Source organism: Bacillus sp. SN32, from assembly GCF_002837495.1.
In the GTDB taxonomy this organism is placed as follows: Bacteria; Bacillota; Bacilli; order Bacillales; family Bacillaceae; genus Bacillus; species Bacillus subtilis.
Map to the genome: position 1 here is coordinate 630,189 of NZ_PJCT01000001.1, position 230,686 is coordinate 860,874.

The window sequence follows — 230,686 nt, forward strand, 5'->3', positions numbered from 1 at the left end:
TCAAAATGCCTGATATGACAGGCTGGTCGAGAAGAGAGGTTCTGCAGTACGGCGAGCTCGCGGGAATTCATATTGAAGTAAGCGGACAAGGCTACGCTGTCAGCCAAAGTGTTAAGAAAGACAAAGAAATCAAAGACAAAACCGTAATCAAGGTTAAGTTTAAAAATCCTGATTAAAAAGAAAGCCTGCGTTATGCAGGCTTTCTTTTTTTATGCCTTCAGAGGAGCATCGTTCTACCTGTCCAATTTCAGGCATAAAATGAAACAAGCCTAAATAAGGAGTGAACGGTCTCTTGCGCGTCTCGAATGTAACGGTTAGAAAACGTTTATTATTTGTTTTGCTTTTTGGCGTGATCGTGTTTCTGATCATTGATACAAGGCTGGGGTATGTTCAGTTTGTGATGGGCGAAAAACTGACTTCGCTGGCGAAAGATTCCTGGAGCCGTAACTTGCCGTTTGAGCCGGAGAGAGGCGAGATTCTGGATCGGAACGGTGTGAAGCTCGCAACAAATAAAAGTGCGCCGACCGTATTCGTCGTGCCGCGCCAAGTTCAGAATCCGATGAAAACGAGCAAGCAGCTTGCGGCGGTGCTCAACATGTCAGAAGAAAAAGTATATAAACATGTGACTAAAAAAGCGTCAATCGAAAAGATCACTCCTGAAGGGAGAAAAATTTCAAATGAGAAGGCGAAGGAAATTAAAGCGCTTGATTTAAAAGGTGTGTATGTTGCGGAGGACAGTATCCGTCATTACCCGTTCGGCAGCTTTTTATCTCATGTGCTTGGATTTGCAGGAATTGATAACCAAGGGCTCCTTGGACTGGAAGCCTATTATGACGATGATTTAAAAGGGGAAAAAGGTTCTGTTAAGTTTTATACAGATGCCAAGGGTAAAAAAATGCCTGATGAAGCGGATGACTATACGCCGCCTAAGGATGGGCTTGATATGAAGCTGACGGTTGATTCAAAGGTCCAGACGATAATGGAAAGAGAGCTTGATAACGCTGAGGCCAAATATCATCCGGACGGCATGATTGCCGTAGCCATGAATCCGAAAAACGGAGAAATTTTGGGGATGTCTAGCAGGCCTGACTTCGACCCTGCTGATTACCAATCTGTTGATCCGTCCGTCTACAATCGAAATCTGCCAGTATGGAGCACGTATGAACCGGGATCTACCTTTAAAATTATTACACTTGCAGCAGCCCTTGAAGAGCAAAAAGTAAATTTGAAACGGGATCAATTTTATGATAAAGGGCATGCGGAAGTGGACGGAGCGAGACTGCGGTGTTGGAAAAGAGGCGGGCACGGGCTGCAGACGTATCTGGAAGTTGTGCAGAACTCCTGCAACCCGGGGTTTGTTGAATTAGGCGAGCGCTTAGGAAAGGAAAAGCTTTTCAAATATATCAAAGACTTTGGTTTTGGACAAAAAACGGGGATTGATCTCCAAGGCGAGGGAACAGGCATCTTATTCCCGCTTGAGAGAGTGGGCCCGGTGGAGCAAGCAACTACGGCTTTCGGACAGGGAGTATCCGTCACGCCGATTCAGCAGGTTGCAGCAGTATCCGCCGCTGTAAACGGAGGAACGCTCTACACACCTTATATTGCAAAGGAATGGATCGATCCTGTTACGAAGAAAACGGTCAAAAAACAATCACCAATCGCAAAGAAACAAGTCATTTCTGAGGAAACATCCAAACAAATCCGCTATGCTCTAGAAAGCGTCGTCGCAGAAGGAACCGGCCGCAATGCATTTGTAGAAGGATATCGTGTCGGAGGAAAAACGGGAACTGCACAAAAGGTTAAAGATGGAAAATACCTTGAAAACAACCATATTGTATCATTTATCGGTTTCGCGCCCGCCGATGATCCGAGTCTAGTCGTCTATGTTGCGGTGGATAATCCGAAAGGCACGATTCAGTTTGGCGGAACGGTTGCAGCGCCTATTGTCGGGAGTATTATGAGAGACAGTCTGCCGGAACTTGGTGTGAAGCCCCGGAAAAATCAAATCGAGAAAAAATACCAATGGAACGACACAAAAACAATAGAAGTTCCGAATGTTGTAGGGATGTCTGTCTCAGATCTTGAGTCACTATTGGTGAATCTCAATGTGGATGCTTCCGGGAAAGGGAGCAAAATCGTTAAACAATCGCCAGCTGCCGGAACGAAAGTAAAAGAAGGCTCAAAGATACGCGTGTATTTGACTGAAGAAGATGAAAAGGAGGCAGCCGATTGATTCGGACTGCCTATTCTTTTATTGCAGAAAAAATGCTGATATCTTTCAATATTAGCTGGATGTATCCTTTTATTTACGCTAAAATATGAACTGTATGCTTAAAATCATTACCACATCATTTGATGTGACTTCAATGATAAAAAGAACGAATTAGAATGTTGAGAGGTTTGATACGATGAAACTTACAAAGCTGCTTACATACTTAACAACCGAACCTTCTGTAAACGACTCACAAGACCCTGAAATAACTTCAATTGAGATGGACTCCAGAGAAGTAAAGAAAGGGAGTCTTTTTGTATGTGTAAAAGGGTATACGGTGGATGGCCACGATTTTGCGCAAAAAGCAGTAGAAAACGGCGCAGCGGCTATTGTGGCAGAAAGAGAGGTCGATGTGAATGTTCCTGTTATTATTGTCCGGCAGTCACTTCGCGCGCTCAGCGTTTTGTCTGATGCGTTTTACGGACAGCCGACGAAGAAGCTTCAGCTGATTGGGATAACAGGGACAAACGGCAAAACATCAACGACCCACATGGTCGATGAGATTCTGAAAAAAGCGGGAAAACGCACAGGCTTGATCGGTACAATGTACATGAAAATCGGAGACGAAACACTTCCTGTTAAAAACACGACTCCGGAAAGCGTCACGCTGCAGAAAACGTTTAAGAAAATGAATGACAAGCACGTTGACACTGCAATCATGGAAGTTTCTTCCCACGCTTTGTCTTTAGGACGCGTCCATGGCTGTGATTATGATATTGCCGTGTTTACGAATTTAACACAGGACCATCTGGACTATCATAAAACGATGGATGAGTACCGGCATGCAAAAAGCTTGCTCTTTTCCCAACTTGGCGGGGCTTTCAACCATGAACATCCAAAGCGTGCCGTCCTGAATGCTGACGATGAGGCGAGCGCTTATTTTGAAAAGGTAACAGCTGCGCATATCTCTACATACGGAATTAAAAACGATGCTGATGTGATGGCGAAGAACATCAGTATCACTGCACAGGGCACAAGCTTTGATCTCGTGACAAACAAAGGCACGAAGCACATCACGATGTCTCTCGTCGGACAATTTAATGTGTATAACGTGCTGGCCGCTGTTGCGACATGTATTGCAGCAGGCATACCGTTTGAAATCATCACTGAGGCTGTTGAAGAATTGCATGGTGTAAGAGGACGTTTTGAATTGGTCAATCAGCAGCAGGAGTTTCCTGTCATTGTAGACTACGCGCACACACCGGACAGCCTTGAAAATGTGCTGGAGACATGCAGAGATATGACGGAAGGAAAGCTATTTGTCGTTGTCGGCTGCGGAGGAGACAGAGATAAGACGAAGCGCCCGAAAATGGCTCAAATTGCTGTGGAGCTGGCTGACGAGCCGATTTTCACGTCAGATAACCCGAGAAGCGAAGATCCTCGCGCGATTTTAAGAGATATGGAAGCCGGAGTAGAGAACGCATACTATCACAGTATTGCAAACCGCGAGCAGGCGATCTTTTTCGCAATTGCCAATGCCAAAAAAGGCGACGTTGTCCTCATTGCCGGAAAAGGACATGAAACCTATCAGCAGATCGGAAATGAAACTTTCGATTTTGATGATGCTGAAGTAGCGGCGAGAGCCATTGTTGAACTCAATAAGAATAAGACGAATTCATAGGAAAGAGATGTTACTGAATAATGGAGCTTGAAAAGATTTTTCATATGGAAAAAAATCATGAATATGATAACTACGTATGTCGTTTGAAAGAAACAGGAGGAGAAAAGGACAATGCTTGAGCAAGTCATTCTGTTTACAATTTTAATGGGGTTTTTAATTAGTGTTCTGCTCTCTCCGATTCTTATTCCGTTTTTAAGAAGATTAAAATTCGGCCAGAGTATTAGAGAAGAAGGACCGAAATCACATCAGAAAAAATCAGGGACACCGACAATGGGCGGGGTCATGATCATACTTTCTATCATAGTGACAACAATTGTTATGACACAGAAGTTTTCAGAAATAAGCCCCGAAATGGTGCTGCTTCTGTTTGTTACGCTAGGCTACGGTTTGCTTGGCTTTTTAGATGATTACATCAAGGTTGTCATGAAGCGCAATCTTGGGTTGACATCAAAGCAAAAGCTGATCGGACAAATTATTATTGCAGTTGTATTTTACGCTGTGTATCATTACTACAATTTTGCGACGGATATTCGCATTCCTGGAACTGACTTATCATTTGATCTTGGCTGGGCTTACTTTATCCTTGTGCTCTTTATGCTAGTCGGCGGATCAAACGCAGTTAACCTGACTGACGGCCTTGACGGGTTATTATCCGGTACTGCGGCGATTGCCTTTGGCGCCTTTGCCATTCTGGCATGGAATCAGTCTCAATATGACGTAGCGATTTTCTCAGTTGCCGTTGTCGGTGCAGTTCTGGGCTTCCTTGTATTTAATGCTCATCCGGCCAAAGTTTTTATGGGAGATACCGGATCGCTTGCATTGGGAGGAGCCATCGTTACCATTGCCATTTTAACGAAATTAGAGATCCTGCTGGTTATCATCGGCGGTGTATTCGTTATCGAGACATTATCCGTTATTTTGCAGGTCATCAGCTTTAAAACGACAGGTAAACGAATCTTTAAAATGAGTCCGCTTCATCACCATTATGAGCTTGTCGGCTGGTCTGAATGGAGAGTAGTCGTGACGTTTTGGGCTGCGGGACTTTTGCTTGCCGTTTTAGGAATTTACATCGAGGTGTGGTTATAAGTGGAAAATGATCAATTTTTACAGAAACAGCATTTTTTAATCCTTGGGCTTGCGAAAAGCGGATATGCGGCGGCCTCCATTCTTCATGAAAAAGGCATTTATGTTGCAGTCAATGATCAAAAGCCTTTTGAAGAAAATGAACCGGCACAAAAGCTTTCTGAAAAAGGAATCGAAGTTGTTTGCGGAGAGCATCCAGTTTCTCTGTTCGATCAGCATCAAATCACGATTCTGATCAAAAACCCGGGAATTCCTTATGAAAATATCATGGTTCAGGAAGCGGAGAAACGAGGCATTCCGGTTTGGACGGAAATTGAGCTCGCTTACTACCTGACCAGCGCCAAGTTTATCGGGATTACCGGATCGAACGGTAAAACGACCACGACAACGCTAATTTACGAAATGCTCAAAGCTGACTCGCAAAAAGCACTGATTGCCGGAAACATCGGCACAGTCGCAAGTGAGGTTGCCTATCATGCTGATGGAGATGAATGGATCGTTACCGAACTGTCTTCGTTTCAGCTGATGGGAACACACGCTTTCAGACCGGAAATCAGCCTGATTTTAAATGTATTTGACGCCCATCTGGATTATCACCATACGCGCGAAAACTATGAAAAAGCGAAACAGAAAGTGTACCTTCATCAGACTGCTTCAGATAAAGCCATTGTCAACCAGGATGATGAAACCGTCGTGCGTCTTGCTGAAGCCGGAAAAGCCGAAATCGTCCCATTTTCAGTCAGCAAAACGCTTGAACAGGGCGCATATGTAAAAGACAGTATGATTATGTTTAACGGCGAAGCCATTCTTCCTCTGGAAGAGGTTGTGCTGCCCGGTGCTCATAACCTGGAGAACATTTTAGCAGCTATTGCAGTTGTGAAAACGGCAGGAGCATCCAATGAGGCGGTTAAAAAGGTGCTGACAAGCTTTACTGGTGTGAAGCACCGCCTCCAATATGTCACAACTGTGAATGGCCGCAAATTTTATAACGACAGTAAAGCAACAAACATTCTGGCGACAAGCAAGGCGCTTTCAGCTTTTGATAAGCCGGTCATTCTGCTTGCGGGCGGACTGGATCGCGGAAATGGTTTTGATGACTTGAAACCTTATATGAAGCATGTCAAAGCAGTGCTTACATTTGGCCAGACGGCGCCAAAACTCGAGAAACTCGGCAATGAACTGGGAATACAACATGTCAAACGTGTCGATAATGTTGAACAAGCAGTATCTGCGGCGTTTGCGCTCTCAAATGAAGGAGATGTCATCCTGCTGTCACCCGCGTGTGCGAGCTGGGATCAATTCAAAACATTTGAAGAACGCGGTGACATGTTTATAGATGCCGTGCATATGCTTAAGTAAGGGCTTGTCTTGAAGTAAATCGGCAGCCCTAATGACTTTAAGCTTGGGGTGTCGATTGCTTTGACTACTAAAAAAACATCGCCTGATTTGTTATTGGTCATCATTACGTTATTATTATTAACAATCGGATTAATTATGGTGTACAGTGCGAGTGCGGTATGGGCGGATTATAAATTTGACGACTCATTCTTTTTCGCGAAACGGCAGCTTTTGTTTGCGGGAATCGGCGTCATTGCTATGTTTTTTATCATGAATGTCGATTATTGGACTTGGAGGACATGGTCCAAATTGCTGATGGTTATCTGCTTTTTCCTTCTGGTGCTTGTTTTGATACCGGGCGTCGGAATGGTGCGGAACGGTTCAAGAAGCTGGATCGGAGTCGGAGCATTCAGCATACAGCCTTCAGAGTTTATGAAGCTTGCGATGATTGCATTCCTTGCTAAATTTCTCTCTGAAAAACAAAAAAACATCACATCGTTCAGACGGGGGTTCGTCCCTGCACTTGGCATCGTGTTTTCAGCATTTTTGATTATCATGTGCCAGCCTGACCTCGGAACGGGGACAGTTATGGTCGGAACTTGTATTGTCATGATTTTTGTAGCCGGCGCACGGATCGCCCATTTCGTCTTTCTCGGGCTGATCGGCCTCAGCGGATTTGTCGGGCTCGTACTATCGGCTCCATATCGGATTAAGCGGATTACCTCATACTTAAATCCATGGGAAGACCCGCTCGGAAGCGGATTTCAGATCATTCAATCGCTTTATGCAGTGGGGCCCGGCGGGTTGTTCGGAATGGGGCTCGGACAAAGCAGACAGAAATTCTTTTATCTGCCTGAGCCGCAAACAGACTTTATTTTCGCCATCTTGTCAGAGGAGCTGGGCTTTATCGGGGGAACACTTATTTTGCTCCTCTTCAGCGTCCTGCTGTGGAGAGGAATCAGAATTGCGCTTGGTGCCCCTGATCTGTACGGAAGTTTTGTCGCAGTCGGCATTATTTCAATGATTGCCATTCAAGTCATGATAAATATCGGCGTAGTCACGGGCCTGATTCCTGTAACAGGCATCACGCTCCCGTTTCTGAGCTACGGAGGCTCTTCATTGACTCTAATGCTGATGGCAGTTGGTGTGCTGCTGAATGTAAGCCGCTACTCGAGGTATTAACGAATGTATGTCCAAGCTTCCTGTCTAACATGAAGCTTGGAAACAATTGATGCGATAACCCTGTCCAACAAAACAGGGTTATCGTTATGTTATAGAGAAACTTAGACTGGGGGAAAAGAAATGCGAATTGCAATAAGCGGAGGCGGTACAGGGGGACATATTTATCCTGCGCTTGCTTTTATTAAAGAAGTGCAAAGACGTCATCCTAATGTGGAATTTTTATATATCGGAACAGAAAACGGGCTGGAGAAAAAAATTGTTGAGCGGGAGAATATACCGTTTCGTTCAATCGAAATTACAGGATTTAAAAGAAAATTGTCATTTGAAAATGTCAAGACTGTGATGCGTTTTCTGAAGGGCGTCAAAAAGAGTAAATCGTATTTAGCGGAATTTAAGCCCGATGCCGTAATTGGAACGGGCGGTTATGTATGCGGGCCGGTTGTTTATGCCGCTGCGAAAATGGGAATTCCGACTATTGTCCATGAACAAAACAGCCTGCCGGGCATCACGAATAAGTTTCTTTCAAAATATGTTAATAAAGTAGCGATTTGTTTTGAAGAAGCGAAATCACATTTTCCTAGCGAGAAAGTTGTATTTACGGGAAACCCGAGAGCCTCTGAAGTCGTCTCAATAAAGACGGGACGATCAATGGCTGAATTTGGGCTTTCTGAAGAGAAAAAAACGGTCTTAATTTTCGGCGGAAGCCGAGGCGCTGCACCGATTAACCGCGCTGTCATTGACATGCAGGATGCGCTGAAAACAAGAGACTATCAAGTGCTGTATATCACCGGTGAAGTTCACTATGAAAAAGTAATGAATGAGCTGAAAAGCAAAGGTGCCGCTGATAATATGGTCACAAAGCCGTTTCTTCATCAAATGCCTGAGTATTTAAAGGCCATTGATGTCATTGTGGCCAGAGCCGGTGCGACAACGATTGCCGAAATTACTGCTCTCGGAATCCCAAGTGTTCTGATCCCGAGTCCATATGTGACAGCGAATCACCAGGAGGTCAATGCGAGATCTCTCGGCCAGCATGATGCGGCGATTGTACTGAAAGAAACAGAGCTCAGCGGGGAGAAGCTGATTGAAGCGCTAGACCGGATTGTACTGAATGAGCAAACGTTAAAGGAAATGAGCGAACGAACAAAGTCACTTGGTGTTCCTGACGCGGCTGCCCGTTTATACAGCGTACTCGAGGAATTAAAAAAATAGTAGAAAAGCAAATGGAATGCGGAGGTTTACGATGGAGAAAGTGATACAGGAATTAAAAGAACGCGAAGTCGGCAAGGTTCTTGCAAATGAACCGCTCGCGAATCATACAACGATGAAAATCGGCGGACCTGCGGATGTATTGGTCATTCCAAGCAGTGTAGATGCTGTTAAAGACATCATGGACGTGATTAAAAAATATGATGTGAAGTGGACAGTCATCGGCCGCGGATCAAATCTTCTTGTTTTAGATGAAGGAATTAGAGGCGTAGTGATCAAGCTGGGTGCGGGTCTTGACCATTTGGAGCTTGAAGGGGAACAAGTAACAGTCGGAGGCGGTTATTCAGTGGTCCGCCTTGCTACATCATTGAGCAAAAAAGGTCTGTCCGGTTTGGAATTTGCTGCCGGCATTCCAGGATCAGTCGGCGGAGCGGTTTATATGAATGCCGGCGCTCACGGTTCTGATATGAGCGAGATCCTCGTCAAAGCGCATATTTTATTTGAAGACGGAACGATTGAGTGGCTGACAAATGAGCAGATGGATTTCAGCTATAGGACATCTGTACTGCAAAAGAAACGCCCGGGCGTTTGCCTTGAAGCTGTTTTGCAGCTGGAGCAGAAGGATAAGGAATCAATCGTTCAGCAAATGCAAAGCAATAAAGACTATAGAAAAAATACACAGCCGTATTCAAGCCCTTGTGCGGGAAGCATATTCAGAAATCCGCTTCCGAATCATGCCGGGAACCTTGTAGAAAAAGCAGGCTTGAAAGGATATCAAATCGGCGGTGCAAAGATATCGGAGATGCACGGAAACTTCATCGTCAATGCGGGGGGAGCATCAGCAAAAGATGTGCTTGATCTCATTGACCATGTGAAAAAGACAATCCGTGAAAAATACGAGATTGATATGCACACAGAGGTTGAAATCATCGGCGGAAATCGCTGATTCAAGTTCTGACTGAAGCTGTTCATATGATATACTGTAAGCAAACGACAAACGGCATCATAGTATGCCGTTTGTTTTGGAATAGACAGACTTTTAACAGCTGTTTCATTTGAATGAGGTGAACAGGCAATGAACCCGGGTCAAGACCGAGAAAAAATCGTTAACATTGAAGAGCGTATCCCTAAAATTAAAGAGCAGAGGAAACAAAAGGCAAACCGCCGTCTCATTTCATTTATTATGCTCTTTTTTATTATGGTGCTGATCATTGTGTACCTGCAAACACCAATCAGTAAAGTGTCAACAATCTCTGTTACAGGGAATGAAAATGTATCAAAAAAGGAAATTATCGACCTTTCCGATATTAATAGCGGAGATACTGAGTTTTGGAGTTTGGACAAGCAAAAAACAGAAAAGAAGATTCAGCAAAATAAATTAGTGAAAAAAGCGGAGATCAGCAAATCGCTTCCTAATAAAATCAACATTGCAATCGAAGAATATAAAGCGATTGCTTATTTAGAAAAAGACGATGTGTACTATGAAGTGCTTGAAAACGGCTCAGTTCTGCCAAACGAAGTAACGCCGGATGATGCCGGACCGATTTTAGTGAATTGGACAAACCCGAAGAAGCGGTCTCAAATGGCCAAGCAGCTCGATGCGTTGTCAAATTCGTTAAAACAGTCGATTTCAGAAATTTATTATACGCCTGTAAAAATGGATGAAAACCGTATTAAGTTGTACATGAACGACGGTTATGTTGTTACTGCATCTATTAAAACGTTTGCAGACCGAATGAAGACGTATCCTTCTATCATCTCACAGCTAAGCAGCAATAAAAAAGGAATCATTCATTTAGAAGTTGCCACCTATTTTGAAGAGTTTGGGAAAAACGATAAAGCTGCTAAAAAGGAAGATGAAAATTGAGGGGCAAATCAGCAGTCCTTCTTTCCTTGATTATGCTTATCGCAGGCTTTTTGATTTCATTTTCTTTTCAAATGACAAAAGAAAACAACAAAAGCGCGGCTGAGACGGAAGAGTGGAAAAAAGAATATGCGCTGAGAGATGAACTTCTGAAACAAGAGAAAGAAAATAAGAAGCTTGAAAAAGAATTATATCAAAAGCAAAACAAAGTCCGCCAGGCGGAAAATAAGCTGAAGAAAGAGAAGACGGAATACTATAATGTCCTCGAAGATACAGAAAAATACAGGATGTATATTGGGGAAGTCGGTGTGCAGGGAGAAGGCGTTGAGGTGACATTGGAAGATGCGTCATACATACCGGAAGGGGAGAATGTGAATAGTTACATCGTTCACGAAAGCCATATCTTCCAAGTAGTAAACGAACTGTATATCTCAGGAGCGGCAGCTGTCGCCGTTAATGGGCAGCGTTTGACGCATGATTCGTATATCAAATGCAATGGTCCTGTGGTAACGGTAGACGGGGTGCAGCATCCCGCTCCGTTTACGGTATCCGCTATTGGAGATCCAGATGTCCTGCTGCCCTCGTTAAATATCGCAGGAGGCCTGATTGATCAGTTGTCAATGGATCATATTTCTGTTTCGGCAGAAAAAGAGAAAAACGTACAAATGAAACCGATTCTGAAAACGAAGGAATGACTGAAAAAGCGGGTGAAACAGATTGAAAATAAAGCGTTCCTTCATAAGCATCAGTGTGCTTATGGTCATCTTCGGCCTGATGATATCTGTTCAGTTTAATTCGTTAAAGCACCCTCAAGTCCGGGATACAAGAGATATGTGGGATATTAGGGAAGAGCTGACATCAGAGCAGAAGAAGCAGGAAAAGCTGCTGGCTGAAATAAACAAATATGACAAACTGCTGAATAGCTATTCGCAAACGAAAGAAATGACAAAAGAAACCGCGCTAAATAATACCTTGCAATCCTTAAAAAAAACAGCCGGCATGACCGATATAACAGGTAGCGGAATTGTCATTACGATTTCCCCGCTTTTTTCTGAAAGCTTAACAGGAGAGCCGATCGAAAATCCGCCTCCGGATTTGCTGAAAAAGCTGATTAATGAACTCAACTCCTACGGTGCAGAGCATATCTCGATTAACGAGCGAAGAGTTGTGAATCATACAGTCATCAGAGATATAAACGGCACTACAAAAATAGACGGATACGCCCTTGACGATTATCCTTTAACAGTAAAAGTGCTTGCCAAAGATCCGGACATGTTACACAGCAGAGTGAAGGGGTCAGGCCTTGAGGATCTTTTTGCATCTGAAAATTTAGCATTAAAAGCCGGTAAATCTGAAAGCAAACTAACATTAAAAGCATATGACAGACCACTGGACGTACAACAGCTGAAACTGCTTAAAGACTGAAAAGGAGGAGAATTGTCATGTGGCTGCCCGTGTTGGGACTGGTGCTCGGAATAGCGATTGGACTAATGACAAACTTAACGATACCGAGTGAATACTCAAACTATTTATCGCTTGCGGTGCTTGCCGCACTTGATACATTAATCGGCGGAATCAGGGCGCATTTACAAGGTACATATGATGAAATGGTATTTGTTTCCGGTTTCTTTTTTAATATTATATTGGCAATAAGTTTAGCTTTTCTGGGAGTCCATCTTGGTGTAGACTTGTATTTAGCAGGTATATTCGCATTTGGAGTCAGATTATTTCAGAATATAGCCGTTATCAGAAGAAATCTACTAACAAAGTGGACTCTTTCTAAAAAAAATAAAAAAAATGTGATATAAAAGAGGATATACATAGGATATAACGAATATTTTCAATAAACATAAAATGTGAAAAGCACATAAAAATATTCTGTTGTTATTTTTTGTTACACACTTGTAAAGCCACATTCATTGTATTGTTGTTCCGCAAATAATAGAATAGAAATGATCGAAATGTGAGGAGGTGCCATAGAATGAACAACAATGAACTTTACGTCAGTCTTGACATCGGTACGTCCAATACAAAAGTGATCGTCGGAGAAATGACAGATGATTCCCTTAATATTATCGGTGTGGGAAATGTACCGTCTGAAGGGTTGAAAAAAGGCTCAATCGTTGATATAGATGAGACCGTTCATTCTATAAGAAAAGCGTTTGACCAAGCTGAAAGAATGGTAGGTTTTCCGCTTAGAAAAGCTATTGTCGGCGTTAATGGAAATTATATCAATATTCAAGATACAAACGGTGTTGTAGCAGTTTCCAGTGAAAATAAAGAAATTCAGGTTGAAGATGTACGCCGTGTCATGGAAGCGGCACAGGTTGTTTCAGTACCGCACGAACAGCTGATTGTTGACGTCATTCCTAAACAGTTTATCGTAGATGGAAGAGATGAAATCACCGACCCGAAAAAAATGCTGGGTGTGCGTTTAGAAGTAGAGGGCACCTTGATCACCGGTTCAAAAACAATCTTACATAACTTACTCCGCTGCGTTGAAAGAGCTGGTATTGAAATAACTGATATTTGCCTTCAGCCGCTGGCAGCCGGTTCTGCTGCATTATCAAAGGACGAGAAAAACCTTGGTGTGGCTCTCATTGATATAGGGGGAGGGTCAACAACCATTGCCGTATTCCAGAACGGACATCTCACTTCTACCCGTGTCATTCCTCTCGGAGGCGAAAATATCACCAAAGATATCTCCATCGGATTGAGAACGTCAACAGAAGAAGCAGAACGCGTGAAAAAGCAATTTGGACATGCCTACTATGACGAAGCCTCGGAAGATGAAATTTTTGAGGTAACCGTTATAGGCACCAATCAAAAACAAACATTTACACAGCAAGAAGCAGCGAATATCATTGAAGCGAGAGTAGAAGAAATTCTTGAAATTGTTTCAGAAGAGCTTCGCAGTATGGGAATTACCGATCTGCCGGGAGGCTTCGTGCTGACAGGAGGACAAGCAGCTATGCCGGGTGTCATGTCTTTGGCACAGGATGTGCTGCAAAACAATGTCAGAGTGGCAAGCCCGAATTATATCGGTGTAAGAGATCCTCAATATATGACGGGAGTGGGCCTGATCCAATTCGCCTGCCGGAATGCAAGAATCCAAGGCAGAAAAATAGGCTTTAAGATGCCTGAAGAAGCGATACAGGAAATCGCAGTCTCATCATCTGAGGAACAAGAGCAGCATCATCACCAAAATGAGGTGCAGCAGCGGCCAAAAGGAAAACAAAAAACACAAGCCGAACATAATAAACAGAGCAAAATGAAAAAACTATTAAGCATGTTTTGGGAATAGATAGATAGTCATTCGGCAGATTAGGAGGATTTAGCATGTTGGAGTTCGAAACAAACATAGACGGCTTAGCATCAATTAAAGTAATCGGAGTAGGAGGCGGCGGAAACAACGCCGTTAACCGAATGATTGAAAATGAAGTGCAAGGAGTAGAGTATATCGCGGTAAACACGGACGCTCAAGCTCTTAACCTGTCAAAAGCAGAAGTGAAAATGCAAATCGGCGCAAAGCTGACTAGAGGATTGGGAGCAGGTGCGAATCCGGAAGTTGGGAAAAAAGCCGCTGAAGAAAGCAAAGAGCAGATTGAAGAAGCACTTAAAGGTGCTGACATGGTATTCGTGACAGCTGGTATGGGCGGCGGAACAGGAACAGGTGCCGCACCGGTTATCGCACAAATCGCGAAAGACTTAGGCGCATTAACTGTCGGCGTTGTGACAAGACCGTTTACCTTCGAAGGACGCAAAAGACAGCTTCAGGCTGCAGGCGGAATCTCGGCAATGAAAGAAGCGGTGGATACACTGATCGTGATCCCGAACGACCGTATCCTTGAAATTGTTGATAAAAACACACCGATGCTTGAAGCATTCCGTGAAGCGGATAACGTACTTCGCCAAGGGGTTCAAGGTATTTCTGACTTGATTGCTACACCTGGTCTTATCAACCTTGACTTTGCTGATGTGAAAACAATCATGTCAAACAAAGGATCTGCTTTGATGGGTATCGGTATTGCTACTGGGGAAAATCGCGCGGCAGAGGCAGCAAAAAAAGCAATTTCCAGCCCGCTTCTTGAAGCGGCCATTGACGGTGCGCAAGGTGTCCTCATGAACATCACTGGGGGAACTAACCTCAGCCTATATGAGGTTCAGGAAGCAGCAGACATTGTCGCTTCGGCATCTGATCAAGACGTAAACATGATTTTCGGTTCTGTTATTAATGAAAATCTAAAAGATGAGATTGTGGTGACAGTGATTGCAACCGGCTTTATCGAACAAGAGAAGGACGTGACGAAGCCTCAGCGTCCAAGCTTAAATCAAAGCATCAAAACACACAACCAAAGTGTTCCGAAGCGTGAGCCAAAACGTGAGGAGCCTCAGCAGCAGAATACAGTAAGCCGTCATACTTCACAGCCGGCTGATGATACGCTTGACATCCCGACATTCTTAAGAAACCGTAATAAACGCGGCTAATGTAAAGGACAAAATCGTTTTCGATTTTGTCCTTTTTTGCTTTTCTCTTCGCACTTTCCTTCTTATAAAGTCTTTTTCCCTATTGCTTCCTTCGCTTAGTAACAAAAAAGATAATTAGACCTATTTATTTTTGTGACATTTTTATCATTTTCATATATATGGAAATTGAATGACATGAAACGACAATATCTGTAATTCAGATTGTCTACAGTTAATATACAGCGATGTTCTGACAAACCATTCATTATTAAAAGGAGGGACGACACTTTTTTTAAAAAGCATGTTGAAAAAGGGGGATGAAAATGAAGAAAAAAACGAAAAACAGACTCATCAGCTCTGTTTTAAGTACAGTTGTCATCAGTTCACTGCTGTTTCCGGGAGCAGCCGGGGCAAGCAGTAAAGTCACCTCACCTTCTGTTAAAAAGGAGCTTCAATCTGCGGAATCCATTCAAAACAAGATTTCGAGTTCATTAAAGAAAAGCTTTAAAAAGAAAGAAAAGACGACTTTTCTGATTAAATTTAAAGATCAGGCTAACACAGAAAAAGCGGCAAAAGCGGCTGTTAAAAAAGCGAAATCGAAGAAGCTGTCTGCCGCTAAGACGGAATATCAAAAGCGTTCTGCTGTTGTGTCATCTTTAAAAGTCACAGCCGATGAATCCCAGCAAGATGTCCTAAAATACTTGAACACCCAGAAAGATAAAGGAAATGCAGACCAAATTCATTCTTATTATGTGGTGAACGGGATTGCTGTTCATGCCTCAAAAGAGGTTATGGAAAAAGTGGCGCAGTTTCCCGAAGTGGAAAAGGTGCTTCCTAATGAGAAACGGCAGCTTTTTAAGTCATCCTCCCCATTTAATATGAAAAAAGCACAGAAAGCTATTAAAGCAACTGACGGTGTGGAATGGAATGTAGACCAAATCGATGCCCCAAAAGCTTGGGCACTTGGATATGATGGAACTGGCACGGTTGTTGCGTCCATTGATACCGGGGTGGAATGGAATCATCCGGCATTAAAAGAGAAATATCGCGGATATAATCCGGAAAATCCTAATGAGCCTGAAAATGAAATGAACTGGTATGATGCCGTAGCAGGAGAGGCAAGCCCTTATGATGATTTGGCTCATGGAACCCATGTGACAGGCACGATGGTGGGCTCTGAACCTGATGGAACAAATCAAATCGGTGTAGCGCCTGGCGCAAAATGGATTGCTGTTAAAGCGTTCTCTGAAGATGGCGGCACTGATGCTGACATTTTGGAAGCTGGTGAATGGGTTTTAGCACCAAAGGACGCGGAAGGAAATCCCCACCCGGAAATGGCTCCTGATGTTGTCAATAACTCATGGGGAGGGGGCTCTGGACTTGATGAATGGTACAGAGACATGGTCAATGCCTGGCGTGCGGCCGATATTTTCCCAGAGTTTTCAGCGGGGAATACGGATCTCTTTATTCCCGGCGGGCCTGGTTCTATCGCAAATCCGGCAAACTATCCAGAATCGTTTGCAACTGGAGCGACTGATATCAATAAAAAGCTCGCTGACTTTTCTCTTCAAGGGCCATCTCCATATGATGAAACAAAGCCGGAAATATCTGCACCGGGCGTAAATATTCGTTCATCCGTTCCCGGTCAGACATATGAGGATGGATGGGACGGCACATCAATGGCAGGGCCGCATGTATCCGCTGTTGCTGCACTGCTAAAACAGGCGAATGCCTCACTTTCTGTTGATGAGATGGAGGATATATTAACCAGCACGGCTGAACCGCTCACGGATTCAACATTTCCTGATTCACCGAATAACGGATATGGCCATGGTCTGGTGAATGCTTTTGATGCTGTATCCGCTGTTACAGATGGTTTAGGGAAAGCGGAAGGACAAGTTTCTGTAGAGGGGGATGACCAAGAGCCTCCTGTCTATCAGCATGAGAAAGTAACTGAAGCCTATGAAGGCGGCAGCCTGCCATTGACATTGACAGCTGAAGACAATGTGAGTGTGACATCTGTAAAGCTGTCCTACAAGCTTGATCAAGGTGAATGGACAGAAATAACGGCTAAACGAATCAGCGGTGATCATCTAAAAGGAACGTATCAGGCAGAGATCCCAGATATAAAAGGAACTAAACTAAGCTATAAGTGGATGATTCACGATTTTGGCGGTCATGTGGTTTCGTCTGACATATACGATGTAACAGTGAAACCAAGCATCACGGCGGGATATAAGCAGGACTTTGAAACTGCACCCGGCGGCTGGGTTGCGAGCGGAACAAATAATAACTGGGAATGGGGAGTTCCGTCAACTGGCCCAAATACAGCAGCATCCGGAGAAAAAGTATATGGAACGAATTTGACAGGAAATTATGCCAACTCAGCAAACATGAACCTTGTTATGCCTCCTGTTAAAGTACCTGATTCAGGAAGTTTGTTTCTTCAATTTAAAAGCTGGCACAATTTAGAGGATGATTTTGATTACGGCTACGTTTTTGTTCTTCCGGAAGGTGAAAAGAATTGGGAGCAGGCTGGTGTCTATAACGGAAAGACATCAAGCTGGACGGAAGAAGAAATTGATTTATCGGCTTATAAAGGCCAAAACATTCAAGTGATGTTTAACCTTCAATCAGATGAAAGCATTGCAAAAGAGGGCTGGTACATTGATGATGTAGTGCTTTCTGACAAATCAGCCGGAAAAACAGTCAAAAAGAATAAGCTGGGCGTCGAAAAGCCGTCTGGAAAGCAAAAGAAAAAGCCAGTAAATCCGAAAAAGGCTAAGCCATCTGCAAACACAGCGGTAAAACATCAGAACAAGGCTATACAGCCTCAAGTTTTGCCGCTCAGGGCACAAGTCAGTGTAGTGGAAACAGGAAAATCAACATATTCAGATCAATCCACAGGGCAGTACACGCTGAAGCACAAAGCGGGAGACTATACGCTTATGGCAGAAGCATATGGTTATCAGTCGAAAACACAAAAAGTGTCTTTAAAGACGGATCAGACGACACAAGCTAATTTTACGTTAGAAGAGATGAAGAAGGGCACATTAAAAGGCACGGTCATCAATAAAACGACAGGAGAGCCGGTAAAAGGCGCTTCCGTTTATGTTGTAGAGGATGCTGCGGTGGAACCGGCTATGACAAACGATAAAGGTGAATATACGCTGGAGGCCTATGAAGGCGCTTATACGATTAAAGTCGCTGCACCGGGTTATTACAGTGATGAATTTTCCGTTGAGTTAAAAGGTGATGTTACAAAAGAAACTGCATTGAAGCCTTTCGTCGGTTATCCGGGTGAAATTGCATATGATGACGGAACGGCGGAGAATGCCAATTCCTATTTTGCTGCCGGTAACGGATGGGCGGTAAAAATGACGCTCGCTGACGGCAAGGACAAAGGCATGCTTACAGGAGGGCTGTTCAGATTCTGGGATACAGAGTTCCCTGATCCCGGCGGCACAGAGTTTAAGGTTGAGGTATACGATGCTACAGGAAAAGACGGAGCACCGGGCAAGAAAATTGCCGGGCCATTTAACGCTGAAGCTCTTCGCAATGGCGAGTGGACTAAGGTAGATCTCAGTTCAAAAGGGATTATGGTCGATAAAGACTTTTATCTCGTATATATCCAGTCGAAACCTGACCCGTATTCACCTGGACTGGCAATGGATGAAACCGGCAAGAATTCCGGCCGCAACTGGCAGTATATAGGTGGACAATGGGAGCCGGGTGACGAAGCAGACGGCAACTATATGATTCGCGCATTAGTTAATTATGAAGCTGCTGTACCTGAGATTACTTCACCGACAGACAAATCATACACAAATAAGGATAGCGTCACTGTAAAAGGAAACGCTTCTCCTGGTACAAAGGTACACATTTATAATGGAGAGAAAGAGGCAGGAGAAACGAAAGCTGCTGCGGATGGCACGTTCCATGCAGGCATCACACTCAACAAAGGTGAAAATGAGCTGACGGCAACTGCATCAACTGACAACGGAATAACAGATGCCTCCAGCCCAATCACGGTCACGCTTGATCAAGAAAAGCCTGAGTTAACGCTGGACACTCCAAAGGATGGCGGGAAAACAAATAAAGAAACGCTGACTGTCAAAGGGGCTGTATCCGATGATAATCTGAAAGACGTCAAGGTGAATGGCAAAAAAGCAACAATAACTGATGGTTCATACTCAGCCCGAATTCTTTTGGAGAATGGAAGCAATGAAATCAAGGTGATTGCTACAGACTTAGCAGGCAACAAAACGACGAAAAAGGCTGTCATTGATGTCAACTTTGACAAGCCTGTCATTTCCGGCTTAATTCCGGGAGAGGATAAAAACTTAAAAGCCGGTGAATCTGTGAAAATCGCTTTCTCAAGCGCTGAGGATTTAGATGCAACGTTTATCATTCGTATGCCGTTGACAAATGCAAGAGCGAGTGTGCAAAACGCCACCGAACTCCCGTTAAGAGAAATTTCTCCGGGAAGATATGAAGGCTATTGGACAGCCACTTCTTCTATTAAAGCAAAAGGAGCAAAAGTAGAAGTGATCGTAAGAGATGATTATGGAAATGAAACAAGAAAAACTGCGAATGGAAAACTTAATATCAACACAGAAAATTAAGTGGAAAAATGCTGCCGTCATTGGCAGCTTTTTTATATATCCTCTCATTACACTTCCTCGACAAATTAAGCAGATTTCCCTGAAAAATTGTATTTTCCTCTCAACATTAATTGACAGACTTTCCCACAGAGCTTGCTTTATACTTATGAAGCAAGAAGGGGAACAGCGTGAGGCAAGAAAGAAAGGAGTCAGATGTGAAAATCTATTTAGATGTCATTTGGCTGTTAAACTTTTGTTTTGATGCACTTTTGCTTTTGCTCACGGCATTTATTTTAAAACGGCATGTAAAAAAAAGAAGACTGGTAGGCGGAGCGTTCATCGGTTCCAGTATTGTCCTTTTGATGTTTACTCCTTTTTCGCCGATTGTTGAACATCCGGCTGGGAAGCTAGCTTTTTCAGTTGTGATTGTGGTGGTGACATTTGGCTTTAAAAGATTTCGGTTTTTCTTTCAAAATTTGTTTTCCTTTTATTTTGCCACTTTTTTAATGGGGGGAGGAATTATCGGAGCCCATTCTTTGCTGCAGTCAAATTCTATTGTTCAAAACGGTGTCATGATTACCAATCAAACAGGGTTTGGAGACCCGATCAGCTGGTTGTTTATTGTTGCTGGCTTTCCAGCATTATGGTTTTTTTCTAAAAGAAGAATTGAAGATATTGAAACAAAAAACATTCAATATGAGGAACGAGTCAGCGTCCAGGCAGATTTGGGCAGCCAAACACTTCATGTCAGAGGCCTGATTGATTCCGGTAATCAGCTGTACGATCCTCTTACAAAAACACCAGTAATGATCATTTACATTGATAAACTGGAGCCGATTTTCGGAACAGCCGAAACGATGATCATTCGAAACACAGACCCATTGGAAGCCATCGAACAGCTCGATGATTCCTTTCGCTTTTTAGATAAAATGAGATTGATTCCATACAGGGGAGTTGGTCAGCAAAATCAATTTTTATTATGCGTTAAACCGGATCACGTAACGATTATGACAAAAGAAGAAATGATTTCTGCAGATAAATGTTTAATCGGCATCAGCACAACAAAGCTGTCGGCAGATGGAGAGTTTGACGCGATTATTCATCCGAAAATGCTTTCGGGCAAGGCTGTCAAACACGTTTCATAATGTTCGCAAATGTCCGTTACTTATCATACTCAAACGGCGTGACATTTAGAAGGGAGAGGAAGATGAAAAAACTGAAATTACGGTTGACGCACCTCTGGTATAAGCTGCTGATGAAACTTGGGCTGAAAAGTGATGAAGTCTATTACATAGGCGGGAGTGAAGCCTTGCCGCCTCCATTATCTAAAGATGAGGAGCAGGTTTTGTTAATGAAGCTCCCAAACGGCGATCAGGCGGCGCGCGCCATTTTAATTGAACGCAATTTGCGTCTGGTCGTATATATCGCCCGTAAATTTGAAAATACGGGAATTAATATAGAGGATTTAATCAGCATCGGTACCATCGGTCTAATCAAAGCTGTGAATACATTCAATCCAGAAAAGAAAATCAAGCTTGCTACCTATGCCTCCCGATGTATAGAAAATGAAATCCTGATGTATCTGAGGAGAAATAACAAAATCCGTTCAGAGGTTTCCTTTGATGAACCGCTTAATATTGATTGGGACGGCAATGAGCTTTTGCTTTCTGATGTGCTCGGCACTGACGATGACATCATCACTAAAGACATAGAAGCTAACGTCGATAAAAAGCTTTTGAAAAAAGCGCTTGAACAGCTTAATGAGAGAGAAAAGCAAATCATGGAGCTGCGGTTTGGGCTTGTCGGTGAAGAAGAAAAAACCCAAAAGGATGTAGCGGATATGATGGGGATTTCTCAGTCTTATATTTCGCGGCTTGAGAAAAGAATTATAAAAAGATTGAGAAAAGAGTTCAACAAAATGGTGTAAAAAATTTTATGGTTAGAACCCCTTGATTTTACAGGGATTTCCTGATTTCGACAGTTTTTCGGTCTGAGTGCAGTGCATATTTTTCCCACCCAAGGAGATACTTAACGTTGTACAGCAGCTCCTGTAGGGAGGGAAAAAAGTGTCGAGAAATAAAGTCGAAATCTGCGGGGTGGATACCTCCAAATTACCAGTACTCAAGAATGAAGAGATGAGAAAGCTGTTTAGGCAGCTGCAGGATGAAGGCGATGATTCAGCAAGAGAAAAGCTTGTAAACGGGAACTTGCGTCTTGTCTTAAGTGTCATTCAACGATTTAATAACAGAGGGGAGTATGTTGATGACTTATTTCAAGTCGGCTGCATCGGACTAATGAAATCCATTGATAATTTTGACCTAAGCCACAATGTTAAGTTTTCAACATACGCTGTACCTATGATTATCGGAGAGATCCGCAGGTATTTACGCGATAATAACCCGATCCGTGTCTCAAGATCACTCCGGGACATCGCTTACAAGGCGCTTCAGGTAAGAGAGCGGTTAATCAGTGAGACAAGCAAGGAGCCGACTGCAGAAGACATCGCAAAAGTTCTTGAAGTACCGCATGAGGAAATAGTATTTGCGCTTGATGCCATCCAGGATCCGGTTTCTCTATTTGAACCGATCTATAACGATGGCGGAGATCCGATCTATGTGATGGACCAAATCAGTGATGAGCGTAACACAGATTCACAATGGATTGAAGAGCTGGCTTTAAAAGAGGGCATGAGAAGGCTGAATGATAGGGAAAAAATGATTTTGAGAAAGCGATTCTTCCAAGGGAAAACCCAAATGGAAGTCGCCGAAGAAATCGGAATATCCCAGGCACAGGTGTCTAGACTTGAAAAAGCGGCTATCAAACAAATGAATAAAAATATTCATCAATAATGAAAAGCCTTTAAAACGATGTTGTTTTAAAGGCTTTTCTATTGATTACGGATGGTTTACGTTTTGGAAAAAGTAAGGTATCCTAGTTCGTACAAAGTTTTATGAAAATTAAAACAATTATAAAAGGCAATAAAGAGGAGGACCACGATGATTTTGAAGCTTGACAATGTCTCACTAAAACGGAATGGGAAATGGATACTGAGAGATATTCATTGGAAGGTGGAAGAAAAGGAAAATTGGGTGCTTTATGGCCTAAATGGAGCCGGGAAGACAGCGCTGTTAAATATGCTTTGCTCTTATTATTTTCCAACATCAGGCGAGATGCAGGTGCTTGGCCATGAATTTGGCAAAACAGAGCTTGGGGAAAAGCTCAGACGTAAAATTGGCCTCGTCTCAGCAGCTCTTCAGCAAAAATTGTATCCGGCAGATTCAGCCTTTGAAATTGCTTTGAGCGGAGCTTACGCTTCGATTGGGTTATATGAAACGCCAAGTAAGGAAACCAGGGAAAAAGCGATTGGTTTGTTAGAGGACTTGGGAGCAATTGAATATGCCGATCGCCGCTATGAAACCCTTTCTCAAGGGGAAAAACAAAGAGCGTTGATTGCTAGAGCACTAATGGCCGATCCGGAGTTGCTGATACTGGATGAACCAGTCACAGGGCTGGATTTTATTGCCCGGGAAAAGTTGTTAGATACGATTACATACATTGCAAACAAAGAAAATGCACCATCTATCCTTTATGTGACTCATCATGCTGAAGAAATTTTGCCTGTCTTTGATAAAGCCCTTTTATTAAAACAGGGAGAGGTCTTTGGATCCGGAGAAATAAAGGAAATGCTTACTGATCAAATACTTTCCGCTTTTTTTGATACGCCAATCCATGTATTATGGAATCAGGATCGGCCGTTTTTAACAAGAGCTGAGCCGATAACGAATGCCTGACAAACATATATAGATTCATCCTAGGGGTGCTTTACGAAGCTGAGAGAGACTTTGTCTCAACCCTTTTGACCTGATCTGGATCATGCCAGCGGAGGGAAGCGGTGAAAAGCGGAGTACATCGGACTCCGTTTGTTTTTATTAAGCCGTTTCATCACATTTGAAACGGCTTTTTTGATTTTAAAGAATAGGAGCGGATTTACATTGGATCAACAAATAGACTCTTTGCAAAAAAAAGTGGAAGAACAAAAGGAGGAGCTTATTCAGCTTGCTAAAACACTGATTTCTTATCAAACACCCGCTCCGCCTGCAAGAAATACAGAGGGCATTCAGTCATGGATTGCGGGATTTTTAAATGAATTGGGATTCTCGATCGACAAATGGGATGTGTACCCTGGAGATCCCAATGTTGTCGGCAAGCTAAAGGGAACAGATTCAGCAGATTATTATAGCCTGATTATCAATGGTCATGTAGATGTGGCAGAGGTAAAAGAGGATGAAGAATGGAAGCACGATCCGTTTCATCCCATTGAAAAAAACGGTCTCTTAATCGGGCGAGGCGCTTCCGATATGAAGGGCGGAATGGCTTGTGTGCTGTTTGCTGTCAAATTAATTCGTGAAGCCGGCATTGAGCTTCCAGGTGATCTGATTCTGCAATCGGTTATTGGGGAGGAAGTTGGAGAGGCCGGCACACTTGAATGCTGCAAGAGGGGCTACCACGCTGATTTTGCAATTGTCGCGGATACGAGCGATATGCATATTCAAGGCCAAGGCGGTGTCATTACAGGCTGGATCGAAATCAAAAGCAGTCAAACATTTCATGATGGAACGAGACGGAATATGATTCATGCAGGCGGAGGAACATTCGGAGCAAGCGCAATTGAAAAAATGGCAAAAATCATTGCGGGGCTCGGTGAACTTGAGCGCCACTGGTCTATTATGAAAAGTTATCCCGGTTTTAAACCCGGCACAAATACGATTAACCCGGCAGTTATAGAAGGCTGCAGACATGCGGCTTTTATAGCGGACGAATGCCGGCTGTGGATCACAGTCCATTTTTATCCGAATGAAACCCATGACCAAGTGGCAGAGGAAATAGAAGATTACGTCAATCGGCTGAGTGACAGTGATATTTGGCTTAGGGAAAACCGCCCTGTATTCAAGTGGGGAGGCTCATCTATGATAGAAGACAGAGGAGAAATTTTTCCGGCATTGGAAGTTGACCCTGGCCACCCAGGCGTCTTAGCGCTAACTGCCTCTCATGAGAAAGTGAAACGGGAGTGTCCAGTTATTGACGTTTCTCAATCAGTTACAGATGGCGGATGGCTGTATGATGCCGGTATTCCATGCGTAATATACGGTCCTGGAGATCTGCACAATGCACACTCTGTGAACGAGAAGGTATCGATTGAGCAGCTAGTAGAGTATACAAAAATTATACTCAATTTTATCATCAGCTGGTGCAGCCGGAAAAAGAACAATGACATGAAAATTTCTTCTTGCTGACAAGGTTCAGCCTGCCCGTTCATATACTTGAACAAAAGGACGGAAAAAGGACGTGATGGAATGATCAGCATTTCAGAATTTCAGGTAAAGGATGTCGTCAATGTCTCAAACGGAAAAAAGCTGGGGAGTATTGGTGATATTGATATCAATGTGACTACTGGAAAAATTCAGGCGATCATACTCGGAGGAAATGGGAAAGTTCTCGGATTTTTTGGAAAAGAAGAGGAATTGGTCATTCCATGGCGAAATATAGTAAAAATCGGGGAAGATGTAATCTTAGTCCGATTAAGTGAACCGCATGCATAAACCTGCTTGTCTGCCGCAGATTGGCAAATGCCGGAAGTCTCGATTCTTCCGGCACATTTCATTTAGAAATATGCAAATCGGCGCTCAACGAATGCAGTAAGATGTGGTAAAATAAGTGGGAAATTCCGCTTTTTTAAATGTTTGTCGAAAGGTTGGATCATCATGAATACATATCACCCATTCAGTCTTACCACACCCTCGACACTCATGATACAAGACTGGGCTCAAACGAATCAAAACAACAAAGAGGTCATTGCCGGATTTACGACAAAAAACGGCGGTGTCAGCCAAAAGCCTTTTGAATCGTTAAATACAGGATTGCACGTTCATGACAAAGATGCAGATGTAGTTAAAAATCGTGAATATATTGCCGATATGTTTAATACTGATTTGCAGTCTTGGGTATTCGCTGATCAGACACATGATAATCGCGTTCAGAAAGTGACGCAGAGGGATAGGGGAAAAGGCGCCCGTGAGTATCACACGGCTCTAAAAGCAACGGACGGGCTCTATACAAATGAAAAAAATGTATTTTTAGCATTATGCTTTGCTGATTGTGTGCCTCTTTTCTTTTATGATCCGGTTAAGTCGCTTGTCGGAGTCGCCCATGCCGGGTGGAAAGGCACCGTCAAACAGATTGGCAGAGAAATGGTGAAGCAATGGACTGAGAAGGAAGGTTCAAATCCCTCAGATATTTACGCTGTTATTGGCCCGTCTATCAGCGGTGCATGCTATACGGTAGACGACCGCGTCATGGATGCTGTCCGTGCATTGCCGGTTTCAGCAGACCTTGCCGCCAATCAGACGGCAAAGGCACAATATCAGCTTGATCTGAAAGAGCTGAACCGTCTTATACTGATGGACAGCGGTTTGGCAAGTGAACAAATTTCTGTCAGCGGTTTATGCACGGAAAGCGAGCCGTCTCTTTTCTATTCTCATCGCCGCGATCAGGGGAAAACTGGACGGATGATGTCCTTTATCGGAATGAAGGAGGCATAAAAGATCTTGCGTGTTGTTGATAATTTACGACATATAAACGAACGAATAAACGAAGCATGTAACAGATCGGGCCGCAGCTCCGATGAAGTTACGGTTATTGCAGTCACAAAATATGTATCACCTGAAAGAGCACAGGAGGCAGTAGATGCTGGCATCACCTGCCTCGGAGAGAATCGGGATGCGGAACTGCTCCGCAAACAGGAATTGATGAAAGGGAATCCGGAATGGCATTTTATCGGCAGTTTGCAATCAAGAAAAGCAAAATCTGTCGTCAATGCGGTTTCCTATATCCATTCCCTAGACCGGCTCTCATTAGCGAAAGAAATTGAAAAACGGGCTGAAGGTACTGTACGATGCTTTGTGCAGGTCAATACCTCTCTTGAGCCTTCTAAACACGGCATGAAAAAAGAAGAAGTCATTCCATTCATACAGGAGCTTTCCGGTTTCGAACATATCCTTGTTGCCGGACTGATGACAATGGCTCCGCTGACTGATGATCAAGATCAGATCAGAAGCTGTTTCAGGTCGCTGAGAGAACTCCGTGACCAGGTTCAGAAGCTGAACCAGCCGAACGCTCCGTGTACTGAACTGTCGATGGGCATGTCAAATGATTTTGAAATTGCAATTGAAGAAGGAGCTACTTATATTAGAATCGGCTCATCGTTAGTCGGAAATGAAACAGGGGGTGTACAGCAATGAGTATGAAAAATAAACTGAAAAACTTTTTCTCAATGGAAGATGAAGAATACGAATATGAATATATTGAGACAGAGCGGGAATCTCATGAGGAGCATGAGCAAAAAGAAAAGCCGGCTTATACGGGGAATAAACCTGCAGGCAAACAGAATGTAGTGAGCTTGCAAAGTGTTCAGAAATCCTCTAAAGTGGTGTTGAGTGAGCCGCGCGTTTATGCGGAGGCGCAGGAAATAGCCGACCATTTGAAGAACCGGCGGGCAGTTGTCGTCAATCTTCAGCGGATACAGCATGACCAGGCGAAGCGGATTGTTGACTTTTTAAGCGGAACCGTTTATGCCATCGGCGGCGATATTCAAAGAATCGGCTCAGATATTTTCCTCTGCACGCCTGACAACGTAGATGTATCAGGCACAATTTCTGAGCTCATATCTGAAGACGAACATCAGAGGTGGTAAAGCGAGATGATCCTTTATCAAGTTTTTTCGGTTTTAAGCTTATTAATCACAATATACTCATTTGCCCTGATCATATATATTTTTATGTCATGGGTGCCGAGTACGAGGGAAACAGGAGTCGGGCGGTTTTTGGCTTCGATTTGTGAACCATATCTCGAACCATTCAGAAAAATCATCCCTCCGATTGCAATGCTGGATATTTCACCAATCGTAGCAATACTTGTGCTTCGGTTTGCGACAACCGGCTTGTGGGGACTTTATCGCATGATTGCGTTTTAATGTGACAGTTTGATAGGGGCTTGGCAGCAGCCAAGCCTCTTTACATAGAAGGGAAAGACGATGAGCGATATATATCAGCACTTCAGAAAAGACGAGCGGGCCTTTATTGATCAGGCGCTCGAATGGAAAAGAATTGTCCAGGAGCAGTACCGGATGAAGCTGACCGACTTTTTAGACCCCCGAGAGCAGGTCATCCTCTCTGCTGTTACGGGACAGGCTGACGTCGGGCTTGCTTTTTCCGGCGGCTATGACAGAGCGGAGCGGAAACGGGCGATTCTGTATCCAGAGTACATTACTCCGGAAGTATCGGATTTTGAATTGCAGGCGTTTAACGTCCGTTATGCTGACAAGTTTGTCTCAGTAGATCATCGTTCTCTGCTTGGTGCATTAATGGGCATAGGATTAAAGCGGCAAAAATTCGGTGACATCGTGTTTTCTGAGACAGCAGTGCAATTGATTGTCTCAGCCGATACCGCTGATTTTGTGGCTGCACAGCTGACCCAAGCAGGCAAAGCGGCGGTCAGCCTAGAGAAAATCGACTTGTCAGACCTTAACATTCCAGCAGTTGATGTCGAAATAAGAGATGACACGGTTTCTTCTTTAAGGCTTGACGCCGTCTGCGCCTCTATGAGCAGGCAATCCCGCCAGAAATCACAGACGCTTGTGAAAAACGGCCTTGTGAAAGTGAACTGGAAGGTGGTTGAAGATCCTTCATACATAGTCGCGGAAGGGGACATGCTGTCAATCAGAGGTTTTGGCCGGTGCAGCTTAACAAAAATCGAAGGGAAAACCAAAAAAGACAAATGGAGAGTTACGTTTGAACGACAAAAATAGTCGGTTTTTCAGTTTTTTTCTCCATCTGTGCGAAATTTGTTTTATAATGTGAACTAGATAACCGTACTGAAATGTAAAAATGGAGGTGGCATCATGCCATTAACGCCAAATGATATTCACAACAAGACGTTTACAAAAAGTTTTCGCGGATATGATGAAGATGAAGTAAATGAATTCCTAGCCCAAGTCAGAAAAGATTACGAAATTGTTCTCCGCAAGAAAACTGAGCTTGAAGCGAAAGTCAATGAGCTAGATGAAAGAATCGGACACTTTGCCAATATTGAGGAAACATTGAATAAATCAATTTTAGTTGCTCAAGAAGCGGCTGAAGACGTAAAACGCAATTCTCAAAAAGAGGCAAAGCTGATTGTTCGGGAAGCGGAGAAAAACGCTGATCGCATTATCAACGAATCGTTATCAAAATCAAGAAAAATTGCAATGGAAATTGAAGAGCTGAAAAAACAGTCTAAAGTGTTCAGAACACGCTTCCAAATGCTGATTGAAGCTCAGCTTGATCTTCTGAAAAATGACGATTGGGATCATCTCCTTGAGTATGAAGTCGACGCTGTATTTGAGGAAAAGGAATAAATTCTCTGATTATCTTGACATTTTCTTAGCTTGTCGAATATAATACGTTCATAAATTCAGATGAAAAAACGGTTGAAAGGGACAGTCATGTTTCCTTCAGGCCTTCATAGCGACCCGGAGATGGTGAGAGTCCGGGATGGCCGGAATCATGTAGATCAGCCCTTTAGTTTCCTTGCTGAACTCACAGTAGGTTAGGACGTTCATCACGTTACGATGCTCAAGAGGAAAAAGTGTATGCTTGCTTTTTCTAAAAGGGTGGTACCGCGAGATAAGCTTTCTCGTCCCTTATGGGATGAGAGGGCTTTTTTTATTTTCTGAAAAAATGCAGTGGAGGAATGAAAATGGATTTTAAAGACACGCTCTTAATGCCGAAAACAGATTTCCCGATGCGTGGAAATTTGCCAAACCGTGAGCCTGACATTCAAAAAAAATGGGAGGAAGAAGATATCTACCGTCTTGTTCAGGAACGGACGAAAGACCGCCCGAAATTTGTTTTACATGACGGACCTCCGTATGCAAACGGCGATATCCATATGGGCCATGCACTTAACAAGATTTTGAAAGACTTCATTGTCCGCTATAAATCAATGAGCGGCTACAACGCACCGTATGTGCCGGGCTGGGATACACACGGATTGCCAATTGAAACAGCTCTGACAAAAAACAAAAAGGTCAACCGCAAAGAAATGTCAGTAGCGGAATTCCGCAAACTGTGCGAAGAGTACGCTTGGAAGCAAATCGAGGGACAGCGTGAGCAATTCAAACGTCTTGGTGTCCGCGGTGACTGGGAAAACCCATATGTGACATTAAAACCGGAATACGAAGCGCAGCAAATCCGCGTATTTGGTGAAATGGCAAAACGAGGCTACATTTACAAAGGCCTTAAACCGGTTAACTGGTCACCTTCAAGTGAGTCTGCTCTGGCTGAAGCCGAGATCGAATATCAAGATAAACGTTCAGCATCTATTTACGTCGCTTTTGGTGTAAAAGACGGAAAAGGCGTTCTTGAAAACGGCGAGCGCATCATCATTTGGACAACAACGCCTTGGACAATTCCGGCGAACCTCGGAATCTCAGTGCACCCTGATCTTGAGTACAGCGTGATTGCAGTAGGTGAAGACCGCTTTGTCGTAGCAAGTGCCTTAGTCGAAAATGTTGCATCGGCATGCGGATTTGATCAGTATGAAGTGACAAGAACGGTCAAAGGAAAAGACCTTGAGAACATTATCGCTGAACACCCGCTATATGGCAGAGACTCTCTCGTTATGCTTGGTGAACACGTAACAACTGATGCCGGAACAGGCTGTGTTCATACAGCGCCTGGACATGGGGAAGATGACTTTATCATCGGCCAAAAATACGGTTTAGATGTGCTTTGCCCGGTCGATGAAAAAGGTGTAATGACAAGCGAAGCTCCTGGCTTTGAAGGCATGTTTTATGATGATGCAAACAAAGCGATCACACAGCAGCTTGATGAAAAAGGCGCACTTGTGAAGCTTGAATTCATTACTCATTCTTATCCGCATGATTGGAGAACAAAAAAACCAACCATTTTCAGAGCGACAGCGCAATGGTTTGCGTCTATTAAAGATTTCAGATCAGACCTGCTGGATGCCATTAAAGAAACCAAATGGGTTCCTGAATGGGGCGAGCAGCGTTTGCACAACATGGTTCGGGACCGCGGAGACTGGTGTATTTCCAGACAGCGTGCGTGGGGTGTGCCGATTCCGGTATTTTACGCTGAAAACGGAGAACCGATTATTACAGATGAAACCATTGAACATGTTTCTGAATTGTTCAGACAGCATGGATCAAACATTTGGTTTGAAAAAGAAGCAAAGGATCTTCTTCCGGAAGGCTTTACGCATCCTGGCAGCCCGAACGGCACATTTACAAAAGAACAGGATATCATGGATGTTTGGTTTGATTCAGGCTCTTCACATCAAGCAGTGCTTGAAGAACGTGATGACCTCGTTCGCCCGGCTGATCTATACCTTGAGGGATCTGACCAATATCGCGGCTGGTTTAACTCTTCTCTTTCTACAGCAGTAGCCGTAACAGGGAAAGCGCCGTATAAAGGTGTGCTCAGCCATGGGTTCGCACTGGATGGAGAAGGACGCAAGATGAGTAAATCAATCGGTAACGTTGTTGTTCCGGCTAAAGTCATGAAACAGCTTGGTGCCGACATCTTAAGATTATGGGTATCTTCAGTGGATTATCAGGCGGACGTTCGCGTGTCTGACGCCATTCTGAAGCAGGTTGCGGAAGTATATCGTAAAATCCGCAACACGTTCCGTTTCCTTCACGGCAACCTTTTCGATTTTGATCCAAAAACAAATGCGGTGGCTGTCGAAGATCTTCGCGAAGTGGATCAGTATATGCTGATTAAGCTGAACAAGCTGATTGATAAAGTGAAAAAAGCGTATGATGAGTACGAATTTGCGGTTGTGTATCACAGCATTCATAATTTCTGCACAATCGAATTGAGCTCATTCTACCTTGATTTTGCAAAAGATATTGTCTACATCGAGCATGCGGATCATCCGGATAGACGCAGCATGCAGACAGTATTCTACGAAACGCTTCTTGCATTAGTGAAGCTTTCAGCGCCTATCCTTCCACATACGGCAGACGAATTGTGGTCTCATTTAACATTTGTTGAAGAGCAGAGCGTTCAGCTGACCGATATGCCGGAAACAATCGCGGTTCCAAACAGTGAAGCGACTGAAGAAAAATTTGACCGCTTTATGGCTCTTCGTGATGACGTGTTAAAAGCATTAGAAACTGCGCGAAATGAAAAAATTATCGGTAAATCTTTGGAAGCAAACCTGAAATTGTATCCAAACAAAGAAAACAAGGAGCTCTTGGCTTCCATAAAAGAAAACCTTTCTCAGCTGTTTATTGTGTCTGAACTGACAATCAGCGAAGAAAATGAAGCGCCGAACGATGCGCAAAGCTTTGCGACAGGTAAAATCGCTGTCGAGAAAGCTGAAGGCGAAATGTGTGAGAGATCTCGTGTGATTTCAAAAGATGTAGGGGCAAATCCGAAATATCCTACACTTTCATTACGCAACGCTGAAATCGTTGAAAAATACTATCAAAAATAATGCAAAAGAGCCCGGCTTAAAAGCCGGGCTTTTTTTGTGCCAAGAGTGACATCCTTTAGAACGACAGGAAAAATCTTATGGGCTTTAGATCATCATTCACAGGCAACAATAAAGATACTACGTTAAGAGCAGGAGTTGTGAAGAATGAATGATCAACTGACCGCAATTTATACGGAACTTCTTCTGATGAAAGAAGAATTACAGTCCAGATTATTTGAGTATTCTTGCTTTCAGGTTTCTACAAGCCCGCAAGCAGCAATCAATCAAAAACAAAAAGCAACTCTGATCTATCATATTAAAGAAGAACTTCAAGACGTTCTCCTTGCATTGTCCAAAATCGAAAACGGCACATTCGGATACTGTGAAGAAACCGGGGCTCCCATTCCTCTTGCAAAGCTGGCAGTGCTGCCGACGGCCCGAACAGCAAACGATTTTCTTTATTCTGTCCAATTTGAGAAAAAAACGCTTCCGATATGGAAATCAACGGATATCGAATATGGTCAGGCACTGTATGAATAACAGTGTCTGGCCGGTTAATATGCCTGATATTTCTTTACTCCAGTGCTTTTTATTGATAAAATGCATAATGGATTAAAGTAACCGTAAACTGGAGGAACGTTTGTGCTGTATTATATGATTGCACTACTTATTATTGCAGCCGATCAATTGACAAAATGGCTAGTTGTTAAGAACATGGAACTTGGCCAAAGCATTCCGATCATTGATCAGGTATTCTATATCACCTCCCATCGCAATACGGGTGCTGCATGGGGGATATTAGCGGGTCAGATGTGGTTTTTCTACCTCATAACAACCGCTGTTATTATTGGTATTGTTTATTACATACAGCGTTATACAAAAGGACAAAGGCTTCTTGGCGTTGCCCTCGGACTTATGCTTGGCGGTGCTATCGGCAACTTTATTGATCGGGCTGTCAGACAGGAAGTTGTGGATTTTATCCATGTTATTATTGTCAATTACAATTACCCGATATTTAACATCGCGGACTCTTCACTATGTGTCGGCGTAATGCTTTTATTTATACAAATGCTGTTGGACAGCGGGAAAAAGAAAAAGGAGCAATAGCATGAATCAAATTGATATAACCGCTTCAGAAGAACAAAAAAGTGAGCGGATTGATAAATTTTTGGCATCGACTGAGAATGATTGGTCAAGAACCCAGGTTCAGCAATGGGTAAAAGACGGACAGGTTGTCGTGAATGGAAGCGCGGTGAAAGCGAATTATAAAATTCAGCCGGGTGATCAGGTGACCGTCACTGTACCCGAACCGGAAGCGCTCGACGTCTTGGCAGAACCTATGGATCTCGATATTTATTATGAGGACCAGGATGTGCTGGTCGTCAACAAACCTCGCGGAATGGTTGTTCACCCAGCACCCGGTCATCTTACGGGCACACTTGTAAACGGCCTTATGGCTCACTGCACAGACCTTTCGGGTATAAATGGCGTGATGCGTCCGGGTATTGTTCACAGAATCGATAAGGACACGTCCGGTTTATTAATGGTGGCGAAAAATGATATGGCACACGAGTCACTCGTAAACCAATTGGTGAACAAAACGGTCACGCGAAAATATACGGCCGTTGTCCACGGGCTTATTTCTCACGATGACGGCACAATTGACGCGCCGATCGGACGAGATAAGAAAGACCGTCAAAGCATGACTGTGACACGTGATGGCAAAAACGCTGTCACTCATTTTCATGTACTAGAGCGTTTTCAGGATTTTACGTTAGTGGAATGCCAGCTTGAAACAGGGAGAACGCATCAAATTCGTGTTCATATGAAATATATCGGATTCCCATTAGCAGGCGATCCGAAATACGGCCCAAGAAAAACAATCGCCTTTAATGGCCAAGCGCTTCACGCGGGAGTTTTAGGTTTTGACCATCCACGAACAGGAGAATATGTCGAATTTGAAGCGCCGCTTCCCGAGGATATGGCAGAATTAATCGAAAACCTTAGAAAAAACGGTTGACAGAGGGTTTCTTTTCTGAAATAATAAACGAAGCTGAATAGATTCTTTAAAACAGTCCAGAGAGGCTGAGAAGGATAACGGATAGACGGGATGCGTGTACAGGCGCGCACCTTGTCCTAAAACCCCTCTATGCTCTGGCAGGAGGGGTTTTTTCTTCTATATGAACTGTGAGGTGTCACACATTGAATCAAAAAGCTGTCATTCTCGACGAACAGGCAATCAGACGGGCGCTGACCAGGATTGCTCACGAAATGATCGAACGCAATAAAGGAATGAATAACTGCATTCTTGTCGGCATTAAGACAAGAGGGATTTACCTGGCAAAACGCCTTGCGGAACGCATTGAACAGATTGAGGGAAATCCTGTTACAGTCGGTGAAATTGATATTACTCTTTACAGAGACGATCTTTCCAAAAAAACGAGCAACGATGAACCGCTTGTAAAAGGTGCAGATATTCCGGTAGATATTACAGATCAAAAAGTCATTCTCGTTGATGATGTTCTGTATACCGGAAGAACAGTCAGAGCAGGAATGGATGCGCTTGTTGATGTAGGCAGACCTTCCTCCATTCAGCTTGCAGTGCTTGTGGACAGAGGACACCGGGAGCTGCCGATCCGAGCGGATTATATCGGGAAAAACATCCCGACATCAAAGTCTGAAAAGGTTATGGTTCAGCTTGATGAGGTAGACCAAAACGATCTCGTCGCCATTTATGAAAACGAATAATAGATCACCTTTTTAAGGGCAATCCAGAGAGGTTGCAAAGAGGTGCACAACAAAGGCCCAAAAAGTATTCGGCAGGTCTTTGTATGCCTCTTTGCGTAAAAAAGCAAAGAGGTTTTTTTATACAGTCATTGAGTCATCCTAAAATGAAAGTCAACAATCAGGGGGAAATCATCATGAGTAAGAAAAAAGTAAATTTAGGGGTCAGGGATGTCCCGACACCTTTCTCTTGGGTTTCATTCAGCCTTCAGCATTTGTTTGCCATGTTCGGCTCAACCATTTTGGTTCCGAAGCTCGTCGGAATGAGTCCTGCTGTGGCGTTGGTGACAAGCGGCATCGGAACACTGGCGTACCTTCTTATTACGAAAGGGCAAATTCCGGCGTATCTCGGTTCGTCCTTCGCCTTTATTTCTCCGATCATTCTGGTAAAAGCGACCGGCGGGCCAGGAGCGGCAATGGTTGGAGCGTTTCTTGCAGGGCTGGTGTACGGGCTGATTGCCTTATTGATCAGGCAGCTTGGAACAGGATGGCTGATGAAGATTCTCCCGCCTGTAGTCGTAGGGCCTGTTATTATCGTCATCGGGCTGGGACTGGCAAGCACTGCGGTAAACATGGCGATGTATGCTGATCCAAACGCGAGTGAGTTGGTCTACAGCTTAAAGCACTTTAGTGTCGCAGGAGTTACGCTGGCAATTACGATTATTTGTGCGATTTTTTTACGAGGATTTTTAAGCCTGATTCCGGTTCTGATCGGAATCATCGGCGGATACTTGTTCGCCCTTACTCAAGGGATTGTCAACTTCCAGCCGGTGCTTGACGCGAAATGGTTTGCAGTGCCTGAATTTATCATTCCGTTCAAAGATTATTCACCGTCAGTTACACTCGGCATCGCAGCCGCAATGGTTCCTGTCGCATTTGTCACAATGTCAGAGCATATCGGCCACCAAATGGTGCTGAGCAAGGTTGTCGGACAAGATTTCATTAAAAAGCCAGGTCTTCATCGCTCTATTATGGGTGACAGTGTGGCGACAATCCTCGCTTCCCTGATCGGCGGTCCGCCGACAACGACTTACGGAGAAAACATTGGCGTACTGGCCATCACAAGAGTATTCAGCGTCTTTGTCATCGGAGGAGCGGCAGTGATTGCTTGTTGCTTCGGCTTTATAGGCAAAATTTCAGCGCTGATCAGTTCAGTGCCATCAGCGGTCATGGGAGGCGTCTCCTTCCTGCTGTTCGGAATCATTGCTTCAAGCGGCCTGAGAATGCTGATTGACAACAAAATTGATTATGAAAACAACAGAAACCTCATTATTACATCAGTTATCCTTGTCATCGGTGTAGGAGGAGCTTTTATCCAAGTGTCTCAAGGCGGATTCCAAGTGTCAGGAATGGCGCTTGCCGCAATTGTCGGTGTCATCTTAAACCTGATTCTTCCGCAGGCGAAGGAAGAGCAGACAGACACATCTGAACATCATATCTAAAACCTTTTAATGAAAGTCCAGAGAGGCTTGGAAGGGTTATGAAGAGAAGGAAGCTTCAATGCTGCCCTCTATTTAACCATACCCCGAGTCTATCTTAGACCGGGGTTTTTTTCAGCCTTAAGTTGAAAAGAGAGGGGAAAGAACATGAAGCATCTAACGACGATGAGTGAACTCAGCACTGAGGAAATCAAAGATTTGCTTCAAAAAGCACAAGATCTCAAAAGCGGAAAAACAGACAATCAGCTTACAGGAAAGTTTGCCGCAAACCTGTTTTTCGAACCGAGCACGAGAACGCGGTTCAGCTTTGAGGTCGCAGAAAAAAAGCTGGGCATGAATGTGCTCAACCTTGATGGAACAAGCACAAGCGTGCAAAAAGGCGAAACCTTATATGACACGATCCGGACGCTCGAATCAATCGGTGTGGACGTCTGCGTCATCAGGCACAGTGAGGATGAGTATTATGAAGAGCTTGTCAGCCAGGTGAATATTCCGATTCTGAATGCGGGAGACGGATGCGGCCAGCATCCGACACAATCACTGCTTGATTTAATGACGATTTATGAAGAGTTCAATACGTTCAAAGGGCTTACTGTCTCCATTCACGGCGACATCAAGCATAGCAGAGTGGCAAGGTCAAATGCGGAAGTGTTGACAAGATTGGGTGCCCGGGTCCTATTTTCCGGCCCTTCGGAATGGCAGGATGAAGAAAATACATTCGGCACGTATGTCTCAATAGATGAAGCAGTTGAGTCTTCCGATGTCGTCATGCTGCTGCGCATTCAAAATGAACGACATCAATCCGCTGTCAGCCAGGAAGGCTATTTAAACAAATACGGCTTGACCGTAGAACGGGCTGAGCGTATGAAGCGGCATGCGATCATCATGCATCCTGCTCCGGTAAACAGAGGAGTGGAGATTGATGACAGCTTAGTAGAAAGCGAAAAATCAAGAATCTTCAAGCAAATGCAAAATGGCGTATTTATCAGAATGGCAGTGATACAGCGTGCCTTACAAACCAATGTGAAAAGAGGAGAAGCAGCGTATGTCATATCTCATTAAAAACGGCTGGATACTAAACGAAAATGGTGAAAAAACAGAAGCGGATATCCGAGTGACTGGAGAAACCATCACCGCAATCGGCAAGCTTGATGCAACGGATAATGAAACGGTAATTGATGCAAAAGGTTTGCTCGTTTCACCTGGGTTTGTTGATCTCCACGTGCATTTCAGAGAGCCGGGCGGAGAGAAAAAAGAAACTATTGAAACCGGGGCCAATGCGGCGGCACGCGGCGGCTATACTACAGTAGCAGCAATGCCGAATACGCGGCCGGTTCCTGATACAAAGGAGCAGATGGAATGGGTGCAAAACAGAATTAAAGAAACATCATGCGTCAGAGTTCTTCCATATGCATCCATTACGATCAGACAAATCGGCGATGAAATGACAAACTTTGAAGCGTTAAAAGAAGCCGGGGCATTTGCTTTTACAGATGACGGTGTTGGTATACAGACAGCAGGAATGATGTATGAAGCGATGAAACGGGCAGCCGCAATTGACAAAGCGATTGTTGCACATTGCGAGGACAATTCCTTAATTTACGGAGGAAGCGTACATGAGGGGACATTCTCCAAAGCGAACGGGCTCAATGGCATACCTTCTGTGTGTGAATCAGTTCATATTGCCCGCGATGTGCTGCTGGCTGAGGCGGCAAACTGCCATTATCATGTATGCCATATCAGCACGAAAGAATCTGTCAGAGTTGTACGCGATGCGAAAAAAGCGGGAATCAGAGTGACAGCAGAAGTGTCGCCGCATCATTTGCTGCTTTGTGATGAGGACATCCCGGGGCTGGACACAAACTATAAAATGAATCCTCCGCTCCGCAGCGCAGAAGACAGAGCTGCTTTAATTGAAGGTCTTTTAGACGGAACAATTGATTTTATCGCAACAGACCATGCACCGCATACGGAAGAAGAGAAAAACACAGAAATGAAACTGGCGCCATTCGGAATTGTCGGCTTAGAAACAGCATTCCCGCTTCTTTACACACACTTTGTCAAAAATGGCAGCTGGTCGCTGAAGCAGCTGATTGACTACATGACAATCAAGCCATGCGAAGCGTTCGGTCTCCCATATGGAACATTACAAACGGGGCAAGCTGCGGACATTACGTTAATCGATTTAGAAAAAGAATCAGTTATAGACAAAGACACATTTTTATCAAAAGGAAAAAATACACCATTCAACGGCATCAGCTGCACCGGCTGGCCGGTCGCTACAATTGCGGCAGGGAAGCTTGCTTATGAAGAGGGGAGACTTGTCAAATGAAGAGACGATTAGTACTGGAAAACGGAGCGGTATTCGAGGGGGAAGCCTTCGGAAGCTTAGAACACAACATGGGAGAAGTCGTTTTTAATACTGGGATGACAGGCTATCAGGAAATTTTATCTGACCCTTCTTACTGCGGACAGATCGTAACATTAACATACCCGCTTATCGGAAATTACGGCATTAACCGTGATGATTTTGAATCCATTACCCCTTTTGTGAAAGGGCTGATCATCAAAGAATTATGTGAGCTGCCTTCCAACTGGCGTTCAGCATACACCTTAGACGAGTATTTAAAAATGAAAAACATTCCCGGACTCCAGGGGATTGATACAAGGAAGCTGACAAGAATGATCCGCACGGCAGGCGCGCTAAAAGGAACATTCGCTTCATCTGATGAAGATATCGAAGCAGTGCTGAAAAGACTGAACGAAACGGAATTGCCAAGAAATCAAGTATCCCAAGTATCAGCAAAAACAGCATATCCGAGCCCGGGAAGAGGCAAACGCATCGTCTTGGTTGACTTCGGCATGAAACACGGGATTCTAAGAGAGCTGAACAAACGGAAATGTGACGTCATCGTTGTGCCTTACAACATTACAGCGGAAGAGGTGCTTCAGCTGAAACCGGACGGTATCATGCTTTCTAACGGACCTGGAGACCCGAAGGATGTGCCTGAAGCGATTGAAATGATTAAAGGTGTTCTTGGAAAAGTGCCATTATTCGGAATATGTCTTGGCCACCAATTATTCGCGCTGGCGTGCGGGGCGAATACTGAAAAAATGAAATTCGGCCACAGGGGCTCAAACCACCCGGTAAAAGAGCTGGCTACAGGAAAAGTTGCCTTAACATCTCAAAACCATGGATATACAGTTTCGTCTATCAGTAAAACAGAACTGGAAGTGACGCATATCGCAATTAACGACGATACGATTGAAGGGCTGGAGCATAAAACATTGCCGGCATTTACGGTTCAATATCATCCCGAAGCCTCACCTGGTCCTGAGGATGCCAACCATCTATTTGACAGATTCATCGAAATGATCGAAACAACAGAGAAAGAAGGGGAAGCGGTATGCCAAAACGCGTAGACATTAACAAAATTTTAGTAATCGGATCTGGACCGATCATCATCGGCCAAGCAGCAGAATTTGACTATGCGGGAACACAAGCCTGTCTTGCTTTGAAAGAAGAAGGTTATGAAGTCATCCTTGTCAACTCAAACCCTGCCACGATCATGACAGATACAGAAATGGCTGACCGGGTTTATATCGAACCGCTCACACCTGAATTCCTGACACGAATCATCAGAAAAGAGCGCCCAGATGCCATTCTTCCTACACTCGGAGGCCAAACCGGTTTGAATCTTGCGGTTGAGCTTTCTGAAAGAGGTGTTCTGGCAGAATGCGGCGTCGAAGTGCTTGGCACAAAACTGTCTGCGATTCAGCAAGCTGAAGACCGTGACTTGTTCAGAACATTAATGAATGAACTGAATGAACCGGTGCCTGAAAGTGAGATTATCCACTCCCTCGAAGAAGCGGAAAGATTCGTCAGTCACATTGGATTCCCTGTCATTGTCCGCCCGGCATATACACTAGGCGGAACAGGCGGAGGCATCTGCTCGAATGAAACAGAGTTAAAAGAAATCGTTGAGAACGGCTTGAAATTAAGCCCGGTACACCAATGTCTGCTTGAAAAAAGCATCGCCGGCTATAAAGAAATTGAGTATGAAGTCATGAGAGACAGCCAGGATCACGCCATTGTCGTTTGTAACATGGAAAACATTGATCCGGTTGGAATCCATACTGGTGACAGTATTGTTGTCGCGCCGAGCCAAACGCTCAGCGATCGCGAATATCAGCTCTTGCGGAATGTATCGTTAAAACTGATTCGCGCGCTTGGGATCGAAGGCGGATGTAACGTGCAGCTCGCTTTAGACCCAGACAGCTTCCAATATTACATTATTGAAGTAAATCCGCGTGTCAGCCGTTCATCTGCCCTTGCATCAAAAGCAACGGGGTACCCGATTGCAAAGCTCGCTGCTAAAATTGCAGTCGGACTTTCATTAGATGAAATGATGAACCCGGTGACAGGAAAAACATATGCAGCATTTGAACCTGCTCTTGACTATGTCGTATCCAAAATTCCGCGCTGGCCGTTTGATAAGTTTGAATCAGCAAACAGAAAGCTCGGCACGCAAATGAAAGCGACTGGTGAGGTCATGGCGATCGGCCGCACGCTTGAAGAGTCATTGCTGAAGGCTGTGCGTTCACTGGAAGCTGATGTGTATCATCTTGAATTGAAGGATGCCGCTGACATTTCAGATGAACTTCTTGAAAAGCGAATTAAAAAGGCCGGTGATGAACGCTTATTCTACTTAGCTGAAGCGTATAGAAGAGGCTACACGGTAGAAGACCTCCATGAATTTTCCGCTATCGATGTCTTCTTCTTGCATAAGCTGTTCGGAATCGTACAGTTTGAAAAAGAATTGAAGGCGAATGCGGGCGATACAGATGTGCTGAGACAGGCAAAAGAACTCGGCTTCTCTGATCAGTACATCAGCCGCGAGTGGAAAATGAAAGAATCTGAGCTTTACAGCTTGAGAAAACAAGCGGGGATTGCGCCGGTATTCAAAATGGTAGATACATGTGCGGCGGAATTTGAGTCAGAAACGCCATACTTCTATAGCACATATGAAGAAGAAAATGAATCTGTCGTTACAGATAAGAAAAGTGTGATGGTGCTTGGTTCGGGTCCGATTCGAATCGGTCAGGGTGTCGAGTTCGACTATGCGACGGTTCACTCTGTATGGGCAATTAAACAAGCAGGCTATGAAGCCATTATTGTCAATAACAACCCGGAAACCGTTTCAACAGACTTCAGCATCTCAGACAAGCTGTATTTTGAACCGCTTACGATTGAAGATGTTATGCACATCATTGACCTCGAACAGCCAATGGGCGTTGTCGTACAATTTGGCGGACAGACTGCGATTAACCTTGCTGACGAGCTTTCTGCACGCGGAGTGAAAATCCTTGGAACTTCATTAGAAGATTTAGACCGTGCAGAAGACCGGGATAAATTTGAACAAGCGCTTGGAGAACTTGGTGTTCCTCAGCCGCTTGGCAAAACAGCGACATCAGTTGATCAGGCGGTAAGCATCGCGAGTGATATCGGTTATCCGGTACTGGTGCGTCCTTCCTATGTACTTGGCGGCCGGGCGATGGAGATTGTGTATCATGAAGAAGAGCTGCTTCATTACATGAAAAACGCAGTTAAAATCAATCCACAGCACCCTGTATTAATTGACAGATACTTGACAGGAAAAGAAATTGAAGTCGATGCAGTATCCGACGGTGAAACAGTCGTCATTCCGGGAATTATGGAGCACATTGAACGTGCGGGCGTTCACTCCGGAGACTCAATCGCTGTTTATCCGCCTCAGTCTCTCACAGAGGACATTAAGAAAAAAATTGAACAATACACGATCGCATTGGCTAAAGGGCTGAATATTGTCGGTTTGCTCAATATTCAATTCGTCTTGTCGCAAGGTGAGGTGTACGTGCTAGAAGTGAATCCGAGATCAAGCAGAACCGTACCGTTTTTAAGCAAAATTACGGGTATCCCAATGGCGAATCTCGCAACAAAAATCATTCTTGGTCAAAAGCTGGCTGCGTTTGGCTATACAGAGGGCCTTCAGCCTGAACAGCAAGGTGTATTTGTAAAAGCGCCGGTCTTCTCCTTTGCCAAGCTGAGAAGAGTGGACATTACGTTAGGGCCTGAAATGAAATCAACAGGTGAAGTCATGGGGAAAGATTCGACACTTGAAAAGGCGCTCTACAAAGCCTTGATTGCTTCAGGTATTCAAATCCCGAACTACGGTTCCGTGCTTTTAACAGTAGCTGATAAGGACAAAGAAGAAGGGCTTGCCATTGCTAAGCGGTTCCACGCGATCGGCTACAACATTTTAGCGACGGAAGGAACGGCAGGCTACCTGAAAGAAGCTTCCATTCCAGCGAAGGTCGTCGGAAAAATCGGTCAGGATGGCCCGAACTTGCTTGACGTCATCAGAAACGGAGAAGCGCAGTTTGTCATCAATACGCTGACAAAAGGAAAGCAGCCGGCAAGAGACGGTTTTAGAATCAGACGTGAATCAGTAGAAAATGGTGTTGCTTGCCTAACATCTTTAGATACGGCAGAGGCGATATTGCGAGTGCTGGAAAGCATGACATTCCGTGCTGATCAAATGCCGGCAGTCAACACAAATCAGGAGGCGGCAGTCACTATATGAAAAAAGCGTATTTGACAGTATGTTCTAACCAGCAAATTGCAGACCGGGTGTATCAAATGGTTCTGAAAGGGGAGCTTGTCCAAGGGTTTACAACCCCGGGACAGTTCCTTCATCTTAAAGTGAGCGAAGCGGTTACGCCTCTTTTGAGAAGGCCGATCAGCATCGCAGATGTCAACTTTGAAAAAAATGAAGTCACCATCATTTATCGGGTAGATGGGGAAGGGACAAGACTCTTGTCACTGAAGCAGCAGGGAGAACTTGTGGATGTCCTCGGGCCTTTGGGAAATGGCTTTCCTGTTAATGAAGTTCAACCCGGAAAGACGGCTTTGCTGGTAGGAGGCGGAGTAGGTGTGCCGCCTCTCCAAGAGCTGTCGAAACGCTTGAATGAAAAAGGGGTTAATGTCATCCACGTTTTAGGATTCCAATCGGCAAAGGATGTTTTTTACGAGGAAGAATGCAGGCAGTACGGAGACACGTATGTGGCAACAGCTGACGGAAGCTACGGGGAAACCGGATTTGTCACAGATGTGATTAAACGGAAAAATCTAGAGTTTGATATCCTCCTCAGCTGCGGGCCGACACCGATGCTCAAGGCGTTAAAACAGGAATATGCCCATAAAGAAGTATATCTGTCCATGGAGGAACGAATGGGCTGCGGAATCGGCGCATGCTTCGCGTGTGTGTGCCATACAAACGAAAGTGAGACATCCTATGTAAAAGTATGTCTCGACGGGCCTGTATTTAAAGCTCAGGAGGTGGCGCTGTAATGCTAGAGGTGAAATTGCCGGGACTTGATTTGAAAAATCCAATCATTCCTGCATCAGGCTGCTTCGGGTTTGGAAAAGAGTTTTCACGTTTTTATGATTTGTCTTGTCTTGGAGCTATCATGATTAAGGCTACGACAAAGGAGCCGCGCTTCGGGAATCCGACGCCGCGGGTAGCTGAGACTGGTGCTGGAATGCTCAATGCGATCGGTCTCCAAAATCCGGGGCTGGATAGCGTGTTGCATCATGAGCTGCCGTGGCTTGAGCAGTTTGATACGCCGATCATTGCCAATGTCGCAGGTTCTCAAGTCGAGGATTATGTTGAAGTCGCAGAGCATATCAGCAAAGCGCCTAATGTTCATGCTCTTGAATTGAATATTTCCTGCCCGAATGTGAAAACAGGCGGAATCGCTTTTGGCACGAATCCTGAAATGGCTGCCGATTTGACAAAAGCGGTGAAAGAGGTTTCGGATGTACCCGTTTATGTGAAGCTTTCCCCGAACGTGGCTAATATCACAGAAATTGCCTTAGCGATCGAGGAAGCGGGAGCGGACGGTCTTACGATGATCAACACACTAATCGGCATGAGACTCGATTTAAAAACCGGCAAACCGATATTAGCGAATAAAACAGGGGGACTTTCAGGCCCTGCTGTGAAGCCGGTTGCCATTCGCATGGTGTATGAAGTCAGCCAGGCGGTCAACATCCCGATTATCGGAATGGGAGGCGTGCAAACGGCTGAAGATGCCCTGGAATTTCTTCTCGCGGGAGCAAGCGCAGTCGCTGTCGGAACAGCAAACTTTGTGAATCCTTTTGCATGTCCAGAGATTATTGAACAGCTCCCATCTGTTTTGCTCCAATACGGCTATCAATCAATTGAAGAATGCATCGGAAGGAGCTGGAATCATGAAAAACAACCTGCCCATCATCGCGCTTGATTTTGCGTCAGCTGAAGAAACACTTGCGTTCTTAGCGCCTTTTCAGCAAGAACCGTTATTTGTAAAGGTTGGGATGGAGCTTTTTTATCAAGAAGGGCCATCTATCGTGAAACAACTCAAAGAAAGAAACTGCGAGCTATTTTTAGATCTAAAGCTTCATGACATCCCGACTACTGTAAACAAAGCGATGAAGCGCCTTGCCAGTCTTGGAGTAGACCTCGTCAATGTTCATGCTGCCGGGGGCAAAAAAATGATGCAGGCAGCTCTCGAAGGCTTAGAAGAAGGTACGCCGGCTGGAAAAAAACGTCCGTCACTTATCGCGGTAACCCAGCTGACAAGCACATCTGAACAAATCATGAAAGATGAACTGCTGATCGAAAAGTCTCTGATTGATACGGTTGTGCACTACAGCAAACAGGCGGAAGAAAGCGGACTGGATGGAGTGGTCTGCTCTGTTCATGAAGCAAAAGCCATTTACCAAGCGGTGTCGCCTTCATTTCTGACTGTCACTCCGGGGATCAGAATGTCAGAGGACGCTGCGAATGACCAAGTCCGCGTAGCGACGCCTGCCATTGCAAGAGAGAAAGGTTCATCAGCGATTGTAGTAGGACGCTCGATTACAAAAGCGGAAGACCCGGTAAAAGCCTATAAGGCTGTCAGACTTGAATGGGAGGGAATCAAATCTTGAAACAAATCATCGCAAAACATCTATTAGACATCCAAGCTGTATTTTTACGCCCGAACGAGCCGTTCACATGGGCAAGCGGCATTTTATCACCGATCTACTGTGACAACCGCCTTACGCTATCTTTCCCAGAGGTCAGAAACGATGTTGCTTCAGGTATCAGCAAGCTTGTCAAAGAGCATTTTCCTGAAGCTGAAATGATTGCGGGAACAGCAACTGCCGGTATTCCTCATGCTGCTCTTGCGGCTGACCGTTTGAATCTTCCGATGTGTTATGTGAGGAGCAAGCCGAAGGCGCACGGAAAAGGCAATCAGATTGAGGGAGCTGTGCAAGAAGGGCAAAAAACAGTTGTCATTGAAGACTTAATTTCCACAGGAGGCAGTGTGCTTGAAGCTTGTGCAGCTTTACAAGCGGCCGGCTGTGAAGTGCTTGGTGTCCTCTCAATCTTTACGTACGGACTTCCTAAAGCGGAGGAAGCCTTCGCAAAGGCAGAACTGCCATACTACTCATTAACTGATTATGATACGCTCACAGAGGTCGCGCTTGAAAACGGATATATTCATTCAGATGATCTAAAAAAGCTGCAAACATGGAAACGAAATCCCGAGTCAAAAGATTGGTTTAAAAAATAAAAAATAAATTCAAATGATGTAAAGAGGCTTCAAAGCCTTGATGTACTTGAAAACAGGCTGTGAGGCCTGTTTTTTTATTAATCCTATAAAAAAAGTCGGGTTGACTTATGTTAGAATTGTGCTAAAATTTACTACAAATCTAAAAACTTATCAAGAGCGGCTGAGGGACTGGACCTATGAAGCCCGGCAACCTGCATAGTTTGTAAGGTGCTACTTCCAGCAAAATGAATTCCATTTTGAAAGATAAGGGCTACATGCTGTTCCTGTCTTTCTTTCCGCCGGATTGAAAGTTTTTTATTTTAAGAGGTAAAAAGGCTATCTGTATATCAGCAGCCGCGAATCACATTACATGGGAAAAGACAACCGGCAGAAAGCTACTGTTTGTTTGTCTCCGAAAGGAGGAAAGAAGAAATGTTAACGTATGATAATTGGGAAGAACCAGCGATTACATTTCCGGAAGACGATCCTTATAAAGGAGCGCTGTCAGTTTTAAAATGGGCATACGGCCATTACGGCGATCAGCTTGTTTATGCCTGCAGTTTCGGAATTGAGGGAATCGTTCTGATTGACTTAATTTATAAAGTGAAAAAAGACGCAGAGATTGTGTTTCTTGATACAGGACTTCATTTTAAAGAAACCTATGAAACAATTGAACGAGTGAAAGAGCGTTATCCGGGTCTTAATATCATCCTGAAAAAACCAGACCTCACCCTTGAGGAACAAGCCGAAGAACATGGTGACAAACTATGGGAAAGAGAGCCGAATCAGTGCTGCTATCTTAGAAAGGTCGTTCCTTTAAGAGAGGCGCTTTCAGGACATCCAGCCTGGCTTTCCGGCCTGCGCCGTGATCAAGGGCCAAGCCGTGCCAATACGAATTTCTTAAACAAAGATGAAAAATTCAAGTCAGTAAAAGTTTGCCCGCTTATCCATTGGACTTGGAAAGACATTTGGAGATACACATCCCGGAATGAACTGGACTACAATCCGCTTCATGACCAAGGATATCCAAGTATTGGCTGTGCGCCTTGCACTGCTCCCGCTTTTACAGCAGAGGATTTGCGCTCAGGCAGATGGAATGGTATGGCGAAAACAGAATGCGGACTGCATGAATAAGGAGCTGCAAAATGGAATTAGCCGCTATTTTATTTAGCTTGTTTTTCGCGATGAATATTGGTGCAAGCGGCGCTGCAGCTTCGATGGGGGTTGCTTACGGCTCCGGAGCCATCAAAAAGAAAACCTACGCTTTGATCCTATGCGCAGTCGGTGTCTTTGCCGGGGCGGTCATTGGCGGAGGCGAGGTTGTAAAAACAATCAGCTCCGGCATTATTCCTGAGCAGACGATTACACTGACGATTGTTTGCATCATTATTGGAGCTGCTGCCCTGTCGCTCTTTACTGCTAATCTGCTCGGCATTCCTTTGTCGACAAGTGAAGTAACAGTCGGCGCGGTTGTCGGCGTGGGAGTGGCTTATAAAGTATTGTTTGTGAACAATCTTCTGATCATTGTGTCATTTTGGGTTTTTGTCCCGCTGTTCGCTTTCGGCTTCACCTATTTCGTATCTAAGCTGTTTCGTTATTTTAAGATTGAAGTAAAATCTTCTAAAAAGCAAAAAATCCTCGGCATTGTTTTGTTAGTTGCCGGATTTTTCGAAGCATTCTCTGCCGGCATGAATAACGTGGCGAATGCTGTTGGCCCGTTAGTAGCTGCCGATGTGCTTGATGTCGGAAAAGGAACCTTGTATGGAGGAGCTTTTGTTGCTCTTGGCGCACTGTTATTAGGCCGGCGTGTGCTAGAAACAAACGGGAAGAAAATTACGAGATTCTCCAAAGGGGAAGGCATTCTCTTATCCGGTACAGGAGCGGGACTGGTGATCATCAGTTCTGTATTTGGGATGCCGGTGCCCTTGGCGCAAGTCACGTCATCGTCTATTATCGGAATAGGCATGGCAAAAAACGGTCCGAACGTGTTCCATAAACAAGTTGTTCAAACGATGCTGAAGGTATGGATCGTATCGCCGTTTTTATCTTTATCGATTTCTTATCTGCTTGTATCCTTGTTTTTAAAAGCAGATTATTATTCGATCTTTATCATGGTAAGTGTGCTTTTAGCGACGGGCGGTGCCGTCAGCCTGACAAAGGCCATTCGTAAAGAGAGACGCTCAGTCCACGAACAAGGCGGGGGAATCTGATCATTAATCTGAGTAATTTTATAAGTTAACTAGGAGGAGATGGATATTATGAGCTTAGCACCACACGGAGGAACATTAATAAACAGAGTAGATGAATCATATGATGTGAGCGGCATTCAAAAAGAAATTGAACTTGATTTAATTTCTTTCGCGGATTTGGAATTGATCGGTATCGGTGCATACAGCCCGATTGAAGGTTTCTTTAATGAAAAAGATTACGTATCTGTGGTCGAAAACATGCGTCTTTCTTCCGGCGTTGTCTGGTCTCTTCCAATCACGCTTCCGGTCGATGCGCAAAAAGCAGCGGAATTGTCACTTGGTGAAACGGTAAAGTTAACGTATGAAGGAGAAACATACGGCGTTATCCAAATCGAAGACCTGTACGTGCCTGACAAACAAAAAGAAGCTGTCAATGTGTACAAAACAGATGAACAGGAGCATCCTGGTGTTAAAAAGCTGTTCAGCCGCGGCAATACATATGTCGGCGGGCCGATTACGTTGATTAAAAAAGCTTCAAAACAGTTCCCTGAATTTACATTTGAACCGTCAGAAACGAGACGCCAGTTTGCGGAAAATGGCTGGGAAACCATTGTCGGTTTCCAAACAAGAAACCCTGTTCACAGAGCGCATGAATACATTCAAAAAACGGCTCTTGAAACAGTAGACGGCTTGTTCTTGAATCCGTTAGTAGGTGAAACAAAATCTGATGACATTCCAGCTGATGTACGGATGGAAAGCTACCAAGTGCTTCTTGATCATTACTACCCGAAAGATCGCGTTTTCCTTGGTGTCTTTTTAGCGGCGATGCGTTATGCAGGCCCGAGAGAAGCAATTTTCCATGCGCTTGTCAGAAAGAACTACGGCTGCACACATTTCATCGTCGGCCGCGATCATGCAGGTGTAGGTGACTATTACGGAACATACGAGGCGCAGGAGCTCTTTGATACCTTTAAACCTGAAGAACTCGGGATTACGCCGCTGAAATTCGAGCACAGCTTCTTCTGTAAAAAATGCGGAAATATGGGAACCGCGAAAACATGCCCTCATGGCAGAGAGCATCACGTCATTTTATCAGGCACTAAGGTAAGAGGCATGCTGAGAGACGGTGTGCTGCCGCCTGCTGAATTCAGTCGAAAAGAAGTCGTAGAAGTGTTAATCAAAGGGATGAAGAAAAAAGAAGAAGTAGGCGTATCTTAAGGAGGACTGGCAGTGACAAATCGCGATATTGTATGGCATGAAGCCTCTATCACAAAAGAAGAGTACCAGCAAAAAAACAAGCATAAAAGCTCCATTCTCTGGCTGACAGGGTTAAGCGGCTCAGGCAAATCAACCATTGCCAACGCCGCTGCGAGAGAATTGTTTGAGCAAGGCTACCAAGTGATTGTGCTGGACGGGGATAATATCCGTCACGGCTTAAATAAGGATCTTGGTTTTTCTGATGAAGACCGAAAAGAAAACATCCGCCGAATCGGAGAGGTGGCAAAGCTTTTTGTTCAGCAGGGAACCATTGTGATTACTGCTTTTATCTCTCCTTTCCGCGAGGACAGACAACAGGTTCGCGAGCTTGTGGAAGCGGGCGAATTTAATGAAGTCTACATTAAATGCGACCTTGATATTTGTGAACAAAGAGATCCGAAAGGGCTTTACAAAAAAGCAAGAAACGGCGAGATTCCGTTTTTTACAGGAATTGATTCTCCTTATGAAGAACCGGAAGCTCCAGAGCTCGTTCTTGATTCAGGACAACATGACCGTGAAGCGTGTAAAAATCAGCTGATCGAGTTTGTTAAACAAAAATTGAGCTGAATATGATCTGCTGCGTTCTTCTCAGGTGCCGGAATGCGAGCGAGAACATCATCACAGCGAATGCTCTGGAAGAACTCGAATAGATCGGGGGAAATATGATGGGGAAAGTATATATTGTAGGAGCGGGTCCCGGTGACCCTGATCTGCTGACAATTAAAGCGCTGAAAGCCATTGAAAAAGCTGATGTCATCTTATATGACAGATTAGTAAATAAAGAGATTTTACAATATGCCAAAGAGCAAGCAGACCTGATCTACTGCGGGAAGCTTCCAGATTTTCATACGATGAAGCAGGAAACCATCAATCGATTTCTTGTGAAGTATGCGCAAAAAGGGAAAATGGTTGTCAGACTGAAAGGCGGAGACCCTTTTGTGTTCGGCAGAGGAGGGGAAGAAGCGGAATGCCTCTCTGAAAATGGAATTCCGTTTGAAATCATCCCCGGCATTACGTCTGGAATCGCGGCAGCCGCTTATGCCGGGATTCCTGTTACTCATCGGGAGGCGGGCTCTAACGTCGCTTTTGTAACGGGTCATTATAAAAAAGAAGAAGATTTTGAGGAAAAGTGGAAAGCGCTGGCTACAGGAATTGATACACTTGTCATCTATATGGGTATCAAAAACGTGCAGCAGATAGAAAGAAAACTCCTTGAAAACGGCCGGGACGGTTCTACGCCGGCAGCCTTTATTCATTGGGGAACAACGGACAAGCAAAAATCTGTTTTTTGTACAGTTGACACCCTTTCAGAAACGGTGATAAAAGAAAACATTACAAATCCGAGTTTAATTGTCATTGGAAATGTTGTAAATTATCACTATAAGCTGGAATGGTTTGAATCTGAACTGAAAAAACAAGATTTAAGCGAGGCGTTGTAATAATGAAACAAGCAATTTTATATGTCGGCCACGGCAGCCGGGTCAAAAAAGCGCAGCAAGAAGCCGCAGCCTTTTTGGAAGGATGCAAGGCCCACATCTCTGTGCCAGTACAAGAAATCAGCTTTTTAGAGCTTCAGGAGCCGACAATTGAGACAGGATTTGAAGCATGTGTGAAGCAAGGCGCCACTCATATCGCAGTGGTGCCTCTGCTTCTTTTAACAGCTGCGCATGCAAAACATGATATTCCGGAAGAAATTGCGCGTGTTGCATCTCGATATCCATCAGTCCGCATTTCATACGGAAAGCCGATCGGGATTGACGAAGAAGTAGTCAAGGCTGTATATCACCGAATGAAAGACATAGGTGTTCCATATGAAAATGCCAGAGTGGTACTCATCGGAAGGGGAAGTTCAGATCCAGATGTCAAAAGAGACGTAACCGGTATTGCTAATCTTCTTCAGGAAATGATTCCAGTCAAGGAAGTCATTCCGTGCTTTTTGACAGCATGCGGCCCTAATTACAAAGAGGTTTTTTCAGAACTTAAAAAAGATGACGGCATAACAACCTTTATCGTTCCATATTTGCTCTTTACGGGTATGCTGATGAATGAAATCGAACGAGAGGTTCAGAAATTAAAAGCTCATAATCCGAACGTCTACCTCTCTTCCTATATCGGTTTTCATCCTCATGTGAAAAACGCATTTTTGAACCGTGTGAGAGAAACTGCGGCAAATCCTGAGGGGCAATTTGATTTTGATGGAGGTTCATATGCTTCCGCTGCACATTAGCCTGGAAAAGAAGAAGGTTGTGATTGCGGGGGGCGGCAGCATCGCTCTCAGAAGGCTGAAAACGGTGATTTCTGAGGGAGCTGATATAACGCTCGTCAGTCCGGATGTTGAACCGGAAATCAAGCAAATGGCAGAAGAGCGACGTATCAAATGGGAAAAACGGATAATTGAAAAAGAAGATTATCTCAATGCTTTCTTAATTATTGCCGCGACGGATAATGCGGCAGTGAACAAAGAAATTGCCCAATCCGCTTCGCCTTTTCAGCTTGTCAATTGTGTCAGTGACGCTGAGCTTGGCAATGTATATATGCCGAAAATCGTAAAAAGAGGGCATGTCACTGTGTCTGTTTCTACAAGCGGAGCCAGTCCAAAGCACACAAAAGAGCTTGCCGAAAACGTGGATAAGCTGATTGACGGCGATTTTGTTGCTGAAGTGAACAGGCTTTATCAGGTGAGAAGGAAGAAATAAGCCAGAGCATACAAATGCTCTGGCTTTTCTTTATGCGGCTCAGCTTTTTTTGAGCTTGATGACAGTATCAGCATCAGGCGTGACAAAGACGGTATGCTGGCTGTCATAGGTGACGAAACCGGGTTTCGCGCCGTTTGGTTTTTTGACATGTCTGATTTTTGTATAATCTACAGGCACTGAACTTGAATCTTTAGCTTTTGAAAAATAAGCTGCAATTGTCGCGGCTTCCATGATTGTTTGCTCATCCGGTTCGCTGCTTCTGATCACAACGTGGGAGCCCGGAATGTCCTTCGTGTGAAGCCAGATATCGTCTCTGGCCGCCACTCTTGTCGTTAAATATTCATTTTGACGATTGTTCTTACCCACTAAAATTGTCAGCCCTGAGGTGGATTCATATGTTTCTAACACCGGATTGTGCGGTTTTTGCTTTTTCTGGCCTTTTTGCTGCTTAGGGCGTAAATATTTGCCCTCTACAAGCTCTTCCCTGATTTCGCTGATATCCCGGGGAGAAGCGGACGAAAGCTGCTGAATCAGCTGATCAAAATATTCGATCTCTTCCTGTGCCAGCCTGATTTGCTCCTCGACAACCGCGACCGAATTTTTCGCTTTCTGATACTTCGTGAAATAGGCCTGTGCGTTTTCAGAAGGCGTTTTGTTCGGGTTTAAAGGAATCGTGATTGTCGGGCTTTCTTCATCATAATAATTGATGACCTCAGCCTGTTTATCACCTTTTTTCAGCATATATAAATTAGCGGTTAAAAGCTCCCCGTAAAGCTGAAATTCCTTCGCGTTTTCCGAATACTCCAAGGTTTTCTCTAATTTTTTAATTTTGTTGGCATTCTTCTTCCGTTCGTTCACAACAAAACGCTCAAGATCCTGAGCCTGCTGTTTGACCCGGTCTCGTTCAGCTTTTCCGAAATAAAAACGGTCGAGCAGTTCGCTTAATGAATCAAAACGGCGCGCTTCGCCCTTTAGATGAGTCAGCTCCAGCAGATAAAAATATTCCTTTCCGTTTACAGTCGTAATGTTGGGAATGAAACGGTGCTCTTTCACTTCGGCAAACAGTGCCAGCAACGCTTTTGGCAGTGTGACTTTGTTGGCAAGGCCTGCTCTGTGAACTGCTTCTTTGGCGAAAAGCGGAGACACGCCTGAAAAGTGGTCGACAATTTGTTTATCAAGCCTTCCTTCTTGAAAGTTGAGGTGACGCAAAATATCATCTTCTGACACCTCAAGAGGCGATATTTTGTCCTGAGCAGGCGGAAGCTTATAATCTTGGCCGGGCAGTACTGTACGGTAGCTGTTCATTGACGGTGATAAATGCTTAAGTCCGTCGATAATCACATTTTCTGCTGCGTCAGTCAAAATGATATTGCTGTGGCGGCCCATAATTTCTACATAAAGCTTTCGTACGGTTTCATCGCCAATTTCGTTTCGGCTTTTGATATGAAAAATCATAATGCGGTCTAAGTCCGCTTGTTCAATTTTCTCAATGAATCCGCCTTCGATATGCTTTCTCAGCAACATGCAAAACATTGGCGGTTCGCTTGGATTTTCATAAGCTTGTGCCGTGATATGCACCCGTGAATAGCTCGGATGTGCCGATAATAATAGTTTTTGGTTTTTTCCCTTGGCACGGATGTGGAAAATCACATCGTGCTTATATGGCTGATGGATTTTTGTAATTCGTCCGCCCATTATTTTCTCATTAAGTTCGTGTGTCATTCCGTATGTAAACATGCCATCAAACGACATATGCAATACACCCTCTCATTCTTCCTGCATTCGATAATTATAGCATGAAATGGGACGAGTCAGAATAAGCATGCTTATAGAGTGATATCTCTATAAGAGAGCAGGGGAGTGGACGAGCGGAATGAAGTTTCATGAAATGGGACAAACAGATTTACTAGAGGCAACCAATACGTCCATGAAACAAGGATTAACAGAAAAAGAGGTAAAAAAACGCCTTGACAAGCATGGACCAAACGAGCTGCAAGAAGGGAAAAAAACTTCAGCGCTTCTCTTGTTTTTCGCGCAGTTCAAAGATTTTATGGTGCTTGTGCTTCTGGCGGCAACGTTAATCTCAGGATTTCTTGGTGAATATGTAGATGCGGTTGCGATTATTGCGATTGTGTTTGTGAATGGCATACTCGGTTTCTTTCAAGAAAGGCGTGCTGAGCAATCTCTTCAGGCTTTAAAAGAGCTTTCAACACCGCATGTCATGGCACTCAGGGAAGGAAGCTGGACAAAGATTCCTTCTAAGGAACTTGTGCCGGGGGATATTGTGAAATTTACGAGCGGGGACAGAATTGGCGCAGACGTTCGAATTGTTGAAGCGAGAAGCCTTGAAATAGAAGAATCAGCGCTGACCGGGGAATCAATCCCGGTTGTGAAGCATGCTGATAAATTGAAAAAACCTGATGTTTCACTTGGCGATATTACCAATATGGCATTTATGGGAACGATTGTGACCCGCGGCAGCGGTGTCGGGGTTGTCGTCGGGACAGGAATGAATACGGCTATGGGGAAAATTGCCGACATGCTTGAATCGGCAGGGACATTGTCAACCCCGCTGCAAAGAAGACTAGAGCAGCTCGGGAAGATTTTGATTGTTGTTGCATTGCTTCTGACCGTACTTGTCGTTGCTGTCGGTGTTATTCAGGGTCATGATCTGTACAGTATGTTTTTAGCAGGTGTCTCGTTAGCGGTAGCCGCTATTCCGGAGGGGCTGCCGGCGATTGTGACAGTGGCGCTTTCGCTTGGTGTACAGCGGATGATTAAACAAAAATCCATTGTTAGAAAGCTTCCTGCTGTTGAAACGCTTGGGTGTGCGTCTATCATTTGCTCAGATAAAACAGGGACAATGACCCAAAACAAAATGACGGTGACGCATGTCTGGTCCGGAGGGAAAACATGGAGAGTGGCAGGGGCCGGCTATGAACCGAAAGGAAGCTTCACACTAAACGAAAAAGAGATCAGTGTCAATGAACATAAGCCGCTTCAGCAGATGCTTCTGTTCGGAGCGCTTTGTAACAACTCCAATATTGAGAAAAGAGACGGCGAATATGTGCTTGACGGAGATCCGACAGAGGGAGCGCTGCTCACCGCGGCAAGAAAAGGCGGTTTTTCAAAGGAGTTTGTTGAATCTAATTACAGAGTGATTGAAGAATTTCCGTTTGATTCCGCACGGAAAATGATGACTGTCATCGTAGAGGATCAAGACAGAAAGCGCTATATCATTACAAAAGGTGCGCCGGATGTACTGATGCAGCGATCTTCCCGTATTTATTATGATGGCTCAGCAGCTCTTTTTTCAAATGAAAGAAAAGCAGAAACAGAGGCGGTATTAAGACATTTGGCATCACAGGCGCTCAGAACGATAGCGGTCGCCTACAGGCCGATAAAAGCAGGCGAAACACCGTCAATGGATCAGGCAGAAAAAGATCTGACCATGCTTGGCCTTTCAGGTATCATTGATCCCCCGCGGCCGGAAGTCAGACAGGCGATAAAAGAATGCCGTGAAGCAGGAATTAAGACCGTTATGATAACAGGTGATCATGTAGAAACCGCTAAAGCGATAGCGAAAGACTTGCGCCTCCTTCCGAAAAGCGGCAAAATCATGGACGGCAAGATGCTGAATGAACTTTCTCAAGAAGAGCTTTCTCATGTGGTGGAGGATGTATATGTATTTGCCCGCGTTTCCCCTGAACATAAACTAAAAATCGTAAAAGCCTATCAGGAGAACGGGCATATTGTGGCGATGACGGGAGACGGCGTCAATGATGCTCCTGCCATTAAACAAGCTGATATCGGCGTCTCTATGGGCATTACCGGGACAGATGTGGCCAAAGAAGCATCATCTCTTGTTCTCGTAGATGATAATTTTGCGACGATTAAATCAGCGATAAAAGAAGGCAGGAACATCTACGAAAATATCAGGAAGTTTATCAGATACCTGTTGGCGTCTAACGTCGGAGAAATCCTTGTCATGCTGTTTGCGATGCTGCTGGCCCTTCCTTTACCGCTCGTTCCGATTCAGATTTTGTGGGTCAACTTGGTGACGGACGGATTGCCGGCAATGGCGCTCGGCATGGATCAGCCGGAAGGAGACGTCATGAAGCGCAAGCCCCGTCATCCGAAAGAAGGGGTATTTGCCCGCAAGCTAGGATGGAAGGTCGTTTCCAGAGGATTTTTAATCGGAGTTGCCACTATTTTAGCGTTTATCATTGTGTACCACCGCAATCCGGAAAACTTGGCTTATGCCCAGACGATCGCGTTTGCCACATTGGTGCTCGCTCAGCTTATTCACGTGTTTGACTGCCGCAGCGAAACTTCTGTTTTCTCTAGAAATCCGTTTCAAAACCTGTATTTAATCGGCGCGGTATTGTCATCCATTTTGCTGATGCTTGTAGTAATCTACTATCCGCCGCTTCAGCCGATTTTCCATACTGTAGCCATCACGCCGGGGGACTGGATGCTCGTCATCGGTATGTCCGCCATCCCTACTTTTTTGCTGGCGGGGTCACTTTTAACAAGAAAAAAATAAATTCATATGATATAATCTTAGGGGTAATAGCGTGTCTATTGCCCTTTTATTATGAGAACAGGGAAGAATTGGGTGTTTTAAAATGATACGAAGTATGACAGGCTTCGGCAGTGCAAGCAAAACACAAGACGATCTCTCTGTAAGCGTTGAACTTAAATCTGTGAACTACAGATTTAAAGAAGTGAACGCTCGTTTGCCAAGGCCTTTGCTATATTTTGAAGATAAGCTGAAACAGACCATTCTGCAGCATATTCAGCGCGGAAGAATTGAGCTTTTCGTATCCGTTGACAGCGATATGCTTGTTGAGAAAAGGCTTGAAATTGATTGGCCGCTGCTCGATGAGTTTGTCGCAGCCGCGAGAGATATGAAGAAGCGGTATCAATTGTCTGCAGAGCCCGATGTAATGGATTTCTTTAAGCTTGATCATGTCGTCCAGGTTCATGAAGAACAGACGCAAAATGACAAGCTGGAGGCGTTGATCATCGATGCTGCAGAAGAAGCGGTAAAAGGTCTCTGTGAAATGCGTGAAAAAGAGGGGCTGCTCTTAGCGAAAGACTGCCTGATGCATATTGATCAGCTTGAAGAGCTGGTGAGAGAAACTGAATTGCTGGCTGCAGATGTCGTATCTCGTTATCGGGAACGGCTGTACGCCAGAATCAAAGAATGGACTGAAGACGTATTAGACGAGAGCCGGCTTGTAACAGAATGCGCTATTTTTGCAGACCGCTCTGATATCACTGAAGAGATTACAAGACTGAAGAGCCACTTCGCCCAGTTTCGTGATATATTAGCTAGTGGCGGAGCTGTCGGGCGCAAACTCGACTTTCTTGTTCAGGAGCTCAATCGGGAAGCAAATACGATTGGCTCAAAAGCAAATGATCATCAGATCACAAAGCTTGTCGTTGAAATGAAAAGTTCTATTGAAAAAATAAAAGAACAAGTGCAAAATATAGAATAGTGACTGTGCGTATTGTTTACAGACGGTCTTACTAGGCTAAACTAGAGACGTCTATTTTACAGGGGGAACGTAGAAGATGACGATTAAACTGATTAATATCGGATTTGGCAATATCATCTCCGCCAATCGGATGATTTCGATTGTCAGCCCGGAGTCTGCGCCAATCAAACGGATGATTCAGGATGCAAGAGACCGCGGAATGCTAATTGACGCTACATACGGACGAAGAACCCGTGCAGTTGTCGTCATGGATAGTGATCACATTATCTTATCTGCCGTCCAGCCTGAGACAGTTGCACACAGACTTTCTGTTAAAGAAGAAATTATGGATGAAGGGCAGGGGTAATTGCCGCATGAAAGAAAGAGGGTTATTAATCGTTCTCTCAGGTCCCTCAGGAGTTGGTAAAGGAACGGTTCGACAAGCGATCTTTTCGCAGGAAGACACAAAATTTGAATATTCGATTTCAGTAACCACAAGAAGTCCAAGAGAGGGCGAAGTGAACGGAGTCGATTATTTTTTCAAAACAAGAGACGAATTCGAGCAAATGATTGCGGACAACAAGCTGCTTGAATGGGCAGAGTATGTCGGCAATTATTACGGCACGCCAGTCGATTATGTTGAACAGACGCTTCAAGATGGAAAAGACGTCTTTTTAGAAATTGAAGTTCAAGGGGCTCTTCAAGTGAGAAATGCTTTCCCGGAAGGCCTGTTTATTTTCCTTGCGCCTCCAAGCCTTTCTGAACTGAAAAACAGAATCGTGACACGAGGCACAGAAACAGACGCTCTGATTGAAAATCGAATGAAAGCTGCAAAAGCTGAGATCGAAATGATGGATGCTTATGACTATGTCGTTGAAAACGATAATGTCGAAACGGCTTGCGATAAAATCAAAGCAATCGTTCTTGCTGAACATTTGAAGCGTGAACGCGTTGCACCAAGATATAAGAAAATGCTGGAGGTTGAATAATCAATGTTAGATCCGTCAATTGATTCTTTAATGAATAAATTAGATTCAAAATATACGCTCGTGACTGTTTCTGCGAGACGCGCCCGTGAAATGCAAATCAAAAAAGACCAAATGATTGAACATACGATTTCACACAAATATGTAGGCAAAGCTTTAGAAGAAATTGATGCAGGCCTGCTTTCGTTTGAAAAGGAAGACCGCGAATAGTAGCACAAGTAGCAACCTATATCATGTAGGTTGTTATTTTTTTCCGTGCGGTTTTGTAAAGTGCAGAGGGGGAGAATTCATTGCTAAACAATCGAAATGTGTTACTTTGCGTGAGCGGAGGCATCGCTGTTTATAAAGCCTGTGCGTTAACGAGCAAGCTGGTTCAGGCAGGAGCAAATGTCAAAGTGATTATGACTGAATCCGCTTGCCGATTCGTTTCACCGCTGACATTTCAGGCATTGAGCCGCCACGAAGTCTATACAGATACATTTAAAGAACAAAATCCAAGCGTTATTTCTCATATTGATGCCGCAGACTGGGCCGACTTGATTATCGTAGCGCCGGCTACGGCTAATGTGATTGGAAAACTGGCAAACGGCATCGCTGATGATATGCTGACGACAACATTGTTGGCAGCAACGGCTCCCGTTTGGATCGCGCCGGCAATGAACGTTCATATGTATGACCACCCGGCAGTCAAACGAAACATTTCTGTTCTTTATCAGGACGGTTATCGTTTTATTGAGCCAAGTGAGGGCTATTTAGCATGCGGTTATGTAGGAAAAGGCAGATTGGAAGAGCCGGAAAACATTGTAAAGCTGGCCGAAAAACATTTTGCTGAAGAAACATCCGCTCCTTTAGAAGGCAAGCATGTGATCATTACAGCCGGCCCAACGCGGGAAGCGGTTGATCCTGTCCGGTTTTTTACCAATAAATCGACGGGCAAAATGGGCTACGCATTAGCGGAGGCTGCTGTTCAGCTCGGCGCACGGGTAACCTTAATTTCTGGGCCTGTTTCACTTGATCAGCCTAAAGGCCTTGCTGAGTTTATCCCTGTTCAATCGGCTGCGGATATGCGCGAAGCTGTGCTCTCTGTGTATGACGCAAGCGATATAGTCATTAAAACAGCTGCGGTAGCCGATTTTACGCCGAAAACAGTATTTGACCATAAAATGAAAAAACAAGACGGCGGCATGACCTTAGAACTGAAAAGAACAGTCGATATTTTGAAAGAATTGGGCGAGAAAAAGAAAGAGCAGATTTTGGTCGGATTTGCCGCCGAAACACAAGACATTGAACACTATGCACGTAAAAAGCTCGCCGCTAAAAACCTTGATTTGATTGTGGCAAATGATGTGAAAGCAAATGGGGCCGGTTTTGGTGCTGATACGAATATCGTGACAATCTTTTTCAAAGACGGGCATAAACGCGAACTCCCGATCATGTCTAAGCTCGATGTTTCTTTTGAAATCCTTCAGGAGATCGCAGCCCTCTCAAAACAAACCGGAGAGCGCTCATGAATTTTGCAGAAGTCATCGTTGATGTCAGCACCAAAAATATAGACAGGCCTTTTGATTATAAAATCCCAGACCATCTCAAGGGCATGATCAAAACGGGGATGCGGGTCATTGTTCCATTTGGCCCCCGTAAGATTCAAGGGTTTGTGACAGCAGTCAAAGAAACATCTGACCTATCGGGGAAATCTGTCAAGGAAGTAGAGGATTTATTAGATCTTACACCTGTTCTGACAGAAGAGCTTATGGATCTGTCATCATGGCTGTCAGACAAAACGCTGTCTTTTAAAATAACGGCGCTTCAAGCAATGCTGCCTGCCGCCTTAAAGGCGAAATATGAAAAAGAATTAAAAATTGCACACGGCGCCGATCTTCCGCCGCAAGTGGAACGGCTGTTTTCTGAAACAAAGACGCTGCTGTATTCAGATATACCCGATCATGATACGCTGAAACTGATTCAAAGGCATGTTCAAAAAGGGGACATTGACGTGACGTATAAAGTCGCGCAAAAAACCAATAAAAAAATGGTCAGGCATATTCAGGCAAATGCGAGTAAAGAAGAGCTTGCTAAGCAGGCTGAGGGATTGTCCCGCCAAGCAGCAAAACAGCAGGCGATTCTTCACTTTCTCATCTCTGAGCCGGAAGGTGTGAAAATTCCTGCGGCGCAATTGTGCAAAAAAACGGACACGAGCTCTGCAACCATCAAAACCCTTATCCAAAAAGGGCTTTTGAAGGAAAGCTATGAAGAGGTTTACAGAGATCCCTATCAGGACAAAATGTTCAAAAAAACAGAGCCCCTGCCGCTGACAGACGAACAGAGGGCTGCCTTCGAGCCCATACGCGAGACATTGGACAGCGATGAGCATAAAGTGTTCCTCCTTCACGGCGTGACAGGAAGCGGAAAAACGGAAATTTATCTGCAATCAATTGAAAAAGTACTGGCGAAAGGAAAAGAAGCCATCGTCCTCGTACCCGAAATATCGCTGACGCCGCAAATGGTCAACCGCTTCAAGGGCCGCTTCGGCTCCCAGGTGGCAGTCATGCACAGCGGTTTATCCACAGGAGAAAAATATGACGAGTGGCGTAAAATCCACCGGAAGGAAGTACGGCTTGTCGTCGGTGCCAGATCCGCCATTTTTGCTCCGTTTGAAAATCTCGGAATGATAATCATCGATGAAGAACACGAGTCTTCCTATAAACAGGAAGAAATGCCGCGCTATCATGCGAAAGAGGTGGCAATCAAGCGGGCTGAGCATCACAGCTGCCCGGTTGTATTAGGGAGTGCTACGCCGACATTAGAATCATATGCAAGAGCGCAAAAGGGCGTATACGAGCTTCTTTCACTGAAGCACCGTGTTAACCATCGGGTGATGCCCGAGGTTTCGCTTGTCGATATGAGAGAGGAGCTTAGAAACGGCAATCGCTCGATGTTTTCGGTTGAATTGATGGAAAAGCTTGAAGAAACGATTGCAAAGGGTGAGCAGGCGGTGCTGTTTTTAAATAAGAGGGGCTATTCTTCCTTTGTGATGTGCAGGGATTGCGGCTATGTCCCGCAATGCCCGCACTGCGACATTTCCATGACGTATCATCGTTACGGCCAAAGGCTGAAATGCCATTATTGCGGACATGAAGAGCCTGTTCCGCACACTTGTCCTGAATGCGCAAGCGAGCATATCCGCTTTTTCGGAACGGGAACACAGCGAGTGGAGGAAGAGCTGACAAAAGTGCTGCCAAGTGCGAGAGTGATTCGGATGGATGTTGACACGACATCACGGAAAGGCGCCCATGAAAAATTACTGTCAGCTTTCGGAGAAGGAAAAGCGGATATTCTTCTCGGAACGCAAATGATCGCGAAAGGGCTTGATTTTCCGAATGTCACGCTTGTCGGAGTGTTAAGTGCTGATACAACACTTCATATTCCTGATTTCAGATCGGCTGAAAAAACATTTCAGCTGTTAACGCAAGTCAGCGGCCGGGCAGGCAGGCATGAAAAGCCCGGCCATGTCATCATTCAAACGTATACACCGTCTCATTACAGTATCCAGCTGACGAAAACACACGATTATGAAACGTTCTATCAGCATGAAATGGCGCACAGGAGAGAGCAATCCTATCCGCCATACTACTATTTGGCTCTTGTGACTGTTTCTCATGAGGAAGTGGCGAAAGCAGCGGTTACAGCTGAAAAAATCGCTCATTTTTTGAAAGCAAACTGCGGAGCTGACACGAAAATTCTCGGACCAAGCGCGTCGCCGATAGCCAGGATCAAAGATAGATATCGCTATCAATGCGTGATAAAATACAAACAGGAAACCCAGTTATCTGCTTTATTGAAGAAGATACTGGAACATTATAAACGCGAAATTGAACAAAAACATGTAATGATTTCAATTGATATGAATCCTTATATGATGATGTAAGATCTCACGTCTTGGAGGGTAACAAATTGGCAGTAAAAAAGGTCGTCACACATCCTGCGGAGGTTTTGGAAACACCTGCGGAAACCGTGACTGTTTTTGATAAAAAGCTAAAAAAACTGCTTGATGATATGTACGACACCATGCTTGAAATGGATGGTGTCGGACTGGCAGCGCCGCAAATCGGCATTTTAAAAAGAGCGGCCGTTGTAGACATCGGGGATGACAGAGGGAGAATTGATCTCGTTAATCCTGAAATTTTAGAAAGAAGCGGCGAGCAAACCGGAATTGAAGGATGCTTGAGCTTTCCTGGCGTCTATGGTGATGTCACACGTGCCGATTATGTCAAAGTACGTGCGTTTAACCGTCAGGGAAAACCGTTCGTTCTGGAAGCGCGAGGCTTTTTAGCAAGAGCCGTGCAGCATGAAATGGACCACTTAGACGGTGTGCTGTTTACATCTAAAATAAGTAAATACTATACAGAAGATGAACTAGCGGATATGGAAGGATGATTTGATGACGAGAATCGTATTTATGGGAACGCCGGATTTTTCAGTTCCTGTTTTAAGAACTCTGATTGAGGACGGATATGAAGTAGTGGGGGTCGTCACACAGCCGGACCGTCCGAAGGGCAGAAAGAAAGTACTGACACCTCCTCCGGTCAAGGAAGAGGCATTGCGTCACGGCATCCCGGTTCTTCAGCCGGAAAAAGTCAGATTGACAGAAGAAATTGAGAAAGTGCTGGCATTAAAGCCTGACCTGATTGTAACGGCGGCATTCGGACAAATTTTGCCTAAAGAGCTTCTCGACAGTCCAAAATACGGCTGCATTAACGTTCACGCATCCCTTTTGCCGGAACTGCGCGGGGGTGCTCCGATCCATTATTCCATTCTGCAGGGAAAGAAGAAAACCGGGGTTACCATTATGTATATGGTAGAAAAATTGGATGCGGGCGATATGATCTCAAAAGTGGAAGTGGACATTGAAGAAACCGACAATGTCGGAACACTGCACGATAAATTAAGCGTTGCTGGCGCGAAGCTATTGTCTGAAACGGTTCCAAACGTCATTGCCGGTAGCATATCACCTGAAAAGCAGGATGAAGAGAAAGCGACGTACGCGCCTAATATCAAAAGAGAGCAAGAGCTGCTCGACTGGTCCAGAACGGGCGAAGAGCTTTACAACCAGATCCGCGGCTTAAATCCATGGCCTGTTGCTTATACGACTCTAAACGGCCAAAACTTGAAAATATGGGCGTCGAAAAAAATACCGGCACCAACAACAGCTGAGCCCGGCACAGTCGTTGCAGTTGAAAAGGAAGGAATTATCGTTGCCACAGGTAACGAGACGGCTCTGTTATTAACCGAACTCCAGCCGGCAGGCAAAAAACGAATGAAAGGCGAAGACTTTGTGCGAGGCGCTCATGTTGAAGCCGGTGATGTGTTAGGAGTAAACAATGAAAAAAACTAGTGTTCGTGACATCGCCCTTGAGGCGCTGATCAAATTAGAACAAAACCAGGCATATAGCAACCTGCTGCTGAAATCGGTCATTAAATCAAATGAACTGAGTGATCAGGACAGAGGGCTTTTGACTGAACTTGTCTATGGTACATTACAAAATAAGATCGCGCTTGATTATATGCTTAAACCGTTTATCAATAAGCCTCAAAAGGTAAAGCCGTGGGTGATTCAGCTTCTTCGCCTATCCTTATATCAAATGGAGTATTTAGAGAAGATTCCAGACAGGGCAGCCATCCATGAAGCGGTTGAGATTGCTAAAATCCGCGGACACAAAGGCATTGCTTCATTTGTCAACGGCGTGCTCCGTTCTATTCAGCGCGAAGGTGTTCCATCCTTTGACGCGATCGAAGATCCTGTACGCCGGCTGGCGACAGAAACAAGCCATCCGGAATGGCTTGTGAAAGAGTGGGCGGATGCGTATGGATTTGAAGCTGCGGAAAAGATTTGCCGCATCCATCTCATTCCGCCGAAGCAGACGCTGCGTGTCAATGAAATGAAAGCAGACAGAGCTGAGCTGCTTGACCAAATGGCTGCTGAGGGAATCGAAGTTGAAAAAGGCGACCTCGCTGAAGATGCTGTGAAGCTCTTAAAGGGAACAATTGCCGGAACTCATTTCTTCCAAAACGGCGAAGTTTCCATCCAGGATGAGAGCTCCATGCTCGTCGCCCGCGCCCTCGACCCTAAGCCTGATGAAACAGTGCTTGACGCGTGTGCGGCGCCTGGCGGAAAGTCGGCTCATATCGCAGAATTAATGAAGAACAAGGGGAGCGTTACGTCGCTTGATCTTCACAAACATAAAGTGAAGCTAATCAAAGAAGCGGCAGATCGGCTTGGCCTGACAATCATTCATGCGGAAACAATGGATGCAAGAAAAGCAGGGGAAACGTTTGAAAACGAACAGTTTGACCGAATATTGGTCGATGCCCCGTGCTCAGGTTTCGGTGTTATCAGAAGAAAGCCGGACATGAAATACACGAAAAAACCTGACGACAGCGCCCGTCTAGCTGAAATCCAGCTGTCGATCTTGAGGGAAATCGCACCATTAGTAAAAAAAGGTGGCACTCTTGTCTACAGTACGTGTACAATGGACCGGACAGAAAATGATGAAGTAATACATGCGTTTATACAAGAACATCCTGATTTTGAACCCGATTTGTCTCTTGAAAAGCGGCTGCCTGAAAAGGTGAGACCCTTTGTTCGGGATGGAAGGCTTCAAATCCTTCCTCATTATTTCGGAACAGATGGTTTCTTTATTTGCAGCATGAGAAAGAAGGGATAAGCAATGGCAGAACTTAATAAAACAAAAGTAAGAAAAGAATTGCGGACAGAGCGTCCGTCTATTTATTCTTTTGAATTAGATGAAATTAAACAATGGCTGACAGACAACGGAGAGAAACCGTTCCGTGCGGCTCAGATCTTTGAATGGCTATATGAAAAACGCGTATCTTCTTTTGAAGAAATGACAAACCTCTCAAAGGATCTGCGTGAGAAATTAAACACTCACTTTGTGTTAACAACGCTGAAAACGGCTGTTAAACAAACTTCTCAAGACGGTACGATGAAGTTTTTGTTTGAGCTTCATGACGGTTATACCATCGAAACCGTTTTAATGAGACACGAGTATGGCAATTCTGTATGTGTAACGACACAAGTCGGCTGCCGTATTGGCTGCACATTTTGCGCGTCAACGCTTGGAGGCTTAAAACGAAACCTTGAAGCAGGGGAAATTGTCGCTCAAGTAGTTAAAGTGCAAAAAGCTCTTGATGAAACGGATGAACGCGTCAGCTCTGTCGTGATCATGGGAATCGGCGAACCTTTTGATAACTTTAACGAAATGCTCGCTTTCTTGAAAATCATTAACCATGACAAGGGCCTGAATATCGGTGCTCGCCATATTACGGTCTCTACGAGTGGAATCATCCCGAAAATTTACGAATTTGCTGATCAGCAAATGCAGATTAACTTTGCAATTTCTCTGCACGCGCCGAACACAGAAATCAGAAGCCGTTTGATGCCGATTAACAGAGCATATAAACTGCCTGATCTAATGGAAGCCGTTAAATATTATATTAATAAAACAGGACGCCGTATCAGCTTTGAATACGGGCTGTTCGGAGGCGTAAACGACCAGGTGGAACACGCCGAAGAGCTTGCCGACTTGCTGGAAGGAGTCAAATGCCACGTGAACTTGATTCCGGTAAACTACGTGCCTGAACGGGACTATGTGCGCACACCGCGTGATCAGATTTTTGCTTTTGAAAAAACGCTGAAATCCCGCGGAGTAAATGTCACAATCCGAAGAGAGCAAGGACATGACATTGACGCAGCCTGCGGTCAGCTTCGCGCGAAGGAGCGTCAAGACGAGACGAGGTGATGAGGGTTGTTAACAGCCTTAAAAACAGATACAGGAAAAATCCGTCAGCATAATGAAGATGATGCGGGGATATTCAAGGGGAAAGATGAATTTATATTAGCGGTTGTCGCTGATGGCATGGGCGGCCATCTTGCTGGAGATGTTGCGAGCAAGATGGCTGTGAAAGCCATGGGGGAGAAATGGAATGAAGCAGAGACGATTCCAACTGCGCCCTCGGAATGTGAAAAATGGCTCATTGAACAGATTCTTTCGGTAAACAGCAAAATATACGATCACGCTCAAGCCCACGAAGAATGCCAAGGCATGGGGACGACGATTGTATGTGCGCTTTTTACGGGGAAAACGGTTTCTGTTGCCCATATCGGAGACAGCAGATGCTATTTGCTTCAGGACGATGATTTCGTTCAAGTGACAGAAGACCATTCGCTTGTAAATGAACTGGTTCGCACTGGAGAGATCTCCAGAGAAGACGCTGAACATCATCCTCGAAAAAATGTGTTGACGAAGGCGCTTGGAACAGACCAGTCAGTCAGCATTGACACCCGTTCCTTTGATATAGAACCCGGAGACAAACTGCTTCTATGTTCTGACGGACTGACGAATAAAGTGGAAGGCACTGAATTAAAAGACATCCTGCAAAGCGATTCAGCTCCTCAGGAAAAAGTAAACCTGCTTGTGGACAAAGCCAATCAGAATGGCGGGGAAGACAACATTACAGCAGTTTTGCTTGAGCTTGCTTTACAAGTTGAAGAGGGTGAAGATCAGTGCTAATCGGCAAGCGGATCAGCGGGCGTTACCAAATTCTCCGCGTTATAGGCGGCGGGGGAATGGCCAACGTGTATTTAGCTGAGGATATCATTCTAGACCGTGAAGTCGCAATTAAAATCCTGCGGTTTGACTATGCAAATGACAATGAATTTATCAGGCGTTTCCGCAGAGAAGCCCAATCCGCATCAAGCCTCGATCACCCGAATATTGTCAGCATTTATGATTTGGGCGAGGAAGATGATATTTATTATATTGTCATGGAATACGTTGAAGGCATGACGCTTAAAGAATACATAACAGCAAATGGGCCGCTTCACCCTAAAGAAGCGCTGAACATCATGGAGCAAATTGTCTCAGCCATCGCTCATGCCCATCAAAACCAGATTGTTCACAGAGACATCAAGCCGCATAACATTTTGATTGATCATATGGGAAATATCAAAGTAACGGATTTTGGAATTGCGACGGCACTAAGTTCGACCACAATCACCCATACCAATTCAGTTCTGGGCTCGGTCCATTACTTATCACCTGAACAGGCCCGGGGCGGCTTAGCCACAAAGAAATCGGATATTTATGCGCTTGGAATCGTTCTATTTGAGCTTTTAACCGGCCGTATTCCGTTTGATGGAGAGTCAGCAGTCAGCATCGCCTTGAAGCATCTTCAAGCGGAAACTCCTTCGGCAAAAAGGTGGAATCCATCGGTCCCCCAAAGCGTTGAAAACATCATACTCAAGGCAACTGCCAAAGATCCGTTTCATCGCTATGAAACGGCTGAAGACATGGAAGCAGACATAAAAACAGCTTTTGATGCCGACAGACTCAATGAAAAGAGATTTACGATTCAAGAAGATGAAGAAATGACAAAAGCGATACCTATCATTAAAGATGAAGAACTCGCTAAAGCTGCTGGCGAAAAAGAAGCTGAAGTGACAACCGCACAAGAAAACAAAACAAAGAAGAACGGCAAAAGAAAAAAGTGGCCGTGGGTTTTGCTCACGATATGCCTTGTTTTTATCACAGCTGGAATTCTTGCTGTCACTGTTTTTCCGTCGCTTTTCATGCCTAAGGATGTCAAAATACCTGATGTCTCCGGAATGGAATACGAAAAAGCCGCAGGGCTCTTGGAAAAAGAAGGTTTACAGGTTGATTCCGAGGTGTTGGAAATCTCAGATGAAAAAATTGAAGAGGGCCTGATGGTAAAAACGGACCCTAAAGCGGATACAACAGTCAAAGAAGGCGCCACGGTCACTCTTTATAAAAGCACCGGAAAGGCAAAAACGGAGATCGGTGATGTGACAGGCCAAACGGTCGACCAGGCAAAAAAAGCGTTGAAGGACCAAGGGTTTAAACATGTAACGGTAAATGAAGTGAATGACGAGAAAAACGCGGGCACTGTCATTGACCAAAATCCTTCAGCAGGGACTGAGCTTGTCCCGAGTGAAGATCAAGTCAAACTTACAGTCAGTATCGGACCCGAAGACATTACGCTTAGAGACTTGAAAACCTACAGTAAAGAAGCAGCGTCTGGATATCTGGAAGACAACGGATTAAAGCTTGTAGAAAAAGAAGCATACTCAGATGATGTTCCAGAAGGACAGGTTGTCAAACAAAAACCAGCAGCAGGTACGGCAGTAAAGCCGGGAAACGAAGTTGAAGTGACGTTCTCTCTCGGACCAGAGAAAAAACCTGCGAAAACAGTGAAAGAAAAGGTCAAGATCCCCTACGAACCAGAAAATGAAGGGGACGAGCTTCAAGTGCAAATCGCGGTTGACGATGCGGATCACAGCATCTCTGACACTTACGAAGAATTTAAGATAAAAGAGCCGACTGAACGAACGATCGAACTAAAGATTGAACCCGGCCAAAAAGGGTACTATCAAGTAATGGTAAACAATAAAGTTGTCAGCTACAAAACCATTGAGTATCCGAAAGATGAATAACAAGGAGGGAAAATATGCCTGAGGGCAAAATTATTAAGGCGCTAAGCGGCTTTTACTATGTACTGGATGAATCAGAGGATTCAGATAAAGTAATACAATGCAGAGGAAGAGGCATTTTCAGAAAAAACAAAATTACCCCTCTTGTCGGTGATTACGTTGTGTACCAGGCTGAAAATGACAAAGAAGGATATCTTATGGAAATTAAAGAAAGAACCAATGAGCTTATCAGGCCGCCAATTTGCAACGTTGATCAAGCGGTCCTGGTTTTCTCAGCGGTTCAGCCTTCTTTCAGCACGGCATTGCTTGACCGCTTCCTGGTTCTCGTTGAGGCCAATGATATTCAGCCGATTATATGCATTACTAAAATGGATCTGATTGAAGATCAAGATACAGAAGATACGATACAAGCCTATGCAGAAGACTATCGGAATATTGGTTATGACGTATACCTTACCTCCTCTAAGGACCAAGATAGTTTAGCGGACATCATCCCGCATTTTCAGGATAAAACAACGGTATTTGCCGGTCAGTCCGGTGTTGGGAAATCCTCGCTTCTCAACGCGATCAGCCCGGAGCTCGGATTGAGAACAAACGAGATTTCCGAGCATTTGGGCCGCGGGAAACACACAACCCGCCACGTGGAGCTGATTCACACGTCCGGAGGTTTGGTTGCAGATACACCGGGATTCAGCTCGCTTGAATTTACAGACATTGAGGAAGAAGAGCTGGGCTATACCTTCCCTGATATCAGAGAAAAAAGCTCTTCATGCAAATTTAGAGGCTGTTTACATCTGAAAGAGCCGAAATGTGCGGTGAAACAAGCTGTTGAAGACGGGGAATTAAAGCAGTATCGCTATGACCATTATGTTGAATTTATGACGGAGATTAAAGACAGAAAGCCGAGGTATTAGCATAATGATAAAGGTTGCACCATCTATTCTTTCCGCTGATTTTGCCGCTTTAGGCAATGAGATTAAAGATGTAGAAAAAGGCGGAGCCGATTGTATTCATATTGATGTTATGGACGGCCATTTTGTCCCGAATATCACAATCGGTCCGCTGATTGTAGAAGCAGTCCGGCCGGTAACGGATCTGCCGCTTGATGTCCATTTAATGATAGAAGAGCCGGATCGTTATATCCCGGCTTTTGCGAAAGCAGGCGCAGATATCCTGTCTGTGCATGCTGAGGCATGTCCGCACCTGCACCGTACCATCCAGCTCATTAAAGAGCAAGGAGTGAAGGCCGGAGTAGTTCTAAACCCGCATACTCCTGTTCAAGTCATCGAGCACGTTTTCGACGATCTTGATCTTGTTCTTTTAATGACGGTGAACCCGGGCTTCGGCGGGCAGAAATTTATTCATTCAGTCCTTCCTAAAATAAAAGAGGTTAAGCGAATGGCGGATGAAAAAGGAAAAAAAGATCTGTTAATTGAAGTAGACGGCGGCGTCAACAAAGAAACCGCTCCGCTCGTCATTGAAGCGGGCGCAAATTTACTCGTTGCCGGTTCAGCTGTTTATGGCCAGTCTGACCGCAAAAAAGCAATTTCTGAAATCAGAGGAAGTAAATAAGCAGCTTTAGAAAAGAGCTGGGCATACAATAGCCTAAGCTCTTTTTCCTGTATGCAGAGAAAGGAATCAGAGATGAAAACAATTAATATCGTTGCGGGAGGCCCGAAAAATCTCATTCCCGATCTAACCGGCTATACGGATGAACACACGCTTTGGATCGGTGTTGACAAAGGCACCGTCACTCTCTTAGATGCCGGGATCATTCCTGTTGAAGCCTTCGGAGATTTTGACAGCATAACAGAGCAAGAACGCCGGCGAATAGAAAAAGCCGCTCCCGCCCTTCATGTGTATCAAGCAGAAAAAGATCAAACAGATTTAGACCTCGCCCTTGATTGGGCGCTGGAAAAGCAGCCGGATATTATTCAGATTTTCGGCATTACAGGCGGCAGAGCTGATCATTTTTTAGGAAACATTCAGCTTCTGTATAGAGGTGTAAAAACAAACATAAAAATTAGGCTGATAGACAAACAAAATCATATTCAAATGTTCCCTCCTGGTGAATATGATATTGAGAAGGATGAAAATAAGCGATATATCTCCTTCATACCGTTTTCCGAAGACATACATGAGCTGACCCTGACCGGTTTTAAATATCCTCTAAATAATTGTCATATTACGCTCGGTTCAACACTATGTATTAGTAACGAACTCATTCATTCACGAGGTACTTTTTCGTTTGCAAAAGGCATATTAATAATGATAAGAAGCACGGATTAAGCATGTGCTTTCATTCAATTGCTGAAAACAATGAACAAGGCGGTTACGGGACGTTATAGGAGGGGACAAAAATGAAATTTTACACCATTAAATTGCCGAAGTTTTTAGGAGGAATTGTCCGGGCGATGCTGGGCTCATTTAGAAAAGATTAATGCCCAGGGGTTCAAAGCCCTCTTTCACCACATAAAAACGCCTGCCACATATCGAGGCAGGCGTTCATTTTGTTATACACGCTCAACTTTACCGGATTTCAAAGCTCGAGCAGATACATATACTTTTTTAGGTTTTCCGTTCACAAGGATACGAACCTTTTGAAGATTCGCGCCCCAAGTGCGCTTAGAAGCGTTCATTGCGTGAGAACGGTTATTCCCAGCTGTTGTTTTTTTACCTGTGATAACGCATTTACGTGCCATTTGTTTCCCTCCTCACTTGCACAAAACATCTACTTTTTAACATTCATATAATCTTAGATGCTTTCGATATGGATACTTTAAATAATTTACCACAGCTAAAAAACGTTTGCAACTATTGTTTCATCATCTTTCAAGAAAATTCACTTGACATCTTGCGGAAACAGCAGCGCTATAGTATATGTAGAGGTACGGCCAGCGATTATTGCCTGGTCTTTTCATAATGGAAACCATATAGTAGAATAGCTGTAACTCTATGCATTCGAAGGAGGAACTAGTGTGTCCATTGAATTAAGAACGAAGTACGGACAGATTGATATATCTAATGAAGTCATCGCGATGGTTGCAGGAGGCGCGGCGGTTGACTGTTACGGCATTGTCGGCATGGCCTCTAAAAACCAGATTAAAGACGGACTGACTGAAATCCTTCGGAAAGAGAATTTCAGCAGGGGTGTCCAAGTTCGCCAAGAAGGAGAACAGATACATATCGACATGTATATCATTGTCAGCTACGGCACGAAAATTTCTGAAGTGGCACATAATGTCCAAACAAAAGTAAAGTACACAGTAAATCAAACCATCGGACTGGCAGTGGACTCTGTCAATATTTATGTCCAAGGCGTACGAGTGACGAACCCGTAGTTAGGAGGAGTAGGATTGTCTATCAGAACATTAGACGGCAGAACCTTTGCCGAGATGATTCTTGCGGGAGCGCAGAATCTGTCTCAAAACGCCAGTGCAGTTGATGCACTGAACGTGTTTCCGGTGCCGGACGGTGATACGGGAACAAATATGAACCTGTCGATGACTTCCGGAGCAAGAGAAGTTGAACAAATGGATACGGATGATATCGGGAAGGTGGGCTCCGCGTTATCTAAAGGGCTGCTCATGGGAGCACGCGGAAATTCAGGAGTTATCCTATCCCAATTGTTCCGCGGATTTAGCAAAAGCATTGAAACGAAAAAAGAAATTAATGCACTTGAGTTTGCTGCTGCGCTGCAAGCAGGTGTAGACATGGCGTATAAAGCTGTCATGAAACCTGTAGAGGGCACCATTTTAACAGTTGCAAAAGACGCTGCAAAAAAAGCGATGATCTTAGCAGAAAAAGAAACCGATATCACTGCGCTGATGATTGCAGTGACAGAAGAAGCAGAGGCGTCTTTAAACCGCACCCCTGAATTGCTACCTGTCCTAAAGGAAGTAGGAGTTGTCGATAGCGGGGGCAAAGGCCTGCTCTGTGTGTATGAAGGTTTCCTTGCTTCATTAAAAGGTGAAACTGTACCTCAGAAAGCAGTTCTTCCGTCACTTGACGACATGGTCAGCGCAGAGCATCACAAGAGCGCGCAAAGCATGATGAATACCGAAGATATTGAATTTGGATTCTGTACCGAAGTGATGGTTAGGCTTGATCAGACAAAAAGAGAGTTCGACGAAGGTACGTTCAGGCAAGACCTCAGCCAGTTCGGAGATTCTCTGCTTGTGATTGCGGATGAATCGCTGGCGAAGGTTCATATTCATGCTGAAGAGCCGGGAAACGTGTTAAACTACGCCCAGCATTACGGTGAATTGATCAAAATAAAAATAGAAAATATGAGAGAACAGCATACCTCTATCATCAGTCAAGAAAGCAAACCTGCAGACAACGAAACACCGCCGGCAAAACAGCCGTATGGCATTGTGACTGTGGCGATGGGAGAAGGAATTTCAGACCTATTCAAAAGCATTGGCGCTTCTGTTGTGATCGAAGGCGGCCAGACCATGAACCCAAGCACTGAGGATATTGTTGATGCCGTGAAGTCTGTAAATGCAGATACGGTATTTATCCTGCCTAACAACTCCAACATTATCATGGCTGCTAACCAAGCGGCCAGCGTAGTGGATGAACAGGTTTTTGTCATTCCTGCTAAAACGGTTCCGCAAGGGATGTCAGCCCTGCTGGCTTTTAACCCGGATCAAGCAGCTGAAGCGAACGAGGCCAATATGCTAAGCGCCATTCAGCAAGTAAAAAGCGGACAGGTGACGTTCTCAGTCAGAGATACTCATATTGACGGTAAAGATATTAAAAAAGGCGACTTTATGGGCATTCTGAATGGAACGATTATCGGCACTTCTGAAAATCAGCTGTCAGCCGCGAAAATGCTGCTGTCAGAAATGATCGGAGAAGATGATGAAATCGTGACCATTCTATATGGTGAGGATGCGTCTCAGGAAGAAGCTGAGCAGCTTGAAGCGTTTCTCAGTGAAAAGTACGAGGAGATTGAGGTTGAGATCCACAATGGGAAACAGCCTCTGTATTCGTATATAGTTTCTGCAGAATAGAAGGGCAAATTGCCCTTCTATTCTTATGTCTGCTTTTAAGTGCGGCAGCGCTGTAACGCGTCCGCTTGCCATTTTATATCTGATCAATTAGTCTAGAAGCAAAGCGCTAATAAGCTCTGGTTCATAAGGAGGAATAGCATGAAATACAGAAGCGTTTTTGATATTATCGGCCCGGTTATGATCGGTCCGTCCAGCTCTCATACAGCGGGAGCTGCTAGAATCGGGAGAGTGGCCAGAAGTTTATTTGGCAGAGAGCCTGAGCGCATCATTGTATCTTTTTACGGCTCGTTTGCGGAAACGTATAAGGGCCACGGCACAGATGTCGCGATTATCGGCGGATTGCTTGATTTTGATACATTCGACGAACGGATTAAAACCGCTATACAAATTGCAGAAGCTAAAGGAATTGATATAGAGTTTCGGGTAGAAGACGCTGTCCCGGTCCATCCGAACACAGCAAAAATCACCATTTCTGATGAAAAGGGTGAGCTTGAACTGACGGGTATTTCGATTGGCGGAGGAAAGATTGAAATCACAGAATTGAATGGTTTTGAGCTCCGGCTGTCAGGAAATCATCCGGCCATATTAGTTGTTCATAATGACAAATTTGGCACAATTGCCGGTGTTGCCAATGTTTTGGCGAAATTTTCAATCAACGTAGGACATATGGAAGTAGCCCGGAAAGATATTGGCCAGCTTGCGCTGATGACAATAGAGGTCGATCAATATATTGACGACCACATTCTCGACGAGCTGTCGAAGCTGCCGAATATTATTCAAGTGACAAAGATTGCTGACTAGCGAAAGGGTCAGGAGGAGCCAGTTATGTTTCGTAATGTAAAAGAATTAATTGAGATTACTAAAGAAAAACAAATATTGATCTCTGATGTGATGATAGCGCAAGAGATGGAAGTAACAGAAAAAACAAAAGAGGACATTTTTCAGCAGATGGATCATAACCTGTCTGTTATGGAAGCGGCGGTTCAGAAAGGACTCGAGGGAGTTACGAGCCAAACGGGCTTAACAGGCGGAGATGCCGTTAAATTGCAGGCCTATATTCGATCAGGAAAAAGCCTGTCTGGCCCGCTGATTTTAGATGCTGTATCGAAAGCCGTTGCAACAAATGAAGTAAATGCAGCAATGGGAACCATCTGTGCGACACCGACTGCAGGTTCTGCCGGTGTGGTGCCCGGTACGTTATTTGCTGTAAAAGAAAAGCTGAATCCAACAAGAGAACAAATGATCCGCTTTTTGTTTACAGCCGGGGCTTTTGGATTTGTCGTGGCTAATAACGCAAGCATTTCCGGCGCCGCCGGAGGATGTCAGGCAGAGGTTGGATCAGCTTCAGGCATGGCGGCTGCGGCCATTGTTGAAATGGCAGGAGGAACACCCGAACAAAGCGCGGAGGCCATGGCCATTACATTAAAAAATATGCTAGGCCTCGTGTGCGACCCTGTTGCAGGGCTTGTTGAGGTGCCTTGCGTGAAACGGAATGCGATGGGCGCGTCAAATGCGATGATTGCCGCTGATATGGCATTGGCGGGCATTACAAGCCGTATTCCATGTGATGAGGTTATCGATGCCATGTATAAAATAGGCCAAACGATGCCAACTGCACTTAGAGAAACAGGCCAAGGCGGTTTAGCGGCAACACCGACAGGAAGAGAATTAGAGAAAAAAATTTTCGGAGGAGCGCTAGGTTCACGTGAAACAACATCAGCAAACTAGTATAGCTAACATTAAGGGTATTGGGCCGGAAACAGAAAAAACATTACACGAACTCGGTATTTATGACATTTCTGATCTTCTGAATTATTTCCCTTATCGCTATGATGACTACGAGCTGAGGGATTTAGAAGAAGTAAAGCATGATGAAAGAGTCACAGTCGAAGGGAAGGTTCATTCAGAGCCTTCTCTTACCTATTACGGAAAAAAACGAAACAGGCTGACATTCAGGCTTCTGGTCGGCCACTATTTAATCACAGCCGTATGTTTTAACCGGCCTTATTTGAAGAAGAAGCTTTCGCTCGGCTCTGTGGTGACGGTTTCAGGTAAATGGGACAAGCACCGCCAAACCATCTCTGTTCAGGAGTTGAAAAACGGGCCGCATCAAGAAGACAAAAGCATTGAACCAGTGTATTCTGTGAAAGAAAATGTTACCGTCAAAATGATGAGGCGCTTTATTCAGCAGGCGCTGACCCAATATGCAGACTCACTTCCTGATCCTCTTCCGGAAAAGCTAAGAAAAAGCTATAAACTGCCTGACTATTATCAAGCGTTAAAAGCAATGCACCAGCCTGAAACAAGGGAAGCATTAAAGCTTGCCAGACGGCGGTTTGTTTATGAAGAATTTTTGTTGTTTCAGTTGAAAATGCAGGCGTTCCGAAAGGCGGAAAGAGAGCAGACACAAGGGATACGGCAGCGTTTTTCAAATGAAGAACTCATGAGATTTATCAAAAGCCTCCCGTTTCCCCTCACAAACGCCCAGTCACGCGTACTTCGCGAAATAACAGCAGACATGTCTTCTCCATACAGAATGAACCGTCTTCTTCAAGGGGACGTTGGATCAGGAAAAACGGCAGTCGCCGCCATTGCACTGTATGCCGCGATCCTATCCGGATACCAAGGAGCGCTCATGGTGCCGACAGAAATTCTGGCCGAGCAGCATGCTGATTCGCTCGTTTCGCTATTTGAAAAATGGGACGTCAACGTTGCTCTTTTGACAAGCTCTGTTAAAGGGAAGCGGCGAAAAGAACTGCTTGAGCGTCTTGCGGCGGGTGAGATTGATATTCTTGTAGGAACCCACGCTTTAATCCAAGACGAGGTGGAGTTTAAGGCGCTGAGTCTCGTTATTACTGATGAACAGCACAGATTTGGAGTTGAGCAGCGCAAAAAGCTTCGGAACAAAGGGCAGGATCCCGATGTTCTCTTTATGACAGCCACTCCAATCCCAAGAACATTAGCGATCACAGTGTTCGGTGAAATGGATGTATCTGTCATCGATGAGATGCCGGCTGGACGAAAGAGAATTGAAACCTATTGGGTAAAACATGACATGCTGGATCGTATTTTGGCATTTGTCGAAAAAGAATTAAAGCAAGGCAGGCAGGCTTATATCATCTGTCCGCTGATTGAAGAATCAGACAAGCTTGATGTGCAAAACGCCATTGACGTGTACAATATGCTTTCTGATATTTTTCGGGGAAAATGGAATGTCGGCCTTATGCATGGAAAGCTGCATTCCGATGAAAAAGACCAGGTCATGAGAGAATTCAGCGCAAATCACTGTCAAATTCTCGTATCAACCACTGTTGTGGAGGTTGGCGTGAATGTTCCGAATGCAACGATTATGGTGATTTATGACGCCGACCGTTTCGGGCTATCACAGCTTCACCAGCTGCGCGGCCGTGTTGGACGGGGTGAGCATCAATCTTTCTGTATTCTGATGGCTGATCCAAAATCAGAAACAGGGAAAGAACGGATGAGGATCATGTCGGAGACCAATGACGGTTTCGAGCTGTCTGAAAAGGATCTGGAACTGAGAGGTCCCGGTGATTTCTTCGGGAAAAAACAAAGCGGAATGCCGGAATTTAAAGTGGCGGACATGGTTCATGATTACAGAGCGCTTGAAACGGCAAGGCAGGATGCTGCGAATCTTGTGGCTTCTGACGCGTTCTGGAAGGAGCCGGAATACGCTGTGTTAAGAGATGAATTGCTGAAGAGCGGAGTAATGGACGGGGAAAAATTAAGCTGAGTATCAGAAGTTTTTGGTGTTCAGCCAGAAACAATCGTTGCATTCCAATCTATGAAATTATATACTACTATTAGTACCTAGTCTTAATTGTCCGGATGGTGTTTAGATATGAGAAGAAATAAGAGAGAACGCCAGGAATTACTTCAGCAGACGATTCAAGCAACCCCCTTTATTACAGATGAAGAATTAGCGGGTAAATTCGGGGTGAGCATCCAGACGATACGTTTGGACCGCTTAGAGCTTTCCATACCTGAACTGAGAGAAAGAATTAAGAACGTCGCAGAGAAAACACTTGAGGACGAAGTGAAGTCTCTGTCACTTGATGAAGTTATCGGAGAAATTATTGACCTTGAGCTGGATGATCAGGCGATATCCATTTTAGAAATAAAACAGGAGCACGTGTTCAGCCGGAATCAGATTGCGAGAGGACACCATTTATTTGCACAGGCGAATTCTTTGGCCGTTGCAGTCATTGATGACGAGCTGGCGCTGACTGCAAGTGCAGACATCCGCTTTACAAGACAGGTAAAGCAGGGTGAACGTGTCGTAGCAAAAGCGAAAGTGACGGCTGTCGAAAAAGAAAAAGGAAGAACGGTTGTCGAAGTGAACAGCTACGTTGGCGAAGAAATTGTTTTTTCTGGACGCTTTGACATGTATCGTTCAAAACATTCATAAAGGTGGAGCATGCATGAGAATAGCTGTAGATGCAATGGGAGGAGACCACGCTCCCAAAGCTGTTATTGACGGAGTTATAAAAGGTATAGAGGCATTTGATGATCTCCATATCACACTTGTCGGTGACAAAACAACGATAGAATCACATTTAACAACTACATCAGATCGCATCACGGTGCTGCACGCAGATGAAGTGATTGAGCCTACTGATGAACCTGTCCGTGCCGTGCGAAGAAAAAAGAACTCATCTATGGTTCTTATGGCGCAGGAGGTTGCGGAAAACAGAGCTGACGCCTGCATTTCAGCAGGAAATACCGGTGCATTAATGACAGCCGGTCTCTTTATTGTCGGAAGAATTAAAGGAATTGACCGTCCGGCGCTTGCCCCGACACTTCCGACTGTTTCGGGAGATGGATTTCTTCTCCTTGATGTCGGCGCCAATGTCGATGCCAAACCCGAGCACCTCGTTCAATACGCCATCATGGGTTCTGTTTATTCTCAGCAAGTGCGCGGTGTCACTTCACCGAGAGTCGGACTTTTAAATGTCGGAACAGAAGATAAAAAAGGAAACGAACTGACGAAGCAGACGTTTCAAATTTTAAAAGAAACAGCAAACATCAATTTTATCGGAAACGTGGAAGCGCGAGACCTTTTAGATGATGTGGCGGATGTTGTAGTAACAGACGGCTTTACCGGGAATGTTACACTCAAAACGCTGGAAGGCTCTGCGTTGTCAATTTTTAAAATGATGAGAGACGTAATGACGTCTACTTTGACATCCAAGCTTGCAGCAGCTGTGCTGAAACCAAAATTGAAAGAAATGAAAATGAAAATGGAGTATTCGAATTATGGCGGAGCAAGTCTTTTTGGCTTAAAAGCGCCTGTGATCAAGGCGCACGGCTCTTCAGATTCAAATGCTGTATTCCATGCGATTCGGCAAGCAAGAGAGATGGTCAGCCAAAATGTGGCTGCGCTCATTCAGGAAGAAGTGAAAGAAGAAAAAACAGATGAGTAGTCTGGAGGTTTTTACATCATGAGTAAGATTGCATTTTTATTCCCGGGTCAGGGATCACAATTTATCGGCATGGGAAAAGAGCTTTATGAGCAGGTGCCTGCTGCAAAGCGTCTGTTTGATGAAGCCGATGAAACATTAGAAACAAAACTCAGCTCGCTTATTTTTGAGGGTGCTGCTGAAGAATTAACACTTACATACAATGCGCAGCCTGCTTTGCTTACGACAAGCATCGCTGTTCTTGAGAAATTTAAAGAATCTGGCATTACACCTGATTTCACAGCAGGACACAGCCTTGGTGAATATTCTGCACTGGTTGCGGCTGGCGCTCTGTCTTTCAAAGATGCTGTTTATACCGTCAGAAAGCGCGGAGAGTTTATGAATGAAGCGGTGCCGGCTGGCGAAGGAGCAATGGCAGCGATTCTCGGCATGGATGCTGAAGCATTAAAGCAAGTAACCGATAAAGTCACAGAGGAAGGCAACCTTGTACAGCTTGCGAATCTCAACTGTCCTGGCCAAATCGTCATTTCCGGAACAGCTAAAGGGGTCGAGCTTGCATCTGAACTGGCAAAAGAGAACGGCGCAAAACGCGCAATTCCGCTTGAAGTAAGCGGTCCGTTCCATTCTGAACTGATGAAACCGGCTGCTGAAAAGCTGAAAGAGGTATTGGACGCCTGTGACATAAAAGACGCTGACGTTCCGGTCATCTCAAATGTTTCTGCTGACGTGATGACTGAAAAAGCAGATATCAAAGAAAAACTTATTGAGCAGCTTTACTCTCCGGTTCGTTTTGAGGAAAGCATTAACAAGCTGATCGCAGAGGGTGTTACGACTTTTATTGAAATCGGTCCCGGAAAAGTGCTTTCAGGCCTTGTGAAAAAAGTAAATAGACGGTTAAAAACAATTGCTGTATCAGATCCGGAAACGATCGAGCTGGCAATTCAAACGCTTAAGGAGGAGAATGATAATGCTTAATGATAAAACGGCTATTGTCACTGGCGCATCCCGCGGAATCGGCCGCTCAATCGCCCTTGATCTGGCAAAAAGCGGCGCCAATGTTGTCGTGAACTACTCCGGCAATGAAGCGAAAGCAAATGAAGTGGTTGATGAAATCAAATCAATGGGCAGAAACGCAATTGCTGTCAAAGCGGATGTATCAAATCCCGAAGATGTACAAAACATGATAAAAGAAACGCTATCAGTTTTTTCTACGATTGACATTCTGGTTAATAATGCCGGGATTACAAGAGACAATCTCATCATGAGAATGAAAGAAGACGAATGGGATGACGTTATTAACATTAACCTGAAGGGTGTTTTCAACTGCACGAAAGCTGTTACAAGACAAATGATGAAACAGCGTTCAGGCAGCATTATTAACGTATCGTCTATCGTCGGAGTCAGCGGAAACCCTGGACAAGCCAACTATGTGGCTGCAAAAGCCGGCGTCATCGGTTTAACCAAGTCTTCTGCTAAAGAGCTCGCCAGCCGAAATATTACGGTAAACGCAATAGCGCCAGGATTTATCTCAACTGATATGACAGATAAACTTGCAAAAGACGTTCAAGACGAAATGCTGAAACAAATTCCGCTCGCGCGCTTTGGTGATCCTAGCGATGTCAGCAGTGTTGTCACGTTCCTAGCTTCAGAGGGAGCTCGTTATATGACAGGCCAAACGCTTCATATTGACGGCGGAATGGTGATGTAAGTTTTTTCTCGAAAATTTCATCATAGTTTCTCTAGTTTTTTAAAAACGAATCCACTATAATACTTGAGGGGAGGTGAATTGCTATGGCAGACACATTAGAGCGTGTAACGAAAATCATCGTAGATCGCCTTGGCGTTGATGAAGCAGACGTCAAACTTGAAGCTTCTTTCAAGGAAGACTTAGGTGCTGATTCCCTAGATGTAGTTGAGCTTGTTATGGAACTTGAAGACGAGTTTGATATGGAGATTTCTGACGAAGATGCTGAAAAGATTGCAACAGTCGGCGACGCTGTGAACTACATACAAAACCAGCAATAAGCTGATGCTAAAAGTCCCGCCGAAACGCGGGGCTTTAGCCCTTTATTCGTGCAGTTATTACAGCATGCCGCTTTTACGCGCGCTGTATCCGGTTTAGTCAGAGAAGCGCGGTGAACCTGATGTGCCTATGGAGGTTACTATGTCAAAACACTCACATTATAAAGATAAAAAAAAGTTCTATAAAAAAGTAGAACAATTTAAAGAGTTTCAAGAACGGATTTCGGTTCACTTTCAAAATGAAAAGCTTTTGTATCAAGCATTTACACATTCATCTTATGTGAATGAGCATCGGAAAAAGCCGTATGAAGATAATGAAAGGCTTGAATTTTTAGGTGACGCTGTTTTGGAACTGACGATCTCCAGATTCTTATTTGCCAAATACCCGGCTATGAGTGAAGGAGATTTGACGAAATTGAGAGCCGCAATTGTTTGCGAACCGTCTCTCGTTTCATTGGCTCACGAGCTGTCATTCGGCGATCTTGTCCTGTTAGGTAAAGGCGAGGAAATGACAGGCGGAAGAAAGCGTCCTGCTCTATTGGCGGATGTTTTTGAGGCATTTATCGGAGCCTTGTACCTTGACCAAGGATTAGAGCCGGTCGAAAGTTTCTTAAAAGTTTATGTGTTCCCTAAAATTAACGATGGTGCTTTTTCTCATGTGATGGATTTCAAAAGCCAGCTGCAGGAATACGTGCAGCGGGACGGCAAAGGCTCTCTGGAGTATAAAATCTCCAACGAAAAAGGACCTGCGCACAACCGTGAATTTGAAGCCATCGTATCTCTAAAAGGTGAACCACTCGGAGTCGGAAACGGCCGTTCAAAGAAAGAAGCCGAACAGCACGCTGCTCAGGAAGCTTTAGCTAAATTGCAAAAACACCATACGAAACAATAAAATCCCCCTTATGACTCAGGGGGATTTCAGTATGTATGCCGTCTTATTTCACCAATGTTTATGATAGAATTGAAATACTTATTACATAAGGAGGATCGCTATGTTCCTCAAACGTTTAGACGTTATAGGATTTAAATCATTTGCAGAACGGATTTCCGTAGACTTCGTTAAAGGCGTGACAGCAGTTGTCGGGCCGAACGGAAGCGGAAAAAGCAACATCACGGATGCCATTCGCTGGGTTCTCGGCGAACAATCGGCACGCTCTCTTCGCGGCGGAAAAATGGAAGACATCATTTTTGCCGGGAGTGATTCAAGAAAGCGATTAAATCTAGCTGAAGTTACGCTTACTCTTGATAATGATGATCATTTCTTGCCAATTGACTTCCACGAGGTGAGTGTCACAAGACGTGTGTACAGATCAGGTGAGAGTGAGTTTCTGATTAACAATCAGCCGTGCCGCTTGAAGGATATTATTGATTTATTTATGGACTCTGGCCTTGGTAAAGAAGCATTTTCTATTATCAGCCAAGGGAAAGTGGAAGAGATCCTGAGCAGCAAAGCGGAGGATCGCCGCAGTATCTTTGAAGAAGCGGCCGGGGTGCTTAAATATAAAACGAGAAAGAAAAAAGCAGAAAATAAACTGTTTGAGACACAGGACAATCTAAATCGGGTAGAAGATATATTACATGAGCTTGAAGGACAGGTTGAACCTCTTAAAATTCAAGCTTCAATAGCGAAAGACTACCTTGAGAAAAAGAAAGAGCTGGAGCATGTTGAAATTGCGCTGACTGCCTATGATATCGAAGAGCTGCATGGTAAATGGTCGACTCTTAAAGAGAAAGTGCAGATGGCAAAAGAAGAAGAGCTTGCTGAATCGTCTGCTATTTCTGCGAAAGAAGCAAAGATTGAGGATACAAGGGACAAAATACAAGCGCTTGATGAGTCAGTAGATGAGCTCCAGCAAGTTTTACTGGTAACAAGTGAAGAGCTGGAAAAGCTTGAAGGCCGTAAAGAAGTCCTAAAAGAACGAAAGAAAAACGCTGTGCAAAACCAAGAACAGCTTGAAGAAGCCATCGTTCAGTTCCAGCAAAAAGAAATGGTTCTGAAAGAAGAGCTTTCGAAGCAGGAAGCTGTCTTCGAAACGCTTCAGGCTGAGGTGAAGCAGTTAAGGGCGCAAGTAAAAGAAAAACAGCAGGCTCTCAGTCTTCACAATGAAAATGTCGAAGAGAAAATCGAGCAGCTGAAAAGTGATTATTTTGAGCTGTTAAACAGCCAGGCTTCGATACGCAACGAACTCCAGCTTCTTGATGACCAGATGTCCCAATCCGCTGTCACATTGCAGAGACTCGCGGACAACAATGAAAAGCACCTGCAGGAACGGCGTGATATTTCTGCGCGTAAAGCCGCATGTGAAACGGAATTTGCCCGAATTGAGCAGGAGATTCACAGTCAAGTCGGTGCATATCGTGATATGCAGACAAAATATGAGCAGAAAAAGCGCCAATACGAAAAAAATGAATCCGCTCTGTATCAGGCATACCAATACGTTCAGCAAGCGAGAGCAAAAAAGGACATGCTTGAGACGATGCAGGGAGATTTCTCCGGCTTTTATCAAGGTGTTAAAGAAGTGTTGAAAGCGAAAGAGCGCCTTGGCGGAATTCGCGGAGCGGTTCTTGAGCTGATTTCTACAGAACAGAAGTATGAAACGGCCATTGAAATAGCGCTCGGCGCTTCTGCTCAACACGTCGTGACCGACGATGAACAGTCTGCCCGCAAAGCGATTCAATATTTAAAGCAGAATTCCTTCGGCCGGGCGACGTTTCTGCCTCTTTCTGTTATTAGAGACCGCCAGCTTCAAAGCCGTGACGCGGAAACAGCCGCCCGGCATTCATCATTTCTCGGGGTTGCCAGTGAACTTGTCACATTTGATCCTGCATATCGAAGCGTCATCCAGAACCTTCTTGGGACCGTGCTGATCACAGAGGATTTAAAGGGTGCAAACGAGCTTGCAAAGCTTCTCGGGCACCGGTACCGCATCGTAACCCTTGAAGGAGATGTTGTGAACCCCGGTGGTTCAATGACGGGCGGCGCGGTTAAAAAGAAAAATAACTCCCTCCTTGGAAGAAGCCGGGAGCTAGAAGATGTGACGAAACGGCTCGCTGAAATGGAAGAGAAAACGGCACTGCTTGAACAAGAGGTCAAAACCCTTAAGCACTCCATTCAGGATATGGAGAAAAAACTGGCTGACTTAAGAGAAACCGGGGAAGGCTTAAGGTTAAAGCAGCAGGATGTGAAAGGCCAGCTGTACGAACTTCAAGTTGCCGAGAAAAATATCAATACCCATTTAGAGCTCTATGACCAAGAAAAATCTGCTCTGTCAGAAAGCGATGAAGAGAGAAAAGTGCGCAAACGCAAGCTTGAAGAAGAGCTCTCTGCCGTATCTGAAAAGATGAAACAGCTTGAAGAGGACATAGACAGACTGACAAAACAAAAACAAACGCAATCCTCAACGAAAGAGTCTCTCTCCAACGAGCTGACTGAGCTGAAGATCGCAGCGGCCAAAAAAGAGCAGGCTTGCAAGGGGGAAGAGGACAACCTTGCCAGATTAAAGAAAGAGCTCACTGAAACAGAGCTTGCGTTAAAAGAAGCAAAAGAAGACTTAAGCTTCTTAACGTCAGAGATGTCATCTAGCACCAGCGGCGAAGAAAAGCTGGAAGAAGCAGCAAAACATAAATTGAATGACAAAACGAAAACGATCGAACTGATTGCATTAAGGCGCGATCAGCGCATCAAGCTTCAGCATGGGCTTGATACGTATGAGCGTGAGCTGAAAGAAATGAAACGCCTGTATAAACAAAAAACAACGCTCTTAAAAGACGAAGAAGTCAAACTTGGACGAATGGAAGTCGAGCTTGATAATTTACTCCAATACTTACGGGAGGAATACAGCTTGTCCTTTGAGGGGGCAAAAGAGAAATATCAGCTTGAAACTGATCCAGAGGAAGCCAGAAAGCGCGTGAAGCTGATTAAACTCGCAATTGAAGAGCTGGGTACCGTGAACCTCGGAAGCATAGATGAGTTTGAGAGGGTCAACGAACGGTACAAGTTTCTGTCGGAACAAAAAGAAGATTTAACAGAAGCGAAAAATACCTTGTTCCAAGTGATTGAAGAAATGGATGAAGAAATGACGAAACGCTTTAATGACACATTCGTCCAAATCCGCTCACACTTTGATCAAGTTTTCCGCTCCTTATTCGGAGGAGGGCGAGCTGAACTGAGGCTCACTGATCCTAACGATCTGCTTCATTCAGGAGTCGAGATTATCGCTCAGCCGCCGGGGAAAAAGCTGCAAAACTTAAACCTCCTGTCAGGCGGAGAGCGTGCGCTTACTGCTATAGCGCTCTTATTCTCAATCCTAAAGGTTCGTCCTGTGCCGTTTTGCGTCCTTGACGAAGTAGAGGCTGCGCTCGACGAAGCGAATGTGTTCCGTTTTGCGCAGTATTTAAAAAAATACAGCAGTGATACCCAGTTTATTGTGATTACCCACAGAAAAGGAACGATGGAGGAAGCGGATGTGCTTTATGGCGTAACCATGCAGGAATCCGGTGTTTCCAAGGTAATTTCAGTCAAGCTGGAAGAAACAAAAGAATTCGTTCAGTAACGAGGAAAGAGGTTAAAAGATGAGCTTTTTTAAAAAATTAAAAGAGAAAATCACAAAACAGACAGATTCCGTATCTGAAAAGTTTAAGGATGGCCTTGAAAAAACAAGAAACTCCTTTCAAAACAAAGTGAATGATCTTGTATCCCGTTACCGTAAAGTGGATGAGGATTTCTTCGAAGAGCTTGAAGAGGTTCTTATCAGCGCTGATGTCGGTTTTACAACCGTTATGGAATTAATAGATGAGCTGAAAAAAGAAGTCAAACGCAGAAATATTCAAGATCCAAAGGAAGTCCAGTCAGTGATTTCTGAGAAACTGGTCGAGATTTATAACAGTGGAGATGAGCAAATTTCAGAACTGAACATCCAGGATGGGCGTTTAAACGTAATCCTTCTGGTAGGTGTAAACGGCGTCGGGAAAACAACAACGATCGGAAAGCTTGCTCATAAAATGAAACAAGAAGGAAAATCTGTCGTACTTGCCGCCGGAGACACTTTTAGAGCGGGGGCCATTGAACAGCTGGAAGTGTGGGGAGAGCGTACAGGAGTGCCTGTCATTAAGCAGACGGCCGGAAGCGATCCGGCGGCTGTCATCTACGATGCTGTTCATGCTGCGAAAGCAAGAAATGCCGATGTATTAATTTGTGATACGGCAGGTCGTCTCCAAAACAAAGTAAATCTCATGAAAGAGCTTGAAAAAGTGAAACGTGTTATCGAAAGAGAAGTTCCTGAAGCTCCGCATGAGGTGCTGCTTGCCCTTGATGCCACGACCGGCCAAAATGCAATGGCTCAGGCAAAAGAGTTCTCTAAAGCAACAAATGTTACCGGCATTGCTTTAACGAAGCTTGACGGTACGGCAAAAGGCGGTATCGTCCTTGCGATTCGCAACGAGCTTCACATCCCGGTTAAACTAGTCGGTTTAGGAGAAAAAGTTGATGATCTTCAGGAATTTGATCCAGAATCCTATGTGTACGGACTCTTTTCAGATTTAGTGGAAAAAGCCGACGATTAAGAAAAAGGCCCCAACATCTTGGGGCCTTTTCTTTTTTATCTTCTTACTTGATAGGCGAAATGATAAAGGCTGTTATCAGTGGATACCAGTCTTGATTCACCAGAAAAAACTCTGAATGGGATGATGTCATAGTAATGAACGGAAACAGATGTGTAATACGTATAGTAACCAGCAGCTGGCCCCAAATACATTGGAACCTCAAATGTTCCGTTTGCATCAGTGGTTCCTGAAGCAGTTTGTGTTGTGTTTCCGACCTTCGTGTCCGCTTCAAATCTTACGGGCGCGTTTGGCACTGGCTGTCCGTTTTGGTCGAGTAATTTGCCGCTTACTGTAATATTGTACTTGACTCGCCAATATTGACCTTGTCCATAATTGATTTTACCGTAAACCCCTCCATCTGTGCTGATATTTGTGATCGAAGCCTTATAAGGTGCCTCAGCAGCGTCTGCTTGCTGTGCCGGAAAACCTATTGTAAACAGGGCTGCCAGACATAACATAAACAATAAACCGATTTTTTTCATAAAAATCCTCCTTTAAATAGGGTTCATATACAATATCGGAATAAATTGGATGATATTTAGCGTATTTTGGAAAAAAGTTAATCACCGCTTTGACAAGATAAAAACTTGACAGTGTCAATAAAACCGTGTAAACTAAGTTATCGTAAAGGGATTTGACTTAACAAAGGGGAGAGCTCAAATGTCACTCGAAAAGACAACGAGAATGAATTATCTGTTTGATTTTTATCAGTCGTTGTTGACGTCAAAACAGAAGAGCTATATGTCGCTTTATTATTTGGACGATTTCTCCCTAGGCGAAATAGCCGAAGAATATGAGGTTTCAAGACAAGCTGTTTATGATAACATCAAACGAACAGAAGCAATGCTTGAACAATATGAAGAAAAGCTGCTCCTTTTGAAAAAGTTTCAGGAGCGTAAAGAGATGTTTAATAAGCTGAAGGAGCTTGCTTCCGGTTCAAAAGAAGAGGAAGAAATTACAGCTCTGATTGAAGCGCTTGAGAAATTAGATTAGGAGGCGGCAAACTATGGCATTTGAAGGATTAGCCGACCGACTGCAGCAGACGATTTCTAAAATCCGCGGAAAAGGGAAAGTCAGCGAACAAGATGTAAAAGATATGATGCGTGAGGTTCGCCTTGCGCTGCTTGAGGCTGACGTTAACTTTAAAGTAGTCAAAGATTTTGTCAAAAAAGTAAGTGAACGCGCTGTAGGCCAAGACGTCATGAAAAGTCTGACGCCCGGCCAGCAGGTCATTAAAGTTGTTCAAGAGGAACTGACTGAGCTGATGGGCGGCGAAGAGAGCAAAATCGCCGTCGCAAAAAGGCCGCCGACTGTTATTATGATGGTCGGTCTCCAAGGTGCCGGTAAAACGACAACAAGCGGTAAGCTTGCGAATCTGCTGCGCAAAAAGCATAATCGCAAACCGATGCTGGTTGCTGCCGATATTTACCGCCCAGCCGCAATTAAGCAGCTGGAAACACTCGGCAAACAGCTTGATATGCCTGTTTTCTCTCTTGGCGATCAGGTCAGTCCTGTAGAAATAGCTAAACAGGCTATTGAGAAAGCCAAGGAAGAACATTATGACTATGTCATTTTGGATACGGCAGGGCGCTTGCATATCGACCATGAACTGATGGATGAACTGACCAACGTCAAAGAAATCGCGAATCCGGAAGAAATTTTCCTGGTTGTCGATTCAATGACCGGTCAGGACGCTGTGAATGTTGCCAAAAGCTTTAATGAACAGCTCGGTTTAACCGGTGTTGTGTTAACTAAGCTGGATGGAGACACACGCGGCGGGGCTGCGCTTTCTATTCGCGCTGTTACAAACACGCCAATTAAGTTCGCAGGTTTGGGCGAAAAGCTTGATGCGTTAGAGCCGTTCCATCCTGAACGCATGGCATCAAGGATTCTCGGCATGGGCGACGTGCTGACATTGATTGAAAAAGCACAGGCCAGCGTTGATGAAGACAAAGCCAAAGAGCTGGAACAAAAAATGAGAACGATGAGCTTCACATTGGACGATTTTCTGGAGCAGCTCGGGCAAGTCAGAAACATGGGGCCGCTTGATGAGCTTCTGCAAATGATGCCGGGTGCAGGTAAAATGAAGGGCCTGAAAAACATCCAAGTTGATGAAAAACAGCTGAATCATGTGGAAGCAATCATCAAATCAATGACTGTTCTTGAAAAAGAACAGCCGGATATTATCAATGCCAGCCGGCGGAAGCGGATTGCAAAAGGAAGCGGGACATCCGTACAGGAAGTCAACCGTCTGCTTAAGCAGTTTGATGAAATGAAAAAAATGATGAAGCAGATGACAAACATGTCAAAAGGCAAGAAAAAAGGGTTTAAGCTACCTTTTATGTAATCGGTTATACATGATAAAACCGTTGTTAAGAAAAAACACTTTACAAACACTTTTATCATTGTTAATATACTATCTTGTTGAAATATTTTCGGAGGTGCTAGTAAAATGGCAGTAAAAATTCGTTTAAAACGTATGGGAGCAAAAAAATCTCCTTTCTATCGTATTGTTGTAGCAGATTCTCGTTCACCACGTGACGGCCGTTTCATCGAAACAGTCGGAACTTACAACCCGGTTGCAAAACCAGCGGAAGTAAAAATTGACGAAGAGCTTGCTCTTAAATGGCTTCAAACTGGAGCGAAACCATCTGATACAGTTCGCAACTTGTTCTCTAGCCAAGGAATCATGGAAAAATTCCACAACGCTAAACAAGGCAAGTAATGACTGATCAACACTTGGAAGATTTGATTGTCCACATTGTGACGCCGCTTGTTGATCATCCAGATGACATTCGCGTCATAAGAGAAGAAACCGATCAAAAGATTGCGCTGCGCTTATCTGTCCATAAGTCAGATACCGGTAAAGTTATCGGAAAGCAAGGCCGGACTGCAAAAGCGATTCGAACAGCTGTATTTGCAGCTGGCGCACAGTCTTCTAAGAAAGTTCAATTTGAAATATTTGACTAAAAGGGAGAGGGCCGGCACCTCCCCTTTTTTTACACGCAAAAAAAGGGTAAACTGATAGAAGCTTAGGCAAAATAGAAAAGCCTGGGCGAGTAAAAGTTTTAAAAGCGGGGAGCTTGGTGCGATGCAAATTATTCACCGTGTAGCCGTTATGCAAGTCTTAACCGAGCGCAGTAAAGAAAAGCTTTTAGCTTCTTTTGCTGAGAAGAAACAAATGCTTGAACGAGAATGCAGCCAGCTCTATTTTCAGCTTAGAAAACATGAGAAAGAACAGCAAAACCCTGATATGATTGAACAATTTAAAAAGGCAATAGAAAAGCGAAAAGATGATATAAAAATCATTGATTTTCAAATTGCTCAAGTACATACATTGCCGCTTGGCAGTGAGTTGAAAGAAAAGGAAGTCGATGCGCTGCTGACGATTGAAGCCGGGGATGACTGGCATGAGAAAACAGCAGCGAACACCATCGTCATAAAAGACGGAAAAGTAATTGAAATTCGCCAGAGGTGATCATATGACAAAGCGATGGTTTAATGTAGGCAAAATCGTAAATACCCACGGAATCAAAGGCGAAGTGCGGGTGATTTCAAAAACAGACTTTGCCGAAGAACGATACAAGCCGGGAAACACGCTGTATTTGTTTATGGACGGCCGTAACGAACCAGTGGAGGTAACGGTAAACACACATAGACTGCATAAGCAATTTCATCTCCTGCAGTTTAAAGAAAGACAAAACCTAAATGAAGTAGAAGAGCTGAAAAACGCAATCATTAAAGTTCCTGAAGAAGAATTAGGAGAGCTGAATGAGGGTGAATTTTATTTCCACGAAATTATTGGGTGTGAAGTATTTACTGAAGAAGGCGAACTCATCGGAAAGGTCAAAGAAATTTTGACGCCTGGAGCCAATGACGTTTGGGTCATCGGAAGAAAAGGAAAAAAAGACGCACTCATTCCTTACATTGAATCAGTGGTCAAACATATCGATGTCAAGGAAAAGAAAATTGAGATTGAACTCATGGAAGGGTTAATAGACGAATGAAAATCGACTTTTTGACGCTGTTTCCCGAAATGTTTGAAGGCGTGCTCGGCTCATCGATTCTTCAAAAAGCCCAGGAAAAAAATGCGGTGCAGTTTCAAGTCGTAAATTTCCGGGAGTACTCTGATAACAAGCACAATACTGTTGATGATTATCCTTATGGCGGCGGGGCAGGCATGGTTCTCAAGCCCCAGCCTGTTTTTGACGCGGTCGAGGACCTGACATCAAAGGCAGCCGCTGCTCCGCGTATTATCCTCGTATGCCCGCAAGGTGAGCGTTTTACCCAAAAAAAAGCCGAACAATTAGCAAAGGAAGAACATTTGCTGTTCGTTTGCGGCCACTATGAAGGCTATGATGAACGCATTCGCGAGCACTTGGTAACGGATGAAATATCAATTGGCGACTTTGTTCTGACGGGCGGTGAGCTCCCTGCAATGATGATCGCAGACAGTGTGGTCAGACTGCTTCCGGGTGTACTGGGTAAAGAGGCTTCCCATATTGAGGATTCCTTCAGCACCGGACTTTTAGAGCACCCGCATTATACAAGACCGGCAGATTACAAAGGTTTAAAAGTGCCTGAAACACTCTTGTCAGGAAACCATGCAAAAATTGAAGAATGGCGGAATAAAGAATCGATCAGAAGGACCTACCTAAGACGTCCGGATCTGTTGAAAGACTACCCGCTTACAGAGCAGCAAAGAAAGTGGATTTCTGAATGGGAAAAAGAATAGATTTTATTGCATAGGCTATGAAATTGTGATAAGATACTACTTGTGGCTTAAGCGGGCTTATCCGCTGCAAGCTTGAAAACGATGTTCCGCTGTGCCGGTTTTTGTGGCCAAGAGCATCTGTTGGAAGGAGTTGAAAACGATGCAAAAACTAATTGAAGATATCACAAAAGAACAGCTTCGTACTGATCTTCCTGCGTTCCGTCCTGGTGACACTTTACGTGTACACGTTAAAGTTGTTGAGGGTAACCGTGAGCGTATCCAGATCTTTGAAGGTGTTGTGATTAAGCGTCGTGGTGGTGGAATCAGCGAAACGTTCACAGTTCGTAAGATTTCTTACGGTGTTGGCGTTGAACGTACTTTCCCAGTACACACACCAAAAATCGCGAAAATCGAAGTTGTACGTTACGGTAAAGTACGCCGTGCTAAACTTTACTACCTGCGTGAACTTCGCGGAAAAGCGGCTCGTATTAAAGAGATCAGACGATAATGATAACGAACGAAAAGAGCTTGTTACCTGTAACAAGCTCTTTTTTTATACAGAATTTGAAAATGCCGGACAGGCATCGTAAAATACATAAAGGACAACAATGAATCATGCATACTGAAGATAAAGGCGGTGTTCGTGTCACATGACAATTCAATGGTTCCCGGGCCATATGGCAAAAGCAAGAAGGGAAGTAACCGAAAAATTAAAATTAATCGATATCGTATATGAATTGGTAGATGCCAGAATTCCAATGTCATCAAGAAACCCAATGATTGAAGATATTCTAAAAAACAAGCCGCGAATTATGCTGTTAAACAAGGCTGACAAAGCAGATGCGGCAGTTACACAGCGGTGGAAAGAGCACTTTGAGAAGCAGGGGATCCGCTCTCTGTCTATTAATTCTGTAAATGGACAAGGGTTAAATCAAATTGTGCCTGCATCAAAAGAGATCCTCCAAGAAAAATTTGACCGGATGCGTGCGAAAGGTGTGAAGCCGAGAGCGATTCGCGCTTTGATTATCGGCATTCCAAACGTCGGAAAATCAACGCTCATCAACCGGCTTGCAAAGAAAAACATAGCAAAAACGGGAGACAGACCTGGCATTACGACTTCTCAACAGTGGGTCAAAGTTGGGAAAGAATTAGAGCTATTAGATACACCGGGAATTTTGTGGCCTAAATTTGAGGATGAACTTGTCGGTTTGAGACTGGCAGTCACCGGGGCTATTAAAGACTCGATTATCAATTTGCAGGACGTGGCCGTGTTTGGTCTTCGTTTTCTCGAAGAACATTACCCAGAACGGCTTAAAGAGCGTTATGGCCTTGATGAGATCCCAGAGGACATTGCTGAGCTGTTTGATGCAATAGGTGAAAAGCGGGGCTGTCTCATGAGCGGTGGGCTCATTAACTACGATAAGACGACTGAAGTCATCATTCGCGATATTCGCACTGAAAAGTTCGGCAGGCTGTCATTTGAACAGCCGACGATGTAAAGGCGCGCAGAAATGCGGGTCTTTATTTTTTCTTGGCTGAACCGATACATACAGTAAGGGAGAAGAGAAAGTGAATACATTAACCGTAAAGGACATTAAAGACCGTTTGGAGGAAGTGAAGGATGCACAAGACCCATTCATTGCCCAATGCGAAAACGACCCGAGAAAAAGCGTTCAAACGCTTGTAGAGCAATGGCTTAAAAAGCAAGCGAAAGAAAAAGCGCTGAAAGAACAATGGGTGAATATGACTTCCTATGAAAGGCTGGCAAGAAACAAGGGATTTCGCTTGATTGCAGGTGTTGACGAGGTCGGCCGGGGGCCATTGGCAGGACCAGTTGTCGCCAGCGCAGTCATCCTTCCAGAGGAATGTGAAATACTTGGACTGACAGACTCCAAAAAGCTTTCAGAGAAAAAACGCGAGGAATATTACGAGCTTATTATGAAGGAAGCACTGGCGGTCGGGATAGGAATTGTAGAAGCTACTGTGATTGATGAGATCAATATATATGAAGCTTCAAAAATGGCAATGGTGAAAGCGATACAGGATTTGTCGGATACACCTGATTATTTGCTTGTTGACGCAATGACACTTCCGCTCGACACGGCTCAGGCGTCAATTATAAAAGGCGATGCCAAAAGCGTGTCTATTGCGGCAGGTGCGTGTATCGCAAAAGTGACGAGGGACCGAATGATGAGCGCTTATGCCGAAACGTACCCCATGTACGGCTTTGAAAAAAATAAAGGCTATGGGACAAAAGAACATTTGGAAGCTCTCGCTGCATACGGCCCAACTGAATTGCACCGCAAAACTTTCGCTCCTGTTCAATCTTTCAGATAAATCACCATGGACAAGGAGGCACCTTTTTAAAATGAACATACGAAATGATGTGCAAAAGGCGCTGCAGCACCTTTTTGGGCGTACAGCCGTCCCGCAGGAAACATCAAAAGTAAACGAAGCGCTAAACGGGGAGAAGCGTCTCCTCTTAGGAAAAGTGCTTCGCTTACTAGGAGATCAGCATGCCCTGATCCAAGTCGGCAATCAAACTGTTCAGGGAAAACTTGAGGCCCAGCTTCGCCCTCAGGCATACTATTGGTTTTCCTACGAAAAAAAAACGGCAGAACAAACAGGCCGTCTTCAGGTCGTTCAAAGCTTTGACCAAAATCCTAAAACCATTCAGGATGCAGCTGGCAAGCTTTTAAATGCCATATCAGTGAAGACGTCAAACGCAGCTCTCATGATGACAGGAGCGATGCTGAAGAGCAAAACACCCGTAACAGAAAATGATATCAAAACAGCCGTCCGCTGGATGGACACGCTGCCTTCGCAAGACACAAAAAAAGCAGTTGAAACGGTTCTCTTCGCTTTAAAGCGTGATCTTCCCATTCATTCCGAGATTTTGAATGGTGTTCACGCTGTGAAATCGCCTGTTCCGTTGCATCAGCACGTATCCCAGCTGCTTCAGGCAATCGACCAAAACCCTCAGCAGAGCCAAATGATGTCAAAGCTAAAGGAAGCAGTTACGGTGCTTTTAAATAGTGAAATCGATGTCCATGCAGAACGGCTGATTGATAAGCTTATTTCTTTAACCGACAATACGAAAGCACCTTCTCCGGCGAATACAGCTGGAAGCAGGGAGCTTAGCACACCAGTTGGCTCCCCCGGAAAAGCAAGCTTGCCGGTTGCAAATCACACAGCAGAACAGAGAAGCATACAAGAAGAGCCTGTTAAAACAGCAGTAGACATTCCAATTAAAGAAGCCCGCCAGCTGCTGGTAAAGCTGACGGAATCTGCTGAAAAAAACAGTCTCGAAATTGTGAAAGAAGCAGCAAATTGGATTAAAGCGGCTGCTTCATCGGGTGATAGTAAGTCACTTGCAGCTTCAGCTGTTTTACAAGCGGCACAAGTCACAGACCAGGAAGCCGAAGTCTTTTTAAAGGCTGTTCAGCAGACAGCACCCCATTTGGCGGATAAAGCAGATGTTCTTTCGTTCTTATCCAAAGTGAAAACGGCAATCGGCGCAAGGGACGAGGTTGCGTTCATTAAAGCGTTTGAACAAGGAAGCGCAGTCACATCTGGCGAAATGCAATCCATCAAGCTGGCTCTTTCTGCCTTAAGAGCATCGCATGAGGTAGCCGAACCAGTCAAACAAGAAGCCGATCAGCTTTTTCATAAATTAAATGGCCAGCTTTTCATGCAGCATGACCATCCGTCATACAGCCAAATTGTAATGTCATTTCCGATGTTTTCGAAGTCAGGGGTTCAGGACATGACTGTTCTGTTTAAAGGAAAGAAAGGAGCGGATGGAAAGCTTGATCCTTCCCATTGCCGCCTTTTGTTTTTGCTGCAGCTTGATACACTAAAAGAAACCGTCGTTGATTGCTTGGTACAGCAAAAAGTCATGATTATTACAATAGAGACTGATTTCGAGCTGCAGGCTGCGATCGATCCGATGGTGCCCGCGCTTAAACAGGGGCTAAAGGAAATGGGGTACAGCCTTTCAGGGGTAAACGCTAAAAAAAGGGTTCACACCGAAGAAAAGGCTTCAATCGATCAATATATAACAAGTATCAGTGATCAGGAAGTGGATGTGAAAATATGAAAGAGCAGACACCGATCAGAAAAGCTGTTGCTCTCCATTATGACGAACAAAAAGACAAGGCGCCGAGAGTGATTGCCACAGGAAAGGGCCATGTAGCTGACAACATTATCAAAGAAGCGAAAAAAGCAGGGGTCCCGATTCAAGAAGATCGGACCCTTGTCGAATTAATGCGCCATTTGACGGTAGATGATCAAATTCCTGAAGCTCTTTATGAAACGGTAGCCGAGATTTTTTCATTCATTTACAAATTGGACGAAAGTGTAAAAAACAAAAAATAGCTAAAATATTCCCCATCCTCCTTTGAAATTTATGTTTTTAATAAAGTAAAAGTTTGAATGTTTAGAAGGATTAAAAGATTTTGCAACGAACTGTAGACAATTCTTCCAGTATTATTATAGAATGAAAGCGCAGTCTATTTTAGTTTTGTTACATAAGTTAGGAGGATGGGAAATGAATATCCATGAGTACCAGGGAAAAGAAGTCCTCAGAAAATATGGGGTATCTGTTCCTGAAGGTAAAGTGGCTTTTACAGCAGAAGAAGCAGTTGAGAGTGCAAAGAGCTTATCCAGCTCGGTTTATGTCGTAAAGGCTCAAATTCATGCTGGCGGTCGAGGCAAAGCTGGTGGGGTAAAAATAGCAAAATCATTAGAAGAAGTAAAAGCGTATGCCGAAGAACTATTAGGGAAGACCCTAGTTACACATCAGACGGGTCCGGACGGCCAAGTAATAAAACGCTTACTTATTGAAGAAGGCTGCGATATTAAAAAAGAATATTACATCGGTCTAGTGCTTGACCGCGCCACTTCAAGAATCGTTTTAATGGCTTCTGAAGAAGGCGGAACGGAAATTGAAGAAGTTGCGGAGAAAACACCGGAAAAAATCAAAAAAGCTGTCATTGATCCGGCTGTCGGCCTTCAAGGCTATCAAGCCAGAGAAATTGCATTCGCTATTAATATTCCAAAAGAGCTCGTGGGAAAAGCTGCTAAATTTATGCTTGGACTATATAAAGCGTTTGTTGAGAAAGACTGCTCAATCGCCGAAATCAATCCGCTTGTTGTTACCGGCGACGGAAATGTGATGGCGCTTGATGCAAAATTGAATTTTGACAGCAATGCGTTGTACCGACAAAAGGACATTATGGAATACAGAGATTTGGATGAAGAAGATCCGAAAGAAATTGAAGCGTCCAAATATGATCTAAGCTACATTTCCCTTGATGGAAATATCGGCTGTATGGTAAACGGCGCGGGGCTTGCAATGTCTACGATGGATATTATCAAGCATTATGGGGGAGAACCGGCCAACTTCCTTGATGTGGGCGGCGGTGCAACCGCGGAAAAAGTCACGGAAGCATTTAAAATCATTCTTTCTGATCAAAACGTTAAAGGGATTTTTGTCAACATTTTCGGCGGCATTATGAAATGTGATGTCATCGCAGAAGGGGTTGTTGAAGCGACTAGACAAGTTGGTTTGACATTGCCGCTTGTCGTCCGTCTTGAAGGCACTAACGTGGATCTAGGGAAGAAAATCCTTAGTGAATCAGGATTAAACATTACATCTGCGGAATCAATGGCTGACGGCGCGCAGAAAATCGTATCCTTAGTTTAAGAAAGAATGAAAGGCAGGGGACCAAATAATGAGTGTTTTCATTAATAAAGATACAAGAGTTATTGTGCAAGGGATTACAGGTTCTACCGCTTTATTTCATACGAAGCAGATGCTCGAATACGGCACAAATATCGTTGGCGGTGTAACACCTGGAAAAGGCGGAACAGAAGTGGAAGGTGTTCCTGTATTTAATACAGTGGCTGAAGCAGTTCAAACGACCGGCGCTAACGCGTCTGTTATATATGTGCCCGCACCGTTTGCAGCTGATGCGATTATGGAAGCGGTAGATGCGGAGCTTGATCTCGTGATTTGTATTACAGAACATATCCCGGTTTTGGATATGGTGAAGGTCAAACGCTTCATGGAAGGCAAGAAAACGAGACTGATAGGGCCGAACTGTCCTGGTGTCATTACGCCTGAAGAATGTAAAATCGGCATTATGCCCGGATACATCCATAAAAAGGGTCATGTAGGCGTTGTATCACGTTCAGGAACATTAACATACGAAGCGGTGCACCAGCTCTCAGAAGCGGGTGTAGGGCAATCTACAGCTGTTGGAATCGGCGGCGACCCTGTAAATGGAACAAACTTTATTGACGTTTTAAAAGCGTTTAACGAAGATCCTGACACTCACGCAGTCATCATGATTGGCGAAATCGGCGGTACTGCCGAAGAGGAAGCGGCAGAGTGGGTAAAAGCCAACATGACAAAACCGGTAGTCGGTTTTATCGGCGGTAAAACAGCACCTCCTGGGAAGCGCATGGGGCATGCAGGCGCCATTATTTCCGGCGGAAAAGGGACAGCTGATGAAAAAATCAAAACCCTTAATGCATGCGGAATCGAAGTTGCAGAGACACCTTCTGTCATGGGTGAAACCTTAATCAAGGTGCTGAAAGAGAAGAACTTGTTCGAAACTTGCAAAACGCATTAATAAAAAAGGGACAGCCGTCAAGGCTGTTCCTGCTTTTTCTAACAAAAGGAGGTCAATCTATTGGATCAGGCCGCTGCCTGCCTAACGATTTGCAGAATCAATCAATTATTATCCCCATCCCTTCTATTAAAATGGTGGAAAGCCGATCCGTCTATGTCGCTGACATCACCCGTGTTACAAACGGTTACTCGTGATCAAATAAAAGCAGCTGCATTAAAAAACGAAATAGAACAACTTTATCCAAAGCTCCAGCGTGTACTTGCTGCTTATCGTGAGCAAGGCATTAACACCATCCCTATTTCTTCAAAGCAATATCCTTTCTGGCTTAAAAGCATTTATGATCCCCCCGCCGTACTGTTTGCAAAAGGTGATATGACTCTTCTTTCGAAAGGGAGAAAAATTGGAATTGTAGGGACAAGAAATCCAACAGCTTATGGGAAACAAGTTGTCAATCATCTTACAAAAGAGATCTGTCGTAAAGGTTGGGTGATTGTCAGCGGACTGGCGTCTGGGATAGACGGAATGTCCCATGCTGCAAGTATTAAGGCGAAGGGGCGGACAATTGGCGTCATTGCAGGCGGATTTCAACACATTTATCCCCGAGAAAACCTTCAGTTAGCAGATCACATGGCTAAACACCATATCCTGCTGTCAGAGCACCCACCTGAAACTAAACCCCAAAAATGGCATTTCCCTATGAGAAACCGTATTATCAGCGGACTGAGTGAAGGCGTTATTGTCGTTCAGGGCAAAGAAAAAAGCGGTTCGCTGATTACTGCCTATCAAGCATTGGAACAAGGGAGAGAGGTATTTGCCGTACCCGGTTCATTGTTTGATCCTTACGCCGGAGGTCCTATAAAACTGATCCAGCAGGGGGCTAAAGCCATATGGTCAGCAGAGGATATTTTCGAGGAACTTCCTGAGAGAAACGTTCAATATACGGAACCCTTTTGAATTATCGTTTGACAAACGGTATTGTAATATTTAATAATAGTGAGGATTTAAAGTTGCATATTGTTTTCTATTTAATTAATGACGTTCATGATAAAGAATGAAATGTTGAAAGCCAAATAAAGACAGCTGCAAAAATAAAATTGAAATATCTTGAAAAGAGAGAGAACACCTCTTGAGGGGGATGAAAATGTCTGATTATCTAGTCATCGTGGAATCGCCCGCTAAGGCGAAAACGATTGAACGTTACTTAGGTAAAAAATATAAAGTAAAAGCATCAATGGGACATGTCCGGGATCTTCCAAAAAGTCAAATGGGAGTTGACATAGAACAGAATTTCGAACCGAAATATATTACCATTCGAGGTAAAGGCCCGGTATTAAAAGAGCTGAAAACGGCTGCGAAAAAAGCCAAAAAAGTGTATCTCGCAGCCGACCCCGATAGAGAAGGGGAAGCGATTGCATGGCATTTGGCACACAGTCTTGATTTAGATCTCAACTCAGACTGCCGTGTGGTGTTTAACGAAATTACAAAAGACGCTATTAAGGAATCGTTTAAGCATCCCCGCATGATCAATATGGATTTAGTGGATGCACAGCAAGCGAGACGTATTTTAGACAGGCTTGTCGGATATAAAATCAGTCCTATCTTATGGAAAAAAGTCAAAAAAGGGCTTAGCGCAGGACGCGTGCAATCCGTTGCCCTCCGTTTGATTATTGACCGTGAAAAAGAGATTAACGACTTTAAGCCTGAGGAATATTGGACAATTGACGGTACGTTCTTAAAAGGTCAAGAAACCTTTGAAGCGAGCTTTTTCGGGAAAAACGGCAAAAAACTTCCTTTAAATAGTGAAGCTGATGTAAAAGAGATTCTTTCTCAGCTCAAAGGGAATCAATATACAGTTGAAAAAGTAACCAAAAAGGAACGTAAACGTAATCCTGCTTTGCCTTTTACCACTTCTACCCTGCAGCAGGAAGCAGCTCGCAAGCTCAATTTCAGAGCGAAGAAAACGATGATGATTGCACAGCAATTATATGAAGGAATTGATTTAGGAAGAGAAGGAACGGTTGGTCTGATCACGTATATGAGAACGGATTCAACCCGTATTTCAAATACGGCTGTTGATGAAGCAGCTGCATTTATTGATCAGACATATGGAAAAGAGTTCCTAGGCGGAAAACGGAAGCCTGCGAAAAAGAATGAAAACGCCCAGGATGCCCACGAAGCAATTCGGCCGACTTCAGTTCTTAGAAAACCAAGTGAATTAAAAGCAGTCCTCGGCAGAGACCAAATGAGACTGTATAAATTAATTTGGGAGCGTTTTGTTGCCAGCCAAATGGCACCGGCTGTTCTCGATACAATGAGTGTCGACCTGACAAACAACGGTTTGACATTTCGTGCAAATGGAAGTAAAGTCAAGTTTTCCGGGTTTATGAAGGTGTATGTTGAAGGAAAAGACGACCAAATGGAAGAAAAAGACCGGATGCTGCCTGACTTACAAGAAGGCGACACGGTATTATCAAAAGATATAGAACCTGAGCAGCATTTTACCCAGCCGCCTCCGCGATATACTGAGGCCCGGCTCGTTAAAACCCTTGAAGAACGCGGTATCGGCCGTCCATCCACATATGCTCCGACACTTGATACTATTCAGCGGCGCGGCTACGTGGCATTGGATAATAAACGTTTCGTTCCGACTGAATTAGGTCAGATCGTTCTTGACTTGATCATGGAGTTTTTCCCTGAGATCATTAACGTTGAGTTTACAGCTAAAATGGAGAGAGATCTTGATCATGTTGAAGAAGGAAATACCGAATGGGTCAAGATTATCGATAATTTCTACACCGATTTTGAAAAACGCGTGAAAAAAGCCGAATCGGAAATGAAGGAAGTTGAGATTGAACCAGAGTATGCTGGAGAGGATTGTGAATTGTGCAGTTCTCCAATGGTATATAAAATGGGACGATACGGTAAATTCTTAGCTTGCTCCAACTTCCCTGACTGCCGGAACACGAAACCGATTGTGAAACAAATCGGTGTGAAGTGCCCGAGCTGCGGAGAAGGAAACATTGTTGAGCGAAAATCGAAAAAGAAACGGGTGTTTTACGGCTGTGACCGTTATCCGGACTGTGAATTCGTATCATGGGACAAACCAATTGAACGAAAATGCCCGAAATGCGGAAAAATGCTCGTCGAGAAAAAACTCAAAAAAGGCATACAAGTCCAATGCGTGGAATGCGATTATAAGGAAGAACCACAGAAGTAGCGGTGAGCAGGGTCTTGCTCACCTTCTTTGTGTGTTAAAAGAAGGCCTTGAATAATAAACTAGGAGATGTGAAAGATGAACCAACAAACAGTGAATGTAATCGGAGCCGGACTTGCAGGAAGTGAAGCAGCATGGCAGCTTGCCAAACGGGGGATTCAAGTCAAATTGTATGAAATGCGGCCAGTTAAACAAACGCCTGCGCACCATACAGATAAATTTGCAGAGCTTGTCTGCAGCAATTCTCTTCGCTCTAATACACTTGCTAACGCTGTCGGTGTATTAAAGGAAGAAATGCGTGCGCTTGATTCAGCCATTATCGCTGCGGCTGACGAATGTTCGGTGCCTGCCGGGGGCGCTCTTGCAGTAGACCGTCATGAATTTGCCGCAAGTGTGACAAATCGGGTGAAAAATCATCCAAACGTAACCGTTATTAATGAAGAAGTGACTGAAATTCCTGAAGGCCCCACTATCATCGCAACGGGTCCGTTAACATCTGAATCGCTGTCTGCCCAGCTGAAGGAGTTGACTGGAGAGGACTATTTATATTTTTATGACGCAGCGGCGCCAATTGTAGAAAAAGACAGCCTTGATATGGATAAAGTGTACCTGAAATCCCGTTATGATAAAGGTGAAGCAGCATATTTGAACTGCCCGATGACAGAAGAAGAGTTTGACCGTTTTCATGAAGCATTAACATCAGCAGAAACAGTGCCGTTAAAAGAATTTGAAAAAGAGATTTTCTTTGAAGGCTGCATGCCGATTGAAATCATGGCAAAACGGGGTAAGAAAACAATGCTTTTCGGTCCGATGAAACCGGTTGGTCTAGAGCATCCTGTTACAGGAAAACGCCCTTATGCCGTCGTTCAGCTCAGACAGGATGATGCTGCGGGAACACTTTATAATATTGTAGGATTCCAGACTCATTTAAAATGGGGAGACCAAAAGGAAGTTCTCAAGTTGATTCCAGGACTTGAAAATGTAGAAATCGTCAGATATGGCGTGATGCACAGAAACACATTTATTAACTCTCCAAGCCTGTTAAAGCCGACTTATCAATTTAAAAACCGCAGTGATCTGTTCTTTGCAGGCCAAATGACGGGAGTAGAAGGATATGTGGAATCAGCTGCCTCAGGACTTGTAGCAGGCATTAATGCGGCGAAGCTTGTATTGGGAGAAGAGCTTGTGATCTTCCCTCAGGAAACAGCAATTGGCAGTATGGCACATTATATTACAACAACAAACCAGAAGAACTTCCAGCCGATGAATGCAAACTTTGGGCTTTTAAAAGAATTGCCAGTTAAAATTAAAAATAAAAAAGAACGAAATGAACAATACGCGAACCGTGCGATTGAAACAATTCAAACAATTTCGAAAACAATATAGGTATTGATTGCAACCTGAGCGCGATTTGTGATACCATTTAAAAGCCCTTCCTGGGGAGGTATTAGGCATGGAGAATGTTAAGAATTTCGTAAAGTTATTCGTTGAATATTTACAAATTGAAAAAAATTATTCACAATATACTATTGTGAATTATGTGGATTCAATTGAAGAATTCGAGACTTTCCTGCGCGTTCAAGGTATAAATGGATTTGAAGAAGCTGCATATCAAGATACTAGGATTTTTTTGACAGAAGCCTATGAAAAAGGTTTATCGAGAAGAACAATAAGCAAAAAGATATCTGCATTAAGAAGCTTTTATAAGTTTCTGATGCGGGAAAAGCTTATTGAAGAAAATCCGTTTCAGCTTGTTCATCTGCCAAAACAGGAGAAACGGATACCGAAGTTTCTATATCAAAAAGAGCTTGAGGAGCTGTTTGAAGTTTCAGATATAAGCCAGCCGGCCGGAATGAGGGATCAAGCGCTGTTAGAGCTGCTCTATGCCACCGGAATGAGGGTCAGTGAATGCTGTTCCATAACTATTAACGACGTTGATTTATTTATGGACACTGTGCTTGTTCACGGTAAAGGCAAGAAGCAGCGCTATATCCCCTTTGGGTCTTATGCCCGCGAAGCGTTGAAGGTATACATGAATAGCGGAAGACAGTGCTTGCTGATGAAGGCAAAAGAACCTCATGATCTATTATTCGTAAATCAAAGAGGCGGACCGCTTACAGCCCGTGGCATCAGACATATTTTAAGCGGGCTTGTTCAAAAAGCGTCAAGCACTTTACATATCCATCCGCATATGCTTCGACATACGTTCGCCACGCATCTGTTAAATGAAGGAGCGGATTTGAGAAGCGTTCAAGAACTGCTCGGGCATTCCAATCTGTCTTCTACACAGATATACACGCACGTTTCGAAGGAAATGTTGAGAAACACATATATGTCTCACCATCCAAGAGCATTTAAGAAAAATTAAAGGAGGCCCTTTATGTCATCTTTTCATGCGACCACAATATTTGCCGTACAGCATAAAGGACGAAGCGCTATGTCCGGAGACGGCCAAGTAACATTTGGTCAGGCTGTTGTCATGAAACACACGGCACGGAAAGTGAGAAAACTGTTTAACGGCAAAGTTCTTGCTGGCTTTGCGGGATCTGTTGCAGACGCTTTCACTTTATTCGAAAAGTTTGAAGCTAAGCTTGAAGAATATAACGGCAACTTAAAACGTGCGGCTGTTGAGCTTGCGAAGGAATGGCGCAGCGATAAAGTGCTAAGAAAGCTCGAAGCCATGCTGATTGTTATGAATCAGGATACTTTGCTTCTCGTATCGGGAACAGGCGAGGTGATCGAACCAGATGACGGCATTCTCGCGATTGGATCAGGAGGCAATTACGCTTTGGCAGCGGGAAGAGCATTGAAAAAGCATGCCGGTGAAAGCATGTCTGCAAGTGAGATTGCCAGAGCCGCGTTAGAAACAGCAGGCGAAATTTGTGTTTACACGAACGATCAAATCATACTGGAAGAGCTTGAATAGAAAGGACTTGAGGCGCATGGAAAAAAAACCGTTAACTCCTAGACAGATTGTAGATCGGTTAGACCAATATATTGTCGGTCAGCAAAATGCGAAAAAAGCTGTCGCCGTGGCATTAAGAAACCGCTATAGAAGAAGTCTTCTGGATGAAAAGCTGAAGGACGAGGTCGTTCCGAAAAACATTTTAATGATGGGTCCTACCGGCGTCGGGAAAACTGAAATTGCCAGACGAATCGCTAAGCTTTCAGGTGCGCCATTTATCAAAATTGAAGCTACTAAATTTACCGAAGTCGGCTATGTAGGCAGAGATGTTGAATCAATGGTCAGAGATCTTGTGGAGACTTCTGTTCGGCTTATAAAAGAAGAGAAAATGAATGAAGTAAAGGAACAGGCAGAAGAAAATGCAAACAAACGCATTGTTCGTCTGTTAGTTCCCGGGAAGAAAAAACAATCTGGCGTTAAAAATCCGTTTGAAATGTTTTTTGGAGGCAGCCAGCCGAATGGTGAAGATGAGGCGGAGAGCCAGGAAGAAGCAAACATCGAAGAAAAAAGAAAACGAATGGCGCATCAGCTGGCTTTAGGAGAGCTCGAAGACTACTATGTAACAGTAGAAGTCGAAGAGCAGCAGCCTTCTATGTTTGACATGCTGCAGGGCTCGGGTATGGAGCAGATGGGTATGAACATGCAGGATGCGCTGAGCGGATTAATGCCAAAGAAAAAGAAGCGGCGCAAAATGACAGTCAGAGAAGCCAGAAAAGTCCTGACGAATGAAGAAGCAAGCAAACTCATCGATATGGATGAAGTCGGCCAGGAAGCTGTTCAGAGAGCAGAAGAGAGCGGGATTATCTTTATTGATGAGATTGATAAAATCGCAAAGAACGGCGGTGCATCTTCTTCTGCCGATGTTTCAAGAGAAGGCGTTCAGCGGGATATCCTGCCGATTGTTGAGGGTTCAACCGTTGTCACAAAATATGGTTCTGTAAAAACAGACCATGTATTATTTATTGCAGCAGGAGCGTTTCATATGGCCAAACCGTCTGATTTGATTCCTGAGCTGCAGGGGCGTTTCCCAATTCGTGTAGAACTGAACAAACTCACGGTAGACGACTTCGTGAGAATTTTGGTTGAGCCGGATAATGCGCTGCTGAAACAATATCAGGCATTATTGCAGACAGAAGGTATATCTCTTGAATTTTCTGACGAAGCTATTCATAAGATTGCTGAAGTTGCTTATCATGTGAACCAGGACACAGATAATATCGGTGCGAGACGCCTTCATACAATACTTGAACGCCTATTAGAAGATTTGTCGTTTGAAGCTCCAGATGTAACGATGGAGAAAATAACGATTACACCACAGTATGTCGAAGAAAAGCTCGGAACGATAGCCAAAAACAAAGATTTAAGTCAATTTATATTGTGAAAAATTTAATATGAGGAATGTTTAGGAGGATTATTTATCATGGCTTTATTACAAAAAACAAGAATTATTAACTCCATGCTGCAAGCTGCGGCAGGGAAACCGGTAAACTTCAAGGAAATGGCGGAGACGCTGCGGGATGTAATTGATTCCAATATTTTCGTTGTAAGCCGCAGAGGGAAACTCCTTGGGTATTCTATTAACCAGCAAATTGAAAATGATCGTATGAAAAAAATGCTTGAGGATCGTCAATTCCCTGAAGAATATACGAAAAATCTGTTTAATGTCCCTGAAACATCTTCTAACTTGGATATTAATAGTGAATATACTGCTTTCCCTGTTGAGAACAGAGACCTGTTTCAAGCTGGTTTAACAACAATTGTGCCGATCATCGGAGGCGGGGAAAGATTAGGAACACTTATTCTTTCACGTTTACAAGATCAATTCAATGACGATGACTTAATTCTAGCTGAATACGGCGCAACAGTTGTCGGAATGGAAATCCTAAGAGAAAAAGCAGAAGAAATTGAAGAGGAAGCAAGAAGCAAAGCTGTCGTACAAATGGCTATCAGCTCGCTTTCTTACAGTGAGCTTGAAGCAATTGAGCACATTTTTGAGGAGCTTGACGGAAACGAAGGTCTTCTTGTTGCAAGTAAAATTGCTGACCGTGTCGGCATTACCCGTTCTGTTATTGTGAACGCACTCAGAAAGCTGGAGAGCGCCGGTGTTATCGAGTCTAGATCATTAGGAATGAAAGGTACTTATATCAAGGTACTAAACAACAAATTCCTAATTGAATTAGAAAATCTAAAATCTCATTAATCACAAAAAGAACCCTTTTTGAGGGTTCTTTTTTTATTTCAAATAAAGGAAATCAATAAGCTTTATTTCCTGGGTTGAAAGTCTTTCTATGTAATAATTTTAATAAATTTTGCATTTTTCTTCAAAAAGTTTCAAAAATGCCGAAAAGAAAGGAGAAAAAACAGAAATTCTGCTATTTTCAGGCTTATATCAAGGTGAGAAATGTAGTTCTAACAATCTAGGACTTTATACCTAGTTACAAAATAGATAATTGTGAGGACATTTTTTTACACGAACTTCATAGACTTTATGCCTGTTATTTCTTACAATAAGCATATAGTTTTACAATTCTCGACAAGGATATTGAGGGTGAAAAAAACTGAAATGGAGGTAAGTGGATTTGAGCTTATTTTCTGGAACGATACAAAATCTTGAAAATGCCTTGAGCAGAGCGGATATTAAGCAAAAAGTCATAACTAATAATATCGCCAATATAGATACACCGAACTATAAGGCGAAAAAAGTCTCTTTCCAAAATTTATTAGATCAAGAATCCTCGCGTCTTGAAGCGATAAAAACAGACTATCGTCATGTTGATTTTTCTGATACTGATTCGAATTATTCAATTGTTGCGAGCGGAGATACATCGTATCAGCAAAACGGAAACAATGTTGATGTTGACAAAGAGATGACAGAATTGGCGCAAAATCAAATCAACTATCAAGCTTTGGTTGAAAGAATGAACGGTAAATTTAATTCGCTGAAGACCGTATTAACAGGAGGAAAATGATGACAGCTTTTCATAGCTTAAATGTTTCAGCATCGGCTTTAACAGCTCAGCGAGTCAGAATGGACGTTGTATCATCTAACTTAGCAAATATGGATACGACAAGAGCTAAGCAGGTGAATGGAGAGTGGGTGCCTTACAGAAGAAAAATGGTCTCCCTTCAGTCAAAAGGTGAATCGTTCTCTTCCATTCTCAATTCTCAAATGAGCGGAAGCGGTAGTGCTGGAAACGGTGTGAAGGTTTCAAAAATTACAGAGGATGATTCGGATTTTAATCTTGTCTATGATCCGACAGACCCTGATGCAAACGCTGATGGATATGTACAAAAGCCTAATGTTGATCCATTAAAGGAAATGGTTGATCTTGTCAGCAGCACCAGATCATATGAGGCGAATGTCACGGCGATGAATGCCACAAAGGGAATGCTGATGAAGGCGTTAGAAATCGGAAAGTAGGTGAATGAATGTGATTAATGCAATTTCTCCTTTTCAGGTTCAAAATACTCAAAACACTCAAAATGCAACAAATCAAGTAAACAATAGCCAAAAAACAGATTCTTCAAATCAAACAAGCTTTTCGGAGCTTTTAAAAAACTCTATTAGTTCGTTAAATGAGTCCCAAGTAGCTTCTGACAACATGACTAATGCCTTGGCTGCAGGAAAAGATGTAAATCTTGATGAGGTCATGATCGCCGCTCAAAAAGCTAGCATCTCTCTAACTGCAGCAACAGAGTTCCGCAATAAAGCTGTGGAAGCTTATCAGGAGATTATGAGAATGCAAATGTAGGGGGTCTGACGATTTAGAGAAAGAGTGGAATGACCGGGGGTTAACATGAATCGTACTCTAATGCAAATGAAAAACAAAACGAGTGAGTTTTGGAAAAATAGATCTAAATTACAAAAGATTTTAATGGTTAGTGCTTTAGCGGCAATTATTATTATTGGAATTATTATTAGTGTTTTTGCTTCAAATTCTAAAATGGCGCCGCTGTACAAAGATTTGTCTGCCGAAGAAGCAGGACAAATCAAAGAAGAATTGGATGCAAAAAAAGTGCCAAACGAACTTTCGAATGGCGGTACAGTGATTAGTGTTCCGGAGGATCAGGTTGATTCTTTGAAAGTGCAGATGGCTGCAGAAGGACTTCCTAAAACCGGATCAATTGATTATTCATTTTTTGGACAGAATGCCGGCTTTGGTTTGACAGACAATGAGTTTGATATGGTGAAAGTAAAAGCTACACAGACAGAACTGTCAAACTTGATCAATGAAATGGACGGTATTAAAAGTTCAAAAGTAATGATTAATCTCCCGAAAGACGCGGTGTTTGTCGGTGAAGAGCAATCTGCAGCATCTGCATCAATCGTTTTGCAGATTCAACCGGGTTATACACTTGATCAAAGCCAGATCAACGGATTATATCATCTGGTATCTAAAAGCGTGCCGAACCTAAAAGAAGATAACATCGTCATCATGGATCAAAATTCTACATACTACGATAAATCAGACAGTGATGCAGGGTCCTACGCGGATAGTTATTCTTCTCAGCAAGGAATTAAGTCTCAAGTTGAAAAAGACATTCAAAAACATGTACAGTCACTTCTTGGTACGATGATGGGCCAAGATAAAGTCGTTGTCTCCGTTACAGCAGACATTGATTTCACAAAAGAAAATCGGACAGAAGACATTGTCGAACCTGTGGATAAAGAAAACATGGAAGGCATTGCAGTCAGCGCTGAAAAGGTATCTGAAACATATCAGGGCGACGGTGCAGCCAACGGCGGAACTGCCGGAACCGGCGAGGAAGATGTAACAAATTATAAGGCTGACGGTGAAAATACCGAAAGCGGAAACTACGAAAAAAACAGCAACAAAATCAATTACGAGGTTAACCGAATTCATAAAGAAATCGCTGAAAGTCCTTATAAGGTCAGAGATTTAGGGATTCAAGTAATGGTAGAGCCGCCTGATGCCAAAAACACAGCGTCGCTATCAACTGAAAGACAGGATGATATACAAAAAATCCTTTCAACTGTAGTCAGAACATCTTTGGATAAAGATGAAACGCAAAACCAGAATTTATCTGATGCTGATATCAATAATAAGATTGTTGTCTCCGTTCAGCCATTCGACGGCAAAGTCAATTTGGATACAAATACGGAAAAATCCTCAGGTATCCCGCTGTGGGCATATATTGTAGGCGGTGTTTTAATCGCAGCGATCATTGTTCTGATCATTATGCTTATCAGAAAGAAACGGGCGCAAGAGGATGAATTTGAGGAATATGAGTATGAGGTTCCTCAAGAACCAATCAATTTGCCTGATATCAACGAAGAGGAAAATGAAACAGCGGAATCAGTCAGACGAAAACAGCTTGAAAAGATGGCGAAAGACAAGCCGGAAGATTTTGCAAAACTGCTGAGAAGCTGGCTGGCCGAGGATTAGGAGGAATTAGAAATGGCGAGACGTGATCAAGATAAGCTTACAGGAAAACAAAAAGCAGCCATTCTCATGATTTCCTTGGGGTTAGATGTGTCAGCTTCTGTCTATAAGCACTTAACCGATGAAGAAATTGAAAGGCTTACTCTGGAAATATCAGGTGTTCGAAGCGTCGATCATCAAAAAAAGGATGAAATCATAGAAGAATTTCATAATATAGCCATTGCGCAAGATTATATTTCTCAAGGCGGTTTAAGCTATGCAAGACAAGTTCTGGAAAAGGCGCTTGGAGAGGATAAGGCGGAGAACATTCTAAACAGGCTGACTTCTTCTTTGCAGGTTAAACCATTTGATTTTGCCAGAAAAGCGGAGCCAGAACAAATTTTGAATTTTATCCAGCAAGAGCATCCGCAGACGATGGCGTTAATCTTGTCTTATTTAGATCCAGTGCAGGCCGGGCAAATTTTATCCGAGCTGAACCCTGAAGTGCAGGCTGAGGTTGCGAGAAGAATCGCGGTCATGGATAGAACGTCTCCAGAAATAATTAACGAGGTAGAACGGATTCTGGAACAAAAATTATCTTCTGCATTTACTCAGGATTATACACAAACAGGCGGAATTGAAGCTGTTGTGGAAGTGTTAAACGGGGTAGACAGAGGGACAGAGAAGACGATCTTGGATTCATTGGAAATTCAGGATCCCGATCTTGCTGAAGAGATTAAAAAGCGGATGTTTGTCTTCGAAGATATTGTCACACTTGATAACCGTGCAATTCAGAGAGTCATTCGCGATGTTGAGAACGACGATTTGCTCCTTTCATTAAAGGTTGCAAGCGAGGAAGTCAAAGAAATTGTGTTCAACAATATGTCACAGCGTATGGTTGAAACCTTCAAAGAAGAAATGGAATTTATGGGCCCTGTACGCTTGAAAGATGTAGAAGAAGCACAATCGAGAATTGTAAGCATCGTCAGAAAGCTTGAAGAAGCCGGTGAAATTGTGATAGCAAGAGGCGGAGGGGATGATATTATTGTCTAATATCATTAAACAAGAATCATCTATTTCTCCACAAAAGGAAAAAAGAAAACTTTCTATACAAGAGGTGCGTATTGATCATTCTCACCTTTTGCAGGCTGAAGAGAACCCGGAGGCGCTTATGGCCCGAGTGAAAGAGGAAGCTGACCGGATTTCTGAGCAGGCAAACAGTCATATAGAAAATATTCGCCGTCAAATTGAGCAGGAGAAAAACGATTGGGCGGCTGAAAAACAGAAGCTTATTGAAGAAGCAAAAACCGAGGGCTTTGAACAAGGAGTAGCGCTGGGCAAAGCTGAGGCAATGAAACAGTATGCCGAACTGATCGGCCAAGCAAACAGTATAACTGAAATGTCCAGAAAAGCTGTTGAGGACAAGCTTGAAGACGCTAATGAAGAAATCGTTGAGCTTGCCGTTGCCCTAGCAAAAAAAGTTTGGCAGCAAAAGTCTGATGATAAAGAGGCTTTCCTCCTGCTTGTACAACAGGTTATAAACGAAGTGAAGGAATATGACGATATATCAATTTATGTTGATCCATATTACTATGAGACAATCTTTCAGCAAAAAGATGAAATCCAGCAGCTTCTTTATAAAGAATGCCGGCTTGGCATATATGCTGATGAAAAAGCTCAAAAAGGAACCTGTTATATTGAAACTCCTTTTGGCAGGGTAGATGCGAGTGTTGACACACAATTGATGCAATTGAAAGATAAACTTCTGACAGCGCTGGAAGCAGGTGCAGCTGAATGAAGACACAGAGTCTGATAGATTGTATAGAAATGACAGACTCGTATAAACGGTACGGAAAAGTCAAGCGGGTAATCGGCCTGATGATTGAATCAAAAGGGCCAGCAAGCTCAATTGGCGACGTGTGCCTGATTTATGCAAAAGGACAATCTGGGAAAGTCATTAAAGCTGAGGTAGTCGGCTTCCAGGAAGAAAATATTTTGCTTATGCCTTATTTAGAGGCTGCGAGCATTGCACCTGGCAGCATTGTAGAAGCTACTGGGGAATCACTTCGGGTTAAAGTTGGAACCGGACTGATCGGACAAGTCATCGATGCTTTTGGAGAACCGCTTGACGGAAAGCTTCTGCCGAAAGGGCTTTCGCCTGTATCAACGGAGCAATCACCGCCCAACCCGATGAAACGGCCGCCTATCCGTGAAAAGATGGGTGTTGGAGTCAGATCAATTGACAGCTTGCTGACAGTCGGTAAAGGCCAGCGGATTGGAATTTTTGCAGGAAGCGGTGTCGGAAAAAGCACCTTAATGGGGATGATCGCCAAGCAGACAGAGGCTGACTTAAACGTCATTGCACTTGTCGGAGAACGCGGACGAGAGGTTCGGGAGTTTATTGAAAAAGATCTGGGGAAAGAGGGGCTGAAACGATCGATTGTAGTCGTTGCCACCTCAGACCAGCCAGCATTAATGAGATTGAAAGCGGCATATACAGCGACTGCCATTGCCGAGTATTTCCGAGATAAAGGCCAAAATGTCATGTTTATGATGGATTCTGTTACAAGGGTGGCAATGGCGCAGCGAGAGATTGGACTGGCTGCAGGAGAGCCTCCAACGACAAAAGGTTATACACCTTCAGTGTTCGCTATTTTACCTCGTTTACTAGAACGAACAGGTGCAAACGAGCATGGAACCATTACGGCATTTTATACAGTGTTGGTAGATGGGGATGACATGAATGAGCCGATTGCCGATACCGTACGCGGAATTTTAGACGGACATATTGTGTTGGACAGGGCGCTTGCCAATAAAGGCCAGTTTCCTGCAGTTAACGTACTAAAAAGCATCAGCAGGGTGATGTCAAACATTTCAACAAAACAGCATCTGGATGCGGCCAATAAATTCCGTGAGCTTTTATCGACATATCAAAATTCGGAAGATCTCATTAATATCGGAGCTTACAAAAGAGGATCATCCAGAGAAATTGATGAAGCGATACAATTTTATCCGCAGCTTATTCAATTTTTAAAGCAGGGAACAGACGAACCGGCTTTATTGGAAGAAAGCATTGCTGTATTAACTAGTTTGACAGGAAATGAGGAATAAACGTGGCTTATCAATTTAGATTCCAAAAGCTGCTGGAACTAAAAGAAAATGAAAAAGACCAATCCTTATCCGAGTATCAGCAATCAGTTTCTGAATTTGAAAACGTTGCTGAAAAATTATATGAGAATATGAGCAAAAAAGAATTGCTGGAACAAAATAAGGAAAAGAAATTAAAAAGCGGCATGAGTGTACAAGAAATGAGGCACTACCAACAATTTGTCTCAAATCTTGATAATACGATCTATCACTATCAAAAGCTTGTCATTATGAAAAGAAATCAAATGAATCAAAAACAAGAAATTTTGACAGAGAAAAACATTGAAGTGAAAAAGTTTGAAAAAATGCGTGAAAAACAGTTTAAAATGTTTGCTCTTGAAGATAAAGCTGCAGAAATGAAAGAAATGGACGATATTTCGATTAAGCAGTTTATGATTCAAGGCCATTAGGAGCGAATGTAATGTCCGGCAAAAAGAAAGAATCAGGTAAGTTCCGTTCGGTTTTGCTTATCATTATCCTCCCGCTGATGTTTCTATTAATCGCAGGGGGGATTGTTCTTTGGGCTGCTGGTATCAATGTCTTAAAGCCGATACAGGATGCTGCGGCAAAAACGCCGGTTCTTAAAGAATTGGTCCCTGAAACCGAAAATAAAAAAGGCACAGCATCAAGTAAGGATAGCAGTAATACGGCAGCTCTGGAAAAGACCATTAAGGATCAAAAAAGTGAAATCAGTATATTGAATAAAGATTTAGAAACAAGTAAATCAGAAATCGACAGGCTCAATCAAAAGATCCGTTCACTTGAAAAGACGGCTGAGAATCAAAAAAAGTCATCAGAAGATCATACTGAAGGATCAGCAGACTCGAAAGCTTCTTCTGAAAATGACAAAGTGATCAGTGTGTACAAAAGCATGGACAGCGGAAAGGCTGCTAAAATTATTGCCCAATTAAAGGAGCAAGAAGCACTGAAAATATTGAATGGCCTAAGCAAAAAGCAGCTTGCTGACATATTGGCGAAAATGACTCCTGAGCAAGCAGCAACCTATACAGAAAAAATTGCTGCCAGCCAAGAATAGGGGGAATGAAAGGTGAAGCTGCTTGAATTAGCCGGACCTTTGCTGCAAACCACAACGGGTTCTGCCGCTAAAAACATGAAAAGTAGCCAGGGGGTTTTTCAAAACTGGCTTATGTCTGAGGCTGGATTGAAGGAACTTTCAGAACAAGGAAAGGGAACTTCTAATTCCGAAGATCAGCTTTTAGCAGATGCGCTTAAAAAGATCGGTGAATGGCTAAATGCAAGTCCTGAAGATCAAGACAAACAAAATGCGGATCTTTTGCAAACATTAAGCAAACTGACAGGGAAGCAATTGGATGCGAATGCTCTGCAAATGTTGCAAAATCTTTTGCAAGCAGTTGAATCAAAAATGTCAGGCGGGACGGATCAATTGCTCACAGAAACGGAGAAAATCTTTTCAGAAGCTAAAACGGCTCTGAGTGCCAATGATTCTGCTTCTGACATTAATGGAGGACTGAAGTCGGATACAGAGCAATCAAATCAGGAAAATGAAGTATCCGAAGCTGCTAAAGAACTTTTCTATATCCAGATGTTCATTAGCCAGCTCGTAGAAGGGAATAAGTTGACTGATCGCGGGAATGGCAATGAAGCTCATGCCATTTATCAAAATGGAGATCAATTCCTTTCTGCATTAGAAAAGAAGGGTGTATCTCAACAACTAATTCAGGATCTTAAACAGCAAATGTTCACCAAAGATGAGTCAAGTTCAAAACTTTATTCGATGACAGCGTCAGAGCTGAAAAGTTTTCAAAGCTTAATGGATCAAATGTCTATGCTCCCTCAAAAAGGGACCAAAGAATGGAGTTTAGCTGAAAGCCAGCTGAAAGCTTTCTTGTTATCGAAATCATCCGAATCATCACAAGACTTTGGGAAGCGTGTTCTCACACCGCTATCGCAGAGTTCATCCAGCAAAAATGCATCGGATGTTTCTGGAAGTATTCAGCCTGTAGATAGTAAATCAGGACTCCAAATGCTGTTTTCGGGGTATCGGGGCATAGGAGGAGTTCAAACACTTGATCTGCAGCAGATGTCATCTGATATACCAAATGCCGAAACAAAAACGGTGGCTGATCAAGTAATTAATGCGTGGAAGCAGATGAAATATACGCCTTTCGGCAGATCGACGGGAAGTTTCACTATTCGGCTGAACCCTGAACATTTAGGATTTGTCACAATCAAGCTGACAAATGAAAATGGAATGTTTCAGAGTAAAATCATAGCATCTAGCCAATCAGCAAAAGAATTGCTTGAACAGCATCTTCCTCAGCTGAAGCAATCATTGCCGAATATGGCCGTCCAAATTGACCGTTTTACTCTTCCGGTCCAAAGCGGGGATCAGCCGATATACGGCCAGCTTGCTGATGAACAGAAACAGCAGCAAGAGGGGCAGAGACAGCAAAGACAGAAAAAGCAATCAAATGATTTTGGCGATCTGCTCGATGAAGTGTCGATGGTTGAAATGGAGGAAGAAGAATGACTTCTATAAGTTCAGAATATAAACTGCCTGAAAAAACGAACACTGTGTCGACGAACAACAGCAGCTTGGGGAAAGACGAGTTTTTAAAAATATTAATGACTCAAGTTCAAAACCAAGATCCGCTTAACCCGGTTGACGATAAAGAATTTATCAGCCAGATGGCGACTTTTTCAAGCTTGGAGCAAATGATGAATCTGAATACGACAATGACTCAATTCGTTGAAAACCAAGATCCGTTTACAACGTATGTTGATTGGATGGGAAAAGAAGTATCTTGGACTGATGGTAAAAGTGCAACAGATAAAACAGGCACAGTAAGCTCTGTTAAACATTTTAAAGGAAATTATTATCTCGTTCTTGATGATGGGACCGAGATCAGTCCTGCGAATGTCATGTCTGTGGGACAATCATCTAAATAAAAACATCTGGGGGAATATATTATGTTACGTTCACTTTATTCTGGAATCAGCGGTATGAAAAACTTTCAAACAAAGCTTGACGTAATCGGCAATAACATTGCCAACGTAAATACAGTAGGATTCAAAAAGAGCCGGGTTACCTTTAAAGATATGGTAAGCCAAACGATTGCCGGCGGTTCTGCTGCTGGTGCAACAATCGGCGGAACAAACTCTAAGCAAATCGGTTTAGGTTCATCATCTGGCACAATTGATACAATTCATTCAACAAGCGCGACACAAAGCACAGGAAGAACACTTGATTTAGCAATTGACGGCGACGGTTACTTCCGAATTGATACAGGTGACGGGACAGCTTATACAAGAGCAGGGAACTTCTATTTAGATAATACCGGAACATTGGTTACAGGTGATGGCTACCATGTACTAAATATGAATGGCGGAACAATTAAAATTCCTACTGATGCACAAAGTTTCACTATCGGTTCTGATGGCAAGGTATCGATCGTTGATGCCGGTGGTCAATCACAAGACGGCGGACAAATCGGGATTGTGACTTTTGCCAACAGTGACGGATTGGATAAAATCGGGAGCAACTTATACCGTGAATCTTTAAACTCTGGTACGGCCAGTGCAGCGAACCAGCCCGGTGATGGCGGAACAGGTTCCCTTAAAGTAGGATTTCTCGAAATGTCTAACGTCGATTTAACTGACGAATTTACTGAAATGATCGTAGCCCAGCGCGGATTCCAATCAAACTCAAAAATTATTACAACATCTGATGAAATCCTTCAAGAACTGGTTAACCTTAAACGTTAAGGAGGGAGGGGAGGCGAGTAATCGCTTCTCCGCTGTTTTATGATTAAAGTAACCCGTTTGAACGGGCAGCCCTTTACACTGAATGCGCTATTTATTGAACAGATTGAATGTTTTCCGGATACTACAATTACTCTGTCAAATGGTAAGAAGTTTGTAGTAAAAGAAGATGAAGAAGCTGTTCTGGAAAAGATCGCAGCTTTCTACCGAAAAATACAAATATTTGCAATGGATCAAGGAATAGAGGAACCGGAATGAAGAAAAAGTTAATGATCATATTACTAATTATCCTTATCGTAATTGGTGCTCTCGGGGCGGCGGCTTATTTTGTTTTAGGCGGAAAGTCCGAAAAAAGTGAAGCGAAAAAAAGTATTGATGAAATCGTTGCGTCTTCTGTTGATGTAGAAGAGATCACAACAAATTTAAAGTCTGATAACATTATCCGTCTTGCTATTAAACTTGAAACCGATTCTGATAAATCAAAAGAAGAACTTGAGAAACGTGATTTCCAAGTGAAAGACGCTGTTATATCACTGCTGGCTGATACGAATGCTGATCAGATTGAGGGAGACAAGGGAAAAGAAACCTTTAAGAAGGAACTAAAAGATAAAATAAATAGCTACCTCCAAGAAGGAAAAGTAGAAAAAGTGTATATTACCTCCTTTAATCTGCAATAAAGCATAATTTGACAGAATACGGAGGTGAGGAAAATGTCAGGAGAAGTTCTCTCCCAAAATGAAATAGATGCACTGCTTTCTGCAATATCAACTGGTGAAATGGACGCTGAAGAGCTGAAAAAAGAAGAAAAAGAGAAGAAAGTCAAGGTTTATGATTTCAAACGTGCGCTGCGGTTTTCTAAGGATCAGATTCGCAGTTTAACGAGAATTCATGACAATTTTGCAAGACTTCTTACCACTCATTTTTCTGCTCAGCTCAGAACCTATATTCACATATCTGTCAGTTCTGTTGATCAGGTTCCGTATGAGGAATTTATCAGATCGATTCCAAACATGACGATTCTGAATCTATTTGATGTTCATCCGATGGAAGGAAGAATTATGATGGAGGTCAACCCCACGATAGCTTATACGATGATGGATCGAGTCATGGGCGGGATTGGAATCAGTCATAACAAGGTTGACAGTTTGACAGAAATTGAAACAAAAATCATTTCTAATTTATTTGAAAATGCACTGGGTAATTATAAAGAAGCTTGGCAGTCAATTGCTGATATTGAACCGGAAATGACTGAGTTTGAAGTGAATCCGCAATTTGTTCAGATGGTATCTCCTAATGAAACAGTCGTGGTGATCTCGCTCAATACTCAAATTGGTGAAATCAGCGGTGTCATTAATCTCTGTATCCCGCATATTGTACTCGAGCCGCTCATACCGAAGCTTTCAGTCCACTATTGGATGCAATCAGACCGAAATGAGCCAAAGCCTGAGGAAACAAAGTCGCTTGAAAAACGTATCATGACAGCACAAATACCTGTCGTGGCCGAGCTCGGCACATCTGAACTGACGATAGAAGAGTTTTTAAGTTTAGAAGTCGGAGACTGCATAACTTTGGACAAATCAGTCACGGATCCTCTTACTGTATTGGTCGGAGATAAGCCGAAATTTTTAGGACAAGCCGGCCGGGTGAATCGAAAACAGGCAGTGCAAATTTTAGATCACGACATAAGAGGTGAACAAGATGGAGAATAATAGATTATCTCAAGATGAGATTGACGCGCTTCTTAACGGTACTGGCAGCACGCTTGATGAGCCAGAGGTTCCGGAAGTAGATGACTTATCGGAAATGGAGCGTGATGCGATCGGTGAAATCGGTAATATTTCATTCGGCAGTTCTGCGACAGCACTGTCAACGCTTTTAAATCAAAAGGTCGATATTACGACTCCAAGCGTAACGGTCATTCCAAGAAGTAAAATCAGCGATGCGTTTCCTGAACCGTATGTAGCGATTGAAGTGAATTATACGGAGGGCTTCAGCGGAAGCAACCTGTTAGTCGTGGAACAAAGTGACGCGGCGATCATTGCTGACTTAATGATCGGGGGAGACGGAAAAGGTGCGGACCCTTCACTGGGTGAAATCCATTTAAGTGCGGTTCAAGAAGCAATGAACCAAATGATGGGATCGGCTGCCACATCAATGTCTACTGTATTCAGTAAAAAAATTGATATTTCACCTCCTCGGGTTGAATTGCTGGATGTTACTGAAGAAAAGGGTACAGACCGTATTCCTGATGATGAAATGCTGGTGAAAGTTTCTTTCAACTTAAAGGTGGGAGAATTAATAGACTCCAGCATTATGCAGCTTTACCCATTGACATTTGCGAAAGATTTAATTTCAAGCCTTATGAACTCAGAAAGTGCAGAGGAAGAAGAAACGGTGCAGCCTGAAGTTACATACGAACAGCCGAAAGAGCCTGTGACGCCAGAGCCGCGTATTGAACCGAAGCAACAGCAGCAGCCGCCAAAAAGGCAGGGAACAGCAAAAAAAGCAGCGCCAGTTCAGGTTTCACCGGTGGAATTTTCCGCGTTTGATCCAAACGAAGCTGTACAAGCCCCTATTCATAATCTGGATATGCTTTTGGATATCCCGCTTTCGATTACTGTTGAGCTTGGCAGAACGAAGAGAAGCGTAAAAGAGATTTTAGAGCTTTCTGCCGGAAGTATTATCGAGCTTGATAAATTAGCCGGTGAGCCTGTAGATATTTTAGTTAATCAGCGTATCGTTGCCAAAGGCGAGGTCGTTGTCATTGAAGAAAACTTCGGAGTAAGAGTCACTGACATTTTAAGCCAGGCAGAGCGCATTAATAATTTAAAATAACGAAACACAAGGAGAGAGATAGATTATGGCACATAGAATTTTAATTGTAGATGACGCAGCATTTATGCGAATGATGATTAAAGATATTTTGGTTAAAAATGGTTTTGAAGTTGTGGCGGAAGCTGAAAATGGAGCACAAGCGGTAGAGAAATATAAAGAGCATTCACCTGACCTTGTTACTATGGATATCACGATGCCAGAAATGGATGGTATTACAGCATTAAAAGAAATTAAACAAATTGATGCGCAGGCAAGAATCATCATGTGTTCTGCTATGGGACAGCAATCAATGGTTATTGATGCCATTCAGGCCGGCGCTAAGGATTTCATTGTGAAACCTTTCCAGGCTGACCGTGTGCTTGAAGCAATCAACAAAACATTAAGTTAAAGGGTGTACGACTGTTGAAAAAGAGTCAATATTTTATCGTTTTTATTTGTTTTTTCGTTTTATTCAGTGTACATCCGATTGCTGCTGCCGCGGCAGACTCTGATAATTCAACTGTAAACGAATGGTTTCAAAAAAAAGATGAAAAAAATGCAGATAAGTCAGAGCAAAAGAAAGAAAAAACAACAAAAACTGCTGATGAGACGGAGGGAGCGGCTGCTCCTTCTGTCTCAGCTTTTGATTTTGTAAAGATGATTTTCGCTTTACTGTTTGTTATCGTGCTGATTTACGGGCTGGTTAAGCTCATGAACAAAAGAAATCGGCTTCTAAAGCCTTTTCAATATGTTGAAAATATTGGCGGCACATCGGTCGGCCAGAACAGATCCATACAATTGATCAAGGTCGGGAAAAGTGTGCTCGTCGTCGGTGTAGGAGAGACGATCCAGCTGCTGAAAGAAATTGAGGATGAAAAAGAGATTGAAGTCATTCTCAGTCAGCATGAAGAGGCAATGTCAAGCAAAATAGAGTGGCAAAAGTTTGTGAAGCCGCATAAGAGTTCTGAACATCAGCCGCAGCAAAAACTGCCTTCATTTTCAAAAGCATTAAAAGAGCAACTTGAAGAGTTAAAACAAAACCGTTCTGAAGGAAAGAAGAAAGGCCCACGTCATCATGAATGAGTTTATAAATATTTTCAGTTCAAGCGATCCGGAAAACGTAAGTTCGACTGTTAAATTACTATTATTGTTAACTGTATTTTCAGTGGCGCCTGGAATATTGATTCTTATGACTTGTTTTACTCGCATCGTCATTGTTCTGTCATTTGTCAGAACTTCACTTGCGACGCAATCTATGCCCCCAAACCAGGTTCTTATCGGGCTTGCGCTGTTTTTAACATTTTTTATTATGGCTCCTACTTTTTCAGAAATTAATAAAGAAGCGCTGACCCCATTAATGGACAACAAAATCAGCTTGGATGAAGCGTATACGAAAGCTGAGGAACCGATTAAAGAATTTATGAGTAAACACACAAGGCAGAAGGATCTGGCGCTGTTTATGAATTACGCGAAAATGGATAAACCTGAATCATTAAAGGATATTCCGCTAACAACAATGGTTCCGGCTTTTGCCATATCGGAGCTTAAAACAGCATTTCAAATAGGTTTTATGATTTTTATCCCTTTTTTAATTATAGATATGGTAGTGGCGAGCGTCTTGATGTCAATGGGAATGATGATGCTGCCTCCAGTTATGATTTCTCTGCCCTTTAAAATATTACTTTTTGTTTTGGTAGACGGCTGGTATTTAATTGTGAAATCTTTGCTTCAGAGCTTTTAGGGTAGGTGCTAAACGTGAGTTCAGAATTTGTAATTTCTATGGCGGAAAAAGCCGTATACGTAACGCTGATGATCAGCGGGCCATTATTGGCTATTGCTTTACTGGTCGGTTTAATTGTCAGCATATTTCAGGCGACAACTCAAATCCAGGAACAGACTTTGGCGTTTATTCCGAAAATCGTGGCGGTTCTCCTGGCTCTCATTTTTTTTGGTCCGTGGATGCTGTCGACGATTCTTTCATTTACAACAGAGCTGTTTTCTAATTTAAATCGTTTTGCAGGGTAATGTAGAGATGAATTCAATTATTGACTTATTTCCTGCTTTTTTATTGGTTTTTATTAGAATCTCTGCTTTTTTTGTAACAATTCCGCTATTTGGACATCGAAATGTGCCAGCTGTTCATCGCATAGGATTTGCTTTTTTTCTTGCGGTCATTTGTTTCAGCACCATTGATAAACCGCCCTCTTTGGAGATAGATGAGCACTATATGCTCTTGGCGTTTAAAGAAGCTTTGGTCGGCCTATGTCTGGGTTTAATTGCTTATATGATGATTGCCGCAGTGCAGATTGCCGGCTCGTTTATTGATTTTCAAATGGGGTTTTCAATAGCAAACGTTATTGATCCGCAAACCGGTGCACAAAGTCCGTTGATTGGCCAGTTTATCTATACGATGGCACTTTTGTTTATGCTGAGTGTCAATGCCCACCATTTGCTGCTGGACGGTATTTACTACAGCTTTCAGTATATTTCAGTTGATCAGGCATTTCCGAATTTCGGCGATGAAAAGTTTGCCTATTTTATCGCGAAAAGCTTTAATGCAATGTTTATTATCGCTTTTCAAATGTCAGCGCCGGTTGTGGCCAGTTTGTTTTTAGTTGATTTAGCATTAGGTATCGTGGCTCGAACTGTTCCGCAGTTAAATGTATTTGTGGTCGGTCTGCCTTTAAAGATCGCTGTCAGTTTCATCATGCTCATTGTATGTATGTCCGTTATCTTCGTCGTTGTCCGGAATGTTTTCAGCTTAACGATTGAAACGATGCGGAATCTTTTAGCATTGGTCGGTGTTTCTTAATGAAGCTTAGAGTTGACCTGCAGTTTTTTGCGGGAGAGAAGACAGAAAAAGCCACTCCGAAAAAACGGAAGGATACGCGAAAAAAAGGGCAAGTAGCCAAAAGCTCGGATGTCAATACCGCCGTTTCTTTACTGGTAATATTCCTTTCGCTTATTGCAATTGGTCCGTATATGAGAGACAGGCTGCTGTCATTCATAGAAACATTTTATACCGAATCGCTCACAATGAAGCTCTCAGAATCAAATGTGCATACATTGTTTGTCAGCTTATTAAAGGATATGGGCATGATACTCGCACCGATCTTGCTTGTTGCTCTTGTTGCAGGAGTCGTAAGCAACTATATGCAGGTTGGGTTCTTATTTTCTGCTGAAGTGATACAGCCTAAGCTTGAAAAACTGGATCCGATCAAAGGCTTTAAACGAATATACAGTATGAGGGCGATTGTAGAGCTGATTAAATCAATTTTGAAAATCGTAGTCGTCGGTTTTGCGGCTTTTGCTGTGCTTTGGCTGCATTATGGAGAAATTCTCCGGCTTCCTCTCCTGACACCCGAAGAGGCACTTTCTTTCGTTTCAAAACTCACTTTGTGGATGGGACTAAGCGGTGCAGGTGCATTGTTGATTCTTGCGGGTCTCGACTATTTATATCAGAGATTTGACTATGAGAAAAATATCAAAATGTCAAAACAAGATATAAAAGATGAGTACAAAAAATCTGAAGGAGACCCGATTATCAAGTCTAAAATTAAACAAAGACAGCGGGAAATGGCGATGAGGCGGATGATGCAGGAAGTTCCAAAAGCAGATGTCATTATCACAAACCCGACTCACTATGCGATTGCTTTGAAATATGATGAAGAAAAAATGGACGCACCTTATATTGTTGCAAAAGGCGTCGATCACCTTGCGTTAAAAATCAGGAAAATTGCTAAAGAGCATGATGTCATGATGGTAGAAAACAGACCGCTTGCCCGTGCGTTATATGATCAGGTGGAAATTGACCAGGCAGTGCCGGAAGAATTTTTTAAAGCTTTAGCAGAAATTCTGGCTTACGTATATAAAACAAAACAAAAAGTATATTGAATTTTTCGATTTAAAAGGAGAGAAAAAACAGCATGTCAACAAGAGATTTATCCGTTTTAATAAGTGTTGTCCTCATTGTGGCGATGCTGGTGATTCCATTTCCTCCATGGCTGTTAAGTATTTTGATCATTATTAATATTTCTCTTGCGTTGATCGTGCTTCTCACCACAATGAATATGCAGGAAGCGCTTCAGTTTTCGATTTTTCCGTCACTGTTGCTGCTTTTGACCCTATTTCGTTTGGGCTTGAACGTCTCAACTACCCGTTCAATTCTTTCACACGGTGAAGGAGGGAAAGTCGTCGAGACTTTCGGAAATTTCGTTGTCGGCGGAAATGTATTAGTTGGACTCGTTGTATTTATCATCCTTATTATTATTCAGTTTATCGTCATTACAAAAGGTGCTGAACGTGTTTCCGAGGTTGCAGCAAGGTTTACGCTGGACGCAATGCCGGGGAAGCAGATGAGTATTGATGCTGATTTAAACGCAGGGATGATTACCGAACAGGAAGCGAAGCATCGCCGCGAAAAAGTGGCAAGAGAAGCAGACTTTTATGGAGCAATGGACGGTGCCAGTAAATTTGTAAAAGGTGACGCCATTGCCGGAATCATCATTGTGATGATCAATATTATTTTCGGAATCGTGATCGGAATGCTTCAGCAGGGCATGTCCATTCAAGAGGCTGCTTCACACTTTACGATGCTGACTGTAGGGGATGGAATTGTTTCGCAAATCCCGGCACTGTTAATTTCTACGGCTACGGGTATTGTGGTCACAAGAGCTGCCTCTGAAGGAAACTTAGGGCATGACATTACAGGCCAGCTGTTTGCGTATCCAAAGCTTTTGTACGTCGCAGCAGCTACGATCATGCTTTTAGGTATTTTCACTCCGATCGGCATCCTTCTGACGGGGCCGCTTGCGGGATTGCTTGCTTTTGGCGCATATACACTATCTAAATCAGGTAAGGAAAAAGAAGAAGTGGATGAGATTCTTGAGGAAGAGGCTGAGGTGGACGAGCTTAAAAGCCCTGAAAGTGTTGTTCAGCTTCTGCATATAGATCCGATAGAATTTGAGTTTGGATATGGCCTGATACCGCTTGCTGATGCCAATCAAGGCGGTGATTTATTAGACCGAATTGTTATGATACGCCGTCAGTTGGCTTTGGAACTCGGGCTTGTCATTCCTGTCGTGCGAATCAGAGATAATATAGCGTTGCAGCCTAATGAATACCGATTGAAAATTAAAGGAAACGAGGTAGCAAAAGGCGAGCTGTTGCTTGATCATTATTTAGCGATGTCGCCTACTCCTGAGGACGATCTCATTGAAGGGATTGAAACAGTGGAGCCTTCATTCGGACTGCCGGCTAAATGGATTAGCGAAGCGGTAAAGGATGAAGCCGACATGCTTGGTTATACAGTAGTTGATCCTGCATCAGTCGTTTCAACGCATATTACGGAGAAAATTAAGCAGCATGCCCACGAATTGATCGGAAGGCAGGAGACAAAACAGCTGATCGATCACTTGAAAGAATCGTATCCAGTCCTGGTTGAAGAGGTTACGCCGAATCCATTGTCTGTCGGTGATATTCAGAAAGTGCTTGCTAAGCTTTTAAAAGAAAAAGTTTCAATTCGAAACTTAGTAACGATTTTTGAAACACTTGCTGACTATGGGAAATTAACAACAGATTCTGATCTCTTGACAGAGTATACAAGACAAGCGCTTGCTAAACAAATTACAGCCCAGTTTGCCAAAGAAAATGAAGTGTTGAAGGTTGTTACTTGTTCCGGCCGTGTAGAAAAAGCAATAGCAGACGGTGTGCAGCAGACGGAACACGGGAACTATTTATCACTTGAACCAGATATTTCAGAAAGTATAGTGCGCTCTGTCGCTAAAGAAGCTGAACAGCTCTCATTACGTCAGGAAACCGCGATTCTTCTTTGCTCGCCGCCTGTCAGAATGTATGTGAAGCAGCTTCTGGAACGGTACTTCCCTGATCTTCCGGTACTCTCTTATAACGAACTTGAGGCGAATGTTGAGGTACAAAGCATTGGAGTGGTGGATATTTAATGAAAATAAAAAAATTTACTGCTGCTTCAATGCAAGAAGCGGCACTTCTCATCAGAAAAGAGTTAGGTAATGAAGCGGTCATATTAAATTCGAAAAAAATTAAAAAGCGAAAATGGTTTGGCCTCGTCAACAAGCCTGCTGTTGAAGTAATCGCCGTATTGGATCAGGACTTTCTTGAGAAAAAAACGCCTCAGAAGGCAGCTGAACCGAAACAAGCATTAAAAACTCCGGTCAGCAGTCCGAAAATAGAGGAGAGAACATATCCCCCTCAAATTCCGGCGCAACAGGAGCTAGGTGATTTTTCAGCATATCAATCTGTACTTCCTGAGCCGCTGCGAAAAGCAGAAAAGCTTTTGCAAGAAACAGGGATCAAAGAGTCTACGAAAACGAACACTCTGAAAAAATTGCTTCGCTTCTCTGTTGAAGCAGGCGGCTTGACTGAAGAAAATGTTGTCGGCAAACTTCAGGAAATACTATGCGATATGCTGCCCGCAGCAGACAAGTGGCAGGAGCCAATTCATTCAAAATATATCGTTCTCTTTGGTTCAACAGGGGCTGGTAAAACAACTACACTTGCTAAACTCGCAGCCATATCTATGCTTGAAAAACATAAAAAAATCGCTTTTATTACAACAGATACGTATCGTATTGCAGCTGTTGAACAGTTGAAAACATACGCTGAACTGCTGCAGGCTCCTCTGGAAGTTTGCTATACAAAAGAAGAATTTCAGCAGGCGAAGGAGCTATTTTCTGAGTATGATCATGTGTTTGTTGATACAGCCGGAAGAAACTTCAAGGACCCGCAATACATTGATGAACTGAAAGAAACGATTCCTTTTGAGAGCAGCATTCAGTCATTTCTTGTTTTATCCGCGACTGCAAAATATGAAGATATGAAGCATATTGTCAAACGGTTTTCATCCGTCCCTGTCAATCAGTATATTTTTACGAAAATAGATGAAACGACTTCCTTAGGTTCTGTATTTAATATACTGGCAGAATCAAAAATAGGTGTCGGGTTTATGACAAACGGACAGAATGTGCCTGAGGATATACAGACTGTATCTCCACTTGGTTTTGTGAGGATGCTGTGCAGATGAACAGATATGACCAAGCAGCAACTTTGCGGGCGAAAATGGAAAAACGTGAGCGCGTTCTTCCGATGGTTTATTCACAAAAAGCGAAGACACTTGCTGTCATCAGCGGCAAGGGCGGTGTCGGAAAATCCAATATTACCTTAAATATGGCACTTGCGCTGCAGGATAAAGGTAAGAAGGTGCTGCTCATCGACCTTGATATCGGGATGGGAAACATTGATATATTAATGGGAAATTCATCGTCTGCCACGATAATCGATGTTTTAACCGATCGTAAGCCTTTGTTGCAGTCATTATCCGTTGGCCCAAAGGGTTTGCGATATATATCAGGGGGAACCGGTCTGGATGTGATGTTTCAGCTCGATCAGAGAAAATGGACGTTTTTTGCCCATGAACTTTCTCATGCATTAAGCCAGTTCGATTATGTGCTGTTTGACATGGGAGCAGGCTTATCAAAAGATCAACTGCCTTTTATTTTATCAGCAGAAGATATTTTGATTATAACAACTCCTGAGCCGACGGCCATTATGGACGCATACAGCGCTGTCAAGCACTTGGTTTTGACAGAAAATAAGCTTTCAATGAAGGTGGCTGTCAATCGGTGCCGTGACCAAAAGGAAGGGCTTGACGCTTTTGCCCGCCTCTCCCGTACAATTCATATGTTTTTGGATGTTCAGGTTCAGTTTGCCGGTTCCGTTTCTGACGATGTGATCGTGAGCAAAGCGGTTGTCGAACAGGTTCCTTTTTTCATAAAAAGCCCTCAGGCAAAAGCCAGCCGGTCAGTCCGTATTTTAGCGGACGCCTTGTTTGAAAGAGAAGAAACGAGACACAAAGAAGACAAACAGACATTTATTGAGAAATTATCTTCTTTTTTAATGAGGAGGGCTTAATTTGATTCGTGTGCTTGTAGTTGATGATTCAGCTTTTATGAGAAAAATGATAAGTGATTTTCTGACCGAGGAAAAGCAGATAGAAGTAATCGGAACTGCGAGAAACGGAGAAGAAGCGCTTAAGAAGATTGAATTATTAAAACCGGATGTTATTACTCTTGATGTTGAAATGCCGGTCATGAATGGGACAGATACGCTCCGCAAAATTATTGAGATTTATAACTTGCCGGTCATTATGGTGTCTAGCCAGACCGAGAAAGGTAAAGAATGCACAATTAATTGTTTGGAGATCGGTGCCTTTGACTTTATCACAAAGCCATCAGGCTCAATATCTCTGGATCTATACAAAATTAAAGAACAATTAGTTGAGCGTGTCGTCGCGGCAGGACTTTCCGGCAAGCAGAAACGTCCTGTTTCCCAGACAGTTCGGCCCGAACCTATTGTGCGTGCTGTCGTTAAGCCTGAATTAAGCAAACCGAAACCTGGCACGGGCAGACAAATTGTGTGTATCGGCACATCAACAGGCGGTCCACGGGCGTTACAAAAGGTGATACCGAAGCTCCCTAAGGATTTGAACGCACCAGTGGTTGTCGTTCAGCACATGCCTGAAGGGTTTACTGCTTCTTTGGCTGATCGGCTGAATCATTTATCTGACATTCAAGTAAAAGAAGCAAAAGATGGTGAAGCAGCTCTTAACGGCTGTGTTTACATAGCACCGGGCGGAAAAAACATATCCGTTATTAAAAACAGCGAAGGACTCCAGATTGTGCTTGATAACCATGACACACCAAGCCGTCATAAACCATCTGCTGATTATTTATTCCGTTCTGTCGGGAAACTGACAGATTATGAAAAAGTAGCGGTTATCATGACCGGAATGGGCAGTGACGGCACTGCTGGGCTAAAGGACATGCTAACAGCCGGCAATGTGAAAGCCATTGCGGAGTCTGAAGAATCTTGTGTCGTATACGGGATGCCAAAAGCTGCTGTTAAAACGGGTCTCATTCATGAGATTAAACATGTGGAAGATATCGCAGCATCCATCACAAGCTGTGTGAAAAAAGAGAGGGTGTGATTCAAATGGATATGAATCAGTATTTAGATGTCTTTATTGATGAGAGTAAAGAACATTTACAAACATGTAATGAAAAGCTTCTCCTTTTAGAGAAAGACCCGACTGATCTTCAGCTCGTACATGATATATTCAGGGCTGCCCATACATTAAAAGGAATGAGCGCAACGATGGGCTACACGGATTTAGCACATCTAACCCATCTGCTTGAAAACGTGCTGGATGCAATCCGAAACGGAGACATGGCAGTCACCTCAGACTGGCTGGATATTTTGTTTGAAGCTCTGGATCACCTGGAAGCAATGGTTCAGTCTATTATTGATGGCGGGGATGGTAAAAGAGATATTTCAGAAGTGAGTGCCAAGCTTGATGTGAATGGTGGGCACGCTGAATCCGCCGCCTCCGCGGAACCTGCAGAAGCACAGAGTTCAGCATCTGATTGGGAATATGATGAATTTGAACGTACAGTTATACAAGAAGCGGAGGAGCAAGGCTTCAAACGATATGAAATCAAGATTTCTCTGAACGAAAACTGTATGTTAAAAGCAGTTCGTGTCTATATGGTGTTTGAAAAACTAAATGAAGTCGGAGAAGTAGCCAAAACAATTCCAAGTGCTGAAGTGCTTGAAACAGAAGATTTTGGAACTGATTTTCAAGTTTGTTTCTTAACACATCAATCAGCGGAAGACATTGAACAATTAATCAATGGCGTGTCGGAAATTGAGCATGTTGAAGTCATTCAAGGGGTTCCTTTAACATCAGCTGAAAAGCCTGAAGAATCTAAGCAAGAAGATTCACCAGCAGCAGCTGTACCTGCGAAGCAGGAGAAACAAAAACAGCCTGCTAAAAACGATGAACAGGCGAAGCATTCAGCCGGCGGATCTAAAACAATTCGTGTCAACATTGACAGGCTTGATTCTTTAATGAACTTATTTGAAGAGCTTGTCATTGACCGCGGGCGTCTCGAGCAGATTGCGAAAGAGCTTGAGCACAATGAACTGACTGAAACGGTTGAACGAATGACGAGAATTTCCGGAGATTTGCAATCGATTATTCTGAATATGAGAATGGTCCCGGTTGAAACCGTTTTTAACAGATTCCCGAGAATGATTCGCCAGCTTCAGAAAGAGCTGAATAAAAAAATTGAACTCTCGATTATCGGTGCGGAAACTGAACTGGATCGTACAGTAATTGATGAAATCGGAGATCCACTCGTTCACTTGATCAGAAACAGTATTGACCATGGTATCGAGGCACCGGAAACACGTTTGCAAAAGGGAAAACCGGAATCAGGAAAAGTTGTGCTTAAAGCTTATCACAGCGGCAACCATGTCTTTATCGAAGTAGAGGATGACGGCGCAGGCCTTAATCGCAAAAAAATTCTGGAAAAAGCGCTTGAGCGCGGGGTCATAACGGAAAAAGAAGCTGAAACCTTAGAAGACAACCAAATTTACGAATTGATTTTTGCTCCGGGGTTCTCAACTGCTGACCAAATTTCTGATATTTCCGGCCGCGGTGTCGGACTTGACGTTGTAAAAAACAAACTGGAATCTCTTGGCGGTTCAGTAAGTGTGAAATCAGCCGAGGGTCAAGGCTCTCTATTCAGCATCCAGCTGCCGCTTACCTTGTCTATTATTTCAGTTCTGCTGATTAAGTTGGAAGAAGAGACATTTGCCATTCCGATTTCTTCAATCATTGAGACAGCAGTTATTGACAGAAAAGACATTTTGCAAACGCATGACCGTGAAGTGATTGACTTTAGAGGGCATATTGTCCCTGTCGTTTATTTAAAAGAAGAGTTTAAAATAGAAGATACAAGAAAAGATGCGGAACAGCTCCATATCATTGTCGTGAAAAAAGGCGACAAACCTACTGCATTTGTGGTGGACTCCTTTATTGGCCAGCAGGAAGTTGTGCTGAAATCACTCGGAGATTATTTAACAAACGTCTTTGCAATTTCCGGAGCTACTATTTTAGGAGACGGAGAAGTAGCGCTCATTATTGATTGTAATGCACTGATTATTTAACCATTCGAGGAGGTGTCTCACATGACTGCAGAAATTAAAACAGGCGAAAAAATGATAGTCTTTATGGTAAATGGCAAAGAATATGCCATTTCCGTCACTCAGGTGAAATCAATTGAAAAATGGCAAAAGCCAACGAGGGTACCTGGCGTCGAACCATATATTTGCGGGGTAATCAATTTACGCGGGGTGGTGACTCCGGTTATTGATTTAAGAAAACGCCTGAATTTGCCAGAGTATGAAATTACCGATGAAACACGAATTATCATTATTGCTTATCGTGATATTGAAGTCGGCTGGATTGTGGATGAAGCGAATGATGTGATTACCGTACACGAAAGTGAAATAGAATCTGCTCCAGAAGGCGTTCAGAAAGATACGGATGTGTCGATCGAACAGATTGTGAAACAAGAGAACAGACTCTTAAATATTATTGATGCGAACGCGGTTTTGGATAAAGAATCATCTCAGTCCGCTGTGCCCGATCAAGCTTAATCTTAAAGGGGTTATGACATGAGTATTTTTAATGGAATCAAAGAAGAGCAGATGGACATTTTGCGGGAAGTCGGCAATATAGGCGCCGGCCACTCCGCCTCTGCAATGGCCCAGCTGTTAAATAGAAAGATAGATATGGAAGTCCCATTTGCAAAGCTGCTGTCTTTTGATGAGCTTGTTGATTTTTTCGGCGGCGCCGATGTCCCGGTTGCCAGCATCTTTTTAAGAATGGAAGGCGATTTAACGGGTTCGATGTTCTTTATAATGCCTTTTTTTCAGGCGGAGCAGTTTATCAGAGAGCTGATTGGAAACCCCGATTTTGACATAGAGGACTTAGGTGAAGACCACATGAGCTCATCCGCTTTGCATGAACTGGGCAATATTTTAGCGGGGTCATATTTAACAGCTTTGGCGGATTTGACGAAGCTCCAGCTCTATCCAAGTGTTCCTGAAGTCTCATTGGACATGTTCGGAGCTGTGATCAGCGAAGGGCTGATGGAGCTCAGTCAAGTTGGAGAACACGCCATTGTTGTCGACACGTCAATTTTTGACCAAAGCCATCAGCAGGAGCTGAAAGCGCATATGTTTATGCTGCCGGACTATGATTCATTTGAAAAGCTCTTTGTCGCCTTAGGTGCATCATTATGAGTACAACTGAGGCTGTTGTTATAAAGGTGGGGATTGCTGACGTGAAGATCGCCCGCTTCCCGGATACCATCCGGACCTCTGGTTTGGGCTCATGTGTGGGGCTGGTGCTTTATGATAAAGAAAAGCAAACGGCGGGTCTTGTTCATGTCATGCTTCCGGATTCGACGTTATCGAAAACTGCCGAGCTCAACCGGGCTAAGTACGCTGACACCGCCGTACAGACCACGATTGATATGCTGATAGAAGCGGGATGCCGGAAATTTGCATTAAAAGCAAAGCTGGCCGGCGGATCAGAGATGTTTAAATTTAAATCGACAAATGATTTGATGAAGATCGGACCGAGAAATGTATTAGCGATAAAAGAACAGCTGTCTTTATTTAATATTCCTATTATTAGTGAAGATACGGGCGGCTCAAGCGGCCGGACGATAGAATTTGAACCGAAGTCCTGCATGCTGCATATTCGAACTGTTAAACAAGGTGAAAAAACGATTTAATTAAGGTATTAGGGGGATAACAATGCAATCCTTGAATTATGAAGATCAGGTGCTTTGGACGCGCTGGAAAGAGTGGAAAGATCCTAAAGCCGGTGACGACTTAATGCGCCGTTACATGCCGCTTGTCACATATCATGTAGGCAGAATTTCTGTCGGGCTGCCGAAATCAGTGCATAAAGACGATCTTATGAGCCTTGGTATGCTTGGTTTATATGATGCCCTTGAAAAATTTGACCCCAGCCGGGACTTAAAATTTGATACCTACGCCTCGTTTAGAATTCGCGGCGCAATCATAGACGGGCTTCGTAAAGAAGATTGGCTGCCCAGAACCTCTCGCGAAAAAACAAAAAAGGTTGAAGCAGCAATTGAAAAGCTTGAACAGCGGTATCTTCGGAATGTATCGCCCGCGGAAATTGCAGAGGAACTCGGAATGACGGTACAGGATGTCGTGTCAACAATGAATGAAGGTTTTTTTGCAAATCTGCTGTCAATTGATGAAAAGCTCCATGATCAAGATGATGGGGAAAACATTCAAGTCATGATCAGAGATGACAAAAATGTTCCGCCTGAAGAAAAGATTATGAAGGATGAACTGATTGCACAGCTTGCGGAAAAAATTCACGAACTCTCTGAAAAAGAACAGCTGGTTGTGAGTTTGTTCTACAAAGAGGAGTTGACACTGACAGAAATCGGACAAGTATTAAATCTTTCTACGTCCCGCATATCTCAGATCCATTCAAAGGCATTATTTAAATTAAAGAATCTGCTGGAAAAAGTGATACAATAATGAATTTCATGGTTAGCGAGTGAAAAACATGTCAACACTATTATGGCTTTTAAGCTTTACGCTCCACGGCGTTCTTCTGTACGCTGTCATTATCCTGTATACGAGGCTCGCTGCAGTGAAAGAAACAGAAAAACAGCAAAAACAGATACTTGAAGAGACGGAAAACACCTTGGCGGCATTTCTGCTTGAATTAAAAGAAGAAAATGAGAAACTGATAGAAAATAAAGCTTCATCTGCAAGTCAATCAGATGAAGAATCCCAAAAGCCAGGCCTTCAGCACTCTGAAACATATCAAGAGCGGGATCCAGTTCAAGAGGCAGAGAATCTTCCTGAACATATTGAAGGTCTGATTACAGAGGTTGACCGTCGGGAAGAGATCGTAAACAGTGAGGTCCAATCATTTGAAGACCAGGTCATAGAATTATATGAACAGGGATATTCGGCAAGTCAAATTGCCCAGAAAATGAAGAGCGGAAAGACAGAAATCGAGCTATTTTTAAAATTTCGCTCCAAAGGTGTAAAGGATTCTTGATTGTCGGATAAAGCTGTGTTATATTATGTCTTGGTGTTAAATACACACGCTTAACGATTTATGCAGAGGGTGCTGCAGGCGGCAGTTCTGCACAAAAATGACCTAAGCGGAGGAAAAAAACCATTATATTAGGAGGAAATAACATGTCAGTCATTTCTATGAAGCAATTGCTTGAAGCTGGTGTTCACTTCGGTCACCAAACACGCCGTTGGAACCCAAAAATGAAGCGTTACATTTTCACGGAGCGTAACGGAATCTACATCATTGACCTTCAAAAAACAGTCAAAAAAGTAGAGGAAGCTTACAACTTCACTAAAAATCTTGCTGCTGAAGGCGGAAAAATCCTTTTCGTCGGAACAAAAAAACAAGCTCAAGATTCTGTTAAAGAAGAAGCTCAACGCTCTGGCATGTACTATGTCAACCAACGCTGGTTGGGCGGTACATTAACAAACTTCGAAACAATCCAAAAACGTATTAAACGTCTTAAAGACATTGAAAAAATGCAAGAAAACGGTACGTTTGATGTACTTCCTAAAAAAGAAGTCGTTCAATTGAAAAAAGAATTAGAGCGTCTTGAAAAATTCCTAGGCGGAATTAAAGATATGAAGGATCTTCCTGATGCATTATTCATCATCGATCCTCGCAAAGAGCGCATCGCTGTTGCGGAAGCTCGCAAATTAAACATCCCTATCATCGGTATCGTAGATACTAACTGTGATCCAGATGAAATCGATGTTGTTATCCCAGCGAACGATGACGCTATCCGCGCTGTTAAACTTCTAACTTCTAAAATGGCAGATGCAATCTTAGAAGCGAAGCAAGGCGAAGAAGAAGCGGAAGTTGCTGAAGAAACTGCACCAGAAACAGAAACAACAACTGCGTAACCTATTCAAAAGGTGATAAGAGGGACTGCCTTTTATCACCTTTTTTCAAGAAAAATGTGTAATATACATACTCTTGTTTAAACATATAAGGAGGAATACAAATGGCAATTACTGCACAGCAAGTAAAAGAACTGCGTGAAAAAACTGGCGCGGGCATGATGGATTGTAAAAAAGCGTTAACTGAAACTGACGGAGATATGGACAAAGCAATTGACCTTTTAAGAGAAAAAGGGATTGCAAAAGCAGCGAAAAAAGCTGACCGTATCGCAGCAGAAGGTTCTACTCTTATTAAAACTGACGGCAACAAAGGCGTTATCCTAGAAGTAAACTCTGAAACTGATTTCGTTGCGAAAAACGAAGGCTTCAAAGAGCTTCTTAACACTTTAGCTGACCACCTTCTTGCAAACACGCCAGCAGATGTTGAAGAAGCATTGGGTCAAAAAATGGAAAATGGCTCAACTGTTGAAGAGTACATCACAAGCGCAGTTGCTAAAATCGGTGAGAAAATCACTCTTCGTCGCTTTACAGTTCTTACAAAAGACGACAGCTCTGCATTCGGTGCGTACCTTCACATGGGCGGCCGCATTGGTGTATTAACTGTTCTCAACGGTACAACTGATGAAGAAACTGCGAAAGATATCGCAATGCACGTTGCTGCAGTTAACCCTCGTTACATTTCTCGTGATCAAGTATCTGAAGAAGAAACAAATCATGAGCGTCAAATCTTAACTCAGCAAGCCCTCCAAGAAGGCAAACCTGAAAACATCGTAGCGAAAATGGTTGAAGGCCGTCTGAACAAATTCTTCGAAGAAATTTGTCTATTAGACCAAGCGTTCGTTAAAAACCCAGATGAAAAAGTGAAACAAGTTATTGCAGCGAAAAACGCTACTGTTCAAACTTTTGTCCGCTATGAAGTTGGAGAAGGCATCGAAAAACGTCAAGAAAACTTTGCTGAAGAAGTAATGAACCAAGTGAAAAAATAATGGTGAAAAGATTTCGCGGCTAAGTCGCGTCTTTTCAGGCAGTATAGGGGACACATTTTGTGTTCCCTATTTTTAAAACTATATTTACAAACCTTTTTTTCTCTTGCATAATAGAAAACGGCAATGTTTACACTTGGAGGTTATCATGGAAAAACCAAAATACAAACGTATCGTATTAAAGCTTAGCGGGGAAGCATTGGCAGGAGAACAGGGAAATGGAATTAACCCGACTGTCATTCAATCCATTGCAAAGCAAGTGAAAGAAATCGCTGAGCTTGAAGTCGAAGTGGCTGTTGTTGTAGGCGGCGGCAACTTATGGCGCGGAAAAACAGGAAGTGACCTGGGCATGGACCGCGCGACTGCTGACTATATGGGAATGCTGGCGACAGTAATGAATTCGCTTGCTCTTCAAGACAGCTTGGAAACACTCGGAATCCAGTCCAGAGTGCAAACATCCATTGAAATGAGACAAGTTGCTGAACCGTACATAAGAAGAAAAGCGATACGCCACTTAGAGAAAAAACGTGTCGTTATTTTCGCTGCGGGCACAGGAAACCCATATTTCTCAACTGATACGACAGCTGCACTGCGGGCTGCTGAAATTGAGGCAGACGTTATTTTAATGGCTAAAAATAACGTTGACGGTGTGTATAATGCTGATCCTAGAAAAGATGAATCAGCTGTTAAGTATGAATCACTTTCTTATCTTGACGTTCTTAAAGACGGCCTGGAAGTCATGGATTCAACAGCTTCCTCTTTATGCATGGACAATGACATTCCGCTTATCGTCTTTTCTATTATGGAAGAAGGAAATATCAAACGTGCCGTTATCGGTGAATCAATCGGAACGATCGTGAGGGGGAAATAACGTGTCAAAAGAAGTATTAACTCAAACAAAAGAAAAAATGGAGAAAGCAATTGCTGCTTATCAGCGCGAATTGGCTACTGTACGCGCAGGGCGTGCAAATCCATCATTATTAGATAAAGTAACGGTTGAATATTACGGAGCGCAGACACCTTTAAATCAGTTGTCTTCTATTAACGTGCCTGAAGCTCGTATGCTCGTTATCACACCATACGACAAAACAGCAATCGGCGATATCGAAAAAGCGATTTTAAAAGCTGATTTAGGTCTTACACCAACAAGTGACGGCAATATGATTCGAATTGCAATTCCGGCACTAACAGAAGAGAGACGGAAAGAATTAGTGAAAGTTGTAAAAAAATATGCTGAAGAAGCAAAAGTAGCTGTTCGTAACGTTCGCCGTGATGCTAACGATGATCTCAAAAAACTTGAGAAAAACGGAGACATTACTGAGGATGAACTGCGTGCTTCCACTGAAGACGTTCAAAAACTGACAGATGAATATGTGTCAAAAATTGACAGTGTCACAAAAGACAAAGAAAAAGAAATCATGGAAGTTTAATGAAAAACTATGTACAATAGATAATAGTGAAAAGACCCTCTCATGTTTACAGGGGGTTTTTTTGTTAATACTGTTGATTACATTGATTATCAGCAGGGAATGTAACCTTTTTGGGTGACGGAGGAATCTCATGCTCAACATACTCAAAAATTGGAAGAATCAGCAAACTGCGGCTTCCAACTTAGAACGTTATACAAAAGAAGACATACTTAAGGGAGAAATTCCCGAACACATCGCCATTATCATGGATGGAAATGGCCGTTGGGCTAAAAAACGCTCTCTTCCCAGAATTGCAGGCCACCATGAAGGGATGAAGGTGGTAAAAAGGACCACGAAGCTCGCAAACGAATTAGGTGTCAAAGTACTGACATTGTATGCATTTTCAACAGAAAACTGGAAAAGACCGAAAATGGAAGTCGATTTTTTAATGAAGCTTCCGGAAGAATTTTTGAATACGTATCTTCCAGAGCTTGTTGAGGAAAATGTACAGGTTCGGATCATTGGGGATGAAACGGCTTTGCCCGCGCACACATTACGTGCGATTGAAAAAGCTGTACAGGACACGGCGCAAAACGACGGAATGATCCTTAATTTTGCTCTTAACTATGGAGGCCGTACTGAAATTGTCAGTGCTGCAAAATCACTCGCGGAAAAAGTGAAGGAAGGCTCTTTGAATATTGAAGACATTGATGAATCGCTTTTTTCTACTTATTTGATGACTGAATCTTTGCAGGATCCTGAACTTTTAATTCGAACGAGCGGCGAGATAAGGCTGAGTAATTTTATGCTATGGCAGGTTGCCTACAGTGAATTTGTCTTTACTGACGTCTTGTGGCCTGACTTTAAAGAAGATCACTTCTTACAGGCGTTAGGAGAGTTTCAGCAGAGAGGCCGGAGGTTTGGCGGAATTTAGAGGATGGTGGACATGAAACAAAGAATTTTGACAGGTGTTCTGGCAGCAATTGTATTTTTATTTTTGGTTATTGTCGGGAAATTGCCGTTCACCATATTAATTTATGCTATGGGCAGTGTGGCGCTTTTTGAACTTTTACGGATGAAAAAGCTGAAGCTGGTTTCACTGCCGGGTTTGATCGGTCTTTTATTATTGTGGATGTTCTTATTGCCAAGCCAGTATTCGTTTTTTGAAGCGGACGGGATTTCCAAAATGGAAATCGCTTTATTTGCGGTACTGCTATTGCTGACTTACACAGTGTTGGTCAAGAACACCTTTACTTTTGATGAAGTCGGATTTATTACGCTTGCAGCAATTTACATCGGAATGTGTTTTCATTATTTTATCGAAATCAGAAATCTTGACCAATACGGATTAACATACATTTTTTATGCGTGTGTTGTCATTTGGTCCACCGATTCCGGTGCCTATTTTGTTGGTAAATCGCTTGGGAAGCGGAAACTGTGGCCTGAAATCAGTCCGAATAAAACAGTGGAAGGGTTTGCAGGCGGAATTGTCATCGCACTTGTATTGGCGACGATTTTTCAGCTTGTTGCACAACTTCCGATCCCGTATATTTATCTGCTGTTGATCACGCTGTTTTTGTCTGTTTTTGGACAACTGGGAGATTTAGTGGAATCCGCGTTGAAAAGACATTACGATGTAAAGGATTCTGGGAATATTCTTCCCGGGCATGGCGGTATATTAGACCGTTTTGACAGTTTCTTGTTTGTCATGCCTTTCTTGTACTTTCTGCTTGCCCTTTTTTCATAAAAAAGTCTAATATGAATATGAGACTGATCATGCAGCAATAGAATAGGAGTAGTGGCAACTTTGAAAAATATTTGTCTTTTAGGAGCAACAGGATCAATCGGCGAACAGACTCTTGATGTACTGCGTGCACATCAAGATCAATTTCAGCTGGTATCTATGTCGTTTGGCAGAAATATTGATAAGGCCGTTCCAATGATTGAGGTCTTTCAGCCGAAGTTTGTCTCTGTCGGTGATCTGGATACATATCATAAATTAAAACAAATGTCTTTTTCTTTTGAATGCCAAATCGGGCTGGGAGAAGAAGGACTGATAGAAGCAGCAGTGATGGAGGAGGTTGACATTGTTGTCAACGCTTTGCTTGGAAGCGTCGGCCTTATCCCGACGTTAAAGGCAATTGAACAGAAAAAAACAATTGCGCTTGCAAATAAGGAAACTCTTGTCACTGCAGGGCATATAGTAAAAGAACATGCTAAGAAATATGATGTTCCGCTGCTGCCTGTTGACAGTGAGCATTCAGCCATTTTTCAAGCTCTTCAAGGCGAACAGGCTAAAAACATTGAACGCCTCATCATTACGGCATCCGGCGGAAGTTTTCGGGACAAGACGCGGGAGGAGCTCGAATCAGTAACAGTTGAAGATGCATTAAAACATCCAAACTGGTCAATGGGTGCAAAAATTACAATTGATTCGGCTACAATGATGAATAAGGGATTAGAGGTGATCGAGGCACACTGGCTTTTCGATATACCTTATGAACAAATTGATGTGGTTTTACATAAGGAGAGCATCATCCATTCAATGGTTGAGTTCCATGATAAAAGTGTGATCGCACAGCTCGGAACTCCGGATATGAGAGTCCCCATTCAATATGCGCTCACTTATCCTGACCGATTGCCATTACCAGATGCGAAAAGGCTTGAATTATGGGAAATCGGCAGCCTTCATTTTGAGAAAGCTGATTTTGACAGGTTCCGATGCTTACAATTTGCTTTTGAATCAGGTAAAATAGGAGGAACAATGCCGACAGTGCTAAATGCGGCAAACGAAGTAGCTGTCGCTGCCTTTTTAGCTGGCAAGATACCGTTTTTGGCTATTGAAGACTTTATCGAAAAGGCACTAACCCGCCATCAATTACTGAAAAAACCGAGCCTGGCGGACATTCAAGAAGTGGACAAAGATACCCGGGGATACGTCAATTCAATACTCACATAAGGTGGTATGTTCGTGAATACAGTTATAGCGTTTATCATTATTTTCGGAACGCTCGTTTTCTTCCATGAACTGGGCCATTTATTGCTAGCCCAAAGAGCGGGAATTCTCTGCCGTGAATTTGCGATCGGCTTCGGTCCAAAGATTTTTTCTTTCAAAAAAAATGAAACAGTTTATACGATCAGGCTGCTTCCGGTCGGCGGGTTTGTTCGTATGGCCGGCGAAGATCCGGAAATGATTGAGGTGAAACCCGGATACACGGTCGGGCTTCTGTTTAATAAGGAAGATCAAGTTGAGAAAGTCATCATCAATCAAAAGGAAAAATATCCGGATGCTTTAGTCATTGAAGTGGAAACAGCGGATCTAGAGCATGACATGAAGATCACCGGTTATGAACAGGGGAAAGAGGACGAACTTTCCAGCTTTACTGTCAGCGAAACATCCTTTTTTATTGTAGACGGAGAAGAAGTGCAGATTGCGCCGTATAATCGCCAATTTGGTTCCAAACCTGTGTGGCAGCGGATTAAAGCAATTGCTGCAGGGCCGATTATGAACTTTATTTTAGCTTACGTCATTTTAGTGATGCTTGGGCTGATTCAAGGCGTACCGTCAAATGAACCTATGCTCGGGCAGCTGACAGACAATGGACGGGCGGCTGAAGCAGGGCTAAAAGAAGGGGATTATATCCAAAGCATAAACGGAGAGAAAATGAGGTCTTGGACTGACATTGTCTCCGCTGTAAAAGAAAACCCGGAGAAAGAAATGGACGTTGCAGTAAAAAGAGATAACAAAACGCTTCATATTTCAGTGACTCCGGAAGCTGTTAAAGATGAGAACAAAAAAACAATCGGACGTTTCGGTTCCTATGCGCCGACTGAAAAAGGCGTACTCTCAGCGGTTGCTTACGGCGCGACATCAACAGTTGATGTCACCAAAGCCATTTTAACCAATCTGAGCAAATTAGTAACAGGCCAATTTAAACTCGATATGCTGTCAGGTCCTGTCGGCATATATGACATGACAGACCAAGTGGCGAAAACAGGGATCGTGAACTTATTTCAGTTTGCGGCGTTTTTAAGCATTAACCTTGGGATTGTCAACCTGCTTCCGATTCCGGCACTTGACGGAGGAAGACTGTTGTTTCTATTTATTGAAGCGATTCGGGGCAAACCGATTAACAGGGAAAAAGAAGCATTTGTTGTGTTTATCGGCGTAGCTTTCTTAATGCTTCTTATGCTGGTTGTCACATGGAACGATATCCAGCGGCTGTTTTTGTAAACGAAAAGTAAATCAATCAGAGGTGCGAAGAAATGAGACAAAGCTTGACGCTTATTCCTACGCTCCGTGAAGTTCCAGCTGATGCCGAAGCAAAAAGTCATCAGCTTCTTCTGAGAGCAGGATTTATCAGACAGAATACGAGCGGGGTATACAGCTATATGCCTCTTGCGTATAAGGTGATTCAAAACATTCAGCAGATTGTTCGAGAGGAAATGGAGAAAATTGATGCCGTAGAAATGCTCATGCCCGCATTGCAGCAGGCAGAGACATGGCAGGAATCAGGCAGATGGTATACGTATGGTCCCGAACTGATGAGGCTAAAAGACCGTCATGGCCGTGAATTTGCTTTAGGGGCAACGCATGAAGAGGTTATCACTTCGCTTGTTCGCGATGAGGTTAAATCTTATAAGCGTCTCCCTCTGACTCTTTATCAAATTCAGTCTAAGTTCAGAGATGAAAAACGTCCTCGCTTCGGTTTGTTAAGAGGCCGCGAATTTATTATGAAGGATGCGTACTCTTTCCATGCATCTGCAGAGAGCCTGGATGAAACGTATCAAAAAATGTACGAAGCCTATTCTAATATTTTTGCCCGCTGCGGCATTAATGTAAGACCTGTTATCGCTGATTCAGGCGCAATGGGAGGAAAGGATACGCACGAATTTATGGCACTTTCTGCGATCGGAGAGGATACGATTGCGTATTCTGATGAATCACAGTACGCGGCTAATATCGAGATGGCTGAAGTTCTTCACCAGGAAGTTCCTTCAGATGAAGAGCCTAAAGCTCTAGAGAAGGTTCATACGCCTAACGTGAAAACAATCGAAGAACTGACTGCGTTCTTGCAGGTTTCGGCTGAAGCGTGCATTAAGTCAGTATTGTTTAAAGCTGATGACCGTTTTGTCTTAGTGCTTGTAAGAGGGGATCATGAAGTTAACGATATTAAAGTGAAAAACTTGCTTCATGCAGAAGTTGTAGAGCTTGCCACACATGAAGAGGTCATTCAGCAGCTCGGAACAGAGCCAGGCTTTGTAGGCCCTGTCGGTATTCATCAGGATGTGGAAGTATATGCCGATCAAGCTGTGAAAGCAATGGTTAATGCTGTTGCCGGGGCAAATGAAGGAGATCATCATTATAAAAATGTCAATGTGAATCGTGACGCGCAAATTAAAGAATTTGCTGATCTTCGTTTTATTAAAGAAGGTGATCCTTCACCAGACGGCAAGGGAACGATCCGTTTTGCTGAGGGAATCGAAGTCGGACAAGTCTTTAAGCTCGGAACACGCTATTCAGAAGCGATGAATGCGACATATTTAGATGAAAACGGACGCGCGCAGCCAATGCTGATGGGCTGTTACGGAATCGGTGTGTCAAGAACGCTTTCTGCTATTGCTGAACAGCATCACGACGAAAAAGGATTAATATGGCCAAAAAGCGTTGCGCCGTACGATCTTCATATTCTTGCATTGAACATGAAAAACGATGGGCAAAGAGAGCTTGCTGAAAAGCTGTATGCCGATTTAAAAGCGGAAGGCTATGAAGTGCTCTATGATGACCGTGCTGAGCGTGCCGGCGTAAAATTCGCTGATTCAGATCTAATCGGTCTTCCAATCCGCATCACTGTCGGAAAACGGGCTGACGAAGGAATTGTCGAAGTGAAAATTCGTCAAACAGGTGAGTCAACTGAGATTTCAGTAGACGAATTATCTGCGTTTATCAGCAAGCAGTAATCACCATAACGATTTATCAAAAAACATGTTAAAATAGAAATAATAGAAGGTACCTCATTGCCTGAGGTACCTTCACTTATGATGTTTTTAGGGAGGGATACTGTCTTAATGGAACAGTTATCAGTAAACAGAAGGCAGTTTCAAATTCTTCTGCAGCAGATTAATATGACAGATGATACCTTCATGACATACTTTGAACATGGCGAGATTAAAAAGCTGACAATTCACAAAGCTTCTAAGTCTTGGCATTTTCATTTTCAATTTAAATCTTTGCTGCCTTTTCAAATATATGACACATTAACAACGAGGCTGACGCAATCGTTTGCCCACATAGCAAAAGTGACATCTTCAATTGAAGTTCAGGATGCCGAGGTCAGTGAAAGTATCGTTCAAGACTACTGGTCACGCTGCATTGAAGAACTGCAGGGCATTTCGCCGCCGATTATCAGTCTTTTAAACCAGCAAAAACCGAAGCTGAAGGGCAATAAACTGATTGTCAAAACCAAAACGGATACAGAAGCGGCTGCGCTAAAAAACAAATACAGTTCCATGATTCAAGCAGGCTACCGTCAATTTGGCTTTCCGGATCTTCAGCTTGATGCTGAAATATTTGTATCCGAGCAGGAAGTTCAAAAGTTTCGGGAGCAAAAGCTTGCAGAAGACCAAGAGCGGGCGATGCAGGCCTTGATTGAAATGGAGAAGAAAGATAAAGAAAGTGATGAAGACCAAGCACCATCTGGCCCTCTTGTTATCGGTTATCAAATTAAAGATAACGAAGAAATCCGGACACTTGACAGCATCATGGACGAAGAACGGAGAATTACGGTCCAAGGTTATGTGTTTGATGTGGAGACGCGCGAGCTGAAGAGCGGGCGCACGCTGTGTATCTTCAAAATTACAGACTATACAAATAGTATTTTGATCAAAATGTTTGCACGTGAAAAAGAAGATGCGGCACTGATGAAGTCTCTGAAAAAAGGAATGTGGGTAAAAGCACGCGGAAGCATTCAAAATGATACATTTGTCAGAGACCTTGTCATGATCGCAAATGACGTAAACGAAATAAAAGCAAAAACCCGTGAAGATTCAGCACCTGAAGGAGAAAAAAGAGTGGAATTGCATCTTCATTCCCCAATGAGCCAAATGGATGCTGTTACGGGTATCGGAAAGCTTGTCGAACAAGCGAAAAAATGGGGGCATGAGGCCATCGCTTTGACCGACCATGCTGTCGTTCAATCCTTCCCTGATGCGTATTCTGCGGCCAAAAAGCATGGAATTAAAATGATTTACGGGATGGAAGCGAATCTCGTGGATGATGGCGTGCCAATTGCTTATAATGCCGCACATCGTCTGCTCGAAGAAGAAACATATGTTGTTTTTGACGTTGAGACGACAGGATTGTCTGCTGTATACGATACCATTATTGAGCTGGCTGCAGTAAAAGTAAAAGGCGGAGAAATTATTGATAAATTTGAGGCGTTTGCGAACCCGCATCGTCCGCTTTCCGCCACAATCATAGAGCTGACAGGGATCACAGATGATATGCTACAAGACGCTCCGGATGTCGTAGATGTAATAAGAGATTTCAGAGAATGGATTGGCGATGATATTCTTGTCGCTCATAATGCAAGCTTTGATATGGGATTCTTAAATGTAGCCTATAAAAAGCTTCTTGAAGTCGAAAAAGCTAAAAACCCAGTCATTGATACGCTTGAACTTGGACGTTTTCTCTATCCGGAATTTAAGAACCACCGGTTGAACACACTTTGTAAAAAGTTTGATATCGAACTCACACAGCATCACCGTGCGATCTATGATACTGAGGCAACCGCTTATTTGCTTCTGAAAATGCTGAAAGACGCGGCTGAAAAAGGCATTCAGTACCATGATGAGTTGAATGAAAATATGGGTCAGTCCAATGCTTATCAAAGATCAAGACCGTATCATGCAACATTACTTGCCGTGAACAGCACGGGACTTAAAAATTTATTTAAGCTTGTGTCACTTTCTCATATTCATTATTTTTACAGAGTGCCGCGTATTCCGAGATCTCAGCTTGAGAAATACAGGGAAGGGCTTCTGATCGGTTCTGCCTGTGACAGGGGAGAGGTTTTTGAGGGAATGATGCAAAAATCGCCTGAAGAGGTGGAAGATATCGCGTCATTTTATGATTACCTTGAGGTTCAGCCGCCTGAAGTGTATCGTCACTTGCTGGAGCTTGAACTGGTCCGTGATGAAAAAGCGCTGAAAGAAATTATTGCGAATATCACGAAGCTGGGGGAAAAGCTTAATAAACCGGTTGTTGCTACGGGAAATGTTCATTACTTGAATGATGAGGATAAAATCTACAGAAAGATTTTAATATCCTCACAAGGCGGGGCAAATCCGCTGAATAGGCATGAACTGCCGAAAGTGCATTTCAGAACGACAGACGAAATGCTTGAAGCTTTTTCTTTCTTAGGTGAAGAAAAAGCGAAGGAGATCGTAGTCACCAATACCCAAAAGGTTGCTTCTTTAGTTGATGACATCAAGCCGATTAAAGATGATTTATATACGCCGAAAATCGAAGGCGCTGATGAAGAGATCAGAGAAATGAGCTATCAGCGTGCAAGAAGCATTTACGGGGAAGAGCTGCCTGAAATTGTCGAAGCGCGGATTGAAAAAGAGTTAAAGAGTATTATTGGCCACGGATTTGCTGTTATTTACTTGATCTCTCACAAACTTGTAAAACGTTCACTAGATGACGGGTATCTCGTTGGTTCCCGTGGTTCCGTAGGATCTTCATTAGTTGCGACACTTACTGAGATTACTGAGGTAAACCCGCTGCCGCCGCACTATGTTTGTCCTGAGTGTCAGCATTCTGAGTTCTTTAATGACGGTTCTGTCGGTTCTGGTTTTGACCTGCCTGACAAGACATGTCCTCATTGCGGAACGCCTTTGAAAAAAGACGGCCATGATATTCCATTTGAAACGTTCTTAGGATTTAAAGGGGACAAAGTACCTGATATCGATTTGAACTTCTCAGGGGAATATCAGCCGCAAGCACACAATTACACAAAAGTATTGTTCGGAGAAGACAATGTATATCGTGCGGGAACAATAGGCACGGTGGCAGAAAAAACAGCCTACGGTTATGTAAAAGGCTATGCCGGAGACAACAATCTTCATATGCGCGGTGCCGAAATAGATCGGCTCGTACAGGGATGCACAGGTGTAAAACGTACAACTGGACAACACCCTGGCGGTATTATCGTAGTTCCGGATTATATGGATATTTATGATTTTTCACCGATCCAGTTCCCGGCAGATGCCACAGGTTCAGAGTGGAAAACGACTCATTTTGATTTCCACTCCATCCATGACAACCTGTTAAAACTTGATATTCTCGGACACGATGACCCGACTGTTATTCGGATGCTTCAAGACTTAAGCGGAATAGATCCGAAAACAATTCCGACGGATGATCCTGAAGTGATGAAGATCTTCCAGGGAACCGAATCACTCGGTGTGACTGAAGAACAGATTGGCTGTAAAACGGGCACTCTTGGAATTCCTGAATTCGGAACCCGATTTGTCCGGCAGATGCTTGAAGATACAAAGCCGACCACTTTTTCTGAGCTCGTTCAGATTTCAGGCTTGTCTCACGGAACTGATGTATGGCTTGGCAATGCACAGGAGCTCATCCACAATAATATTTGTGAGCTGAGTGAGGTTATCGGCTGCCGTGATGACATTATGGTTTATTTAATCTATCAAGGCCTTGAACCGTCCCTTGCCTTTAAAATCATGGAATTCGTGCGTAAAGGAAAAGGATTAACGCCTGAATGGGAAGAAGAAATGAAAAATAACAATGTCCCAGACTGGTATATTGATTCCTGTAAAAAGATTAAATACATGTTCCCGAAAGCCCATGCCGCGGCATATGTCTTAATGGCAGTCCGCATTGCTTACTTTAAAGTGCATCATGCTCTTTTGTATTATGCGGCTTATTTTACCGTTCGTGCAGATGACTTTGATATCGATACAATGATCAAGGGCTCTACAGCAATCAGAGCGGTAATGGAGGATATAAACTCTAAAGGACTTGATGCTTCACCGAAGGAAAAGAACCTTCTGACTGTTTTAGAATTAGCGCTTGAGATGTGTGAGAGAGGCTATTCATTCCAAAAAGTCGATTTATATCGCTCCAGTGCTACAGAGTTTATTATTGACGGCAACAGTCTTATTCCGCCGTTTAACTCTATTCCAGGGTTAGGGACGAACGCTGCTTTGAACATTGTAAAAGCTCGCGAAGAAGGCGAATTCCTTTCAAAAGAAGATTTGCAAAAGAGAGGGAAAGTATCAAAAACGATTTTAGAGTACTTAGATCGCCATGGCTGTCTGGAATCACTGCCTGATCAAAACCAATTGTCACTGTTCTAATATGGAAAGCAGAATTTCTCAGAAATTCTGCTTCTATGCATACATAAGCGCAAAAAGTGCCATCGTAATATTAGAGTTTCTGTCACTTGCTTAGGTATGAAGGTAAGCGTATATCCATTTGCAATAAAAATATGGTTATGGTATAGTTTTATTGGAAATGCTAACGATTACCGAGGCAAAGAGTGGGGAAACCCGCTCTTTTGTATTGAACAGGAGAATTTTGTCTCGACATGTTCATCGTTTACTTTTTAGCCCCTGCTCTTTTGAAGCAGGGTTTTTATGCAGAGTGACGAGACGAATATGAGATCGACAGCACAAGGAGGAAGAACATGAGCAAAAAAGTGACTGACACCGTTCAAGAAATGGCTCAGCCAATCGTAGACAGCCTTCAGCTGGAACTCGTTGACATTGAATTTGTCAAAGAGGGCCAAAGCTGGTTCCTTCGCGTGTTTATTGATTCCGATGACGGTGTGGATATTGAGGAATGTGCCAAAGTAAGCGAAGCTTTAAGCGAAAAGCTTGATGAGGCAGACCCAATCAGCCAAAATTACTTTCTTGAAGTCTCATCTCCAGGAGCTGAGCGTCCGCTAAAGAAAAAAGCCGATTTCGAAAAATCACTAGGAAAAAACGTATACATTAAGACGTATGAGCCTATTGACGGCGTAAAAGTGTTTGAAGGTGAACTGGCTGAATTTGATGGACAAACAGTGACAGTTGAGATCACGATCAAAACAAGAAAGAAACGGATCAATATTCCGTATGAAAAGATAGCTAATGCAAGATTAGCTGTTACATTCTAATGAATACAAATGTTTTAAGGGGGGAGACCGTTAAATGAGCAGTGAATTATTAGATGCTCTCACGATTCTTGAAAAAGAAAAAGGCATCAGTAAAGAAATTATCATCGAAGCAATCGAAGCTGCGTTAATTTCTGCTTATAAGCGGAATTTTAATCAAGCGCAAAATGTACGGGTGGATCTAAACCGTGAAACTGGCTCCATCCGTGTATTTGCAAGAAAAGATGTCGTTGACGAAGTATACGACCAGAGATTAGAGATCTCAATTGAAGAGGCGCAGGGCATCCATCCGGAATATATGGTCGGCGATGTCGTCGAAATCGAAGTTACACCTAAGGATTTCGGGCGCATAGCTGCTCAAACAGCGAAGCAGGTCGTCACACAGCGTGTGCGCGAAGCTGAGCGCGGTGTGATTTATTCTGAATTTATCGACCGTGAAGAAGACATCATGACAGGGATCGTCCAGCGTCTGGACAATAAATTTATCTACGTGTCTTTAGGCAAAATAGAAGCCTTGCTGCCGGTTAATGAGCAAATGCCGAATGAAAGCTACAAGCCCCATGACCGCATTAAGGTATATATCACAAAAGTAGAAAAAACAACGAAGGGCCCGCAGATTTATGTGTCAAGAACACATCCAGGCCTGTTAAAGCGTTTGTTTGAAATTGAAGTGCCTGAAATTTATGATGGAACTGTCGAGCTAAAATCTGTTGCCAGAGAAGCCGGCGACCGTTCAAAAATTTCTGTTCGCACAGATGATCCTGACGTGGATCCTGTCGGTTCATGCGTAGGGCCTAAAGGCCAGCGTGTGCAAGCAATCGTCAATGAATTAAAAGGTGAAAAAATTGACATTGTCAACTGGTCCAGTGATCCTGTAGAATTTGTCGCGAATGCGCTCAGCCCTTCCAAAGTGCTTGATGTCATTGTTAATGAAGAAGAAAAAGCGACAACTGTTATTGTTCCTGATTACCAGCTGTCTCTGGCAATTGGCAAAAGAGGACAAAACGCACGCTTAGCTGCTAAACTGACAGGCTGGAAGATTGATATTAAGAGCGAAACGGACGCAAGAGAACTTGGAATCTATCCGAGAGAACTTGAAGAAGATGATGAGCCGCTCTTTACGGAGCCTGAAACTGCTGAATCGGATGAATAAGAGGTGACTTTAGGTGAATAAACACAAAAAGATCCCATTACGCAAATGTGTAGTGACTGGTGAAATGAAGCCTAAAAAGGAACTGATCCGAGTTGTACGGTCGAAAGAAGGCGAAATCTCAGTAGACCCGACTGGAAAAAAGAATGGGCGGGGTGCTTATTTAACGCTGGATAAAGAGTGCATCTTAGCAGCAAAAAAGAAAAACACTTTGCAAAATCAATTTCAATCACAAATCGATGACCAGATTTTCGATGAATTGCTGGAACTGGCGGAAAAGGTGAAAAAATAAAATGTCTGGAATGGAATGGTTTCCCTTGCTGGGTCTGGCCAATCGAGCTCGTAAGGTCGTGTCAGGCGAAGACTTGGTAATAAAAGAAATCAGGAATGCGCGTGCAAAGCTTGTCCTGCTTACAGAGGATGCATCATCTAACACAGCAAAAAAAGTAACTGACAAGTGCAATTATTATAAAGTCCCTTATAAAAAAGTCGAGAGTCGCGCGGTTCTTGGACGCTCTATCGGTAAAGAAGCCCGTGTCGTTGTCGCCGTCACTGACCAAGGTTTTGCGAATAAGCTGATCAGCTTGCTCGATTAATATTTTTGGGGGTGAACGAATGGCTAAAATGAGAGTATACGAATATGCAAAAGCGTTAAATGTTTCAAGTAAGGAAATTTTGACCGCACTGAAGAACATGGATTTAGAAGTGAATAATCACATGGCCATGCTTGAAGAAAAGGCCATTAAAAAGCTTGATGCCAAATATAAAAAAGGCGGCGCAGCCGCTAAATCTCAACAGCCAGCAGAAACGAACAAAAACAAACAGCCACAAGGGGTTAATCAGCAATCAGCTGGAAATCAACCAAATAAAATTCGAGACGGAAAGAAGAATGACGTGCAGAATAATCAATTTAACAAAAACAAGAAGAATAACAACAACAAAAAAAATAAACGCAACAACAACAATAAAAACCAACATCAGCAAAAGCCTGTAAAGCCGAAAAAGGAGCTTCCTGAGAAAATTACATTCTCTGGCACTTTAACGGTTGGCGCACTTGCTGAAGAGCTTGGCAAAGAGCCTTCAGAAATCATTAAAAAGCTGATGCTTCTTGGCGTAATGGCAACTATTAACCAAGAGCTTGATAAAGACACAATCGAACTCATTGCATCAGAATATGGTGTTGAAACAGAAGAGGTCATTGTGCTTGAAGAAACAGAGTTGGAAAAATACGAAGAGCCTGATAATGAAGAGAATCTTGAAATTCGTCCTCCTGTCGTGACAATCATGGGCCACGTTGACCATGGGAAAACAACGCTTCTTGACAGCATCCGTAAAACAAAGGTTGTTGAAGGAGAAGCAGGCGGAATCACTCAGCATATTGGTGCTTATCAAATTGAAGAGAACGGCAAGAAAATCACGTTCTTGGATACACCGGGCCACGCCGCATTTACAACAATGCGTGCACGCGGTGCAGAAGTAACTGATATTACGATTCTCGTCGTAGCTGCCGATGACGGTGTCATGCCGCAAACAGTAGAAGCGATTAACCATGCAAAAGCAGCAGAGGTTCCAATCATCGTTGCTGTGAATAAAATTGATAAAGAATCCGCCAATCCTGACCGCGTGATGCAAGAACTGACGGAATACGGACTTGTCCCTGAAGCTTGGGGCGGAGAAACCATTTTTGTACCGCTTTCCGCTTTAACAGGAAAAGGCATTGATGAGCTCGTTGAAATGATTTTGCTTGTCAGTGAGGTAGAGGAACTGAAAGCAAATCCGAACCGTCAGGCAAAAGGAACGGTTATTGAAGCTGAACTCGATAAAGGCAGAGGGTCAGTCGCGACATTGCTCGTGCAGACTGGAACATTGCATGTCGGTGATCCAATCGTAGTCGGCAATACATTTGGCCGTGTCCGTGCAATGGTCAACGACATTGGCCGCCGTGTGAAAACTGCCGGCCCGTCAACTCCGGTTGAAATTACCGGTTTGAATGATGTCCCTCAAGCGGGAGACCAATTCCTTGTCTTTAAGGATGAAAAAACAGCTCGTTCTGTCGGTGAAGCCCGTGCTTCGAAACAGCTTGAAGAGCAGCGCAGCGATAAAGCGAAGCTCAGTCTTGATGATTTATTCGAGCAAATTAAGCAAGGTGATGTAAAAGACATCAACCTCATCGTAAAAGCTGACGTTCAAGGATCTGCTGAAGCTTTAACGGCTGCACTTCAAAAAATTGAAGTAGAAGGCGTTAAAGTGAAAATCATCCATACAGGCGTTGGTGCGATTACTGAATCTGACATTATCTTGGCATCTGCTTCCAATGCAATTGTTATTGGGTTTAATGTGAGACCGGACGGAAATGCTAAGAGTACGGCTGAAGCTGAAAATGTAGATATTCGACTTCACCGTATCATTTACAAAGTAATCGACGAGATTGAAGCTGCCATGAAAGGTATGCTTGATCCTGAATATGAAGAAAAAGTAATTGGTCAAGTAGAAGTACGCCAAACATTCAAAGTATCTAAAATCGGTACAATTGCCGGCGGATATGTTACTGAAGGAACCATTACGCGCGACAGCGGCCTCCGTTTAATTCGTGACGGCGTCGTCATCTTTGAAGGCGAAGTAGATGTTCTGAAACGCTTTAAAGACGATGTGAAAGAAGTTTCACAAGGCTATGAATGTGGTATTACAATTAAGAAATACAATGACATTCGTGAAGGTGACATCCTTGAAGCGTTTGTCATGCAAGAAATTGAAAGAACGTGATCGGATTTGCGGAGTGTGAATGCATCATTTATGATGCAGGATCGCTAAAAGAAAAGCGTGCCGTTCTGAAGCGGGTTTTAACCAGGGTTCAAAACAAGTTCAATGTTTCGATTTCGGAGATTGGCTATCAGGACACCTGGCAAAGAACCAGCTTTGGAATCGCCGCTGTTTCTTCCTCTCGCGTTCAAACAGAAAAAGAACTGCAGCGCGTCCTAGCGTTTATCGATTCTTTTCCTGAAATTGAACGGACGATCACTAGGACAGAGTGGTTTTAACTTAGAGGTGATTGAATTGAGTATGAGAGCAAACCGTGTCGGCGAGCAAATGAAAAAAGAACTCGGTGATATTATCAGCCGCAAGCTGAAAGACCCGAGAATTGGTTTTCTGACAGTAACGGATGTACGTGTATCAGGTGATTTGCAAATTGCAAAGGTGTATATCTCGGTTCTCGGTGACGAGAAAAAACGGGAAGAAGCGCTGAAAGGGCTGGCAAAGGCGAAAGGATTTATCCGATCCGAAATCGGCAGCCGCATCAGACTTCGAAAAACGCCTGAAATTGAATTTGAGTTCGATGAATCAATCGATTACGGAAATCGGATCGAAACACTGATTCACGAATTACATTCAGAGAAACCATCTGAATAAAAAATCAGAGGATAGGCGTATATCGTCTGTCCTCTTTCTTCGTTTAAAAGAAAAAAACTCAAAAGAAGGAGTGAAAGGCAAATGGTTAACGGAGTTCTCCTTTTACATAAACCTGTTGGCATGACATCGCACGACTGTGTCATGAAGATCCGAAAGCTGTTAAAAACAAAAAAAGTAGGACATACAGGAACGCTCGATCCGGAAGTGTCAGGCGTGCTTCCGATTTGTGTAGGAAGAGCGACAAAAATAGTCGAATACTTAACTGAAAAATCTAAAACGTATGATGCAGAAATAACGCTGGGCTTTTCAACCACAACAGAGGATCAAACCGGAGAAACGGTGGAAACAAAGCCTGTTAATCACGACATTGATAAAGCGGATGTAGAAAAGGTTTTAAACAGTTTAAAGGGTAAACAAGAACAAATTCCGCCTATGTATTCCGCTGTAAAAGTAAACGGCAAAAAATTATACGAATACGCAAGAGCAGGGATTGAAGTAGAACGTCCGAAACGTATGATAACCATTGAAGACATTGCCCTGACGACAGAGATTAAACATCATGGAGAAACCGCAAGCTTCCGGTTTACAGTGACTTGCTCCAAAGGGACCTATGTAAGGACGCTGGCGGTCATGATCGGAGAAAAGCTCGGATATCCGGCTCATATGTCTCATTTAATCCGTACGGCATCCGGAGATTTTTCTCTCGACGAATGCTTTACTTTTGATGAGCTCGAAGCACAGGCCCAATCCGGAACCGTGGAAGAGCATACAGTTTCTATTGAACGTGCGCTCAATCATTTGCCGAAATGGATCATAAGTGATACATTAGCTAAGAAAGTAGAAAATGGGGCTTTGCTTGAGACGCCTGAGCAGTTTTCTGAAATGACAAGTGAAGAGCGTATTGCCGTCTTTACTGAATCCGGAACCTGCTTGGCGATCTATTTCCCTCATCCTGCAAAAAAAGGGCTGTTAAAGCCGGCAAAAGTATTGATGCAAAAAAGCGAACAATAGAAAAAAGGTGACCGTTCTGTGAAGACGATACATATTACACATCCTCATCATTTAATAAAAGAGGAGCAGGCTAAATCAGTGATGGCGTTAGGTTATTTTGACGGCGTTCATCTCGGGCATCAAAAGGTAATCGGCACAGCGAAGCAAATAGCCGAAGAAAAAGGTCTGACATTAGCTGTGATGACCTTTCATCCCCATCCTTCTCACGTGTTGGGCAGAGATAAGGAACCAAAGGATCTGATTACGCCTCTTGAAGACAAAATAAACCAAATTGAACAATTAGGCACAGAAATTCTGTATGTCGTTAAATTTAATGAAGTGTTTGCTTCTCTTTCTCCTAAGCAGTTTATAGACCAGTATATTATCGGCCTTAATGTGCAGCATGCAGTGGCAGGCTTTGACTTTACGTACGGCAAATACGGCAAGGGAACAATGGAGACCATGCCAGATGATTTAGACGGAAAAGCTGGGTGCACAATGGTAGAAAAATTGACGGAGCAAGATAAAAAAATCAGTTCTTCGTATATCCGTACCGCGCTTCAAAACGGAGATGTTGAATTGGCGAATGTCTTGCTTGGACAGCCTTATTTTATTAAAGGAATTGTCATTCATGGTGATAAAAGAGGACGGACCATCGGGTTTCCGACAGCAAATGTCGGTTTAAATAACAGCTATATCGTTCCGCCCACAGGTGTATATGCCGTAAAAGCGGAAGTGAACGGCGAAGTTTACAATGGCGTTTGCAATATCGGCTATAAGCCGACGTTTTATGAAAAGCGCCCTGAGCAGCCTTCCATCGAGGTCAATCTGTTTGATTTCGATCAGGAAGTATATGGAGCCGCTATAAAAATCGAATGGTATAAACGGATTCGGAGCGAGCGGAAATTCAATGGCATCAAAGAATTAACTGAGCAAATTGAGAAAGATAAGCAGGAAGCCATCCGTTATTTCAGCAATTTGCGGAAATAACTTGCAATGTACACAAATTTTATTCTAAAATATTTGCATATAGGCGCGTTTTTTAGTATGATAGTTCTCGTAGTCTTAAAACCATTGCTTGGCAATCCGAAGTCACCGACGGTTGCTAGGTAACTGGGGCTAAATATGATTTGGAGGTGAAACAGGATGGCAATTACTCAAGAGCGTAAAAATCAACTCATCAATGAGTTCAAAACACACGAATCTGATACTGGATCTCCAGAAGTTCAGATCGCTATCCTAACTGACTCAATTAACAACTTGAACGAGCATTTACGTACTCACAAGAAAGACCACCACTCACGTCGCGGTCTTCTTAAAATGGTAGGTAAGCGTCGTAATCTTCTTACGTATCTGCGTAATAAAGACGTAACTCGTTACCGTGAGTTAATTAACAAACTAGGCTTACGTCGATAATCGTAAAAAGCGGGAGGATTCCCGCTTTTTTATCGTATTAAAGCGAAATTTCTTATAACAAATCATTGAAATCCTTTTACATACTACTTTGACATTGATATGTTCAATTCATTTCGTTCATAATAGGAGTAATTGATTATTTCACACAACGAAGAGAGGAGTTCGTAATCGTATGGGACAAGAAAAACATGTCTTTACCATAGATTGGGCCGGAAGAACGCTTACCGTTGAAACCGGCCAGCTTGCCAAACAGGCAAATGGTGCTGTGATGATCCGCTACGGTGATACAGCAGTACTTAGTACAGCAACCGCTTCAAAAGAACCTAAACCGCTTGATTTCTTCCCTCTTACTGTAAACTATGAAGAAAGATTATATGCGGTAGGGAAAATTCCGGGCGGATTTATTAAAAGAGAAGGACGTCCAAGTGAAAAAGCGGTTCTTGCCAGCCGTTTAATTGACCGTCCGATCCGTCCTTTGTTTGCCGATGGATTCCGTAATGAAGTTCAAGTCATCAGCATTGTCATGAGTGTTGACCAAAACTGCTCTTCAGAAATGGCAGCCATGTTCGGTTCATCTCTTGCACTTTCTGTATCGGATATTCCGTTTGAAGGACCGATTGCAGGGGTTACTGTCGGACGCATTGATGATCAATTTATCATTAACCCGACAGTCGATCAGCTTGAAAAAAGCGACATCAATCTTGTCGTTGCCGGCACGAAAGATGCGATTAACATGGTAGAAGCGGGAGCGGACGAAGTTCCTGAGGAAATCATGCTTGAAGCCATTATGTTCGGTCATGAAGAGATTAAACGCCTGATTGCATTCCAAGAAGAAATTGTTGCAGCAGTCGGCAAAGAGAAATCTGAAATTAAGCTTTTTGAAATTGATGAAGAGCTTAATGAAAAAGTAAAAGCTTTGGCAGAAGAGGATCTGCTGAAAGCCATCCAAGTTCATGAAAAGCATGCCCGTGAAGATGCCATTAACGAAGTGAAGAACGCAGTTGTGGCAAAATTCGAGGATGAAGAACATGATGAAGACACAATCAAGCAAGTGAAGCAGATTTTATCCAAGCTGGTAAAAAATGAAGTTCGCCGCCTGATTACTGAAGAGAAAGTAAGACCGGACGGCCGCGGTGTCGATCAAATCCGCCCGCTCTCTTCAGAGGTTGGCCTCTTGCCAAGAACGCACGGTTCAGGTCTGTTTACAAGGGGACAAACTCAGGCCCTCAGCGTATGTACGCTAGGTGCTCTGGGAGATGTGCAAATCCTTGACGGCTTAGGTGTCGAAGAGTCGAAACGGTTTATGCATCATTACAACTTCCCGCAATTCAGCGTTGGGGAAACAGGACCGATGCGCGGACCTGGACGTCGTGAAATCGGACACGGAGCACTGGGTGAGCGTGCGCTTGAGCCAGTTATTCCGTCTGAAAAAGACTTCCCTTATACTGTCCGTCTTGTTTCAGAAGTGCTTGAATCAAACGGTTCTACATCTCAAGCAAGCATTTGCGCAAGCACACTTGCAATGATGGATGCCGGTGTACCGATTAAAGCGCCAGTTGCTGGTATTGCGATGGGTCTTGTCAAATCAGGCGAACATTACACTGTTTTGACTGACATTCAAGGCATGGAAGACGCGCTCGGAGATATGGACTTTAAAGTAGCGGGAACTGAAAAAGGCGTAACGGCCCTGCAAATGGACATTAAAATTGAAGGCCTTTCCAGAGAGATTCTTGAAGAAGCGCTTCAGCAGGCGAAAAAGGGCAGAATGGAAATCCTCAACAGCATGCTTGCAACATTAAGCGAATCAAGAAAAGAGCTTTCTCGATATGCGCCTAAGATCTTAACAATGACCATTAATCCTGATAAAATCCGCGATGTCATCGGACCAAGCGGAAAACAAATCAATAAGATCATCGAAGAAACCGGTGTTAAAATTGATATTGAGCAGGACGGCACAATCTTTATTTCCTCTACAGATGAAAGCGGCAACCAAAAAGCGAAAAAAATCATCGAAGACCTTGTTAGAGAGGTTGAAGTCGGCCAGCTTTACCTAGGTAAAGTGAAACGGATTGAAAAATTCGGGGCTTTCGTTGAAATTTTCAGCGGAAAAGACGGTTTGGTGCACATTTCAGAGCTTGCGCTTGAACGCGTAGGGAAAGTTGAAGATGTTGTAAAAATCGGAGACGAGATTCTTGTCAAAGTCACTGAAATTGATAAACAAGGACGAGTGAATTTGTCCCGCAAAGCGGTGCTCCGTGAAGAGAAAGAAAAAGAAGAACAACAATCTTAAATGAAAACATAAAAGGAGCCTGGGAGACCCGGCTTCTTTATTTTGAAGCTTTTCAAAAGCAGGCGGGTTCTACCTTGTCCTTCTCCTTCATAATGTGAGGTGAGGGGGGACAGAACATGTACAAAAAATTTGTACCGTTTGCCGTTTTTTTATTTCTTTTTTTTGTCTCATTTGAGATGATGGAAAATCCGCATGCACTTGATTATATAGGGGCAATGAAAAAAGATACGGTGACTGTCACGGCGTCAAAAGACCCGTTATATGAAGAATTGCTTCAAAAAGCGCCGGAGTACGAAGTTAAGCCCCAGAATGCAAGAATCGATAAAGTGTGGAAAAGCATTCCAGGCTACAATGGGTTAAAGGTCAATATTGAACAATCATATAAAAAAATGAAAAAACATGGTGAGTTTCGGGAAAAAGACTTGGTGTACAGCCAAGTAAAACCAAGTGTTCATCTTGAGTCACTTCAGCCTGAGCCTATTTATAAAGGAAATCCTGACAAGCCGATGGTGGCTTTTTTAATCAATGTGGCATGGGGAAATGAGTATTTGGAAAAAATGCTCCTTATTCTGCAAAAGCACCAGGTTAAAGCTACGTTCTTTTTAGAAGGCAATTGGGTGAGAAACAATGAACAGCTCGCTAAGAAGATTGCAAAAGACGGACATGAAATCGGAAATCATTCATACAATCATCCGGATATGAGCAAACTGACTACAGGAAGAATTTCCGAGCAGCTCGACAAGACTAATGAGCAAATAGAACAAGCGATCGGCGTTAAGCCAAAGTGGTTCGCTCCGCCGAGCGGAAGTTTCAGAAAAGCGGTTATCGACATTGCAGCTGAGAAACAGATGGGAACAGTCATGTGGACAGTTGATACAATCGATTGGCAAAAGCCGTCTCCGTCTGTACTTCAGACGAGAGTGTTAAGCAAGATACATAATGGTGCCATGATTTTAATGCATCCGACTGACCCTACGGCGGAAAGTCTTGAAGCGCTGATTACAAAGATAAAAGACAAAGGATATGCGCTTGGAACAGTCACTGAACTAATGGATGAAACAAGACTATTGAAGTAACAGATGAAGGCAGCTTGTCTTTGAATAGGAGGAACAAATTTGATTAAACGATATACGTGTCAAAATGGTGTAAGAATTGTGCTGGAAAATAACCCGACAGTCCGTTCTGTTGCGATCGGCGTATGGATCGGCACAGGTTCGAGACATGAAACGCCGGAGATAAACGGAATTTCTCACTTTTTAGAGCACATGTTCTTTAAAGGGACGAGCACAAAATCTGCACGCGAGATAGCAGAATCTTTTGATCGTATTGGCGGCCAGGTCAATGCGTTTACTTCAAAGGAATATACCTGCTACTATGCAAAGGTGCTTGACGAGCATGCGAATTACGCGCTGGACGTATTAGCAGATATGTTCTTTCATTCAACGTTTGATGAAAATGAGCTGAAAAAAGAGAAAAATGTAGTATATGAAGAGATTAAAATGTACGAAGATGCGCCGGACGACATTGTACATGATTTATTGAGCAAAGCCACTTACGGCAATCATTCTTTAGGCTACCCAATTCTAGGCACGGAAGAAACGCTTGCTTCCTTTAACGGTGACTCTCTCAGACAATACATGCATGATTATTATACGCCGGACCGAGTGGTGATTTCAGTAGCGGGTAATATATCTGACAGTTTTATCAAAGATGTAGAAAGATGGTTCGGGTCATACGAGGCGAAAGGCAAAGCGACAGGCCTTGAGAAGCCTGAGTTCCACACGGAAAAACTAACGAGAAAAAAAGAAACAGAGCAGGCTCATTTGTGTCTTGGATTTAAAGGCTTAGAGGTTGGCCATGAACGTATTTATGATTTAATTGTCCTCAATAATGTGCTCGGAGGCAGCATGAGCAGCCGACTGTTCCAGGATGTGCGTGAAGATAAAGGACTTGCTTATTCTGTTTACAGCTATCACAGCTCATATGAGGACAGCGGAATGCTCACAATTTACGGCGGAACGGGTGCAAATCAGCTTCAGCAGCTGTCGGAAACAATTCAAGAAACCCTTGCCACATTAAAACGTGACGGCATTACCTCGAAAGAACTGGAAAACAGCAAAGAGCAAATGAAGGGAAGCTTAATGCTGAGCTTAGAAAGCACAAACAGCAAAATGAGCCGAAACGGAAAAAATGAACTGCTGCTCGGCAAACATAAAACATTAGATGAAATCATCAATGAATTAAACGCCGTGAACTTAGAGCGTGTTAATGGCCTTGCCAGACAATTGTTTACCGAAGACTATGCATTAGCACTTATCAGCCCTTCCGGCAATATGCCGTCTTAAAAAGGAAAGCCTGCCCCATAATGGAGCAGGCATTTTTTAATCCCTTTCATCATACATAGTACAAGGGGGTGACAGACATGCGGCTCAGTGAATTATCAGGAAAGGAAATTGTAGACATCAAAAGAGCTGAACGGCTCGGAGTGCTCGGCCAGACCGATTTAGAAATCAATGAACAGGATGGACAGATTACAGCACTCCTCATTCCCACAGTTAAGTGGTTTGGTTTGAGAAAGCAAGGTCATGACATTCGTGTCCCATGGCATCATATTCAAAAGATCGGTTCAGATATGATTATATTAGATGTACCTGAGGAAATGCCTCCTCGACAAGAGTAAATAGCCCAATTGACTGTGAAGTGGGCTCTAAAGAAAACACCTGAAACATCGGCTGCCGGAGCCGATGTTTTTTTATATGGAAAAAGCGCATCTTTTATATTCACCGGTATTTCCTTTTGATCATAAGATGAAGGGGAGCTTAACAACTAGAGATCCAGTATATACAAAGAAGGTGAACGTTTAGAATGTTAACCGGATTGAAAATTGCAGTTATCGGCGGTGACGCAAGACAGCTCGAAATTATAAGAAAGCTCACTGAACAGCAGGCTGACATCTATCTTGTCGGTTTTGACCAATTGGATCACGGTTTTACCGGGGCAGTAAAATGCAATATTGATGAAATTCCTTTTCAGCAAATAGACAGCATCATTCTTCCAGTATCCGCGACAACAGGAGAAGGTGTCGTATCGACTGTATTTTCGAATGAAGAAGTTGTGTTAAAACAGGACCATCTCGACAGAACGCCTGCACATTGTGTCATTTTCTCAGGAATTTCTAACGCCTATTTAGAAAACATTGCAGCTCAGGCAAAAAGAAAACTTGTTAAGCTGTTTGAGCGGGATGACATTGCGATATACAACTCTATTCCGACAGTAGAAGGAACGATCATGCTGGCTATTCAGCACACGGATTATACGATACACGGATCACAGGTGGCTGTTCTCGGTCTGGGGCGCACCGGGATGACAATTGCCCGTACATTTGCCGCGCTCGGGGCGAATGTAAAAGTGGGGGCAAGAAGTTCAGCGCATCTGGCACGTATCACTGAAATGGGGCTCGTTCCTTTTCATACCGATGAGCTGAAAGAGCATGTAAAAGATATAGATATTTGCATTAATACCATACCGAGTATGATTTTAAATCAATCGGTACTTTCTAGCATGACACCAAAAACCTTAATATTGGATCTGGCCTCACGTCCCGGGGGAACGGATTTTAAATATGCCGAAAAACAAGGGATTAAAGCACTTCTTGCTCCCGGTCTTCCAGGGATTGTCGCTCCTAAAACAGCTGGGCAAATCCTTGCAAACGTCTTGAGCAAGCTTTTGGCTGAAATACAAGCTGAGGAGGGGAAATAAGGATGTCGTCATTAAAAGGAAAAAGAATCGGGTTTGGGCTGACCGGGTCACATTGCACATATGAAGCGGTTTTCCCGCAAATTGAGGCGTTGGTCAACGAAGGAGCTGAAGTCCGTCCGGTAGTCACATTTAATGTGAAATCCACAAATACCCGATTTGGAGAGGGCGCAGAATGGGTTAAAAAAATTGAAGACCTGACTGGATATGAGGCCATTGATTCGATTGTAAAGGCAGAACCTCTTGGGCCGAAGCTGCCCCTTGACTGCATGGTCATTGCGCCTTTAACAGGCAATTCAATGAGCAAGCTGGCAAATGCCATGACGGACAGCCCGGTGCTGATGGCGGCAAAAGCGACAATCCGAAACAATCGGCCTGTCGTTCTGGGTATCTCGACAAATGATGCTCTCGGTTTAAACGGAACAAATTTAATGAGGCTCATGTCAACAAAAAATATCTTTTTTATTCCATTCGGGCAAGATGATCCATTTAAAAAACCGAATTCAATGGTAGCCAAAATGGATCTGCTTCCGCAAACGATTGAAAAGGCACTTATGCACCAGCAGCTTCAGCCGATTCTAGTTGAGAATTATCAGGGAAATGACTAAATTTACAGAAAATCTTTCCCAAACTAAAAAATTCGGTCATCACCTGCATATTCTATGGTAAAATAAAACGTAAAATCATAGTCAAATCAATTCAATGAAGCTGATTGGCGGAAGGAGTTTTACAGATGGGAAGAGGTTTACACGTAGCTGTTGTCGGAGCGACAGGGGCTGTGGGACAACAAATGCTTAAAACACTTGAAGACAGAAACTTTGAAATGGACACACTTACATTGCTATCTTCAAAACGCTCTGCGGGGACAAAAGTCACGTTTAAAGGCCAAGAGCTGACTGTTCAGGAAGCTTCTCCTGAGAGCTTTGAAGGGGTAAATATTGCTTTGTTCAGCGCCGGCGGAAGCGTATCACAAGCATTGGCACCAGAAGCTGTAAAACGCGGCGCTATTGTTATAGATAATACGAGCGCGTTCCGCATGGACGAAAATACACCGCTTGTTGTGCCAGAAGTGAATGAGGCAGACTTGCATGAACACAACGGCATTATTGCCAATCCAAACTGCTCTACAATCCAAATGGTTGCGGCACTTGAACCGATCCGCAAAGCATATGGCTTAAACAAGGTCATCGTATCAACTTACCAGGCAGTATCAGGAGCGGGTAATGAAGCTGTAAAAGAGCTTTACAGCCAAACACAGGCGATTTTAAATAAAGAAGAAATAGAGCCTGAGATCATGCCTGTAAAAGGTGACAAAAAACACTATCAAATCGCCTTCAACGCGATTCCGCAAATCGATAAATTCCAAGATAACGGCTATACGTTTGAGGAAATGAAAATGATAAATGAAACGAAAAAAATCATGCACATGCCTGACCTTCAAGTAGCGGCTACATGTGTGAGACTGCCAATCCAAACTGGGCACTCAGAGTCCGTCTACATCGAAATAGACCGTGATGACGCTACAGTTGAAGATATTAAAAATCTATTGCAAGAAGCTCCGGGCGTGACACTTCAGGATGATCCAAGCCAGCAGCTTTATCCGATGCCTGCTGATGCTGTCGGCAAAAACGATGTGTTTGTAGGCCGCATCCGCAAAGACTTGGACAGAGCAAACGGTTTTCATTTATGGGTTGTTTCTGATAACCTATTAAAAGGCGCGGCATGGAACTCTGTTCAAATTGCAGAAAGCCTGAAAAAACTAAACCTCGTATAAAAGAGAGAATTTTCTAAAGACGAATAGAAGAGAGTAAGGCGCTATTAGCCTGCTCTCTTCTGTTACGTCCGAATAATTTGGAGTGAAAACAGTGAAGATAATTGTTCAAAAGTTCGGCGGAACATCAGTAAAAGATGATAAAGGCCGCAAACTGGCTTTAGGGCATATTAAAGAAGCAATCAGTGAAGGATATAAGGTTGTCGTTGTCGTTTCAGCGATGGGCCGAAAAGGAGACCCGTATGCAACAGATTCTTTGCTCGGGCTGCTTTACGGCGATCAGTCAGCGATTTCTCCTAGGGAGCAGGATTTGCTTTTATCTTGCGGAGAGACTATTTCCTCTGTCGTCTTTACAAGCATGCTGCTTGATAACGGTGTGAAAGCAACTGCGCTGACAGGGGCTCAGGCTGGCTTTTTAACGAATGATCAGCATACCAATGCGAAAATCATTGAAATGAAACCGGAGCGTTTATTCAGTGTGCTCGCCAATCATGATGCGGTAGTCGTCGCAGGCTTCCAGGGCGCAACTGAAAAGGGTGATACAACAACAATCGGCAGAGGGGGCAGCGATACGTCTGCAGCCGCACTCGGAGCAGCTGTTGATGCGGAATACATCGATATTTTCACCGATGTAGAAGGCGTGATGACTGCTGACCCAAGAGTGGTGGAAAATGCAAAACCGCTTCCTGTCGTGACGTATACGGAAATCTGCAACCTGGCGTATCAGGGGGCCAAGGTCATTCATCCGCGTGCTGTGGAAATCGCAATGCAGGCCAAGGTTCCGATCCGCGTCCGTTCGACTTATTCGAATGATAAAGGTACATTGGTGACATCACATCACTCTTCCAAGGTCGGCAGTGATGTTTTTGAAAGGCTGATTACGGGAATCGCCCATGTCAAGGATGTCACGCAGTTCAAAGTGCCTGCGAAAATCGGCCAGTATAACGTTCAGACTGAAGTGTTCAAGGCTATGGCAAACGCTGGAATCAGTGTCGATTTCTTTAACATTACACCTAGTGAAATCGTCTATACGGTAGCCGGAAATAAAACAGAAACAGCTCAGCGTATTTTAATGGATATGGGCTATGATCCTATGGTGACGAGAAACTGCGCGAAGGTATCGGCGGTCGGCGCGGGCATTATGGGTGTTCCCGGTGTTACGTCCAAAATTGTATCGGCTCTTTCAGAAAAAGAAATTCCGATCCTTCAGTCGGCTGACAGCCATACGACGATATGGGTGCTCGTCCATGAAGCGGATATGGTACCTGCTGTAAACGCTTTGCATGAAGTGTTTGAACTTTCGAAGTAAATGTGATTGAATCATGATGAGGTGAATAAAATGAATTTCGGAAATGTGTCTACAGCGATGATTACACCCTTTGACAATAAAGGGAACGTAGACTTTCAAAAACTGTCTACACTGATTGATTACTTGTTGAAAAACGGAACGGATTCTTTAGTAGTAGCGGGAACAACTGGAGAATCTCCGACCCTTTCAACTGAAGAAAAAATTGCGCTTTTTGAATATACGGTAAAAGAAGTAAACGGACGGGTGCCCGTTATCGCTGGTACTGGAAGCAACAACACGAAAGATTCCATTAAGCTGACAAAAAAAGCTGAGGAAGCGGGCGTGGACGCTGTTATGCTTGTTACCCCGTATTACAATAAACCTTCTCAAGAAGGAATGTACCAGCATTTTAAAGCAATTGCGGCAGAGACATCTCTTCCGGTTATGCTCTATAATGTTCCTGGCCGTACGGTTGCTTCTCTTGCTCCTGAAACGACAATCCGTTTGGCGGCTGACATTCCGAATGTAGTTGCCATTAAAGAAGCGAGCGGAGATCTCGAAGCGATTACAAAAATAATTGCTGAAACACCGGAAGATTTCTATGTCTATTCAGGGGATGACGCTCTGACGCTTCCTATTCTTTCAGTTGGAGGAAGAGGAGTTGTATCAGTGGCGAGCCATATTGCAGGCTCTGATATGCAGCAAATGATCAAAAATTATACGAATGGGCAAACAGCTAATGCGGCACTGATCCATCAGAAACTGCTGCCGATTATGAAGGAACTGTTTAAAGCGCCTAATCCTGCTCCAGTCAAAACAGCGCTTCAGCTGAGAGGTCTTGATGTCGGTTCGGTGCGTCTGCCTCTTGTCCCGTTAACTGAGGATGAACGTCTGAGCTTAAGCAGCACGATCAGCGAACTGTAAGAAAATTTCATACAGTGAAACAAACGCGGTCATTCTCACATTCAGCTGAGTTTGACCGTTTCTTTTACATATTGGTTTTCCCTAAACCTTCTGCTTTATCTTGTTTTCTAAATTTACTTTCAGTTATAATAGGAACAAGTGATGATGGACGGGTATGAGACTAGGAGGATATAGATTTTGAAAAAGAAAAATACAGAAAACGTTAGAATTATCGCCCTTGGCGGTGTCGGAGAGATTGGGAAGAACCTTTATGTCATTGAAATTGACTCAGACATATTTGTCGTTGATGCCGGCCTTATGCATCCAGAAAACGAAATGCTCGGTATTGATGTAGTAATTCCTGACATATCATATTTGATTGAACGGGCTGACCGCGTCAAGGCAATCTTTTTAACGCACGGGCACGATGAAAATATCGGCGGCGTTTTTTACTTATTAAACAAGCTGTCCGTTCCAGTGTACGGAACAAAACTGACGCTTGCACTGTTAAGAGAGAAATTAAAACAATACGGACATAACCGAAAAACTGATTTAAGAGAAATTCACTCAAAATCTGTCATTACATTTGAATCAACAAAAGTTTCGTTCTTTAGAACGATTCACAGCATTCCTGATTCTGTAGGTGTGAGCTTTAAAACATCACTTGGATCTATTGTATGCACAGGAGACTTCAAATTTGACCAAACTCCTGCACTTAATCAGACGTGCGACATTGGCGAGATCGCCAAGATCGGCAATAGCGGCGTGCTCGCGCTGCTTTCTGACAGTGCAAATGCGGAACGGCCGGGTTACACCCCTTCGGAAGCGGCTGTCAGCGGAGAAATTTCGGATGCGCTGTATAATTCAGAGAACCGGGTGATTATTGCTGTTTTCGCATCCAATATTAACCGGATTCAGCAAGTCATTCATGCAGCGGCTCAAAATGGCAGAAAGATTGCCGTAGCCGGAAAAAATCTTCAATCTGTTCTGCAGCTGGCGAGAAAGTTAGGATACATTGAAGCTGATGATGAATTGTTTATTTCTGTACAGGATGTCAAAAAATATCCGAAGCGCGAAGTGGCCATTATTACAGCCGGAAGCCAAGGTGAACCATTAGCTGCTCTGACAAGAATGGCAAACAAAGCTCACAAACAGCTGAACATTGAAGAAGGGGATACGGTTGTCATCGCGTCAACTCCGATTCCCGGGCAGGAACTCATTTATTCTAAAACAGTAGATCTTCTTGCGAGAGCCGGTGCACAAGTCATCTTTGCCCAAAAGCGTGTTCATGTATCAGGTCACGGCTCACAAGAAGAGTTAAAGCTGATGATCAATCTGCTTAAACCAAAATATTTGATTCCTGTAAACGGCGAATACAGAATGCAAAAAGCTCATTCAAAAATTGCTGAAGAAACCGGCATGAAGCGCAGTGACATCTTCTTAATTGAAAAAGGAGACGTCGTTGAATTCCGCGGCCAAAACGTAAAAATTGGGGATAAAGTTCCTTACGGCAATATTTTAATTGATGGTTTAGGTGTCGGTGATATCGGCAATATCGTATTGAGAGACCGCCGCTTGCTTTCACAGGACGGAATTTTAATCGTTGTCATTACACTTGATAAACAAAAGAAACATCTTGTATCAGGACCAGAAATTATCACTCGCGGTTTTGTTTATGTAAGAGAGTCTGAAGGTCTTATCGTACAGGCTACTGAGCTTGTCCGGTCCATCGTGACAGAAGCGACTGAAACATCAAATGTCGAATGGTCAACACTGAAGCAGGCAATGCGGGATGCTTTGAACCAATTCCTTTATGAAAAAACGAAACGTAAACCGATGATCATCCCAATTATTATGGAAGTATAATGACTGACTAAAGACCGGAGCTGCTCCGGTCTTTATTTTTTGTCCTTCATGCCGGGATTGAATGAAGTATCTTTGTTCATAATACAAAGAGAAACTCGGAAAGGATGAAAGCGAGATGGATCATCGTATGGAAAACACAGAAGAAGAGCGTCCTGAAAAAAATGATGCGAAGGACAGCATTATGAATAAAATACAGCAGCTTGGTGAAACGACGCTTCCGCAGCTGCCCCAAGATACAAATATTCATTGTCTGACCATTATCGGACAAATTGAAGGCCATGTTCAGCTACCTCCGCAAAACAAAACAACAAAATATGAACATGTCATCCCGCAGATTGTGGCAATTGAACAAAATCCCAAAATTGAAGGCTTGCTGATCATATTAAATACTGTCGGAGGAGATGTTGAAGCTGGTCTTGCCATAGCGGAAATGCTTGCATCTTTATCGAAACCGACCGTTTCTATCGTGCTTGGCGGGGGGCATTCCATCGGCGTTCCGATAGCTGTATCCTGTGATTACAGCTATATTGCCGAAACAGCAACGATGACGATTCATCCCGTTAGGCTCACCGGGCTGGTCATCGGGGTGCCGCAAACGTTTGAATACCTAGATAAGATGCAAGAAAGAGTTGTTAAATTTGTGACAAGCCATTCCAATATAACCGAAGAGAAGTTTAAAGAGCTAATGTTTTCAAAAGGAAACTTAACACGCGACATCGGAACAAATGTAGTCGGTAAGGATGCAGTTAAATACGGATTGATCGATCATGCAGGTGGTGTCGGACAGGCAATCAATAAACTGAATGAGCTCATCGATGAAGCAAGGAAAGAAGAAGGACGGATGATTCAATGATTCTTTATACCGTGATGCCGCAGGAAATTGTGTTTGCAGAACAGAACCAAGAGACAAGCGCACATGAGCAAATTGAATATAAAGGTGTACCGCTTCTAGTCGAAATGAAAGGGAATGAAGCGGAAGTCATTCAAATCATGAGCACCAATCCAATGCATTTTCTTCATCCGGACATTTCACCGGGACAAAAGCTGAAATTAAACGTATAAGAATCCAACCCTTTTTTAAGGGCAAAATATGCTATAATAGGGGAATCCTACAGAAAAAACGCAGCCTGTAAACGGCTGCTTTCTTCATTATGTATGAACTTACATTTTTTAACGCAGTAAGGTGATGAGTGTGGCAAAGAAAAAACGAAAATCAAGAAAAAAACAGGCGAAACAGCTCAATATAAAATACGAGCTCAACGGATTGCTGTGTATAGCCATTTCAATTATCGCAATCTTGCAGCTGGGGGTAGTCGGGCAAACGTTTATCTATTTGTTCCGCTTTTTTGCTGGAGAGTGGTTTATTTTATGCTTGTTAGGTTTATTGGTGTTAGGAGTCTCGCTGTTTTGGAAGAAGAAAACCCCAAGCCTTTTAACGAGACGAAAGGCCGGGTTGTACTGTATCATCGCAAGCATATTGCTGCTTTCTCATGTGCAGCTATTTAAAAATTTGACGCACAAAGGGTCTATTGAGTCCGCAAGCGTGGTGCGCAATACGTGGGAATTGTTTTTAATGGACATGAATGGCAGCTCTGCTTCACCTGATTTAGGCGGAGGGATGATCGGTGCGCTGCTGTTTGCGGCTTCACACTTTTTGTTTGCGTCGACTGGTTCTCAGATCATGGCGATTGTCATGATTTTGATTGGAATGATTTTAGTGACAGGACGCTCACTGCAAGAAACGCTGAAAAAGTGGATGAGCCCGATTGGACGTTTTATAAAAGAACAATGGTTAGCATTTATTGATGATATGAAATCCTTCAAATCAAATATGCAGTCATCGAAAAAAACGAAAGCAGCGAGCAAAAAACAAAAACCGGCCCGCAAAAAACAGCAAATGGAACCGGAGCCTCCTGATGAAGAGGGGGATTATGAAACAGTATCGCCTCTTATTCATTCAGAGCCGATTATCTCAAGCTTTTCTGACCGTAACGAAGAGGAAGGGCCTCCAGTTATAGAAAAGCGCGCCGAACCTGTGTCGAAGCCGCTTCAGGACATCCAACCGGAGACAGGTGATCAGGAAACTGTTTCCGCTCCTCCTATGACCTTTACGGAGCTTGAAAATAAGGATTACGAGATGCCGTCACTGGATTTGCTGGCAGATCCGAAGCATACCGGCCAGCAGGCTGATAAAAAGAATATTTATGAAAATGCGAGAAAGCTTGAACGGACATTCCAAAGCTTTGGCGTAAAGGCAAAAGTCACACAGGTTCATCTCGGACCGGCCGTAACAAAATATGAAGTATACCCTGATGTCGGAGTGAAGGTTAGCAAAATTGTCAATTTAAGCGATGATTTAGCGCTTGCGCTTGCTGCGAAGGATATCAGGATCGAAGCGCCTATACCAGGCAAATCAGCAATCGGAATTGAAGTTCCAAACGCAGAAGTGGCAATGGTTTCGCTGAAGGAAGTGCTGGAGTCTAAATTGAATGACAGACCGGATGCGAAGCTGTTAATTGGACTCGGCCGCAATATTTCAGGTGAAGCTGTATTGGCTGAGTTAAACAAGATGCCCCACCTTTTGGTCGCAGGCGCAACCGGTAGCGGGAAAAGTGTCTGTGTCAACGGCATTATTACAAGTATTTTAATGCGCGCGAAACCGCATGAAGTGAAAATGATGATGATCGATCCTAAAATGGTAGAGCTCAATGTCTACAACGGGATTCCGCATTTGCTTGCTCCGGTTGTAACCGATCCGAAAAAAGCGTCGCAGGCTTTGAAAAAGGTTGTCAATGAAATGGAGCGGCGGTACGAATTATTTTCTCATACGGGTACAAGAAATATTGAAGGATACAATGATTATATAAAACGCGCCAACAATGAAGAAGGAGCGAAACAGCCAGAGCTGCCTTATATTGTTGTCATTGTGGACGAGCTTGCCGATCTCATGATGGTCGCTTCATCTGATGTGGAAGATTCGATTACGAGATTGTCCCAAATGGCGCGGGCTGCCGGCATCCATCTCATTATTGCGACACAGCGACCGTCGGTGGATGTTATCACAGGGGTGATTAAAGCGAACATTCCGTCACGAATCGCGTTCAGCGTATCTTCACAGACGGATTCAAGGACCATTCTTGACATGGGTGGCGCTGAGAAGCTTCTCGGTCGCGGCGATATGCTGTTTTTACCTGTAGGGGCTAACAAACCTGTCCGTGTGCAGGGAGCATTTCTGTCGGATGACGAAGTGGAGAAGGTCGTCGACCATGTGATTACGCAGCAGAAAGCGCAATATCAAGAAGAAATGATTCCTGAGGAGATAACGGAAACTCATTCCGAGGTTACTGATGAACTTTATGATGAAGCTGTTGAATTAATCGTCGGCATGCAGACGGCATCTGTTTCAATGCTGCAAAGAAGATTCAGAATCGGCTATACGAGAGCGGCGCGCCTGATTGACGCAATGGAGGAACGCGGCGTTGTCGGACCGTATGAAGGCAGCAAACCTAGGGAAGTATTATTATCAAAAGAGAAATATGATGAGCTCTCTTCTTAATGAAGAGAGTTCCGTTTTCTGTAGTTGTCAATAATAACATTATGTAAACTGATCACCTTTCTATTTATTTTTTCGACAAAACATGATATAGTTGTCCCAATTGTTCAATAATTTTTATCGAAAGTGGTTTACGGAGGGGAAACATGTCTACAAAAGCTGATAATCGGCACTTGTATTTGAAAGTAATTGAACGAATTAAAGAGGATATAAAAAATGGGATCTACACTGAGAAGGAAAAGCTGCCTTCTGAATTTGAGCTTTCCAAAAAGCTTGGTGTCAGCAGAGCGACGCTAAGAGAAGCCCTGCGGATACTGGAAGAAGAGCATGTGATTATCAGAAGGCATGGTGTAGGCACTTTTGTCCATTCTAAGCCGTTATTTCTTTCGGGCATTGAACAGCTGAACAGTGTAACGAAGATGATAGAACAGGCGAATATGACCCCTGGCACGATTTTTCTATCATCACAAGTGCTTATGCCGTCTGAAGATGATACGAAGAGATTTCATTTGGCAGAAGGGCAAGAACTTTTTTACCTTGAACGAGTCAGGACAGCTGACGGACAGCCGATTGTGTATTGTATAGACAAAATTCCGATGAATATTTTGCCGAATTCTTTTTCTCATCAGCAAGAATCTATGTTTGACCTGCTTGAGAAAAATTCAGGCTCCGTAATCAGCTATGCAGTAACTGATATAGAACCGATCGGCTATCACGATACCATTTCTCCAGTGCTTGAATGCGATCCGGAAACAGCTCTTTTGCTATTAAAACAAACCCATTACGATCAGCACGATAAACCGGTGCTTTATTCTTTAAATTATTTTAGAGCGGATAAATTCAGATTTCATGTTTTGCGTAAACGATTCTAAAAACGGACGCCTGCATGTGTCTGTTTTTTTTATTTGCACTGATTCATGTTTCTTTGTACATACTTTCATTCCGGTTAACGCAATATATAAGGGATGACAAGAAAGTGAATGGGTGAAAATGTTGAGAGAGAAAAATGGAATGAAAAATATTATTGCATTGTCTTCCGTCCCGCTTGTGATGACACTCGGGAACTCTATGCTGATTCCTGTTCTTCCGATGATGGAGAAAAAGCTGTCGGTGACTTCATTTCAAGTGTCTTTAATCATTACTGTATATTCAGTAGTAGCAATTATTTGCATTCCGATTGCCGGATATTTGTCGGATCGTTTCGGGAGAAAAAAAATATTGCTTCCATGCCTCCTCATTGCAGGATTGGGGGGAGCGGTAGCTGCTTTTGCCTCGACCTATATGAAAAATCCTTATGCTATGATCTTGGCGGGACGGGTTCTTCAAGGCATCGGTTCTGCAGGTGCTGCTCCTATCGTCATGCCGTTTATCGGCGACTTGTTTAAAGGAGACGATGAAAAGGTCAGCGCTGGTCTTGGCGATATTGAAACCGCCAATACATCTGGTAAGGTACTGAGTCCCATACTTGGAGCCTTACTGGCTTCTTGGTACTGGTTCGTACCGTTTTGGTTTATTCCGTTTTTCTGTTTGATCAGCTTTTTTCTCGTATTGTTTTTGGTGGCCAAGCCTGAAGAAGATGAAGATGCGCCTGCTGTTTCTGAGTTTATTAAGAGTGTGAAGAAAATCTTTAAACAGGATGGTCGCTGGCTTTATACGGTCTTCATTATCGGGTGTGTCATTATGTTTTTGTTATTTGGCGTATTATTTTATTTGTCAGATACGCTGGAGAACAAGTATGCCATTGACGGAGTAGCTAAAGGCGGATTACTGGCAATCCCACTTTTATTTTTGTCAACCAGTTCTTTTATAGCTGGCAAAAAGATCGGTAAAGATAAAGGCCGAATGAAATTTTGCGTTGTTACAGGAATGATTCTGTTAACCCTTTCGTTTATTGCCTTGTGGTGGAACCACAGTTTTTATTTTTTATTTGTCTTTTTAAGCTTTGGCGGGATTGGGATTGGAATGGCTCTTCCTGCTTTAGATGCACTGATAACCGAAGGGATTGAAAGTGAACAATGCGGAACCATTTCCTCCTTCTACAATAGCATGCGCTTTATAGGAGTAGCTCTCGGTCCACCTGTTTTTGCTGCATTAATGTCTAATGCAAACTGGATTATTTTCATACTCTCGGCGTTTTGCAGCATCGTATCTTTATTTTTAGTGCTCTTTACTGTAGATGCTAAAAAAAGTGAAGAAGAAGAAAAAAACTTAGGGACGGTCTAGCCAGCCGTCTTTTTTTGCGCTTTCTTGCACAGTTTACAACTGTACCTATACAGCATGCGGAGGTTATTGTTTCCTTATAAATCCTACAGTTGCTATAATTACATGAAAGAGTGTTTCTGCGAATGCTGAAAATTGGTCATAATACATACTAATTAAGAAATGAACGAAGGAGGTTCCATATGTCATATGTTAATGAACTCAAATCAAAGCACGGCGGTTTAACCGCACACATTGTAGAAACAGAAAAATTCAAAACCGTCTCGCTTATTTTTAAGATGCTGGCACCGCTGACAAAGGATCAAGTCACCAAAAGAGCGCTGCTTCCGCATGTGCTTCTTCGCGGAACGAAAAGCCATCCGAAAACCGCAGAATTGCGTTCATACCTGGATGAGCTGTACGGCACGTCAGTATCGGCTGATCTTACGAAAAAAGGAGAGCGGCACGTCATTACGTTCAGGCTTGAAATCCCGAATGAAAAATATTTAAAAGATCAAACGCCGCTACTTGAGAAAGGGCTCCAGCTTCTTGCAGAAATCGTCTTTTCACCTGCTTTAGAGGGAGACGCTTTTCAGTCACAATATGTGGCTCAAGAAAAACGGACGCTTAAGCAAAGAATCCAAGCCGTCTATGATGATAAAATGCGCTATTCGAATTTAAGGCTGATACAGGAAATGTGCAAAAATGAGCCTTACGCGCTTCATGTCAATGGTGAAATCGACGATGTCGATGACATTACGGCAGAGCAATTATACGAAACATACCAAAGCGCTATCCAAAAAGACCAGCTTGATCTATATGTTGTTGGCGATGTGGACAGTAACCAGGTACAATCGGCAATCGATAAGTATTTCAAAACAGAAGAGCGCACTCTTGGCACGATTGAAAACAATCACGCTGATGAAAAAGTTCAGCCAAAAGAAGTAATTGATGAAGAGGATGTCAAGCAAGGAAAGCTGAATATCGGCTACCGCACCAGTATCACTTATACAGATCAGGATTATCCTGCTTTACAAGTGTTTAACGGATTGTTCGGCGGATTCTCTCATTCTAAACTTTTCATTAATGTTCGGGAAAAAGCCAGTCTTGCTTACTACGCGGCTTCGCGTATAGAAAGTTTTAAAGGCTTGTTAATGGTGATGTCAGGTATTGAAGTGAAAAATTATGAACAGGCTGTTTCGATTATTGCTGAGCAATTCCAGGCAATGAAAAATGGCGATTTCAGTGAGCAGGATATAGCACAGACAAAGGCCGTCATTCGAAATCAAGTGCTGGAAACGATTGATACAGCATACGGTTTATCTGAATTTTTATATCAGCAGGCCGCTGCTCAAGTCGAGATTCCTATCGAAGACTTTCTTGCCAATATTGAGAATGTCACAAAAGAGGATATCATTAAAGCCGGCGAAAAGATTCAGCTTGATACGACTTATTTCTTAAAAGGGACGGAGGGTGCATCTTGATCAAACCAATCGAATATGAACAGCTTCAGGAGACGCTGTATCATGAAAAAATGTCCAACGGCCTTGATGTTTACGTTTTGCCGAAAAAAGGCTTCAACAAGACATATGCAGTCTTTACAACAAAGTACGGCTCGATAGATAACCGGTTTGTCCCTTTAGGTAAAAACGAGATGGTTCACGTGCCGGACGGGATTGCTCACTTTCTTGAGCACAAGCTGTTTGAAAAAGCGGACGGAGACGTTTTTCAAGATTTCAGCAAACAGGGGGCTTCTGCCAATGCGTTTACGTCATTTACAAGAACAGCTTACCTTTTCTCAAGCACATCAAATGTTGAACGCAATTTAGAGACGCTTATCGATTTCGTACAGGACCCATATTTTACTGAAAAAACGGTTGAAAAGGAAAAAGGGATTATCGGGCAGGAGATTAATATGTACGACGATAACCCTGATTGGAGGCTTTACTTCGGGGTCATTGAAAACATGTACAAAGAGCATCCTGTCAGAATTGACATAGCGGGAACAGTGGAAAGCATTTCACATATTACAAAAGACCTTCTTTATGAATGCTATGAAACGTTTTATCACCCGAGTAACATGCTCCTTTTCATTGTCGGACCTGTAGATCCTGAAGCGATTATTTCTCAGGTAAGAGAAAACCAGGGGAAAAAGCCGTATACTGATCAGCCGGAGATCAAACGGGAAGAAGTGAAAGAGCAAGAAGCGGTTTTCAGAAAAGAAAAAGAGATCAAAATGAACGTGCAGGGACCGAAATGCCTTGTCGGGCTGAAATCAAAAAATCCGTTTAAATTAGGCAAAGAGCTCTTAAAGCATGAACTTTCAATGAACTTATTGCTTGAAGCTCTTTTTGGCAAAAGCTCTGCCCAGTATGAATCCCTTTATGAAAAAGGATATATTGACGAAACGTTCAGCTTTGATTTTACTGCTGAATATGGGTTTGGTTTTGCGGCGATCGGCGGAGATACGCCTGAGCCTGATCAATTGGCTGAAGACATTTCAAGCATGCTTTTGCGCGCCGGTGAACTGATTACTGCTGAAAAGATTGAACTTGCCAGAAAGAAAAAGATCGGTACATTCTTAAAAGCGCTGAATTCCCCTGAATACATCGCCAATCAATTTACCCGTTATGCGTTCTTGGATATGAGCCTGTTTGACGTTGTAACGGTACTCGAGCAGATTACCCTCGAGGATGTCCAGAACGTAATACAAGAGGAAATTGCTGCAGACAGACTGACTGTCTGCAAGGTTGTTCCTAAATCATAAACAAAACATCCCTCCAGTGTGAGGGGTGTTTTTCTGCGGAAAGAAGGAAAGAGGATGAACAAAACAGCACTAATCACCGGAGCAAGCGGTGGCATTGGCAAAAGCATCAGCGAAACCCTTGCAGCTAGAGGATACAATCTGCTGCTGCATTACAATACAAATCAAAATGCGGCAGCGGAGCTTGCTGAAAAACTAAGTCAGATGTTTGGCGTAAATGCGGAGATATTACAAGCTGACCTGTCCGCGCAAGATGGAGCAGATAAGCTGACAAGTTCAATTGTTCAGCATATTGATGCGATTGTTTTAAACAGCGGAAGAAGCCATTTTGGGCTGATTACGGATGTAGATAACGCAACAGTCCAGGAAATGGTTCAGCTTCATGTGGCGAGTCCGTATATGCTGACGAGAAACCTTCTGCCAGGCATGATTCGGAATAAATCGGGAGCAATTGTGGCTGTCAGCTCGATTTGGGGAGAGACTGGGGCATCCTGTGAAGTGCTGTACAGCATGGCAAAAGGAGCTCAGCATTCATTTGTAAAAGGATTGGCTAAGGAGCTGGCGCCAAGCGGAATCAGAGTAAACGCCGTAGCGCCGGGCGCAGTTGATACAAATATGATGAATCAATTTACCCCGGCTGAAAAAGAAGAGATCGCTGATGAGATTCCGATCGGCCGGCTGGCCCGGCCGCAAGAAATTGCGGATGCAACAGCTTTTCTCCTGTCTGAAAAAGCGTCATATATCACTGGCCAAATTCTGTCGGTCAATGGCGGCTGGCACTGCTGATCCGAAAATATTCGGTGTATAGTTTCTTTTGCGAAGGACACAATAATCTTGTAACTTCACATGAAATGGAGGAAACAAGCATGTCAGTATTAGAAAACTGGGATAGCTGGAAAAACTTCCTTGGCGACCGTCTGAACTATGCGCAAGATAAAGGTATGAGCCAGGATACGATTACAGATCTTGCGACAGAAATCGGCAGCTACTTGGCTAATGAAGTGGAATCTAAGAACGAGCAGGAAAAAGTGCTGGCAGATCTTTGGAGTGTAGCATCAAAAGATGAACAGCACGCCATTGCCAATATGATGGTTAAGCTTGTTGAAAATAACAGCACTCACTAGGAAGAGAGGGGATTTTTCCTCTCTTTTTTATGTTTTCCTCATCACAGCAACATTCTTCTTTCTAATTAGAGAAAAATGCTTTATGATAAAGGAAGGTAAAATTTTGCCACAATGAAGGGGGTATATCATTTGGCAAAGCTCGAATGGTATTTTGAATATGAAATTCAAGTGAACCGCCCCGGACTGCTCGGGGATATTTCATCTCTTCTTGGGATGCTTTCTATCAACATCGTAACGATAAACGGCGTCGATCTTTCCAGAAGGGGAATGCTCCTCAGGTGCCGCCATATAGATCAAATTAAACGATTAGAATCAATCTTAAAAACGATGGAAACAATTAAAGTAACGAAGCTTAGAGAACCGAGGCTTCGCGACCGTCTTGCCGTACGCCACGGCCGTTATATTCAACGGGATGCCGATGACAAGAAAACGTTCCGCTTTGAACGGGACGAGCTTGGCTTATTAGTCGATTTTATGGCCGAATTGTTCAAAAAAGAAGGCCATAAATTAATCGGAATCAGAGGTATGCCGCGTGTCGGGAAAACGGAATCGATTGTAGCCTCTAGTGTGTGTGCAAGCAAAAGGTGGCTGTTTGTGTCATCAACCTTGCTAAAGCAGACGATAAGAAGCCAGCTGATTGCCGATGAATACAGCACTGAAAATGTCTTTATCGTTGACGGAATTGTGTCAACACGAAGAGGATCGGAACGCCATCTCCAGCTGGTCCGAGAAATCATGCGGCTTCCGGCAACAAAAGTGGTGGAGCATCCGGACATATTCGTTCAAAATACAGAGTATACACTAGATGACTTTGATTATATTATTGAACTGAGAAATGACCCTGATGAGGTTATTACATATGAACATGCCGAGGAACCCCAAATGTTTGATCAATCCGGGTTTTCAAGCTTTGATTTTTAAAATTGGAAGGTGTTTGTTGTGACTGAACTAGGAATCCGGCTCAAAGAAGCCAGAGAGGAAAAAGCAATGTCATTGGATGATCTCCAAGCGGCAACAAAGATTCAAAAAAGGTATTTAACCGCCTTGGAGGAAGGGAACTATGACATTATTCCGGGGAAGTTTTATGTTCGGGCATTCATCAAGCAATATGCAGAAGCCGTTGGGCTTGATGCGGATCAACTGTTTGAGGAGCATAAAAAAGATATCCCTAATACGTATCATGACGATGTGTCTGAAAAGATCTCCGGCATGAATCTTCAAAAGGAAATGCCAAAGCCAGCATCTAAGGCGCTGGAGCTGCTGCCAACGATACTTGTTATTCTCGGCGTGATTGTCGTGATTGCCATTGTGTACGCGATCATTCAGTTTGCGAATCACAAAAGCAGTGATGATCACAATGCGGCATCAGAAAAAGCAATTACGCAAAGTGAGAGCAAGTACGAAATCCCTAAAGATTCAACGCTGAAAGAGAATCAAAAGAACAGCTCTGAAAAAGAGACAGACACTAAAAAAGAAACGAAAGAAAACGAAAATAAGAAAGAAGAAAATGACAGTGATAAGCTGGAGATTAAAGCTGCTGGCACTGAAGGATCGTTAACGACTTATGAAGTGTCCGGCGCTGATAAAATCGAGCTGGAACTGAAGGCATCAGACAGCTCCTGGATTCGAGTGCGCGATGAAAACAGCAGCTCTTTAAAAGAAGGAACGCTGAAAAAAGACGAAACCTATAAAAAAGACATAACTGATCAGAAACAAGTTGATATCCGCACTGGATATGCACCTAATCTGAAAATAAAAATCAACGGTAAGGTTCTTTCATATGAACTTGATCCGAAAAAAGTGATGGCACAAACCATAAAGATTGTAAATAAAAAGGAAGAAAAGTCATCTTAATTACCAGATGACTTTTCTTCACGTCCGAGTATGAAATTGGAGGGGCTTTATGTTTAACTTACCAAATAAAATCACACTAGCTAGAATCGCATTAATCCCAATCTTCATGATTATCATGCTGGCGCCGTTTGACTGGGGCAGGCTCGAAGTTGGAGACGAATCGATCCCGGTCGCACATTTGGCGGGGGCCATTCTATTTATTATTGCATCTACAACAGACTGGGTGGACGGGTATTATGCCCGAAAATTGAATCTCGTAACAAACTTCGGGAAATTTCTTGATCCGCTTGCGGACAAACTGCTCGTATCCGCAGCGTTAATTATCCTTGTTCAATTTGATCTCGCTCCAGCTTGGATGGTCATTGTGATTATCAGCAGGGAGTTTGCCGTGACAGGTTTAAGGCTTGTCTTAGCCGGAACAGGAGAAGTCGTAGCTGCTAACATGCTTGGTAAAATCAAAACCTGGGCACAGATTATTGCGGTATCCGCATTGCTTCTTCATAATCTTCCATTTGAACTTGTGTCATTCCCGTTTGCAGACTTGGCGCTGTGGGTAGCCGTCTTCTTTACTGTCGTCTCAGGCTGGGAATATTTCTCTAAAAATTGGGAAGCGTTAAAAACATCTAACTAAGAAAGAAGGACTTCGTCATGGAATTTCCAAAAAAAGCAGAAATAATTGCAGTCGGTTCAGAGTTGCTGCTTGGTCAAATCGCCAATACAAATGCTCAATTTATCAGCAAACAGCTCGCTGAAATCGGGGTCAACGTATTTTATCATACAGCGGTCGGAGATAACCCGGAGCGGCTGAAGCAGGTCATCCGCATTGCTGAAGAACGCTCTGACTTCATTATTTTTTCAGGAGGGCTTGGACCCACAAAAGATGATCTGACGAAAGAAACGATTGCAAGTACGCTGGGACGCCCGCTTGTCTTAAATGATGAGGCATTCCAATCCATTGAGGACTATTTCAAACGAACAAAACGCACGATGTCACCTAATAACCGAAAACAGGCGCTTGTGATCGAAGGCTCTGACGTGCTGGCGAATCACTTTGGAATGGCCCCCGGAATGCTCACAGAGCATGAATCGCGCTATTATATGCTTCTTCCTGGGCCGCCGAGCGAATTGCGTCCAATGTTTGAAAACGAGGCAAAGCCTCTTCTGCTGAAAAAGATGGGTTCAAATGAAAAAATTGTGTCAACCGTTCTTCGCTTTTTCGGTATCGGTGAATCTCAGCTTGAAGCCGATTTGGAAGATATTATTGATGCGCAAACCAATCCGACAATTGCGCCTTTGGCGGCTGATGGAGAGGTGACGCTGCGTCTGACAGCCAAACACGCCGATGAAAAAGAAACAGAGCGTCTGTTAAAAGAAACAGAGGCTGTTATCTTAGAGCGTGTCGGTGAATTTTTCTATGGTTACGATGATACTTCTCTTGTAAAAGAGCTATCTATAGCGTGTAAGGAAAAAGGCATTACAATTTCTGCGGCAGAAAGTTTTACCGGCGGGCTGTTTTCTGAATGGCTGACGGATCATAGCGGTGCCTCAAAAATATTTGCCGGGGGCGTCGTTTGCTATACAAACGACGTGAAGCAGAATGTGCTTGGTGTCAAGAAGGACACATTAGATCGTTTTGGAGCGGTTAGCAAGGAGTGCGCATCCGAACTGGCTAAGGGTGTTCAAAAACTCACTGGCAGCGATATCGGCATTAGCTTTACTGGTGTAGCAGGACCTGATGCTCAAGAAGGGCATGAGCCTGGGCATGTGTTTATCGGCATTTCCGCAAATGGTAAAGAAGAGGTTCACGAGTTTCACTTTGCGGGCTCCAGAACGGGAATCAGAAAACGCGGAGCTAAATACGGCTGCCATTTAATCTTAAAGCTTTTAGAGCAAAAATAATATTTTCAGCACATTATCCTCCTAAGAAAACATGATTTCTCTGATACATTATGATATTTTGATAGGAATCACGCCAAGAAAAAATCCGAATATGCGTTCGCTTTTTTCTTGGCAAATCCCTTCAAACAGGGTATAGTATATGTAGTGGTAACATAAAGGAGGAAAAAATAGAATGAGTGATCGTCAGGCAGCCTTAGATATGGCTCTTAAACAAATAGAAAAACAGTTCGGCAAAGGTTCCATTATGAAACTGGGAGAAAAGACAGATACAAGAATTTCTACTGTCCCAAGCGGCTCCCTCGCCCTTGATACAGCACTGGGAATTGGCGGATATCCGCGCGGACGGATTATTGAAGTATACGGTCCTGAAAGCTCAGGTAAAACAACTGTGGCGCTTCATGCGATTGCTGAAGTTCAGCAGCAGGGCGGACAAGCGGCGTTTATCGATGCGGAGCATGCGTTAGATCCGGTATACGCGCAAAAGCTCGGTGTTAACATTGAAGAGCTTTTACTGTCTCAGCCTGACACAGGCGAGCAGGCGCTTGAAATTGCGGAAGCATTAGTTCGAAGCGGGGCAGTTGACATTGTCGTTGTCGACTCTGTAGCCGCTCTCGTTCCGAAAGCGGAAATTGAAGGCGACATGGGAGATTCGCATGTCGGTTTACAAGCACGCTTAATGTCTCAAGCGCTTCGTAAGCTTTCAGGGGCCATTAACAAATCGAAGACAATCGCGATTTTCATTAACCAAATTCGTGAAAAAGTCGGCGTTATGTTCGGGAACCCGGAAACAACTCCTGGCGGCCGTGCGTTGAAATTCTACTCTTCCGTGCGTCTTGAAGTGCGCCGTGCTGAACAGCTGAAACAAGGAAACGACGTAATGGGGAACAAAACGAAAATCAAAGTCGTGAAAAACAAGGTGGCTCCGCCGTTCCGTACAGCCGAGGTTGACATTATGTACGGAGAAGGCATTTCAAAAGAAGGCGAAATCATTGATCTAGGAACTGAACTTGATATCGTGCAAAAAAGCGGTTCATGGTACTCTTATGAAGAAGAGCGTCTTGGCCAAGGCCGTGAAAATGCAAAACAATTCCTGAAAGAAAATAAAGATATCATGCTGATGATCCAGGAGCAAATTCGCGAACATTACGGCTTGGATAATAACGGAGTAGTGCAGCAGCAAGTTGAAGAGACACAAGAAGAACTCGAATTTGAAGAATAAAAATAAAATCAGTTTCAAATGATACAAAAGGCTGAGTGAAAAACTCAGCTTTTTTGTATTTTGCAAAAAAATGATAAAAATATTGCTTTTTTTGACAACTTTTTTAGGGCTTTATTCGTCTAACAAAACGTGTGCAAAATGGAATTTATTTTGGGAGGAAAAATGAATGACAAGCCCAACCCGCAGAAGAACTGCGAAACGCAGACGGAGAAAACTAAATAAAAGAGGAAAACTGTTGCTTGGTCTTTTAGCAGTGATGGTTTGCATTACGATTTGGAATGCTCTTCATCGAAATAATGAAGAAAACGAGCCATCTCAAGAAACTGCAGCGGTTTCAAATACCGATCAGAAAAAAGCGGTCAAAAAGAAAACTGCCAAAAAATCAGAGGAACAAATCAAAACAGTGGATCGAAACCAAAAAATCAGCAATTATTTAGAAGAGATCGGTTTCAGCGGAACAGCCATGATTGTCAGAAATGGAGAAATCGTAACAAATAAAGGTTTTGGCTATGCTGACCGTAAACACTACATTCAAAATAATCCATTGACATCTTTTTATGTCGGTTCATCACAAAAAGCGCTGATTGCAACTGCTATTTTGCAGCTTGAGGAAAAGGGGAAACTTCAGACAAGTGATCCGGTAAGTACGTATTTACCTCATTTTCCTAACGGACAAACGATTACTTTGAAGAATCTGCTTACACATACATCGGGGATAAACGGACATATTGAAGGAAACGGCGCCATTACTCCGGACGATTTAATAAAAGATATAGAACTTCAGGGAATCAAACGTCAGCCGGGCGTATGGGACTACAAGGATTCCAACTATTCTGTTCTTGCTTATATTATTGCTGAAGTAAGCGGTGAGCCCTATGAACAGTACATAAAGAATCATATTTTTAAACCTGCGGGAATGACGCATGCAGGCTTTTACAAAACATATGAAAAAGAACCTTATCCTGCCGTCGGGTATAAGATGGAGGGCAGCAAAACAGTTACACCGTATATACCTGATTTATCCCAGCTGTATGGAGCGGGTGATATTTATATGAGCGCTATAGATATGTACAAATTTGACCAAGCGCTGATAGACGGAAAACTGTATTCGCAAAAAAGCTATGAAAAGATGTTTACGCCAGGGAGCAGCTCCACATACGGCATGGGATTTTATGTTGCTCCCGGAAGCTATTCAAACCATGGTGTTATGCCGGGCTTCAATATCTTGAACAGCTTTAGCAAATCTGGGCAAACCATTGTTATTTTGTTCTCAAACATTCAAAATAATGCTAAATTGGGCCAAGTGAACAATAAAATATACCAGCTTCTAAATCAAGAATGATTGGCGAACTTCTTTTGGATGAATTGCATTCGGCACGTGAAAAGACGACTGGCCTGCAAACGTTAAGATGGCAAGCTTGACAAGTATTTCCGACACATTTACAATGAAGTTGTAACATTTGTTTTTTTAACATGATTGTTAAACCATTTAAACTTGACAAGGGCGATGAACACACTCATTCCCTGTGAAGGTTCTGTATGTTGAGAAAACTAGACAATGTACATGCCGACACTTTTTAAGCAACAACCAAGTTCATAGCAAGAGGAGGTGAAAGTATGACCCCAATTATGATGGTTCTCATCTCCATTTTGCTGATTCTACTCGGTTTAGTTGTTGGCTACTTTGTTCGTAAAACCATTGCCGAAGCGAAAATTGCGGGCGCACGCGGTGCAGCCGAGCAAATTCTTGAAGATGCGAAGCGTGATGCTGAAGCACTGAAAAAAGAAGCTCTGCTTGAAGCAAAGGATGAAATCCACAAACTTCGAATAGATGCTGAACAGGAAGTTCGTGAAAGACGAAATGAGCTTCAAAAACAAGAAAACCGTTTACTCCAAAAGGAGGAAAACCTTGATCGCAAACATGAGGGAATTGATAAACGGGAAGCGATGTTGGAGAAGAAAGATCATTCTCTGAATGAACGACAACAACATATTGAAGAGATGGAAAGCAAAGTGGATGAGATGATTCGTATGCAGCAGTCTGAGTTGGAACGAATTTCGAGTCTAACTCGTGACGAAGCGAAACAAATCATTCTTGAGCGGGTTGAAAACGAGCTTTCACATGACATCGCCATCATGACAAAAGAAACTGAAAACCGTGCGAAAGAAGAGGCGGATAAGAAAGCGAAAAACATTCTTTCACTCGCCTTACAGCGCTGCGCAGCGGACCACGTTGCCGAAACAACGGTATCAGTTGTCAATCTTCCAAATGATGAGATGAAAGGACGTATCATCGGACGGGAAGGGCGTAACATTCGTACGCTTGAAACGCTGACAGGAATTGACCTGATTATTGATGATACGCCTGAAGCTGTCATTCTTTCCGGATTTGATCCGATCAGACGTGAGACAGCCAGAATTGCTCTTGATAAACTCGTTCAGGATGGCCGTATTCATCCGGCACGGATTGAAGAAATGGTTGAAAAATCTCGCCGCGAGGTCGATGACTATATTCGTGAGATGGGTGAGCAAACGACATTTGAGGTTGGCGTTCATGGCCTCCACCCAGATCTCATCAAGATCCTCGGCCGCTTAAAGTTCCGTACAAGCTACGGTCAAAATGTGCTTAAGCATTCCATGGAAGTCGCATTCTTGGCCGGTCTAATGGCATCGGAGCTTGGTGAAGACGCAAAGCTTGCTAAACGTGCGGGTCTTCTTCACGACATCGGGAAAGCAATTGACCATGAAGTAGAAGGAAGCCACGTTGAGATCGGGGTAGAGCTTGCGACCAAATATAAAGAGCACCCAGTCGTGATTAACAGTATTGCATCACACCACGGGGATGAGGAGCCGACTTCCATTATCGCTGTGCTGGTAGCTGCAGCAGATGCGCTTTCCGCTGCAAGACCTGGCGCGAGAAGTGAGACGCTCGAGAATTATATTCGAAGACTTGAAAAACTCGAAGAAATTTCTGAGTCCTACGAAGGTGTTGAAAAATCATTTGCCATTCAGGCTGGACGCGAAGTGCGTATTATGGTGAAGCCGGATTCAATTAATGATCTTGAGGCTCATCGACTGGCGCGAGATATCCGCAAGCGAATTGAGGACGAGCTCGATTATCCAGGTCATATTAAGGTGACAGTAATCAGAGAGACTCGAGCCGTAGAGTATGCAAAATAAAGTGATGCGCTAAGCATCACTTTATTTTTTTGACGGCAAGGAATTTTCAAGAAGAAAGGATTTACAAAATGAGAATTTTATTTATCGGAGATGTTGTCGGTTCACCGGGCCGTGACATGGTCAAAGAATATGTACCAAAGCTAAAAACAAAATATAAGCCTCACTTTACCATTATTAATGGTGAAAACGCCGCACATGGAAAAGGCCTGACGGAAAAAATTTATCACAGCTTAATCCAGTCCGGCGCTGATGCAATCACAATGGGGAACCACACATGGGACAAAAAAGAAATATTTGATTTTATAGATGACGTTCCGAACTTGGTTCGCCCGGCAAACTTTCCTGAAGGAACACCGGGGAAAGGGATCACATATGTGAAAGCAAACGGCAAAGAACTAGCAGTCATTAATTTGCAGGGACGTACGTTTTTGCCGCCGCTTGATGACCCGTTTTTAAAAGCGGATGAATTGATCGCAGAAGCTGCGAAAAGAACACCGTACATTTTTATCGACTTTCATGCCGAAGCGACAAGTGAAAAGCTCGCACTTGGCTGGTACACGGATGGACGGGCATCGGCTGTAGTAGGAACTCATACGCACGTGCAAACGGCGGATAACCGCATTTTGCCGAAGGGAACGGCATATATTACTGATGTGGGAATGACTGGCCCATATGACGGTATACTGGGGATGGACAGAGAGACGATTATTAAGCGATTCAAAACGAACCTTCCAGTCCGGTTTACTGTCGCTGAAGGAAAAACAACGCTCAGCGGAGTTGTCATTGACATTGACGATCAAACGAAAAAAGCCGTGAAAATTGATCGTATTTTAATCAATGATGATCACATGTTCTTTGAATAGTTGAACATATGGTTATTTTATAAAAATATTAAAAAGAAAAGCAGGAATATAGCAACTCCTTAGTGAATATAGTAAAAATGGAAGGTAGCCCGCTATTTTTGAAAAGCATTGTGGGGATGGCTTTTTGGATAGCAACATCTAATAATGATTGTTCTAATGAACACTCACTTATCCATTGTAAAATTAAGGGGGAGCAGAAATGGAAATCTTAAAAGTTTCAGCAAAATCGAGTCCAAATTCAGTGGCAGGTGCGCTTGCAGGCGTGTTGAGAGAGCGAGGAGCCGCCGAGATTCAAGCGATCGGAGCGGGTGCATTAAACCAGGCTGTAAAAGCTGTGGCGATTGCCAGGGGATTTGTGGCGCCTAGCGGCGTTGATTTGATTTGTATTCCGGCTTTTACAGATATTCAAATCGATGGGGAAGAAAGAACAGCGATTAAATTAATCGTGGAGCCTCGCTAAAAACAAATAAAGCATTCTCAACCTGTTTGCGTAATGCAAACAGGTTGTTTTTCATTTATTGTGATATTTTCTCCCAATAGTATTTTCAGCATATAAATGAGCGAATATACAAAATCAGAAATGAGCTAAAACGTTTCAAAAAAAATCCCGCCCATTTTTCAAGACAGATACTTTTGTCCTTCTGAAAAAGACAGTGCTGTTTACGCTTATTCCATATCATGGTACAATCCGAATATAACAAGAATTTTTCAAGGAGGATTGTACATGCAGAGTGGAAAGATGAAAGCTCTAATGAAAAAGGACGGGGCGTTCGGTGCTGTGCTGACTGAAGTTCCCATTCCTGAGATTGATAAACATGAAGTCCTCATAAAAGTGAAAGCCGCTTCCATATGCGGCACGGATGTCCACATTTATAATTGGGATCAATGGGCACGTCAGAGAATCAAAACACCCTATGTTTTCGGCCATGAGTTCAGCGGCATCGTAGAGGACGTGGGAGAGAATGTCAGCAGTGTAAAAGTGGGAGAGTATGTGTCTGCGGAAACACACATTGTCTGTGGTGAATGTGTCCCTTGCATAACAGGAAAATCTCATGTGTGTACCAATACTGCTATAATCGGAGTGGACACGGCAGGCTGTTTTGCGGAGTATGTAAAAGTTCCCGCTGATAACATTTGGAAAAATCCCGCTGATATGGACCCGTCGATTGCTTCCATTCAAGAGCCTTTAGGAAATGCAGTTCATACCGTACTCGAGAGCCAGCCTGCAGGAGGAACGACTGCAGTTATTGGATGCGGACCGATTGGTCTTATGGCTGTTGCGGTTGCAAAAGCAGCAGGAGCTTCTCAGGTGATAGCGATTGATAAGAATGAATACAGGCTGAGGCTTGCCAAACAAATGGGAGCGACTTGTACTGTTTCTATTGAAAAAGAAGACCCGCTCAAAATTGTAAGCGCTTTAACGGGTGGGGAAGGAGCAGATCTTGTTTGTGAGATGTCGGGCCATCCCTCAGCGATTGCCCAAGGTCTTGCGATGGCTGCGAATGGCGGAAGATTTCATATTCTCAGCTTGCCGGAACATCCGGTGACAATTGATTTGACGAATAAAGTGGTATTTAAAGGGCTTACGATCCAAGGAATCACAGGAAGAAAAATGTTTTCAACATGGCGCCAGGTGTCTCAGTTGATCAGTTCAAACGTGATCGATCTTGCACCTGTTATTACCCATCAGTTTCCGTTAGAGGAGTTTGAAAAAGGTTTCGAACTGATGAGAAGCGGCCAGTGCGGAAAAGTAATTTTAATTCCATAAAGGGGGATAAACATGACGAAGGAATTTGAGTTTTTAAAAGCAGAGCTTGATAGAATGAAAGAAAACCATACTTGGCAAGACATAAAACAGCTTGAATCTATGCAGGGCCCATCTGTCACAGTGAATCACCAAAAAGTCATTCAGCTATCTTCTAATAATTACCTCGGATTCACTTCACATCCTAGACTCATCAACGCCGCACAGGAGGCCGTTCAGCAGTATGGAGCCGGGACCGGATCAGTGAGAACGATTGCCGGTACATTTACAATGCATCAAGAGCTTGAGAAAAAGCTGGCAGCCTTTAAAAAAACGGAGGCGGCACTTGTATTCCAATCAGGCTTCACAACAAACCAAGGCGTACTTTCAAGTATTCTATCAAAAGAGGATATTGTCATCTCAGATGAATTGAACCATGCCTCTATTATTGACGGAATTCGACTGACAAAGGCGGATAAAAAGGTGTATCAGCACGTCGATATGAGTGATTTAGAGCGGGTGCTGAGAAAGTCAATGAATTATCGGATGCGTCTGATTGTGACAGACGGCGTATTTTCCATGGATGGCAACATAGCTCCTCTGCCTGATATTGTAGAGCTCGCTGAGAAATATGACGCTTTTGTGATGGTGGATGACGCCCATGCATCCGGAGTACTTGGCGAAAACGGCAGGGGAACGGTGAATCACTTCGGTCTTGACGGCAGAGTTCATATTCAGGTCGGAACACTAAGCAAGGCAATCGGAGTGCTCGGCGGCTACGCTGCAGGTTCAAAGGTGCTGATCGATTATTTGCGCCATAAAGGCCGTCCATTTTTATTCAGCACATCTCATCCGCCGGCAGTCACTGCAGCTTGTATGGAAGCGATTGATGTCTTGCTTGAAGAGCCGGAGCATATGGAGCGCTTGTGGGAGAATACTGCCTATTTTAAAGCAATGCTTGTGAAAATGGGGTTGACTCTCACACAGAGTGAAACGCCGATTCTTCCTATTTTAATAGGTGATGAAGGTGTGGCAAAGCAATTTTCAGATCAGCTCCTTTCTCGCGGTGTTTTTGCCCAAAGTATCGTTTTCCCGACTGTAGCAAAGGGAAAAGCCAGAATTCGCACGATTATAACAGCCGAGCACACCAAAGATGAACTGGATCAGGCGCTTGATGTCATCGAAAAGACGGCAAAGGAGCTCCAGCTATTGTAACAAGAGGAAGAGTTTACTCTTCCTCTTTTGATTCCTTATTGATTATTATTCTCAATGAGTGTACAATGATAGGTTGCCAGTTGTGCAGAGCTTCAATAACCTTTATACTGAAGGGTGGAAGTTTGGTTTGAAAGGAGAAAATATGACATGAATGAAAAACAAAAATTAGAGAGCGGACAAGTTAATCCATCGGACAAAAAATCCGAGAAGGATTACAGCAAGTACTTTGAAGCTGTTTACATTCCGCCTTCTTTAAAAGACGCGAAAAAACGAGGCAAGGAAGCCGTTACTTATCATAATGACTTTAAAATTTCTGAACAATTTAAAGGATTGGGAGACGGAAGAAAGTTCTATATCCGTACGTACGGCTGCCAAATGAATGAACACGATACAGAGGTTATGGCAGGGATCTTTATGGCGCTCGGTTACGAAGCGACAAACTCTGTTGACGATGCCAATGTCATTTTGTTAAACACATGCGCAATCCGTGAAAATGCTGAAAACAAAGTGTTTGGTGAGCTCGGGCACTTAAAAGCACTGAAAAAAAACAATCCCGATCTGGTTTTAGGCGTGTGCGGCTGTATGTCCCAAGAGGAATCAGTCGTGAACCGTATTTTGAAAAAACATCCGTTTGTCGATATGATTTTCGGAACGCATAACATTCATCGCCTGCCGGAGCTTTTGTCAGAAGCATACCTTTCAAAAGAAATGGTTGTAGAAGTTTGGTCTAAGGAAGGGGACGTTATTGAAAACCTTCCAAAAGTCCGAAACGGAAAAATTAAGGGCTGGGTCAATATCATGTACGGCTGTGACAAATTCTGTACGTATTGCATTGTGCCTTACACACGCGGAAAAGAAAGAAGCCGCCGCCCTGAGGATATCATTCAGGAAGTGAGAAGGCTTGCAAGTGAAGGCTATAAGGAAATTACACTGTTAGGCCAAAACGTAAACGCGTATGGAAAAGACTTTGAGGATATGACGTACGGACTTGGTGATTTGATGGATGAACTGAGAAAAATCGATATCCCGAGAATCCGTTTTACAACGAGTCATCCGCGCGACTTTGACGATCGCCTCATTGAAGTGCTGGCAAAAGGCGGAAATCTGCTTGATCACATTCATCTTCCGGTTCAATCAGGAAGCTCAGAAGTTCTGAAGCTGATGGCCCGCAAATATGACAGAGAGCGTTACATGGAGCTGGTGCGAAAAATTAAGACAGCGATGCCAAACGCTTCTTTGACAACGGACATTATCGTCGGATTTCCAAATGAAACGGACGAACAGTTTGAAGAAACGCTTTCTCTATACCGTGAAGTGGAGTTTGACAGCGCCTATACGTTCATTTACTCTCCGCGTGAGGGCACTCCGGCTGCTAAGATGAAAGATAATGTACCGATGCGTGTGAAAAAAGAACGCCTGCAGCGTCTAAACGCACTGGTGAATGAAATTTCTGCTAAAAAAATGAAGGAATACGAAGGCAAGGTTGTCGAAGTATTAGTTGAGGGTGAAAGCAAAAATAACCCTGATATTCTTGCCGGCTATACTGAAAAAAGCAAGCTCGTCAATTTCAAAGGGCCGAAGGAAGCCATCGGCAAAATCGTCCGCGTGAAAATCCAGCAAGCGAAAACATGGTCGCTTGGCGGAGAAATGGTAGGAGAAGCAATCGAGGTGAAATAAGATGACGCTCTACTCAAAAAAAGACATTGTGCAGCAGGCACGAAACCTTGCAAAAATGATCTCTGAAACAGAAGAGGTTGATTTTTTCAAACGGGCTGAAGCGCAAATCAATGAGAATGACAAAGTGTCCACAATCGTTAATCAGATTAAAGCCCTGCAAAAGCAGGCTGTCAATCTGAAGCATTATGAAAAGCATGAAGCGCTCAAACAAGTAGAAGCAAAAATTGACGCGCTGCAAGAAGAGCTTGAAGGGATTCCTGTTATCCAGGAATTCAGAGACTCGCAGATGGAGGTAAATGACCTACTGCAGCTCGTCGCACACACCATTTCCAACCAAGTCACAAATGAAATCATCACATCAACCGGAGGCGACCTGCTGAAAGGGGAAACCGGTTCAAAGGTGAAGCATTCAAATAACAGCTGTTCTCTCTAAACACGGTGCCTTTACAGGCCCGTGTTTTTATTTATACGGTTATAAATGAACTAAATAATCTATGTGCCAAATGTTCAATTTGTTTTTCTGTGATCAGCCGCGTGTAAACTTTATCGCACTTATAGGTAAAGTTTCTAGGCACACCTGCATACAATGGAACAGAAACTTTGTATTTTTATATTTTATTTATAAAAATGCACACTAGACAAATGCCCAGCATAAGATAACACGAAGAAGAACAAGGAGGCATGCCGGAATGTCTGAATACAGGGAAATTATTACGAAGGCAGTAGTAGCGAAAGGCCGCAAATTCACCCAATGCACCAACACCATCTCGCCTGAGAAAAAACCGAGCAGCATTTTGGGTGGTTGGATTATTAACCACAAGTATGACGCTGAAAAAATTGGAAAAACGGTAGAAATTGAAGGGTATTATGATATAAACGTATGGTACTCTTACGCGGACAACACAAAGACAGAGGTTGTCACAGAACGGGTAAAATACGTAGATGTCATTAAACTCAGATACAGAGACAATAATTACTTAGATGATGAGCATGAAGTGATTGCCAAAGTGCTTCAGCAGCCAAACTGCCTTGAAGTGACCATTTCGCCGAATGGAAATAAAATCGTTGTGCAGGCAGAAAGAGAATTTTTGGCGGAAGTGGTAGGGGAAACAAAGGTAGTTGTTGAGGTCAATCCTGACTGGGAAGAGGATGACGAGGAAGATTGGGAAGATGAGCTTGATGAAGAGCTTGAAGACATCAACCCGGAGTTTTTAGTGGGAGATCCTGAAGAATAAAAAAGGGACTAGGGGAGACAGCACCCCCAAGTCTCTTTTTTATATTGATATATCATTCTTTTATCACTTTTTGTTTATGTTATAATGAAGGTTGGAAAATAGAAACGTTGATACATAGTGAGGGATTAAACAATGGCTGGTTATACGCCTATGATACAGCAATATTTAAAAATAAAGGCAGAGCACCAGGATGCCTTTTTATTTTTTCGCCTGGGTGATTTTTACGAAATGTTTTTTGAGGACGCCAAAAAAGCGTCACAAGAGCTGGAAATTACGTTAACGAGCAGAGATGGCGGTGCGGCTGAAAAAATACCGATGTGCGGTGTGCCGTATCATTCTGCTTCCGCGTATATCGAACAGCTTATTAAAAAAGGCTACAAAGTGGCGATCTGTGAACAGACGGAAGATCCGAAAGCCGCAAAGGGCGTTGTGAAAAGAGAAGTGGTTCAGCTTATTACGCCCGGAACTGTAATGGACGGCAAAGGCATCCATGAATCGGAAAATAACTTTATCGCATCTGTTTCAGCCTGCTCGAACGGATACGGACTTGCGCTGTCTGATTTAACAACGGGAGAAAATTTGGCTGTTTTGATTGAACGGCTTGAAGACGTCATATCAGAAATTTATTCCGTCGGCGCACGGGAAATCGTGGTTTCAGGAAGCTTGGATGCCGATACAGTGGCACAGCTGAGAGAGCGGTGCGGTGCAACGATTTCAATTGAAGACGGAGAAACAGACGAACACGTAACGATCATTGAGCACTTAAATAATGAAGATATAACAAAAACATTTCTGCGCTTATATACGTATTTGAAAAGAACCCAAAAGCGCAGCCTTGATCATCTTCAGCCCGTGCAGGTGTATGAGCTTGAGGAAGCGATGAAAATTGACTTGTACTCAAAGCGTAATCTGGAGCTGACCGAAACGATCCGTTCAAAAAATAAAAAAGGCTCCCTTTTGTGGCTGCTGGATGAAACAAAAACGGCAATGGGAGGCCGGCTGCTTAAACAGTGGATTGACCGGCCGCTTATCAGAGTCAATCAAATCGAAGAGCGCCAAGAAATGGTGGAAACATTGATGTCCCATTTCTTTGAACGGGAAGATCTGCGTGAACGTTTAAAAGAAGTATATGACTTAGAACGCCTTGCCGGACGCGTTGCATTCGGAAATGTCAATGCCCGGGATTTGATTCAGCTGAAGGAATCGTTAAAGCAAGTTCCTGGCATCAAACAGCTGGTTGCTTCACTGGCTCATGACAAGGCCAAGGAACGTGCAGAGCGCATTGATCCTTGCGGGGATGTACTTGAACTGCTGGAAGAAGCGCTGTACGAAAACCCTCCTTTATCTGTAAAAGAAGGGAACCTGATTAAAGATGGTTATAATCAAAAGCTTGATGAATATCGTGATGCAAGCAGAAACGGAAAAGACTGGATTGCCCGCCTGGAACAGCAGGAGCGGGAATACACAGGCATTCGCTCTTTAAAGGTCGGCTTTAATAAAGTTTTCGGTTATTACATTGAAGTGACAAAAGCAAATTTGCATTTGCTTGAGGAAGGGCGTTATGAGCGGAAGCAGACGTTAACCAATGCAGAGCGCTACATCACACCTGAATTAAAAGAAAAAGAAGCGCTCATTTTAGAAGCGGAAAATAACATCTGTGAGCTTGAGTACGAGCTGTTTACTGAGCTGCGCGAGAAAGTGAAGCAGTATATTCCGCGGCTGCAGTTGCTTGCAAAACAGATGAGCGAGCTGGACGCACTGCAATGCTTTGCGACAATCAGTGAAAATCGCCACTACACGAAACCGGAGTTCTCTAAAGATGAAGTCGAAGTGATTGAAGGCAGACACCCGGTTGTTGAAAAAGTCATGGACAGCCAGGAATATGTCCCGAACAACTGTATGATGGGCGATAACAGACAAATGCTTCTCATTACAGGTCCAAACATGTCAGGGAAAAGCACGTATATGAGACAAATCGCGCTCATTTCCATTATGGCGCAAATCGGCTGCTTTGTACCCGCGAAAAAAGCGGTGCTTCCGATTTTTGATCAAATTTTTACGCGAATCGGCGCTGCAGATGATTTGATTTCCGGACAAAGTACATTTATGGTAGAAATGCTTGAAGCGAAAAATGCGATTGTCAATGCGACGAAAAACAGCCTCATTCTGTTTGATGAAATCGGGCGGGGAACGTCCACTTATGACGGCATGGCGCTGGCACAGGCGATTATTGAATATGTTCACGATCATATCGGTGCCAAGACGCTGTTCAGCACACACTATCACGAGCTGACCGTTCTTGAGGACAAGCTGCCTCAGCTGAAAAACGTTCATGTTCGCGCTGAAGAATATAACGGAACGGTTGTCTTTCTTCATCAAATCAAAGAAGGTGCCGCTGATAAAAGCTATGGTATCCATGTAGCTCAGCTTGCCGAACTGCCGGAAGATCTGATTGCGCGCGCTCAAGATATTTTAAAAGAGCTTGAGCATTCAGGAAACAAACCGGAAGTGCCGGTGCAGAAACCTCAGGTGAAAGAAAAGCCGGCACAACTGTCCTTTTTTGACGAAGCGGAAAAGCCGGCTGAAACACCAAAGTTTTCAAAAAAAGAAAAGCAAGTGATCGATGCCTTCAAATCACTTAATATACTGGATATGACACCGCTTGAAGCGATGAATGAAATGTACAAGCTGCAAAAGAAATTACATTAAAACGGGGTGATGAATGTGGCAAAAGTCATCCAGCTGTCAGATGAGCTTTCAAATAAAATAGCGGCGGGCGAGGTGGTGGAACGGCCCGCCTCAGTCGTCAAAGAATTGGTGGAAAATGCGATCGACGCTGACAGCACAGTCATTGAAATCGATATTGAGGAAGCAGGTCTTGCATCCATTCGGGTTTTGGATAACGGCGAAGGAATGGAGAATGAAGATTGCAAGCGTGCTTTCCGCCGCCACGCAACGAGTAAAATAAAAGATGAAAATGATTTATTTAGGGTGAGAACGCTCGGTTTCAGGGGAGAAGCCCTGCCGAGTATCGCGTCAGTCTCTCATCTGGAGATTACAACAAGCACTGGTGAAGGAGCTGGGACGAAGCTCGTCCTCCAAGGAGGAAACATCATTTCTGAATCGCGTTCCTCAAGCAGGAAGGGAACTGAAATTGTCGTCTCCAACCTGTTTTTTAACACACCGGCCCGTTTGAAATATATGAAAACCGTTCATACAGAGCTTGGAAACATTACAGATGTGGTTAACCGTATTGCTCTGGCGCATCCAGAGGTATCGATCCGCTTGCGCCATCATGGGAAAAACCTGCTTCAAACGAACGGAAACGGAGATGTGCGCCATGTACTGGCAGCGATTTACGGCACGGCTGTCGCCAAAAAAATGCTTCCGCTGCATGTGAGCTCCTTGGATTTTGAAGTAAAGGGATATATCGCCCTCCCAGAGATTACACGGGCGTCGAGAAATTATATGTCGTCAGTGGTCAATGGCCGTTACATTAAAAATTTCCCGCTCGTCAAAGCGGTTCATGAAGGCTATCATACGCTTCTGCCGATCGGACGCCATCCGATTACTTTTATAGAAATTACGATGGACCCGATTTTAGTCGATGTCAATGTGCATCCATCGAAGCTTGAGGTCCGGCTCAGCAAAGAAACAGAGCTTCATGACTTAATTCGTGACGGAATTAAAAATGTGTTTAAACAGCAGCAGCTGATTCCAAGTGCCCAGCTCCCGAAAAAATCAGCACCTGCCATCAAAAATGAGCAGCAGTTCATAACCTTTGATGAAAAGCCTCCGGAAAGAAAAGTACCGGAAAAATCGACTACGTCATCTTATTCACCAATGAAGCTCAGTTCAGTCGTGAAAGAGCCGGTTGATGCGGAGGAAGAATTGCCTCCTCTCCAATTTGATGCTCCTCCTATCGTTGATCAGGAACAAACCATTGAGGTGTCCGATGTTTCAGCAGAAGAGCCTGAAACATTTGAGCAGGAATGCCATGAGGAACAGCATCAGCCAGCGTCTGAGCGGGTTCCGATTATGTACCCGATCGGCCAGATGCACGGGACTTATATATTGGCACAAAACGAAAACGGCCTATATATTATCGACCAGCACGCCGCCCAAGAACGTATTAAATATGAGTACTTCCGTGAAAAGATGGGGGAGGTTGAGCCAGAGGTGCAAGATATGATTGTACCGCTGACATTCCACTACTCCACAAATGAGGCTTTGATTATTGAACAGCACAAACAAGAGCTCGAAAGCGTCGGTGTCTTTTTAGAGTCATTCGGCTCTAACAGTTACATCGTCCGCTGCCACCCGGCCTGGTTTCCAAAGGGAGAAGAAGCAGAGCTCATAGAAGAAATCATTCAGCAGGTGCTCGACTCCAAAAATATAGATATTAAAAAACTCCGCGAGGAAGCGGCGATTATGATGAGCTGCAAAGGCTCCATCAAAGCAAATCGCCACCTCAGAAACGATGAAATCAAAGCGCTTCTGGACGACCTCCGAAGCACATCAGACCCATTTACATGCCCGCACGGCCGCCCGATCATCATTCACCACTCGACATATGAGATGGAAAAGATGTTCAAACGCGTGATGTAGCGGGGGTTGGTGAAGGGCAATATAACCTTTTCTATATTTTGTCTATGCATTTCAAGCATTGAGCTATTTTTCGGAATAGCTTAATGCTTTTTTTATTGTGTTCTTTCAGTGATATGAATTTAAACATTTGAAGTCATCTTGACTGTAGAAAATAAAGACTTACGTCAGCATAGGGAAGTCATTACATGGATTATGACGAAAGAGGAGCGTTAGAACTATATAAAAAAACATCCAATCATCCCAACAGAAGAACAATAGACTAAGCTGCAAGTTTTCCCAATGAACGATTGGATGTGATAACAGTCATCCAGTAGACGTCACCCGTATGGAAAAATAGAAACTCAACACTTTTATTATACCTTTCGGGGGTGTTCACACTGAACTGTCCAAAACATATAGAAAATCTGGAACAGGTATTTAATCAAATTGAAAATGACAAAAATTACGTCATTGTGATTGACGGAAACAATAGATCATTCAAATTAAAGGAAATACCGGAGCATGGGAAAACCATCGTGCAAACGTCGAAAGGTGATCTTTCAAGAATTGATTTTGAAATCGGCTATAAAATGTGACGCAGAGAGGCCGGTCCTCTCTGCGATATGGGAGGAACGGACATGAAAGAGAGAATTGAACGTCTGAAAAAACTGACATACATTCCGCAGAATGAAATTACTTGGCTTATTGAGCAAGCTGAACTGGCTGTTAAGCAGCGGGAAATCATCGAGGAAAACAAGCGCCAGCAGGAGGTAACGGTTCATCAGTTCCGGCAGGCACAAGAAGAGATTCAGCGGCTAAATGGGGAATTGAAGCAAGCTCATGAGAAACGCGAAATAAAAGAATATCTGATTTTAACCACTAGACATAGAGACATGACATTCGGCGGCAGTGTTCATTTGTTTTGGGGAATCAACAGCAGCGGATACACAGCAATTCTACAGCGTGCGGGACTTTATACAAAAGAAGAGGCCTTTAAAATTGGCAAGCATTCCGAGGGCCAGGACATACCGGTTCACTTCTCAAGATTCGGATTTGATCGTGCTTTCTTTGAAACAAAAGAACGTTTTATACAAATGCCTATTCTGTATTCAATATCTGAGGAATCTAAAAAGATCATTGCTGACTGGCAAAAGGATGGTGCTGAGGAATGATTCCTTTACAAGTAGAGCTTCAGCGGGCAGTCAAAGCCACCGAAAGACGAAGCGATGACCATTTATGAGGCGGCCGAACACTTAAAGGTTAATGTCGAGGAAGTGCCTATGATCGTTGCTCAGGCTGATGATCTGAAAATGGTTGGAAATGACGCAATTATTGCCAAAAGAGACAAAACAAATGGCTGGCTAATTGGGGCGATGGTTTTGGTTTTATTCTTTGCAATTGCAGTCGGCTGGGAATAGGGGGATGACAGCATGAAAAGCATAGAGTTATTTGCAGGAATAGGAGGGATTGCACTTGCTGCTGAATGGGCTGGCATTGAAACTGTCGCATTCTGTGAGCGTGAACCCTTCTGCCAGAAAGTATTGAATAAAAATTTCCCGGGCGTTCCCATCTTCGATGATGTACGCACCTTGAATAGACATCTTTTAGAGGAAAAAGGAGTGATTGAGCCAGGTGGAACAATTGACATTATTTCAGGGGGATTCCCTTGCCAGCCTTACAGTATTGCCGGGAAGCGAAGAGGCACGGAAGATGACCGCGACCTCTGGCCGGAAATGTTTAGGATCATCAAAGAACTTAGACCCACTTGGGTTGTTGGTGAAAACGTTGCTAACTTCGCAAGAATGGAGCTCGACCGCACGTTATTTGACTTGGAAAGCGCAGGTTACAAAGGGCAATCGTTTATTATACCGGCTTGCGCCGTCGACGCCAAACATCGAAGAGATCGAACGTTCGTTGTTGCCTACTCAGACCACAAGAGACAGTCGGCTAGAGGATGCAAAGAATCGGCAAGGTGGCCGGTCTTTGGTAGACACAGTAATATGGCCGACACCCACAGCGAGCGATTACAAAGGCCGAGGGCCGAACAGCAAACAGCAGGGTTTACCGGAAAAGGTGAAGTTATATCCGACGCCTCTCGGGAGCGATGCGACCAAGTGGAACAACATGACAGAGGAAGAAAGACGAGCGAAAAAGCAGTATGTCAGGTTGGGGAATACAGTTTCAAGTCTAGAGGGGGAGCGAGTCGGTGGACAGCTGAACCCGATGTGGGTCGAGTGGCTCATGGGGTTCCCGATAGGGTGGACAGACTTAGAGGATTAGGAAATGCGGTTGTGCCACAGCAGATTTACCCGATATTTAGATTTTTAAGAGAATTTCACGGTTAAAATACATAATTTCACTTTTTCATGATTTAATATGAATATAAAATATAAAAGGTGGGTTACTTTTTGACTGTGTCATTAGAAAATTTAGACGACTTAGAATTAACTTTGCTTTATAGTAAGTTGCTAAAGGAGTTGAAGTGTCGAGGTATAATACGTACAAATAATGTAGTTGGAGAGCTTGGGGAATACTTAACCATTAATTTTTATAATAAAACTAAAGGGCTACCTAAGCTTCAGGCTGCTCCGACAGGAACTCAAAATATCGATGCTCTAAGCATAAAAGGAGATCGATATAGTATTAAGACAACAACTGGAAATGTTACAGGAGTTTTTTATGGCTTGAACGATCCCGAAGTAACGGATCCAGATGTTCAAAAATTTGAATATGTAATAATTGTCTTGTTTGATAAAGAGTATGCTTTAAAAGGAATATACGAATTAAGTTGGGATAGTTTTATAAAGCATAAGCGTTGGCACAAGAGAATGAGAGCTTGGAATTTAAGTATAACCAAGTCTTTAATTGCTGATTCAAAGGTTATTCACGAGAAGTTCGTGAAAGAAGTTGATAAAGATGAATAAAATAATTAGAAATATACTACCTAGCATTATAATAATGATTTTGGTTATAGCTATTACAATTTATATCGTTTTTCTAGGTGGTTGGTATTTAATTGTTATTGGTAAGGCGAATTGGGTTTCTAATTATTTTGTTATTATATCCTATGCAATGATTTTTATATTATATACAACGATTCTTCTAGGGATGTTAGGAGTTAGAAAGCCAGCTGCAAATCTTTTTGAATGGATGGATCGATTAAAAGAATATAGAACAGAAAAGTTTGTTGAAAGATTGCAAAAACAGGATGTAAGTGAGAGTTTATTAGAAAATTTAGAGGCTGTTAAGAGACATTTACTAATTTACACAAAAAGCGATATAAATAAATTACGTATGCTTCGTGCATATGTCCGAACACATAGATTAGAGAGCAGTTTAGATATTGTTCTTCGAGCAATAATCACACTTCTTCCTGGCCCGATTATGGTATTTATTCTAGGAAATAACTCATTCAGAAATTATTTTAAAATAGACGTTAGTGATGCCAGTAACCAGCTTATAAGTGTACTTTCTGTTTTATCTGCGATTGTAGCGATCTTCTATATAATAATCTTATTATCTTTTGCCTTTAGGGCAAATAAAAAAAGATTCAAACTAATTGAAGAGATGATAGACGTTTGCATTGACGAGTTAGAAAATAAATAGTCCAAGACGGAAAGCCTGCGGACCCTAATCATTGTACAGAGAAATCTGTGCTTTGGTTGGTGTCCGTTTTTTATTTGAACGGAGGGACGGAATGAAGAAGAGAAAGAAAAAATCCAATAAAAACGCTCAGGAGCTTCCAGAATGGTTTTGGCGGCAAATGATGGGTCAAGATAGGCAAACATTGAAAAGGGGCAAAGGTGGGGCTTTAAGACGTAAATAAACGGGAGGGTAAAAATATGAATCAATTAACATTAAACATTCCTCAGATTGACGAAGAAGCGACTAAATTAAAAGCAGAGAAGCTGCTTGATCAATACCGGTTATATCTCTTACAGGTGCCAGATAATTTTTTGCCAAAGGTTACAACAACTTACAGCATTGTTCCGCCAAGTATCACGAATGAGTTTCATTCCTCAACAGAAGAGGCAGCATTAAAGCGTCTTGATTGGGAGATTCAGCGTGACAAATTCTTAAAAAAGGATTCAAAGGGCTGTTAACCGGCTTTCTCAAAGAGAACGGCAGATCATTGTCATGCTCTATATGCAACTGGAAGAAATGTATGATTATGAAGTGTATGCAGAAATGGGAATGAGCCAGCGCAGCTATTATCGTGTAAAGGCAAAAGCTCTCTATAGGCTGGCGTTTGCTCTAAGAGAAGAAGTATACAAGAAAGGGGCAGCTTCCTAATGAATTTTGTTCAGCCTATACGTGATCCGGAATGCATCTTTTACATCAAGAGGTTTTTGAAAGAGCAAAATATGAGGAATTATATGCTATTCGTGACCGGTATCAATTCAGGGCTCCGCATATCAGATATTCTGCAGCTGAGAGTGAGAGACGCTAAACGGCCATACTTCAATCTCATAGAGAAGAAAACGAAAAAGAAAAAGAGAATCGATACTATGACGCAGCTCTTCAAAGAGAATTTAAGGCCTATGTCGAAGGGAAAGAGGATCATGAATTTCTCTTTAAAAGCCGTGAAGGAATTAACAAGCCAATATCCCGGTCGATGGCATACAAGATTCTCAGGGCGGCTGCTGAATATGTTGGTTTAGATGACATTGGCACGCATACATTGAGGAAAACATTTGGCTATCACTTTTACAAACAAACAAAGGACGTTGCAATGCTGCAGGAGATATTTAATCACTCAGACCAACGGACAACCCTGCGGTATATTGGAATCAACCAAGACGCCATGAACAACGCTATGAAGAAATTTAAAATATAACCAGGCTCATCCAAAACAATAAGGATGGGCCTTTTTCTTTGTATTTTTCGTCAATTCCTCAAAAATAACAGGTGTGTAATTCAATTTAGAGATATTGGTTAAAAACAGAGAGGACAAGGGGGTGGCTCAGTTTGACGAGTTGCACAGTATAAAACATATGGGTAATTCGTGGATTGTGGGGATAAGTAGGAGAACTTGTGTATAATAGTGGAAAAAAGAGGGGGATTAGATTGGACGAAATTCAGGGTAGTAAAGGTCTATTAGACACAGCGTTGGAGCACATGAAGAAATATATGAAAGTTAGGGATGATTTATTAGAAAATGACTTTGTTCAGCTAATGGGTGATTCATCAAAAATAGTAGGTTTCTTACGTGGCTCGACTGATTTAATTATAAGAAAAAAATTTGAGTCGTTTCTGAAAGGATTTAGTTTAGATGAAGAGCCAACTGAAGCACAATTAGAAAAGCTAATTAAGTATATAGATAACGAAACTAAAGCAGAATTTATTGCGGATGCTTTTTCTAAGATTTTGTTGGCGCGATCTAGTAAAGCTTGTATGATCATGGGAAGTGTTTTAAATGATATTGTACAAAATAAAGACAATTTATCTCACGAACATCTTACTTGTATAAATGCATTGATGAATTTTTATGATATGGACATTGAAAATTACAAGTTCCTGTGTTCTTATTTGGCTGAACCCGGTCTTAAGAAAAACTGGTTTCAATTAAATTACAAGTTAAAACAAACGGAATTGGATATACAAAGTGTTTTAATTACATTGGAAAAGTCAATTTCAAATCAAATAATACAAAGAGGTATTCAATTAGATATAGCAGATGGCGATACAATTGATACAAGAACAGAAGAATATTATGTGATAACAAGCAGTGGAAAATTATTAGGAGCTTATGTAAACCGTATTTTTGGCACAAACTTGGCAGAATAACGGCACGCCATTTTGTTTTCTATGATGTAATATGGTAATAGGTAATAAATCGACAAGCGCTTTCCCAATCGGGAGGGTGCTTTTTCATTGTTATCACTAAAAAAACTATGTACTAAATATTCTATTATGGAAGTAGTGGTGTGATTAAAGAAAGTAAGCTGCCATTTATAGAAGCGCTTGTATCTCTTGGATGTTATGAAGGACCAAAGGGAGCGGCTTTGTATAATATGTCTGTTTCTGAATTAACTAAATTACTCGTTGAAACAAGATGTAAACTTGTTTCGTAAATAATTCGACAAATTCTGCAAATTATTCCTTATTTCTTTTCTTTCAACGATAATAAGGTGGGAGGTGATACTATGGCTTTAATAAATCATCAAATATCCATGCGATTAGAGACGGCAGCTAGAAAAGCACTTCGCCTTAACGGTCGTGGAGGATTATATGGTGTAATTGATGCAGATTATATTGATAGAATCGGACGTGCTTTTACCGTTCTTGTAGCTGCTGTTTCACCATATTACAAAGATGGTTCAGTAGAGGACAAAGCGAAAATTGATAGCTTTTTAGAGAAGTATTTGTATTTAGGTGATACAGACACACCTAAAGAAGATTACTCGTCAGGTGTCGAAGAAGCAGCTGAAGAATTGCGTAAACTAGTAGATGAATTAAATTAATTGTACAAGCACTTTCCTTTTGTGAAAGTGCTTTTTATATTCTTTGTAAACTGCTTCCGGTAAATTTCAGGATAGACTATTGGCGGCCAAAGAGGGCCTCTGAGTGCGGGCCCGGTTTACAAAGAATATTAAATGTAAGCGTCAGTTATTTTCAAAGATAAGGAGGTATAAAATAAGTTATAATAATTAGTATTATTTTTAGTTAGGAGAGGAAAATCTTTGGATGCTAAGCAGATGAACTTTTTACTCATAATTCATCAATTGGATACATTTAATGAATATGCTAATTACATAGAATACTCCTTGACCAAAAAATTGGATGAGTTCAATACGTCTTTTAAAGAACTTGATGAGAACGATTTAGATGTATTTGCTGATTTATATTATGATGAAATGATTCAGTATAGAGATCACTTTCCAGCTATTATGAGAAATTCTCTATTTATAAGTATATATTCATTTTTAGAAGATAAAGTTGTAGAATATTGTACGTATAATGATAATGAAACTTGTATAAAACTAAACGATCTCAAAGGACAAGGGATTCCGAGGGCTGCATTGTTTATAAAAAAAGTATTAAGAAAAAGTTTTCCCGATCAATCTAAGGATTGGAATTATATAAAAAAAGCAGGTTTAATAAGAAATTGTATTGTTCATTGTCAAGGGGATATAGACAAAACAAATAATAAAATACAAGTAATAGGTGCAGTAAACGAATTACAAAACGTATCATTAAATCATAAAAATTTCATCGTATTGAACAAAGAGTTTTGTTTTGAGTTTATTAAAACAGTAGAGAATTTTCTGCGTGATTTATTTGGAATTCATGAGAATTTGAGGATACAAAAATGGAGTTAGAACATTTAAAGTCCAACGGATTTTTACCGGATGGGCTTTTTATATTTGGGGGAGTCATAATGAATAAACCTTTAAAGCCTTGCAATGAACCATGCTGTCCAACTCTTACCCGGGAAGGCTACTGCGAACAGCACAAGCGAACCAAGCCGGCTTATGACCAATACCGGAAGTCCGCTTCCAAGCGTGGATAAACAGCAAGTGGAGGCAGGCGCGTCTTGGCTACTTGTCAAAGCATCCGTTCTGTGTATCGTGCATGATGGAAGGTAGACGGGTGCCGGCAACAGTAGTCGATCATATCAAGCCGCATAAAGGAGACAAGAAACTCTTTTGGGACTCAAGCAACTGGCAGCCACTATGTGCGCCATGCCACAGCAGGAAGACAGCGAAGGAGGATGGAGGATTTGGGAACAGAACATCAAACGTGCATGTGTGATGAATGTGGAACAATGCTCTTAGTTAAAGGATGCTCGAAGGTCAGGAAGCATGACGACGGAATCCGTGAACATTATATCAAGTGTCCTCGGTGTCGGACTGAGTATACATCCTATTACACGAATGCTGACATAAGACGTATGCAACAGAAAGTAAAGAAACTGTTTGCTCTTCGTGCAACGATGAAGAAGGAAACAGCATTCGATCTGTATACAAAGAAATTAAAAGAAGCACAAAAGAAATTAGAATCCGTAATGCTGCAGTTGAAAGAGGAAATGAGCACCCCCCACCCTGAAATCTCTGAGGGGTGAACGCCGGAGACCGCGCTCCCCTCCCCATTTTGAAAAATTCCCTAAATGAAAATTCGGAAGGAGGTGAGGGAATGGCTAGACCGCGGCAACCAGTTGACTTGCTACTGGTGAAAGGGAAGAAACACCTGACACAGCAAGAGATTGAGGAGCGTCGAGCACAGGAAATAAAGGCACCAAACGACAAAGTAAAAGCTCCGTCATATTTACCAAAAGACTTAAAAAGAGAGTTTAAAAAGATAGCGGACGAGCTGAAAAACATCGGGATTATGACGAATTTAGATGTTGATGCGCTTGCCCGTTTTTTGTTTGCCCGGAAATTATATTTGCAAGTAACAGAGCAATTGCTTGAACGGGGTCCGATGAAAACAGTGATCGTTAGAAAATTTGACGATGAAGGGAATGTAATAGGAGAAGAAGAAAAACTTGTTCCCAATGATGACTATTCTGAACTATTGATAAACCAAGACAAGTTGTTTAAACAATGCCGGCAAGCTTCAAGTGATTTAGGGCTGACCATTTCCTCTCGCTGTAAACTCGTTATCCCGAAAAAAGATGATGGGAAACCGAAGTCAAAAGAGGAAGAACGGTTCGGGGGCCGCATGTAATGCAAGAAATTACCGCCGAAATTCTCATAGAACGGGTATGGTCATACGCTGAGAAAATCCGTTCCGGTGAAATCAAGGCAAGCAAAAAGCACAGATGTGCAGTTGATCTTTTTTCAAGATGTTGACCGCTATGCAGATGATGACTGAAGGTTTATTGAAACAATAAAAGAAGCCCTCTTCAATAAGAGGGGCTCCTTTTATATCTTTAATGTTTTAAGGTGTTCTTTAATTTGTTCAATGACTTGCTCAAGCCATTCTAATGGAGTTATATCATCAATCTTTATTTTTCTTTAATACTATTCTAGCGTTAATCATATTTTTAACTTCATTTGAACTATAACTTCGGTTTCCTCTATAAGGCAACGGTAATGTATCGTCAATATCACTATTTAACCACTCTTCAATTTCCTATTTATGGTTTAGTTAATGTTTCATTAGCGACTCTTTCTGCAGTTGGCCTATCAGTGAAACTAGAAAAAGCACGTATCTTCTTGTTTATCTGTAGCCTCTGTAATAACTCTTCATCAGTCTTACCGATTTATCTCCAATAATACCTTTTAGCAGAGGAGTGTTTTTGCGTTATACGTATTGTCGATGTCTTGAGCAATCCCGACAAGTGCAAGATCATTCTTACTTTTAATGAAAGAATTGATATAGGCTTTTCCTTTGTTTATCCCTTTATTGATATGAGTTGCTACTGTTCCATCTTTACCACTTTACTAATTTAGAAAGCTTGGTAGTGGTTTGCACTGCGGCACCTCATCTTTTGGACCAACGATATTTCCTATCGCAGCGGGGGTGGTAGGCATTGATCCATTCTCTGAATGGATCAATGCTTTTTTTGTACTCCTTCGAGTGTCAGATTATAAGAAACGGTTGTAAACGTGTGAGCAGTGTTAACGCATTACACTTCATGGATATATCCCTCTGTATAACAAAATTTCAATTTACAGGTAATTGAAATTAATGTATATTTTGGGTGAGGAGGTGGAAACATATGGCATGTGGTCCGAAGATCATTATCTTTTTGGATGAACTTGATGATCCGAACGTTAGAATTATTTTAGAATGCAGAATTTAAATTACGACATTGTGTTTTGCTTCCTGTTCGTGTGAACAGGGAGTTTTTTTCGTTTATATAACTGGTGATGTCAAAATATAAGGTGTTATGAATTCTCCATATCTGCCATCGGCATTTTAAGCTGCTTCTCTATTAGGCTGGTTATCAAAAGCAAGTTCAATGAAAGCCATCACTGCTGATATCACAACAAGCAAGATATCTGGAATATAAATAGACTGCATAAAGTAATCTGCAAAACAGATCGTTATAAGATTGCTGATAAAATACAGTATAAAAGCAAAAAGTGCAGTCTTTTTCAATGAAAGTGATTTTGCCAAAATGATAGAGATAATCTTTGTGAGTGGGTCTATGATTAAACCTACAGCAAAGCAGGCTAAAATAAATAAAGCTAATGTTTGATTGGAAGCGTATGTGATGCCCAGTATGGAGAATAAGCCTTTCATCCCGAAGAAAAAGCCGCCGAAGATGACTGCAAGCGCAATGGCCGCGATAAAAGTGATAGATACAATTCCGATTAATTTTGATCTCAGGTTAAAATCTTTAGAGTGCTCGTTCTGTTCTTTATGGTTCAAGTATGACACTCCCTTCACCTGCTTACTCATACAAACAGCACCCTTGAATCAGCCCAAAATATCTATAAGTCTGTTTTCTGACGAAAATAGTATAGCATATTTTAACAAAACCAAAAAAGGCCCTTTCCACTGGGGAAGGGCCTTTTTCATCATGTTAACTCCTGAGATTCGCCGAAGCTTTCTCTTTTTTTGGCCAAATAAAATAGCTGGCTGTAATGAGAAAGTCAATTCCTATAATGACAGTCCACAGTTTAAGAATGCCGCTCAATGCCTCGGTTCGGGCAGAGTCATTGATAAAATAGATCATCCCTCCCAATAGTCCCGCACCAATTAAGTAGGCCAGCACATGTCTTAGCCAGCCTTTCGCACCGTGCTTGGCATGGTCCATTCCAAAACGTTTCAGCGGTTTTGCGCCTTTTTTTGTCACATAATATTGAAATTTTTCATCTGCCCATTGAATCATTTGTTTTCCATAAGCGATCGATATACCGATGTAAACAGCTGCAATCCCATGGGCTGCGGTCGCTGAGGCTCCGCGGTAAAGGTCCACACCAGTTGCCGCTAACAAGATCAAATCGATAACTGGAGTTAAGGCAAGGAATAGCAGTCCTAATGTATGTCGTTTGAATACGTAGCGTACAGCAAGCCCCAAAACAATGACAACCCAAAACGCAATTTCACAGAAAACAATCATCCATGCGATACCGTTCAATCCATTCCCCTCTTTTCAATACAGTTGTATTATTTAAATAATATGTTACCATCTTTGTTTTTGTAACACAACTGTATTATAAAAATTGCTCTCTCATTTTTTTCTTGTTACAATAAAGCTATGCCAAAACAAATTGACCATGAGATAAGAAGAAAACAAATTGCAGAAGCAACGTGGCGCGTCATTTTAGAACGAGGGATGGAGGGAGCATCAGCCAGGAACATTGCAAAGGAAGCAGGATTGTCATTAGGTGCGCTGCGCCATTATTTCTCTACACAGGATGAATTGCTTGCTTTTGCAATGAAACTTGTCCAAGAAAAGGTAACGGACCGAATTAAGGACATTGCAGTGAGGGATTTGCTCCCTAAGGAAAAAGTGTTGCAAATTTTGCTTGAAATGGTCCCAACGAATGAAGAAACGATTAGAGAGATGGAGGTTTGGTTTGCTTTTACTGCTTACGCCAGACATAAAAAGGATATGTTTGATGCGAGTCATGACGGGATTTTCAGCGGCATGCGGAATCTGATTGCCTATTTAGATGAATCCGATTTACTGAAGCAGAATGCTGATAAAGACATTGAAGCTGAGAGACTTTACGCGCTTGTTGACGGCTTGGCTTTACATGCCATGCTTGACCCTGTGCGCGTGAATAAAGACCGAATCAAGCGGGTCATTATACAGCATGTAGAGTCAATTTGCGTGGAAGATACACGTGAGACACAAAAACGACATCCTTAAGGCACTAGTGCGAAAAGCGATTCTTGTTGGGCATGCGTCCAAAAGAGTCGCTTTTTTATTTTCAAAGAACAAGGATCTCTGAAAAAAATGGAAAACAATCATGCTGTTTGGTAAAGTGGAATGAAAGACGGACTGAGGGGTGAACACTGGTCCATCGTTTAAGAACTTTACATGATAGGGGTGGTATAAATGAATCTTACTTACAAGGTGCATCCAATTAAAACAAGGTATCAGGGCTGGACGAATTATTGCTATATCATTGAAGATATTGTAAGCAGATCTGCAATTGTTGTTGATCCCTCATGGGAATTGAGTAAGATAACCACTACACTTTCCGAACTCGAAGCGGAATTAAAGGCAGTCGCATTGACACACTCTCATTATGATCATGTAAATCTGGTAGACCCGCTGACGAAGATGTTTAACGCTCAAGTTTATATGTCGAAAAAAGAAATAGATTATTATCAATTCCGATGCAGAAATTTAATAAGCCTAGATGATCATCAGACGATCAGTATAGGAAACACAAGAGCACAGTGCCTTCTCACACCGGGGCATACAGCCGGCGGAATGTGTTATTTGTTTTCTGAGAGTATTTTTACCGGAGATACGGTGTTTACAGAAGGGTGCGGCATATGTGAGGATGATGGCAGCTCTGCGGAAGAGATGTTTGATAGCATTCAAAGAATAAAGTCGGAGGTTTCACCCCATGTACGGGTGTATCCTGGTCACTCATTTGGCAAATCGCCCGGCCATTCGATAAAGGATCTTTATCAGCATAATATTTACTTTCAAATTGATAAAAAAGAATATTTTGTGAAATTTCGCACTCGTAAAAACCAAAAAGGTATTTTTGATTTTAAATAATCCTTCTGAATCTATTATCCTATTTTTCTTCGAATATCTAAATAATTTTTATTTTCGAAAATGATTACATAGAAGGTGTTATTTATTTTGAAAACTCATTTGAAAGAAAATGAAGCGCATTATCATGATATGGCGCCCTATACGTGATCCGGGTCTTTTTTCTTATGTTCTGTTATATCTCCTGATCCTTTATTCCTCAATGGAAAAAAGCAGAAAAACAATGGAGCAAACTGTAGGAAAAATTAACTTGACGGATAATATTTACAGAGGTTACCATCAACATGAACATGCTACTATTTATCCGGTCATCACTATTATAAAATCATACAGAAGTGAAACACATCTACTAATCGGAAGGGTGGCTTTGAGAGAATGATCACATATGTTTTTCCAGGTCAGGGTTCACAAAAACAGGGAATGGGCAGCGGCCTATTCGATGAATTTAAAGAACTGACGGATCAGGCAGATGAGATCTTAGGATATTCTATCAAACGTCTTTGCCTGGAAAATCCTTATTCCAATTTAAACAAAACGCAATTTACTCAGCCGGCATTATATGTGGTAAACGCACTAAGCTATCTGAAAAAAATCAAGGATGAAGAAGTTAAACCTGACTTTGTCGCCGGGCACAGCTTGGGTGAATACAATGCGTTATTTGCAGCTGAAGCCTTTGATTTTGAGACAGGTTTACAGCTTGTCAGAAAAAGAGGCGAGCTGATGAGTCTGATAAGCAACGGCGGTATGGCAGCTGTTATGGGACTAAATGAAGAGCAGGTTGCAAAGGCTCTGAAAGAATATCATTTACATGATGTTGATATCGCTAATGTGAATGCCTCATATCAAATTGTAATTTCAGGAAAAAAAGATGAGATTGAAAAAGCCGCATCTCTTTTTGAAACGATGACTGAAGTTACAATGGTACTCCCCTTAAACGTAAGCGGCGCGTTTCATTCCAGATACATGAATAAAGCAAAAGAAGAATTCGAGGAGTTCCTTCATGCCTTTTATTTTTCGCCTCCGTCTATCCCGGTTATTTCTAATGTGTATGCCAAACCGTATACATACGAATTCATGAAACAGACGCTGGCTGATCAAATTAATCATTCAGTGAAATGGACTGACAGCATAAGCTACTTAATGAAAAAAGGCCATATGGAGTTTGAGGAGGTAGGGCCTGGAAATGTTTTAACTGGGTTAATTCATCGCATAAAGAAAGATGCGGAAGCAATGCCCCGCTAAAGCATTTGCCCCTATGGCCATGTATCTCATCAATCAGGTCTAAACACAGATTTCCTTTCATTTAAGGTATAAAGTTTTAAAGATTCAATCGTTCGATTGACACTGTTTCTAATTGAATAACTTTATATACTGTTACATAAAGAGGCTGATAAATTAAGTTAGACATTTGAACTATGTCAGCCGGTCTGTCAAACCATCGCTCCCACATCTAGATGGTCCATTTTTTAACCGCACCCACCAATCATAGAGTCGATGTTCTTTGCTGATCCTGTTATCATGTTACATCAATTTTGAGATATCAACATACATCTACGATCACGTCATAAATGAACCGCATCCAGAGCACCAATAGCAATCCTTCCAAGTTGAATCTCCTTTACTTTTTCACATATGTCTTTTCCATTTATTAATTTCATTTCAATCGCTGCTATGTGCTTTAACAACATGCATGGAAATGAGAAATCCAATAGCCGTCATAAATATAAAAAAAGAAGGTTATACACATGAATGAACCGCTTGTTTTTATGTTTTCCGGGCAAGGTTCCCAATACTATCACATGGGGAAAGAACTATTTAAGGAAAATACCGTGTTTCGCCAATCAATGCTTGAAATGGATGCCATTGCAGCACGGCGAATCGGCACATCCATTGTTGAAGAAATCTACCATCCAGGTAAACGTGTGTCAGATCCGTTTGACAGTATTCTTTTTTCCCACCCCGCCATTTTTATGATTGAGTATTCCTTATATAAGGTTTTGGAAGACAGGGGAATTTATCCTGATTACGTATTGGGATCAAGTCTGGGAGAATTCGCAGCAGCGGCAGTTTCTGGTGTGTCAGACGCAGAGGATATACTGGATTGCATACTTGAACAGGCTATTATCATCCAGAATTCCTGCGATAAAGGAAAAATGCTGGCCATTCTTGACAAACCGCAATTGCTGAATGATCATTCGCAACTGTTTGGAAATAGTGAACTCATTTCTATCAATTATGATTCGCACTTCGTCATTTCTGGTGAAGAAGATCATATAAGGAAGATTATGGAGGATTTAAAGGAGAAGCAGATTCTTTGCCAGCTGCTTCCTGTGTCCTATGCCTTTCATTCTTCGCTTATTGATCCGGCAGAGAGTGCCTATGCAGAATTTTTAAGATCAAAATCTTTTCAAAAACCGTCAATACCGATTGTATCGAGCTTAACGGGAAGCTGCCTTCACGTAATGGACGAGAATTTCTTTTGGAATGCGGTCAGAAAGCCAATGATGTTTCGTGAAGCGATTCGATATTTGGAAAGCCAGCATACATGCAAGTTTATCGATTTAGGGCCATCCGGCACCTTAGCTGCTTTTGTGAAACAGCTGATTCCGGGTGATTCAGCTGACCGTTGCAGCTCAATCATAACACCATTTCATCAGGAGCTGAAAAATCTGAATACGGTTGAGTATTTCCGTACACCAGAAAGGAAGTTTACAAGATGATTACATATGTCTTTCCAGGGCAAGGCTCCCAGCAAAAGGGGATGGGACAAGGGCTATTTGAACAGTATCAGCATTTGACAGATCAAGCAGATCAAATATTGGGCTATTCAATAGAGAAGCTATGTACCGAAAAATCATATCTGGATTTAAATCATACTGAATACACGCAGCCGGCTTTGTATGTTGTTAATGCACTCAGTTACTTGAAGAGAGTGGAGGAGACCGGCAGAAAACCTGATTTTGCGGCAGGACACAGCTTAGGAGAATACAATGCGCTGATGGCAGCCGGTGCATTTGATTTTGAAACCGGATTAAGGCTCGTCAAAAAAAGAGGAGAATTGATGGGACGAATTACAGGGGGCGGAATGGCTGCTGTGATCGGCCTGAATAAGGAACAAGTTACAGCCGTTTTAGAAGAGCACCGTCTTTATGACATTGATGTGGCAAATGAAAATACGCCCCGGCAAATTGTGATTTCCGGCCCGAAAAACGAGATTGAAAAAGCTCGGGCTGTTTTTGAAAACACCAAGGATGTAAAGCTGTTTCATCCATTAAATGTGAGCGGAGCTTTTCATTCCAGATATATGAATGAAGCCAAACAGGTATTTAAGCAATATATTGACTCATTCCAGTTTGCATCTTTGGCCATCCCGGTTATCTCCAATGTCTACGCAGAGCCATACCATCAAGACAGATTAAAAGATACATTATCTGAACAAATGGACAACACAGTGAAATGGACGGACAGCATTCGTTTCCTGATGGGAAGAGGAGAAATGGAGTTTGCAGAGATTGGGCCTGGAACTGTATTAACCGGTCTCATTCATCGGATTAAAAATGAGTCTGAACCATTGACATATATACCGAAAAAGAACCCCGCGATCAGTGCGCATCTAAAGGAGCAACGCAATGTTCAAGCCGGGATTACGGCAGAATCTTTAGGAAGTGCTGAATTTAAAAAAGATTATCATCTTACATATGCTTATCTTGCAGGAGGAATGTACCGCGGCATTGCTTCGAAAGAAATGGTAGTAAAGCTGTCAAGAGCGGGAATGATGGGGTTCTTTGGCACAGGAGGTCTGAGCCTGAAAGAGGTTGAAGATGCGATCCATGCTATACAAGGTGAATTAGGAAAAGGACAAGCCTACGGCATCAATCTGGTCCACAATATGAAACATAATGAATCAGAAGAAAAAATGATCGATCTTTTATTGAGGAATCAAGTGAGCATTGTGGAGGCTTCAGCATTTTTAAGTGTCACTCCTGCATTAGTAAGGTACCGCGCAAAAGGAGTGAAACGCAATCAAAATGGTGACGTTATATGCTCAAATCGTCTCATAGCAAAAATATCACGGCCGGAAGTTGCAGAATCATTTCTGAGTCCTGCGCCTGAGAATATGCTGCAAAAGCTTTTAGGAGAAAATAAAATCACTATGAACGAAGCTGAGTTGTTGCGGTGCATTCCGATGGCTGACGATATTTGTGTAGAAGCTGATTCAGGCGGTCATACAGATGGCGGTGTGGCATACAGCCTGATGCCGGCGATGACATCTTTAAGAGATGAAATGATGAAAAAATATCAATTTCGGAAAAAAATACGAGTTGGTGCAGCTGGAGGGATTGGAACACCTGAGGCAGCGATGGCGGCTTTTATGCTAGGGGCTGATTTTATTCTAACAGGCTCAATCAATCAATGTACGGTTGAGGCGGCAACAAGTGATAAAGTAAAGGATTTGCTTCAGCAGATGAATGTACAAGATACAGCCTATGCGCCTGCAGGTGATATGTTTGAATCGGGCAGTAAAGTGCAGGTGCTAAAGAAAGGCGTGTTCTTTCCCGCACGGGCAAACAAGTTATATGAACTGTACCAGCGGTATGGGTCTATACGTGAGCTGGATGCAAAGATGCTGGCCCAGCTTGAGGAGAAATACTTTAAACGCAGTATAGAAGACATATATAAAGATATTGCATTGCATTATCCCGCGGCAGACATTGAGAAGGCTGAACAAAACCCGAAGCATAAAATGGCTTTGATTTTCCGATGGTACTTCAGATACAGCTCAAAATTGGCAATCAGCGGAAGCGAACATTCGAAGGTCGATTATCAAATTCACTGCGGTCCCGCGCTGGGAGCTTTTAATCAATGGGTTAAAGGATCGCAATTTGAAAATTGGCGAAACCGCCATGTGGATGAAATCGGGAAAAAATTAATGACAGAAACGGCAGTATTGCTTCATGAACGGATGCAATCGATGTATCAGCCGTCGCATGAAACAGACAACATAAAAATAAAAGTTTGAATATTATGAAAATACACCTATAAAAATCATTAAAATAATCCCTTGAAGGAGAGAGCGCATTATGGATAAACAGAGAATCTTTGAAGTATTAATCACCAATATTTGCGAGGTGCTTCCTGAATTAGACGGACACAGATTTGAGCCTGAAGATCAGTTAGTTGAGCTAGGAGCTGACTCTGTAGACAGAGCTGAAATTATCACGATGGTGCTAGAGGATTTATCGTTAAAAATCCCTCGCATTGAGCTATCCGGGGTGAAAAACATCGGTGAATTAGCTGAGGTGCTTTATGACAAAGTGCAATCTGCCTGAGGTGGTGGTGACCGGTGTAGGCGTTACGGCCTCTATCGGTCAAGGGAAAGAGGACTTTGCTTCCTCGCTGCTGTCCGGCAGACATGCCTTTGATGTCATGAAGCGTTCAGGCAGACAAAAAGACAGCCGGTTTATCGGAGCCGAAATTGCGTCATTGTCTTATCCTGACCGACTCTCTAAAAAAATGTTGCGAAAAGCATCATTCTCCAGCCGCACTGCATTGGTAACTCTCACAGAGGCTTGGGAGGAGGCTGAATTGGACGATGCAGATTCCTCACGTATCGGACTGGTTGTTGGCGGGTCAAATTTTCAGCAGAGAGAAACCTTTGAAGTTTATGAAAGGTATCAAGACCGCTCCGGTTTTATTTCGCCGGCGTATGGTCTGTCTTTCATGGACAGCGATCTTTGCGGGATATGTACAGATCAGTTTGGCATCACGGGATTAGCATATACGGTGGGAGGAGCCTCGGCCAGCGGCCAGTTAGCAGTCATTCATGCGATTCAGCAAGTCCTGTCAGGCGAAGTTGATACTTGCATAGCACTTGGTGCTTTAATGGATCTTTCTTATATGGAATGCGAGGCGCTAAGGGCTTTAGGCGCTATGGGGACGGACAAATATGCTGATGAACCTGAAAAAGCGTGCCGTCCCTTTGATCAAAACAGAGACGGGTTTATCTATGGAGAATCGTGCGGTGCATTGGTAATAGAACGAAAGGAGACGGCTTTACGAAGAGGTCTCAAACCTTATGCAGCATTGTCTGGCTGGTCAATCAAACTGGACGGAAACCGGAATCCTGATCCTTCATTAGAAGGAGAGATTCATGTCATCCAGAAGGCACTGGAGCGTGCCAGGCTTTTACCAGAAGATATTGATTATATTAATCCTCATGGAACAGGCTCTTTTATTGGAGATGAAATAGAATTAAAGGCGCTCCGTGCATGCCGGCTTTCCCATGCTTATATCAATGCAACAAAATCGATAACCGGACACGGGCTTAGTGCGGCGGGCATCGTAGAGATTATTTCTGTTTTGCTGCAAATGAAAAAATCTGCCCTGCATCCGAGCCGGAATTTGGATCATCCAATCGATGATTCCTTTCATTGGGTAAATGAGAAATCGATTTCATACCGCATCAAAAATGCGCTGAGCTTAAGCATGGGGTTTGGCGGAATGAACACCGCGGTTTGTATACAAAACATTGAGAAATGTGGAGGCGAATCATAAATGGTTTCAGCCGGAATAGAAGCGATGAATGTCTTTGGCGGAACGGCATACCTTGATGTCATGGAGCTGGCCAAATACAGACACTTAGATACTGCGAGATTTGAAAACTTATTAATGAAAGAAAAAGCGGTAGCACTGCCTTATGAAGATCCCGTGACCTTCGGAGTCAATGCAGCTAAGCCGATTATTGATGCTTTATCTGAAGCAGAGAAGGACCGGATTGAATTGCTGATCACTTGCTCTGAATCCGGGATCGACTTTGGGAAATCGTTAAGTACATATATCCATGAATACTTAGGTCTCAACCGCAACTGCCGTTTGTTTGAGGTTAAACAGGCGTGTTATTCAGGGACAGCGGGATTTCAGATGGCGGTGAATTTTATATTATCCCAGACTTCTCCGGGTGCCAAAGCACTGGTTATCGCCAGTGATATTTCACGTTTTTTAATCGCTGAGGGCGGAGACGCTTTAAGCGAAGATTGGTCTTATGCGGAACCGAGCGCCGGAGCGGGAGCGGTGGCCGTTTTAGTTGGCGAAAATCCCGAGGTGTTTCAAATAGATCCCGGAGCAAATGGTTATTACGGCTATGAAGTGATGGACACGTGCCGCCCCATTCCCGACAGTGAAGCGGGAGATTCTGATCTGTCTTTAATGTCATATTTGGATTGCTGCGAACAGACCTTTCTGGAATATCAAAAGCGTGTACCGGGTGCCAATTATCAGGACACGTTTCAATATCTTGCTTACCATACGCCCTTTGGCGGGATGGTGAAAGGTGCGCACCGGACAATGATGCGTAAGGTGGCGAAGGTGAAAACATCCGGGATTGAGACAGATTTTTTAACTCGGGTAAAACCAGGTTTAAACTACTGTCAACGGGTTGGAAATATTATGGGGGCAGCCTTGTTTCTGGCATTGGCCAGCACGATAGATCAAGGGAGATTTGATTCGCCTAAACGAATTGGCTGTTTTTCCTACGGATCCGGCTGCTGTTCTGAATTTTACAGCGGAATTACAACTCCGCAAGGCCAGGAGCGTCAGCGAACATTTGGTATTGAGAAGCATTTGGATCGCCGGTATCAGCTCTCCATGGAAGAGTATGAGCTATTGTTTAAGGGGAGCGGGATGGTGCGGTTTGGGACGCGCAATGTAAAGCTGGACTTTGAGATGATACCGGGCATCATGCAGTCCACTCAAGAGAAGCCGCGCTTGTTTTTAGAAGAAATTTCTGAGTTTCATCGAAAGTACAGGTGGATCTCGTGACCTATCAAACGATAAAGGTCCGCTTTCAAGCGTCGGTTTGCTATATTACCTTTCACCGTCCTGAAGCGAATAATACGATTAATGACACGCTGATAGAAGAATGCTTGCAAGTGTTAAACCAATGTGAAACATCAACGGTGACGGTTGTCGTTTTAGAGGGGCTTCCCGAGGTGTTTTGTTTCGGAGCTGATTTTCAAGAAATCTATCAGGAAATGAAAAGGGGCAGAAAACAGGCAAGCTCCCAAGAGCCTCTCTATGATTTGTGGCTGAAATTGCAGACCGGCCCTTATGTCACGATATCTCATGTCAGGGGAAAAGTGAATGCAGGCGGTCTTGGATTCGTATCTGCCACAGATATTGCCATTGCTGATCAGACGGCGTCATTCAGTCTCTCTGAGCTGCTATTCGGCCTGTACCCTGCTTGTGTTTTACCGTTTCTGATCCGCCGTATCGGCTGGCAGAAAGCGCATTATATGACGCTTATGACAAAGCCGATTTCCGTTCAGGAAGCCAGTGAATGGGGGTTAATAGATGCTTTTGATGCTGAAAGTGACGTGCTGCTGAGAAAGCATTTATTGCGTTTGCGGAGGCTGAATAAAAAAGGAATCGCACATTATAAACAGTTTATGAGCTCACTTGATCATCAAGTCAGTCGTGCGAAAGCTACTGCTTTAACTGCAAATCAAGACATGTTTTCTGATCCTCAAAACCAAATGGGAATCATCAGGTATGTTGAAACAGGACAATTCCCATGGGAGGATCAGTAACCGTTTAAAAATGACAATCAGAACCGTTAGGAGGACATCATGACGCATTCTGTTGTAGAGCTTATCGAAATTGAATCCGCCATTATTCAGGTAAAGATGCAAGATCGCACTCATAAAAACGCGTTTTCACAAGAACTTACAGACGATTTAATTCAAGCGTTTGAATACATACGGCAGAATCCCAAATACAAAGCGGTCATTTTGACAGGATATGATAATTATTTTGCTTCAGGAGGAACGCAAGAAGGACTGCTACGAATTCAACAGGGATTGACCAAGTTCACTGATGACAATCTTTATTCTCTGGCGCTGGATTGCGAGATTCCGGTTATTGCGGCAATGCAGGGCCATGGAATTGGAGGCGGCTTTGTCATGGGGCTCTTTGCTGACATTGTCATTCTGAGCAGGGAAAGCGTGTATACGGCTAATTTTATGAAATACGGATTTACGCCTGGAATGGGCGCTACCTTTATCGTTCCTAAAAAACTGGGTTTCAGCCTGGCCCAGGAAATATTATTGAATGCGGGCAGCTACCGCGGAGCTGATCTTGAAAAAAGAGGGGTTCCCTTTAAGGTGCTGCCCCGTGCAGAAGTGTTAGATTATGCAGTGGAGCTGGCGCAAGAACTAGCGGAAAAGCCGAGAAACTCACTGGTTACACTGAAAGATCATTTGGTTGCCCCGCTTCGCAATCAGCTGCCGCGCGTCATTGAACAGGAACTGATGATGCATGAGAAAACATTTCATCATGAAGAAGTCAAAAGTAGAATCAAAGGTTTATATGGTAATTAACTGAAAATATATATAAATTTTGCAGGTGAAATGGAGGCAGCGTGATGAGAAATAATGATAATATCCGCATTTTAGCTAATCCTTCTGTCAGTCATGGTGAGCCTTTACATATATCTGAAAAGCAGCCGGCAACAATACCTGAAGTTTTATACAGAACGGCGGCGGAGCTTGGGGATACAAAGGGAATCATTTATTTGCAGCCGGATGGAACTGAAGTTTACCAATCATACAGACGATTATGGGATGATGGACTGCGCATTGCAAAAGGGCTTCGCCAATCAGGCCTGAAAGCAAAACAAAACGTGATTTTGCAGCTTGGTGACAATTCACAGCTTCTCCCTGCGTTCTGGGGATGTGTGTTAACAGGGGTTGTTCCGGCTCCATTAGCCGTTCCGCCAACGTATGCTGAATCGAGCAGCGGCACTCAAAAGCTGAAAGACGCATGGACGCTTCTTGACAAGCCGGCGGTGATTACGGATCGGGGGATGCACCAGGAAATGCTCGATTGGGCAAAAGAACAAGGGCTTGAAGGGTTCAGGGCAATTATTGTAGAGGATCTGCTCAGCGCTGAAGCGGACACAGATTGGCATCAATCCAGTCCTGAAGACTTAGCGCTTTTATTGCTGACTTCAGGCAGTACGGGAACGCCCAAAGCAGTTATGCTTAATCATCGTAACATTATGAGCATGGTGAAAGGGATTATTCAAATGCAAGGCTTCACCAGAGAGGATATTACGTTTAACTGGATGCCGTTTGACCATGTCGGAGGGATCGGAATGCTGCATTTGCGGGATGTTTATCTTGGCTGTCAGGAAATTAACGTCTCAAGCGAAACAATCTTAATGGAGCCGTTGAAATGGCTGGATTGGATTGATCATTACCGAGCTTCTGTTACGTGGGCGCCGAATTTTGCGTTTGGCCTGGTTACTGATTTTGCAGAAGAAATAAAAGATAAGAAATGGGATCTGTCTTCAATGCGATACATGCTCAATGGCGGTGAAGCAATGGTAGCCAAGGTAGGGCGCAGAATACTTGAGCTTTTAGAACCACATGGACTGCCTGCTGACGCCATCCGACCTGCATGGGGAATGTCCGAAACTTCATCGGGCGTTATTTTTTCTCATGAATTTACCCGGGCTGGAACAAGTGATGATGATCATTTTGTTGAAATAGGCTCTCCAATCCCCGGCTTCTCTATGAGAATTGTGAATGACCATAATGAATTGGTTGAAGAGGGTGAGATCGGCCGTTTTCAAGTCTCGGGTCTTTCTGTTACTAGCGGTTATTACCAGCGGCCTGATTTGAATGAGAGTGTGTTTACAGAAGACGGCTGGTTTGAAACCGGAGATCTTGGCTTTTTGCGAAACGGGCGCTTAACCATAACAGGCCGTACGAAAGATGCAATTATCATTAACGGCATTAATTATTACAGTCATGCAATTGAGTCTGCAGTTGAAGAATTATCTGAAATTGAAACTTCTTATACTGCTGCTTGCGCTGTCCGTCTGGGCCAGAATTCAACAGATCAGCTGGCTATCTTCTTTGTTACTTCCGCAAAATTAAATGATGAGCAAATGTCTCAGCTTCTTAGAAACATACAATCCCATGTCTCACAGGTGATCGGAGTCACCCCGGAATATTTGCTGCCTGTACAAAAAGAAGAGATTCCAAAAACGGCTATCGGAAAGATCCAGCGCACCCAGCTAAAAACTTCATTTGAAAATGGAGAGTTCGACCACTTGCTACATAAACCCAATCGGATGAACGATGCAGTCCAGGATGAGGAGATACAGCAAGCAGACCATGTGAAAAGAGTAAGGGAAGAAATACAGAAGCATCTGCTCACCTGTTTGACTGAGGAGCTGCATGTTTCCCGCGATTGGGTGGAGCCAAATGCAAATATCCAAAGTCTTGGTGTGAATTCTATCAAGATGATGAAGCTCATTCGATCGATCGAGAAAAACTACCATATCAAACTAACAGCCAGAGAGATACATCAATATCCTACAATTGAACGCTTAGCCAGCTATCTATCAGAACATGAAGACCTCAGCAGCTTGTCTGCTGACAAAAAGGGCACGGACACATATAAAACCGAACCGGAAAGGAGTCAGGCAACTTTTCAGCCTCTCTCTGAGGTTCAAAAAGGATTATGGACATTGCAAAAAATGTCACCCGAAAAAAGTGCATATCACGTACCTCTCTGTTTTAAATTTTCGTCAGGGCTTCACCTTGAAACATTACAGCAGGCTTTCGGCCTTGTATTGAATCAGCACCCAATCTTAAAGCACGTCATCCAAGAGAAAGACGGAGTGCCATTTCTTAAAAATGAGCCAGCGCTTTCAATTGAAATCAAGACAGAAAACATCTCAAGTATGAAAGAGTCTGATATTCCTGCTTTTCTTAGAAAGAAAGTAAAGGAACCGTATGTAAAGGAAAACAGCCCGTTAGTGCGTGTCATGAGCTTTTCCAGATCTGAACAAGAGCATTTTTTATTAGTTGTCATTCACCATTTGATTTTTGACGGAGTTTCGTCTGTCACATTTATACACAGTCTGTTTGATACCTATCAGCTTCTTTTAAAAGGACAGCAGCCGGAAATAGCTGTTTCTCCTGCCATTTATCATGATTTTGCGGCATGGGAGAAAAACATGCTTGCCGGCAAAGACGGTGTGAAGCATCGTACATATTGGCAGAAACAGCTATCGGGAACTTTGCCGAATCTTCAGCTGCCTAAGGTCAGCGCAAGTTCAGTGTCTGAGTTTAGAGAGGATACATACACCAGGCGGCTGTCCAGCGGCTTCATGAATCAGGTCAGAATGTTTGCGAAAGAGCATTCTGTAAATGTCACGACGGTATTCTTAAGCTGCTATATGCTGCTGCTTGGCCGTTACACCGGCCAAAAGGAACAGATCGTCGGCATGCCGGCCATGGTGAGGCCGGAAGAAAGATTTGATGATGCCATTGGACATTTTCTCAATATGCTCCCGATTCGGAGTGAGCTGAACCCGGCAGACACTTTTTCTAGCTTTATTTCAAAATTGCAATTAACGATATTGGATGGGCTTGATCATGCAGCATATCCTTTTCCAAAAATGGTGAGGGATCTGAATATTCCTCGCAGTCAAGCAGGTTCACCGGTATTTCAAACCGCTTTTTTCTATCAGAATTTTCTTCAATCCGGAAGCTATCAAAGCTTGCTGAGTCGCTATGCTGACTTCTTTTCTGTCGATTACGTTGAGTATATTCACCAAGAGGGCGAATACGAATTAGTATTTGAACTGTGGGAAACAGAAGAAAAAATGGAGCTGAACATCAAGTACAATACTGGGCTGTTTGATGCGGCTTCTATATCCGCCATGTTCGACCATTTTGTTTATGTAACAGAGCAGGCGATGTTGAATCCTTCTCAGCCTTTAAAAGAGTATTCTTTATTACCTGAGGCAGAGAAGCAGGTGATTCTCAAAACATGGAACGCCACAGGAAAAACGTATCCATATATAACTTTTCATGAGTTGTTTGAGCAGCAGGCGAAAAAGACGCCTGATAGAGCGGCTGTCAGCTATGAAGGTCAAACATTGACGTATCGGGAGCTTGATGAGAAAAGCACACAGCTGGCCATTTATTTGCAGGCGCATGGAGTGGGTCCTGACCGTCTGGCGGGGATCTATGTGGATCGATCGCTGGACATGCTAGTGGGTTTATTAGCGATCCTCAAGGCTGGGGGAGCGTATGTGCCGCTAGACCCGTCCTATCCGGCTGAACGATTAGAATACATGCTTGAGGACAGTGAAGTTTTCATTACACTGACGACATCGGAATTAGTAAATACGTTGAGTTGGAACGGTGTCACAACAGCTCTTTTAGATCAAGATTGGGATGAAATTGCTCAAACAGCCTCTGATCGAAAAGTGCTTACACGCACTGTCACGCCGGAGAACTTGGCATATGTCATTTATACATCCGGCAGCACAGGAAAGCCAAAAGGTGTCATGATACCGCATAAAGCTTTGACAAACTTTCTCGTTTCGATGGGGGAAACACCAGGTCTTACGGCAGAGGATAAAATGCTTGCTGTCACAACCTACTGTTTTGATATCGCAGCTCTGGAATTATTTTTGCCTTTAATAAAGGGCGCACACTGTTATATTTGTCAAACGGAGCATACAAAAGACGTTGAAAAACTGAAACGGGACATCCACACGATCAAACCGACAGTGATGCAGGCAACCCCCGCTACGTGGAAGATGCTCTTTTATTCAGGCTGGGAAAATGAAGAGAGCGTGAAAATTTTATGCGGAGGCGAAGCATTGCCTGAGACATTAAAACGATATTTCTTAGATACGGGCAGCGAAGCCTGGAATATGTTCGGGCCAACCGAAACAACTATCTGGTCAGCGGTTCAGCGCATTAACGACGAATGCTCTCATGCCACGATAGGAAGGCCAATCGCCAATACACAAATCTATATTACGGATTCTCAGCTCGCGCCAGTGCCGGCAGGTGTCCCGGGTGAGCTGTGCATTGCAGGAGACGGTGTGGCGAAGGGCTATTACAAAAAGGAAGAATTAACGGACTCGAGATTCATTGACAACCCTTTTGAGCCTGGGTCTAAGCTTTATAGAACGGGAGACATGGCCCGCTGGCTTCCGGGAGGGCGAATTGAATATATAGGCCGCATCGATAATCAAGTAAAAATCCGCGGATTCCGTATTGAACTTGGTGATATTGAAAGCAGGCTTAGTGAGCATCCCGGCATTCTGGAATGCGTTGTGGTCGCAGATATGGATAACCTAGCTGCCTATTATACAGCTAAACATGCAAATGCTTCTCTCACAGCGAGAGAGCTGCGTCATTTTGTGAAAAACGCTTTGCCTGCCTTTATGGTGCCTTCTTATTTTATTCAGCTTGATCATATGCCGTTAACTCCGAACGGAAAGATAGATAGAAACAGCCTTAAGAATATCGATTTATCAGGGGAGCAGCTAAAGCAAAGGCAGACCTCTCCTAAGAACATTCAGGATACTGTTTTTACCATTTGGCAGGAAGTGCTGAAAACGAGTGACATTGAATGGGATGACGGATTTTTCGATGTGGGCGGGGATTCGCTTCTCGCGGTCACTGTGGCTGATCGTATCAAACATGAACTATCCTGTGAGTTTTCTGTCACAGACCTGTTTGAGTATTCAACCATTAAAAATATCAGCCAGTACATCACTGAACAGCGAATGGGCAATGCAAGTGACCATATGCCGATAGAACCGGCAGCTCATATAGAAGATCAGTCTACCGAGATGAGTGATCTCCCAGACTATTATGACGATAGTGTAGCGATTATTGGCATATCGTGTGAATTTCCAGGGGCAAAAAATCATGATGAATTTTGGGAGAACCTCAGAGACGGCAAGGAAAGCATAGCGTTTTTCAATAAAGAAGAGCTTCAGCGCTTTGGCATTTCAAAGGAGATAGCGGAGAATGCCGACTATGTCCCGGCTAAAGCTTCAATTGAGGGGAAAGACAGATTTGATCCAAGCTTCTTTCAAATCTCTCCTAAAGACGCTGAATTTATGGACCCTCAGCTTCGAATACTGCTGACTCATTCATGGAAAGCAATAGAAGATGCCGGTTATGCTGCGGGACAGATTCCGCAAACCAGTGTTTTTATGTCGGCAAGCAATAATTCTTATCGCGCGCTGCTGCCGTCAGATACAACAGAGAGCCTGGAGACGCCGGACGGCTATGTTTCGTGGGTGCTTGCACAGAGCGGGACGATTCCGACAATGATTTCTCATAAGCTCGGGCTGAGAGGGCCAAGCTATTTCGTTCATGCCAACTGCTCATCATCTCTGATTGGATTGCATTCTGCCTATAAGAGCCTCCTGTCGGGTGAATCTGATTATGCTTTAGTTGGCGGTGCAACGCTGCATACCGAGTCAAATATCGGATATGTGCATCAGCCTGGGCTGAACTTTTCGAGTGATGGACATATTAAAGCTTTTGACGCTTCAGCTGACGGAATGATAGGCGGTGAGGGCGTTGCTGTTGTATTGCTGAAAAAAGCAGCTGATGCTGTAAAGGACGGGGATCATATCTATGCCTTGCTGAGAGGCATTGGTGTAAATAACGACGGCGCTGACAAAGTCGGCTTTTATGCTCCAAGCGTTAAAGGCCAGGCTGACGTGGTCCAACAGGTCATGAATCAAACGAAGATACAGCCTGAATCCATCTGCTATGTAGAAGCACACGGGACCGGAACGAAGCTGGGGGACCCGATCGAGCTGGCGGCTTTAACAAACGTTTACAGGCAATATACAAATAAAACGCAATTTTGCGGCATTGGGTCGGTGAAAACCAATATCGGACATTTAGATACAGCCGCCGGTCTTGCGGGCTGCATTAAGGTCGTGATGAGTCTTTATCATCAAGAGCTTGCACCGAGTATCAATTATAAGGAGCCGAATCCAAATACAGACTTAGCCAGCTCTCCTTTTTACGTCGTCGATCAAAAGAAAACGTTAAGCCGTGAGATCAAAACGCACAGGGCTGCACTTAGCTCGTTCGGGCTTGGCGGGACAAATACCCATGCCATTTTTGAACAATTCAAAAGGGATTCAGATAAGAGAAAGATAGACGGAACCTGCATCGTCCCGATCTCGGCGAAAAATAAAGAGAGGCTGCAAGAGTATGCAGAAGACATTCTGGCCTATTTGGAAAGAAGAGGGCTTGAGAACAGCCAGCTGCCTGATTTTGCGTATACCCTTCAGGTGGGGCGCGAAGCGATGGAGCATCGCGTTGTCTTTATTGCCGATCATGTAAATGAGTTAAAACAGAGGCTCACAGATTTTATCAATGGAAAAACAGCGATTGAAGGCTGTTTTCAAGGAAGTAAGCACAATGCCAGGGAGGTTTCATGGCTGACGGAGGATGAGGACAGCGCTGAACTCATACGTAAGTGGATGGCCAAAGGAAAAGTAAACAAGCTTGCAGAAATGTGGAGCAAGGGAGCGCATATAGATTGGATGCAGCTTTACAAGGGAGAGCGCCCAAACAGAATGAGTCTGCCGACTTATCCATTTGCAAAGGAACGATACTGGCCGTCGCAGGATGACCGCAAACCGGTGGCGCAGATATCCGGAAATCAGACAGGGATCGGCTCTATTCATCCATTGCTTCATCAGAATACATCTGATTTTTCTGAACAGAAATTCAGTTCGGTTTTCACTGGTGACGAATTCTTCCTGAGAGACCATGTGGTAAGAGGAAAGCCTGTGCTTCCTGGTGTTGCGTACCTTGAAATGGCGTACGCGGCTATAAACCAGGCGGCAGGAAGTGAAATTGGCCAAGATGTCAGAATCAGATTGAATCATACAGTCTGGGTTCAGCCTGTTGTGGTTGACAGACATTCAGCTCAAGTGGATATCAGTCTCTTTCCTGAAGAAGATGGAAAAATCACCTTTGATATTTACAGTACACAGGAAGATGGGGACGACCCTGTTATTCATAGTCAAGGCAGTGCGGAGCTGGCATCTGCCGCCGAAACGCCAGTCGCAGATCTCACTGAAATGTCACGCCGCTGCGGCAAAGGAAAGATGTCGCCTGATCAATTTTACGAAGAAGGCAGAAGCAGAGGAATGTTCCATGGTCCGGCCTTTCAAGGAATTAAGAATGTGAATATAGGAAACAGAGAGGTTTTGGCGCAGCTGCAGCTTCCAGAAATCGTTTCTGGAACGAATGAACAGTTTGTGCTGCACCCAAGTATCATGGACTCCGCCTTGCAGACAGCAACAATATGCATCATGCAGGAATTGACGGATCAAAAGCTGATTTTGCCATTTGCGCTTGAGGAGCTTGAGGTTATCAAAGGGTGTTCTTCTTCTATGTGGGCTTATGCCCGCTTAAGTGACAGCGATCACTCCGGAGGGGTTGTTCAGAAAGCGGATATCGATGTCATTGACGAGAGTGGAAGCGTATGTGTCAGGATCAAAGGATTTTCAACGAGAGTATTAGAAGGGGAGGTTCATACTTCAAAGCCTTCAACACGACACGAACGCTTAATGCTTGAACCGGTGTGGGAAAAACAGAATGAAGAACGAGAGGACGAAGATCCTTCGTACACGGAGCATATCATTGTTCTCTTCGAAACTGAACGAAGTGTCACAGACAGCATTGCCTCCCACATGAAAGATGCCCGTGTGATTACTCTAAACGAAGCTGTAGGACATATTGCTGAACGTTATCAATGTTACACTCAGAACATTTTTGAACTCCTGCAAAGCAAGGTCCGTGAGCTTTCTGCAGGCCGTATCATCATTCAAGCGATTGTTCCGCTGGAAAAAGAGAAGCAATTGTTTGCCGGCGTTTCCGGTCTGCTTAAAACAGCAGAAATAGAGTTCAGCAAACTGACTGCTCAGGTCATCGAAATTGAGAAACCTGAAGAGATGATAGACCTTCACCTCAAGCTGAAAGACGACAGCCGGAGACCATTTGACAAACAGATTCGATATGAGGCTGGACACCGTTTTGTGAAAGGCTGGAGGGAAATGGTGCTTCCTTCAGCTGATACGCTTCACATGCCGTGGAGAGACGAAGGCGTTTATCTAATCACAGGCGGAGCAGGAAGCTTAGGCCTTCTGTTTGCAAAGGAAATTGCCAATCGAACTGGCCGGTCTACTATTGTGCTGACGGGACGATCTGTTTTAAGTGAGGATAAGGAAAACGAACTGGGGGCTCTTCGAAGCATCGGAGCGGAGGTTGTCTATCGGGAGGCTGATGTAAGTGATCAGCATGCGGTTCGTCATCTTTTTGAGGAAATCAAAGAAAGATATGGCACTCTCAATGGAATTATTCACGGTGCAGGCAGCATTAAAGATCACTTCATCATTCATAAAACGAATGAAGAGTTTCAAGAAGTGTTGCAGCCTAAAGTAAGCGGGTTGTTACATGTAGACGAATGCAGCAAGGATTTCCCATTGGACTTTTTCATTTTCTTCTCATCTGTTTCGGGATGTTTAGGAAACGCTGGACAAGCCGATTATGCGGCAGCCAATTCGTTTATGGATGCATTTGCTGAATACCGCCGTTCTCTTGCGGCATCAAAAAAGAGATTCGGCTCCACCATTTCCTTCAATTGGCCGTTATGGGAAGAAGGCGGTATGCAAGTCGGCGCTGAAGATGAAAAGAGAATGCTGAAAACCACGGGAATGGTCCCGATGCCGACAGATAGTGGCTTGAAAGCATTTTATCAAGGGATAGTATCTGATAAGCCGCAAGTTTTTGTGATGGAAGGACAGCTTCAGAAAATGAAACAAAAACTGCTTTCCGCAGGATCGAAAGCCAAGCGGAACGATCAGAGAAAGGCGGATCAGGATCAAGGACAAACTAGAAAATTGGAAGCAGCCTTAATCCAAATGGTTGGCGCAATTTTGAAAGTAAACACTGACGATATCGATGTCAACACAGAGCTGAGTGAGTACGGATTCGACTCAGTTACATTCACTGTCTTTACAAACAAGATCAACGAAAAATTTCAGTTGGAGCTAACACCGACCATTTTCTTTGAATATGGCAGCGTCCAAAGCCTGGCTGAATATGTAGTTGCTGCGTATCAGGGCGAATGGAATCAAGATGCTACTGCTAAAGGCATAGATGAAAGAACAAACTCATTGCACAGTTTAAACAGCCTGGAGGCATCATTAAGCAACATGGTCAGTGCAATTTTAAAAGTAAATAGTGAAGATATTGATGTCAATACAGAGCTGAGTGAATACGGATTTGATTCCGTTACATTTACGGTCTTTACAAACAAGATTAACGAAGAATTTCAGTTGGAGCTAACGCCGACCATTTTCTTTGAATATGGAAGCATCCAAAGCCTAGCTGAGTATTTGACTGCTGAACATGAGGACACCCTGGTTCAGGAGCGCGAAAAACCAGAGGGACAGGAAGAGTTACAGACAAAATCCCCTGAAGCGCCGAAAATCACATCACGTAGAAAGCGCCGCTTTACACAGCCTGTTATTGCAAAAGCAGAAAGAAACAAAAAGCAGGCTGCCGATTTTGAGCCGGTTGCAATTGTCGGCATCAGCGGCCGATTCCCTGGCGCTATGGATATAGATGAATTTTGGGAAAACCTAGAAGAAGGGAAAGACAGCATCACAGAAGTTCCAAAAGATCGATGGGATTGGCGGGAGCATTATGGAAACCCAGACACTGATGTCAATAAAACCGACATCAAATGGGGCGGGTTTATTGACGGTGTCGCTGAGTTTGATCCGTTGTTTTTTGGTATTTCGCCGCGAGAAGCTGATTATGTAGACCCTCAGCAGCGCTTGTTAATGACATACGTGTGGAAGGCACTGGAAGATGCGGGTTGCTCGCCGCAAAGCCTTTCGGGTACAGGGACCGGTATCTTTATCGGTACGGGAAACACCGGTTATAAAGATCTATTCCATAGAGCGAATCTTCCAATTGAAGGCCATGCTGCTACAGGTCATATGATTCCTTCGGTAGGCCCGAATAGAATGAGTTATTTTTTAAATATTCATGGTCCGAGCGAACCAGTAGAGACGGCCTGTTCCAGTTCTCTTGTAGCCATTCACCGTGCTGTGACTGCGATGCAAAACGGTGATTGTGAGATGGCGATCGCTGGAGGCGTGAATACGATCTTAACCGAGGAGGCGCATATTAGCTACAGCAAGGCTGGTATGCTCAGCAAAGACGGCAGGTGTAAAACCTTCTCCGCCGATGCGAATGGCTATGTCAGAGGCGAAGGGGTCGGAATGGTCATGCTGAAAAAGCTGGAAGATGCCGAGCGCGACGGAAATCATATTTACGGCGTTATTCGGGGGACGGCGGAAAATCACGGCGGAAGAGCCAATACCCTGACATCGCCTAATCCGAAAGCACAAGCTGATTTGTTGGTGCGTGCATATCGCCAAGCAGGCATAGATCCAAACACTGTCACATATATCGAAGCACATGGAACAGGGACGGAATTGGGCGATCCGATTGAAATAAATGGGCTGAAAGCCGCGTTTAAGGAACTATCCAATATGAGAGGCGAGAGCCAGCCGGATGTTCCGGATCACCGTTGCGGCATCGGCTCAGTTAAAAGCAATATCGGTCATTTAGAGCTAGCAGCAGGTATTTCCGGTTTGATCAAAGTGCTTTTGCAAATGAAGCATAAAACGTTAGTGAAAAGCCTGCATTGCGAGACGCTTAATCCTTATCTTCAGCTGACTGACAGTCCGTTTTACATCGTTCAGGAAAAACAGGAATGGAAGTCTGTCACAGATCGTGACGGAAACGAGCTTCCGCGCCGTGCCGGAATCAGTTCGTTTGGGATTGGCGGAGTGAACGCGCATATTGTGGTTGAAGAATATATGCCAAAAGCCAATTCAGAACACACGGCTACAGGACAGCCAAACGTGATTGTGCTGTCGGCTAAAAATAAAAGCAGGCTGATAGATCGTGCTTTGCAATTGCTTGAGGCGATTCGCAATAAAAAATATACAGATCAGGAGTTGCACCGCATCGCTTACACCCTGCAGGTCGGGCGCGAAGAAATGGATGAGCGTCTGGCGTGTGTTGCGGGGACAATGCAGGAACTTGAAGAGAAACTGCAGGCGTTTGTTGACGGTAAGGAAGAAACAGACGAATTTTTCCGGGGACAGTCTCATCGAAATAAAGAGACCCAGACTATTTTTACAGCAGATGAAGATATGGCGTTGGCACTTGATGCTTGGATCAGAAAAAGAAAATACGCCAAACTTGCTGATTTATGGGTCAAAGGGGTCTCAATCCAGTGGAACACATTATACGGAGAGACCAAACCGCGCCTGATCAGCCTCCCTTCATATCCGTTTGCGAAGGATCACTATTGGGTGCCGGCAAAGGAACATTCAGAAAGAGACAAAAAAGAACTGGTTAATGCGATTGAAGATCGCGCCGCATGTTTTTTGACGAAACAATGGAGTTTGAGTCCAATTGGCTCAGCAGTGCCGGGGACAAGAACTGTTGCCATCCTGTGCAATCAAGAGACAGCAGATTTAGCAGCAGAAGTGTCTTCGTATTTTCCGAATCATCTCTTATTAGATGTGAGCCGGATAGAAAATGATCAGTCAGACATTGATTGGAAAGAGTTTGACGGCCTAGTGGATGTCATCGGATGCGGTAAGGATGATGAGGGCCGGCTGGATTGGATTGAATGGGTGCAAAGACTGGTTGAATTCGGGCATAAAGAGGGGCTCAGGCTGCTTTGTGTGACGAAGGGGCTCGAATCGTTTCAAAACACATCTGTCCGGATGGCTGGTGCGTCACGGGCTGGGTTGTATCGAATGCTCCAATGCGAGTACAGCCATCTTATATCAAGGCATATGGATGCTGAGGAGGTTACTGATCATCGCCGTCTC

214 protein-coding genes, 5 pseudogenes, 2 riboswitches and 1 other annotated feature (2 of these 222 only partly in view) are annotated in these 230,686 nt (G+C 43.3%); of the genes and pseudogenes, 213 read left to right on the forward strand and 6 right to left on the reverse strand.

Translation table 11 applies throughout. The features are described from left to right. From pbpB to sirC, 48 genes are all read left to right on the forward strand, one after another. Nucleotides 1-176 carry the end of a penicillin-binding protein 2B gene (gene pbpB / locus CW370_RS03445; RefSeq protein ID WP_024572517.1) on the forward strand. The gene continues 1,969 nt to the left of window position 1, outside the view, so only the last 176 of its 2,145 coding nucleotides appear in the window; its start codon lies beyond the left edge, outside the window; the stop codon is at nucleotides 174-176. A 116-nt stretch (nucleotides 177-292) separates the two neighbouring features. Further along, a complete protein-coding gene (locus CW370_RS03450) occupies nucleotides 293-2,233 on the forward strand; it encodes a stage V sporulation protein D (RefSeq protein ID WP_024572516.1) in 1,941 nt (646 codons plus the stop codon). A 175-nt stretch (nucleotides 2,234-2,408) separates the two neighbouring features. Continuing rightward, the gene (locus CW370_RS03455) at nucleotides 2,409-3,893 is read left to right on the forward strand and encodes a UDP-N-acetylmuramoyl-L-alanyl-D-glutamate--2,6-diaminopimelate ligase (protein ID WP_015252140.1); all 1,485 of its coding nucleotides are present in this window, start codon (nucleotides 2,409-2,411) and stop codon (nucleotides 3,891-3,893) included. 111 nt (nucleotides 3,894-4,004) lie between these two features. Then, entirely contained in the window at nucleotides 4,005-4,979 is a 975-nt protein-coding gene (gene mraY, locus CW370_RS03460; protein ID WP_003232192.1) for a phospho-N-acetylmuramoyl-pentapeptide-transferase, read from the forward strand. Then, nucleotides 4,980-6,335: a UDP-N-acetylmuramoyl-L-alanine--D-glutamate ligase gene (gene murD / locus CW370_RS03465; RefSeq protein ID WP_003232189.1), complete on the forward strand. Its 1,356-nt coding sequence runs from the start codon at nucleotides 4,980-4,982 to the stop codon at nucleotides 6,333-6,335. 60 nt (nucleotides 6,336-6,395) lie between these two features. Next, the gene (gene spoVE / locus CW370_RS03470) at nucleotides 6,396-7,496 is read left to right on the forward strand and encodes a stage V sporulation protein E (protein WP_003244810.1); all 1,101 of its coding nucleotides are present in this window, start codon (nucleotides 6,396-6,398) and stop codon (nucleotides 7,494-7,496) included. Between the two features lie 120 nt (nucleotides 7,497-7,616). After that, the gene (gene murG, locus CW370_RS03475; protein ID WP_014479726.1) at nucleotides 7,617-8,708 is read left to right on the forward strand and encodes an undecaprenyldiphospho-muramoylpentapeptide beta-N-acetylglucosaminyltransferase; all 1,092 of its coding nucleotides are present in this window, start codon (nucleotides 7,617-7,619) and stop codon (nucleotides 8,706-8,708) included. Between the two features lie 31 nt (nucleotides 8,709-8,739). After that, nucleotides 8,740-9,651: a UDP-N-acetylmuramate dehydrogenase gene (murB, locus tag CW370_RS03480; protein WP_003232182.1), complete on the forward strand. Its 912-nt coding sequence runs from the start codon at nucleotides 8,740-8,742 to the stop codon at nucleotides 9,649-9,651. A 129-nt stretch (nucleotides 9,652-9,780) separates the two neighbouring features. Next, nucleotides 9,781-10,572, forward strand: coding sequence for a cell division protein DivIB (gene divIB / locus CW370_RS03485; RefSeq protein WP_024572123.1), 792 nt, complete (start codon nucleotides 9,781-9,783; stop codon nucleotides 10,570-10,572). Then, a complete protein-coding gene (locus tag CW370_RS03490) occupies nucleotides 10,569-11,264 on the forward strand; it encodes a DUF881 domain-containing protein (protein WP_014476745.1) in 696 nt (231 codons plus the stop codon). The genes divIB and CW370_RS03490 overlap by 4 nt, the downstream gene beginning before the upstream one ends. A gap of 22 nt (nucleotides 11,265-11,286) precedes the next feature. Continuing rightward, on the forward strand, nucleotides 11,287-11,994 hold the full coding sequence (locus CW370_RS03495; protein WP_017694825.1) for a DUF881 domain-containing protein: 708 nt from the start codon (nucleotides 11,287-11,289) through the stop codon (nucleotides 11,992-11,994). Between the two features lie 17 nt (nucleotides 11,995-12,011). Beyond that, a complete protein-coding gene (locus CW370_RS03500; RefSeq protein ID WP_003238683.1) occupies nucleotides 12,012-12,377 on the forward strand; it encodes a small basic family protein in 366 nt (121 codons plus the stop codon). Between the two features lie 173 nt (nucleotides 12,378-12,550). Then, nucleotides 12,551-13,873: a cell division protein FtsA gene (gene ftsA / locus CW370_RS03505; RefSeq protein WP_003232169.1), complete on the forward strand. Its 1,323-nt coding sequence runs from the start codon at nucleotides 12,551-12,553 to the stop codon at nucleotides 13,871-13,873. Nucleotides 13,874-13,908: 35 nt separating this feature from the next. Continuing rightward, nucleotides 13,909-15,057 carry a cell division protein FtsZ gene (ftsZ, locus tag CW370_RS03510; RefSeq protein ID WP_003232167.1) on the forward strand — a complete coding sequence of 383 codons (1,149 nt, stop codon included), beginning with the start codon at nucleotides 13,909-13,911 and terminating at the stop codon, nucleotides 15,055-15,057. Between the two features lie 302 nt (nucleotides 15,058-15,359). Beyond that, nucleotides 15,360-19,661 carry a bacillopeptidase F gene (locus tag CW370_RS03515; RefSeq protein ID WP_101169488.1) on the forward strand — a complete coding sequence of 1,434 codons (4,302 nt, stop codon included), beginning with the start codon at nucleotides 15,360-15,362 and terminating at the stop codon, nucleotides 19,659-19,661. 194 nt (nucleotides 19,662-19,855) lie between these two features. Then, nucleotides 19,856-20,785 (forward strand): sigma-E processing peptidase SpoIIGA, encoded by a 930-nt coding sequence (spoIIGA, locus tag CW370_RS03520; RefSeq protein ID WP_014479729.1) that lies wholly within the window; start codon nucleotides 19,856-19,858, stop codon nucleotides 20,783-20,785. 62 nt (nucleotides 20,786-20,847) lie between these two features. Next, nucleotides 20,848-21,567, forward strand: coding sequence for an RNA polymerase sporulation sigma factor SigE (gene sigE / locus CW370_RS03525; RefSeq protein WP_003221446.1), 720 nt, complete (start codon nucleotides 20,848-20,850; stop codon nucleotides 21,565-21,567). Between the two features lie 139 nt (nucleotides 21,568-21,706). Continuing rightward, nucleotides 21,707-22,489, forward strand: coding sequence for an RNA polymerase sporulation sigma factor SigG (gene sigG / locus CW370_RS03530; RefSeq protein WP_009967190.1), 783 nt, complete (start codon nucleotides 21,707-21,709; stop codon nucleotides 22,487-22,489). A 147-nt stretch (nucleotides 22,490-22,636) separates the two neighbouring features. Next, nucleotides 22,637-23,431, forward strand: a complete 795-nt coding sequence (locus tag CW370_RS03535; protein WP_024572121.1) for an ABC transporter ATP-binding protein — start codon at nucleotides 22,637-22,639, stop codon at nucleotides 23,429-23,431. Nucleotides 23,432-23,443: 12 nt separating this feature from the next. Beyond that, nucleotides 23,444-23,545: riboswitch (TPP riboswitch) on the forward strand. 87 nt (nucleotides 23,546-23,632) lie between these two features. Beyond that, nucleotides 23,633-24,934, forward strand: a complete 1,302-nt coding sequence (ylmB, locus tag CW370_RS03540; protein WP_101169578.1) for an N-formyl-4-amino-5-aminomethyl-2-methylpyrimidine deformylase — start codon at nucleotides 23,633-23,635, stop codon at nucleotides 24,932-24,934. A 60-nt stretch (nucleotides 24,935-24,994) separates the two neighbouring features. Beyond that, nucleotides 24,995-25,240 (forward strand): YlmC/YmxH family sporulation protein, encoded by a 246-nt coding sequence (locus CW370_RS03545; RefSeq protein WP_003232153.1) that lies wholly within the window; start codon nucleotides 24,995-24,997, stop codon nucleotides 25,238-25,240. Nucleotides 25,241-25,402: 162 nt separating this feature from the next. Further along, nucleotides 25,403-26,239, forward strand: coding sequence for a peptidoglycan editing factor PgeF (gene pgeF, locus CW370_RS03550; RefSeq protein ID WP_029946170.1), 837 nt, complete (start codon nucleotides 25,403-25,405; stop codon nucleotides 26,237-26,239). Between the two features lie 6 nt (nucleotides 26,240-26,245). Next, entirely contained in the window at nucleotides 26,246-26,938 is a 693-nt protein-coding gene (locus CW370_RS03555; RefSeq protein ID WP_014479734.1) for a YggS family pyridoxal phosphate-dependent enzyme, read from the forward strand. Beyond that, a complete protein-coding gene (gene sepF / locus CW370_RS03560) occupies nucleotides 26,935-27,390 on the forward strand; it encodes a cell division protein SepF (RefSeq protein ID WP_014476753.1) in 456 nt (151 codons plus the stop codon). Before CW370_RS03555 ends, sepF begins: the two co-directional genes overlap by 4 nt. A 6-nt stretch (nucleotides 27,391-27,396) precedes the next feature. After that, complete coding sequence (locus tag CW370_RS03565) at nucleotides 27,397-27,669, forward strand: YggT family protein (protein ID WP_010334177.1); 273 nt, start codon at nucleotides 27,397-27,399, stop codon at nucleotides 27,667-27,669. 60 nt (nucleotides 27,670-27,729) lie between these two features. Beyond that, complete coding sequence (locus CW370_RS03570) at nucleotides 27,730-28,503, forward strand: YlmH family RNA-binding protein (RefSeq protein ID WP_024573496.1); 774 nt, start codon at nucleotides 27,730-27,732, stop codon at nucleotides 28,501-28,503. A 93-nt stretch (nucleotides 28,504-28,596) separates the two neighbouring features. After that, nucleotides 28,597-29,091 carry a septum site-determining protein DivIVA gene (divIVA, locus tag CW370_RS03575; RefSeq protein ID WP_003221468.1) on the forward strand — a complete coding sequence of 165 codons (495 nt, stop codon included), beginning with the start codon at nucleotides 28,597-28,599 and terminating at the stop codon, nucleotides 29,089-29,091. A 62-nt stretch (nucleotides 29,092-29,153) separates the two neighbouring features. Next, nucleotides 29,154-29,380 (forward strand) — a binding site (T-box leader). Nucleotides 29,381-29,432: 52 nt separating this feature from the next. After that, nucleotides 29,433-32,198, forward strand: coding sequence for an isoleucine--tRNA ligase (ileS, locus tag CW370_RS03580; protein WP_029946171.1), 2,766 nt, complete (start codon nucleotides 29,433-29,435; stop codon nucleotides 32,196-32,198). Between the two features lie 144 nt (nucleotides 32,199-32,342). Beyond that, the gene (gene ylyA / locus CW370_RS03585) at nucleotides 32,343-32,717 is read left to right on the forward strand and encodes a sporulation-related RNA polymerase-binding protein YlyA (protein ID WP_003245479.1); all 375 of its coding nucleotides are present in this window, start codon (nucleotides 32,343-32,345) and stop codon (nucleotides 32,715-32,717) included. A 102-nt stretch (nucleotides 32,718-32,819) separates the two neighbouring features. Continuing rightward, nucleotides 32,820-33,284 (forward strand): signal peptidase II, encoded by a 465-nt coding sequence (gene lspA, locus CW370_RS03590; RefSeq protein WP_003245047.1) that lies wholly within the window; start codon nucleotides 32,820-32,822, stop codon nucleotides 33,282-33,284. A gap of 1 nt (nucleotide 33,285) precedes the next feature. Then, complete coding sequence (locus tag CW370_RS03595) at nucleotides 33,286-34,197, forward strand: RluA family pseudouridine synthase (protein WP_024572186.1); 912 nt, start codon at nucleotides 33,286-33,288, stop codon at nucleotides 34,195-34,197. Between the two features lie 182 nt (nucleotides 34,198-34,379). Further along, nucleotides 34,380-34,925, forward strand: coding sequence for a bifunctional pyrimidine operon transcriptional regulator/uracil phosphoribosyltransferase (pyrR, locus tag CW370_RS03600; RefSeq protein WP_003232127.1), 546 nt, complete (start codon nucleotides 34,380-34,382; stop codon nucleotides 34,923-34,925). Nucleotides 34,926-35,098: 173 nt separating this feature from the next. Next, on the forward strand, nucleotides 35,099-36,403 hold the full coding sequence (gene pyrP / locus CW370_RS03605) for a uracil permease PyrP (protein WP_024572187.1): 1,305 nt from the start codon (nucleotides 35,099-35,101) through the stop codon (nucleotides 36,401-36,403). A 144-nt stretch (nucleotides 36,404-36,547) separates the two neighbouring features. Continuing rightward, nucleotides 36,548-37,462 (forward strand): aspartate carbamoyltransferase catalytic subunit, encoded by a 915-nt coding sequence (locus tag CW370_RS03610; RefSeq protein ID WP_024572188.1) that lies wholly within the window; start codon nucleotides 36,548-36,550, stop codon nucleotides 37,460-37,462. Further along, complete coding sequence (locus CW370_RS03615) at nucleotides 37,446-38,732, forward strand: dihydroorotase (protein ID WP_029946172.1); 1,287 nt, start codon at nucleotides 37,446-37,448, stop codon at nucleotides 38,730-38,732. The genes CW370_RS03610 and CW370_RS03615 overlap by 17 nt, the downstream gene beginning before the upstream one ends. After that, a complete protein-coding gene (locus tag CW370_RS03620) occupies nucleotides 38,729-39,823 on the forward strand; it encodes a carbamoyl phosphate synthase small subunit (protein WP_024572822.1) in 1,095 nt (364 codons plus the stop codon). The genes CW370_RS03615 and CW370_RS03620 overlap by 4 nt, the downstream gene beginning before the upstream one ends. Next, nucleotides 39,808-43,023 (forward strand): carbamoyl-phosphate synthase (glutamine-hydrolyzing) large subunit, encoded by a 3,216-nt coding sequence (carB, locus tag CW370_RS03625; protein ID WP_024572823.1) that lies wholly within the window; start codon nucleotides 39,808-39,810, stop codon nucleotides 43,021-43,023. The genes CW370_RS03620 and carB overlap by 16 nt, the downstream gene beginning before the upstream one ends. Next, nucleotides 43,020-43,790 (forward strand): dihydroorotate oxidase B electron transfer subunit, encoded by a 771-nt coding sequence (pyrK, locus tag CW370_RS03630; RefSeq protein WP_017694839.1) that lies wholly within the window; start codon nucleotides 43,020-43,022, stop codon nucleotides 43,788-43,790. The genes carB and pyrK overlap by 4 nt, the downstream gene beginning before the upstream one ends. Beyond that, the gene (locus CW370_RS03635; protein WP_024572824.1) at nucleotides 43,790-44,725 is read left to right on the forward strand and encodes a dihydroorotate dehydrogenase; all 936 of its coding nucleotides are present in this window, start codon (nucleotides 43,790-43,792) and stop codon (nucleotides 44,723-44,725) included. The genes pyrK and CW370_RS03635 overlap by 1 nt, the downstream gene beginning before the upstream one ends. After that, nucleotides 44,694-45,413, forward strand: a complete 720-nt coding sequence (pyrF, locus tag CW370_RS03640) for an orotidine-5'-phosphate decarboxylase (protein WP_003232107.1) — start codon at nucleotides 44,694-44,696, stop codon at nucleotides 45,411-45,413. The genes CW370_RS03635 and pyrF overlap by 32 nt, the downstream gene beginning before the upstream one ends. Continuing rightward, nucleotides 45,410-46,042, forward strand: a complete 633-nt coding sequence (gene pyrE / locus CW370_RS03645) for an orotate phosphoribosyltransferase (RefSeq protein ID WP_024572291.1) — start codon at nucleotides 45,410-45,412, stop codon at nucleotides 46,040-46,042. The genes pyrF and pyrE overlap by 4 nt, the downstream gene beginning before the upstream one ends. A 144-nt stretch (nucleotides 46,043-46,186) precedes the next feature. Next, a riboswitch (SAM riboswitch) is annotated at nucleotides 46,187-46,292 on the forward strand. Nucleotides 46,293-46,453: 161 nt separating this feature from the next. After that, nucleotides 46,454-47,155 carry a phosphoadenylyl-sulfate reductase gene (locus CW370_RS03650; RefSeq protein WP_024572290.1) on the forward strand — a complete coding sequence of 234 codons (702 nt, stop codon included), beginning with the start codon at nucleotides 46,454-46,456 and terminating at the stop codon, nucleotides 47,153-47,155. Nucleotides 47,156-47,166: 11 nt separating this feature from the next. Further along, nucleotides 47,167-48,231, forward strand: coding sequence for a sulfate permease (cysP, locus tag CW370_RS03655; protein WP_024572289.1), 1,065 nt, complete (start codon nucleotides 47,167-47,169; stop codon nucleotides 48,229-48,231). 48 nt (nucleotides 48,232-48,279) lie between these two features. Then, on the forward strand, nucleotides 48,280-49,428 hold the full coding sequence (gene sat, locus CW370_RS03660; RefSeq protein ID WP_024572288.1) for a sulfate adenylyltransferase: 1,149 nt from the start codon (nucleotides 48,280-48,282) through the stop codon (nucleotides 49,426-49,428). A gap of 12 nt (nucleotides 49,429-49,440) precedes the next feature. Then, nucleotides 49,441-50,034: an adenylyl-sulfate kinase gene (cysC, locus tag CW370_RS03665; protein ID WP_015252120.1), complete on the forward strand. Its 594-nt coding sequence runs from the start codon at nucleotides 49,441-49,443 to the stop codon at nucleotides 50,032-50,034. Nucleotides 50,035-50,132: 98 nt separating this feature from the next. Further along, nucleotides 50,133-50,906, forward strand: a complete 774-nt coding sequence (gene cobA / locus CW370_RS03670) for a uroporphyrinogen-III C-methyltransferase (protein ID WP_029946173.1) — start codon at nucleotides 50,133-50,135, stop codon at nucleotides 50,904-50,906. Between the two features lie 2 nt (nucleotides 50,907-50,908). Beyond that, nucleotides 50,909-51,694 (forward strand): sirohydrochlorin chelatase, encoded by a 786-nt coding sequence (sirB, locus tag CW370_RS03675; RefSeq protein ID WP_024572607.1) that lies wholly within the window; start codon nucleotides 50,909-50,911, stop codon nucleotides 51,692-51,694. Then, the gene (sirC, locus tag CW370_RS03680) at nucleotides 51,675-52,163 is read left to right on the forward strand and encodes a precorrin-2 dehydrogenase (protein ID WP_024572606.1); all 489 of its coding nucleotides are present in this window, start codon (nucleotides 51,675-51,677) and stop codon (nucleotides 52,161-52,163) included. The genes sirB and sirC overlap by 20 nt, the downstream gene beginning before the upstream one ends. Nucleotides 52,164-52,202: 39 nt before the next feature. Here the strand turns inward: sirC and rqcH are convergent, their stop codons facing one another. Then, nucleotides 52,203-53,915, reverse strand: coding sequence for a tRNA modification protein RqcH (gene rqcH / locus CW370_RS03685; protein ID WP_024572605.1), 1,713 nt, complete (start codon nucleotides 53,913-53,915; stop codon nucleotides 52,203-52,205). A gap of 121 nt (nucleotides 53,916-54,036) precedes the next feature. Here rqcH and CW370_RS03690 point away from each other — a divergent pair, with 121 nt between their 5' ends. From CW370_RS03690 to spoVM, 17 genes are all read left to right on the forward strand, one after another. Next, on the forward strand, nucleotides 54,037-56,709 hold the full coding sequence (locus CW370_RS03690; RefSeq protein WP_024572604.1) for a calcium-translocating P-type ATPase, SERCA-type: 2,673 nt from the start codon (nucleotides 54,037-54,039) through the stop codon (nucleotides 56,707-56,709). Nucleotides 56,710-56,791: 82 nt separating this feature from the next. After that, nucleotides 56,792-57,667, forward strand: a complete 876-nt coding sequence (locus tag CW370_RS03695) for a YicC/YloC family endoribonuclease (RefSeq protein ID WP_009967215.1) — start codon at nucleotides 56,792-56,794, stop codon at nucleotides 57,665-57,667. A 76-nt stretch (nucleotides 57,668-57,743) separates the two neighbouring features. Further along, on the forward strand, nucleotides 57,744-58,013 hold the full coding sequence (gene remA / locus CW370_RS03700; protein ID WP_003154355.1) for an extracellular matrix/biofilm regulator RemA: 270 nt from the start codon (nucleotides 57,744-57,746) through the stop codon (nucleotides 58,011-58,013). Nucleotides 58,014-58,020: 7 nt separating this feature from the next. Next, the gene (gene gmk / locus CW370_RS03705) at nucleotides 58,021-58,635 is read left to right on the forward strand and encodes a guanylate kinase (RefSeq protein WP_003232083.1); all 615 of its coding nucleotides are present in this window, start codon (nucleotides 58,021-58,023) and stop codon (nucleotides 58,633-58,635) included. Between the two features lie 3 nt (nucleotides 58,636-58,638). Continuing rightward, nucleotides 58,639-58,842, forward strand: coding sequence for a DNA-directed RNA polymerase subunit omega (rpoZ, locus tag CW370_RS03710; protein WP_003221520.1), 204 nt, complete (start codon nucleotides 58,639-58,641; stop codon nucleotides 58,840-58,842). A gap of 80 nt (nucleotides 58,843-58,922) precedes the next feature. Further along, entirely contained in the window at nucleotides 58,923-60,143 is a 1,221-nt protein-coding gene (gene coaBC / locus CW370_RS03715) for a bifunctional phosphopantothenoylcysteine decarboxylase/phosphopantothenate--cysteine ligase CoaBC (RefSeq protein ID WP_024573070.1), read from the forward strand. Beyond that, a complete protein-coding gene (priA, locus tag CW370_RS03720) occupies nucleotides 60,140-62,557 on the forward strand; it encodes a primosomal protein N' (protein WP_024573069.1) in 2,418 nt (805 codons plus the stop codon). The genes coaBC and priA overlap by 4 nt, the downstream gene beginning before the upstream one ends. A gap of 26 nt (nucleotides 62,558-62,583) precedes the next feature. Further along, the gene (gene def, locus CW370_RS03725; protein ID WP_024573068.1) at nucleotides 62,584-63,066 is read left to right on the forward strand and encodes a peptide deformylase; all 483 of its coding nucleotides are present in this window, start codon (nucleotides 62,584-62,586) and stop codon (nucleotides 63,064-63,066) included. Nucleotides 63,067-63,070: 4 nt separating this feature from the next. Then, the gene (gene fmt / locus CW370_RS03730; protein WP_029946174.1) at nucleotides 63,071-64,024 is read left to right on the forward strand and encodes a methionyl-tRNA formyltransferase; all 954 of its coding nucleotides are present in this window, start codon (nucleotides 63,071-63,073) and stop codon (nucleotides 64,022-64,024) included. After that, entirely contained in the window at nucleotides 64,011-65,354 is a 1,344-nt protein-coding gene (rsmB, locus tag CW370_RS03735) for a 16S rRNA (cytosine(967)-C(5))-methyltransferase RsmB (RefSeq protein WP_024572632.1), read from the forward strand. Before fmt ends, rsmB begins: the two co-directional genes overlap by 14 nt. A gap of 3 nt (nucleotides 65,355-65,357) precedes the next feature. Beyond that, nucleotides 65,358-66,449 carry a 23S rRNA (adenine(2503)-C(2))-methyltransferase RlmN gene (rlmN, locus tag CW370_RS03740; RefSeq protein WP_014476780.1) on the forward strand — a complete coding sequence of 364 codons (1,092 nt, stop codon included), beginning with the start codon at nucleotides 65,358-65,360 and terminating at the stop codon, nucleotides 66,447-66,449. Between the two features lie 6 nt (nucleotides 66,450-66,455). Beyond that, complete coding sequence (gene prpC, locus CW370_RS03745) at nucleotides 66,456-67,220, forward strand: protein-serine/threonine phosphatase PrpC (protein WP_014479762.1); 765 nt, start codon at nucleotides 66,456-66,458, stop codon at nucleotides 67,218-67,220. Beyond that, nucleotides 67,214-69,160 (forward strand): serine/threonine protein kinase PrkC, encoded by a 1,947-nt coding sequence (gene prkC / locus CW370_RS03750; protein WP_015252109.1) that lies wholly within the window; start codon nucleotides 67,214-67,216, stop codon nucleotides 69,158-69,160. The genes prpC and prkC overlap by 7 nt, the downstream gene beginning before the upstream one ends. A gap of 14 nt (nucleotides 69,161-69,174) precedes the next feature. After that, a complete protein-coding gene (gene rsgA, locus CW370_RS03755; RefSeq protein WP_003232060.1) occupies nucleotides 69,175-70,071 on the forward strand; it encodes a ribosome small subunit-dependent GTPase A in 897 nt (298 codons plus the stop codon). A 4-nt stretch (nucleotides 70,072-70,075) separates the two neighbouring features. Next, nucleotides 70,076-70,729, forward strand: a complete 654-nt coding sequence (rpe, locus tag CW370_RS03760) for a ribulose-phosphate 3-epimerase (protein WP_003232058.1) — start codon at nucleotides 70,076-70,078, stop codon at nucleotides 70,727-70,729. A gap of 72 nt (nucleotides 70,730-70,801) precedes the next feature. Then, nucleotides 70,802-71,446: a thiamine diphosphokinase gene (locus CW370_RS03765; RefSeq protein ID WP_014479765.1), complete on the forward strand. Its 645-nt coding sequence runs from the start codon at nucleotides 70,802-70,804 to the stop codon at nucleotides 71,444-71,446. A gap of 71 nt (nucleotides 71,447-71,517) precedes the next feature. Then, complete coding sequence (spoVM, locus tag CW370_RS03770; protein ID WP_003221545.1) at nucleotides 71,518-71,598, forward strand: stage V sporulation protein SpoVM; 81 nt, start codon at nucleotides 71,518-71,520, stop codon at nucleotides 71,596-71,598. Between the two features lie 72 nt (nucleotides 71,599-71,670). On the opposite strand, the gene rpmB is transcribed toward spoVM, so the two are convergent. Continuing rightward, nucleotides 71,671-71,859: a 50S ribosomal protein L28 gene (gene rpmB, locus CW370_RS03775; protein WP_003221548.1), complete on the reverse strand. Its 189-nt coding sequence runs from the start codon at nucleotides 71,857-71,859 to the stop codon at nucleotides 71,671-71,673. A gap of 276 nt (nucleotides 71,860-72,135) precedes the next feature. Here rpmB and CW370_RS03780 point away from each other — a divergent pair, with 276 nt between their 5' ends. From CW370_RS03780 to ftsY, 13 genes are all read left to right on the forward strand, one after another. Then, on the forward strand, nucleotides 72,136-72,498 hold the full coding sequence (locus CW370_RS03780; protein ID WP_003232054.1) for an Asp23/Gls24 family envelope stress response protein: 363 nt from the start codon (nucleotides 72,136-72,138) through the stop codon (nucleotides 72,496-72,498). A gap of 15 nt (nucleotides 72,499-72,513) precedes the next feature. After that, nucleotides 72,514-74,175, forward strand: coding sequence for a DAK2 domain-containing protein (locus CW370_RS03785; protein ID WP_024572633.1), 1,662 nt, complete (start codon nucleotides 72,514-72,516; stop codon nucleotides 74,173-74,175). Nucleotides 74,176-74,313: 138 nt separating this feature from the next. Beyond that, nucleotides 74,314-74,976: an L-serine ammonia-lyase, iron-sulfur-dependent subunit beta gene (sdaAB, locus tag CW370_RS03790; protein ID WP_024572634.1), complete on the forward strand. Its 663-nt coding sequence runs from the start codon at nucleotides 74,314-74,316 to the stop codon at nucleotides 74,974-74,976. A 24-nt stretch (nucleotides 74,977-75,000) separates the two neighbouring features. After that, the gene (sdaAA, locus tag CW370_RS03795) at nucleotides 75,001-75,903 is read left to right on the forward strand and encodes an L-serine ammonia-lyase, iron-sulfur-dependent, subunit alpha (protein WP_003232049.1); all 903 of its coding nucleotides are present in this window, start codon (nucleotides 75,001-75,003) and stop codon (nucleotides 75,901-75,903) included. Further along, nucleotides 75,881-77,929, forward strand: a complete 2,049-nt coding sequence (recG, locus tag CW370_RS03800; RefSeq protein WP_024572417.1) for an ATP-dependent DNA helicase RecG — start codon at nucleotides 75,881-75,883, stop codon at nucleotides 77,927-77,929. Before sdaAA ends, recG begins: the two co-directional genes overlap by 23 nt. 108 nt (nucleotides 77,930-78,037) lie before the next feature. Next, complete coding sequence (gene fapR / locus CW370_RS03805) at nucleotides 78,038-78,604, forward strand: transcription factor FapR (RefSeq protein ID WP_003232044.1); 567 nt, start codon at nucleotides 78,038-78,040, stop codon at nucleotides 78,602-78,604. 13 nt (nucleotides 78,605-78,617) lie between these two features. Continuing rightward, complete coding sequence (gene plsX / locus CW370_RS03810) at nucleotides 78,618-79,619, forward strand: phosphate acyltransferase PlsX (protein WP_003232041.1); 1,002 nt, start codon at nucleotides 78,618-78,620, stop codon at nucleotides 79,617-79,619. 18 nt (nucleotides 79,620-79,637) lie between these two features. Further along, nucleotides 79,638-80,591, forward strand: coding sequence for an ACP S-malonyltransferase (fabD, locus tag CW370_RS03815; protein WP_015383644.1), 954 nt, complete (start codon nucleotides 79,638-79,640; stop codon nucleotides 80,589-80,591). Beyond that, the gene (gene fabG / locus CW370_RS03820) at nucleotides 80,584-81,324 is read left to right on the forward strand and encodes a 3-oxoacyl-[acyl-carrier-protein] reductase (protein ID WP_024572418.1); all 741 of its coding nucleotides are present in this window, start codon (nucleotides 80,584-80,586) and stop codon (nucleotides 81,322-81,324) included. Before fabD (CW370_RS03815) ends, fabG begins: the two co-directional genes overlap by 8 nt. A gap of 83 nt (nucleotides 81,325-81,407) precedes the next feature. Continuing rightward, nucleotides 81,408-81,641, forward strand: coding sequence for an acyl carrier protein (gene acpP, locus CW370_RS03825; protein ID WP_003154310.1), 234 nt, complete (start codon nucleotides 81,408-81,410; stop codon nucleotides 81,639-81,641). A 139-nt stretch (nucleotides 81,642-81,780) separates the two neighbouring features. Beyond that, a complete protein-coding gene (gene rncS, locus CW370_RS03830; protein ID WP_003232030.1) occupies nucleotides 81,781-82,530 on the forward strand; it encodes a ribonuclease III in 750 nt (249 codons plus the stop codon). A gap of 100 nt (nucleotides 82,531-82,630) precedes the next feature. Next, nucleotides 82,631-86,191, forward strand: a complete 3,561-nt coding sequence (smc, locus tag CW370_RS03835) for a chromosome segregation protein SMC (protein WP_024572419.1) — start codon at nucleotides 82,631-82,633, stop codon at nucleotides 86,189-86,191. Nucleotides 86,192-86,210: 19 nt separating this feature from the next. Then, complete coding sequence (gene ftsY, locus CW370_RS03840) at nucleotides 86,211-87,200, forward strand: signal recognition particle-docking protein FtsY (protein ID WP_003232026.1); 990 nt, start codon at nucleotides 86,211-86,213, stop codon at nucleotides 87,198-87,200. Nucleotides 87,201-87,235: 35 nt separating this feature from the next. Here the strand turns inward: ftsY and CW370_RS03845 are convergent, their stop codons facing one another. After that, nucleotides 87,236-87,721: an Ig-like domain-containing protein gene (locus CW370_RS03845; RefSeq protein WP_003245834.1), complete on the reverse strand. Its 486-nt coding sequence runs from the start codon at nucleotides 87,719-87,721 to the stop codon at nucleotides 87,236-87,238. Between the two features lie 178 nt (nucleotides 87,722-87,899). On the opposite strand from CW370_RS03845, the gene CW370_RS03850 reads away from it, so the two are divergent. From CW370_RS03850 to CW370_RS04455, 123 genes and pseudogenes are all read left to right on the forward strand, one after another. Continuing rightward, nucleotides 87,900-88,232: a putative DNA-binding protein gene (locus CW370_RS03850; protein WP_003238590.1), complete on the forward strand. Its 333-nt coding sequence runs from the start codon at nucleotides 87,900-87,902 to the stop codon at nucleotides 88,230-88,232. 13 nt (nucleotides 88,233-88,245) lie between these two features. Then, complete coding sequence (gene ffh / locus CW370_RS03855) at nucleotides 88,246-89,586, forward strand: signal recognition particle protein (protein ID WP_014479771.1); 1,341 nt, start codon at nucleotides 88,246-88,248, stop codon at nucleotides 89,584-89,586. Between the two features lie 105 nt (nucleotides 89,587-89,691). Beyond that, nucleotides 89,692-89,964 carry a 30S ribosomal protein S16 gene (rpsP, locus tag CW370_RS03860; protein WP_003220815.1) on the forward strand — a complete coding sequence of 91 codons (273 nt, stop codon included), beginning with the start codon at nucleotides 89,692-89,694 and terminating at the stop codon, nucleotides 89,962-89,964. Next, entirely contained in the window at nucleotides 89,964-90,209 is a 246-nt protein-coding gene (locus tag CW370_RS03865; protein WP_014476792.1) for a KH domain-containing protein, read from the forward strand. The genes rpsP and CW370_RS03865 overlap by 1 nt, the downstream gene beginning before the upstream one ends. A 121-nt stretch (nucleotides 90,210-90,330) precedes the next feature. Beyond that, on the forward strand, nucleotides 90,331-90,717 hold the full coding sequence (locus CW370_RS03870; protein WP_014476793.1) for a YlqD family protein: 387 nt from the start codon (nucleotides 90,331-90,333) through the stop codon (nucleotides 90,715-90,717). 4 nt (nucleotides 90,718-90,721) lie between these two features. Beyond that, nucleotides 90,722-91,246: a ribosome maturation factor RimM gene (gene rimM, locus CW370_RS03875; RefSeq protein ID WP_024572420.1), complete on the forward strand. Its 525-nt coding sequence runs from the start codon at nucleotides 90,722-90,724 to the stop codon at nucleotides 91,244-91,246. Beyond that, nucleotides 91,243-91,974 carry a tRNA (guanosine(37)-N1)-methyltransferase TrmD gene (trmD, locus tag CW370_RS03880; RefSeq protein WP_029945957.1) on the forward strand — a complete coding sequence of 244 codons (732 nt, stop codon included), beginning with the start codon at nucleotides 91,243-91,245 and terminating at the stop codon, nucleotides 91,972-91,974. Before rimM ends, trmD begins: the two co-directional genes overlap by 4 nt. Before the next feature lie 139 nt (nucleotides 91,975-92,113). After that, nucleotides 92,114-92,461 (forward strand): 50S ribosomal protein L19, encoded by a 348-nt coding sequence (gene rplS, locus CW370_RS03885; protein WP_003220825.1) that lies wholly within the window; start codon nucleotides 92,114-92,116, stop codon nucleotides 92,459-92,461. A 142-nt stretch (nucleotides 92,462-92,603) separates the two neighbouring features. After that, nucleotides 92,604-93,452, forward strand: coding sequence for a ribosome biogenesis GTPase YlqF (gene ylqF, locus CW370_RS03890; protein WP_014479772.1), 849 nt, complete (start codon nucleotides 92,604-92,606; stop codon nucleotides 93,450-93,452). A 70-nt stretch (nucleotides 93,453-93,522) separates the two neighbouring features. Continuing rightward, nucleotides 93,523-94,290: a ribonuclease HII gene (gene rnhB, locus CW370_RS03895; protein ID WP_024572423.1), complete on the forward strand. Its 768-nt coding sequence runs from the start codon at nucleotides 93,523-93,525 to the stop codon at nucleotides 94,288-94,290. A gap of 31 nt (nucleotides 94,291-94,321) precedes the next feature. After that, nucleotides 94,322-96,052 (forward strand): hypothetical protein, encoded by a 1,731-nt coding sequence (locus tag CW370_RS03900; RefSeq protein ID WP_029945956.1) that lies wholly within the window; start codon nucleotides 94,322-94,324, stop codon nucleotides 96,050-96,052. Further along, nucleotides 96,049-96,330 (forward strand): FlhB-like flagellar biosynthesis protein, encoded by a 282-nt coding sequence (locus CW370_RS03905; RefSeq protein WP_003232001.1) that lies wholly within the window; start codon nucleotides 96,049-96,051, stop codon nucleotides 96,328-96,330. The genes CW370_RS03900 and CW370_RS03905 overlap by 4 nt, the downstream gene beginning before the upstream one ends. A gap of 172 nt (nucleotides 96,331-96,502) precedes the next feature. Beyond that, nucleotides 96,503-97,660 carry an ADP-forming succinate--CoA ligase subunit beta gene (gene sucC, locus CW370_RS03910; RefSeq protein WP_024572249.1) on the forward strand — a complete coding sequence of 386 codons (1,158 nt, stop codon included), beginning with the start codon at nucleotides 96,503-96,505 and terminating at the stop codon, nucleotides 97,658-97,660. Nucleotides 97,661-97,688: 28 nt separating this feature from the next. After that, on the forward strand, nucleotides 97,689-98,591 hold the full coding sequence (gene sucD / locus CW370_RS03915; RefSeq protein ID WP_024572248.1) for a succinate--CoA ligase subunit alpha: 903 nt from the start codon (nucleotides 97,689-97,691) through the stop codon (nucleotides 98,589-98,591). Nucleotides 98,592-98,651: 60 nt separating this feature from the next. Next, nucleotides 98,652-99,545 carry a DNA-processing protein DprA gene (gene dprA, locus CW370_RS03920; protein WP_015715882.1) on the forward strand — a complete coding sequence of 298 codons (894 nt, stop codon included), beginning with the start codon at nucleotides 98,652-98,654 and terminating at the stop codon, nucleotides 99,543-99,545. A 187-nt stretch (nucleotides 99,546-99,732) separates the two neighbouring features. Then, nucleotides 99,733-101,808, forward strand: coding sequence for a type I DNA topoisomerase (gene topA, locus CW370_RS03925; RefSeq protein ID WP_003245599.1), 2,076 nt, complete (start codon nucleotides 99,733-99,735; stop codon nucleotides 101,806-101,808). A 75-nt stretch (nucleotides 101,809-101,883) separates the two neighbouring features. Next, entirely contained in the window at nucleotides 101,884-103,191 is a 1,308-nt protein-coding gene (gene trmFO, locus CW370_RS03930) for an FADH(2)-oxidizing methylenetetrahydrofolate--tRNA-(uracil(54)-C(5))-methyltransferase TrmFO (protein WP_029945954.1), read from the forward strand. 67 nt (nucleotides 103,192-103,258) lie between these two features. Beyond that, nucleotides 103,259-104,173, forward strand: a complete 915-nt coding sequence (gene xerC / locus CW370_RS03935; protein ID WP_003231988.1) for a tyrosine recombinase XerC — start codon at nucleotides 103,259-103,261, stop codon at nucleotides 104,171-104,173. 12 nt (nucleotides 104,174-104,185) lie between these two features. Beyond that, nucleotides 104,186-104,731 (forward strand): ATP-dependent protease subunit ClpQ, encoded by a 546-nt coding sequence (gene clpQ, locus CW370_RS03940; protein ID WP_003238555.1) that lies wholly within the window; start codon nucleotides 104,186-104,188, stop codon nucleotides 104,729-104,731. A 16-nt stretch (nucleotides 104,732-104,747) separates the two neighbouring features. After that, nucleotides 104,748-106,151, forward strand: a complete 1,404-nt coding sequence (gene hslU / locus CW370_RS03945) for an HslU--HslV peptidase ATPase subunit (protein WP_003245556.1) — start codon at nucleotides 104,748-104,750, stop codon at nucleotides 106,149-106,151. Between the two features lie 39 nt (nucleotides 106,152-106,190). Further along, nucleotides 106,191-106,970 (forward strand): GTP-sensing pleiotropic transcriptional regulator CodY, encoded by a 780-nt coding sequence (gene codY, locus CW370_RS03950; protein ID WP_003220850.1) that lies wholly within the window; start codon nucleotides 106,191-106,193, stop codon nucleotides 106,968-106,970. Nucleotides 106,971-107,349: 379 nt separating this feature from the next. Continuing rightward, on the forward strand, nucleotides 107,350-107,739 hold the full coding sequence (flgB, locus tag CW370_RS03955) for a flagellar basal body rod protein FlgB (RefSeq protein WP_003245656.1): 390 nt from the start codon (nucleotides 107,350-107,352) through the stop codon (nucleotides 107,737-107,739). Continuing rightward, nucleotides 107,739-108,191 (forward strand): flagellar basal body rod protein FlgC, encoded by a 453-nt coding sequence (gene flgC / locus CW370_RS03960; protein ID WP_024572493.1) that lies wholly within the window; start codon nucleotides 107,739-107,741, stop codon nucleotides 108,189-108,191. Before flgB ends, flgC begins: the two co-directional genes overlap by 1 nt. A gap of 10 nt (nucleotides 108,192-108,201) precedes the next feature. Next, nucleotides 108,202-108,522 carry a flagellar hook-basal body complex protein FliE gene (gene fliE, locus CW370_RS03965; protein WP_003238544.1) on the forward strand — a complete coding sequence of 107 codons (321 nt, stop codon included), beginning with the start codon at nucleotides 108,202-108,204 and terminating at the stop codon, nucleotides 108,520-108,522. Nucleotides 108,523-108,567: 45 nt separating this feature from the next. After that, nucleotides 108,568-110,178, forward strand: a complete 1,611-nt coding sequence (fliF, locus tag CW370_RS03970; protein WP_051388163.1) for a flagellar basal-body MS-ring/collar protein FliF — start codon at nucleotides 108,568-108,570, stop codon at nucleotides 110,176-110,178. 12 nt (nucleotides 110,179-110,190) lie between these two features. Next, complete coding sequence (gene fliG / locus CW370_RS03975) at nucleotides 110,191-111,207, forward strand: flagellar motor switch protein FliG (protein ID WP_003231981.1); 1,017 nt, start codon at nucleotides 110,191-110,193, stop codon at nucleotides 111,205-111,207. Further along, on the forward strand, nucleotides 111,200-111,952 hold the full coding sequence (gene fliH, locus CW370_RS03980; RefSeq protein ID WP_024572494.1) for a flagellar assembly protein FliH: 753 nt from the start codon (nucleotides 111,200-111,202) through the stop codon (nucleotides 111,950-111,952). The genes fliG and fliH overlap by 8 nt, the downstream gene beginning before the upstream one ends. Beyond that, nucleotides 111,949-113,265 carry a flagellar protein export ATPase FliI gene (fliI, locus tag CW370_RS03985; RefSeq protein WP_014479783.1) on the forward strand — a complete coding sequence of 439 codons (1,317 nt, stop codon included), beginning with the start codon at nucleotides 111,949-111,951 and terminating at the stop codon, nucleotides 113,263-113,265. The genes fliH and fliI overlap by 4 nt, the downstream gene beginning before the upstream one ends. A gap of 2 nt (nucleotides 113,266-113,267) precedes the next feature. Then, entirely contained in the window at nucleotides 113,268-113,711 is a 444-nt protein-coding gene (gene fliJ, locus CW370_RS03990; RefSeq protein ID WP_003231977.1) for a flagellar export protein FliJ, read from the forward strand. 11 nt (nucleotides 113,712-113,722) lie between these two features. Continuing rightward, the gene (locus CW370_RS03995; protein ID WP_024572495.1) at nucleotides 113,723-114,337 is read left to right on the forward strand and encodes a MotE family protein; all 615 of its coding nucleotides are present in this window, start codon (nucleotides 113,723-113,725) and stop codon (nucleotides 114,335-114,337) included. A gap of 12 nt (nucleotides 114,338-114,349) precedes the next feature. Beyond that, the gene (locus tag CW370_RS04000) at nucleotides 114,350-115,813 is read left to right on the forward strand and encodes a flagellar hook-length control protein FliK (protein WP_024572496.1); all 1,464 of its coding nucleotides are present in this window, start codon (nucleotides 114,350-114,352) and stop codon (nucleotides 115,811-115,813) included. Then, nucleotides 115,810-116,232: a flagellar hook assembly protein FlgD gene (flgD, locus tag CW370_RS04005; protein WP_014479786.1), complete on the forward strand. Its 423-nt coding sequence runs from the start codon at nucleotides 115,810-115,812 to the stop codon at nucleotides 116,230-116,232. The genes CW370_RS04000 and flgD overlap by 4 nt, the downstream gene beginning before the upstream one ends. A 21-nt stretch (nucleotides 116,233-116,253) precedes the next feature. Continuing rightward, nucleotides 116,254-117,048, forward strand: coding sequence for a flagellar basal body rod protein FlgG (flgG, locus tag CW370_RS04010; RefSeq protein ID WP_024572497.1), 795 nt, complete (start codon nucleotides 116,254-116,256; stop codon nucleotides 117,046-117,048). A gap of 39 nt (nucleotides 117,049-117,087) precedes the next feature. Beyond that, nucleotides 117,088-117,303: a swarming motility protein SwrD gene (gene swrD, locus CW370_RS04015; RefSeq protein WP_003231966.1), complete on the forward strand. Its 216-nt coding sequence runs from the start codon at nucleotides 117,088-117,090 to the stop codon at nucleotides 117,301-117,303. Further along, entirely contained in the window at nucleotides 117,300-117,722 is a 423-nt protein-coding gene (fliL, locus tag CW370_RS04020) for a flagellar basal body-associated protein FliL (protein ID WP_003231964.1), read from the forward strand. Before swrD ends, fliL begins: the two co-directional genes overlap by 4 nt. A 33-nt stretch (nucleotides 117,723-117,755) precedes the next feature. Further along, nucleotides 117,756-118,754 (forward strand): flagellar motor switch protein FliM, encoded by a 999-nt coding sequence (gene fliM / locus CW370_RS04025; protein WP_003220879.1) that lies wholly within the window; start codon nucleotides 117,756-117,758, stop codon nucleotides 118,752-118,754. After that, on the forward strand, nucleotides 118,744-119,880 hold the full coding sequence (gene fliY, locus CW370_RS04030) for a flagellar motor switch phosphatase FliY (protein ID WP_014479788.1): 1,137 nt from the start codon (nucleotides 118,744-118,746) through the stop codon (nucleotides 119,878-119,880). The genes fliM and fliY overlap by 11 nt, the downstream gene beginning before the upstream one ends. A gap of 25 nt (nucleotides 119,881-119,905) precedes the next feature. Then, a complete protein-coding gene (cheY, locus tag CW370_RS04035) occupies nucleotides 119,906-120,268 on the forward strand; it encodes a chemotaxis protein CheY (RefSeq protein WP_014476812.1) in 363 nt (120 codons plus the stop codon). A gap of 14 nt (nucleotides 120,269-120,282) precedes the next feature. Next, on the forward strand, nucleotides 120,283-120,942 hold the full coding sequence (gene fliZ, locus CW370_RS04040; protein ID WP_024571383.1) for a flagella biosynthesis regulatory protein FliZ: 660 nt from the start codon (nucleotides 120,283-120,285) through the stop codon (nucleotides 120,940-120,942). Next, nucleotides 120,935-121,600, forward strand: coding sequence for a flagellar type III secretion system pore protein FliP (gene fliP / locus CW370_RS04045; protein ID WP_003245692.1), 666 nt, complete (start codon nucleotides 120,935-120,937; stop codon nucleotides 121,598-121,600). The genes fliZ and fliP overlap by 8 nt, the downstream gene beginning before the upstream one ends. A 14-nt stretch (nucleotides 121,601-121,614) precedes the next feature. Continuing rightward, nucleotides 121,615-121,884 carry a flagellar biosynthesis protein FliQ gene (gene fliQ / locus CW370_RS04050; RefSeq protein WP_003220888.1) on the forward strand — a complete coding sequence of 90 codons (270 nt, stop codon included), beginning with the start codon at nucleotides 121,615-121,617 and terminating at the stop codon, nucleotides 121,882-121,884. Between the two features lie 7 nt (nucleotides 121,885-121,891). Then, a complete protein-coding gene (gene fliR, locus CW370_RS04055; RefSeq protein WP_003245510.1) occupies nucleotides 121,892-122,671 on the forward strand; it encodes a flagellar biosynthetic protein FliR in 780 nt (259 codons plus the stop codon). Continuing rightward, a complete protein-coding gene (gene flhB / locus CW370_RS04060) occupies nucleotides 122,671-123,753 on the forward strand; it encodes a flagellar biosynthesis protein FlhB (RefSeq protein ID WP_024571384.1) in 1,083 nt (360 codons plus the stop codon). Before fliR ends, flhB begins: the two co-directional genes overlap by 1 nt. A 32-nt stretch (nucleotides 123,754-123,785) precedes the next feature. Further along, the gene (gene flhA / locus CW370_RS04065; protein WP_003231947.1) at nucleotides 123,786-125,819 is read left to right on the forward strand and encodes a flagellar biosynthesis protein FlhA; all 2,034 of its coding nucleotides are present in this window, start codon (nucleotides 123,786-123,788) and stop codon (nucleotides 125,817-125,819) included. Next, on the forward strand, nucleotides 125,819-126,919 hold the full coding sequence (gene flhF, locus CW370_RS04070; protein WP_024571385.1) for a flagellar biosynthesis protein FlhF: 1,101 nt from the start codon (nucleotides 125,819-125,821) through the stop codon (nucleotides 126,917-126,919). Before flhA ends, flhF begins: the two co-directional genes overlap by 1 nt. Then, nucleotides 126,910-127,806 (forward strand): flagellum location/number ATPase FlhG, encoded by an 897-nt coding sequence (gene flhG / locus CW370_RS04075; protein WP_080262568.1) that lies wholly within the window; start codon nucleotides 126,910-126,912, stop codon nucleotides 127,804-127,806. The genes flhF and flhG overlap by 10 nt, the downstream gene beginning before the upstream one ends. A gap of 1 nt (nucleotide 127,807) precedes the next feature. Beyond that, on the forward strand, nucleotides 127,808-128,881 hold the full coding sequence (gene cheB, locus CW370_RS04080) for a protein-glutamate O-methylesterase CheB (protein WP_101169489.1): 1,074 nt from the start codon (nucleotides 127,808-127,810) through the stop codon (nucleotides 128,879-128,881). Between the two features lie 5 nt (nucleotides 128,882-128,886). After that, the gene (gene cheA, locus CW370_RS04085; RefSeq protein ID WP_024571388.1) at nucleotides 128,887-130,905 is read left to right on the forward strand and encodes a chemotaxis protein CheA; all 2,019 of its coding nucleotides are present in this window, start codon (nucleotides 128,887-128,889) and stop codon (nucleotides 130,903-130,905) included. 21 nt (nucleotides 130,906-130,926) lie between these two features. Continuing rightward, entirely contained in the window at nucleotides 130,927-131,397 is a 471-nt protein-coding gene (cheW, locus tag CW370_RS04090; protein WP_003231938.1) for a chemotaxis protein CheW, read from the forward strand. Nucleotides 131,398-131,415: 18 nt separating this feature from the next. After that, on the forward strand, nucleotides 131,416-132,045 hold the full coding sequence (gene cheC / locus CW370_RS04095; protein WP_003231935.1) for a CheY-P phosphatase CheC: 630 nt from the start codon (nucleotides 131,416-131,418) through the stop codon (nucleotides 132,043-132,045). Then, entirely contained in the window at nucleotides 132,042-132,542 is a 501-nt protein-coding gene (gene cheD / locus CW370_RS04100; RefSeq protein WP_003244852.1) for a chemoreceptor glutamine deamidase CheD, read from the forward strand. Before cheC ends, cheD begins: the two co-directional genes overlap by 4 nt. A 22-nt stretch (nucleotides 132,543-132,564) precedes the next feature. Beyond that, the gene (sigD, locus tag CW370_RS04105; protein WP_003220911.1) at nucleotides 132,565-133,329 is read left to right on the forward strand and encodes an RNA polymerase sigma-28 factor SigD; all 765 of its coding nucleotides are present in this window, start codon (nucleotides 132,565-132,567) and stop codon (nucleotides 133,327-133,329) included. Between the two features lie 28 nt (nucleotides 133,330-133,357). Continuing rightward, complete coding sequence (gene swrB / locus CW370_RS04110; protein ID WP_015252089.1) at nucleotides 133,358-133,861, forward strand: swarming motility protein SwrB; 504 nt, start codon at nucleotides 133,358-133,360, stop codon at nucleotides 133,859-133,861. Between the two features lie 143 nt (nucleotides 133,862-134,004). Continuing rightward, entirely contained in the window at nucleotides 134,005-134,745 is a 741-nt protein-coding gene (gene rpsB, locus CW370_RS04115; protein ID WP_003220918.1) for a 30S ribosomal protein S2, read from the forward strand. Between the two features lie 101 nt (nucleotides 134,746-134,846). Continuing rightward, a complete protein-coding gene (gene tsf / locus CW370_RS04120; protein WP_024571389.1) occupies nucleotides 134,847-135,728 on the forward strand; it encodes a translation elongation factor Ts in 882 nt (293 codons plus the stop codon). 145 nt (nucleotides 135,729-135,873) lie between these two features. Continuing rightward, on the forward strand, nucleotides 135,874-136,596 hold the full coding sequence (gene pyrH / locus CW370_RS04125) for a UMP kinase (RefSeq protein ID WP_003220923.1): 723 nt from the start codon (nucleotides 135,874-135,876) through the stop codon (nucleotides 136,594-136,596). Between the two features lies 1 nt (nucleotide 136,597). Next, on the forward strand, nucleotides 136,598-137,155 hold the full coding sequence (gene frr, locus CW370_RS04130) for a ribosome recycling factor (RefSeq protein ID WP_003231927.1): 558 nt from the start codon (nucleotides 136,598-136,600) through the stop codon (nucleotides 137,153-137,155). 130 nt (nucleotides 137,156-137,285) lie between these two features. Continuing rightward, nucleotides 137,286-138,068 carry an isoprenyl transferase gene (locus CW370_RS04135; RefSeq protein WP_003231925.1) on the forward strand — a complete coding sequence of 261 codons (783 nt, stop codon included), beginning with the start codon at nucleotides 137,286-137,288 and terminating at the stop codon, nucleotides 138,066-138,068. Between the two features lie 3 nt (nucleotides 138,069-138,071). Continuing rightward, the gene (gene cdsA, locus CW370_RS04140) at nucleotides 138,072-138,881 is read left to right on the forward strand and encodes a phosphatidate cytidylyltransferase (RefSeq protein ID WP_003231924.1); all 810 of its coding nucleotides are present in this window, start codon (nucleotides 138,072-138,074) and stop codon (nucleotides 138,879-138,881) included. Between the two features lie 60 nt (nucleotides 138,882-138,941). Beyond that, a complete protein-coding gene (gene dxr / locus CW370_RS04145; protein WP_024571390.1) occupies nucleotides 138,942-140,093 on the forward strand; it encodes a 1-deoxy-D-xylulose-5-phosphate reductoisomerase in 1,152 nt (383 codons plus the stop codon). Nucleotides 140,094-140,099: 6 nt separating this feature from the next. Next, entirely contained in the window at nucleotides 140,100-141,368 is a 1,269-nt protein-coding gene (gene rseP / locus CW370_RS04150; protein ID WP_010886508.1) for an RIP metalloprotease RseP, read from the forward strand. Between the two features lie 32 nt (nucleotides 141,369-141,400). Further along, nucleotides 141,401-143,095, forward strand: coding sequence for a proline--tRNA ligase (proS, locus tag CW370_RS04155; protein ID WP_003231918.1), 1,695 nt, complete (start codon nucleotides 141,401-141,403; stop codon nucleotides 143,093-143,095). 108 nt (nucleotides 143,096-143,203) lie between these two features. Further along, on the forward strand, nucleotides 143,204-147,517 hold the full coding sequence (locus CW370_RS04160; RefSeq protein WP_015252086.1) for a PolC-type DNA polymerase III: 4,314 nt from the start codon (nucleotides 143,204-143,206) through the stop codon (nucleotides 147,515-147,517). 329 nt (nucleotides 147,518-147,846) lie between these two features. Next, nucleotides 147,847-148,317 (forward strand): ribosome maturation factor RimP, encoded by a 471-nt coding sequence (gene rimP / locus CW370_RS04165; protein WP_003231915.1) that lies wholly within the window; start codon nucleotides 147,847-147,849, stop codon nucleotides 148,315-148,317. A 34-nt stretch (nucleotides 148,318-148,351) separates the two neighbouring features. After that, complete coding sequence (gene nusA / locus CW370_RS04170) at nucleotides 148,352-149,467, forward strand: transcription termination factor NusA (RefSeq protein ID WP_003231912.1); 1,116 nt, start codon at nucleotides 148,352-148,354, stop codon at nucleotides 149,465-149,467. A 13-nt stretch (nucleotides 149,468-149,480) separates the two neighbouring features. Beyond that, nucleotides 149,481-149,756, forward strand: coding sequence for a glucose-induced regulator RulR (gene rulR, locus CW370_RS04175; protein ID WP_009967250.1), 276 nt, complete (start codon nucleotides 149,481-149,483; stop codon nucleotides 149,754-149,756). Nucleotide 149,757: 1 nt separating this feature from the next. After that, complete coding sequence (locus CW370_RS04180; RefSeq protein ID WP_003220946.1) at nucleotides 149,758-150,060, forward strand: YlxQ family RNA-binding protein; 303 nt, start codon at nucleotides 149,758-149,760, stop codon at nucleotides 150,058-150,060. A gap of 19 nt (nucleotides 150,061-150,079) precedes the next feature. Further along, entirely contained in the window at nucleotides 150,080-152,227 is a 2,148-nt protein-coding gene (gene infB, locus CW370_RS04185) for a translation initiation factor IF-2 (RefSeq protein ID WP_101169490.1), read from the forward strand. Next, nucleotides 152,224-152,502 carry a DUF503 domain-containing protein gene (locus CW370_RS04190; protein WP_003231905.1) on the forward strand — a complete coding sequence of 93 codons (279 nt, stop codon included), beginning with the start codon at nucleotides 152,224-152,226 and terminating at the stop codon, nucleotides 152,500-152,502. The genes infB and CW370_RS04190 overlap by 4 nt, the downstream gene beginning before the upstream one ends. A gap of 16 nt (nucleotides 152,503-152,518) precedes the next feature. Next, nucleotides 152,519-152,872, forward strand: a complete 354-nt coding sequence (rbfA, locus tag CW370_RS04195) for a 30S ribosome-binding factor RbfA (RefSeq protein WP_009967251.1) — start codon at nucleotides 152,519-152,521, stop codon at nucleotides 152,870-152,872. Nucleotides 152,873-152,953: 81 nt separating this feature from the next. Further along, on the forward strand, nucleotides 152,954-153,883 hold the full coding sequence (gene truB, locus CW370_RS04200; protein WP_101169491.1) for a tRNA pseudouridine(55) synthase TruB: 930 nt from the start codon (nucleotides 152,954-152,956) through the stop codon (nucleotides 153,881-153,883). An 18-nt stretch (nucleotides 153,884-153,901) separates the two neighbouring features. Continuing rightward, nucleotides 153,902-154,852 carry a bifunctional riboflavin kinase/FAD synthetase gene (ribF, locus tag CW370_RS04205; RefSeq protein ID WP_101169492.1) on the forward strand — a complete coding sequence of 317 codons (951 nt, stop codon included), beginning with the start codon at nucleotides 153,902-153,904 and terminating at the stop codon, nucleotides 154,850-154,852. Between the two features lie 156 nt (nucleotides 154,853-155,008). Continuing rightward, complete coding sequence (rpsO, locus tag CW370_RS04210) at nucleotides 155,009-155,278, forward strand: 30S ribosomal protein S15 (RefSeq protein WP_003220957.1); 270 nt, start codon at nucleotides 155,009-155,011, stop codon at nucleotides 155,276-155,278. A gap of 172 nt (nucleotides 155,279-155,450) precedes the next feature. Next, nucleotides 155,451-157,568, forward strand: coding sequence for a polyribonucleotide nucleotidyltransferase (gene pnp, locus CW370_RS04215; protein ID WP_003231897.1), 2,118 nt, complete (start codon nucleotides 155,451-155,453; stop codon nucleotides 157,566-157,568). A gap of 116 nt (nucleotides 157,569-157,684) precedes the next feature. Continuing rightward, the gene (locus tag CW370_RS04220; protein WP_101169493.1) at nucleotides 157,685-158,644 is read left to right on the forward strand and encodes a polysaccharide deacetylase family protein; all 960 of its coding nucleotides are present in this window, start codon (nucleotides 157,685-157,687) and stop codon (nucleotides 158,642-158,644) included. 39 nt (nucleotides 158,645-158,683) lie between these two features. After that, nucleotides 158,684-159,913, forward strand: a complete 1,230-nt coding sequence (locus tag CW370_RS04225; protein WP_101169494.1) for a M16 family metallopeptidase — start codon at nucleotides 158,684-158,686, stop codon at nucleotides 159,911-159,913. 77 nt (nucleotides 159,914-159,990) lie between these two features. Beyond that, nucleotides 159,991-160,248: a YlmC/YmxH family sporulation protein gene (locus CW370_RS04230; protein WP_003231890.1), complete on the forward strand. Its 258-nt coding sequence runs from the start codon at nucleotides 159,991-159,993 to the stop codon at nucleotides 160,246-160,248. Nucleotides 160,249-160,433: 185 nt separating this feature from the next. Beyond that, complete coding sequence (gene dpaA, locus CW370_RS04235) at nucleotides 160,434-161,327, forward strand: dipicolinic acid synthetase subunit A (protein WP_101169495.1); 894 nt, start codon at nucleotides 160,434-160,436, stop codon at nucleotides 161,325-161,327. Between the two features lie 2 nt (nucleotides 161,328-161,329). Continuing rightward, entirely contained in the window at nucleotides 161,330-161,932 is a 603-nt protein-coding gene (gene dpaB / locus CW370_RS04240) for a dipicolinate synthase subunit B (protein ID WP_003231884.1), read from the forward strand. 125 nt (nucleotides 161,933-162,057) lie between these two features. After that, nucleotides 162,058-163,098 carry an aspartate-semialdehyde dehydrogenase gene (gene asd, locus CW370_RS04245; protein WP_049140028.1) on the forward strand — a complete coding sequence of 347 codons (1,041 nt, stop codon included), beginning with the start codon at nucleotides 162,058-162,060 and terminating at the stop codon, nucleotides 163,096-163,098. A 91-nt stretch (nucleotides 163,099-163,189) separates the two neighbouring features. Next, on the forward strand, nucleotides 163,190-164,404 hold the full coding sequence (gene dapG / locus CW370_RS04250; RefSeq protein ID WP_077670738.1) for an aspartate kinase: 1,215 nt from the start codon (nucleotides 163,190-163,192) through the stop codon (nucleotides 164,402-164,404). A 30-nt stretch (nucleotides 164,405-164,434) separates the two neighbouring features. Next, nucleotides 164,435-165,307: a 4-hydroxy-tetrahydrodipicolinate synthase gene (dapA, locus tag CW370_RS04255; protein ID WP_014476832.1), complete on the forward strand. Its 873-nt coding sequence runs from the start codon at nucleotides 164,435-164,437 to the stop codon at nucleotides 165,305-165,307. 177 nt (nucleotides 165,308-165,484) lie between these two features. After that, entirely contained in the window at nucleotides 165,485-167,152 is a 1,668-nt protein-coding gene (gene rnjB / locus CW370_RS04260) for a ribonuclease J2 (RefSeq protein WP_014476833.1), read from the forward strand. Between the two features lie 115 nt (nucleotides 167,153-167,267). Next, complete coding sequence (gene tepA / locus CW370_RS04265; protein ID WP_003245712.1) at nucleotides 167,268-168,005, forward strand: translocation-enhancing protein TepA; 738 nt, start codon at nucleotides 167,268-167,270, stop codon at nucleotides 168,003-168,005. Next, a complete protein-coding gene (gene tepJ / locus CW370_RS04270) occupies nucleotides 168,002-168,214 on the forward strand; it encodes a TepA modulator TepJ (RefSeq protein WP_003231871.1) in 213 nt (70 codons plus the stop codon). The genes tepA and tepJ overlap by 4 nt, the downstream gene beginning before the upstream one ends. Nucleotides 168,215-168,344: 130 nt before the next feature. Further along, complete coding sequence (gene spoIIIE / locus CW370_RS04275) at nucleotides 168,345-170,708, forward strand: DNA translocase SpoIIIE (RefSeq protein WP_157829189.1); 2,364 nt, start codon at nucleotides 168,345-168,347, stop codon at nucleotides 170,706-170,708. A 143-nt stretch (nucleotides 170,709-170,851) separates the two neighbouring features. Beyond that, a complete protein-coding gene (locus tag CW370_RS04280; protein ID WP_003245732.1) occupies nucleotides 170,852-171,577 on the forward strand; it encodes a GntR family transcriptional regulator in 726 nt (241 codons plus the stop codon). A 139-nt stretch (nucleotides 171,578-171,716) separates the two neighbouring features. Next, a complete protein-coding gene (gene bcbE, locus CW370_RS04285) occupies nucleotides 171,717-172,928 on the forward strand; it encodes a bacillibactin exporter BcbE (RefSeq protein ID WP_080262569.1) in 1,212 nt (403 codons plus the stop codon). Nucleotides 172,929-173,107: 179 nt separating this feature from the next. Beyond that, nucleotides 173,108-174,388 carry an EF-P 5-aminopentanol modification-associated protein YfmF gene (yfmF, locus tag CW370_RS04290; RefSeq protein WP_024571396.1) on the forward strand — a complete coding sequence of 427 codons (1,281 nt, stop codon included), beginning with the start codon at nucleotides 173,108-173,110 and terminating at the stop codon, nucleotides 174,386-174,388. Continuing rightward, the gene (gene yfmH / locus CW370_RS04295; RefSeq protein ID WP_003244823.1) at nucleotides 174,385-175,671 is read left to right on the forward strand and encodes an EF-P 5-aminopentanol modification-associated protein YfmH; all 1,287 of its coding nucleotides are present in this window, start codon (nucleotides 174,385-174,387) and stop codon (nucleotides 175,669-175,671) included. The genes yfmF and yfmH overlap by 4 nt, the downstream gene beginning before the upstream one ends. Nucleotides 175,672-175,725: 54 nt before the next feature. Then, a complete protein-coding gene (gene ymfI, locus CW370_RS04300) occupies nucleotides 175,726-176,454 on the forward strand; it encodes an elongation factor P 5-aminopentanone reductase (protein ID WP_024571397.1) in 729 nt (242 codons plus the stop codon). A gap of 80 nt (nucleotides 176,455-176,534) precedes the next feature. Then, entirely contained in the window at nucleotides 176,535-176,792 is a 258-nt protein-coding gene (locus CW370_RS04305) for a DUF3243 domain-containing protein (RefSeq protein WP_003245199.1), read from the forward strand. A 129-nt stretch (nucleotides 176,793-176,921) separates the two neighbouring features. Then, complete coding sequence (locus CW370_RS04310) at nucleotides 176,922-177,713, forward strand: DUF3388 domain-containing protein (RefSeq protein WP_003220998.1); 792 nt, start codon at nucleotides 176,922-176,924, stop codon at nucleotides 177,711-177,713. Between the two features lie 18 nt (nucleotides 177,714-177,731). Continuing rightward, complete coding sequence (rodZ, locus tag CW370_RS04315) at nucleotides 177,732-178,646, forward strand: cell shape determination protein RodZ (RefSeq protein ID WP_024571398.1); 915 nt, start codon at nucleotides 177,732-177,734, stop codon at nucleotides 178,644-178,646. A gap of 49 nt (nucleotides 178,647-178,695) precedes the next feature. Continuing rightward, nucleotides 178,696-179,277: a CDP-diacylglycerol--glycerol-3-phosphate 3-phosphatidyltransferase gene (gene pgsA / locus CW370_RS04320; RefSeq protein WP_003244753.1), complete on the forward strand. Its 582-nt coding sequence runs from the start codon at nucleotides 178,696-178,698 to the stop codon at nucleotides 179,275-179,277. Between the two features lie 17 nt (nucleotides 179,278-179,294). Further along, complete coding sequence (locus tag CW370_RS04325; RefSeq protein ID WP_101169497.1) at nucleotides 179,295-180,545, forward strand: competence/damage-inducible protein A; 1,251 nt, start codon at nucleotides 179,295-179,297, stop codon at nucleotides 180,543-180,545. A 172-nt stretch (nucleotides 180,546-180,717) separates the two neighbouring features. Next, nucleotides 180,718-181,764: a recombinase RecA gene (gene recA / locus CW370_RS04330; RefSeq protein WP_014664021.1), complete on the forward strand. Its 1,047-nt coding sequence runs from the start codon at nucleotides 180,718-180,720 to the stop codon at nucleotides 181,762-181,764. A 166-nt stretch (nucleotides 181,765-181,930) separates the two neighbouring features. Continuing rightward, complete coding sequence (locus CW370_RS04335) at nucleotides 181,931-183,106, forward strand: serine hydrolase domain-containing protein (RefSeq protein WP_024571889.1); 1,176 nt, start codon at nucleotides 181,931-181,933, stop codon at nucleotides 183,104-183,106. Between the two features lie 275 nt (nucleotides 183,107-183,381). Then, nucleotides 183,382-184,944, forward strand: coding sequence for a ribonuclease Y (rny, locus tag CW370_RS04340; protein ID WP_003221010.1), 1,563 nt, complete (start codon nucleotides 183,382-183,384; stop codon nucleotides 184,942-184,944). Between the two features lie 68 nt (nucleotides 184,945-185,012). After that, nucleotides 185,013-185,807: a 2',3'-cyclic-nucleotide 2'-phosphodiesterase gene (gene ymdB, locus CW370_RS04345; RefSeq protein WP_024571890.1), complete on the forward strand. Its 795-nt coding sequence runs from the start codon at nucleotides 185,013-185,015 to the stop codon at nucleotides 185,805-185,807. Nucleotides 185,808-186,006: 199 nt separating this feature from the next. Continuing rightward, nucleotides 186,007-186,267: a stage V sporulation protein SpoVS gene (spoVS, locus tag CW370_RS04350; RefSeq protein ID WP_003154135.1), complete on the forward strand. Its 261-nt coding sequence runs from the start codon at nucleotides 186,007-186,009 to the stop codon at nucleotides 186,265-186,267. A 264-nt stretch (nucleotides 186,268-186,531) separates the two neighbouring features. Next, nucleotides 186,532-187,575, forward strand: coding sequence for an L-threonine 3-dehydrogenase (gene tdh / locus CW370_RS04355; RefSeq protein ID WP_024571712.1), 1,044 nt, complete (start codon nucleotides 186,532-186,534; stop codon nucleotides 187,573-187,575). A gap of 12 nt (nucleotides 187,576-187,587) precedes the next feature. Further along, nucleotides 187,588-188,766, forward strand: coding sequence for a glycine C-acetyltransferase (locus CW370_RS04360; protein ID WP_024571711.1), 1,179 nt, complete (start codon nucleotides 187,588-187,590; stop codon nucleotides 188,764-188,766). A gap of 147 nt (nucleotides 188,767-188,913) precedes the next feature. Beyond that, nucleotides 188,914-190,443: a tRNA (N6-isopentenyl adenosine(37)-C2)-methylthiotransferase MiaB gene (miaB, locus tag CW370_RS04365; RefSeq protein WP_024571710.1), complete on the forward strand. Its 1,530-nt coding sequence runs from the start codon at nucleotides 188,914-188,916 to the stop codon at nucleotides 190,441-190,443. A gap of 1 nt (nucleotide 190,444) precedes the next feature. Continuing rightward, nucleotides 190,445-190,876: a regulatory iron-sulfur-containing complex subunit RicA gene (gene ricA, locus CW370_RS04370; RefSeq protein WP_024571709.1), complete on the forward strand. Its 432-nt coding sequence runs from the start codon at nucleotides 190,445-190,447 to the stop codon at nucleotides 190,874-190,876. A gap of 256 nt (nucleotides 190,877-191,132) precedes the next feature. Further along, the gene (gene cotE / locus CW370_RS04375; RefSeq protein ID WP_003231833.1) at nucleotides 191,133-191,678 is read left to right on the forward strand and encodes an outer spore coat protein CotE; all 546 of its coding nucleotides are present in this window, start codon (nucleotides 191,133-191,135) and stop codon (nucleotides 191,676-191,678) included. Nucleotides 191,679-191,810: 132 nt separating this feature from the next. After that, nucleotides 191,811-194,387 (forward strand): DNA mismatch repair protein MutS, encoded by a 2,577-nt coding sequence (mutS, locus tag CW370_RS04380; protein WP_024571708.1) that lies wholly within the window; start codon nucleotides 191,811-191,813, stop codon nucleotides 194,385-194,387. A gap of 15 nt (nucleotides 194,388-194,402) precedes the next feature. Continuing rightward, a complete protein-coding gene (mutL, locus tag CW370_RS04385; protein WP_024571707.1) occupies nucleotides 194,403-196,286 on the forward strand; it encodes a DNA mismatch repair endonuclease MutL in 1,884 nt (627 codons plus the stop codon). A 368-nt stretch (nucleotides 196,287-196,654) separates the two neighbouring features. Beyond that, a complete protein-coding gene (locus CW370_RS21695) occupies nucleotides 196,655-196,861 on the forward strand; it encodes an XtrA/YqaO family protein (RefSeq protein ID WP_267892328.1) in 207 nt (68 codons plus the stop codon). A 42-nt stretch (nucleotides 196,862-196,903) separates the two neighbouring features. After that, nucleotides 196,904-197,113 (forward strand): annotated as a pseudogene (locus CW370_RS04395) (hypothetical protein); the annotation flags it as partial. A gap of 320 nt (nucleotides 197,114-197,433) precedes the next feature. Next, nucleotides 197,434-197,691, forward strand: a pseudogene (locus CW370_RS04400) (hypothetical protein). 4 nt (nucleotides 197,692-197,695) lie between these two features. After that, the gene (locus CW370_RS04405) at nucleotides 197,696-198,610 is read left to right on the forward strand and encodes a DNA cytosine methyltransferase (RefSeq protein ID WP_029946557.1); all 915 of its coding nucleotides are present in this window, start codon (nucleotides 197,696-197,698) and stop codon (nucleotides 198,608-198,610) included. A gap of 69 nt (nucleotides 198,611-198,679) precedes the next feature. Continuing rightward, nucleotides 198,680-199,189, forward strand: coding sequence for a hypothetical protein (locus CW370_RS04410; protein WP_234398216.1), 510 nt, complete (start codon nucleotides 198,680-198,682; stop codon nucleotides 199,187-199,189). Then, entirely contained in the window at nucleotides 199,182-199,871 is a 690-nt protein-coding gene (locus tag CW370_RS04415; protein ID WP_024573624.1) for a hypothetical protein, read from the forward strand. The genes CW370_RS04410 and CW370_RS04415 overlap by 8 nt, the downstream gene beginning before the upstream one ends. Nucleotides 199,872-199,962: 91 nt before the next feature. After that, nucleotides 199,963-200,091: a hypothetical protein gene (locus CW370_RS21700; RefSeq protein WP_032680483.1), complete on the forward strand. Its 129-nt coding sequence runs from the start codon at nucleotides 199,963-199,965 to the stop codon at nucleotides 200,089-200,091. Nucleotides 200,092-200,107: 16 nt separating this feature from the next. Then, nucleotides 200,108-200,558, forward strand: a pseudogene (locus CW370_RS04420) (ArpU family phage packaging/lysis transcriptional regulator). Then, nucleotides 200,558-201,102: pseudogene (locus CW370_RS04425) on the forward strand (tyrosine-type recombinase/integrase). Before CW370_RS04420 ends, CW370_RS04425 begins: the two co-directional pseudogenes overlap by 1 nt. A 230-nt stretch (nucleotides 201,103-201,332) precedes the next feature. Beyond that, the gene (locus CW370_RS04430; protein WP_024571575.1) at nucleotides 201,333-202,052 is read left to right on the forward strand and encodes a hypothetical protein; all 720 of its coding nucleotides are present in this window, start codon (nucleotides 201,333-201,335) and stop codon (nucleotides 202,050-202,052) included. A 359-nt stretch (nucleotides 202,053-202,411) separates the two neighbouring features. Beyond that, nucleotides 202,412-202,729 (forward strand): hypothetical protein, encoded by a 318-nt coding sequence (locus tag CW370_RS04435; RefSeq protein ID WP_024571574.1) that lies wholly within the window; start codon nucleotides 202,412-202,414, stop codon nucleotides 202,727-202,729. Nucleotides 202,730-202,948: 219 nt separating this feature from the next. After that, nucleotides 202,949-203,587, forward strand: coding sequence for a hypothetical protein (locus CW370_RS04440; RefSeq protein WP_024571573.1), 639 nt, complete (start codon nucleotides 202,949-202,951; stop codon nucleotides 203,585-203,587). 59 nt (nucleotides 203,588-203,646) lie between these two features. Further along, nucleotides 203,647-204,020: pseudogene (locus CW370_RS04445) on the forward strand (HNH endonuclease signature motif containing protein). Next, nucleotides 203,980-204,330 (forward strand): transglycosylase, encoded by a 351-nt coding sequence (locus CW370_RS04450; RefSeq protein WP_234398211.1) that lies wholly within the window; start codon nucleotides 203,980-203,982, stop codon nucleotides 204,328-204,330. Before CW370_RS04445 ends, CW370_RS04450 begins: the two are co-directional and overlap by 41 nt. Before the next feature lie 71 nt (nucleotides 204,331-204,401). Next, a complete protein-coding gene (locus tag CW370_RS04455) occupies nucleotides 204,402-204,935 on the forward strand; it encodes a phage terminase small subunit P27 family (protein WP_024571571.1) in 534 nt (177 codons plus the stop codon). 412 nt (nucleotides 204,936-205,347) lie between these two features. Here the strand turns inward: CW370_RS04455 and CW370_RS21745 are convergent, their stop codons facing one another. From CW370_RS21745 to CW370_RS04470, 3 genes are all read right to left on the reverse strand, one after another. Next, nucleotides 205,348-205,473: an RNase A-like domain-containing protein gene (locus CW370_RS21745; protein ID WP_324777676.1), complete on the reverse strand. Its 126-nt coding sequence runs from the start codon at nucleotides 205,471-205,473 to the stop codon at nucleotides 205,348-205,350. A gap of 659 nt (nucleotides 205,474-206,132) precedes the next feature. Beyond that, a complete protein-coding gene (locus CW370_RS04465; RefSeq protein ID WP_024571570.1) occupies nucleotides 206,133-206,588 on the reverse strand; it encodes a regulatory YrvL family protein in 456 nt (151 codons plus the stop codon). A 154-nt stretch (nucleotides 206,589-206,742) separates the two neighbouring features. Next, entirely contained in the window at nucleotides 206,743-207,300 is a 558-nt protein-coding gene (locus tag CW370_RS04470) for a hypothetical protein (RefSeq protein WP_024571569.1), read from the reverse strand. A 120-nt stretch (nucleotides 207,301-207,420) separates the two neighbouring features. Here CW370_RS04470 and CW370_RS04475 point away from each other — a divergent pair, with 120 nt between their 5' ends. The 12 genes from CW370_RS04475 to pksJ form a co-directional block, all read left to right on the forward strand. After that, on the forward strand, nucleotides 207,421-208,038 hold the full coding sequence (locus CW370_RS04475) for a TetR/AcrR family transcriptional regulator (protein WP_024571568.1): 618 nt from the start codon (nucleotides 207,421-207,423) through the stop codon (nucleotides 208,036-208,038). Nucleotides 208,039-208,227: 189 nt separating this feature from the next. Next, entirely contained in the window at nucleotides 208,228-208,905 is a 678-nt protein-coding gene (locus tag CW370_RS04480) for an MBL fold metallo-hydrolase (protein ID WP_003231824.1), read from the forward strand. A 109-nt stretch (nucleotides 208,906-209,014) separates the two neighbouring features. Then, entirely contained in the window at nucleotides 209,015-209,281 is a 267-nt protein-coding gene (locus CW370_RS04485) for a hypothetical protein (RefSeq protein WP_123373610.1), read from the forward strand. Further along, nucleotides 209,278-210,144 (forward strand): ACP S-malonyltransferase, encoded by an 867-nt coding sequence (gene fabD / locus CW370_RS04490; protein ID WP_029946316.1) that lies wholly within the window; start codon nucleotides 209,278-209,280, stop codon nucleotides 210,142-210,144. Before CW370_RS04485 ends, fabD (CW370_RS04490) begins: the two co-directional genes overlap by 4 nt. A gap of 503 nt (nucleotides 210,145-210,647) precedes the next feature. Then, nucleotides 210,648-211,622: an acyltransferase domain-containing protein gene (locus CW370_RS04495; RefSeq protein ID WP_024573079.1), complete on the forward strand. Its 975-nt coding sequence runs from the start codon at nucleotides 210,648-210,650 to the stop codon at nucleotides 211,620-211,622. After that, complete coding sequence (fabD, locus tag CW370_RS04500) at nucleotides 211,619-213,922, forward strand: ACP S-malonyltransferase (RefSeq protein WP_024573080.1); 2,304 nt, start codon at nucleotides 211,619-211,621, stop codon at nucleotides 213,920-213,922. The genes CW370_RS04495 and fabD (CW370_RS04500) overlap by 4 nt, the downstream gene beginning before the upstream one ends. Before the next feature lie 61 nt (nucleotides 213,923-213,983). Next, nucleotides 213,984-214,232: an acyl carrier protein gene (locus CW370_RS04505; RefSeq protein WP_003231809.1), complete on the forward strand. Its 249-nt coding sequence runs from the start codon at nucleotides 213,984-213,986 to the stop codon at nucleotides 214,230-214,232. Further along, nucleotides 214,210-215,457: a polyketide biosynthesis malonyl-ACP decarboxylase PksF gene (pksF, locus tag CW370_RS04510; RefSeq protein WP_024573081.1), complete on the forward strand. Its 1,248-nt coding sequence runs from the start codon at nucleotides 214,210-214,212 to the stop codon at nucleotides 215,455-215,457. The genes CW370_RS04505 and pksF overlap by 23 nt, the downstream gene beginning before the upstream one ends. Further along, nucleotides 215,458-216,720, forward strand: coding sequence for a polyketide biosynthesis 3-hydroxy-3-methylglutaryl-ACP synthase PksG (pksG, locus tag CW370_RS04515; RefSeq protein ID WP_024573082.1), 1,263 nt, complete (start codon nucleotides 215,458-215,460; stop codon nucleotides 216,718-216,720). Further along, the gene (locus CW370_RS04520; RefSeq protein WP_080263044.1) at nucleotides 216,708-217,487 is read left to right on the forward strand and encodes an enoyl-CoA hydratase/isomerase; all 780 of its coding nucleotides are present in this window, start codon (nucleotides 216,708-216,710) and stop codon (nucleotides 217,485-217,487) included. The genes pksG and CW370_RS04520 overlap by 13 nt, the downstream gene beginning before the upstream one ends. Nucleotides 217,488-217,526: 39 nt before the next feature. Beyond that, complete coding sequence (locus CW370_RS04525) at nucleotides 217,527-218,276, forward strand: polyketide synthase (RefSeq protein ID WP_024573190.1); 750 nt, start codon at nucleotides 217,527-217,529, stop codon at nucleotides 218,274-218,276. 44 nt (nucleotides 218,277-218,320) lie between these two features. Then, nucleotides 218,321-230,686 carry the 5' portion of a polyketide synthase PksJ gene (pksJ, locus tag CW370_RS04530; RefSeq protein WP_029946314.1) on the forward strand. Its footprint extends 2,763 nt past the window's final position, so 12,366 of the gene's 15,129 nt are visible here — the first part of the coding sequence; it begins with the start codon at nucleotides 218,321-218,323; its stop codon lies off the right edge, out of view.

Excerpts from the sequence above, each read along its gene's own strand:
- CW370_RS03455 (WP_015252140.1), top strand. The coding sequence starts at position 2,409 with ATGAAACTTACAAAGCTGCTTACATACTTAACAACCGAACCTTCTGTA.
- mraY (WP_003232192.1), top strand. The coding sequence starts at position 4,005 with ATGCTTGAGCAAGTCATTCTGTTTACAATTTTAATGGGGTTTTTAATT.
- murG (WP_014479726.1), top strand. The coding sequence starts at position 7,617 with ATGCGAATTGCAATAAGCGGAGGCGGTACAGGGGGACATATTTATCCT.
- murB (WP_003232182.1), top strand. The coding sequence starts at position 8,740 with ATGGAGAAAGTGATACAGGAATTAAAAGAACGCGAAGTCGGCAAGGTT.
- divIB (WP_024572123.1), top strand. The coding sequence starts at position 9,781 with ATGAACCCGGGTCAAGACCGAGAAAAAATCGTTAACATTGAAGAGCGT.
- CW370_RS03500 (WP_003238683.1), top strand. The coding sequence starts at position 12,012 with ATGTGGCTGCCCGTGTTGGGACTGGTGCTCGGAATAGCGATTGGACTA.
- ftsA (WP_003232169.1), top strand. The coding sequence starts at position 12,551 with ATGAACAACAATGAACTTTACGTCAGTCTTGACATCGGTACGTCCAAT.
- ftsZ (WP_003232167.1), top strand. The coding sequence starts at position 13,909 with ATGTTGGAGTTCGAAACAAACATAGACGGCTTAGCATCAATTAAAGTA.
- CW370_RS03515 (WP_101169488.1), top strand. The coding sequence starts at position 15,360 with ATGAAGAAAAAAACGAAAAACAGACTCATCAGCTCTGTTTTAAGTACA.
- sigE (WP_003221446.1), top strand. The coding sequence starts at position 20,848 with ATGAAAAAACTGAAATTACGGTTGACGCACCTCTGGTATAAGCTGCTG.
- CW370_RS03535 (WP_024572121.1), top strand. The coding sequence starts at position 22,637 with ATGATTTTGAAGCTTGACAATGTCTCACTAAAACGGAATGGGAAATGG.
- CW370_RS03545 (WP_003232153.1), top strand. The coding sequence starts at position 24,995 with ATGATCAGCATTTCAGAATTTCAGGTAAAGGATGTCGTCAATGTCTCA.
- pgeF (WP_029946170.1), top strand. The coding sequence starts at position 25,403 with ATGAATACATATCACCCATTCAGTCTTACCACACCCTCGACACTCATG.
- sepF (WP_014476753.1), top strand. The coding sequence starts at position 26,935 with ATGAGTATGAAAAATAAACTGAAAAACTTTTTCTCAATGGAAGATGAA.
- CW370_RS03565 (WP_010334177.1), top strand. The coding sequence starts at position 27,397 with ATGATCCTTTATCAAGTTTTTTCGGTTTTAAGCTTATTAATCACAATA.
- CW370_RS03570 (WP_024573496.1), top strand. The coding sequence starts at position 27,730 with ATGAGCGATATATATCAGCACTTCAGAAAAGACGAGCGGGCCTTTATT.
- divIVA (WP_003221468.1), top strand. The coding sequence starts at position 28,597 with ATGCCATTAACGCCAAATGATATTCACAACAAGACGTTTACAAAAAGT.
- ileS (WP_029946171.1), top strand. The coding sequence starts at position 29,433 with ATGGATTTTAAAGACACGCTCTTAATGCCGAAAACAGATTTCCCGATG.
- ylyA (WP_003245479.1), top strand. The coding sequence starts at position 32,343 with ATGAATGATCAACTGACCGCAATTTATACGGAACTTCTTCTGATGAAA.
- CW370_RS03595 (WP_024572186.1), top strand. The coding sequence starts at position 33,286 with ATGAATCAAATTGATATAACCGCTTCAGAAGAACAAAAAAGTGAGCGG.
- pyrP (WP_024572187.1), top strand. The coding sequence starts at position 35,099 with ATGAGTAAGAAAAAAGTAAATTTAGGGGTCAGGGATGTCCCGACACCT.
- CW370_RS03610 (WP_024572188.1), top strand. The coding sequence starts at position 36,548 with ATGAAGCATCTAACGACGATGAGTGAACTCAGCACTGAGGAAATCAAA.
- CW370_RS03615 (WP_029946172.1), top strand. The coding sequence starts at position 37,446 with ATGTCATATCTCATTAAAAACGGCTGGATACTAAACGAAAATGGTGAA.
- CW370_RS03620 (WP_024572822.1), top strand. The coding sequence starts at position 38,729 with ATGAAGAGACGATTAGTACTGGAAAACGGAGCGGTATTCGAGGGGGAA.
- carB (WP_024572823.1), top strand. The coding sequence starts at position 39,808 with ATGCCAAAACGCGTAGACATTAACAAAATTTTAGTAATCGGATCTGGA.
- pyrK (WP_017694839.1), top strand. The coding sequence starts at position 43,020 with ATGAAAAAAGCGTATTTGACAGTATGTTCTAACCAGCAAATTGCAGAC.
- CW370_RS03635 (WP_024572824.1), top strand. The coding sequence starts at position 43,790 with ATGCTAGAGGTGAAATTGCCGGGACTTGATTTGAAAAATCCAATCATT.
- pyrF (WP_003232107.1), top strand. The coding sequence starts at position 44,694 with ATGAAAAACAACCTGCCCATCATCGCGCTTGATTTTGCGTCAGCTGAA.
- CW370_RS03650 (WP_024572290.1), top strand. The coding sequence starts at position 46,454 with ATGTTAACGTATGATAATTGGGAAGAACCAGCGATTACATTTCCGGAA.
- cysP (WP_024572289.1), top strand. The coding sequence starts at position 47,167 with ATGGAATTAGCCGCTATTTTATTTAGCTTGTTTTTCGCGATGAATATT.
- sat (WP_024572288.1), top strand. The coding sequence starts at position 48,280 with ATGAGCTTAGCACCACACGGAGGAACATTAATAAACAGAGTAGATGAA.
- cobA (WP_029946173.1), top strand. The coding sequence starts at position 50,133 with ATGGGGAAAGTATATATTGTAGGAGCGGGTCCCGGTGACCCTGATCTG.
- sirB (WP_024572607.1), top strand. The coding sequence starts at position 50,909 with ATGAAACAAGCAATTTTATATGTCGGCCACGGCAGCCGGGTCAAAAAA.
- sirC (WP_024572606.1), top strand. The coding sequence starts at position 51,675 with ATGCTTCCGCTGCACATTAGCCTGGAAAAGAAGAAGGTTGTGATTGCG.
- rqcH (WP_024572605.1), bottom strand. The coding sequence starts at position 53,915 with ATGTCGTTTGATGGCATGTTTACATACGGAATGACACACGAACTTAAT.
- CW370_RS03690 (WP_024572604.1), top strand. The coding sequence starts at position 54,037 with ATGAAGTTTCATGAAATGGGACAAACAGATTTACTAGAGGCAACCAAT.
- CW370_RS03695 (WP_009967215.1), top strand. The coding sequence starts at position 56,792 with ATGATACGAAGTATGACAGGCTTCGGCAGTGCAAGCAAAACACAAGAC.
- remA (WP_003154355.1), top strand. The coding sequence starts at position 57,744 with ATGACGATTAAACTGATTAATATCGGATTTGGCAATATCATCTCCGCC.
- gmk (WP_003232083.1), top strand. The coding sequence starts at position 58,021 with ATGAAAGAAAGAGGGTTATTAATCGTTCTCTCAGGTCCCTCAGGAGTT.
- rpoZ (WP_003221520.1), top strand. The coding sequence starts at position 58,639 with ATGTTAGATCCGTCAATTGATTCTTTAATGAATAAATTAGATTCAAAA.
- priA (WP_024573069.1), top strand. The coding sequence starts at position 60,140 with ATGAATTTTGCAGAAGTCATCGTTGATGTCAGCACCAAAAATATAGAC.
- fmt (WP_029946174.1), top strand. The coding sequence starts at position 63,071 with ATGACGAGAATCGTATTTATGGGAACGCCGGATTTTTCAGTTCCTGTT.
- rsmB (WP_024572632.1), top strand. The coding sequence starts at position 64,011 with ATGAAAAAAACTAGTGTTCGTGACATCGCCCTTGAGGCGCTGATCAAA.
- rlmN (WP_014476780.1), top strand. The coding sequence starts at position 65,358 with ATGGCAGAACTTAATAAAACAAAAGTAAGAAAAGAATTGCGGACAGAG.
- rsgA (WP_003232060.1), top strand. The coding sequence starts at position 69,175 with ATGCCTGAGGGCAAAATTATTAAGGCGCTAAGCGGCTTTTACTATGTA.
- rpe (WP_003232058.1), top strand. The coding sequence starts at position 70,076 with ATGATAAAGGTTGCACCATCTATTCTTTCCGCTGATTTTGCCGCTTTA.
- CW370_RS03765 (WP_014479765.1), top strand. The coding sequence starts at position 70,802 with ATGAAAACAATTAATATCGTTGCGGGAGGCCCGAAAAATCTCATTCCC.
- spoVM (WP_003221545.1), top strand. The coding sequence starts at position 71,518 with ATGAAATTTTACACCATTAAATTGCCGAAGTTTTTAGGAGGAATTGTC.
- rpmB (WP_003221548.1), bottom strand. The coding sequence starts at position 71,859 with ATGGCACGTAAATGCGTTATCACAGGTAAAAAAACAACAGCTGGGAAT.
- sdaAB (WP_024572634.1), top strand. The coding sequence starts at position 74,314 with ATGAAATACAGAAGCGTTTTTGATATTATCGGCCCGGTTATGATCGGT.
- sdaAA (WP_003232049.1), top strand. The coding sequence starts at position 75,001 with ATGTTTCGTAATGTAAAAGAATTAATTGAGATTACTAAAGAAAAACAA.
- fapR (WP_003232044.1), top strand. The coding sequence starts at position 78,038 with ATGAGAAGAAATAAGAGAGAACGCCAGGAATTACTTCAGCAGACGATT.
- plsX (WP_003232041.1), top strand. The coding sequence starts at position 78,618 with ATGAGAATAGCTGTAGATGCAATGGGAGGAGACCACGCTCCCAAAGCT.
- fabD (WP_015383644.1), top strand. The coding sequence starts at position 79,638 with ATGAGTAAGATTGCATTTTTATTCCCGGGTCAGGGATCACAATTTATC.
- fabG (WP_024572418.1), top strand. The coding sequence starts at position 80,584 with ATGCTTAATGATAAAACGGCTATTGTCACTGGCGCATCCCGCGGAATC.
- acpP (WP_003154310.1), top strand. The coding sequence starts at position 81,408 with ATGGCAGACACATTAGAGCGTGTAACGAAAATCATCGTAGATCGCCTT.
- rncS (WP_003232030.1), top strand. The coding sequence starts at position 81,781 with ATGTCAAAACACTCACATTATAAAGATAAAAAAAAGTTCTATAAAAAA.
- smc (WP_024572419.1), top strand. The coding sequence starts at position 82,631 with ATGTTCCTCAAACGTTTAGACGTTATAGGATTTAAATCATTTGCAGAA.
- ftsY (WP_003232026.1), top strand. The coding sequence starts at position 86,211 with ATGAGCTTTTTTAAAAAATTAAAAGAGAAAATCACAAAACAGACAGAT.
- CW370_RS03845 (WP_003245834.1), bottom strand. The coding sequence starts at position 87,721 with ATGAAAAAAATCGGTTTATTGTTTATGTTATGTCTGGCAGCCCTGTTT.
- CW370_RS03850 (WP_003238590.1), top strand. The coding sequence starts at position 87,900 with ATGTCACTCGAAAAGACAACGAGAATGAATTATCTGTTTGATTTTTAT.
- ffh (WP_014479771.1), top strand. The coding sequence starts at position 88,246 with ATGGCATTTGAAGGATTAGCCGACCGACTGCAGCAGACGATTTCTAAA.
- rpsP (WP_003220815.1), top strand. The coding sequence starts at position 89,692 with ATGGCAGTAAAAATTCGTTTAAAACGTATGGGAGCAAAAAAATCTCCT.
- CW370_RS03865 (WP_014476792.1), top strand. The coding sequence starts at position 89,964 with ATGACTGATCAACACTTGGAAGATTTGATTGTCCACATTGTGACGCCG.
- CW370_RS03870 (WP_014476793.1), top strand. The coding sequence starts at position 90,331 with ATGCAAATTATTCACCGTGTAGCCGTTATGCAAGTCTTAACCGAGCGC.
- rimM (WP_024572420.1), top strand. The coding sequence starts at position 90,722 with ATGACAAAGCGATGGTTTAATGTAGGCAAAATCGTAAATACCCACGGA.
- trmD (WP_029945957.1), top strand. The coding sequence starts at position 91,243 with ATGAAAATCGACTTTTTGACGCTGTTTCCCGAAATGTTTGAAGGCGTG.
- rplS (WP_003220825.1), top strand. The coding sequence starts at position 92,114 with ATGCAAAAACTAATTGAAGATATCACAAAAGAACAGCTTCGTACTGAT.
- ylqF (WP_014479772.1), top strand. The coding sequence starts at position 92,604 with ATGACAATTCAATGGTTCCCGGGCCATATGGCAAAAGCAAGAAGGGAA.
- CW370_RS03900 (WP_029945956.1), top strand. The coding sequence starts at position 94,322 with ATGAACATACGAAATGATGTGCAAAAGGCGCTGCAGCACCTTTTTGGG.
- CW370_RS03905 (WP_003232001.1), top strand. The coding sequence starts at position 96,049 with ATGAAAGAGCAGACACCGATCAGAAAAGCTGTTGCTCTCCATTATGAC.
- sucC (WP_024572249.1), top strand. The coding sequence starts at position 96,503 with ATGAATATCCATGAGTACCAGGGAAAAGAAGTCCTCAGAAAATATGGG.
- sucD (WP_024572248.1), top strand. The coding sequence starts at position 97,689 with ATGAGTGTTTTCATTAATAAAGATACAAGAGTTATTGTGCAAGGGATT.
- topA (WP_003245599.1), top strand. The coding sequence starts at position 99,733 with ATGTCTGATTATCTAGTCATCGTGGAATCGCCCGCTAAGGCGAAAACG.
- trmFO (WP_029945954.1), top strand. The coding sequence starts at position 101,884 with ATGAACCAACAAACAGTGAATGTAATCGGAGCCGGACTTGCAGGAAGT.
- xerC (WP_003231988.1), top strand. The coding sequence starts at position 103,259 with ATGGAGAATGTTAAGAATTTCGTAAAGTTATTCGTTGAATATTTACAA.
- clpQ (WP_003238555.1), top strand. The coding sequence starts at position 104,186 with ATGTCATCTTTTCATGCGACCACAATATTTGCCGTACAGCATAAAGGA.
- hslU (WP_003245556.1), top strand. The coding sequence starts at position 104,748 with ATGGAAAAAAAACCGTTAACTCCTAGACAGATTGTAGATCGGTTAGAC.
- codY (WP_003220850.1), top strand. The coding sequence starts at position 106,191 with ATGGCTTTATTACAAAAAACAAGAATTATTAACTCCATGCTGCAAGCT.
- flgC (WP_024572493.1), top strand. The coding sequence starts at position 107,739 with ATGACAGCTTTTCATAGCTTAAATGTTTCAGCATCGGCTTTAACAGCT.
- fliF (WP_051388163.1), top strand. The coding sequence starts at position 108,568 with ATGAATCGTACTCTAATGCAAATGAAAAACAAAACGAGTGAGTTTTGG.
- fliG (WP_003231981.1), top strand. The coding sequence starts at position 110,191 with ATGGCGAGACGTGATCAAGATAAGCTTACAGGAAAACAAAAAGCAGCC.
- fliI (WP_014479783.1), top strand. The coding sequence starts at position 111,949 with ATGAAGACACAGAGTCTGATAGATTGTATAGAAATGACAGACTCGTAT.
- CW370_RS03995 (WP_024572495.1), top strand. The coding sequence starts at position 113,723 with ATGTCCGGCAAAAAGAAAGAATCAGGTAAGTTCCGTTCGGTTTTGCTT.
- flgD (WP_014479786.1), top strand. The coding sequence starts at position 115,810 with ATGACTTCTATAAGTTCAGAATATAAACTGCCTGAAAAAACGAACACT.
- flgG (WP_024572497.1), top strand. The coding sequence starts at position 116,254 with ATGTTACGTTCACTTTATTCTGGAATCAGCGGTATGAAAAACTTTCAA.
- swrD (WP_003231966.1), top strand. The coding sequence starts at position 117,088 with ATGATTAAAGTAACCCGTTTGAACGGGCAGCCCTTTACACTGAATGCG.
- fliL (WP_003231964.1), top strand. The coding sequence starts at position 117,300 with ATGAAGAAAAAGTTAATGATCATATTACTAATTATCCTTATCGTAATT.
- fliM (WP_003220879.1), top strand. The coding sequence starts at position 117,756 with ATGTCAGGAGAAGTTCTCTCCCAAAATGAAATAGATGCACTGCTTTCT.
- fliY (WP_014479788.1), top strand. The coding sequence starts at position 118,744 with ATGGAGAATAATAGATTATCTCAAGATGAGATTGACGCGCTTCTTAAC.
- cheY (WP_014476812.1), top strand. The coding sequence starts at position 119,906 with ATGGCACATAGAATTTTAATTGTAGATGACGCAGCATTTATGCGAATG.
- fliP (WP_003245692.1), top strand. The coding sequence starts at position 120,935 with ATGAATGAGTTTATAAATATTTTCAGTTCAAGCGATCCGGAAAACGTA.
- fliR (WP_003245510.1), top strand. The coding sequence starts at position 121,892 with ATGAATTCAATTATTGACTTATTTCCTGCTTTTTTATTGGTTTTTATT.
- flhB (WP_024571384.1), top strand. The coding sequence starts at position 122,671 with ATGAAGCTTAGAGTTGACCTGCAGTTTTTTGCGGGAGAGAAGACAGAA.
- flhA (WP_003231947.1), top strand. The coding sequence starts at position 123,786 with ATGTCAACAAGAGATTTATCCGTTTTAATAAGTGTTGTCCTCATTGTG.
- flhF (WP_024571385.1), top strand. The coding sequence starts at position 125,819 with ATGAAAATAAAAAAATTTACTGCTGCTTCAATGCAAGAAGCGGCACTT.
- cheA (WP_024571388.1), top strand. The coding sequence starts at position 128,887 with ATGGATATGAATCAGTATTTAGATGTCTTTATTGATGAGAGTAAAGAA.
- cheW (WP_003231938.1), top strand. The coding sequence starts at position 130,927 with ATGACTGCAGAAATTAAAACAGGCGAAAAAATGATAGTCTTTATGGTA.
- cheC (WP_003231935.1), top strand. The coding sequence starts at position 131,416 with ATGAGTATTTTTAATGGAATCAAAGAAGAGCAGATGGACATTTTGCGG.
- cheD (WP_003244852.1), top strand. The coding sequence starts at position 132,042 with ATGAGTACAACTGAGGCTGTTGTTATAAAGGTGGGGATTGCTGACGTG.
- sigD (WP_003220911.1), top strand. The coding sequence starts at position 132,565 with ATGCAATCCTTGAATTATGAAGATCAGGTGCTTTGGACGCGCTGGAAA.
- swrB (WP_015252089.1), top strand. The coding sequence starts at position 133,358 with ATGTCAACACTATTATGGCTTTTAAGCTTTACGCTCCACGGCGTTCTT.
- rpsB (WP_003220918.1), top strand. The coding sequence starts at position 134,005 with ATGTCAGTCATTTCTATGAAGCAATTGCTTGAAGCTGGTGTTCACTTC.
- tsf (WP_024571389.1), top strand. The coding sequence starts at position 134,847 with ATGGCAATTACTGCACAGCAAGTAAAAGAACTGCGTGAAAAAACTGGC.
- pyrH (WP_003220923.1), top strand. The coding sequence starts at position 135,874 with ATGGAAAAACCAAAATACAAACGTATCGTATTAAAGCTTAGCGGGGAA.
- CW370_RS04135 (WP_003231925.1), top strand. The coding sequence starts at position 137,286 with ATGCTCAACATACTCAAAAATTGGAAGAATCAGCAAACTGCGGCTTCC.
- cdsA (WP_003231924.1), top strand. The coding sequence starts at position 138,072 with ATGGTGGACATGAAACAAAGAATTTTGACAGGTGTTCTGGCAGCAATT.
- rseP (WP_010886508.1), top strand. The coding sequence starts at position 140,100 with ATGTTCGTGAATACAGTTATAGCGTTTATCATTATTTTCGGAACGCTC.
- proS (WP_003231918.1), top strand. The coding sequence starts at position 141,401 with ATGAGACAAAGCTTGACGCTTATTCCTACGCTCCGTGAAGTTCCAGCT.
- CW370_RS04160 (WP_015252086.1), top strand. The coding sequence starts at position 143,204 with ATGGAACAGTTATCAGTAAACAGAAGGCAGTTTCAAATTCTTCTGCAG.
- rimP (WP_003231915.1), top strand. The coding sequence starts at position 147,847 with ATGAGCAAAAAAGTGACTGACACCGTTCAAGAAATGGCTCAGCCAATC.
- nusA (WP_003231912.1), top strand. The coding sequence starts at position 148,352 with ATGAGCAGTGAATTATTAGATGCTCTCACGATTCTTGAAAAAGAAAAA.
- CW370_RS04180 (WP_003220946.1), top strand. The coding sequence starts at position 149,758 with ATGTCTGGAATGGAATGGTTTCCCTTGCTGGGTCTGGCCAATCGAGCT.
- infB (WP_101169490.1), top strand. The coding sequence starts at position 150,080 with ATGGCTAAAATGAGAGTATACGAATATGCAAAAGCGTTAAATGTTTCA.
- truB (WP_101169491.1), top strand. The coding sequence starts at position 152,954 with ATGGTTAACGGAGTTCTCCTTTTACATAAACCTGTTGGCATGACATCG.
- rpsO (WP_003220957.1), top strand. The coding sequence starts at position 155,009 with ATGGCAATTACTCAAGAGCGTAAAAATCAACTCATCAATGAGTTCAAA.
- pnp (WP_003231897.1), top strand. The coding sequence starts at position 155,451 with ATGGGACAAGAAAAACATGTCTTTACCATAGATTGGGCCGGAAGAACG.
- CW370_RS04220 (WP_101169493.1), top strand. The coding sequence starts at position 157,685 with ATGTACAAAAAATTTGTACCGTTTGCCGTTTTTTTATTTCTTTTTTTT.
- CW370_RS04230 (WP_003231890.1), top strand. The coding sequence starts at position 159,991 with ATGCGGCTCAGTGAATTATCAGGAAAGGAAATTGTAGACATCAAAAGA.
- dpaA (WP_101169495.1), top strand. The coding sequence starts at position 160,434 with ATGTTAACCGGATTGAAAATTGCAGTTATCGGCGGTGACGCAAGACAG.
- dpaB (WP_003231884.1), top strand. The coding sequence starts at position 161,330 with ATGTCGTCATTAAAAGGAAAAAGAATCGGGTTTGGGCTGACCGGGTCA.
- asd (WP_049140028.1), top strand. The coding sequence starts at position 162,058 with ATGGGAAGAGGTTTACACGTAGCTGTTGTCGGAGCGACAGGGGCTGTG.
- dapA (WP_014476832.1), top strand. The coding sequence starts at position 164,435 with ATGAATTTCGGAAATGTGTCTACAGCGATGATTACACCCTTTGACAAT.
- tepA (WP_003245712.1), top strand. The coding sequence starts at position 167,268 with ATGGATCATCGTATGGAAAACACAGAAGAAGAGCGTCCTGAAAAAAAT.
- tepJ (WP_003231871.1), top strand. The coding sequence starts at position 168,002 with ATGATTCTTTATACCGTGATGCCGCAGGAAATTGTGTTTGCAGAACAG.
- CW370_RS04280 (WP_003245732.1), top strand. The coding sequence starts at position 170,852 with ATGTCTACAAAAGCTGATAATCGGCACTTGTATTTGAAAGTAATTGAA.
- bcbE (WP_080262569.1), top strand. The coding sequence starts at position 171,717 with ATGAAAAATATTATTGCATTGTCTTCCGTCCCGCTTGTGATGACACTC.
- yfmF (WP_024571396.1), top strand. The coding sequence starts at position 173,108 with ATGTCATATGTTAATGAACTCAAATCAAAGCACGGCGGTTTAACCGCA.
- ymfI (WP_024571397.1), top strand. The coding sequence starts at position 175,726 with ATGAACAAAACAGCACTAATCACCGGAGCAAGCGGTGGCATTGGCAAA.
- CW370_RS04305 (WP_003245199.1), top strand. The coding sequence starts at position 176,535 with ATGTCAGTATTAGAAAACTGGGATAGCTGGAAAAACTTCCTTGGCGAC.
- pgsA (WP_003244753.1), top strand. The coding sequence starts at position 178,696 with ATGTTTAACTTACCAAATAAAATCACACTAGCTAGAATCGCATTAATC.
- CW370_RS04325 (WP_101169497.1), top strand. The coding sequence starts at position 179,295 with ATGGAATTTCCAAAAAAAGCAGAAATAATTGCAGTCGGTTCAGAGTTG.
- recA (WP_014664021.1), top strand. The coding sequence starts at position 180,718 with ATGAGTGATCGTCAGGCAGCCTTAGATATGGCTCTTAAACAAATAGAA.
- CW370_RS04335 (WP_024571889.1), top strand. The coding sequence starts at position 181,931 with ATGACAAGCCCAACCCGCAGAAGAACTGCGAAACGCAGACGGAGAAAA.
- rny (WP_003221010.1), top strand. The coding sequence starts at position 183,382 with ATGACCCCAATTATGATGGTTCTCATCTCCATTTTGCTGATTCTACTC.
- ymdB (WP_024571890.1), top strand. The coding sequence starts at position 185,013 with ATGAGAATTTTATTTATCGGAGATGTTGTCGGTTCACCGGGCCGTGAC.
- spoVS (WP_003154135.1), top strand. The coding sequence starts at position 186,007 with ATGGAAATCTTAAAAGTTTCAGCAAAATCGAGTCCAAATTCAGTGGCA.
- tdh (WP_024571712.1), top strand. The coding sequence starts at position 186,532 with ATGCAGAGTGGAAAGATGAAAGCTCTAATGAAAAAGGACGGGGCGTTC.
- CW370_RS04360 (WP_024571711.1), top strand. The coding sequence starts at position 187,588 with ATGACGAAGGAATTTGAGTTTTTAAAAGCAGAGCTTGATAGAATGAAA.
- miaB (WP_024571710.1), top strand. The coding sequence starts at position 188,914 with ATGAATGAAAAACAAAAATTAGAGAGCGGACAAGTTAATCCATCGGAC.
- ricA (WP_024571709.1), top strand. The coding sequence starts at position 190,445 with ATGACGCTCTACTCAAAAAAAGACATTGTGCAGCAGGCACGAAACCTT.
- cotE (WP_003231833.1), top strand. The coding sequence starts at position 191,133 with ATGTCTGAATACAGGGAAATTATTACGAAGGCAGTAGTAGCGAAAGGC.
- mutS (WP_024571708.1), top strand. The coding sequence starts at position 191,811 with ATGGCTGGTTATACGCCTATGATACAGCAATATTTAAAAATAAAGGCA.
- CW370_RS04405 (WP_029946557.1), top strand. The coding sequence starts at position 197,696 with ATGAAAAGCATAGAGTTATTTGCAGGAATAGGAGGGATTGCACTTGCT.
- CW370_RS04415 (WP_024573624.1), top strand. The coding sequence starts at position 199,182 with ATGAATAAAATAATTAGAAATATACTACCTAGCATTATAATAATGATT.
- CW370_RS21700 (WP_032680483.1), top strand. The coding sequence starts at position 199,963 with ATGAAGAAGAGAAAGAAAAAATCCAATAAAAACGCTCAGGAGCTTCCA.
- CW370_RS04435 (WP_024571574.1), top strand. The coding sequence starts at position 202,412 with ATGGCTTTAATAAATCATCAAATATCCATGCGATTAGAGACGGCAGCT.
- CW370_RS04450 (WP_234398211.1), top strand. The coding sequence starts at position 203,980 with ATGGAGGATTTGGGAACAGAACATCAAACGTGCATGTGTGATGAATGT.
- CW370_RS04455 (WP_024571571.1), top strand. The coding sequence starts at position 204,402 with ATGGCTAGACCGCGGCAACCAGTTGACTTGCTACTGGTGAAAGGGAAG.
- CW370_RS04475 (WP_024571568.1), top strand. The coding sequence starts at position 207,421 with ATGCCAAAACAAATTGACCATGAGATAAGAAGAAAACAAATTGCAGAA.
- CW370_RS04480 (WP_003231824.1), top strand. The coding sequence starts at position 208,228 with ATGAATCTTACTTACAAGGTGCATCCAATTAAAACAAGGTATCAGGGC.
- CW370_RS04485 (WP_123373610.1), top strand. The coding sequence starts at position 209,015 with ATGAAGCGCATTATCATGATATGGCGCCCTATACGTGATCCGGGTCTT.
- fabD (WP_029946316.1), top strand. The coding sequence starts at position 209,278 with ATGATCACATATGTTTTTCCAGGTCAGGGTTCACAAAAACAGGGAATG.
- CW370_RS04495 (WP_024573079.1), top strand. The coding sequence starts at position 210,648 with ATGAATGAACCGCTTGTTTTTATGTTTTCCGGGCAAGGTTCCCAATAC.
- fabD (WP_024573080.1), top strand. The coding sequence starts at position 211,619 with ATGATTACATATGTCTTTCCAGGGCAAGGCTCCCAGCAAAAGGGGATG.
- CW370_RS04505 (WP_003231809.1), top strand. The coding sequence starts at position 213,984 with ATGGATAAACAGAGAATCTTTGAAGTATTAATCACCAATATTTGCGAG.
- pksF (WP_024573081.1), top strand. The coding sequence starts at position 214,210 with ATGACAAAGTGCAATCTGCCTGAGGTGGTGGTGACCGGTGTAGGCGTT.
- pksG (WP_024573082.1), top strand. The coding sequence starts at position 215,458 with ATGGTTTCAGCCGGAATAGAAGCGATGAATGTCTTTGGCGGAACGGCA.
- CW370_RS04525 (WP_024573190.1), top strand. The coding sequence starts at position 217,527 with ATGACGCATTCTGTTGTAGAGCTTATCGAAATTGAATCCGCCATTATT.